The sequence below is a fragment of the Commensalibacter oyaizuii genome (genome assembly GCF_029953265.1).
Classification (GTDB): Bacteria; Pseudomonadota; Alphaproteobacteria; order Acetobacterales; family Acetobacteraceae; genus Commensalibacter; species Commensalibacter oyaizuii.
In genome coordinates this window covers 1-230,686 of the sequence record NZ_JASBAO010000001.1, presented here as the reverse complement: position 1 = coordinate 230,686, position 230,686 = coordinate 1, and the positions used below count along the sequence as shown (strand labels likewise).

Here is a 230,686-nt window from a genome sequence, read left to right as displayed (position 1 = left end):
CTTAGCACCCCAGATTATCCAAAACGTCTTAATTTCGTATCAGAGGGGGCACTTTTGCCCCTACATGGCAGTAACAAAATTTCCGTTGTCTCTAAAAATATCAGTGGCATAAAATTGGAAGTTGGGCAATTACGACCTAATCAATTACAGCATTTGGTTAGCTTTCGTAACAATGCCAGTCAATATAACCAAGCTAAATTCACAGGTTCATTTAGTGCAGAGCATATTACCAATCGATTTGAACAAAAAACTGACTTAGCAACTTATGATGCGCATGATGTACACTACAGTGGCTTTGATCTGTCCCCTTATCTTCACAAGGGGTTACACGGCGTTTTTGTATTGCGACTTACTGAATATAATAAACAAGCTGAAGATGAACGAAAAAAAAGACAACGTGAGCTAAGAAAAAAATACCAAGAACGAAATTATGGAATAGGAAACACCCCTTCTGATACGTATAACAATGTTGATGATGGTTCTGACCTTGACGATGATAGCAGTGCACTGCACGATACGCGCTTGGTTGTTATTACTGATTTGGGTATGTTAGTAAAAAAATCCCTTGATGGCAGTCAGGATGTCTTTATCCAATCCATTAGCACGGGTAATCCAGTCAACGATGCTAAAGTATCGGTTGTTGGATTAAATGGCGAAACCTTGCTAAGTCAAAACACCGATGCAACGGGAACTGTTCACTTTCCAACTTTACAAGGGTTTCACAAAGAAAAACGCCCAGTCATGTATGTTGTCAGTAAAGGTGATGACTTATCATTCCTGCCTATTGAGGAACGCGATCGCCAATTAAATTTCTCACGATTTGATGTGAATGGGGATATTAATACAGTTCACAAGGGTGAACTCTCTGCTTATTTATTTTCCGATCGAGGGATATATCGTACGGGTGAAGATTTCCATATTGGTATCATCACCAAAGCAGCAGACTGGACCAAAAATTTAAAAGGTATTCCTTTGAAAGTTGTCGTCACTGACCCAACAGGAAAAACATACGAACGACAAATAACTATTGATAATAATGGTTTCAACGACTTTACAGACACTCTAAGTGATGATGCCCCTAATGGCAGTTGGCAAATCAGCCTGCAAACCATTGACCCAACAGATAAAAACTGGAGCCAAGAAATCGGTTCCACCACAATCAAGGTCAAAGATTTCCTATCTGAACAAACCCGCGTTACTGCCCATTTTTCTGAGCAAAATATTAAGGGTTGGGCCAAACCAGATCAATTAAAGGCAATTATTCAAGCCACTAATTTATTTGGCACACCTGCCATTGATCGACGTGTGCAAGCCAGCCTGAACATTACCCCTTTTGTTCCTCGATTTGAAGGATGGAAAGATTATCAATTCAGCGATCCCGATCGATTAAAGGAAAATTTTCACGAAACATTACAAGAGATCCAAACCAATGATGAAGGTCAGGCTGTATTTAACCTGGATCTGAAAAAATATGCTGGTTCAAATTATACATTAAATCTTCTGGGTGAGGTATACGAACCTAACTCTGGACGTAGTGTTGCGGCAACTGATCGTATATTGGTTTCAGCTAATGATTATATGATCGGATATCACAGTACTGATAATTTGTACAACATTAAGGTTAATGCATCAATCAAGCCCATTCAATTTATTGCAATTAACCCGCAAACAAATGCAATCGCTGTCGACAACCTCAAGATACGCCTTGTCGAACGCCGCTATGTGTCGGTATTGGCCAAACAATCCTCAGGCATTTACAAATACGAATCAAAGTTAAAAGAAACAACCTTAAAAGAAGAACCTTTCTCCATTGCCCAAAAAGGCAGTGATTATAAAATTAATACAGATAAGTCCGGCGATTTCAAATTGGTTTTACTTGGCCCCAAAGGACAAATCTTAAGTCAAATTAACTATTCTGTAATTGGATCTGTAAACTTGTCGCGGTCCTTGGATCGCAACGCCGAACTTCAGATCCGACTGAATAAAAAAAGCTTTAAACCCTCAGAAGAAATAGAAGTTGCCATCCGCGCCCCATATACAGGCAGTGGTATCATCACCATTGAAAAAGACAAAGTATATAACCACACTTGGTTCCATACGGATACAACCAGTACGATCCAACATATTACCGTCCCCCCAGATTTGGAAGGAAATGGATATGTGAACGTTCAATTTATTCGCGACCCTGCCTCTGATGAAATATTTATGAGTCCACTGAGCTATGGCGTGGTTCCGTTTTCTGTTGATTTAGAGAATTATCGTAATCCTTTAACCCTCAGTGCTCCTAAGATAACCAAAAATCGCCAATTGCTCTTTACTTTACATTCAGAACGACCAACACGTACGGTATTATGGGCTGTAGACCAAGGAATTCTACAGGTTGCTCATTATCAATTTAAAGACCCTTTGCAATATTTTTTCAGCAAAAAAATGCTGGATGTGCAAACTTTGCAAATATTAGATCAAATCTTGCCCGAATTTAATCAAATCATGAAACTGGCCGCATCCACAGGCGGTGATGATGAAAAAGCTTTTGCCCAAAAAGTAAATCCTTTTAAGCGTAAAGTCGATAAACCCGTTGTTTTTTGGTCTGGCATTGTTGATGTGGATAATGACAAGCTTTTTACCTATCAAGTTCCCGATTATTTCAATGGTGAATTAACCATAATGGCCATGTCTGTATCAGATAATCAAATTGGATTAAGCAGCACAAAAACCATTGTCAGAGATGATTTTGTCTTAAAACCTAACGCTCCAGTTACTCTTACCCCTGGGGATGAAAGTGATATCAGTGTTTTAGTGGCCAATAATTTGGAAAGTTTGAACAGTGAACCCATTCCAATTACGGTTGACCTTAAAACATCGTCACAATTCGAAGTGATTGGCCCATCGACTCAAACCATTACTTTGGGTGAAAAAAAGGAAAAAGGATTAAAATTTCGGATTAAAGCACTTGCTCAACCTTTGGGATCTGGAGATCTGACCTTTACTGCAACGTATCGTCAGGCCTCGACAACAAATGTCACCCATGTTTTATTACGTCCTGCCTCAACCTATAATACCAGTATTCGCCTCAATCATATCGACGGCCACAAATCTGCAACCTTTGACGACCTGCGAACCATGTATTCTAACGATGCAGTACGTTATAGCGCCATTTCCAATCTACCAATTGTTGTTATGCAGGGATTAAGCACTTATTTAGTTGACTACAACCATGCTTGCACAGAGCAACTTGCCAGTCGTGCCTTAGCTTTATTGACCATGGAAGAAAACAAAGACCTAAAGCAAATATTTGTGCAATCAAATGTCAGCCATGTTAAAAACGTTAATTCGTTAATTGATAGCATCATTACCAAAATACGTGATCGTCAAAACGATGCAGGTGCTTTTGGATTATGGAAATCTACCCCCAATGGCGATAATTTTGTTACAAACTATGTAACGCTTTTACTGCAAAAAGCATGGGACAATGGTAAGGCCGTGCCTCAGAACACCCTAAAAAATGCTTATCGCTATATTCAAGATTATGCTGCTAATGGCAGCGATGGACAACTTTCAGAAATGCGTAATCGTGCTTTTTCCATTTATCTATTAACGAAAAAAGGCATGGTAACCACAACGCTTATTGCTTCTTTAACCGATCAATTAAATAAAAACTACAAAGATAAATGGAAACAGGATTCAACTGCTGCTTGGCTTGCTGCATCAATGAAATTGTTAAAGCAAGATGAGATGGCACGACAATTAATTACAGGCCCATTAGAATTATTGCAAAGACCATCGCAACCCCCTGTCGAGGATTGGGATTACAGCAGTTATGATGGCAACCCTTTGGCACAAGATGCCACAATTTTATATCTTGTATCTCAACATTTTCCTGAATTATTGTCACAATTATCGGCCAATACATTTAACAATATTCTAAGTAATGTAGAGCTTGGATATTATAATACGTTATCTTCTTCTTTAACAATTATGGCTTTTGATGCTTATTCAACCAAAATGCCTAACGATATCCATCAGCTGTCTATCAAAGCTGTTAAGAATATTTTAAAGGATCAAGATAAACAACAAACCACGCTTGCTACCAGCAAGCCAAAAGGTCTGTTACAAATACTTAAATGGAATAATGAAGCTAATGCCTTGGATTTTGATAATCAATCAGATCATCAAGCATGGTACAGTGTCATTCAACGGGGCTATGATAAAAATCCTCCTAAAACGGCTATTAATGAAAAAATGGAAATCATTCGTGAATATACTGATCAAACTGGCAAACCCATTTCTCAAATCAAAGTGGGTCAGGAGGTTTGGGTACATTTAAAATTCCGTTCTACAGATCAAAAAACTCATAATAATATTGCGATTACAGATTTATTACCTGGTGGGTTCGACCTGATAGCTAATACAGGTTCAAGCAACGCCGATAATGATAATGAACTTAGAGATGCTTCTGACGATGGAACAGCGCATTGGTATCCAGATTTTGTTAATATCCAGGAAGATAAGATCCTGTTATATGGATCAATTTCAACAGATATTTCAGAATATGTATATCGTATCAAGGCAACCAATGCTGGAAAATATAATATTCCCCCTGCTTATGGTGAAGGAATGTATAACCCATCCATACGTGGACGTTCAATTTCTGGTGGATATTTAACTGTTGTTGGGCCTTAATGCTTGGCCAATTTTGCGTTTTATCCAAAAATGGCAAAATTGGATTTGTGCTGTTGGGCTAGTATTTCTGTTGATCATGGGGTGTCGGTTGTATCCACACCCCTCTTTACGTAACAGTCTGCCCGTCTCGCGAATGGTATATGATCAAAACGGAAAGTTGCTAAGGCTGACCTTGGCAAAGGATGATCGATATCGATTATGGGTGCCCTTAAATCAAATATCACCAAATTTTATTGCGGCAGTCCAATTTCACGAAGACCAATGGTTTTATTATCATTTCGGGGTCAACCCCTATGGCATTTTACGCGGTGCTTGGATGACTTATGTTCGCCATGGCAACCGTCAGGGCGGTTCAACCATTACCATGCAATTGGCACGTCTATTATATCAGCTCAGCACAAAAACCCCTCTGGGAAAAATTAAACAAATCTATTACGCCACTCAATTGGAATTGTTTTATTCCAAATCGGATATTTTAGAAGCTTATTTAAATCTGGCCCCTTATGGTGGAAATATTGAAGGGATTGAAACTGCAAGTTTAATATATTTTAATAAAAAAGCTTCTACACTTAATTTACCAGAAGCTTTATTACTGGCTGTTATCCCACAAGAACCTAATTTGCGTATTCGCTGTCACCAAAACAAAGATTGTTTTGTGACAAATAAGCATTTATTACAAACACGGATGCGTTTGTATCAAGACTGGGTTAAATATAATCCAAAATTACTAAATCAACAAACCTTTATAAACCTTCCCCTTCCAGTAAGGCCACCGTCTCAACTGCCTTTTGAAGCCCCTCATTTTGTCAGGCAAGTTTTGGCATCTTACCCATCCCCTGTCATCCTGAAGACAACACTTGATTTAACATTTCAACATATTCTTGAAAACCAAATTAAAAGCTATATAAATTGGCATAAAAAAGAAGGTGTTACCAATGCTGCGGCTTTACTGATTGATGCCCATGATATGGGTATCAAAGCCATGGTTGGATCTGCTGATTATTTCAATTCTCAAATACATGGGCAAATTAATGGAACACAAATTTCCAGATCCCCAGGGTCTTCCTTAAAGCCATTTGTTTATGGTTTGGGTTTTGATCAGGGTATTTTACATCCTCAAAGTATTTTATATGATATGCCGATGACCTTTGCTGGATATTCCCCAGAAAATTTTGATTTACATTTTCAGGGGCCCATTACTGCAACCAATGCATTGAACACCAGTCGCAATATCCCCGCCGTATGGATAGCTTATAAAATTAAAAACCCTGATTTCTATCAGTTCTTAGCCAAAGCCAATATTAAAAATTTACGTAATCGGCAACATTATGGACTATCATTGGTCTTAGGGGGTGGAGAAATTACATTACAGGAAGAAGCAACTTTATACGCCCTCCTCAATCATCAAGGAAAATTGCGACCTTTGCGTTTTTTAATTAGCGATCCTGTGGTCGATGGCAAACCTTTGCTGAGTAACGCCGCACGTTTTATGGTTTTGGATATTTTATCTAAAAATAGTCGCCCCGACGAAAGAACATCTGCCATTTCATCACCTTTTCCAATTGCATGGAAAACGGGAACCTCCTCGGGTTTTCGAGATGCATTAACCGCAGGATTATTTAGCCATTATGTATTGATCGTATGGGTTGGAAATTTTGATAATACTGCTAATTCTAATGCAACGGGTATTAAAACAGCAGCCCCCTTATTCTTTAATATTATTGATGCCTTAAAACCTAATTTAAAAAATATTGATATTACGCCTTGGCACCCACCAAAATTGCTTAAAAAAGTTAAAATCTGCCTTACAAGTGGAAATTTACCCAATCGTTGGTGTCCACAAACAGGATATACTTGGTTTATCCCTGGGGTATCACCAATTCAAATAAGCACGTTGCACCGCCCTGTTCTTATTGACGATACAACAGGTAAGGTTGCTTGCCCCCCTTTAGAAGGCAAGAAAACCCATATAGAAATATTTGAATTCTGGCCGTCTGAAATTCGTCAATTGTTTAAAATAGCTGGATTATCCTATCGTGATCCACCAGGGAATTATCATTGTCAAAAAAGTTGGATTGGCAATAATCCGCCACGTATTCTTTCGCCTCATGCTCATGAAACGTATTTTTTACGTACGACAACAACGAAAAAAAATACATCTATTCCGTTATCCGCCAACAGTTCAGCAGATGCCCATACGTTGTACTGGTTTGCCAATAAAATCTATTTAGGAAAAACCGATACTTCTACCACTTTATTTTGGCATCCCGCCGTTGCAGGACAATACCAAATAAAAGTTATTGACGATCAAGCACAAAGTCATCAAATACCAATTAATATAGAGATTACACATTGATCTATTTCTAGTTTTCATCAAAAATACAAACTACCAGCATAACAAACGAAAACTAACCTAAATCGCGAAATAGCTAGCTTATCAAATTTCATTAACAAAATTACCATTATCATTTCGTAAATTTTGATATAATTTATAAATGTAATATTCTATTAACTATAATAATTTATTTAAACGCATAAATACCTGTTTTTTTTCCATTCCTTCCGATAACTCAATTAATGGGATACCAACTTTTTTAAACACTAATATTTTGACTTGCATTCTTTCATCAGCATTTCCTGATAAATCGTGACCTGATCCGTTATATTCTATGGCGCAGCGGGGAAACCCACGATGATCAATCAACAAAAAATCAACACGTTTACTGTTATAAGAACGAAAAGCTAAATCCCGAGCAGTTTCGTCATTATTATCGGATCCTTGCGTTGTAATAAACGCCCCCATTGAAACCTCGAAAGATACATACCAATTGGGATGGTACTGCTTAATCCATTCATTTAAATAATAGAAATATTGAACAGCCTCGCGATTAATAGGTTTTTTGACTTTCAATGCACAATTTTGAAGAATTCTCATTTGATTTTGATAATCACTAAGATTTTGTTCTGAGATCTGTTGATCATTAAGGGATAATTTTTTCCTGTAATTTTCAAGATTTTTTAAACGCTTGGTTTCTTTACGTTCTAAATAAAGAATTTTTTGAGATAATTGAGCTATATATTGTTTATCTCGTTTTGATTTTTTTCGATAAAAAACGTGGCCACAATAAATGCCCAACAAAATGCCAAAAACAAAACAACCAACAAATGTTTCCATCAGTTCCTTCAATATAATCAATATAAAAGTCCATTGAATAAGAATATTCAATGGACCCTACAATTACTTACAATCTCAGAAAAATTATTTATCGATCAATCTTTAACGCAGCAAGGAAAGCAGATTGTGGAATCTCAACCTTACCAAATTGACGCATCCGTTTTTTACCTTCTTTTTGCTTTTCCAACAATTTTCGCTTACGTGAAATATCACCACCATAACATTTTGCTGTAACATCCTTAGACAAGGCACCAATGGTTTCACGAGCAATCACACGACCACCAATTGCTGCTTGAATAGCAATTTTAAAAAGTTGACGAGGAATAAGATCTTTTAACTTGGCACAAATAGCCCTTCCCCTACTCTCTGCTACAGAGCGGTGGGCAACAAATGCCAGTGCATCGACAGGTTCTTGATTGACCAAAATACTGATACGAACCAAATCGCTTTCCTCGTACCCGTCCATTTGATATTCAAAGCTGGCATATCCACGGGTTGCTGATTTCAAACGATCATAAAAATCAAAAACAACCTCGTTCAGTGGCAAACGATAAATCGCCATGGCACGCGTTCCAACATACGTTAAATCAATTTGCTGACCACGTCGCTCTGTGCATAATCCTAATACAGCCCCTAAATATTCATCAGGCACCATGATTGATGCTTTGATCCATGGTTCTTCAATTCGATCGATATAGGTTGCATCAGGCATATCAGCAGGATTATGCAAATCCTCAACTGAGCCATCATTTTTAAAAAGATGATACACAACTGAAGGGGCTGTCGCGATCAGATTAAGATCGAATTCACGACTTAATCGTTCTTGGATAATTTCCAAGTGCAATAGACCTAGGAACCCGCATCTAAATCCAAATCCTAAGGCTGCTGAAGTTTCAGGTTCATAGTGAAATGATGCATCGTTGAGTTGTAACTTACCTAAACTTTCACGTAGCTTTTCAAAATCGTCTGCATCCATGGGATATAACCCACACCAGACGACAGGAACAGATGGTTTAAACCCTTCCAAAGCTTTGGCTGCAGGTTTCTTATCATCGGTGATGGTATCCCCAACATGACAATCAGCAACAGTCTTGATCGCTGCATTGATAAAGCCCATTTCCCCAGCACCCAAAGAGTCAACTTCACGCATATGGGGGGTAAAAACACCGACTTGTTCAACGTTATAAGTACTGCCATTAAACATCATGCGGATGCGCATGCCTTTTTTAATACGCCCCTCTTTAACGCGCACCAAAATAATCACACCTAAATAAGTATCGTACCAACTATCGACCAGCAACGCTTGTAATGGGGCATCAACATCACCTTTAGGTGGGGGCAAGCGTTTAACCAATGCATCCAAAACAGCTTCTATATTCAATCCTGTTTTAGCAGATACGCCAATTGCATCATCGGCAGGAATACCAATAATTTCTTCAATTTGATTTTTTGTGCCTTCTACGTCAGCGGCAGGCAGATCAACCTTGTTTAATACGGGTACAATTTCATGATGTGCATCAATTGCCTGATAGACATTGGCCAAGGTTTGTGCTTCAACCCCTTGGGAAGCATCCACCACCAATAATGAGCCTTCACACGCTGCCAACGAACGGCTGACTTCATAAGCAAAGTCAACATGGCCTGGAGTGTCCATCAAATTTAAAACATAAACTTTACCGTCTTCTGCCTTGTAATGTAACCGAACGGTCTGCGCCTTAATCGTGATTCCACGTTCACGTTCGATATCCATATTATCCAGTACTTGTGCTTGCATTTCCCGTTGCGTCAATGCACCACAAGCCTGAATTAAACGGTCAGCAAGTGTTGATTTTCCATGATCAATATGGGCAATAATCGAAAAATTACGAATAAGTTCCAAAGGCGTGTCTGTCATATGGTGCACCAATAAGGCAAAAGTGAATATTTCAAATTAGAAAGCTGTTATTAAAGCATAGTTCTATACGTTTTTTTAAAAAAATTCTATGATCCTTTTACTTTTTTTAATGGATAGGTCGCAACAATCGCCCCCCCCACTATTAAAACGACTGCAATACATAATCCAATCGTTGCAGGGGCCTTGCCTGCCAAAACCAACCAAAGAGTAGAAAGTAATGGCGCCAAATAAGACAGTGATCCCATCAAAGAGAGATTGGCATTTTTTGTTGCATAATCCCATGCTAAAAAAGCTATTCCCATTGGGCCACATCCTAGATATAACAATATCAACATTTCTGTCGAAGATTTAGGTATTATGGTTGGTTCAAATACAAAATGAATGCTCATGGCCACCAAAGATATGCCACCGCAAACCCCAATTAACATACCCGTAGGAACAGATGCGTATCTACGATTAACAATCGAATAAATTGTCCAAACAATGGCACATAAAACACCCAAGCCATACCCCACTAAAACCATGGGTGTAATAATAGAACCTTGATCGGCGGGCATTAAACAAATCGTCCCCCCTAAGCCCATCAAAGCCCCCAATAAATAAGCAATATGAAATTGTTTTTTACTGAGGAAAGCAATGCAAACAACCAACATGGTTGGCCATAAATATGAAAGCAACGTCACTTTTGCTGGTGGGGCAAAAGCCAATCCAACAAAATAAAATAAATGAAAAAAGAAAATCCCACAAAAAGCGGTAATCCAAGCAGAAAAAGGCTGAATCATTTCACCCAATCGCCCAGTTAGCGCCAAAATGATACTGCCAACAACAAAAGATTCCCCAAATCCAAACCACATTAATTGAAATCGAGGGATATCAGAAGCAAAAGTTGTCATAACAGCCAAGCTGGACCATAACAAAATAGTTAATAATCCAAAACAAGTAGCGATTAAAAATTTTGAATTTCCCCTTGGGGAAAATTGCTGTGCAGACATTGTTTTTCGAACCAAATAAAAAATTAGAATCATTCATTACAATGAATTAAAACAAAAGCATAAATAAAAAAAGCCCATGCAAATTATACATGGGCTTGGGCATAACAAATCAGATTTTACCTTAATGTTCCGCCTGTTAATCGTGCAACTTCTTTAATAATTTTTTGAGAAACTGCTTCGATCTCTTCGTCTTTTAAGCTGCGATCTTGGGGTTGTAATGTCACTTGAATGGCAACAGATTTATAACCCTCGGTAACTTTATCACCAACATAAACATCAAATAATTCTACGTTACTTAATAATTGACGTTCTGCTTGTCTGGCTGCACTTAAAACTTTACCAACCTCAACATCAGACTTTACAACAAATGCAAAGTCACGTTTTAAAGGCTGGAATGGCGATAAGAAAGGTGTTTTCTTCTTTTGTGCCTTTTTAAGCATCACGCTATCGATCAAGATTTCAAAGATCATAGGGGCTTGATCAAATCCAAATTCTTTAACCAATGAAGGATGCAATTCCCCAAAATAGGCCAAGATATTTTTTGGTCCCAAGCTAAGCCGTCCTGAACGCCCAGGATGATAATATATTGGTGTTTCTGTGGTAATTTGCAAAGACTCTACCGCAACACCTAATCCATCCAGAACGCTGTAAACGTCCGTTTTAACATCCCAGAGAGTCACTTCTGGTGCTTTGCCACTTACTTGACGGGGTAAATAACCATACCTCACCCCAGCAGCCACCGTTTTTTCACCATCTTTTGTAAAAATGGGCCCGACCTCAAAAAACGCCACATTCCCCAAACCACGGGCGATATTACGTTGTGCAGTGGGTAATAAAGAGGCAAGCGGGGTTGGGCGTAATTGATCCATATCACTGGAAATTGGATTTAATAATCGTAGATCCTCAGGTGCATCGCCTAGGCGTGCGGCAATTTCATGATCAACAAATGAAAAACCAACCGTTTCAATTAATCCTCTAGCAGCCAGTAATCGCGCACATAGTAAGGAACGTGTTTGATCAGGCGTTATCGCAGCTTGTGGCACGGCCTGATGCATTGGCAGAGAAACCGCTGGAACATGATCCAATCCTTCAATACGTAAAACCTCTTCAATTAAGTCAACCTCCCCTTCCAACGCTTGGGCGGTCTGTAGCAGTTGAGACCCTTGATTGGCTTCAATACTGGAGTGTTGTGCCATTTTCATTGGCATAACAATATCATTACGCCACGAAGGTACCTCAACTGTGACCTGTTGATCGTTATGATCCTTAATTTCAAACCCTAACGCTGTCAGGATTTGAATAACCCGTTGTGGTGCTACGGCTAATCCACCAAAGCTTTCCAAACGCTTATACTGCAAGGTTGCCTGACGTTGCCATTGAGGCTCTGCCCCCGAGACAACAACATCACTGGCTTTCCCACCACACAAATCCAAAATCATTTGTGTCGCGGCTTCCATTGCATCGGGCAACATGGCTTGATCAACACCACGCTCAAACCGTTGACGAGCATCGCTGGTAATAAAATGACGACGGCCGCTTAGTGCGACATTGACGGGATTAAACAAAGCACATTCTACAAAAACATTGATTGTTTCTTCAGTTACACCAGTATGTTCACCGCCCATCAATCCACCCAAAGATTGCACACCGACTTGATCTGCAATAACGCAATCTTTGTCATTGACTTGATATTCTTTACCATCAAGGGCCACGAATGTTTCACCATGGCCAGGACAAATGGTTAATGTTTTTCCTGTAATTTTATCAATATCGAACACATGTAATGGCCGACCCAGATCAAAGGTAAAATAATTGGTAATATCGACCAATAGGGAAATAGGACGCACCCCAACTGCGCGCAATCTGGCCTGTAACCATTCAGGGCTTGGACCGTTTTTAACATTACGAATGGTTCTGCCCAATATATATGGGCATGCTTGGGTAAATTGATTATTCCATTCAATATCTGAGGGAAAAGAACCTTCAACCTTTTTGGGCTTCCATGGCTTTAATGTCCCCATACCCGCAGCAGCTAAATCCCTGGCAATATTACGAATTGACAGTGCATCCCCCCGATTAGGAGTAATGGCAATTTCAACTACAGGGTCGTTTAACTGTGCATAATCCACATAAGCTGTACCAACTGGGGCGTCATCAGGCAATTCCATAATACCAGATTGTTCCCCACCCAGGCCCAATTCCTCAGTCGAGCACATCATCCCATTGCTTATCTCGCCACGAATTTTTCCCGCTTTAAGGGTGATATCACTGCCAGGTACGTAAGTGCCAACAGGGGCAAAAATCGTAACCAAACCTGCACGCGCATTTGGTGCACCACACACAACCTGCATATTTTCAAAGCCTGCACCCGCATCAACCTGACACACTTGCAAGCGATCCGCATTGGGATGTTGGGATGCTGATAAAATACGGGCAATACGAAATGCACCCAAAGTTTTAAAAGGATCTTCAAGACTTTCAACCTCAAGACCGATCGCATTTAAAGCACTGCAAATTTCGTCAACAGATTTATCCGTATCCAAATGATCACGTAACCACGATAATGTAAATTTCATGATCTATATCCCTTCATGCAAAGCAACAGATCTGAACGCAGAAAATCCATAGTGGCGTAACCAACGTACGTCCCCTTCGTAAAAAGCACGCAAGTCAGAAATCCCATATTTTAACATTGTCAAACGTTCGATACCCATACCAAAGGCAAATGCTTGCCATTCCTTGGGATTAACCCCGCAATTTGCCAAAACACGAGAATGCATCATTCCGCAACCCAAAATCTCTAACCAATCGGAACCACCGCCCAATTCTCCTGTCTTGCGGTTCCATCCAATGTCAATTTCCATTGATGGTTCTGTAAAAGGGAAATAAGAAGAACGAAAACGCACAGGCAAATGGGGAATACCAAAAAAAGACCGCAAGAAATCAACCAAACATCCCTTAAGATGACCCAGAGTAATTCCTTTTTCCACCACCATACCTTCACACTGATGAAACATTGGTGAATGGGTTGCATCGTGATCCGCACGATAGGTACGACCTGGCGCAATAATGCGGATGGGTGGTTCTTGATCCAATAAAGTACGAATTTGTACGGTGGACGTTTGCGTTCTTAACAAATGCTGTTGTCCATCGGGGTTTTTTGATGGCAAATAAAATGTATCATGATCCGCACGTGCAGGATGATTTTCGTCAATATTTAATGCAGAGAAATTAAACCAATCGGTATCAACATTGGGACCTTCGGCCATTTTGAAACCCATTGCCCCAAAAATCGCAATAATCTCTTCGATTGTACGACGCAATGGATGTAATATACCCGTTGTTACGGATACAGGCATAGTGATATCAATAGCCTCTGCACTTAATTTTTCATTTAAGGCAACTTCTTCCAAAACAACTTTTCGTGTTTCAATGGCCTGGGTTAATTCATCACGTAATCGATTTAAGATACCCCCCCGTTCTTTTCGAAGTTCTGGAGGGCATTTTCCCAATTCTTTTAGTTTTTGTGTCAATGGTGCTGATTTACCCAATGTAGCCACACGCACTGCGTCCCATGCACGAAGATCTTGTGCCTGATCCAATGCTAAAAGCGTTTCTTGCTTTATATTCTCTAGATCTTTGTCCATCTAAACCCTCAATATACAAAAAGGGCTGCCCATACAGACAGCCCTCTTCCTATTCATTTTCATGAACAGATAAATCTCGTCAAGATTTAAGCAAGAGCTGCTTGCACCTTTTTGACGATTTCTGCAAAAGTTGCTGCATCATCATAAGCAATAGCAGCTAATACTTTACGATCTAATTCAATGCCTGCTTTGTTCAAACCATTGATAAAACGGCTGTAAGTCAGACCATGTTCACGAACGGCTGCATTAATACGTTGAATCCATAATGCACGAAAGTCGCGTTTTTTAACGCGGCGATCACGATATGCATATTGTAAAGATTTTTCTAGACGTTCCAACGCAATACGGTAATTGGTTGAAGAACGACCGCGAAACCCTTTGGATTGTTCTAATACTTTTTTATGACGAGCGTGTGTTGTAACGCCGCGTTTTACTCTTGCCATGGTATTTAATGCTCCTTAACGTGGCAGGCCGTATGGGGCCCATTGTTTAACCGTACGACCATCTTGTGGTTCCAATGTTTGTGAACCGCGATTGGTGCGTTTTGCTTTTTGAGTACGGTTAATCAAACCATGGCGCTTATTGCCAGGACCAGCCAGGACTTTACCCGTAGCCGTAATTTTAAAGCGTTTTTTGACCGATGATTTGGTCTTCATCTTGGGCATTTGTCACTCCTTTGAATACAAGGTTCCACATCCCATTATGGGAGAACGTCACAAGAGGGGCATGCCCTAATTATCCAGCCCGACCCGTAAACGTAGTGTGTTTATATAACCACTATTTATTTCAAGCTCAAGGAAAATCTATCTTTTCTTAAAATAAACTTTCAAAACCATTTAATACGGTTTGAATAAGTCACAACCCTTATAAATTTGAAAATCTTTCCTTCATTGTTGGATTATTACGCGTCAGCTTTTTAATCGTTACGTCTTGCGCTTTGTCATTGGCAAGTCGTAACTGCCTGTCGGTTCCAAGCAAGGAGTCTTTGACTTTGTTTAAATGTAATATCGATTTATCAATTTCTTCAATGGTTGTTGCGAAGTGTTTCGAAGCAATTTCGTAATTTCGTGCAAACGCGCTTTTAAAAGTTTCCAACTCTTCTTCAAAATTTGAAATATCGATATTTTGTGTTTTCATCAACGCCAATTCATTTTTATAATCAAGAGATTTTAATGCAGCGTTCCTTAAAAGCGTAATAAGCGGAATAAAAAACTGAGGTCTAATTACATACATTTTCGGATAACGATAAGACACATCAACAATGCCCGTATTATAATAATCATTTTCTGGTTCTAATAAAGATACCAAAACCGCATATTCGCAATGCTTTTCTGTTCTATCTTTATCAAGCTCCTTGAAAAAATCTTCGTTCTTTTTCTTAGTTGCTGTTTGATCATTCTCGTTTTTCATTTCAAACATAATGGAAACAATTTCTGTTCCGTTATCATCGATATCTCGAAATATATAATCCCCTTTACTGCCTGTTCGAATATCGTTGTCTTTTTCAAAATATGCTTTTGGAAAAGCTGTCACACGGATACGATTGAATTCAATTTCGCAATGTTGTTCCAAAGTTTCACCAACCATTTTTGTAGATAACCGTGCCTTCATATCACGCAACCGTTCAATAACCTCATCACGATCTTGAAGTTGTCTTTCATAGTTACTTTTCAGATTGTCTTCAGAAATTTTCTTTTCTAATTCGCTTTTTTCTAGGCTGCTCTTTAATTTTTCAAGCTCTTTCTCTGCCATACTGACAGCGTCTTTTATTGCAAGTTTTGTCGCAATTTCACTAACATTTAACGCCTGTTTTAATTCCTGAATTTCCTTGTCTTTTTGGGATGCAATATTTTGCACTTGCTGTGAAAGCCTAACTTCAGCCATTTTGGCTGCTGATTCTTGTTCCTTTTGTAATTGTTCGAATTTATTTTTAAATCCATCACGTTCTTTTTCAAGATTACTGACAGCTTCTTTTACGGCAACTACTTGCTTTTCTTTTGTACCTTCAAGTCTAGCCTTTAGATCTTGTATCTGCATATCTCTATCAGCAACGTTTTTTTGCAATTCCTGAGCAACCTTGGAACATGCCAGTTCAATGGCAATTTCTTTTTCTTTGTTGGCGATTTCTATGCGTTCATTTAATTGTTTATCAAAGTCCTTATCCCGTACTTGTTTTAAAATATCTGCATATCCAGCCTCGTCAATTTTAAAAGCTTTCTTGCAACTGGGGCAAATAATTTCATTCATCTTAAAATAAACCCATAATAAATAATCGTTGTGGAACTATAGTTTATAATCAATAACCAATCTTATAATAATATAACCATATTATATTAAATAATTTTGATTTAGAAATATTTATCTACAATAAATAACAAGCAATAGTAAAAATAAGCAGACGCTATTATATTGATATTAAGAAAGCAGCTAATTATAGACATTCATAACATATAAATAACGTTGTAACTATTTATTTGAATTAAAAGTGGACTTTTCAAAAATTACCGTTAAATAATCGTCTACACATTCTTTTAAAATTTAAATTAGTTATCATGCCCGTTTCAGACATTACCCCAACCCAACCAATACCCAATCAAGTTAATTTAAAAACCGAACGCGCTGGTATGATTTATATCATTCTGGCAGGCTGCTTGTGGGGATTGGGGGGCGTTATTGGGCAGTATCTTTTACAAGATAAGGGGATCAGTGCATCTTGGCTTATTGGTATTAGGATGTGGCTGCCAGGGAGTATACTACTGGCATTATGTTATCGTAAACGAAAAAAAGCAATCTTCTTACCTTGGAAGAATAAAAGCGAATCTTTTCGCTTAATTATTTTTGCCGTTTTTGGCATGATGGCCTCGCAACTTAGCTATTTTTTAGCTATTCAATATTCAAATGCCGCCACAGCAACCATTTTACAATATTTATACCCAGTCGTAATTGCAATTATTCTATCTGTGTATTTGAAAAAAAGACCGTCTATCTATCTAATTATTTCTATTGTACTGGCCTTGACTGGTGCTTTTTGCTTGGTAACTGATGGCTCTATTTCTGCAATTACGTTGCCTTTAAAAGCCATTATCTTTGGTGGTATTTGTATTATCGCCTCTGTGACCTATACACTTTATCCCATACCATTATTACAAAAATACAATACTGCCACCATTGCTGGATGGGGTATGTTGGTTGGAGGGATTGTTCTAAATTTTTTCCACCCTTTTTGGAAAGTCACTGGAACAATAGATATGCTTGCCTTACTGGGATTATTATTTGTAATTTTTGGTGCTGGTATGGCAGCTTTCTTACTTTATCTGGTTGGGGTCAAGCTTATTGGAAGCACCAAAGGCAGTGTACTAGCAACAGTTGAACCATTATCAGCAGCATTATTTTCTGTTGTTCTATTAAATGTAAAATTTTCGGTCACTGATTGGATTGGAACAGCGTGTATTATCGCCATGATTGTTGTTTTGGCCAAAAGCAAAGTCTAATTATTTGTTAGAAAATTAATATAAAATAGCATTATTACTGCTGATAATATTTGCACTGATAACCAATGGATCAACCTTTCAATTGGTCATCAGTAAAGATATTAATTTTCATTCTCAGTGTGACTACAATTATAAAATTGATCTTTTAATGTTCAAATTTTAACAATGATTAATAAAAATTGCCTGCTAAGTCTTAATAACTATAAAAATGAATAATTTAAAAGTAATAGTACTAATATGCACTAGCTTGATTTAGTTGAGATAAATCTTGATCCGACAATTTGATATATAATGATTTAATCAAACTTTTTAACTGGTTATTAGTTGTTGCACTAACAATTGGAGCAGTCACTTCTTTTTGTGCAATTAGCCATGCCAACGCAATTTCAGCCTGTTTTGCATTATGTTCTTTTGCAATACAATCCAGTGCGGTTAGAATACGCATGCCACGTTCATTAATATATTCGGCCACTTTTTCCCCTCTTGGGAATTGCTGCACATCTTTTATATCGCGATATTTACCACTTAGAAAACCAGAAGCCAGACTATAATAAGTAATAACACCAATTTGATGATCTAAAACCAATTGACGTAGCGGTTCATCAAACCGTTGACGATCATATAAATTATATTCTGGTTGTAAAGTTTGATAGGCTGGCAATTGATGTTGTTTAGCAATCTGTAGAGATTCTGATAATTGATGTGCAGTTAGATTTGAAGCACCAATAGCCCTGATTTTTCCCTCTTTTAAAAGCTGGTCATATGCCGATAATGTTTCCTCGTATCCAACGTTAGGATCTGGCCAATGAGATTGATACAAATCAATAACATCAGTCTGCAAGCGGCGTAAAGAACGCTCTACTGACTGAATGATCCAACGCTTAGAAAGTCCTTTATGATCACCCCCCATATCTGCACCAACTTTGGTAAAGATAAATAAACGATCGCGTTTGAAGGGGTTGGCCTTTAACCACTTCCCTATAATGGTTTCAGATTCCCCACCTTGATTTCCCGGTGCCCAACGAGAATAAACATCAGCAGTATCAATTGCATTTAACCCAAGATCAACAAGCGCATCAAGAATTTCAAAGCTTTGTTGCTCGTTTAGTGTCCATCCAAAAACATTCCCTCCAAATACTAAAGGAACAATTTCAAATCCCGTTTTTCCTAATTGCTTCTTTAACATTAATTTCCTCGTTTATCTTATTTTAATAAATCCACAATATATATGATCATAGATTGAAAAACAAACGAAACAAAAAATAATTTATTAATAATATATTAATAAATTACTAAAATAATGTAGTATTTACCGAAAAATTATCGTATATCTGCAAATATTACTGTGACAAAAATTATTTTTTATTAGTGTATATCAAAGATGTTTCAAACATATGTATTTAAAATCTGAAATTATTTGTATTAATCTCTTTTTATAAACTATAATTTATTTCTCTATCTGATTTTTCTAATACTAAACATGTTAAAAATTTAGAAATAAATTAAAAGAATTACCCCTTTAATCTTATGTAACTACATGAAATAAGTATGGAAAAATAACAGCACAGCGGATATATTAACACTATGTATAAGAAAATATCTCTCTTTATCGTTTCATGTCTGATTGTTGTTGGATCTGCACTTTATTACAGACACCAATTACAACTTGAAAATCGTGCCTATACCGCTTTGCAATCTGGTTATATGAATCTTAAAGATGGAAAGAAACTTCAAGCAATTGGGGATTTTAGTTTTCTAGCTGACTATTACAGTAATAAACACAATCTTACAGTCAAACAAATTGTTGCAGAAGCACTATTAAAAAAAGCAGATCTTTTGGTTGAATTAAGAGACCCCGATGGAGCAATTTTGTCCTTAGAACAACTTAGCAATTTGTATTTAAATAGTAAGGATAAAAAATTACAATATGATAGTGCTCAGGCTCTGTTCAAAGAAGGCAGCTTATTACTACAACAAAAACAATACGAACAAGCTATGATTATATTTTCTCATCTTGTTTCAGTATTTGGGCAAGACGAGAATTTACAAATAAAACGCTGGGTTGCGCAAGCAATGTATGCTGAAACTGAAATATTAACCCATTGGGGTAAGGCAGACGTCGCCCGTAATATACATTCCAGTATCATTGGACAATTCATTAAAGAAAAAGATCATACAATAAAACTAGTTGTTGCAAAATCCATCATGCAAAAAACAGTTGATCATTTACAAAATCGCGAATGGGGCAAAGCGCTGTATAACAGTAATACGTTTATTCGCTTGTTTGATAAAGACCCATCCCCCGATATTACTGACTATTTGGCACACAATTTATTGTACCGTGCAGAAATTTTACATAGAGTGACCGATATACCTGATGATGAAAAAGAATTATTTGGTAACGATCCCCAATCAGCAGCCTTAACAACTTATGATGAGTTACTGGCCAAAATTAAAGATAAAGAAAACGACGAATATCCACGTTATCGTGCTACTGCGTTGCTTGGGAAAGCACAAATTCTTCAGCAGCATCAAAACTATGAAGAATCATTAAAAATTTGTAATGATATTATTAAACAATTTGATAAAAATGATTATCAAAAGATTGTAGATGTTGTTGCTAAAACCTTTTTAACCAAAGCTCAAATTTTAGCCAACTTAAAACAAGATAAACAAGCCATTACTGTTTATGACTCTATTTTAAAAACCTATCATTATAGCGAAGATCACCCCACGATTAACACCGTTTTAATCTCTTCCTACTTAGAAGAAAGTCAGCTTTTACAAAAGCTTAATTATAAAGACGAGGCTTTAAAACTGCTAACTTCTGCTATTGACATTTTTCAGGGTACCAAGAATGAACGTTTATTTTATCAAGTCAGTAAAGCCTTCTTGGATCTAGCAGAATTACAAAGCGATATGAAACAGTATGAACAATCAGTAAATACATATACAGCTTTAATTGCGGCTGCCCATCACAAAGCCTATCCCCTTACACGATATAACGGGGCCCTCGCTATTATGAAAAAAGCTGAATTATTAATAAAACTTAAAAAAGGTGCAGCGATTGGTCAAACCTACGATCAACTTTTGACTTTTTATAAAAACGATCAAGATTTGAAAGTCAGACAGGTAGTTGCACAGGGAATGTATGATCATGCCAAAGGGTTATTTGAACACAATCGGGGCTATACTGCTATTGGTATTATCAATCAAATTTTCAAACTGTTTGAAAAAAACAAAACTGACCCTACGATCAACCAAATCCTGCAAAAAACAGATGCATTAAAAAAACAACTTGGTTCAACGATCGTTTGGTAGAAAATAAAAAAGCAACTAATGAGAAAAACGTTACTGGCCATCAGACATGTATATTTCGAAGATCTAGGTATTTTAGAACCAGAATTGATTAAATACGGATTTAATATCAATTATACCGAGGCCCCTTTAAATCAATTTCAAGATCTAGATCCTAAAAACTATGATCTTATTGTAATCTTGGGTGCCCCTATTGGCGCATTTGATGAAACACAATATCCGTTTTTGAAAAATGAATTAAATTTCATTCAACGCTGCTTGAATTTAAACAAACCTATTTTAGGAATATGTTTAGGAGCTCAATTAATTGCAAGAATTTTGGGTGCAACTGTCTATCCTATGGGATATAAGGAAATTGGCTTTTCACCCTTAATTCTTAATAAAAATATTGAAAATAATCCGCTTAGATATCTAGGCGATATCCCTGTTTTGCATTGGCATGGGGATCAATTCGACATACCACAATCTTGTACTCCTTTGGCTTCCAGCGCAATGTGTAAAAATCAAGCTTTTATATACGATGATCATATTTTAGCCTTACAATTTCATATGGAAGCAGATCCTAGTAGAATTGAACAATGGCTGGTAGGGCATAGCCATGAATTAAACAGTGCTAAGATCGATCTCCACCAACTTAGGTCTGATGCACGAATTTATAACCAGACTTTAACGCAAGCAGGAAAAAATACCTTTCAACACTGGCTTGCAAAAATCACCCAATAAAACAAAAGAGCAATTACAAACCAAGTTTCAAGACTATTCCAACTTTAAAATATTTTGGTCTTATAAAAATATATTTTGCAAACTTTTTTAAATATAATTTGTGATTTGAAAATTGCGTATTTTTTTTCCTGTCATTGGTAACAGACACTTTCATCAACAAGACTGCATCAAAATATAAATTCAATCATAAATTGATTATTTCTTCAAATACATAAAAAGTCCTAAGCTTCTTGATATAGAGTTGTTGTTACAACCTTTAAACAAAGCAAAAATAAAAAAAGGCATTACGTATTAACGTAACGCCTCTTCACTAACGATATATAAAAGAATTAGTTTTTGCTTTTATCAACCAAGCGATTTTTTGCAATCCAAGGCATCATGTCACGTAACTTAGAACCAACTTCTTCAATTTGATGTTCGTTTAATAAATTACGTCTTGCTTTTAAATTCACCTGGCCGACTTTGTTATCAGTCATAAATTTATTTACAAATGTGCCGTCTTGAATATCTTTTAAAATATCACGCATGGCCTGGCGAGATTCGCTGGTAATAACGCGGGGGCCAGAAACATATTCACCATATTCAGCTGTATTTGAAATAGAATAGTTCATGTTTGCAAATCCACCTTCATAGATTAAATCTACGATCAATTTTACTTCATGCAAACATTCAAAATAAGCCATTTCAGGGGCATATCCTGCTTCGACCAATGTTTCAAAACCATTACGAATCAAATCAACCAAACCACCACATAAAACAGCTTGTTCACCAAAAAGATCTGTTTCACATTCTTCACGGAAAGTCGTTTCAATCACGCCTGCGCGTCCACCACCAATAGCAGAAGCATAAGAAAGTGCAATTTCCAAAGCATTACCAGATGGGTTTTGATGCACAGCAACCAAACAAGGAACCCCACCCCCACGTTGATATTCAGAACGCACAGTATGACCAGGCCCTTTAGGAGCAATCATAAAGACATCAAGATCTGGACGAGGTTCAATTAATTTAAAATGAATATTTAAACCATGTGCAAAAGCAATTGCAGCACCTTGTTTTAAATTATTTACCAATTCCTCTTTATATAAATCTGCTTGTGCTTCATCTGGGGTTAAAACCATGACAACATCGGCCCATGCTGCGGCCTCTGCAACGCTCATTACTTTTAAACCAGCAGCTTCTGCCTTTTTGGCGCTGCTTGAACCAGCACGTAACCCAATAGCAACTTCTTTAACGCCACTATCTTTCATGTTATTGGCGTGTGCATGTCCTTGACTACCGTATCCTAATACCGCAACCTTTTTATTTTTAATCAAATTAACATCAGCGTCGCGATCATAATAAACACGCATTCTTTTTTCCTCACTAATTTATTTATTAACTTAAATTGTATGACGGCCTCGTCCAATGGCTGCAATCCCTGTGCGGGATAACTCTACCAACCCTAATGAACGTAATAAATCAACAAAAGCATTAATCTTTTCTGTTTTTCCCGTCAATTCAAATACCAAAGAATCAATACTAGCATCCACAACCTGTGCGCGAAACGCATCGGCCAAGGTTAACGCCTCTGCTCGTTCTGAACCTTTAGAAACGACTTTAATTAATGCAAGTTCTCTGGCAACATATGGCCCTTGCCTGCATAAATTTACAACCCGATATACAGGAACTTGACGATCCAATTGTTCCTTAATCTGATTAATAACCATCGGTGTTCCAGAAGTTAAAATATTAATTCTGGATTTCCGTCCGCCATCATCCACAGGGGCGACGGTTAAACTTTCAATATTGTAACCACGTCCTGCAAATAAACCGATTACCCTAGATAACACACCACTTTCATTTTCAACAATTAATGAAAAAATAGCTGTCACAAATTCATCTTTCTCTTGCTGTGCACTACGTTGTAATGTTTTTTTATCAATATAGTCCATAATTTTGTTCCTGATTTATAATGCACATGGTTACGCCTTTGAATCTGCCCCCAGTAGAATCTGATTATGGGGGGCACCCGCTGGAATCATAGGAAAACAATTTTCCTCTTTTTCCACTTGAATTTCTACCAAAACAGGCCCAGGTTCATCCAACATTTCTGTAATAACCGCATCAAGATCATCGATTGTTTGCGCTCTTAACCCTTTAATTCCGAAACTTTCTGCAAGCTTTACGAAATCAGGTAAACTGTCACTATAGCTTTCAGAATAACGTCCGCCGTGAATCAATTCCTGCCACTGACGAACCATTCCCATATAGCGATTATTCAAGATGAATATTTTAACTGGAAGACGATACTGCTTGATTGTTGCTAATTCCTGAATGTTCATCATGGTAGAAGCTTCACCCGCGATATCGATCACCAATCCTTGTGGATGTGCAACCTGTGTTCCAACTGCAGCTGGCAATCCGTATCCCATAGTACCAAGCCCACCCGACGTCATAAAATGATTAGGGGATTCAAAAGGGAAATATTGAGCAGCCCACATTTGATGCTGTCCCACTTCAGTCGAGACATAAGCTTCTTTCCCTCGTTTGGAAACCAGTTCATGTAAACGACGAATAGCATGTTGTGGTTTTATTGTTGCCCCTGCTGCATTATTTTGAGTATACCGCAAACAATCTATTGAACGCCATTCATTAATCTGCTTCCACCAAGTATCTAACGCATGCTGGTCGACAGGTTCTGGATTTTTATTCCATTCCTCTATCATCAATTCAATCGTACGAGATACATCACCAACAATCGGTATATCCACTAAAACAATTTTGTTAATCTGAGAAGGATCAATATCGGCATGAATTTTTAAAGAGTTAGGTGAAAAATCCTTAACACTGCCTGTAACGCGATCATCAAATCGTGCACCTAATGCCACCAACACATCACATCCATGCGTTGCCAAATTCGCTTCGTAAGTTCCGTGCATGCCCAGCATACCTAAAAATTGTTTATCTGAAGCGGGATATGCACCCAGTCCCATTAATGTAGAAGTACAGGGGAACCCCGACATCTGAACCAAAGCTCTTAGATTTTTTGAAGCTTTCGGACCAGAGTTAATAATTCCACCCCCTGTATAAAATAAAGGACGCTTAGCCTTTTTCATTGCCCTTACAGCGTCAACAATGGCTTGATGATTTGGCTCGACAACTGGTTTATAAGAAGGATGTTCTTTAATTACTTGTTTTTGATAAGGGGCAGTATTTATCATCAAATCCTTGGGAATATCAATTAATACAGGACCTGGTCGACCAGAACGAGCAATATAAAATGCCTCTCTAATTTTACCAGCTAACTTGTCTTTATCTTTAATCAAATAATTAAACTTAGTTGCTGCACGAGTAATACCCACTGTATCAGCTTCTTGAAACGCATCGTTACCAATCAGATTGCTAAATACCTGACCAGAAATACAAACTAATGGAATAGAATCCATTAATGCATCAACCAGGCCTGTCACTGTATTGGTGGCCCCTGGCCCACTGGTGACTAATGCGACCCCGACTTTGCCTGTTGAACGGGCATAAGCTTCTGCAGCATGAACTGCAGCCTGTTCGTGACGTGTTAAAATGTGACGAATGCGATCTTGTTGGAATAATGCATCGTAGATCGGTAAAACAGCCCCACCGGGGTACCCAAAAATGACATCAACCCCCATATCCACGAGCACTTGCAACAGAACCTCAGCACCAGTCATTGTTTGAACTGATTCCCCTATTTGAGAGTGGTCTGCTTTGTTTAGCTCAATATTTGTCATTTTAGTCAATCCTTGGCTTCTTGGACTATTTTATTATTAATTACAGAAATATTTTCTATTCTGAAACCTACTTGTACCCTAGTCAATAAATTATCAAAGGTCAACAAAATTTTTAATAAATAGCATGGATTTTTCTATAAAACTTTCTGAATATTTCAAATTATGATTAATTCTTGAATTAAAAATACAAACTTGGGTTGACGGCGCCATAACCCGATTTGAAAACCATGTTTCTTGCCGTTTAATGTAACGTTGTGTGTTCGCCACGGCTTTCTCAACGGCATCTTGCAAAGAAATATCTCCTGCCAAATAAGACGCAAATTCTGGCACACCATGTGCCCTACGTAATGGGGCTTGTAGTGGTGGATTACATTTTAAAAATTGTGCCACTTCTTCAACAGCACCCATCTCAATCATTTCTCCGAACCGTTCCGCCACTGCTTCACGTAATAATTTACGATCGGGGGCCAATCGAATAACTATGAAATTACAATTTGCACCCGGTAAATGTGCCTCTTGCTGCCAGTATCTCAACCCATGTCCTGTAGAACGCCACACTTCCCATGCTCTAGCCACACGTTGAGAATCTGCAGGATTCAATGTAGATGCGGTTTGTGGGTCTACTTTTAATAATTCTGTATGAAGAAACACAGATCCCTTCGTCGCAATTAATGCGCGTGCCTCCTCCCGAGCTTGTGAACTGGGTTCTGGGATAAGGGCGATGCCATGAATTAAGGAATGAAAATACATCCCTGTACCACCACATAAAATAGGGAATTGACCGCGTTTCCACGCTTGTTGCAACTGCAACAATGCCTGATCACGCCACCATCTGGCATTTCCTGTTTGATCCCAAGGCAATACCCCGTATAAACGATGGGGGGCTTCCGCTTCATCCTGAATAGTAGGTCTGGCAGTAATAATCCGTAAATCCTGATAACACTGCATTGCATCAGCATTAATTACCACTCCGTTGATAATTTTTGCCAACTGTAAAGATAAATACGATTTTCCTGAACATGTCGGTCCAGCAACAATTAATGCCCAAGGAACATCATTCTTGATAGTACTTGCTTTGAACAAAGCATTACTCATTTATTTTATGCCATCCGCTTTTAGATTAGTGAAAATTATAAACAATTCTGACTGTACTTTTATTTTATCCAATATAATAGTGACCTAAGGATAAAGAGTAGTTCATACAAGCCAATTTATCTGTTATTCTATGTTTTCTGACTTTAAATATTTATATAATTTCGAAATATACTTCTATGTCCTATGTTTTTACCTTTGTTACCCGTCCTTCTGTTTTAGATCAATCTTTACTAACAAAAATCACTTCTTTATGTGTTGATAGCCAAGAATGTTGGCTATCCCCTTCAGAAGCAATTGATATTAGCCTGCCTACATCTATGCATAATAAAGAGGAAGTTTTGTCTCTATATTCTTCTGTGAAGCAGGCATTGTCCTCTTACCCTATTGATATATTCCTAACTTCTATATTTCATCGTCGTAAAAAACTGCTTATCGCAGATATGGACAGTACCATTGTAAACAGTGAAACCTTAGATGATTTGGCTAGCGAAGTCGGTATTGGTGAAAAAATTGCCGCTATTACGAAACGAGCAATGAACGGAGAATTGGTTTTTGCCGATGCCTTAAAAGAACGCATCGCATTGTTAAAAGGTGTATCGGCAGATTTGCTTGAAGCAACATGGAAAAAAACACATCTTAATGAAGGAGCAAAAACACTAATAGCTACGATGAAGAAACACCATGCCCATACTGCACTGGTTTCTGGAGGTTTCACATTTTTCACACAACGAGTTGCTGATCAATGCGGATTTGATGAAAATTATGCAAACCAACTTAGTATTAAAAACAATCAGTTGGACGGAACGGTCATTCCCCCTATTTTAGGCAAAGAGGCGAAATTATTTCACCTAAATCGATTAACTCAATCATTAAATATTGATATTGCAGAAACAGTAACCATTGGCGATGGGGCAAATGACCTGCCAATGTTAACCCATGCAGGGTTGGGTATAGGTTATTACCCTAAACCAGTCGTTAAGAAAGAAGTTATTAATATTATTGAACATACTTCTTTACGATCAGCTCTTTTCGCACAAGGTTATCATCATACAGATTTTTGTTAAGTAATATTTTAAAGCCATAAGTACGTACATGTAATCAATATGGCTTTTTATATAAAATATAATTCAACGAAACAATAAATTTAACATCTTATATTTGTATTCATTTAGACTTTAACATAATATGCCCCAATTATTACCATAATAAAAGGATACTTTATATGTGGTATTATCCTAAAGTCAGTGAAGTATATTCTCATGAAATGGAATAGAACAGAGCATTCCTCTTATCTAACAAAAGATTTCATATTTAATCAACTCATTCCTTACATTGGTAATAAACGTAAGTTATTGGATCTGATCAAGTACACTCTTTTAGAAACGCAAAAAGAACCAATTTCTACACCAGGAATATTTATTGACTGTTTCGCAGGTACAGGTGTTGTTAGCCGATTGGCAAAAACCATGGGTTATCAAATTTTTTGCAATGACTGGGAACCTTATAGTGAATTACTAAACATAGCTTCTATCCAGGCTTTGGAAGAACCAGTTTATTTCAACCAGCAAACTTATGCTGAGGTTTTGCACCACCTTAATCATTTATCCCCAAAACAAGATTGGGTCACAACGCATTTATGTCCTCAAAGTGATGAACATTACGATATTCTTACCGAACGCATGTTTTATATGAATAAAAATGGACAACGTATTGATGCCATTCGTGAGCAAATTGCACAATGGGATCAAAATGGACTTTTATCTCCAATCGAACGGGCTTGCCTGTTGGCACCTCTCCTTTATTGTGCGTGCTATCATGCCAATACAAGTGGCGTATTTAAAGGGTTCCATAAAGGATGGGGCGGGCAAACAAAAACTGCTTTGTATCGTATTGCTGCCGATTTAGAATTACATCCCATTCAATTCTTTAATAATCACCAACAAAATCATGTCTTTCGCATGGACGCACAATCTCTGGCAGAACAACTACATTACATGGCTATTCCACAATATAGTATCGCTTATTTAGATCCCCCATATAACCAACATCCGTACGGGGCCAATTACCACGTCCTGAACAGTATTACTTTGTGGGACAAACCTACTGTTTCGCCGCACATTATTCCTAATGAAAAATCCGCTATTCGCAAAGATTGGCGCAAAGATCGTAAAAGCGCATATACCATTCGCAATAAAGCCATTGATGCCTATAGGAAGTTAATTGAGACATTGCCAACACAATGGATTGCTACCAGTTATAGTACGGATGGATTTATTCCTTTATCAGAAATGATTGAGTGCAACTGTAACGTAGGGCAAGTCTCTATTTTCGCAAAATCTTATAAACGCTATCGTGTCAGCTCCCAACGATATTCGCACAAGGCACGAAACATTGAATTTGTTTTATTAACAAAAGTAGGGGCTAAAACAAATCAATTCCCTACAGAACTTGTCGAACAAATTTTTTCCTTGGAGAATGCTTCTCTTTCCCAAAAACTTGAAGAAAGAGAAAGCTGCATTCATGTTTTTAAATAACTTTAACCTCTATTGAGATAAGCTTAGAAATTTTTCTACAGATTGACGATTTGCTAATAACGCTGATTTCTCATCATTCGTCAATTGCTGCATAACTTCGTGCTGGCTGTTGGCCTCATTTAATTTAACCATACCAACCAAATAATGTGGATTAATAGGATCGCCCTTTTTACGTTCAGATGGCAACAACGATAAATGTAAAGCAACCAATTGTTTGTTTCCAGCTAACGTGGAAAATCCATCTTTAACCTCTAAGTCCATAGCCCTTCTCTTCTCGATCCGATCTCGACGCAAGATATCAGGTCTGGACATTTCTTCAGGGATAATTAATAAACCAATTTTCATGCAAAAAGATCCAAAACGCTGACTGGAAGTAATCCACACCAATGGAATAGCAAGCAGTAATCCCAGCAATACGGGGGTCATCCAAAAAAACAAAGAGGCAGAGACCTCCCAAGCACCAATTCCCAAAATAATTCCAAAAGCCATATGTCGCCAATAATCTCTTATTACGTCTTTTAATGGAATATGCCCAACATCACGTCTTTGTGCATTCCATCCAGAATCATATCCCAGCAAGATTGAAATAACAGCGGTCGTTTGAATTAACATTGCGATAGGAGCAATCAACCCACCGATTATAGTTTCAAGAAAGATAGAAGATAATGCTTTAACTGCACCACCGCATCCGCGACGCAGTTCTGAATTAAATAATAATGCAATCCATGCCATGAATTTAGGTGCTAACAAAACCAACATGGTCAAAATGAAAACATATTTCGCCAAGACAGGATCAACTTGGGGCCAATTGGGAAATAATACTCGATCATTCCCTGTAAAATATTCTGGTTTGATAAATAAAGCCTGTAATGAAACCAGAATTCCGACCAACAAGAATAATAACCAAAGTGGAGACATAACATACGCCCCGATCCCTACCATCATGTGAATACGACTGATCCAGCTTAGTTTTTTGGTTGGAATAACCATCGCATGTTGTAAATTCCCTTGGCACCAACGCCGATCACGTACTGCAATATCTGTCAAGGAAGGAGGGCTTTCTTCATAAGATCCATGTAATGCTGGCACCATATGGATGGCCCAACGCCCCCTACGCATTAAGGCAGCCTCAACAAAATCATGACTCATAATCATTCCGCCAAAGGGTTTCCTTCGAGCAGGTAAATGAGGCATTCCTGCTTGCTCTGCAAATGCTTTTATCCGAATAACCGCATTATGCCCCCAATAATTACTTTCAGAACCGTGCCACCACGCCAAACCATAAGCAATTGTTGGGCCATAAACACGGCCTGCAAATTGCTGCAATCTGGCAAACAAAGTTGTCCCATTCACAATAACGGGCAAAGTTTGAATTAACCCAACCCCCTCATGGGCCTCCATAGCAGCACAAATACGAACGATCGTGTCCCCTTCCATCAAACTGTCTGCGTCTAGGGTTAACATGTGATCATAGGCACCACCAAAACGGCGTATCCATTCGGCAAGATTTCCTGCTTTACGATCAGTATTTTTAAATCTGCGACGATAAAAAATACAATGATGGCCACCTGTTTGTTCTCTTAATCGCAAAAAGGCGGCTTCTTCTTCGACCCAAACATCTGGATTGGTCGTATCTGAAAGAATAAAAAAATCGAAATTTCCACCACGGCCCGTCGCTTGAATACTATCATATATAGCTTTCAATCCAGCCAATACACGATGTGGATCTTCGTTATAAGTGGGCATTAAAACTGCTGTTTTTTTATGCAGTAAAGGCAAAGGTGCTTTGGGATCTATCCCCAAAGATAGTCCACCTTTTTGTTTTAGTTGTTCTACAAATCCCCCCAGAGAAGAGGCGAAAGAAAAAGCAATCCATAAAAACAAAATGGTAAAAATTACCAGAACTATGGCCCCAAGTAATGTCATTCCATTACTGTTAAACACTAAATTCATCTCATAAGATGCATATCCAGTTAATAATAACGAAACGGCAAAAACAAATAAACGCCTCAAAAAAATATTACTATTTTGTGTAGCCAACTTGTTTGAACGGCCATATATATTGGGATTGGCACGTAAATCTTGCACAGGCATTTCTATAGGAGATTCAGGAGGTAGTGCATCGAACTCTTTTTCAGATTGATAAGATCCTAATAAAGTATCTGCCTTTGCCTCTTGTTTCTGGCTATGACTAGAAACATGATGAAGTTCAGTCATAAGAACTTACTCTCTCCTAAAATAAAAATATTGCGAAATGAAGTATTATAAATAAAAACTTGAAAATATAAAGTCTAATAATTTTTTGAATTTTTTGTGAAATTATTGTGCCTAATCTATTAAAATTAAGAACATTCTGTTACGTTAACGTTGATGAAGTCTCGTTTCTGCAGCTCTTCTTGAAACACTCATCTACGACGCAATTATAACGAGGATTTTGATGACTGATAAAAAGAATGTTTTTAAATTCCCGCCTATAGCGACGGGAATGATTGATACTTTTCGCCAAGGTTATAAATTTTCCGATTTAAAAAACGATGCTTTGGCTGGTCTAACAATTGGTACTGTTGCAGTACCCCTGTCCATGGCACTGGCAATCGCAACTGGCGTTCCACCTGAACATGGATTATACACAGCAATTATTGCAGGGGCTATTATCGCACTGACAGGCGGATCACGATATAATATATCAGGCCCCACCGCAGCATTTGTGGTAATTTTATTCCCAATTGTGAAAGATTACGGTATTGGTGGTCTTTTACTAGCAACAATGATGGCTGGGGTTATCTTACTATTATTAGGTGTGGCGAAAATGGGTCAATTAATTCGATTTGTCCCATATCCCGTAGTGCTAGGATTCACCGCAGGTATTGCCTTAATTATCGCTATTTTACAAATCCCTGATTTTCTTGGATTACGAACTGGAAAATTAGGAGACGACTTTATAGAAAATATTGGTATCATCGCCTCCTCTTTTGGAACAATTAATCCCTATGAACTAGGAGTTGGACTGTTTACATTAATCGTTTTGATCCTATGGCCTAAATTTAAAATTCCCTTGCCTGCCCCTTTGGTTGGATTAATCGTTGGTGCTGTGGCTGCATATTTTATCAATAAAGGTATTGGTGGGGCCGATATCCAAACCATTGCATCTCGTTTTACTTGGAAAGCTGATGGAATTGAAGGAACGGGTATTCCTCCCATTCCACCAACTTTGATCATGCCTTGGGCGCTACCAGGACCTGATGGACAACCTCTCGAAATTACGTTTAAATTAATTCATACCTTAATTGGCCCTGCTTTTGCTATCGCAACTTTAGGAGCAATTGAATCGCTCTTATGTGCAGTTATTGCTGACGAATTAACCCATACAAAACATAATCCAAATGCAGAACTGATCGGGCAAGGACTAGGAAATATCATCGCCCCTCTTTTTGGTGGGATTACCGCTACAGCAGCGATTGCAAGAACAGCAACCAGCGTAAGAAGCGGTGCTAAATCCCCTATTGCTGGTATCATACATTCTATCTTTGTTCTTTTAGCTGTTGTCTTATTTGCAGGCTTATTGGGGTATGTTCCCATGGCATCCTTGGGGGCACTCTTATTCATCGTTGCATGGAACATGAGTGAAGCCCACCATTGCCTTAAAATTATCAAAACGTCACCTCGTGGGGACGTTATGATTTTATTGGCCTGTTTTGGGTTGACAATAATATTTGATATGGTTGTAGCCGTCGCTGTTGGTGTTGCCTTATCTGCCACATTATTTATCAGCCACATGACGCAGGCATTTCAAGCACGTAAAGTTGAACGCCATCCTGAAATGGATGATGTATATGATCACGTAAATATTTTTGATATTAATGGTCCGTTGTTCTTTGGGGTATCGGAAAAGATTTTGACATCTTTACGATCAGATGAAACACATCTTAAAAAAATATTTATCATCGATATGCATGATGTGATCAGTATTGATGCGACAACAATTTCTGGATTACAATCTATCTATGCACAATTACGCGCAAATGATCAATCTTTGATTATCGTGGGTGCCTCAACTAAAATTATTATGGCCTTAAGACGAGCAGGTTTGTATAGCGTAAGAGGACAATTAGCTTATTGCTCGAATTTTCAATTTACAAATAACGTCGTTAAACGTTGGTTAGAAATACCTTCATAACCTTTTACCACAATATATCAAAGGACCTGAATCTATAATATTCAGGTCTTTTTGGATCAGTTTTAAGCTGTCCAGCGATAAACCCATTGTTCTGAAATTGGCTTATCCCCATCCATTAACACACATTTAAGCTCTGCAACCTTGGCACCTTCTGGAGCAAACTCAAAAGTCGCACGCCATCCATGGGTAACAGAGTTACTTTCAGTAACGATATTACTAATTTTGCCCGTTGAACTTGATACTTTTAACGTAAGTTGCTTATTTGCAGGAAAATTATTTAACGGTCCATCAAAAAAATCAACACAGAAAAATCTTACGTCAGGTTTATCAACGACACTTCCCACCCTAGTCGCAGCAACTCTGGCAAGAGAAGTAGGCCAAGGATTATCCCATCCCCAATATAAACGATAAGTAAAAGGATATTCGACTTTTTCTTTTAACGGTTGTTTAGGACGCCAAAAGACAACAATGTTATCATTCACCTCGCTAGGGGTTGGGATCTCAACTAAATTCACACTTCCAGCAGGCCATTCCCCCACGGGTTCAACCCACAAAGATGGTCGCAATTCATAATGCAAGGCTAAGTCCTCATATTGTGCAAAATCATGCTTACGCTGCATCAAGCCAAACCCTTTGGGTGCCACATCTGTAAATACAGAATATTGCAAATCAACGGGATTATTTAAGGGGCGCCAAATTTCCTCTCCAGTGCCTGTCCACATTAACAATCCTTCACTGTCATGTGCTGCTGGACGCCAATCATCAACATGACTACGATTATTAGCGTCAAAGTAGAACATACCAGTCAACGGTGCAATACCACCATTAGCTATCAGTTTACGCGGATAGAAATAGCTTTCAACATCAAATATTGTTGTCGCCCCTGGACGAATAGTAAATCGAAAAGCACCTGTTAACGAAGGACTATCAAGTAATGCATAAATCACCAAAGATTCTATACCAGCTTTAGGTTTTACCAACCAGAATGCTCTAAAAAGTGGAAATTCCTCACCTTGGGGATCTGCCGTTCCTTTTGCAAATCCTCTTGCTGATAATCCGTATTGCTGCCCTTTGGCAATAGCACGAAAATATGAGGCTCCTAAAAAGACAGCAAACTCTTCCATAACTTCATTTTGGTTCAGTTTGGTCATTAATTTGATACCAGAAAACCCAAGATTTTCTTCAACACGTAATTTAGGATTACTATAGTTAAATAAGTCAGGACTATATGTTACTGGTTTAGAAACGCCGTCAATTACCTCATAAATATCTAAACGAGGTCTATATAAAAACCCACGCGGAAAAAATTGAACTGCAAAGTTTAAATTATCGCCGTTCCATAATGCTTGCTCTGGCTTGTAAACAATGCTTCTAAACCCATCAAAGTCAAGTTTATCAACAGCTTCAGGCAATTTATCTGTCGGAGCTTTATAAGGATGCCCAGCTAATGAACGTGCCATTTCCCGAACCGTTGCCTGATCAAAGGGTTTTCCTTGATTATCATTGCTTGGCTGATTATCAGCAGCAACGGCTTGAGGCAATAAACTAGTTTTGGTTATTCCTCCACCGACAACACTGGCAAGGGAAACCCCTGCTGCTGAACGTAAAAGATCTCGACGAAATACCACGGTTAAACCCTTAATTAATTATAATGAACGATTGAATATTGGTGAGTATAAACAGTTATAAGCATTTTTGATTACTGATTTTGACAGATTATGAAATATACAAAATCCGAATATTTTTCATTATTTCGAGGTACAAAATAATTTATTCTTTCTTAACCAATACAAAATAACACCTTCCTAGCATAAACAAAATATGCAGAAAAGTAAATTTCACAACTCGATTTTATTTAATTAAAGTACGTTTATTCCAATATTTTATTAAAAAAATTCGCATTGATGTAACTGTAAGTGTTGTAACAGAACAATTGTTTTTAGATCTATAATTTCACCATCTTTAATTTTATTTAATGCTTCAGATAATGATATTTCCAAAACTGTAATATCCTCGCCTTCTGAGCGCAAACCACCTCCGTCGTGTATCTGACTATCGACACTAGCGATAAAATAATATAATTTCTCTGTCATCAGCCCTGGTGAACTATATAAAGCATAAATGAATGACAAATCTTTAATATGCCAGCCTGTCTCTTCACTAACTTCTCTTTTTGCAGCTAAAAATGCAGCCTGTATCGCATCACCTTTTGCAATATTAAAATCTTCAGAGTCTATATTCCCTGCACAAGCCTCAATTACCGGACGATCGTCCCCTTTTACAACAATGGGGGCGCGCCACTGAGAGGTTAAAATAAGCTTATGATTATCACAGCGATATAATAATACAACAACACTGTCTGGAACTTTTAGAATTTCCCTTTGAATAGCTACTTTTTGACCATCAGCATACAACTGAATCATATCGGCCATTTCGAGCAGGGTGTGACCCTGCCATAATTGCCGAAGATGCCTTAACGTCATTTTTGATTTAAACATAAATCATCTACTACTTTTTAATCCACCATTTAACAGGTTCAGGCTCTTCATTGTTATTGATCTCGACAGTATCTTCATAAAAACCGTCCTGAATGCAGGAGTCTATCTCAGAACTAACAGCGTTTTTTTCCTGCAAATCATCAATCTTTTCAGATAGAACATGATTAGTTACTTCTAAACGTTCTATATGATGTTGCATACTCAACAACAGTTTTTCAAGTTTTTGCTGCTGTGACACCAATTTATCTAAATGATAAATAACATCATCCTGAGTTTGAATATTTTGATGATCTGAAAACTCTTTTTGCTTTTGTGTTTTAATCGCTTCATTGGAATCTGTAAAATACCGCGATCGTCTTTGAGGGCTTACAAAAGAATGTTTTTCAACAATTACTTCACCATCTTGTACAAAACGCCGACGCTGTGCATTATCCCTATTAAATGCTTTAATAGACGTTTTATTTGTAGTTTTATTTGTAGTTTTTTTTAAAGCATTCCCGCCAATATTCTCTAATGCACGTTTTACTGCATCAACATCAGAGGATTCCACACAATCTTGTCGTTTATCATTTGTAAAAGAAGACATTCTCTCTTGATGAGAAGACACCACACAACACCTTTTATTTTAATTTGTTTAGTTTTTAATTTGGATCGTTCAATGCAATTTATTTTTACTATATATGTATACGTACATTCCGCTTATGCTTAATTTACATTACACTTATAAAGTCGTAACTATTTTGAATTGTTGGATTATTTTATTAATATTATATGTTCAATCACAATATCAATATTGTAAAAATAAGTAAATAATATATTTCCAATCATATATTATAAATTTTAAAAAAAGTAAAGAAATTAATCACGAATTGCAAAAGCAATATATCATCATGATTAGCAATATTTCTATTTAGTATATAGAGGTTTATTTTTTATTAAACAAAACTATAAAAAATATCTAAGCGTTGTATTTTATTTAATCGTATTAATAATCATTCTTATCTTGACCAACATGGAATTTATAATTAACAATTTTATGAAACATTAATTATTTTTTTGGTCTATATCAAATGATCCGTCCCTCTTTTTCGATACGCTTATGGCTTGCCGTAGGCGCTTTTTATGGAATGCTTGCTGTTATTTTGTCTGCACTAACGTCACACTTGCCTGCGGCCTACTTTGTTAATGATGGTAGAGAAATGACTCGCGTTGCAGATACAATTTTGGCCATCCAAAGCCTAGCATTAATGATTGTTTCCATTTTACAAAAATTTTATCAATGTTCCATACATTTAAATATAGTCGCAATAGCTTTCATGATCGGAACACTATTTTTTTGTGTTGGTGTATTCTATATTGCATGCACGGGAAACCATCCCCCTTTACCAATTGCCCCCATCGGTGGCAGTATCCTTATTGGAGGCTGGTTCTATCTAACAATAACAGCATTTTTATTAAAAACAAACGTAACGATGTAAATTACTCTTTTTTGGGTACAGTTTTTTTAGCGAGTATAATTAATTGATCTGCAGCCAGTTGGTATGTCGTATCATCAGCACGCAGATATAATGCTTTGTTTAAATATGATTTGGCATCTCCATATTCTTTTAATAGCAAAGCGCTTTGTCCAGCCCGAACATACAAGCGGGCTGCATCTAAAATATTTCTCATTTTTTCATTGGCTTGCGCTTGTAACACCAACACCCTGATCATAGCACGATATTCGATTTGTGAACGGCGAATAGCCTCTGCAGCCTTTGCCTCTGATATCGCCTGCATGTACTGCCCTTGTTGATAAGCTAATAAAGCATGCAATTCGCTTTGGTCAGCTTTCCAACTAGGCTCATCTTTCTTCTTTGTACTAGATAAAAGTTGGTCCAGTTTTTGAGAGAATTGGGCTAGTTTGTCACTTTGACCTTGGGCATTAGCGATCAAAGCTGCTAAGAAATAGGCACGCTCTTGGATATCTTCATGCTGACTATCTTGAGCATGCAAAACAACTTGCTCTGCACGTGGAAATTGCTTCATCCGATATAAAATAGCAGATTCAACCAGATCCAACTGGGGACTATCAGCCTCCCCTCTTACTGTCAACTCTTTACGCGTACGATGAACTGTATCTAGTGCGGATTGCAATTTATTTAATCCTAATTGTACAACTGCCAAATTATAGCCAGCATCATCAATATTTAAAGTATCATCGCGAATAATCGCATAATCAAAGGATTTTTTATAACTGTCTGCAGCCTGTTGTAAACGATCATAATAAACAGCTTCATCAGCAACATCCATCGTTCGATCAAAAGGGTCATCCCTTGCTGGTTCCTGAGAAGCACCCCCACCGCACGCAGCCACACCAAATAAAATAGGTAACAATAATAAACTATGCTTATATAACTTTTTCATGGTCTAACCTCACGTGCTGGCAAGCGCTTAGACTTTGCAGGGGCTTTACCACTCCCCCCCAATATCCACATTCCTTTTAATTGAACGATTAACTGTTGCAAGTCACGAACCGTTGACTGTAGCTGCGTCATCATTGCAGGTAATTGCTGAGTTGTTTCATTAACATTTTTGGCAATTGGTGCTAAATTTGGAGAGGCCTTGGTCAGATCTTTCGAAACTTTACCAAAATTAACCACCATCGTATCAGAGTGTTTAATGACCTTATTGATATTTTGCTCTATCGGTTTCAGTTGTTCAATAATATTGTTCAAGGTTTGAACCATATTTTCAGCACGACGGATTAATTCATCGTTATTAATTAAACGACCAATTGTACCTTTACCTTGTTGGATACTTTCAACGGCCATTTCCAAAGAGGCCATCATATTTTTAGCACTGTCCATCGTTGGAACGATCCGTTCATGAATTTGTAAAACCATTTGGGATATCTGATCTGCAGGATTTGGTTCTGTTTTTGCAACCAGAACCGCATAACGCCAATTCAACGGACTACTATACCCCCGAGTGATAGAAACATACGCAGCCCCAGCGACTGCAAATTGACGTTTAATTGTTACTTGACTGTCCCTACGTATAAAGGTCTTTAATTGTGGATCAATGGCAGCAACGGCAGATAATCCACCATCAGAATTAACATTAATTTTTTTGATGGTTCCTGCGCTGATCCCAAAAACTTCGACATTATCCCCCACAGAAAGATTATCAACCCCCGTTTGTGGTAGTACAATGTTCAACTCTGCCGCAGGGGTCATCCAGTCACGCAAAATGCCAGCTTCGATAACCGCACCAACAAATGCCAACAAGCATAATAAAACTAGCCCGCCTGTCCACTCATTGGCATATCGCAGTTGAAATAACTGACGGGTTTTTGCATAGCGTTTATTATCGAACATTTTATACCAACCGTACCGAAGTTAAACCTTTTTCTTGAAGACGCATCCAATGCGTTACTCTTTCTTTATAGTCATTCCATAAAGACAATTGTCGTGTAAAGCAGATCACACCAACCCCCCTATTCTGTGCAACGTTTAACATCTCTAATAAAGGGACCATTAACTCAATAGCGTATCCTTCTGCAGGATATTCCAATAATAACAAATCTGGTGTCCCCAATAAAGCACGGACGCACGCTGCACGTGCTAAATCAATAGAAGTCATCTGCCGCGGGACATCCGTAGGAAGTCCAGGATATCCAAAATGATGGCATAGTACCAAAGCTTGCGCTATTAACTTATCAATATCAACAGAAGTATGATGCAACATCGGCAATAAAATATTAATGCCAACGCTATACATATCCATCCACCCCCCTTTCTGAAAAACGCGACCAATACGACCACGCAAAGCAGATAACCGAGGTTCATGTAAAGAGACCCAATTCAACCCCTTGAAATGAACTGTTCCTTCTCTTAAATGAACCAGCCCACTACATAAATCAGCAAAGACTGAAGCAGCCTCTAAATCACGACATTCAATGAGAACGCATTCACCTGCTCTAACTTTTAAATTAAAGGCGACAGGGGGCAAACTACTTTCATCAAATGAAGGTTTTGCATTTTCAAGCTCAAGCAATACTTTAGTTGCCATCGATTAAAATTCCAATGTAAATAAAATATTCACGACCATGATTATCATAATCCCCCGTGTAAAGCCTTTGGGTAATAAAGTTGCCGGCTCATCATCATTTTTAACATTCATTCCGGTAATACATGATCCAACCCCAATCATAAAACCCATGACAGTGAACTTTAAAGGAACCAATACGTAATCCCACACTGACATCGCTGATAAAATATTACTGTAAAACGTCCAGATTGAATCCTGCATCGTTCCCATCATATAGGTTACGACGTACCCCATAAATAAAGATACAGTACCAAAAATCATCCCTAGACAAAAGCTGCCAACCATAAAAGCCCAAGCCTTAGGAACGACAATCGTAACAAATGGATCAATTCCTAGGGCGGTAAACGACCTTAACTGCCCCCCCATTGCCAATAAACTGCATTCTGTCACGGCCAGAATGCCATTACGTCCAAGCAAAATCATTCCAACAAGAATAGGAGCAACCTCACGAACCAAGACCGTTATCAAAATTGGCCCAGTCATCTTCGTTAAACCCGTTGCACCCAACCAAAAAATCGCCTGAGAGACAACAGCCAAGCCAGCCAAGGAAGCAGTGAAAAATGTACTAAAAAAACCACCGCTGACGACTTGCCCCAAAGTTCTTTTAAATTCGTAGCGCACTGTACGACGCCATGTTAAGGGAGAGATACTTTCGATCAATACCCCCCAAGATGCAGCCAAAACACCCAAAAAGAAGCGCAAATAACTACGAACAGCCTTGCCAATAACAAATAAGACCGGCCGCAAATACCAAATTAATAAAATGCCCAGTTTTTTGACAAGTGAAAAAGGCCCTGGGGGTACTTGCTTTAACTGCACCGAAAGGCGTTGTGTATTCTCTACTTCACGACTACGAATAGCTTCGACATACTGTTCGACATCCTCTATGCTGTCCTTGTTCAAATCAGACAGCATGGCCTCTATACGATTGTCTTGTTTCCCTTCTTGCTCTGAAGGAGGGTCATTTAAGTCCTGTGCGTTATTCATCGTCTACCAGCAAGAATAAATGCATGAGAAATACCCCGTTTGGGAATAAAAAAGCTGCCTCTTGACCTAAATAGAAAATCATTACGCAGCCCAAGATAAGCAGATTGCGTGACTTGTATCGTTCCACCGTCTTTTGCCATACTGGCCATTAATGCAGACATTCCAACGGTGGGCCCCCACAATGTAAAGGTTTTGGGCTCTTTCCCAAGCCAAGAACCAATTGCAGGCCCAACATCAATACCAATTCCAAAGTTAGACTCTGACCCCATACCAGGAATCATTTCCATACATGCCGCCCGCATGTCTAGTGCTGCATGTGCCAACCGAATAGGTGCTGTAACATCAGGTTCTTTTGTACAACCAGCCACGGCAATAATATGTTCACCGACCATTTTCACATAGAACAGCCCATATTTCTTAGCAATATCTTGCAAGACGATAACCAATTCTTCAACGTGTTTAATTAAATCGATTGAAGAATCAATATCAGAAGTCAAATAACCACTAAAAGCAATATTCATCACAGCGACTTCTGGGTATAATCCTTTTTGATTGTTTGAATCTAAAGTATCAAAATGAATGTTCTGATAATTTGCAGTACCTGGTGGCAATATGTAATCAGATCCGCCGTCTTTTTGTATTGTTAATAAATCATCTTGGACATTTTTGGTTAACTCATCAATTGATGACGCATGCTCAGCATGTGAAACGTCTCCATAATGAGCAACCGCGGCTTCCAATTTTACTGATGCTGCAACCAAACGAATACCGACCAAACCTGCAAAAATCTTGGTGATATGATGGATATTACGTGCGTAAGGAGAATCTTCAATGATAACTGCCCCTATTACACCACTTTTCCCTAGCACAGGGGTAACAAGTAAAGATTGAGTAGAAGCAGCTTTCATAAATAAACGATATAGGCCAGATACACGTTTATCTTGCGAAGCGTCTTTGACCTCTATAATTTCCCCCTCTTTTAACGCTGCTAGAAAATTGGGAATTTCTTGATCAGAAAACTGTATTCCACCTGCATGATTTCCATCTTCAGCATCATACAAATCATTACAAAGCAAGTTCTTACCATTTTCTGACAACTGCCAAACACTAACCCTACGTGCAGAGACAAGCTGACATAACCCTTCGGTTAAAATTAGAGCATCATTGTTGGGATCAAACACCTCTGGAACAGAGGTAACCATCTCAATGGCACTATTTTCGTGCTCTGCAATTGTTTGAACATATTTAAATCGTTTACCCAAACGATCCATTCGATGACCTTGGTAGATCAACAACCCAGCCATCCCGGCAGCTAAGGCAACAGCAAGCAAAGAAAATAAAAGATTTTGCTTACCCCCTGTTACAGCAAAGTTAGAAAAGTCATCCTCTGGTATAACAATAAGAACCACCCATTTTTGTACTGATTCTGGCAATTGAGACGTTATGCTTATATAAGTTCCCTTAATTGTTTGATCTTTTAAATTTTGAGCTGCATTGTTCTTAGAGTTCGTTGGCGATGTTGATGGATCTTTTCTTTCCATATGAAAAGAACGTATACCGACACCATGCACTAAAAACTGATCATATGCCCTGGCCATTATAGGATTAGAATCAGGATTAATTTTATTACCTTGTGGTTTCCAACTTTTATCACCAAATTTTAATAATAAATCAGGAGATGCGATAACATTCCCTTGACGATCTACAATAATTGCTTGCGAGTGGGGACTGATATTCAAAGATGATAAAAATGTTGTCAGTTGTTGTAACGAAATATTAACAGCTAAAACTGATTTTCTACCATCACGATCAACAAAAGGTATAGACGCCGTAACTACCAGCCCTTGTTTTGACGCCATCAAAACAGGGGGTGACCACGTTAAACGTTTAGCTTCCATAGCTTGCTTATACCAGGAACGAAGCCTTGGATCATATGCGTTTGCAGGTCGATAGGATGTACTAATTTTTTTACCACTAAGGGTCATATATTCTTCTAAAAAACGTCCACCTTGTTGGTCAGGTTTAAGGGTGATAATGCGAATACGGTCGGGATCATCCACTGTACGTTCAACCATCGTAAAATTACCATCTGCATCTGCAAGGTAAAATGACTGTATTTGTTTTGTTTGCCTTAAACTGCTTAGTACATAGGTATAAAACATGCCCGTTTTATATTCAGATGGTATATGACTTAACATATCCACGGCTAAACTACCACCAATAGTCGCTGGATTTAAGTAAGTTAACACCTCTTGGGAGACTCTTGATTGTTCTGTCTTTAAAATAACGTGAGTTAATTTTAAAATGCCTGCTTTGGTCGTACGATATGAGTGCAACGTAACCCCAACCACGACAATCACGACTAAAACCACCCCAAGAACAGGAACCCCTACTCTTAAAAACAAACGCCACAAGCGATTGACAGGATCCTTTGTTGGATCAACGACTTCACCAGCAGGCACCTGAATCCCCCTTTACCAGAGTTAAAAAATAATTGGTTCATAACCACAAAGTAATTACAATATAATAAAAATTGTCATTCCAATAATTTATTTTTACACGTTCAGTCCAACAAAAACAATGTTTAAGCTGTTAAAGATATAAGACAATAACTAGACAACGTCAAAAAGGTTCGCTGCAAAATATACATTAAATAATTTAAAAGTATCAAATTCATTCGTTCTGTTTATAATTTAAAAATCATTATTTCAATTTACTTATAATTTTATAAATGTTTATAATTACAAAACTATAAACTTATTTTTTAATGGTTCCGTATATGTCTTTCGCTTTTTCTGTTTTATTCGTGTGTCTTGGTAATATTTGTCGATCTCCCATGGCAGAAGCCGCTTTTATAGCCGAAGTAGAGAAAAGAAATCTAAACATCAACGTTGATTCTGCTGGAATAGGCCCCTGGCATATCGATAATCCACCCGATCCCCGCACAATTAAAGAGGTTGCAAAACACGGAATTGATATTCGGCATTACCTAGGCAGGCAAATCCAACCTCACGATTTCCAACAATTTACACATATCATTGGAATGGACCACAAAAACATCACCGCCCTTTTAAAGATGGCGCCAAGCTCGGCAAAAGATAAGATTTGTTTATTAATGGATTTTGTACCAGGACAACAAGGAACGGAAATCGCTGATCCCTATTACGGAAATCAAGATGATTTTGAACGAACCTGGAAACAAGTTTATCAAGGAGTATCACATCTTGCAGTATATTTCGAGCAACGATTATGAATAAAATATCCCCTTTGCTTCGGCTTGCTGAGCAGCGATTAAATCAAATTATTGAAAAAGCCCAGCCTTTGACACAAGGTGATTTATCCGATGCATATTTGATCACCACAAATATACAACAAAGCTATGTCATAAAGAATGGGCATTCGCCAAAGATAGAAGCAGATATGTTGCGCTTTTTAGCCAAACATCACATTGATGTTCCCAAGGTTATTTTTGCAGATTCTCATATACTGATTTTAGAAGTTATTCAGGAAACAAACTGTCTATCGCAAGAAGCTTGGCAAAATCTAGGCGAAACCATAACCAAACTGCACCAAATTCAACACCAAAATTATGGATGGCATGAAGATTACGCATTTGATCGGGTTCCTTTACACAACCAATTTTGTGATAACTGGGTCGAATTTTGGGGGAATTATCGTCTAGCCTGTTATTTAGAAAATTTACCTATTAAAACCGGTAAACAAATCGAAATCTTAGTTAAAAATTTACATAATTATATCCCCACAAATCCGACTCCTTCTTTACTACACGGGGACTTGTGGACTGGAAATATTCTTACCAACATTAATCGTTCTTATTTGATCGATCCAGCATGCTATTTTGGTCATAACGAAGTTGATATTGCTATGCTTAATATTTTTGGCAGCCCCCCTTCATCCTTTTATAAACACTATCCTTTATTAAACCAAGGATGGGAAGATCGTTTACCTATTTATCAGCTTTTCCCTGCACTAGTACATTATATACTATTTGGTGACTATTATTTAAATATGATCCACACACTACTAAATCGCTTAAAAGTTTAATTCATTCAAATATTGGTCTCATGTCTCAAAAACCACAAGATTACGTTGCTAATACCTATGCACCCCGTGCTGCTGATTATGTCAATAGCCAGGTTCATGCCAACGGCCCTGATTTACTCTATATAAGAAATTTACTTCAAAATGAAAAACAGGCTTTTACTTTGGATTTGGGTTGCGGAGGAGGACATGTAAGTTATACCATAGCACCGTTGGTTAAACAGGTCGTTGCATGCGATATTACGCAAAGCATGTTGGATAGTGTTCAACAAACAGCTAAAGATCGTGATCTGTCAAATATCGAAACCCAGTGTGCGCCTGCTGAATGTTTGCCCTTTGACCAACACACCTTTGACTGGGTTATTAGTCGTTTCAGTGCCCACCACTGGCATGACTTAGCCTCGGGATTAAAAGAAATAAAGCGCATATTAAAACCCAAAGGTAAGGCGATTTTAATTGATACCTTGGCTCCATTAGATAAAACAGCAGATACCCATTTACAAACAATTGAGTTATTACGAGACCCCTCTCATGTCAGAAATTATAACTTGGCAGAATGGGTAAATCTATTTTCTACTTTTAGCTTAAATCTATTATCAGTTACTCAACATCGATTAAGACTAGAATTCCAAAGTTGGACAAACAGGACAAAAACACCTGATCTATTTAAAAATACAATTTTAATCCTGCAAAAGAACGCTCCTTTAGATGTCAAAAGCACCCTTAATTTTGAACAAGACGGCAGTTTTACTTTGCCCACAGCTGTTTTTGTAATCGAAGCATAAGAATTTTCCTGATAAGATCTATAAAACCTTATCAGGATCCAATGTTCTTTTAATGTTTTAAAAGCATAAGGGCGCCGATAATGTTACCAGGATCAACTTTACCAATTAAAGATGCATCCGGTGCATAAACATTCCCATCCTTTTGCAAATGCCCAGCGACAGTATTGTTCATATTATAAATGGTTCCTGTGGCCGCATCATAACGACCAACCTGCACATTACTTTTATTAAATATAGCGCCAGAACGATCGACCCGACCAACAAGTTGCTTATCGGTGCCATAGACAGAACCGTTGGCGTCAACGCGTCCTTTAAATCCACTGACATTATCGTAAATATTGCCATTTTGATCAATATGTCCAACTTCTTTACCTGTACTATCAAGAATAGCACCTTTTGCCATCACATTTGAGGTAGATAGCATTAAAGCAACACCAGCAGCAGCCATTGCCCATACCATCTTATTTTTTTTAATATTTTTTGATTGCATCATTATGCCCTTTCATTTTTTATAATAACCAAGCCTAGCATAATATATAAACTTACGCCAGAATTCGCAATTTGCAGATCAATAGTATAAATTAATATTGTTAAAAATAAGATGAATAAATTATGGATTATAAATATAACGTGTAACTATTTTTGCATCTGTTTTGAATTAACAGGTTTATAATATACATGATAAACTGAACGAAATTGCTTTTACATCGTTCGTTAAAGTTTCAACAACAATATGACCAATTCCCATTTTTGCAATCGTTTGCACATTTTTCAAATGCACTCCACCATAAACTTCCAATACAGCTTGATTATTAGACAGTGCTATAGCTTTTTCAATATCATCAAGTAAAAACTGAAATAAACTAACTTTCTTGGCACCACATTGTAACGCTATTTGTAACTGTTGCAGATTCTCCACTTCGATTTGCACAAAATCCTGAGGATACATTCCAAAAGCTAATTTCAAAGCACTAGCCACCCCCCCCATTGCATCGACATAATGTTTTTGTATGTAAACACCCTTATAAAATGCAGGCAGATATTCCTCACCCCCTCCTACACGTACAGCATATTGCTGTGCTTTTTCTAATCCAGGAATGGCGGAAATGCCATGATATATCCTAGCCCCCCAATCAGATACTAATCTAACATAGTGCTGGGTGTGTGTTGCAATTGCTGATAAGAATTGCAAAAAGTTCAGAATAACTTGTTTAAGACGTAAAATATCAGATAGTTTCCCTTTTAAGGTACAAATTCTGTCCCCCGCCAAAACAGATGCCCCTTCAACAACATGCCATTGAATAAACCCATCCTGACTTACCTTTGCCATGGCACTATCGACCCATGGGGCACCACAAAGTATACAATCCTCATCTACAATAATTTGAACTTCAACATATTGATCCATATTCATAAAAATCTGATGAACAGGATTACCTTCTACTTTTTCACTTAATGCCTGAATAACACTTCGCTCCAAAGCTTTTTTTAATTCAGAATCTAATGGTTGAAAAGGGTTCACCAAATCAGATTTGATTGCAAAAAACATAGATAATCCTTTATAATTTATACATCGTTATTATAGAATATAGACACTATAATTCATTTAAAATGTAAGGTAATTTATCAATAACATCAAAAACAAAACGGTATTCTGATCTATACGTTATAACGTTAAGTGCCGACCCGTATAACCATTTAAAAAGTTTTTGTTTTTTAACTTGAATTATGCTTTGCCTCTTTTCAAATTTTAAGATAAAACGACACACAGAAACGTTACCGTTCTTGATATTAAAGTTAAGCCATTTATTTTAAATAATAAACTAAAATGGCCAATGATATTTAAAATACCTGACGATCAAAAGGCTATATCATGAACCGCTTTCAAATCAACAAATTACGTAATCTTTGCTATTTTATGGAATGATAACTTGAGCGATACTTCTACAAATGTTCCATCAACTAATAACTTTAATGAAAAATTGTCATTATGGGTTATCATTATTTTGGGATTATTAACCGCCATTGGCCCATTGGCAACCGATATGTACCTTCCTGCCTTTCCGCAGATCAATAAAGATTTAGCAGGATATGGTAACGGTGCTGCACAGATGACCCTGACCGTATGGTTTATCGGTCTTGCCGTTGGACAATTTTCAATTGGCCCCATTTCTGATCGTTTTGGACGCAGAGCCCCATTGTTCATTGGCATGATAACATTTACCATTGGCTCAATTGGTTGTGCAATTTTCTCAGACTTCTATTTATTTTGCTTTTGCCGCCTACTGTCTTCGATTGGTGGCTCTGCTGGGATGGTTATTCCAAGGGCAATGGTCCGAGATATTTCATCTGGATCTGTAGGCATTAAAATTATGGCGCAGCTTGCCTTGGTATCTTGTATTGTGCCAATCATTGCACCTACCTTAGGGGGATTACTCGTCGCCCAATTCCCTTGGCGAATATTGTTTTGGATCATGGGTGTATACGGCATTCTTGGAACCATTGCTATCTATTTTACCCTGCCTGACACATTAGCCATTCAATATCGTATTCGTTCCTCCCTGCGTTCAATTTTATGGCGATATGTAAGAATTATTCGTGAACCTATCTTTTTATCAAATACGTTGATAACCAGTTTTGCATTATTCATGATTTTTGCCTATCTGAGCGGAACGCCCGATGTCTTAAGCAACGTCATGCATCTTTCCAAACTACAATTGGCTTTATGGTTTGGTATTAACTCTTTTGTTATTGCAGCATGCAACCAAATTAATGGTTTATTAGTTCATAAAATTAAACCTTATATTATGCTAAATATTGCAATTAATATTGCATTCGTAACCAGTATTGCTTTTTTAGTTATTTGCTTACTTCCTATTCCTTTAACAACTTGGGGAATAATTATCTATTGTGCACCGATTGTTATTATTATGGGATGCCTTGGATTTGTATTTCCTAATTGCACCATTTTTGCCTTTACCTTACATGGAAGACGTGTCGGCAGTGCCTCTGCGCTTTTAGGAACAATTCAATTTGTTTTAGGTGCAATAAGTAGTTGGATGATGGGCAACTTTCATTTAACCAGTATGATGCCTGTTGCAGTTGGTGTGTTTATCGGTGTATTTGGCTTTTTTGTTTTAAATTTATGGCGCAGAACCGCCACTAGAAATATTATTAAAAAAATGAAGCATCGCGTGCAACAAGGCCATCATAATTATTATCGTTTTATAAAAGATCTAGATTAATCAAATTACAAAAGCCCGATCAAATAAATGATCGGGCTTTTTTTAGATTACATACAAATTAAGATTAATTTAATTGCAAAGCCTTATCTGCAAAATCGTGCAGCCTGTTATAAACGGTAAAGTCTTTTTGTAACTCGGCTTCTCTAGCAGGGAATATCTTTTTAATTCTTTCCGCCCATGCCCCTTTGACCTGTTCTGGAAAACACTGCTCTATTAAACCAAGCATCACTGATACAGATACCGAAGCCCCAGGGGACGCACCCAACAATGCTGCCAAAGATTTATCACTGGCTGTAATTACCTCGGTACCCATTTGCAAAATAGAACGCCCATATGCATCCCTTTTGATAATTTGTACGCGTTGCCCTGCTATCTGACGTGTCCAATCATTTTCTTTGGCCATAGGATAAAAACGATGCAATGCAGCCATTCTTTTTTCCATAGTCTGCGTACTTTGTTCGATCAAATAACGAACGAAATCAATATTATGTACACCAACGGATATTAACGATTCAATATTATCTAAACGAACCGATGAAATTAGATCAAAATAAGATCCTTTTTTAAGAAATTTCGTTGTGAAACCTGCGTATGGCCCAAACAGAATAGATTTTTTTCCGTCTATCACGCGTGTATCCAAATGCGGTGCTACGACAGTGGGTAATCCTTCACTAGACAACCCATATACCTTGGCATGATGCCGTTCTACAATTTCTGGGTTATCACAACGCAACCATTGTCCACTGACAGGAAACCCACCGATACCTCGACCTTCTGGAATACCTGATTTTTGAAGCAATAATAATGCCGCACCACCAGCACCAACGAAAACAAATTTTGACCGGATGATACTTTCATGATCGGTAATAGTATTTTTACTCTTTATTTCCCAGACATCGCCAACACGTGTAATATCTTCTACTTTTTCACAATACCCAACATTAATATTGTCTTGGGCATCTAAATGAGACAATAATTTGCGGGTTAATGCCCCATAATTGACATCAGTTCCTCCTTCGACACGGGTTAACGCCATTTTTTGATGTTCTGAACGCCCTTCTGCAACCAAAGGTGCCCATTCGTTAATTTGCTTGTGGTCGTCTGAAAAAACCATCTTAGCAAAACCTGGATATTCACGCAGTTGCTCATACCGCCTTTTTAAAAACCCTACATTATCTTCACCTTGAACAAAGCTTAAATGAGGTACTGCATTAATAAAATCTCGTGGCGAATTGAAAGCACCTTTATCGACTAAATGACTCCAGAACGATCTTGAAACCTCAAATTGGGCATTAGTTAAGATCGCTTTTTTCAAGTTCATCTCCTGACCAGGAATAAAAGGGGTGTAATTCAACTCACATAAGCCCGCATGACCTGTTCCCGCATTGTTCCACGGACTTGAACTTTCTTCAGCTCCAGTACTACGGATCTCTAAAATTGTCATTTTGATGTCGGGATTAAATTCATTCAATAATGCGCCTAAAGTAGCACTGACAATACCAGCACCAACTAAAACAGCATCTTTAATTTCATTTGTAGATATATTTTTCATTTTACCGCACGTTTTTCATTAACTCAGCAGAATCAGCTTTTGACCACTATACTGTATAATCTGGAATTGACCTATATTAGCTTTGATAATATTTTCGAGAACACTGCTTTATTATACATGTATATATTACAAATAAAAAAATAATAAATAAATAATATTATCCATAAAGAAGAATTTTAAAGTAAAAATATAATAATAAATAAAAATATAAGTTATAATTATTTCAAAAATAAAAATTTTTTTAATTAATACATATTTTTATACAATTTTATTTTATATTTACTTTTTACTTCATGTATGTGACATTTATTTACGCCACCTGATCTCAAAGATTTGATCTTTCGCCACTTTTCATTTAAAAAAATTATAAAGTCAGTAAATGAATATATGACTTTATACATATTCTTAATCCTTTTCTTTTTATAAGGATGCTATGATGTCGGATCATGATCCAACTTTACCCAATGAACCTGTCATTGACCTACGTGCAGTAAGTCTTGCACAAAATTTCAAACTGGCATTGACAGACTTGATTCAAGGGACATTAAATTGGCGTTTAAATTTTAAATTGGGATTACTGGATACGAAACTAAAATATCGAGGTTCAATATTAGGGCCTTTTTGGATCACCATCATTATGGCTTCAAAAATTGGCACAATTGGCTTTTTATATGCGTACTTACTACATATCAGTTTGCATGATTACCTACCCTTTATTTCATTATCCATCATTTTATGGATATATATTAGCGGTATTATGAATGACAGCTGCTCTATCTTTACCAACGCAAGGCAACTAATTCTGTCAACCCGCATTCCCTACAGCGTCTACGCATGGCGCCATATCATTGCTCATGCATTTATTTTTCTTCATAACCTTGTTGTCATCGTTATTGTTTTCTCTATCTTTAAAATCTTTCCAAAAAATTTATATTTGTTACCTCCTGCGGCGTTTTTGTGGATTGCAGACAGTTTATCCATTTGTTTGTTATTAGGCATTTTAGGAACGCGTTTTAAAGATATCCCCCCTATTGTTGCCAATATCACGCAAGCACTCTTCTTTATAACACCCATAGTCTGGAAACCTAGTCTATTAAGTTTTAATAATAGTTATATATTATTAAATCCTTTTTATCCGTTAATAGAAATTATCCGTGGCCCCATTTTAGGCGAACCTCTTTCCTCATCCTTATGGTGGGCTGCTGTTGGTTATAGTGTTGTATTGTGGATTTTAACTTTACTGATTTTTAGTAAAACCCGTTTTCGTATCCCATACTGGATGTAGTCATCATGCCAAGTATTGATGTTCATAATTTATCAATAGTCTTTCCACTATACCATGAAAATACACGCAATTTGCGTAATATGACCCATTTGTTTATGTCAGGACGATTAAAAAAAGATCAACACCATAAAATCCTGGTCGAAGGATTAAGAAACATCAGTTTTTCTTTAAATACAGGTGATCGAGTAGGCTTAATTGGTCATAACGGTGCTGGAAAAACAACCTTGCTACGCACAATGGCTGGTATTTACGAGCCCATTACAGGACATATTCGTATTCAAGGCAGTCTGAGTACCCTACTAGATCCATCTTCAGGTATGAACATGGACTTAACAGGTCGAGAGAATATTCATTTAAAATGTCTGATGAACGGATATTCCCAAAAGCAAACACAAGAAATCGAAGAAAGTGTTAAGGACTTTTCAGAATTAGGCTCTTATCTTGACATTCCCGTCCGTACTTACAGCTCAGGTATGCAATTACGATTAGGATTTGGTCTGACAACAGCAATTGCCCCTCAAATCCTTATGATGGACGAATGGTTTTTAACGGGCGATGCTGGTTTCATTATTAAAGCAACAAAACGTATAGAACAAATCGTTCAAAAATCTCAAATTTTGGTCGTCTCTACCCACTCACCAGAAATTATTATTAAATGGTGTAACCGTGTTCTATGGCTTGACCAAGGTTTTTTAAAAATGGATGGGTCACCAGAAGAAGTTTTACCAATTTATCTTAATAAATCCTATGAAGAAATCCTACCTAAAGACGCAGGCAATAATACTGATATCGTTCAAAAAGAATAATTTTTTCATCGACAATCATTATTTACCATACAGAATAATTGTTTTTAGCATTAACTTGTAAAAATCCCCCTATTCATTTTGAATAGAGGGATTATATATCACGTTAGAATTAGTTTAATTTAATTCAGAAGTCGTATTGCGGGGGGCTCTACCGTTAGCTTTAGCAACCTTTTTACCCCAAACAACTAAGTCTGGAGAACAATCCTGTGGATCAATATCCACTTCAATCAATGTTGGGCCATCTTTATGGGCTAATGCTGTTTTCATTGCTTGTTCAAGCTCCGCACCATTTTTAGCCTTTAAACCAAGACCTTTGCCATCTTCGGCGTTAAACACTTTAATTAAACCAGCGTAATCCCAGTTTTTAATACGATTATATGGACCATCATGAATTTTTACTTCGATCGTATAACCGCGATTGTTAATTAAAATAATAATGATAGGCAGATTACGGCGGATCATCTGCCCTACTTCCTGGGCTGTTAATTGGAACGAACCATCACCAACCATCATAATATTACGGCGGTTTGGTTCAGAAACTGCGTATCCAAACATAGAAGGTACAGACCAGCCAATATGTCCCCATTGCATTTCTGATTCTACTCGCGCACCATTTGGTAATTTAAAGTGCATACCATGAAACCATGAATCCCCTGTTTCGAGGAATAAAGTTGTGTCTTTATTAATAGCAGCTTGAATTTGACGGCAAAGTTCGACTGTTGTTAATGGTGCTTGACCATCAGCAGTCTGAACAGCCTTTGGTGCAATATTTTTCGCTTTAAAAGCTTCTAAATATGCCGAATTTTTCTTTACATCAGGGGTAAACACAGGCAAGAAATCTTTTAAATAAACGCCACTAAACTCTTTTTTGCCCACGCGTGTATGATGAGCTGAAATAAAGATATCGCTTTCGCTTGTTAATTTTGAAGTCCAACCTACCGTTGAATAATCATTAAAGACGGCACCGATATAAATACGGCAGTCTGAATTTTTGACCAATTCTTCAACACCTGGAGCACTGATTTCGCCCCAGAACGTTCCTACATATTGAGGATTTTCCTCAGGGAAATATCCTTTTGCTTGGGCCATAGTAGCCACTGGGCAACCCAATTTATCAGCCAACTCGACAATATGTCGTTCAACGCCTGCAGAGCGTGCCTTGCCACCAACAACGATCACTGGGTTTTTAGCTTTTTCCAAGGATTCTAAACAAGCTTTTGCAGCTGCCTTTAAACTTTCATCATCACTAATTAGGCTATTGGTAATACTGCTAATTGGACCAGGTTCCGTACAAGGTTGGTTAGCAATATTACATGAAATTTCGATGTAAGCAGGTTTACGGTTACGTAAAGCATGACGAATAGCATGATCGATCAAGCATGGGGCTTCATCAGCGTGCGCAATAGAAACTGCTGCGCAAGTAATTTGCTTGGCCATCTCGAGTTGATAACGGTAATCGGAATACCCCATCGTGTGATGTAAAATATGTCCGCTGCCATAGTCATTATTATTAGGAGCACCAGAAATTAACAATAATGGCAAGTTTTCAGCAAATGCGCCACCTACAGCATTAAATGCACTGAACGCACCCACACTGAAGGTAACAACTGAAGCGCCCATGATACGTGAACGCGCATACCCTTCCGCAGCAAAGCCACAGTTTAATTCATTACAGCAATAAACCTGTTCCAAATCCTCAGCTTTTGCCATTTCATCGAGAAGGGTAAGATTATAGTCACCAGCAACGGCAAAAACATGATTTAAACCGAGTTGGGCCAAACGAGTAGCTAGATATTGACCAACAGTATATTCCACAAAAAGTCTCCTATTGAATATATTTTACACTATAATAGATAATCAAAATTGTTTTAATTTATTAATGTTTTACTGAAATAAATTAGCCTTAATAACATAAAAGATACTATTTATTTTATATAAAATAAATTTAAAACATTAATAAAATTAGTATAAATAACTATAATTAACCTATCATAGGGATCGAAAGATCGCAACATCGTGTTCTGAAATCGGTAGTAATGCACTTCTTATGACTTAAGGGGATAATCACTTGTTAATTATCTTAATAAACTCAACGAAAAAATATAATAACAAATTCCTCGAATATTCTTATTTAAAAGTCACAAAAAAGGAAGCTTTTGAATAATTATATTATCAATCTCTATAAAATAAGAAGTCACGCCATCATAATTTTGGTCAACAAAATTTTTATGATTTATAAGTTTTTTTAATCTTCAAAATTACAAAAAACAAGAATCACAAATTCAAACCTTAAATAGGCCATAAAAATCTACTCAAATAATTTTATATGAGACCTGAACCTAAAACTATAAATATTTACGAAGATAAAATTTAGTAAACAAATAGTAATAAATATTTACCATTTATTAATAATATGCTATAAAATGATTATCAAAACTTTTTCAAGATTGATTTGGTGAGCCGGGAGGGATTCGAACCCTCGACCATTCGATTAAAAGTCGAATGCTCTACCAACTGAGCTACCGGCTCTTTTTTTACCGCTCTATTATCGTGCGATGTGCATTGAATAGTGGTTATTTAATAAGAAGTCAACCACTATTTTCACTTTTTTTAAGAATTAAAAATTACTCGGCAACGACGCTCATTTTTATAATACGGTCTGGATCATTTACCATACCATTTGCACCACCACCGCGTTTAATCTGATCCACTAATTCCATTCCTTGGGTAACCTCACCAACGATTGTATATTGACCATTTAAATGGGGGGCGTCTGCAAACATAATAAAAAACTGGCTGTTTGCACTATTTGGATCCATTGTACGGGCCATTCCAATCATGCCACGACGAAATGATTCCTCTTTGGTAAATTCTGCAGGCAAATCAGGCAAATCGCTTCCTTTAGTACCTGTACCACTTGGATCACCGCCTTGGGCCATAAAGCCCTCTATTACGCGATGAAATGGGGTTCCATCATAAAATCCTTTTTCCGCTAACACACGGATACGTTCGGCTGCCAAAGGTGCCAAATCGGGGCGTAACTTAATAATTACAGTTCCATTTTTCAGTTCCATGTGAACAATGTTATTTTGATTGTTTGTAGTCATTGTAATACTTTCATAAAATTAATAATTTTCTTTTTTGTATTGCTGTTGAATCCGTTTCAGCGTGGCTTTCGGAACGAAAGAGGAGACATCCCCCCCCAGTCGAGCCACCTCTTTCACAAAACTTGATGCAATACTTCGATTTTGCTCTGTAGCAACTAAAAAAACGGTTTCAATATCTGGGGCCAAACACTGATTCATCAAACACATTTGAAATTCCATGTCAAAATCTGTTGCCTGCCGCAAACCACGAACAATAACGCTGGCATTATTTGCTTTGACACAGTCAACCAGTAAATTATCAAAACCAATGACTTTGATAGCACAGCCTTTATGGTTCAAGACACGACAAGCATCGCCAAAAACTTCGATTAAAGATTCGTGAATACATGCAACCCGTTTGTCTAACCCCCAAAAAGGCCGTTTATTTTCATTTAACGCAACCCCAATGATCAATTCATCTACTAAGTGCACTGCACGTTTAATGATGTCTAGATGACCATTGGTAATAGGATCAAATGTTCCTGGATAAAATCCAATTCTTGGTTTTGAGTTATTCATCGCCAGTTTCTGATACTATAACAGTTTCATCCAAAATTTCTTCAGACGGTTCATCTTCATCAGAATCATCAATAACAGGGAAAACGCTGCGAACTGTTTCCCCATCGTCGATACGGAACAAATTCACCCCCATCCCCGAACGAGCAGTAATACGAACCTGTTTTACTGGGACACGAATTAAACGGCCTTTGTCTGTAATTAGCATGACATCTGTATTGTCCATAACTGCAAAAGTGGCAATAACTGCATCGCCATTTTTACCTGCTAAATTAATATTTGTTATGCCTAGACCACCACGACCACTAACACGATATTCATAAGCAGAAGAACGTTTACCGAACCCTGCATTGGTAACAGTTAGTAATATTTCCTCTGATCGCTCTAATAAATTTAAACGATCAAGCGTTAATTCTGCATCCCCTTCACCGCCATCCTCTTCAATTTCAATGGTGTCTTCAATTTCAGTATCAAGTTCAGCATCAATATTTTCAGCTCGACGTTTGGCATTGCTGTAACGTAAATAGGCAGCACGTTCGGCAATCGTTACATCAACGTGGTTAAGAACGCACATAGAATTAACTTCATCCCCCTCGCCCAGTTTAATGCCTCGGACCCCAGTACTACCGCGCCCTGCAAAAACACGCAAAGTGTCATCTGTAATTTGAAAACGTACAGCACGCCCTTTACGCGAGGCCAGTAAAACATCTTGCCCATCATGACAGGTTGCTACACCAATCAAACGTTCATCTTCATCTAACTTCATTGCGATCAAGCCGGAAGAACGAATATTGCCAAAATCACTTAAACGATTACGACGAACATTTCCCTTTGACGTTGCAAAAACCAAATGAAGATTAGTCCACATTTCTTCATCTTGGGGCAATGGCAAAACAGCTGTAACTTCGTCCCCTCCCAAATCAGGCAGTAAATTAACCAGCGCCCTTCCTTTAGAAGTTGGGCTGGCCTCAGGCAGATGCCAAACTTTGGCACGATAAGCCTTACCACCAGAGGAAAAGAAAATAACCCATTGATGAGTATGAGCATTAAAAGAACGGGTAATAATATCGTCCCCTCTTCTTCCCGCCCCTGTTCTGCCACGTCCACCGCGATTTTGCGATCTGAATGTTTCCAAAGGTGTGCGCTTAATAAAGCCATCACGGGTAATGGTCACCACCATTTGTCCAGGTTCAATCAAGCTTTCGTCAGTCTGATCGCCTTCGTAATCGACAATATCAGTCATTCTAGCACATGCGATTTCACCGCGAACACGTAATAGTTCGTCACGCATAATTTCCATACGCCGAACATGACTGGCAATAATTTCTAATAACCATTCAATTCGCTTAGAAACTTCAAGTAACTCACTTTGGATTTTTTCACGTTCCAACCCTGTTAACCGTTGTAAACGTAACTCTAAGATACCGCGAACTTGTGCTTCACTTAAATAAACGCGCCCATCTTCTAAAACATTGCCTTCATCTTGAATCAAATCAAGCAAAGATTGAATATCAGCAGCAGGCCATGAACGTTGCATTAATTGCTCGCGTGCAGTGGCGGCATCTGGGGCAGAACGAATTAAAGCAATCACTTCGTCAATATTTGCAACAGCCAACATTAACCCAAGCAATAAATGGGCCCGATCCCTAGCTTTACCCAATTCATAACGAGACCTGCGTAATATTACTTCTTCACGGAATGTAATAAAAGCGGATAATGCTTCTTTCAGCCCTAATAATTGAGGTTTGCCGTTATTTAACGCCAACATATTCACCCCAAACGAGGTCTGAAGCTGGGTAAAACGATACAGCTGGTTTAAAACAACCTCTGGCGTTGCATCACGTTTAATTTCAATAACAATCCGCATACCAGAACGGTCACTTTCGTCACGGATATCAGAAATGCCTTCGATCTGTTTGTTACGAACCAGTTCAGCGATTTTTTCTTGCAACGTTGCCTTATTCACTTGATACGGAATTTCAGTGATAATAATCGCCTGTCGATCTTTGCGAATTTCTTCAACGTTAGCCCTACCACGAATTAGAACAGACCCGCGCCCCGTTGTATAAGCACTTCGGATGCCAGAGCGTCCAAGAATAATTCCCCCAGTTGGAAAATCTGGACCTGTTACAAATTCCATTAACTGTGGCAGCTCCAAATCTGGATTTTCAATCAAAGCCAAAGTTGCATCGATAATCTCACCTGGATTGTGGGTGGGAATATTGGTTGCCATCCCTACCGCTATACCAGAGGCCCCGTTAATTAATAAATTAGGGTAAGTAGCGGGTAAGACAACTGGCTCTTCTTCACTTTCATCATAGTTGGCCTGAAAATCAACCGTATCTTGATTAATATCTTCTAGTAAGAAAGTTGCAGGTTTTCCCAAACGTGCTTCGGTATAACGCATTGCCGCTGGGGAATCCCCATCAACAGATCCGAAATTCCCCTGCCCATCAACAAGGCGCACCCGCATTGACCAGTGTTGTGCCATACGCACCATGGCATCGTAAATCGATGAATCCCCATGTGGATGATATTTACTCATCACATCACCAACTGTACGTGCTGATTTGCGATAAGGCTTATCAGCCGTTAGTCCGCTTTCATACATTGAATATAAAATACGACGATGAACGGGCTTTAACCCATCACGCACATCTGGTAATGCACGACTAACAATTACAGACATCGCATATGCCAAGTAAGAGGTTTGCATTTCCTCTTCTACGGTTACGGGCATGATATCAGTCAACGGAGGAAGTGTATTTTCTGGTAGATCTGTCAAGGGAAATCCATTATTCAACTGTAAATTAAGTTAAAGTTTAATTTATTCTTCAAACATTTAATGAAATCATAAATTAATATAGTTTTAAGATTGTGATCATTGATAACATCCTGTTTTAAACAGATAATATAAAAAAATTTTACAATTTGCACTAAATTCTCAACATCATCATAACGTTAAAAACACTTTGCCATCAAAATGATCGATAGTTAACGTCAACTATAATTTTTTTATATCCAAAACACAAGTATGAGTATTGAGGTCCGATCAAACTTAAATAATTACAAAAGCTATGAATTACGATATTTAAAAAACTCTGACAAAATATCTATGTTTATCGATCTTAGATATTTATATAATGTTTGATCTTCAAAATTTGTTATCACCGAATTCTTATTAATAATATCATTACCAAAACCATTTATTATTTAATTATGTACCTTATTCTTATTGTATCAAAAAAATACCTTGAAGAAGCATATTAGAAACTATAAATCTTATAGATTAAGGTAATATAAATATTGCAAAAAAGGTAAAAGTCTGATGGCTGGAAGTGTGAATAAAGTAATTTTAGTTGGTAATCTGGGACGAGATCCAGAGGTGCGCAATACTCAAATGGGGACTAAAGTTGTTAATTTAACCCTAGCCACCAGTGATACATGGAATGATCGTCAAACGGGTGAACGCCGTGAAAACACTGAATGGCATCGCGTTGTTATTTTTAATGAACGTCTGGCCGATGTTGCTGAAAAATACCTGCGAAAAGGACGTAAAGTCTTTATAGAAGGATCTTTGAAGACTCGTAAATGGACAGATCAACAGGGAATGGAACGTTATACCACCGAGGTTGTTGTCGATCGTTTTCGAGGCGAATTAGTCCTATTGGATAGTAATCGTAGCGGCGGCGATGATATGGGACAGTATGGTGATGAATATGGAAGCCCCTCCTCCGTGGCACCAGCTGCACGCCCAGCGATGCAATCCTCTTCCTCTCAAAACAGAAGCGGCGGTGGGGGATGGGATTCGTCTATGCCTGGCAATAACGATTTAGATGATGAAATTCCATTTTAAATAATATCAATGATTAAGGTCTTTAAAAAATCTAGACCTTAATCTATCCTAAATAGATAAATATTACATCGTCTACAAATTTGATTTATCTATAAATCATGACTATTGGCTTGATATCGCTTGTTTAAGTAGAACACTATCACAAATAGGTTGAAGTATAGAACGAATGTTTTTTATTTTTTTATTCTTTGTAATTATTTTTACAATTTCGTTGTTTTTCAAAATATCAAACAGCCCATACAAAAAACTAATCTTATTATCAGTAACGATGCAAATCATCAGTATCTTTCTTATCGGGTACGGATCGATGGAGTTATTAAATTATAATAGTGCTTCATATATCCCCATTGATCAAAAAAAGTTACTATATTGCGGAATAATTTTATTTCTATTATCAACACCGCTCGTCTTTTTTTGTTTGTTTAGTAAGAGCACTAACGATCCTAAAAAATATACATTAGAAGATTAAGATCCGTCCAAACATTATAATCAATAATATTGCTGAAAAGTCATATTTTGGCACCTTGGCTATCCCACGATAACTTGATCATCATTTGTCATCATACATAGTCATTGCTTAGGGATTTTAATAAATTGTTTTTTATAATATAATCTCTTATCAACTAGGTTTGCTTATTCATAAAAATCTCACTCCTTATATTGATTAATTCATATAAATAACCATTTGATAATAAATGACATTATTAATCTCTATCATTAAATACGATTAAACAAAGAGAAATAATATCGATCAATAGCCGTGACTTTGGATTTATTAATACTTTAATCCGTATCTAAGGAGTTTTATATTCATAATATAAAGCTGTTTTTAAATAGTTATTAACTGAAACCATAGGACATCATGAAATCAAAATCCCCTTCCGCCCTTACCACAATTTTGGTCCGTGGTGCAAAAGTTCATAATCTTAAAAATATCAATGTTAATATTCCTCGCAACCAACTAACTGTTATTACTGGATTGTCAGGATCGGGCAAATCATCACTGGCATTTGATACTATTTATGCAGAAGGGCAAAGACGATATGTTGAGAGCCTGTCTGCTTATGCCCGACAGTTCTTAGAGTTAATGGGGAAACCAGATGTGGAGTCAATTGAAGGATTGTCCCCTGCCATCTCAATTGAACAAAAAACCACTTCTAAAAATCCTCGCTCAACCGTTGGCACCATTACCGAAATCCACGATTATATGCGACTATTATGGGCTAGAGCTGGCACCCCATATTCCCCTGCAACTGGATTACCCATCGAAGCACAAACGGTCAGTCAAATGGTTGATCGTGTTATGGCTTTACCAGAGAAAACACGTTTAATTTTATTGTCGCCCGTTGTTCGAGCCCGTAAAGGCGAATATAAAAAAGAACTAGCAGAACTGCAACGTCGGGGGTTCACTCGGGTCAAAGTCGATGGTGTCTTGTATGATATTACTGATGTTCCCAACCTAAATCGTAAAATTAAACATACCATTGAGGTTGTCATTGATCGTATCGTCATCAAACCCGAAATAGAAGGACGACTGGCCGATAGCTTTGAAATCGCCTTATCCTTATCTGATGGTCTGGCCACCGTTGAAGAGGTTGCACGCGAAAGCAGCAAGGGTAATCCTATTAGCTTGAGCTTTTCAGCACGGTATTCCTGTCCTGAAAGTGGTTTTACAATCGAAGAAATCGAGCCTAGACTATTTTCCTTTAATGCCCCGCAAGGTGCATGCCCTGCATGCGATGGCATCGGAACGGAAAGTTTTTTTGATCCTCAATTAATCGTACCCAATCCATCACTTTCTCTGAAAAAGGGCGCGGTCCTGGCGTGGAAAAACACATCTTTACCCTATTATCAACAAGCATTGGAAAGTATCGCCCAACATTTTAAAATCGATATTGATACACCTTGGGAAAAGATACCCGAGACCGTACAACGTATTATTTTACATGGAACAGACGAAATTATTCCAATTACCTATCACGATGGCCAACAAACTTATACGCTCAATCAACCCTTTGAAGGGGTCATAAAAAATCTTGAAAAACGTTATCACACGACCGAAAGCAACAGTGTCAAAGAAGAACTAAATCGTTATCAGGCAGAATTTCCATGCCACGTCTGTCATGGTGCTCGATTAAAACCCGAAGCATTGTGCGTAAAAATTGATCAAAAAACAATTTCTGAAATTGCTGATCTGCCTATTCGCCAAGCCCTTGATTGGTTTTCTAAGGCAGAGAGCACGCTTTCCCCTCAAAAAGCTGAAATCGCGCATCGAATTTTGCGTGAGATTATAGAACGTCTACATTTCTTAAATGATGTTGGTCTAGATTACCTTACCCTATCACGTGGTTCTGCCACTTTATCGGGCGGGGAAAGTCAACGCATTCGTTTGGCCAGTCAAATTGGTTCTGGATTGACAGGGGTTTTATATGTTTTGGATGAACCCTCTATTGGACTGCATCAGCGCGACAATGAACGTTTGCTGGGGACTTTAAACCGTCTTAAAAATCTAGGAAATACATTAATCGTTGTTGAACATGACGAGGACACAATCAAAGCCTCTGATTATTTGATTGATATGGGACCAGGTGCGGGAATATTGGGGGGGAACGTCATTGCTTACGGCACACCAGCAGAGGTGCAAGCCAATACAGACAGCCTGACAGGCGATTACCTCAGTGGTCGACGTTTTATACCAATACCTAAAAAGCGCCGAAAAGTTAATAAAAAACACACACTCACCCTTTGTGGTGCCACTGGAAACAACTTGCAAAATGTTACGGTTGACTTTCCTTTGGGAACCTTTATTGCTGTAACAGGTGTTTCTGGTGGTGGTAAGTCCACATTAATTCTAGATACTTTATATAAGGCTCTATCTCGTCAATTAATGGGATCTAATGCTGTGCCGTCGCCTTATAAAAATATCAAAGGGATCGAGCAACTAGACAAAATTATCGATATTGATCAATCACCTATTGGACGTACACCACGATCGAACCCCGCCACTTATACAGATTTATTTACCCCTATTCGTGAATGGTTTGCTGAACTTCCTGAAAGTCGTGCAAGAGGTTACAAACCTGGACGGTTTTCATTTAATGTTAAAGGGGGACGATGTGAAGCATGTCAAGGAGATGGTGTAATTAAAATAGAAATGCATTTCTTACCTGATATGTTTGTTACTTGCGATGCCTGTAAAGGGGCACGATATAATCGTGAAACTTTGGAAATTAAATTTAAAGGCCATTCCATTGCCGATATTCTAAATCTGTCTGTTGACGAGGCCGTTCCTCTATTCGAAGCAGCACCACGAATTCGGGATCGACTAAATATTTTAAAACAAGTGGGATTAGGATATATCCATCTGGGTCAACAAGCCACAACTCTTTCTGGAGGGGAAGCCCAACGGATTAAACTTTCCAAAGAATTAGCACGCAGGGCCACTGGAAGAACTTTGTATATTCTTGATGAACCGACCACTGGTCTACATACAGAAGACGTACGTAAATTATTAGAAGTTCTTCATACTCTTGTTGAACAAGGTAATACTATTATTGTTATTGAACATAATTTGGAAGTCATTAAAACCGCCGATTGGGTTATTGATTTGGGTCCAGAGGGTGGAAATGGTGGCGGACAAATTATCGCCACCGGAACACCAGAAGATATTGTTAATGTCAAAGAAAGTTATACAGGACGCTTTTTAAAACCAATCTTAAAAGAAGAACATTATGTAAAATAAACAAAGACACACGCTGATAAGATGCTAATCTAATCATTTTATCAGCTAACTTTTAGAAAAATAATTAAGAATACAATTCTACCAAATATATAATATCTTTTACATCATCCCAAAAAAGAAAATTAGTACCACCATTTATTACTGATAAAAAATCACCCTTACCAATTCCACCAATCATCATTTCTGGTGTTAAATCATAATCAAATTTTAAAATAAAATCTTTATTGACAAGAAAATCACCCGCTTGGTCATGTTCATTTGCATTAATAAAATCTAATGCATCAACATTGCTCCAAGCCTCAGTCATAAACATGAATGTTTTGAATTTACCTGTCCTATACCAATTCGTCTTGGTCATCTGATATCCATAAAAATCGCCAATATAGCATTTTAATTTCTTTTTAAGATTATCTTGAATATCTAAAGATGATATATAATCTTTTACAGTAATATGTTGATGATAATATTTTTCCCCGTGAAGCAACCAATCCTCTTGCAGTATTTTATATAAAGCGGGTACCTCTTGATACTCTTCAAAAATACTGAACCCACCTAAAAATTCATAACGACCATCTTGATCACGTTGAAATCCAAAAAAGCCACATTCTGAATAATGTTGGCATTGCGTCTCATTAAAAAACAATCCAGGAACCGCAATCATATGGAATAATTGACCATCATGTTTAAAAGATAATAATGGAAAGAAATAGGGTCTTAACAACTCTGGATTTACAAAAACTTCTGTAACATCAGGATATAGTTTTTCTATTACCTTTGGAATTAAACAATCTGGCATTAAAAAATTCCTTTATTCATTTACTGGTTTATATATTTTATAAATGATACAAAATGTAATCAATCGCTTGAAAAACAACATCAAGAAAGGAACGCTGAGGGTTTCTCAAACTTAATTTCAAAAAAGCAAATCATGTTGATCGATAAATATCTCCCTCAATACCAATTTAGTGAACGACATTCTATACGTATAAATGCAAGTGCAGATAAAGTTTTACAAAATGCTATCTGCTACGATCTGCAAAATGATTTTTTTTGTAAAACAGCACTTATACTACGTGAGCTGCCCAATAAAATTTTATACAAAAAAAACAATCATACAATAGAGCATTTCAGTATGAAGCAATTTACCTGCCTTGAAACATATAAAAATACAGAAGTCGTCTTTGGATTGATCGGACGGTTTTGGCAATTAAACTATAGATTAAACCCATGCAATAATGCGGATGATTTTTTATTATTTAACCAACCAAACTCAGCAAAACTTGTATTCAACTTTCATACTACCGCGTTGGAACAAAACAAAACTATGTTATCCACTGAAACCAGAATATTGTGCACAGACAAAATTGCTCAACGTAACTTTTTATATTACTGGTATTTAATCAGACCGATCAGCGGGATGATTAGGCAGAGAATGCTAAAAACGATTTCTAAAGAATCTTCCATCAAGAATTAAATATTTTCATATTTTGCTCATGTTTTACATTCAAAATGATGCAAATTTAATCATTCTATTTTATTATAATCCTTATTAATCCTCCTTTTCAAACCAACTGCCTAATAAACAGACAAAGTGCCTATTTAATAGGCATAATTATCCTTGATTTTCCGCCATTTTTTTATATTTTTTCTTATTTTTTGCTAGACAATACAGGGTAAAATATCCTTTAATAGCATATGAAAAGGCTCAAGAGAGTTATCTAAATAGCTAAGTAAAAGCAATTTTACTTAATTTTATTTAAGAGAAATAAAATGATTAAAAAAATTGAGGCTATTATTAAACCTTTTAAATTAGACGAGGTTAAAGAAGCCTTACAAGAAATCGGCTTGCAAGGAATTACTGTCACAGAAGTAAAAGGCTTTGGCAGGCAAAAAGGCCATACTGAATTATATCGTGGTGCAGAGTATGTTGTTGATTTTTTACCAAAAGTAAAAATCGAACTGGTTTGTGGCGATGATTTGGTTGAACGTGCCGTTGACATTATCATGAACACAGCCCGCACGGGTCGCATTGGTGATGGAAAGATCTTTGTTATACCTGTGGAAAATGCCATTCGTATTCGCACAGGAGAAAGCGGAGTAGAAGCGCTATAAATTAACTTATACGCTGAACCAACATATCTTACCGTATCATCACCATCCTTTTTCGTGATGACTGCGTATTTATAGTTCTTATATTCTTTAGTCTAAAGACACAGGAAGCATTACATGACTAATAACACTATTTCCCCTTCTGCTTCAAAAGAAGAAGCCATTTCAAAAGTAATGGACATGATCCAAGAAAATTCCGTCGAATTTGTGGATTTTCGTTTTACTGACCCTTGCGGAAAATGGCACCACACAACCCAATATGTCACCACAATCAAAGCTGAAATTTTCGAAGATGGGATTATGTTCGATGGGTCATCCATTAAAGGATGGAAAGCCATCAACGAAAGTGACATGATCCTAATGCCAGATCCAACAACAGCAGTTATGGATCCTTTTACTGCAAAACCACAATTAATCTTAATTTGTGATATTTTAGATCCAGCAACAGGCGTTGCCTATAATCGTGATCCACGTTCAACAGCAAAGCTGGCCGAACAATATTTAAAATCAACAGGGATCGGGGATACAGCATTCTTTGGTCCAGAAGCTGAATTTTTCATTTTTGATAATGTTAAATTTGGAACAGGTCCTAATTTTGCCATTCATCAATTAGATAGTATCGAAGGTCCTGGTTCTAATTTAAAAGATTATCCAGAAGGCAATATGGGACACCGTCCAGGGGTTAAAGGCGGATATTTCCCTGTCCCACCCGTAGACAGCGAAAATGATTTGCGTGCTGAAATGCTAACTACGATGGGTGAAATGGGTTTACCCATTGAAAAACAACATCACGAAGTTGCACAATCTCAGCATGAACTTGGAATCGAATTTTCAACCTTGGTTCGCTCTGCGGATTACATGCAAATCTATAAATATTGCGTACATAATGTGGCACATTCTTATGGAAAAACAGCAACATTTATGCCAAAACCTATTTACGGGGATAACGGTACGGGTATGCATGTCCATCAATCTATTTGGAAAGATGGTAAACCGAATTTTGCTGGTAATGGCTACGCTGATCTGTCTGATCAAGCACTATATTATATCGGCGGCATCATTAAACATGCCAAAGCATTAAATGCATTTACCAACCCATCAACCAATTCTTATAAACGTCTTATCCCAGGGTTTGAAGCCCCCGTTCTTTTAGCATATTCTGCACGTAATCGTTCGGCCTCTTGTCGTATTCCCTATGTTACGAGTCCAAAAGCAAAACGCGTTGAAATTCGTTTCCCAGATCCAACAGCAAATCCATATCTTGCATTTGCAGCTATGTTAATGGCTGGACTGGACGGCATTAAAAACAAGATTCACCCTGGTGATGCTATGGATAAAGATCTTTATGATCTGCCCCCTGAAGAGCTGAAAGAAATCCCAACCGTTTGTGGATCTTTGCGCGAGGCACTAGAGGCGTTAGCAGCTGATCATGATTTCTTACTGGCTGGCGATGTCTTTACCAAAGATCAAATCGAAAGCTATGCCAAAATAAAATGGGAAGAAGTGTATCGATTCGAACATACCCCTCATCCCGTTGAATTTGAAATGTACTACTCTGTATAACCCATTGATATAGAATGATTTTGTTAAGTCATCACAGAAAATTGATTTTTTTTCGATTTATGACTTAACAAAACATGGTTTTTATTCTAACATCAGTAATTATCAAGTTATTTTTAACTAATAAACTTTTTAGCTCTTTCGAATTCTAATAAATCTATTATAAAGATTGTTTATTTCTTTTACACAAGCTTCTTCATATTTCATTTGAAGTTATAAAAGGTAAAACGTTACTTATAAACAATCATTATTTAATCTTATTATTCATTAGTTATTTATTTAATATTTTGTATTTCTTTTAATTCCAATAAAAGGCTTAAGACACTATGAAATTACTTTTAGATACCTCTGATGTTCATGCAATCAAAAGAATAGCGAAAATGTTCCCTATTTGGGGAATAACAACCAATCCTGCTATTGTTGCGGCTGGTGGTGTACAATTATTTGACCTTTTACCCGCTATTAGAGATGCACTAGGAGGGGAAGGTACTCTTTTCGCTCAGGTTATTTCTTCCAGCGTTGAAGGGATGATCGAAGACGCTCATAAATTGAATGAACGTGTAGAGAACCTCGTTGTTAAGGTTCCTGTGACACCTAAAGGGTTACAAGTTATCAAAGAATTAACCAAACAAGGTATTCCAACACTTGCAACCTCTGTCTACGGTGCTGCCCAAGGATTACTTGGCGTATTAGCAGGTGCAAAATATGTGTCCCCATATGTCAGCCGTATTGATGCACAAGGCGGTGATGGAGCACAGACCGTATCTGAACTACAATGTCTTTTATCAACACACGCCCCTGATAAAGAACTCGTTGCAGCTAGCTTCAAAAGCCCAAGACAAGCTTTGGAATGTATGTTGATTGGTTGTAAAGGTATTACATTACCAGTAAACATCTTTGATTTATTTATTTCTGATCCTGCAGTCGCTGTTGCTGTTGACCAATTTGTTGAAAATTGGGGCAAAGCATTCCATACAGACTGTCTTTGATAATCTTTGATTTCTTATAAGTTTTTATATTTTTATTTTTTTATATTTTTATTTTAGTTACCGTAATATAGGGCATAGTTATATGTCCTATATTTTTGTTTTAATTGAACTCTATGATTAAAGATCATTTAAATTTTTTAAAAGCCATTAAAATAATCCGTTAATCATACGCAAATAAATTCAAATAATTATAGCCACATTGGGGTAGTTCTGTCTAACACCTTGCAAAAGGTTACTTGTAAAAAACGAAATTGTAACTTGTTACTGCTTCATCGAACATAAAAAAGGACTGAACATATTCCGCCAATAGCTGTAATCTTTAAAGTGTTATACAATTATATTTTCAAAATAAAAATGCAGTGTGCAAGCTCTTCAAAACAACTTGTAACTCTCTGAAATCTTCTTTCAAGTAATTTTCTTGTGTATCCCCCGTATATCTGATCTCTTTGAAACTATTTGTTGCCATTCGTTCTTGATTAGTAATTTTCTGGTATTAAAACACTCCTTCACCACTAAACTTATCTCTCTAGCTGACAGTATCAGTACAACGACGACCTTACTGAATTTATTGCCGTTCTATTTATTGAATAGTTACCGATGAACAGGCTGAAATAATGATTAATATCATTGTCAGTTGTTGTCTTAAATTATAAATCGATGCGTTTAGACAAGCGAAATGCTCAAATCTCTTCTATCAAGAACGTACCTAATTATTTCATAATTATGATACCGTAATATGAAAAAACTTTTTTAAAATAAAAACGATCAAAAAATATAATGTGATATTTTAATCTTTTACAAAATATTACCTTTAATTTTATGATAGATATAAACTAAAAGTCTTCTCTAAATCTGCATTTAAATTATATAAAATTTTTTTCAGGAAGCAAATATGTCATCTATTCCCGTTTTTTTATTAACTGGTTTCCTTGGAGCGGGTAAGACAACTTTATTGAATTACATCTTGCATCATCAAACAATGAACAAGATTGCTGTTATTAAAAACGAATATGGCAACGGCAATACTGACGCTCAATTCTTATCTCATCATGGTGATATTCATATTACCACACTTAAAAATGGCTGTATCTGCTGTAATAGCAATGCTGAACTGAGTTTTACTTTGTTTGAACTGTTAGAGCAAAAAGATAAAAAATTATTAGATTTTGACTTACTTATTATCGAATGCACAGGAATTGCCGACCCTGGACCAATTATCAAAGTTTTTTTAACACATGACTTATTTTCAGAACGTTTTACTCTACGAGGGGTTATTACATTAATAGATGCTGTAAACATCGCCTATCAGCTGAAACATTTTAATGTCGTTCAAGCCCAAATTGGATATGCTGATTTGCTCCTTATCAGTAAGTCAGATTTACTCTCTTACGATGCATCATCATTGCTAACTCAGCTGCATAACATGAATCAAAAAGCGGCCATATACTCAATCATCCACGGAAATATAGATCTCAATTTAATTTACAATCTTGACGGGTTCTCGTTAACGCCCCCTTCTAAACCAACATTATCATTTAAAATTGACGACCATGAAGATCATAAAGTAGACGTTCGTTCTTTTACAATCACTCGATATGATCCGTTCGAGATTAATGCCATTTCTTCTTTAATGGAAAGAATTTTAACAACATTTAATCAACAATTACTGCGCTATAAGGGTATATTATATATTAAAAATCACTCAGAAAAATTACTACTACAAGGGGTGCAACAAATTTATAATAGTACGTGGGGCCAAGAATGGAAATCCACAGAAACACCATATTCGGAAATTGTTTTCATCGGTATTCAGCTTCCCGAAGAAGAATTTAAGTGCGCATTTCAAAAGTTATAACCGTGGAAATTCGTCAATTCCTTTTTTAGATAAAATTACGCAATTTAAAAACCATAAACTAAGAAAGGATAATATAGATATCTCTTACTGAACCATGTCTCCTGCCCGTTTAAATTACAAGCAACGTAATTTTCAAATATTAAATTATGCCGTATATGTCCTTGGTCGCCAATTTTTTATAATTTCAAAAAATATTATTATAATATTAAGAAAAAATTTCTAAATATATTACACACGTATTTATACCATAAATCATAAAATAATTCGCCAATATATTTCCTTAAAAATCCGAACTATTATTATAATTATATATCAATCAAGACATTTTTTCTTCAATAAATTCGATTGCCTTCTGCATCCTCATCATATAGTCTCGGATTCAAAATAGATTTCTTATTTGAGCTTCAGATATGAATTCGCATTGATCTAAAGTTTTATCTTATTCTATACCGTTTAAATTATGAAAATATTCTCTCTACGCCAGTATTATACCTCCTATCTTATCCCAATCGGAATCAGTGTTGTTTTATTAACAGGATGCGCTGCAAGGCAACATGTTCTAACCCTTGATAGAGTACAGTCTGAATATACTTTTGCAGAAACCTTAAATAAACGGTATATGCATGGATTTTATGGCAAACCCGACCCTGCTTCTTTTGAGCGTTTAAAGCAGTATCGCTCTGACGCTTATCAAGCATTAATGCAATTTAGGGCTGAATTCGATAAAAATAAACCCCTACCCCAAGCTGCGTTGCAGAATGCTCAAACGAAAATTGATATTTATACCTCTTATCTAAATGCTTTGGGGGCAACCTCTGCAACAAAAGATACCTTTACCGGTTTTTAGCTGCGTCTAAAGCAGCTTGTAACATATAACTGGCTGCCATTTTATCAACAATTTGGTTACGTTTTTTTCGACTTAAATCAGCTTGTTCAATTAAAAACCGATTGACTGCACTACTGGACAAACGTTCATCCCACAAACAAGCAGGCAAACCACTGACATTAGAAACTGCGGTGATCCAATCCTTAGCTGCTTGGGCGGCTGGTCCAAACTGACCATCTAAGGACAAAGGCAACCCACAAACCAATCCCCCTATTTGTTCTTTTAGTGCCAACTGTTGCAAATATTGTGCAAAGGCAGAAACCTTTCCCCGTTTAATCGTTTCATAAGGAGAGGCCAGCATCAAGGAAACATCAGATAATGCAAGGCCAATTTGTTTTGATCCAGGATCGATTCCCAAAACACGGTAGCCTTTAGGTAATTGTAGTAATAAATCCTGAATTGTTGAAAAAAGCATATCAATTTGCCTATTTGGTTAATATTAGTACGGTATGGCCATACCATACTAATATATTTTTTATTTTTATTTTTTTATCTTTTTCTACGTATAATATGATTATATCGACAAAATATAATATTTAATAAGGCAAACCCACATGAATACACAAGAAATGAAAGCCATTGTTGTTCATACACCTGGTGGACCAGAAACGTTAACAATGACTAATCTTCCCATTCCAAAATGCAACACAGGGGAAATTCTTGTTCGTGTAATGGTGGCAGGTATCAACAGACCCGATTTAATGCAACGCAAGGGATTATATCCGCCACCACCCAATAGCAGCCCATTATTAGGATTAGAGATTGCAGGTGAAGTTGTTCAGGCTCCAACACATTCTGTTTTTAAGCCAGGTGATCTTGTCTGCGCTTTAACCAATGGTGGGGGATATGCGCAATATTGCACTGTTCCCCAACAGCAATGTCTGCCTTGGCCAAAAGGTTTTACGGCCTTTGAAGCTGCAGCTTTACCTGAAACCTTTTTTACGGTTTGGACGAATTTATTTGAAATTGGCCATTTACAAGCTGGCGATCAGTTATTAGTCCATGGCGGGAGTGGAGGCATCGGCACAACCGCCATCCAATTAGCCCACCATTTCGGGGCAACAGTTTATACAACGGTTGGCAATGCACAAAAAGGCGACATGTGCAAAAAAATAGGGGCAACAGATTATATTAATTATACAGAAGAAGATTTCGTAGAACGAATTTTGGAATTAACGCAACATAAAGGCGTTAATATTATTTTAGATATTATGGGTGCTGCCTATTTAAACAAAAATATCCAAGCCTTACAAGAAGACGGACGCCTAATTATCATTTCTTTCCAAGGCGGTATCAAAGCCAACGATGTAAACCTTGCCAAAATCGTTACCAAACGATTAACTTTATCAGGCAGCACTTTACGTCCACGCTCTATTCAATTTAAAGGGCAAATCGCCAAAGCATTATACGAACATGTATGGCCCTTATTATCGAAACGTAAAATCACCCCCGTTATTCATCAAGTTTTACCTTTCGACCAAGTACAAAAGGCTCATGAAATTATGGAGCAAGGCACGCATAGTGGAAAAATCCTATTAGACTTAACAACATAATTGTTTTGTTCACTCTATAGGGTCAGTGGATTTTGTTTATTCACTGGCTTTTTTTGTTCTGCTGCACGCCATAAATACCAAGCCCCTACCGACCGGTATGGACTCCAACACCGTGTTAACTCTTTTAATTGTTTCGGTGTGGGTTGTGTTGTCAGACCTTTACAGATTTTCCATCCCTCGCGTATACCAAAATCATTAATAGGCATCACGTCCAGTCGACCCAAAGTAAAAATTAAGACCATTTCAACCGTCCATGGGCCAATTCCTGGCAGTTGGGTTAATAAATCAATAAGTTCTTGATCAGATAATAGTTGAGCCTGATCATATGTCGGAACCATCCCTTTTATTGTTGCTTGTGATAAGTGATACAAGCTGGTGATTTTACGTGACGAAAACCCACATGCACGCAGCTTTAACTCGTCATGACTTAACAGTTGTTCTGGTGTTGGTAATTCACCGTCATTATATGATTTTAACCGTGATAAAATTGCTTCTGCAGCTTTGGCATGCAACTGCTGACCAGCAATGGCTTTTAGCAATGCGTGATAAATAGATGTTTCATTTTTGATTTGTAAGCGACATGTTTGTTCTCGCTCTATAACCAGTGCTAAGTCTTTATCAATATCACAAAGAAAAGCAGCTGCTTTTTCTAGCTGTTCTTTATTAATACGCATACACGATCACTCTATCTTTTGTTAAAAAAACATTGTAAAACCAATAGATATTAAAGTAACAAAGATATATTCAAAATACTATTTCCATAATGTAGCTTAATCAAAGGACTTGTTCTTATTCTTTTTCTCTTTTTTAACATAGGCAAAGAATTACAATTGAATGACCCATAAAAACCGACCCCTTATATATAAAACAGTTACGGCTCATCACTATGATCGTTTTGTCGGTTACATCATTCCTTCATCACCTGATGCTTATTTACGCCCAGAATTTATTAAAAGGCTGAAATCCTCCGAATTCGTAAGCCGTCCGACGACTTATGTCATATTATTAACAGGTCATCATTTACTACATAAAGAACCTGCTGATTCTCGAACATCAGTTCATCACACAACTGGTCTTGCTTTTAATTCCTACGTGCCTTCTTCTGATTTGCCTTCGTCCTTTCACTTACATTCTCTGTATCCCAAAGTAGAAAAGAAACGGTTTTTTCCAAGTTCTGGCTCGATTGCTTCTACTATTATTCATCTTCTTATTTTAGTCAGTGCTATTATCGTATTTATAAAATTCTTTGAACCCAGTTTCAAAGGTAATAATGAACAAGGGCAACCAGTAGACATGGTCTTCCTTCCCCAAAATACTGGTAGCAGCGGCCTTACAGGAGAAGGCTTAAATGGCGAAGATGGAAAACCTCTTCCACCGCCCTCTCAACAACAGGCCAAAACCATATCCCCACCAGAAAATACAAAACCTTTGCCACCCCCTTCCCCAACCAATGAGGAACTATCTGCACCACCAATAGAGCAAACTATACCTAAAGCCAATGCCGATCCTATTCCTGTGCCAAAGGAAAAAACAAATAATACAAAAAAGCAACCTACCAAAAATCATACTTATGCCTATCGTTATACCCCGCCACGTCAAAAGCGTATCCCCCAACGTCGTACAACGCCTCAAAGCAATTCGCCCTTTGCAAATATGAGCAATTTGGATTTTAGTGAAAATCCAAGCAAATCAAAACGTCATGCTGCAACCAAAAAGATACCTCAAGGATCACGATCCAGTATTGATTTATCAACAGGCCCCTTGGTCAAAAATGGTAAAATTAATGTCCCCTATGCTGCTAAAATTAGCATTAAAGGGGTCAGTGACGATTATGGGCAAGCACTCAATAATTGGATCCAACGCCATATGTATTATCCAATAGAGGCTCTAAAAAATGGTGAAGCCGGCAGTCCATCAGTTCACGTTGCTATAAGCAGAGATGGACAAGTTACTTCTGTTACTTTAACCAACTCATCTGGTTCTGATGCTTTAGACACCGCAATCACTGGTATGTTTCGAGGTGCTACTTTACCTAAAATTCCACCTGATTTACCCGATCATTTCGAGCTAGATTTAACGATCAATTATATTCTTTTACGTCGTTAACTTTTAACTTATCCTACTTTATTAATTAACGTTCAGGCCCCCAATCTGGAACAACAGAGTCTAATTCACCGCCAATTCTAATGGGGGCAACACGTTGGGCATGTCCCGTTGCATCATCAATTTGTACGACCAATCCACATAACGTTGCCTGTCCCTCGGCTGGTGCAAAGCGTATCCCTGGCATTTTTGTGATAAAGCGATAAATAGCAGCATCTTTCTGCATGCCAATAACGCTATTATAATCACCGCACATGCCGGCATCTGTTTGAAATGCTGTTCCAGATGGCAATATACGGTAATCAGCAGTTGGAACATGGGTATGTGTACCCACAACTACAGATACTCTGCCATCTAAATAGTGGGCCAAAGCTGTCTTCTCGCTTGTAGCCTCGGCATGAATATCGACCAAAATCATATGAACTTCTTTACCCAATCGATATCTAGATAACAACTCATCAATCATACGAAATGGATCATCCAAAGGCTCCATAAATAGCCGCCCCATTGCATTGATAACCAACATCTTCCTGTTGGCACGTAACGTAGTGATATAATAACCAAGGCCCGGTGTTTTAGGTGGGTAATTTAAAGGTCGGATAATACGGGGTTCATTTTGAATAAATGGAATTAAATCCTTTCTATCCCAACTATGATTGCCCAATGTAATGACATCAACCCCTGATTTAAATAAATCCGTTGCAATTGCTGGGGAAAGACCAAAACCATGACTTGCATTTTCCCCGTTAACAACCACCCCATCAATACGCAATTGCTGTTTTAGTACGGGTAATTCTTTAAAAATAACCTCTCTACCGCTACGACCAACAATGTCACCCAAAAAAACAATACGCACCTTTAACCCTTTTTAATATGTATAATTTTCGCTTCTGTGACAATAATAGGCAGCTTATAATCGTACATCTCTGTAGGCACACAAGGCACCTCTTGATATGAAAACGCTACTCCAGCGACCTTTGCGTTTGGAAAACATTGCAGCGTACGATCATAATATCCCCCACCATACCCCAATCGATTTCCAAACAAATCAAATGCTAATAATGGTACAAATATGAAATCTGGTGCTACGACTGAGGTATCAGGATAAATTGTTTTATACCGCCCCACCACCATTGAAGCATCTGGATACCAAGTATAAAAACATAAAGGTAACCCTTTGGGAGGTGTCTTGGGCAAAGCAATTTTGTACCCCTGATGAAATAGCTGATTTACCAAAGGTCTTAGATCGGCCTCACCCTCTAAAGGCCAAAAACAAGCAACAACATCGCCTTGCTTACAAGTAGATGTTACCAATTTAAACATATTTTGAAGAAGAAAAACAGTATGGTCAACGTGAAACGAGTATTTCTGACTTCTTAGTTGTTGCATTTTGCAACGAAGCTGTTCTTTTATTTGAATAGTATCACCCATACATACATCTATGCTATTATGAAGCCACCTTGGCCGTCGGTCTATCAACTCTTCCGGACCTGTGCAATACAGGTGGGTACCAGTATAACGAGACCACGATCACGTCAGCGCCAGTTCCCTAGGAAGTTGTTATCGGCCCAGGAGATGAATTACCTAACAAACCAGGCAGCCCCATAATTTTATTTTATGCTATATTAAGTTTTTCTGCAATAGCTTCAGCGCGATCAGCCAAAGTTTCTAGTCTTTTTTTCAGTTGGTTATTTTCTTTACGAAGCTGTTTTAATTTTTGCTCGTCCACCTTCTTTTCTAGGGATTGAACATACGCTTCCAAATCATGCAACTTATCTGCCATCAACAAGCTTGCCAAAGCTAATAGTTTGCCCTCACCGCTTTGCCCGCCAATTTGGCGAATTAAATCGATATGAGCTTCAACCAGCTTGGCCATTTCCTGCAAATGTGCCTCTTGTCCTTCACCACATCCAACAGTATAGCCATATCCATTGATAGAAATTGTTATTTGTGCCATTCAGTATTCTCTATTTTTGCTCGGTCGAAAAAGAATCGTAACCAAGATTATTTATATCTGCTTCACTGACTTTTGATAATACATCTTGTACACGTGCAATCAACATATCTAAATTGGCTAAAACAATCTCTTTTTGTTGTAAAGATGACTGTTCATTTTCTTTATTATTATGTTCAATTAAAAATTCTTCTATACAACTAAGTGCTTTTTCTAAACGTTGTTCTGAAGGGTCAATCGCATTAAAAGAGTCAGATATGACATCATCAGCTTCTGGTATTTCCATATCAATGTTTTTTGATTGCACCACGTCTTTTCATCCCTACTGTTGTATCCAGCAAATAATTTTATTATACGGTATTAAACTAATCGACTTAACTCAATCATACTAGGTCATTTAATTAATTATACTATAACCTTCGCTTATCAAAAATAAGATGTACTGTAATAATGATTACTAATCCATATTTTTTTTCACAAGAAAGATTATTTTTAAAATCTCTCAAAGATTACTTTTTGTATTCCACAACACCACATTTTATTGTTAATCATATTGCACACATCTATTTTATTGCTGAAATCATAAAAAAGACAAGTTTTTCCATTAACCTTATCTCTCCAGAAAACGCAATCACTTATCTTGGTGTGCGTTGGTGGCAATCTTTTGTAACACGAGCCAGCCCTATATTATCAAATAATATTGCCACAAACATTTTAGATTGCGGTGACCACGGGGGTTTAGCAATGGCGGCATTACGGCTTGGGCAACGTCATATTTTATTCGATTCGTCCTCCCCACAATTATCGGTAATTCAAGATCGTGCCCAGCAAATACACGCACAGGTCATCACACAAAAACCATACAGTTTTGATTTAACGCAACTTGTATTTAAAAAAAAGAACTTATAACTCACTAGAATATGAATGGACCTTTTCGAATAAGCATAATAGAATTTGCTCGAAGTTTGAATTTTTATTTATAATCAGGTTCATGAGCATGAAACTCACTCCTCAGGTTAAGCGTATTCTCGATAATTATGAAACAGATAATGCAAGTACAAAAATAAATCTTGCCCGAGTATTAATGCACGGAAAATTAGCTGGTACGGGTAAATTAATCATATTGCCTGTTGATCAAGGTATGGAGCATGGCCCTGCCCGTTCTTTTGCTGCCAACCCTGCAGCGTATGATCCCCATTATCACTATAAAATGGCTATTGATGCTGGATTAAATGCGTATGCTGCTCCTTTAGGGGCACTTGAGTGTGGTGCCATTAGTTATGGTGATCAGATCCCAACTATTTTAAAATTAAATAATGCCAACAGTCTTAATGATGTAAAAAACCAAGCCATTACAGGATCTGTCAAAGAAGCTGTTCGCTTAGGATGTGCAGGGATTGGATACACAATCTATCCTGGCAGTGATTACTGTTATGAACAAATTGATATTTTGCAAGAATTAACACGAGAAGCCAAAGAATCTGGATTGATTGTTGTTGTGTGGAGTTATCCCCGTGGCGGCCCGTTCTTAGACAAAGCTGGGGAAACGGCCGTTGATATTTGTGCCTATGCTGCGCATATTGCCGCACAATTAGGGGCACATATTATTAAGGTAAAGCCACCAACCTCGCACTTATGTTTGCCTGCAGCCAAAAAAGTGTATGAAGAACAAAAAATTGATGTATCAACTCTTGCTAAGCGAGCTGAACATATTATGCAATCTGCCTTTGCGGGACGTCGCTTGGTCTTATTTTCAGGTGGAGAACAAACCAGTGAAGCCAGCCTCTTTGAAACGTTTCAAGGCTTGAAAGACGGTGGTGCAAGTGGTGCAATTATTGGCAGAAATACATTCCAACGTAAACGAGAAGATGCTCTAGCAATGCTAGACAAAATTATTGATATTTTTAAAGGATAATTTAAACTTTTATCAAATAATTTATGAAAAAGGGATTAAAATCCCTTTTTCTTTATACGGTGTAAATTATTTATACATTGATGCTTTTTTTAACAAACTGCCTGGGTGAATTAAAATACAATCATTCTGACAAACTTCGCCAGGTTTTAAAATCATATCTCCATCAGTTTGAAAAGATAAACCTTTTGCTTTTTTAACTGATGCCATCATCCCTTTTACAGCCCACTCCTTTTGCATAGAGACTACCCCAAATTCATCATATTGATGCATTTTGGTAAAAGCATTCCAATATGGGTTCGAAAGATCAAATCGAATTCTACCATTAAAATCTTTTGGCACTATTGTTGTTAATTCTTGCGTTAAAGCTTGATACTCCCCTTGCTGTTCACGAATAAATCCTTGAACCATGCAATGTTGCATATAAATAAGCACACCCCCCAATAAGCTAAACAAAATTAATTTACTATGCTTGTCAAAAGAATAGAACTCACAAGCTTTAATGACCGTATATAAAATAATGGTAATTACAATCAAATCTAGCCCGATTAACAACCTAAATGCAGCCCAACTTTCCTTAGCAACCAAAGAGGGAAACATAACAGCAATCATAAGCACAATCGTTAAGGTTAACTTTATCAATCCATTATTTTGCTTGGTAATAAAGAATAACCCAGCCACCAAAACGATTGTACTGATGATCGTATATGCTAGATTAGGAATAATATTATAGTTATTTACCGCACTAACCATAGCCTTGGATAAAAACCAATTTATCTTGGCAATAATATCATCATTAAATGCACCACGAGAATTGACGTATCCATACAATAATTTAGGCAAAATTTTTAACGCTAAAAGGCTGATAAACATGGCAATGAATAGAGAAATAATACTTAATAAAATATTTTTAAATTTTATTTTTCGTTCATCCAAACAATTGCCTAAAAATATAAAATAAATAAATGCCATTCCAGCAGGTTGATATATTAAAAAAGAACATAATAATATTGTCGTTGCACCAAAAAATCTGGCTACTGACGTTACCCTGTTATCATCAAATAAGTAATAATAAGCACAACCTGAACATAAAACAGCGATCATAAAAAATGAGCAAGACGCCCACGCATTATATACAACAATAGGAGGAATAAAAGCTAAAAAAACAGGCAAAAAATCTTTAAATATTTGTGAAGAAATTTGAATTTTATACAGTAAAAAACGATGGATAAAGATACAAAACATAACAGTTACTACGATCGAAAATCCTCTTAACCAAGAAAGTCTCTCGATGGTATTCATATGATCCTGTATCAAGTTTTGCAAGATTCCATATAATGGGCGTCCATTAGCAATATCCCAAGACAATAAACTACCAGCTTTATTAATACCGATTTCCACCAATGAATAGTCGTCGGTAACTGCAAATGTCTGTAGAATTAATGGGGAATAAAAGAAAAAGATAATCAGAGCATATAACAAATAAAGCGTATAGTTATTTGGTGTTTTTTTTTCTTCATGCATAATAAGAAATCTTCAGCATATGGTAAAATTTACAAGATTTTTTAAGATTATTTTATCAACCGATCGCAAATCACAAAAAATTATTTCATAACCCACAGTTTATTTAAAATAAATCCTGTTATTGTATAAAAGCCCATTCCACAAAGCTGGGCTAAATACAAATACGTAGGTTGCCAAAAAAGACAGACCTTAATTGCCACCAAATTAACACCGTAGGCAATCAAACATGCCACCAAAAATTTTACAAGCTTTGAAACACTTAATTTAGTAGAAAATGTAAATAAAGAATTTAAAACAAAACTTAAAATAATACCAGCCACATACCCACTGGCATTGGATATGTAAAGCCCTACTCCCAGATGCATTAGTACAAAAATAATAATCATCGTTAATAATGTATTGGCAAGACCAACGATGACATATTTGCTTAATAAAACCCACATAAATCTTACCCCATTATAATGAATGATAAGTGAGGCAAAATATATTATTTTTAAAACTAAATAAATTTTTTGCTGACTTTTCCCGTAATCATACAGCAAACAAATAACATTATATGTAAATATGCAACATTATTTTCGAATTATATACATAAAAAAAGCATTGCAACAACTAGTGCTGCAATGCTTTATTATTCTTTTACAAGAATAAACTAAATATATATTACTTACTTATTCTTTGATTTTAAGCGGCAACAACAGATGGTGTTAACGCATCAATTACACCGATTGCACCAGAAACTACTCTTTTACCTGCAGCAAATAAACCACCTACAGACAAGGTTAAAACACTATCCAATGCCAAACCAAGACCACCGCCTAAATTAGCCATTGAACCAATCAAGCTTGTTGATGTTCCTAAAGCAAAACTCAAAGCTCTTCCTGCTGCTGAACCTAGGGTTGAACCAATAGATGCAAAAATACCACCGCCAGAAACATGTTGGATTTCTAAGGTTGAGATTTCACGCATATTAATTACTCCTAAAAATTATTTATAATTTAACTATATTCAATTGAATATAATATATCTATATCAAAACAATAAAAGTAAATCAATAGTAATTTTAATATATTTAAAATTTTTTTATTATTTATTACTACTGTTTATTACAAAATTTACTTATATAAATGAAAAAAGGCAATTTTAAGACTTAATTATGTTTATTTATATCCTCATTTAAACATTCCTCATTTATCATATTGCAAAGAACTTGCTAAATGACCTACATCCATCTTATTTTTAACGTATATTTAATTTTATCTTTACCGAGAATTCTATGCACTCTTGTGATCTTTACGTACTAACCCCCCCTCGTCTTGACCCTATTCAATTCAAACCTTTGCTGATCGAGGCCTTGGATGCGGGTCCGATTGCTGCTGTACAATTACGATTAAAAGATGTTTCAGAAGACGATATTCGCAGGGCTATCGATATTTTACAGCCCGTTGTCCAAGACCACGATGTTGCCTTTATCTTAAACGACCGCCCCGACTTGGCAAAAATATGCGGTTGTGATGGCGCACATGTTGGTATTGATGATACCCCAATCGAGCAGGCAAGATCCTTATTAGGCCCAGACCTACAATTAGGGGTATCATGCTATGATAGTAGAGACATGGCCATGCAGGCGGGCGAAAAAGGCGCTGATTATATCGCATTTGGTGCTTTTTTTCCGTCCTCCACCAAAGATACTGAAATACGCGCATCTATCGATTTATTAAGCTGGTGGTCTGAAATGATGGAACTACCGGTCGTTGCCATTGGGGGGATTACCCCATCAAATTGTGCGCCTTTGGTTAAAGCGGGAGCTGACTTTTTGTCCGTAATTAGTGCAGTTTGGGACCATCCCCAAGGCCCAGGAAATGGGGTGAAAGCAATGCTTAAAGCTATACACCAAGCACAACAAGAATTTTAAATCGATATTTTTGGTAACTTTACACTTAACTTGCTTAACCAACAGCATAATATTCAAGTGTAGAGTAACCGCCAGCTATTAATTCAATAAATGCAGAAAATAAAGAAAAGAGATGCTCCGTGTATTTACAAGATTTAGTTAAAGATTCTCTTTATAAACTATCTCAGTTTTCAGAAGAACAAATTACAAAAGTTGAAAATTCTATTATTATTAAACAAGATAAGAATGGTAAAGCTGTGCCTTATCTTGAATGTTTAGTCAGAAAAAAAGAAATAAAACTTACACCAGAAGAAGCCATCAGGCAGTTATATTTAGTTAAACTAATAGAGGAATATCATTATCCTGTGACAAGAATGGAGGTTGAATATTCTGTTTCTTTTGGTAGAGAAAAGAAAAGAGCAGATATTGTTATATTTGATAAAGATAGAAGCACAGACCCTTATATTTTAATAGAACTTAAAAAACCAAAATTAAAAGATGGTAAAGACCAATTAAGGTCGTATTGTAATGCCACTGGTGCACCAATTGGAATTTGGACGAATGGAGATGCGATTTCTTTTTATCATCGTAAAGACCCCAATTATTTTGAAGACATTCCAAATATTCCCAATGCCAATGAAAAGCTCTCAGACATTTTAACTGAACGCTGGACAATTGATGATTTGGTTAAAAAAGATAAGCTTATTACCGAAAAAAAATCCTTGAAAGACCTTGTTCTTGAGATGGAAGATGAGGTCTTGGCAAATGCTGGGGTGGATGTTTTTGAAGAGTTATTTAAACTCATTTTTACTAAGTTGTATGATGAGATGCAGTCAGGTAATGATAAAAAACGCACCTTACAATTTAGAAATTATGGCGATACGGAAAGTGAATTAAAGGAAAAAATCCAAGAACTTTTCAATGACGCAAAAAAGAAATGGGACGGTGTTTTTACGAATGATGCCAAAATATTATTAACCCCGTCCCATTTATCGGTCTGTGTATCTTCGTTACAAGATGTGAAGTTATTCAATTCAAATCTGGATGTTGTTGATGAAGCATTTGAATATTTAATTAATAAATCAAGCAAAGGGGAAAAAGGACAATATTTTACACCACGTTATGTCATTGACATGTGCGTGAAAATGTTAAATCCCCAAGCTGATGAAACAATTATCGATACAGCAGCTGGCAGTTGTGGTTTCCCTGTTCATAGTATTTTTTATGTATGGCGAAACATATCAAAAGAGAGAAATATTGATTTATTCAGCCTAGAAAAAAAGCCTGCTGAATGCACGAAATATGTAGAAAATAATGTTTTTGCAATTGATTTTGATGAAAAATCTGTACGCGTTGCCCGTACTTTAAATTTAATAGCAGGTGATGGGCAAACAAATGTATTACATTTAAACACATTGGACTATGATCGTTGGGACGAAAAGACCAAAGACGAAAATTGGCTTGATACCTATAATACAGGGTGGAAAAACCTAAGAGAATTAAGAGAATCTCCCAAAAGTAACCGTGATTTTAATTTTGATATTTTGATGGCCAATCCCCCTTTTGCTGGGGATATCAAAGAAAGTCGTATTTTAGCAAAATATGAACTTGGGAAAAATGCCAAAGGCAAAGCACAAACAAAAGTTGGGCGGGATATCTTATTTATCGAACGAAATTTAGATTTCCTAAAACCTGGGGGGAGAATGGCGATCGTCCTTCCCCAAGGCAGATTTAATAATAGCTCTGATAAATATATTCGTGATTTTCTTGCTGAACGCTGTCGCATTTTGGCAGTCGTGGGATTGCATGGCAATGTGTTTAAGCCCCATACAGGCACGAAAACCAGCGTATTATTTGTACAAAAATGGGATGAGAAAGATTGTCCTAAAAAAGAAGACTATCCAATCTTTTTTGCCACGATGCAAGAACCCAGTAAAGATAATTCAGGGGATAAAATCTTTGTTAAAAATGAGGATGGTACTTACAAACTGGATAAACATGGTCATTTAATTGTGAAACATGACTTATATAATCATGACGGCTTAACCCAAGATGGGATTGCTGAGGCTTTTATTGAATTTGCCAAAAAGGAAAAACTAAGTTTTTTTTAAATAGCCCTTTTGATAAAGCAAAATATGATGCTTTGTTGGAAGGGCTAGAGATTAGTGAAATTAAATTTTCTATATTAAAAAAAATACAAACACACCGTATAGATGCAGAGTATTATCAAAAACGGAATATTGAAATTGAATCATTCATTCGTAAGAAAAAAAATAAATTTTCAACCTTAAATGATTATAATTTGAAAGTTGACGGTAGTGCTTTTTATCCATCAATAGAGCATTTTTATGGACAAGGCTATTTACCATTCTTAAGGGTTGGTGATGTTTACGGAAAAATTAACTATGATTCTTGTGTGTGTATCCCTTTAAGTCTAACCAATCGATACAAAACCTTAAAAATAGTGGAGAAAGGAGATTTAGTTCTTACAAAAGGTGGTAGTGTTGCTCGTATAGGTATGGTTAGAGAAAAGGCAGCAGTTAGTAGGGATTTAATTTTTATTAATTCTTCATTGTTATCGGCTGTTGAATCTAACTATTTATATTTATATTTTCAGACAAAATTCGCCAATCGGTTGTTAATTCAATCTAGTTCACAATCAGTACAACCACATTTAACAATTACATTAGTAAGAGAGATACCGATATTTAATGTGCATATTGAAATTAAAAAAATATTATTGCAAATGGTAAATAAAAGTTATCAACATGAGATTCAACATAAAACACTTTATCAACAAGCAGAAGATATTTTGTTGGAAGAGTTGGAGTTAACCAATTTTATACCGACACAGCAAGCGGTTAATATAAAATCTATCAAAGAATCCTTTGAAGCAACAGGACGTTTGGATGCTGAATATTACCAGCCTAAATATGAAGAAATAGAAACGATATTGAGTAAAAAACAAACAGATACGATAGAAAAGATATGTTCTTACATTAATTATGGAACAGTTCCGACTAGTCCATATATTCAAAGTAGCATTAGTGTTCCCTATATTAAAGGTATGAATTTAAATAACTTAGAAGTTACTAATAATCTTGACCATATAGAAAATGTTGGTTCTTTATCTGATAAATATTTTACAAAAGAAGGAGATATTATTATCTCTCAAATGGGTACTGTTGGTAATGTTGGGGTTATTACTTCACAGCAGGAAGGTTTTACCTTTGCATCTTTTACAATAAGAATAAGAATAAGGGATAAAACGAAATATTGTCCTTATTATGTAGGATTATATATACAAAATATTGCAAAAGAGTGGTATTTGTTAAGAAATATCGCACAAGCTAGCGTTAGGCAAAATACTGACTTACCAACTATAAAAAATATGCGTATTCCATATATTGCATTTAAAAAACAGCAGGAAATTTCAGTCCTAATCCAACAAAGCTTTGCATTAAAAGCTCAATCAGAACAGCTATTATCTATCGCCAAACAAGCGGTCGAAATGGCGATTGAATATGATGAAGAAACAGCAATACAATTTATAAAAGAAAATACAGACAATATTACTTTCAAAAATAATACATAATAAAGAGCTATAACATCAGTTATTTATGAACTATTCGTAAACAATATTAATTTATATACTGCGTTTAAAAAACATACAATTAAATAGAGATATCATCTCCCCTATTATTTATCCCATTATCATTTATAACATAATGGGATACATTACATCGTTACGTGTATTTTATGGGATAAAATTCAATAAACCCTGGCTTACATATAATGTGCCATTGGATTGTGGAATACCGTTAATCCAGATTTTATTGACCTCTCCAGCCTTATTTTTTGTTACTAGCTCTCCTGTTGCTGGATCAACAGAAACGATCAACTTATCATTATAGAATGTTGTTAATGCAACCGAGCCACCATTTTTAAGGGCTAATGCTTTTAGTTTTTCAGGTGGATAGTCCCCTAAAACGATCGTATAAGCCATTAAACGCTTTAATAGATTTTCATTCTTTACATCCATCAAAGATCCATCAACCGTAAAGGACGGATGTTCCATGGGGGAATTTGCAACCGCAAAAATAGTATAAGGGCCTTGACGTTCAGTCAGTGCAAGCAATCCTGTCTTTTTTAATGCTGCCGTATAATCAGCCAATACCGTTGATGAACGTAATGTCTGGTCAATAGAATTATCAACTGAAACGGGCATGTCCGATACAGGAAAATCTTTAGGACCAGTATAAGCGGGGATAAAATATACCTTTGTATTCCCTCTTACAAAATAAGGATCAATTTTAGCAGTATGACGACAATACCATGATGGTGTTCCCTGCCATTGGCATTCACGTTCGTGTTCAGGAACCCCACCACATCCAGCTAATGCAAATAAACTTGCCATTCCAAAAAGGCCAGCAATTGTTGTTTTCTTCTTTGCAACTGTAACAACTGGTTTCTTTGCTACGAATTGTGACATGGTTTCTTGATTCCCTATTACAGAACGATTTATTGGTTGATTGTTCAATATAACTATTTTGTAGCTTTATCTTTTATCTAGTGTTTCGACAAGCTTTCTATATGGTTTTCTTTTTAAATTTGCAAATAATTCTATTTTATATCCATAAAATATCGTGAATGTTGCGAACGTTCGTTGCTAACATCACCAATCGATCGACCCCAACCGCAATACCAGAACAAGATGGCATTGTTGATAACGCACTTAAAAATTCCTCGTCCATCTTCCAAACGGGAGTATTCGGATAAAGTTCTGCCCTTTTTAAACGATCCTTAACAAAGCGTTGCCGCTGTTCCTGGGGGTCCGTTAACTCTTCAAAAGCATTCGCTAGTTCAAGCCCCCCCGCGTACAACTCAAACCGTAAAGCCACCCGCCCATCCTGTGGATCTGGCTTTGCCAATGCCGCCTGACTGATGGGCCAATGCGTTAAAAAAGTAGGGGTCGTTTTGCCTATACAAGGTTCTATTTTTTCCAACAAAATTCGAAAAAACAAATCCTCCCAAGTCTCTCCATCGCGTAAATTATAACCAGAAGCTTGCGCTAAAATCTGTGCGTCTTCAGGTAAATTAAGGATATCAATCCCTACAAAACGCTGAAAGGCCTCTTGAATTGTTAATCGTTCGAACGCGCAATCAAAATGAATCTTATAGTTTTGATAAGAAATAATGTCAGGATACAAGCATTTTAATAATTGTTCTGTCTCTTCCATCAACCCCGCTAAAGAGCATTCTGGTCGATACCATTCCAACATTGTAAATTCTGGAGAATGAATTGCTCCTCCTTCTTTATTACGCCATACTCTGGCCAACTGATAAATAGGGTGATGCAATTGAGCCATAATACGCTTCATCGCAAATTCAGGACTGGTATGTAAAAATAAATCATGTTTATCCCCCCAAGGGGTTTCATAAATACTGTGAAAAGGTTCCAGATGCACTTCTTCCCCCGGGGTTTCAACCAAATACGGGGTTTCAACCTCTAAATACCCCCTAGCATCAAAAAAGCTTCTAATCGCGCGAAGCATCAATTGCCTACGTTTTAATAATGGTAAACGATCATAAACAGAGGCACGATTTAATCTATTCACGAGGGTTCCTTGTATTTCTTTTAAATTGCTTTACATCTTCTTATTAAATATGCGACTTTTCAATTTTATCAAAGCCAATTTCTATCGATCAAGACCCAATTTATAATGACCAAAACGCTTCGTACCGTTGATGATTTACTAAATGCTAATTTAATTTCAAAACAGGAAGTTTCTGCCTTAACCGAGCTTTCTAAAACTTATGCTGTTGCCATTCCTCAGGATATGGTTGATCTAATTAGCAACCCTCGTGATCCTATTGGTTTACAATATATTCCACATCTTGACGAACAAAATACGCGTCCCGATGAATTAAACGATCCCATTGGTGATGAAGCACTCTCTCCAATCGATGGAATTGTTCATCGATACGAAGACCGTGTTTTGTTAAAACCATTATTAATCTGTCCTGTATATTGTCGCTTTTGCTTTCGCCGCGAACAAGTTGGGCCAGAAAATGGGTTGTTAACAGATCAACAATTAGAAAATGCCCTGCAGTGGATCGAACAACATTCACAAATCAAAGAAGTTATTTTATCAGGGGGTGATCCTTTTATTTTGTCCCCTAGACGAATGCATTTTATTATCGAGCGTTTAAATCATATTTCGCATATCACCACCATTCGTATCCACACCCGCGTTCCCTTTTCTGCCCCCAGCACCTTAACTGATGATTTTGTTAAAAGCTTGGATAGTAAAAAAGCCTTGTGGGTTGTTGTTCATGCCAATCATGCCAAAGAATTCACACCAACAGCACATCAGGCAATTCAAAAATTGCTGATGCGAGGAATTCCATTACTGAGCCAGTCAGTTTTACTGAAAAATATTAATGATACTGTTGACAGCCTAGAAAACCTATTAAGATCATTTGTTGAATGGCGCATTAAACCTTATTATCTTCACCAACTGGACAAGGCCCCCGGCACTGCACGCTTTCATGTTCCTATTGAACAAGGGCGTGCATTATTGCACGCATTACGTGGACGGGTTACAGGATTGGCCTGGCCGACTTATGTTTTGGATATTCCCAAAGGTTATGGCAAGGTCCCCCTTGGCCCTGATTATTACAATCCTGCACAACCCGATTCGATTCTTGATCCCAAGCACAAAAGACGTTCAATTTGAGAGTATTATTCAAAGGACAGCTTGCCATTTTTAAATAATCACTATATAGATATGGCTTTTCTTCATTTATTTTTAGAGAGAACTAATGAAACAACAGGCAAACCAAATACGTGCAGGTCAGGTAATTGAGCATGATGGCCGCCGCTGGTCTGTCCTTAAACAACAAATTATCACACCAGGTAAAGGTGGTGCATTTATTCAAGTCGAAATGCGAGACCTTAAAACAGGAAATAAAACAAACGAACGTTGGCGCACTGCTGATACTGTCGAACGTCTGTTAACCGAAGATAAAGAATATACATATTCTTACGAAGATGGTGATAATATCGTTTTAATGGATCCAGAAACTTTCGAACAAGCCATGCTAGCCAAAGAAATCTTTGGTGATCAAGTTGCGTTTTTACAAGACAACATGAAGTTAATTGTTAATTTGGTTGAAGGTGATCCTATTTCTGTCTCGCTTCCAGCACAAGTTACTTTAGAAGTTGTAGAGGCCGAACCTGTTGTTAAAGGGCAAACCGCAAGTTCTTCTTACAAACCAGCAATGTTGTCCAATGGTGTAAAAACAATGGTTCCCCCTTTTGTTGCAGCTGGGGAAAAAATAGTGGTCCGCACCGAAGATGGTAGTTACGTTGAAAGAGCCAAGAGTTAGTTCATACTTTACTCAAATTGTGCTTTTCAAATAACACTGTTAATAGAGATGTCCATTCTAACCGATACGTGAAAGACATCTCTGTTTAAATTTTGCTATATTTATAAATTAAATATCCCGCGATCAAATTCAGGAAACTTCCAATGGCTATTCGACTTTCTCCTCACATGATGGTAATGCAGACCGCAGCACAAAAAGCCGCGCGCAGTTTATTACGTGATTTCAATGAAGTGGAAATGCTGCAAGTCAGCGTTAAGGGTCCTGGTGATTTTGTATCTCAGGCTGATTTAAAAGCTGAGACCATTATCCGCAATGAATTGGAAAAAGCACGCCCTGGCTATGCTTTTTTGATGGAAGAAAGCGGAAGTTGTGGCAACGACAATTGGACTTGGCGTTGGATCGTTGATCCATTAGACGGAACAACAAATTTTTTACATGGTATTCCGCATTGGGCCATTTCAATCGCACTGCAAAGACGTCATGAAAACGGTAATATTGAAATCGTTGCAGGGGTTGTTTACAACCCCGTTGCCAATGAAATGTTCTGGGCAGAAAAAGGCATAGGTTGTTTTTTAAATGAACACCGTTTACGTGTTTCTGCAAGACGCGATATGTTTACTGCCGTCTTTGCCACAGGCATTCCATTTGCAGTTTCCAGCGAAAAAAAACGTCAAAGCTTTGTTCAAACAGTACAATCATTAATGCCTCATATCGCTGGGTTAAGACGTTTTGGTGCAGCAGCTTTGGATTTAGCATGGGTTGCCGCAGGTAGATACGAAGGCTTTTGGGAAATGGGCCTGAAACCTTGGGATGTTGCAGCAGGATTGATTTTAGTGACAGAGGCTGGGGGATATACTTCGGATCCAGCAGGAAACCCACTAAATGATATTGGAATGTCTGTCGATACAGTTGCAGCTAATGCGGCTTTATTTCCAAAGATTAGAGAAATAGTATTTGAAAATATGCCCTCTAAATCGTAAAATTACGGATTATTACGAAGCTTTATTTGTATTTAACGTCATGAATTGTGAGTGTGTATAATGATTTTTTCTTTTATTTTGACATCTTATTTAAAAAGAAAAAAACATTTATATCTAGCGCTCACTTGCACTAGCTTAATTGCGTTGTCCCCATATACTACCAATGCACAAGTCAGTGTTAATCAGTCTGCTTTAAATCATTTAGGGCCTTCTACCTCAAAATCACATAAAAAAACAGACGATCATCACAAAACCAATAAACAACATTCAACCAAAACAAAAAAAACAAAAGATAAATCGCACACACAGGCAGAAACACCAAAAAAAACGGCCCCTGAACCTAAACCTCAGACACCAGCCGTGCAAGCGACCATTCCCAATGCGCCACCGCCTGTACCCGTCTTTAAAGATGCTGATGTTACAGTTCCTTTGCATCCCCCTGCACCGCCCCCTATGCCTAAGGTAAATGAACAAGCCAAGGGTGAAGTCAAAACAACAGATAAACGTACGATTCTGATCTTCGATAAAGATAGTGAAGAATTAAATGAACCGATGATGAAAGCAATTATGGATGTTGCCAACATGTTGAAACAACATCCTGATGATCAAATTTATTTAAATGCATATAGTCATGGAACCTCGGACGATCCATCAACCCCACGTCGGACTGCTTTAAACCGTGGTTTGGTTATTCGTGCAGTTTTAATTAATCAAGGTATAGCCTCTACACGTATTTATTTAATTGCCAAAGGGGTGCCACAAACACAAGATAAAAATTTAAATCCAGACTATGTAGAGATGATTCGTTCCGATCTCTTAGGAAAACCTACAAACAAATGATTATTTAATCTTTTGCAAAAGGATCATTGGAGGAACAATCGTTCCATACATATTCCATCTTTTGGGCAATAGTATTGGCAATTTCGAGATCATACCGATCTGCGACAAATCTTAATGCCATATCAATTCCTGCCGATATCCCTGACGACGTGTAAAAACGATCATCAACACACCATCTGGCATCAGATTGCCAATCAACCTGATCATTGGTTGATATAACCCAAGACCACGCCATTTTATTAGAAGTCGCAAATTTGTGATTTAATAACCCCGTTTTCGCCAAAACAGCAGAACCCGTACACACGGTTAAACAATAAGAAGCTTTCTGTATAATTTTTTCTAGTTGGTTAATAACATCCTTCTCATGAACTAACGAACGTGTTCCAGGACCACCAGGAATGAAAAAGACAAATTCTTTTGGAAATGTTGAAGGCAATTCTTTGGTCATAATGGGCACCTGGTGGCAACTGTAGATCGTGCCACCAGATAAAGAACAATAATGAAGATTAATACATCCTATACTGCCAAATACCTCTATAGGACCAAAAACGTCGAGAGTTTGAAAATTATTAAATAAGAAGATATAAATATCCATAATCTTTCATACTCTCTACTATTTTATTACGGTAAGAGTTAATAATCAATATCGGAAAGTTCTACATCAGAAGCACGTTTTAGCCCTATATATTGTCCTTTTCTAATATAATGGTCATATGTACTTCCAAATTCCCCAGTTCTTAAGTCTTCTAAGGCGAGGTTGTTTTTAGCCAAATAATATATTTCATTGACATAGCATGGCTTCTGACCTGTAATAAAACCTTCTTTCATATAATGATTATAGCTACCAACTTCACCAAATTGTTGCCAAGCTTCTTTAAGTATTGGTGATTGACATGTATTTCTATAATATTGATGATTTAGCGCAATGATATAATCATCAACATCGTCACGCCATTTGGGAATACGATTGTACAATGCATCATGTTCAATAAACTCCCAGTTTGTTCGTATGGGATCCATATAATGTCGATAATCATTTACATGCGATGCGTAACATTCTGGAAATAAATAAAACTGATATCGTAGATCATTAAAGGGTAAAATCATCGATTGATGTTGCAATGGGTTTAAGACCCCTAGAACAGGAAAGTGAATGGTTGTTGCTTTGGATAACCATGCTGCTAACCAAGAAAATGTACTAATACAAATGACGATATGTTTTGATTTGCGAATATAATCAAAATCTTTAATGGTTCCACGTGAATTTAAAAATTGTGCTTCTGGAAATCGTTGGCGTAATTCATCCATGTAAGGAGAAGGAGTTAACTGCCCATAAAATATTGGTTTTTTTCCAGTTCGTTGAATTAAATATTCATAGAATTCTGGAGGAATCATACAATAATGAGGATGAATCCCTTCTAAAACTTCTGCTCCTCTTATATTGATGACCAATTCATCCTCTTTTCCCCCCTCGTTTGAAACCATACAGGGAAATATTGTTTCATAATCAACGTCAGTTAAAGATGGAAAATTATCGATATGTTGGCAATACCCTTCCAAGTTAATAAACTGTGCGTGACTATTTACAGCAGCATGTGCCAGCCCTCTCATTGGAATGTAATTATATTGCTTGTCATTCATATCACGGTAATCGCGCAAGCCAATCATATCGTAAGTAATGTTAGGCCGATCTTTAATTGGCATATAACCATATTCGTCAACGCTATTTTCTGCGTATTGACGAGTATTTAACGTAACATCTGGGATATATTTGCTGAAAATAGGAATACCAACATGCGCTAATGATCCAAAACCTAGCTTTCGCTGTAATTTCAAAGCCGACATATACATCATCATAATGTTGCCAGGATTACCACCTGTCCACACACGAATGATAAAATTTTTGTATCGATCGTCATTATCAAAAGGTAAAACCATCAACTTATCTTTCTTACAAAGCTTTGAACATTCCGTGTGTGGATTTTTTATAATATCCTAATCGCTGTTAGACGTTCCTATTCTTTAACAATAAATGAGTGTCTGATTTTCACAGACATTAATCGTTAAAAAGTAAAAGCAACCTAATATTCAAGGAAACATAACAATATTTAAGTAACATTACGAATTTATAATTACTGATTACTAAAGTCATAAATTCTGTTAATTTGTAGCAAGCTAAGATGGTATCGAAATAAAAAAAAACAAAAGAAAAAAATCATTGGAAATCAATGAAATCTTTACTTTTGTTTTTCTCAATTTTAGCATCGTAAAAGGTATCCCCTTCACAGAGGAATACAAAATATAACAACAATAGTAATTAACCTTGACGTGCTTTCATACGTGGGTTTTTCTTATTGATAACGTATACTCTTCCATGACGACGAACGATACGGCAATCTTTATCACGAAGCTTAGCCGAACGTAAGCTGTTTCTAATTTTCATAACTTTAATTCCACCACTGGCAATAAATTTCGAAAGTTAGCTCTTTATATAAAGAAAAATCTGAAAAAGTCAAATCCTAAGCTATGATTTTAAATTTTGGAATATTTTTTCGAGCTGTTTAAATTCACTGGCACGCAAAGAATTCCTCCGCCATGCTAATCCGATGGTACGCCACGTAGGATTTCCTTCCAAGGGTCGGACAACGATATTTTCTTTATTAGAAACTTCACTTTCAATAGCCATTTTCGGTAAAAATGCAACGCCTAGTCCCATCTGAACCATATTTACAACAGTTTTAAGAGAAGACGCAGTAAACTCACCTTGCGAATCCGTAACGGCTTTTAAACTTTGACCTTGTCTACACATATCCAAAGTCTGATCACGTAAACAATGCCCATCTTGCAATGAAATTACTTCTTCTGCGTTAATTTTCTCCAAAGGCAAAGGATCATATTTTTCCAATTCGTGTCCTTGTGGCATAATCAAGTAAAAATCATCTTTAAACAGTGCAAAGGTCTCCACACCACTACAATCACAAGGCATGGCAATCACCAGCAAATCCAAATACCCAATTGCCAATTTTTCCATCAGACTTTCAGTCAAATCTTCGTGAATATTAAGAGTTAATTTTGGATATAATTCTTTAATATTCTTGAAAATCGGCGCCAACAGGTAAGGCCCAATCGTAGGTATGATTCCCAACCTTAAAGAAGATGAAAACGGTTCCTGAGCAAAATGAATTACGTCACGAACCGATTCTAATCCTTGTAAAGCGACCCTAGCTTGCGAAATAATTTCCTCCCCAACCGAAGTAAAAATTACTCTTTTTCCCGCAGTCCTGTCTAATATAGCAACATCAAATTGACGTTCTAAATTCAAAATACCGGCAGATAATGTAGACTGTGTTACAGAACAAACATTCGCAGCCCGTCCAAAGTGACGCTGCTCATATAATGCTATCAAATAACGAAGTTGTTGTGGTGAAGGAAGAATATCCATCGATTTTCTCGATCATCTATTACTAAAGAATTCATTTGAATATTTAATCATACATTCCCATAAATAGAAATAGAGTATAGAGTAATTCTATACATATTCATCGTTCTTAAATAGGAGTACAAAGATGTTAACAGTTGGTGATCAATTCCCTTCATTCAGTCTTAAAGCTGTTCCCGCTGGTCAAGATGGCCTTAAAGGAGATTTCCAAACCATCTCTAACAAAGATGACAGTGGCAAATGGAAACTATTTTTCTTTTGGCCAATGGATTTTACCTTTGTTTGCCCAACTGAAATTGCTGCTTTTAGCGATCTAGCAAAAGAATTCGCTGATCGTAATACAGCCGTTTATGGTCTTTCAATTGATTCTGAATTTGTTCACTTAAATTGGCGCTTGCACAATGAACAACTAAAGAATCTTCAAATCCCAATGTTAGCAGATAATAAACGTGAACTTTCTTCTGCACTTGGTATCTTACATTACGAAGCTGGGGTAAATCTACGGGCAACTTTCATCGTTGATCCAAAAGGCGTTATTCGTCATGTTAGTGTCAATGACCTTACTGTTGGCCGTAATCCAGACGAATTTATTCGTATCATTGATGCATTACAAGATGGTGGTCTTTGCCCTTGTAACTGGCACAAAGGTGAAGCTACTCTGTAATTTGAAAATTATTTCATTGAATTATAGTTTTATATAACTGAATCAAAGCCCTCTAAATAATAGCTGTAGAGGGCTTTGTTATTATAAATAAAATTTTTATACACAATTTAAATTATAAATAACAATAACCATATAACAAATAGCAAGTAGGTAGAAAACATTATTTTAAAGATGAAAGAGTATTGATGAAGGCAATTATTTTACAACATGCTTCCCACGAAGGACCAGGCTATATTTTATCTTGGCTGCACGAACAAGGCTTTACAACTGATATTTGCTTTTTATATAAATCTAAGACAGAGCTACCTGATATTTTAAATACTAACTTACTAATTGTCTTGGGTGGCCCTATGAGCGTACACGACGAAGCAACGTACCCATGGCTAAAAAAAGAAAAAAAATTAATAAAAAAAGCAATTGAAAATAATATTCCAACACTGGGAATATGCTTTGGCGCTCAGCTTATTGCTAGTATTTACGGAGCAGAAATTAAATCCGCCCCTCAAAAAGAAATTGGTTGGTTCCCCATCCAAGCTGTTGAACACCCTAAAAAGAAAACATTTCGGGTCCCCCAGAACTTTAATACCTTATTGTGGCATCAAGATAAATTTGACATGCCTGAAGGTGGGGTTTTATTAGCATCAAATGACATGTGCCCCAATATAGCATTTCAGATAAACAAAAATGTTATTGGGCTACAATGCCATTCGCACATTACCCCGTATCTGCTACAGGCAATGATTAATAATTATTCATCCGTTTTTACCAACGATCCTTATATTCAATCACCCCAACAACTTTTATCTGCACCGACAAGTTTCTTTATTCAAAATAATCAATTAATTGATGATGTGTTATCTTATATACTAGCCAAAGGTAAGCCTAAACATCCTTCACATCCTGAATAGTTTTACATAGATGGGTTAAAATTGTGTCGACCATTTCATGATCTTCGGCTTCTGCCATTACTCTGATCAATGGTTCTGTACCACTTTTGCGCAAAACAATACGCCCATCTTTTCCTAATTTTTTTTCAGCTTGACGCAAAGCCTCTTGAACCACATTAGTGGTTAAAGGATCTGCTCCTTCAAAACGAATATTACGTAATTCCTGAGGAAAAGGCTTAAACATATTACAAACTATGCTTGCTTTTTCTTGCTTTTCAACCAAGACAGCCAGCACTTGCAAGGCTGCAATAAGACCATCCCCCGTCGTGGAAAAATCAGATAAAATCATATGTCCCGATTGTTCCCCACCGATGATGGAGCCAAGTTCTCTCATGCGCTCTACAACATAGCGATCCCCAACACGGGTACGAACAAAATCGATATCATTTTTTTGTAAAAAACGCTCCAACCCCATGTTTGACATCACGGTCGCAACCACATATTTATTGGGCATCCGATCTTTTTTAATCCAGGACGCAGCGATCAAAGCAAGAATTTGATCACCATCGATCAATTTACCCGTTTCATCAACCAACAGCATACGATCAGCATCCCCATCAAGTGCAATACCAATATCCGCCCCATGCTCGATAACGGCCTTACATAGTGCTTCTGGATGTGTTGAACCACAATCTCGGTTGATATTCAGACCATCAGGCTTACATCCCAGTGATATGACCTCTGCCCCTAATTCCCACAAAGCCGTAGGAGCGACCCTATACGCAGCCCCATTGGCACAATCAATCACGATTTTCAATCCATTTAAACGATAACCCCTAGGAAATGAAGCCTTGGCATGTTCGATATAACGACCTGCGGCATCATCTAAACGCTGCGCACGTCCAATATATTCAGAAGTCGCCAAACGACCAGATAAATCCGAACGCATCATCTCCTCAATTTCCATTTCTTGCGCATCGGATAATTTAAATCCATCGCGATTAAAAATCTTAATCCCATTGTCATAATAAGGATTATGGGATGCTGAAATCATCACCCCTAGATCAGCACGTAACGATCGTGTTAACATTGCGATCGCTGGTGTTGGCATTGGCCCTACTAAAATAACGTCCATACCTGCAGATAAAAATCCAGCAACCAAAGCACTCTCAATCATATATCCAGAAAGACGGGTATCTTTACCAATTAAAACCTGATGTTTTCTAGGATCAGCTTTATTCATGAATAACAATCCTACTGCTTGACCTAATTTTTGAGCGATCTCGACGGTCATTGGGTTAAAATTGGCCTTTCCACGAATACCATCAGTGCCAAAAAGTAATCTTTGATTATCCATTTGTTTCTTCCCAGAATATAAATAATTAAAATCTATTTTTGATATAAAGCTTGCCAGACATTCAAAGACTGAAGCATTGCCGGAACATTATGCACCCGAACAATTCCATCACCAAACATCATAAAAGGTAAAGAGGCAGTCATTGTACCCCAATCATAGTGATCATGTACACTACTATTTATAGATTGTTTAATAAAACGCTTTCTAGAAGCCGCCAATAAAAAACGACACCCCAAACTTGCAAAAACGGGTAAGTGCTTCAATAAAGCAATATTGTGAGAATATTCTTTAGCAAATCCTATCCCTGGGTCAACAATGATATTTTGACGTTTAATTCCAGCCTGCTCAGCCTTTTGAATCTTCTTACTTAACTCTGATAATACTTCAAATATTACGTTCTCATAATGATAATATTTAGACATTGTTTGAGGGGTCCCCCGCATATGCATCAAAACAACAGGACACTGAGCCTGTGCGATGATATTGGCGCTCTGTGGATCTTCTAACGCAGACACATCATTGATAATATCAACCCCAACATCCAATACACGAGCCATTGTATAAGCATGACGCGTATCAACTGAAATCAAAGCACCCGCACCCTTTAATTGCTTTATAACTGGGATAATTCGTTCGCACTCTTCGAAAGGGGTAATTGGCACAGCCCCTGGACGCGTACTTTCCCCACCAATATCCAATATAGTGGCACCCTCTTGGATCATCTGCATACCAGCCCGAACCGCATCTTCTTTGTGATAATGTTTACCACCATCACTGAAACTGTCAGGAGTAACATTCAAAATTCCCATAATCAAAGGGCCTTTTGGTAATCCTGCCAAGGGAAGTTTAGCTGATAAAATTTTAATATAAGGTGTCCAAGACTTAGGCAAATCATTCAGTAATGAAATTGATTGAGATCCATCTTTATTAAAACTTTGAACCATAGGAAAAGCAATATGTGGCTGCCCTAAAAATGGTAATGCCAATCTGGCGTGTACGGCTTGCCGTGCTGCATCACCATACAAAAAAGCTAACGGTTCTAAAAATAAATCTTGTTGCATAGAAATACTAATATAAAGGTTTGTTTTCTACGCCAACCCCGCATAAAAAAAAAGTGAAAGATAAACTTATCTCTCACTTTTCATTTTTAATCATATTAAAACCAAATCTACGCTACGGGGTCTGATTTATCAGAAGTTGTAGCCGCATCAGTTTCTTCTTTTTTGCCATCTGAAACTTCCTTACTATTTTCAGATTCAGTCACTTCTGGAACAGACGAACGTAGGTTTTTTGTTGTATCATCCACAAGACTCCGTTCAATTTTTTCACCTTTTAAAACCAATCGAATTTCATCTGCAGACAACGTTTCATATTCTAACAACCCTTGGGCCAATCGTTCTAAATCTTCTCTACGATCAGTTAACAGCTTTCTAGCCCGTTCATAGGCCTCGTCAATCAGACGTTTAACTTCATCTTCAATCTCACGAACGGTTTGAGCTGAGGCATTCTTAATACCCCCCCCAGAATTTCCTAGATACATATCTTGGCTGTCCCCAGCATAAGAGATCATTCCAATGCGTTCGCTCATTCCCCATTCAGTAACCATACTGCGGGCAAGATCGGTTGCCATTTTAATATCGCCAGAAGCACCCGTAGCAACATTATCTGCACCAAAAATCAGCTCTTCAGCGCAACGTCCACCCATGGCCAAAACAAGTTCTGCTTTACATTTCATTTTGCTTTTAGAATAGCGATCGCCTTCAGGCAAACTCATAACCATTCCTAACGCGCGACCACGTGGAATAATTGTTGCTTTGTGAACAGGATCACAGCCAGGGGTGAATAATGCACAAATCGCATGTCCCCCTTCGTGATAAGCAGTCATTCTTTTTTCGTCTTCGCTCATTACCAAGGAACGACGCTCGGCCCCCATCATAACTTTGTCTTTAGCATTTTCAAATTCCAACATGGAAACTGTACGACGATTAAGCCGTGCCGCCAACAATGCTGCCTCGTTGACCAAGTTTGCTAAATCTGCACCAGAAAATCCTGGCGTCCCTCTGGCAATAACTTTTGGATCAACATCAGATGCCAATGGAACTTTCCGCATATGGACACGCAGGATTTTTTCACGTCCTGCAACATCAGGATTTGGCACAACAACTTGACGATCAAAACGACCTGGACGCAATAAAGCAGGATCAAGGACATCGGGTCGGTTTGTAGCTGCAATCAAAATAACACTTTCGTTGCTATCAAAACCGTCCATTTCAACCAACATTTGGTTTAATGTCTGTTCACGTTCGTCATTGCCACCGCCCATACCAATACCACGGTGACGACCCACAGCATCAATTTCATCAATGAAAATAATACATGGTGCTGATTTTTTTCCTTGTTCGAACATATCGCGAACACGGGACGCACCCACACCTACAAACATTTCCACAAAGTCAGAACCAGAAATCGTAAAGAATGGAACATTGGCCTCGCCTGCAATTGCACGTGCTAGTAATGTTTTACCAGTTCCAGGGGGGCCGACCAATAAAACCCCTTTGGGAATTTTCCCGCCCAAGCGTTGGAATTTTTGCGAATCCTTCAAATATTCTACAATTTCTTCCAACTCGCCTTTGGCTTCATCAATCCCAGCAACATCGGCAAAAGTCTTACGTCCTTGTGTTTCAGTCAACATGCGCGCTTTGGACTTACCAAATCCCATAGCTTTGCCACCAGCGCCCTGCATATTACGCATCAACAGGACGAATAATCCAATAATCAGCAATGTCGGTAACAAATTAATAATCAAACGCCAGAATAAACCAGGTTGATTATCCATTGGCTTTGCCTCAATTGAAACCCCGTTACTTGATAATTTTGACAGCAAATTGCTCTCAAAAGGTGGTAAATAGGTTTGAAACGCTTTATTATCCTTATCCTTACCACTGAGATAACGATCCTGAATAACAACAGATTTCACTTTTCCTTCGTCAACATTATTGATGAATTGTGAATAACTGATTTGATCTCCTGAAGATTGGCTATTATTTGGACGAAATACCCCAACCAACAGCATGACCATAACGATCACGACAACCCAAACACTTAAATTACGGCCAAATTTTTTCATTCTACTTTATATTTCCATGTTCTAAGACAAACACGTATTGTTTGATAATCCTTATAAAACAGAATAAAAGTCATTCTGTCTTTACTAATTTAATTCTTACTTAACTAACATAAGAACGGAAACAAATTTTTCCTAGTCTAAAATACAATTTTATTTCTTTTTCTTTCTTTTTCGAATTAAAATCATTCTCTTTCTACAACAGAAAAAAGATAACTTTGTGTCAAAGATTGTTTCGGTTGGAACATAATCTTCCAATTTTGTATAAAATCTTGCAGATATATCTTTAAATGAGGAACAGATAATAGTATGCCTGCCTCAGACCATAACGCTGGTAATGTTCTTAAAATACAAACAGGTAATCCTTGTCGGTCAGAAAATTGCTTGTATGCATCCCCCAATGCCCCAATTAGAATACCTTCTTTAAAGATATTTTGAGGAGTAACCAAACGAAAACGCTGATCCCATATATAGTCGGACACAGCAGGTCTGAAACCCTCAATTGCGGCCTCTTCTCTGACCAACAACCATCCATCTCCCATTTTACCTGCAGGGGTAATTCTCACCCCACCTAAGGTTGTTGCATGCATATTTCGTGCCAACCGTTCAACTGATTTATGTAATGGTGTATATACCGATCCAGAGATAGTACGAATCAAAGCACCCAATGCTCTGACGTCTATTTCGGATGAGGTTACAAGTGCAAATCCTTCTGGCCTGACATGACAATGCTTGACAATATAGTCAGCTTGCCGTTGATCACGCTGCATTCTTTTAAAACCTTCTTGCAAAGAACGTTGTAAAAGCAAGGAAACTGAACCTGAACGTTGCCATCCCACGGACAATTCTTTACGGATCTGATTGCGTTGAATTTGCATATCTTGATTAGAAGAGTCTTCAACCCATCCTATATTTTCATGACGCAAAGTTTCTCTTAACCGCTGTGGATATATAGATAACAAAGGACGTACCAATCGTATCTTTGGCAACTCCATAATTCGTGCCATTGCAGACAATCCATCTTCGTGACTGCCCGCACGAATACGCATTAAAACAGTTTCAGCTTGATCCCCAGCATGATGCCCCAATAATAAATCAACACACCCCATATGATAACAAGTATCAATCAATGCTGCATAACGTGCAATACGCGCCCTCTCCTCTAGTCCTGGTCCTGGTTGAAGGTTATTTAATGTTAAAATTTTTGATGATATTTGCAAGGCAGTTAAGCGTTTTTGCGTAAGAATTGCTTCTTCAGTAGAGGAAGGACGAAGTTGGTGATCTACAATCAGCGCAATAATATTTTTTTTCCACCGAGAAGCCAAAAGCACCAGACATAAACTATCTGCCCCCCCTGACACAGCAACAGCCACTGGTGCGCCATTGGGATCGTTATTTCCCCATGGCCCCAATAGTTCGATATGATGATTGAATTCTTCTTGTGTCAGTATGGAATAGGTTTGATCATCCATTTATCTTAAGAACATTTAGCCTTTGCGTTCATGCTGGCTGCTGCTTTTTTGATTCTTGCAGAAGCACTAGGGTACTTGTTATTTAACAAACCCAAAGCTTGGCATGCAGCTTTATTGTCACCATTTTTCATTAAGCTGATGCTCACGCCAAGCAGTGCCTCTGGTGCGCGTGTAGAGCTGGGAAATTTACGGTAAATATCGAAATATCCCAAAGAAGCATCTTTATAACGTTTTTGACCTGCCAAAGACTGTGCTAACAAAAAATGAGCAGGAACAGATTTCCCCCCTTGAGGACTATCCAAAACACCTCTTGCAATCGATTCTGCCTCTGTATAGTTACCACTTTCTAAGGCTTGTTGTCCTTCTTTTAATGAAGGAACAGAACTCGTCTTTGGCTTAGCCTCAGGTGCGGCAACTTCTGCCGTATCTTTCCCTGTAGAGGTCGAAGCTGAACCACTATCTCCTCCATGGCCTGCGGCAAAATTCATATCGTCGATTTTTTTGTTTAATAAATTAATTTTGGTTTGAAATTGATTGGTTAAATCATCTAACTGGCCACGCATAGTGCGTTGTTGATCCTCTAAATTATTCACGCGATTTAAGAGATCAGGTAACAAACCACTATTGTCGTTGCTCATACTCCCTTGGTCAGAGGATTTTGAACGTCGTCTTGACCGATCACTATCCCCACCCCCCAAAGATTGTGCCTGTTGTAATTGACTGATTTGAGATTTCAAGGCTGCAATTTGATTTTGCAGTGCGATTGCATCACGGCTTGTTAGTTCTTGAGCAGAGACAGAACAAACCATCCCACCCAGTACTACCCCTAACAAAGCTCCACCTAATATCTTTTTAGACCAAGAAAACTCTGATTTCTTTTGTTGAGTTTTTCGAAGTAGCATTTGCATTACCCTTTAAGATCTTTGTTTCATTAAATATTTAAAGAATATCCGATACTTGCCTGTCGAACAAAGTGTTCTTTGTTTGATAGCAAAAAGCCGACAAAACGTATAGTACGTTTTGTCGGCTTACAATCAATCTTCGACTATCAAATAATCGGATTAACGTACGGAAGTTGTGGCATTACGATTTTGTGCCCATGCTTCTTCGTTATCACCTTCTGCAATTGGACGATCTTTACCATAAGAAATTGTGGTAATGCGATCAGGTGAAACACCCAAAGAAACTAAATAATCGCGGGCTGCATTCGCACGACGTGATCCCAAAGCGATGTTATATTCTTCAGTTCCACGATCATCACAGTTACCAGCAACCATGATTTGAACATTTGGATACCGTTTTAACCATTCAGCTTGACGGGTTAATGTGGCACGTGCTTCTTCTGTCAAATTATTCGCATTGAATGGAAAGAAAATACGATCGCCAACATTCGCAACCAAATCAGCTTGGCTGCCAGGGACAACACCACTATTATTAGTAGATAGTTGCTGATTACCACCGTTACCAGTCGTGGCCCCTTTATCACTGCCATCACCAGAACATGCAGCCAATAATAATGCAGCACCAAAAGCACTAAGAAGCTTCAATTTCATCATCTGTATTCCTACAAAGCGGCTTTCAGCTTATCGTACTTTACGTGGATAAACGATCGCCAAAAAAATAAAAATTTATTAAGCAAAATTTTTAAAAAGCAAAGTTGACCTTTACTCTTAACACTTGGAACTCTTCGAGCCAAATATTACGGTTAATCTATCAAATAACTAACAATATTACTTATAATTTTTTATCAAATTAAGAATTATTTTTTAAGTGTTGCTAGAAGACCAAGATGGTCCAGATGCCATGGTTGATGTTGGAATTGAACGTTCGTTAAATCCATTCACACCAATCGTGCGGATAGACGAGGAAAACCCACCAGCAGAACTTGAAGCAGACTGATTACAAAAGGCCAATACACGACCATTTGGGCAAAAAGTTGGGCTTTCAACGGTAAAGCCTTGAGTTAGAATTCTTTCACCTGTTCCATCAGGAGCCATCGTTCCTAATGAGAAACCACCCCCACCAATACGAACAAAAGCAATCACATCCCCACGAGGCGACCATACAGGGTTTGCATAACTGCCACTTCCATAAGAAATACGATGGGCACCGCCCCCACTTGCACTCATAACATATAGCTGCTGCTTACCACCACGGTCAGAGGAAAATACAATTTGTGATCCATCAGGGCTAAAACACGGACTCGTATCAATAGCACCAGAGCTCGTGATCTGCCGTTTTGAACCACTGGCCAGATCAACCACATAAATATCTGATCCAGCACCCCGAGTAACGGACATAATTACAGAACGACCATCTGGTGAGAAACGTGGTGCAAATGAGATACCAGTAAAATCGCCCAATAGTCTTTGTTGACCAGTTTGCAAATTAAACAAATAAACCCGCGGACGATCATTCACGTAAGACATGAATGCGATTTGATTGCTAACTGGACTGAAACGTGGGGTCAAAACCAACCATTTTCCATTAGTCAGAATACGATTATTGGCACCATCATAATCCATAACGGCTAACCGTTTTGTTGGATTCGTACGACGGCCTGTTTGTGACACATAGGCAATACGGGTATTAAAATACCCTTTTTCACCCAATAACCGCTCATAAATGACATCGCCGATCATATGAGCAACCCGACGAGCATCACCATTTCCAGAAAAAGAATAAGCAGTTCCCTGAATCTGTTGACCTGTTAAAGCATTCCATAAACGAAATTCGACACGCCCACCGGACACCGATCCTGTCACAACTGCACGTGCACCCATTGCCTTATAGGATGCAAAATCAGGGGTTGGAGTTGGTGATGTACTACTGATCACTCTAAATAACCCAGTGTTATTAAGATCACTAGTAACAACTTGTGTAATAACACCACCATTTCCAGATCCAAAATTCGGGATTACGATGGGAATGGGTTCATTTCTAGCGCGGTCGACCGTAATTTCAGCAGCACCAGCAGCATCTTTACCAGCTTGTGCAAAGGCAGAAGATAATGGTGTTACCATAATCCCCCCGACAGCACATCCGTATAAAACGCTACGTCGAGGAATAAAAACATCCCGTAAAATATCAGCATCATTATCAGAAATAATCGGACGCATCATTTAATTTCCTTTATTTAAAAAACTAAGGTTAACAGTAATTTACACCATACTAAGGACGGAATACAAATCGAAGCTGACTTGTCTTACCCAAAAGATTACTCGGAATAGGTAATTTTGAGCAAGTAGGACTCAACACTGCATCACGTGCCCTTTCTGCCAATGCACGATAGGACGGATCTGCGTTCATCTTTGCTTTTGTTGAAGGGTCAAATGTCACAACCCTTGCTTCCCCAGATGCATCAACGGTAACAACTAACCGAGCAGAGAATTTTTCGTAATCTTTTGCTGCTGTGTCCTCAACATAACAACGTCGCACAGAAGATGCAATTTTACCTTGTTGCCCAGCAGATAAGGCCTTAGTAATATCACCATTTCTTGCTCCCCCTCCATTAGGTGCTCCCCCTTGTCTTGGATTGGCTTTTGCCTTTGGCGCATGGGTTTGTTTTTGGTCTGCACGATAAGCATCCAAAGTCGATTCCAAAGAGTGCGTATCAGGGGTTTCCTTTGGGGCTTTCTCAGTTTTAGTAATTTTTGAAAAAGTCTGTACAGTCGGTAGAGCTGTAGGTACTGGGGATGGTGATGGAGGTGCAGGACTGTTTGAATTTGACGAAGAGGACAATGGCGTTACCGTTGGAGGTAACGTTACAGCAGAAGGTGATGGGGATTCCATTGCCTGAGGTTGTACAGGCTGCTCAACATTTACCTTTGATATTGCCTCTGGCGGTGGGGGCATCGGTTGAGGCGGTGGCGGTGGCGGTGGTGTTTCCTCTGTTGGTGCCTTTAAAGGGGGTGTTGGTGAAGGTGGCGCGTTTAACAATTCAGGCGCAGGTGCATTGGGATTGGGTGCATCCTCTTCAGCCTTAGCCGGCGTTTCCTGTGCTGTTGAATCGCTTGTAAATTCAACTTCGACAGGTTTATCCTCTGGCGGTTTAGGAGGAGGTGGAGGAATAACAATCAAAGACAATAAAAACACAACTGCAACAACACTTAAATGTGTTCCTACAGATGCTGCAAGTGAGTATTCAAAACGTTTACGTTCAGAACGATACATACCCAACAATGGAAAACTCCTTTGAACTATGGAGTATTAGAGGGCAAAGGCGGAATTGCTGGAGATGAAGGAGCTGAACCAGAAGCACCATTTGGCATCTGTGCAAGCAATGCAACATGGGTAAACCCACCTGTAGTAATACGCCCCATTACTTCCATCACTCTTCCATAATTAATATGCTGATCCCCTTTAACAAAAATGCGGTGTTCTGAATCATTTTTTGACAGTGCCAGTAATTCTGTAACAAGTTGATTCATATCAACAGGATTATCCCCCAAGTAAACAGAACCATCTTCCTTTACCGTTACTGTAATGGGTTTAGTATCCGCATTCACGGGTTTAGCATCCGTTTTAGGCAAATCAACATTAATACCACTGGTCATCATTGGTGCTGCAACCATAAAAATAATAAGCAACACCAACATAACGTCAACCATTGGTGTTACGTTAATGTCAGCCTGAGGCCGACGTCTTCCACGTCCGCCACGGCCAGATCCACCACCTTGAACAGAAAATCCCATTTTGACTTATTCCTGATTTTCTTTACGAGCAGACATGCTTGCCTCAGATTGACGAGAAAGAATTGCTGAAAACTCTGTTGCAAATCCTTCTAGACGTTCGGCGAACAAATTTAACTTGTTACTAAAAAAGTTATAAGCAACAACCGCAGGAATAGCTGTCAACAACCCGATTGCTGTTGCAAATAATGCTTCAGAGATACCAGGGGCAACAACTGCTAAACTTGTATTATTAGATTGAGCAATAGATGCAAATGCATGCATAATTCCCCAAACTGTACCAAACAGTCCGACAAATGGAGCAACAGGACCAATCGTTGCCAACAAAGTCAACCAGCGTTCTAAACGTTCCATCTCGCGGGTAATGGTAATTGACATTGCACGATCAATCCGTTGTTTGACCCCTTCACTGCTCATATCAATTCCATCAATTCGTGCTGATCTGCGCCATTCACCCATACCTGCACTAAATACAGCGGCCATGGGATGACTGGGTTTCACACCATACTTTTCGTAAAGTTCATCTAAACTGCCCCCAGACCAAAATAAATCTTCGAATTCATCTGCTTGACGTTTGGCTTTACGCAACGTTACAATTTTATCAAAAATAACAGCCCATACCCAAATACTGGCGACGACCAAACCAATCATCACCAATTTAACAACAAGAGCAGCATGAAGAAAAAGCGCCAAAGGGGATAAGTCCGCGGTTGGTGCAGCCAAATTTGCTGCATTAATTGATGGATCCAAAAATGCCTCCTGCACTAAGAACCTCATCAGCCTGATTTACAATACTGATGAGTCTATTATTTTATCTTTCTATAAAACAAGTGTTATATTTTTTTTTCAATAAAAACAATCTCGTTTTCGTTCGCCACTCATTATTTTTTATTTTTAAGATTCGACTTCGCTTAATGCATCGAAAATCTTTTGCCAATCCGAAGGAAACGGTGCGGGTGTATAGTCACTTTTTCTTAAACATACAAGTTGCAGTTTAATTTCGGTAACAATTTCCCCTTCCCGTGAAAAGATCTGTGACAACCAACAGCTTGCCCCTAAGGCAGTAACTAAACTTGTTTTGACATTGGCCAAATCATCTAAAAATAAGGGTTTGCGATAATGGATCTCCATTTGACGGACAACCAAGATTAATCCATGTTTATGATATAAATCTGCAACGGTTCCGCCCAAACGGCGAATACATTCCGTTCTAGCACGTTCAGCAATACCCAGATATTTGGCGTGGTAGACAACCCCCCCCGCATCGGTATCTTCGTAACAAATTCTAAATTGATAATTTTGAATCTCATCCTTTGATAGCATACGGGTTCTCATCAAAACATCATTTTCATTGCTAGGCATAACTTCCATGACTATTCTTCTTCCTCACTTATATCGTTTAATAAATCGAATTGTGAACTTATAGAGGGAGGTGGATTTAAGTTTAAATGTTTCCATCCTCTTTCCCCCAAAACCCGGCCACGACTCGTTCTTAAAACCAATCCTTCCTGAATCAGAAAAGGCTCTACAACATCTTCTAACGTATCTCTTGATTCAGCTAATGCGGCTGCCAATGTTTCCACACCAACTGGGCCACCTTGATGAAATTGAGCAATGCGCGACAAGTATCTACGATCCATTGCATCCAGTCCCAATTGGTCAACCTCCAATCTTGACAAAGCTGCGTCAGCTATATGACGATCTACAGGCCCTTTATTGTGATGCGTAACCAAGGCAAAATCGCGAACACGGCGTAATAAACGTCCGGCAATACGCGGCGTTCCCCTAGAGCGATAGGCAATTTCGCGGGCACCGTCATCAGTTAAATCCAATCCCAGCTTTTTTGCGCCTCTAGCAACGATCAAAGTTAATTCGTCAGGCGTGTAAAAAACCAACCGCAACGGGATACCAAAACGATCCCGAAGTGGTGTTGCTAATAACCCAGAACGTGTTGTAGCTGCAACCAAAGTAAAAGGGGATAAGTCAATCCTGACAGATCGTGCTGCTGGCCCTTCGCCAATAATTAAATCTAATTGAAAATCCTCCATCGCTGGGTATAAAATTTCCTCGATAGAAGGGTGCAGGCGATGAATTTCATCAATAAATAATACATCTCTTGGTTGCAAGTTGGTTAAGATCGCTGCCAAGTCACCAGCTCTTTGAATGACAGGCCCAGAGGTTGCTCGAAATCCAACACCTAGCTCGCGCGAAACAATTTGGGCCAAGGTTGTTTTACCAAGACCTGGCGGGCCATGTAGTAGAACGTGATCCAAAGCATCCTCGCGCTGACGTGCGGCTTGAATAAAAATTGATAGATTTTCTCGGGATGTTTTTTGTCCAATAAACTCGTCAAGCGTTTGTGGACGCAAAGCCACCTCCAGCGTGTCTTCTGAACGTAGGGCGGCATCAACTGGACGATTTTCTTCTGATTTCATTTCGCTAACTCACGTAAAGATTCGCGTAAAACCAAATCTAGTTTTGGGGGAGTATTATTTATAGTTAATCGTTTAATCACACGACTTACAACGGGCTGGGCCTCAATCCGACGGAACCCAAGCCCTTCCAAAGCCATTAAAGCATCTGATAAAAGGGAGGTATTTTGCGCAACCTCTTTCTCCTTTCCTTCTGAAACAGCAATGGAAATCGATTGCATTGGCATAGAAGCAACTTTGCCATTTAGTTCAGTCAATATCCGAGTAGCTAGACGCGCACCCACCCCTGGAGCGCGAATCAAGCTGGCTTTATCCCCCACCATAATGGTTGCAGCGAGTTCATCGGGGGTTAATGTAGATAATATAGCTAAGGCCATCCTGACCCCAACGCCTTGAACTGTGGTTAACATTCTAAACCAATCACGCTCGTAAGCATCGCTGAAGCCATATAGCAAGATCGCGTCTTCTCTGACAATTGTTTCAATTAAGACTTTGGCAATTTCTGGGGGTCTGGGTAAACGGGCTAATGTACGACTAGAGGCAAATACAACATAGCCCACACCGTTCACATCAATCAGGCAACGATCAGCGTCATTTTGTTCAATCAATAATCCTGTAAGCTGTCCAATCATGCCATAACCTTCCCCGCTGCAACAAAATTTTGACTGGTCCTGTGATGTGCGTGACAAATTGCAATAGCCAAAGCATCAGCAGCATCTGCCCTGGGGATTGTTGCTGTTGGTAATAATCGTTTTATCATCATCGTCACCTGATCCTTCGTGGCGGCCCCTGTGCCAACCACGGCTCTTTTTACGGTTTTCGCCCCATATTCAATGACCAATAAACCACTTTTGGCTGGAACCAGCAACGCAACCCCCCTAGCATAACCAAGCTTTAAAGTCGCTGTTCCATTTTGATTAACATAAGTTTCTTCAACCGCAGCTTCATCAGGAGAATATTGATTTATTAATCCCTCTAACCCATTTGATAAAACACAAAGACGCTCTGGTACTGCCATCTTACTGTCCGATGCCAGAACTCCACTAGCAACATAAGAAAGACGATTACCCTGAGCGTCTATAACACCCCAGCCTGTAAAACGCAGGCCAGGATCAATCCCAATAATTCTAACCACGCGGTTTAGGCCGATAACCGTTCAGCGACATCATCAGGCAAGTCGAAATTCGCATACACATTTTGAACATCATCATGATCTTCTAAGGTATCGATTAATTTTAACAGGGTGCTTGCATTATCTTCTGTCAAAGTGACAGTATTTCCTGGGCGCCACTCAATTTTAGCACTGGCTGGATCATTAAACTTGGCCTCTAGCGCATCACGAACGGCAAAGAAATTTTCCATGGCACATGTAATTTCGTAATAACCATCAACCAATTCGACGTTTTCTGCTTCTGCTTCGATTGCTGCTTCGAACATTGCATCATATTCAGTCACAGCCTCAGGATAGGTAATCACCCCTAAACGTTCAAACATAAAGGAAACGGAATTCATTTCCCCCAATGACCCATTGTATTTGTTAAACGCTGCTCTTACATCAGAAGCTGTTCGATTTCGGTTATCCGTCAAAGCTTCAACAATAATAGCAACGCCAGCGGGGCCGTACCCTTCATAACGCACTTCGTGAAAATTATCGCCCTCTCCACTGCCTGCTGCTTTTTTAATTGCACGATCAACATTGTCTTTTGGCATGTTAACTGCTCTTGCTGCAGCGACCGCGGCACGTAACCTTGGATTTGATGCAGGATCGGGCAGACCACTTTTGGCCGCCACTGTAATTTCACGAATGATTTTAGCGAATTCTCTTGCTCTACGGGCATCCTGTGCACCTTTGCGATGCATAATATTTTTAAACTTGGAATGTCCTGCCATTAATCTTTCTCTTAACCGTTAATTATTAAAGTTTTACCTAAGCAAACCGTCCGTGACAGTGCTTAAATTTCTTACCAGAACCACAAGGGCAAAGTCCATTGCGCGGTGTATTCACCCACTCTTGGGGAATAGTATCAGATGAAGCATTATCCGAAAAGTTATCAGATCCAAGTTGAGAGTGTTCAAACGACGTACTTTCTAAAGATGCTTCTGAAGCGGTATCATCTTCTGTGACATTGACCTCTACCCTAGATAAGATTGAAGTTACCCTTTCGTTTAAATCGTCAAGCATATAGTGAAATAAATTAAAGGCTTCTTTCTTATATTCATTTAATGGGTCTTTTTGACCATAGGCACGCAATCCAATACCCTGACGCATCTGATCAAGACGCAATAAATGTTCTTTCCATACCGCATCTAATGTTGTTAATAAAATTTGTTTTTCAACATAACGCATGATTGATGCGCCAAAATTTGCGGCCTTGACCGCCTGTGCGTTTTCTGCAGCTTTTTTAATACGATCTTCAATTTCATCAACTGAAATTGTAGGCTCCTCTGACCATTCCTTTATTGGCAGATCAAGATTTAACAGACGTTTGACCTCTGTTGTCAGCTCTTCAGATTGCCATTGCTCAGCAAAGGATTTTTCTGGCAAATAGCAACGCACCAGCATATCAATAACATCGTTACGCATAGATGCAACAATTTCAGAGACATCCTCCAAAGTCATATATTCACGACGTTGAGAATAAACCTCTTTACGTTGATCATTAATAACATCATCATATTTCAACGTGTTTTTACGCATGTCGAAATTGCGTGCTTCAACCTTTTTTTGTGCTTTTTCAAGGGCCTTATTAATCCAAGGATGAACAATTGCTTCTCCCTCTTTCAATCCCATTTTTTGCAACATACCGCTCATTCGTTCAGAGCCAAATATGCGCATTAAATCGTCTTCTAAAGATAAGAAAAAACGTGAATTCCCCGGATCCCCTTGACGGCCTGAGCGACCACGCAGCTGATTATCGATACGACGACTTTCATGACGTTCCGTTCCAATAACAAATAAACCGCCGTTCTTTTTTACTTCATCATGGTCAAGTCTGGCGCGTTCACGTAAAGCATCCTCTTTTTGCTTGCGCTCTACTTCATCTTCGATATCGGACAGTTGCTGTTGAATAAGCATGTCAACGTTACCACCCAATTTAATATCTGTTCCGCGGCCAGCCATGTTGGTCGCAATTGTAATAGCCCCAGATACCCCTGCCTGTGCCACAATCTGAGCCTCTTTTTCATGGAAACGTGCATTTAAGACATTGTGAGGTATTTTCTTTTTGGTAAGCAAATTTGAAAGATGCTCACTTTTCTCAATTGAGGTTGTACCAACCAAAATTGGTTGTTTTTTGGCATGAACTTCCTGGATTAAACGACTAACGGCCTCGTACTTCTCATTAGCTGTTAAGTAAATCTCGTCGTGTTCATCTTTGCGTTGGACCTTTAAATTCGTTGGAATAGAAATAACATCCAGTTTATAAATTTCAGCGAATTCATCCACTTCGGTCATAGCCGTTCCCGTCATCCCTGACAGTTTAGGATAAAGACGGAAATAATTTTGGAAGGTAATAGAGGCCAGGGTCTGATTTTCTTGTTGAATGGTTACATGTTCTTTGGCTTCTAAAGCTTGATGTAATCCATCAGAATATCGACGCCCATCCATCATGCGCCCAGTAAATTCGTCAATTAAAACAATTTTGTCATTTCTTACGATATAATCGACATCTTTTGCAAATAAAGTATGTGCACGTAAGGCCTGTTGCATATGATGAACAAGGGCAACGTTGTGGATATCATAAAGTCCACCCTCTTTTAACACACCCTTATCACGCATTGCGACTTCGATACGCTCTGTTCCGTGTTCTGTTGGGATAACTGTTCGAAATTTTTCGTCTTTTTCATAGTTTTCAGGGTCTTTAACAATTTCTTTAATGACCTCATCAACGGAACGATATAAATCAGAACTATCATCCGCAACGCCTGAAATAATTAGCGGGGTGCGAGCTTCGTCAATTAAAATCGAATCTACTTCGTCAACGATAGCATAGTTAAATGGCCTTTGAACCATTTCCATTAAACTATACTTCATATTATCACGCAGATAATCAAAGCCAAATTCGTTATTGGTCCCATAGGTAATATCGGCCTGATACGATTCACGACGTTCATCATCGTTTAAATCAGCAACAATTGTACCAACAGTTAACCCAAGAAACCGATACAGTTTCCCCATTTCCTCGGCATCACGCGATGCCAAATAGTCATTAACCGTAACGACATGCACACCCTTAGCAGTCAATGCATTTAAATAAACAGCCAAAGTCGCAACTAATGTTTTACCTTCACCAGTTCGCATTTCTGCGACTTTGCCATCATGAAGAACCATACCGCCAATTAACTGTACATCAAAATGGCGCATCCCTAAAACACGTTTTGATGCTTCACGAACAACAGCGAAAGCTTCTGGCAACAATGTATCCAATGTTTCACCATTTGCTAATCTTTGACGAAATTCAACGGTTTTATTCGCCAGACCATCATCATCCAAGGCCTGCATTTCAGGCTCTAAACTATTAATTTTAGGTACACGCCGTTGATAGGCTTTTAATGAACGCTCATTAGAGGTGCCAAAAACGGCACGGGCAAATTTTGCAAACATCAATGCTTTCCAAACAACGACCCCGTAGCTCTGCCTGTCAGCACAAGGTTCGTTAGTAATCAATTTTAAACTTAATTAAACTCAGACAGAACTAAGTTAACACGAATATTAAATAAATGAATTCTGACTATATATAATAATCAACCCATTAAAATATACAATCTAAAATAGTTTATCCCCTAACAATCTACAAAATAATTCAGACTTATTTAAAGACAATTTATATTTTCCATGTTAAAATATTGCCCAACTATATATTCAGTACAATAAATTTTATCAATTCTTAAGGTATTTATATGTCCATTTATAATAAGACATTTCGTTTTGCAGCAACCCTTTTTCTTTCTACAAGTTTATTTAGCACAGCCTTAATGGCAGCTGAACCAGCAGCAAAACCAGCAGCGCAAGCCAAAGCAGCACCCGCCTCTTCTGCTACTCCTATCGAAAAAGCAGATAAAAATACAGTATTAGCGACTGTTAATGGTGATAATATTACAGTTGGTGACATTTTAGACGCACGTGAAACTTTACCTGGGCAACTTCGTCAAATCCCCACAGGCGTTTTATTACCAATGATGTTAAATCAAATGGTAAATCAAAAAGCTGTTCAACAACTGGCTGACAAAGCTAATTTAGAAAACACACCAGAAGTCCAAAAACAGTTGGCTTTGGCAAAAAAAATGATTATTCAGGACGCTTACCTAAAAGGTCAGATCGAGCCTAAATTAAGCGATGAAGCCATCAAAAAATATTATGACGAAAATTATGCTAATAAACCCCCTGTTAAAACAGCACATATCCGTCATATTTTGGTGAAAAAACAAGCTGAGGCTGAAAAGATCATTAAAGAATTAAAAGCAGGTAAAAAATTCGCTGATTTAGCAAAACAATATTCTATCGATAAAGCAACCGCAGGACAAAATGGCGGGGATTTAGGATGGGTTAAGGCAGATGAGTTGGTTCCAGATTTCTCAAAGGCTGCTTTTGCAATGAAAGCAAATACAACCAGCACCACCCCTGTCAAAAGCCCATTTGGTTATCATGTAATCCAAGTTTTGGGATACAAAGATGCCCCTGTTCCAACATTAGAACAAGTAAAACCAGAAATACGTCAAAAGTTAACCCAACAAGCGGTCAAAGAAATTATTGATAGTGCGGTTAAGCAAAGCAAAATCAGCAAAAATGAAGATGTAATTAAATCATTTACTGTTCAACCCCCAACAGGGCCCGTTGCACCTGCTAAATAATAACATTTAAAATGATTATATTTCGATTGTCTTATGTTTTATCATGCTTAATGGCAATAAGTGTTATAATCATTTGCTTACAGCAAGGTATGGCGGCAACTCCGCTTGCCTTGCCCAGTAAATCATTATCGCCGACCTTTCATTCCAACCCCACATCGTTAACACCACCTAAAACAACCATTCATATAACTAACGATCCTGATCAAATCTTGGCAACCGTCGATAATGTGCCAATTAAAACAAAAGATATACAAAAAATTGCAACGGCTTTACCCAAAGAAATACAAGAACTTCCCAAAGATATATTATACCCTCAATTAGTAAAACAGCTTATTGTTGATCGGGCGATATTCAAAACCATCCAACAGGACCCAATCATTCACGATCCCGAAGTTCAGCGAGCTGTTAAAATTGCAAAAGAAAAAGCAGAAAAAAACACAATTTTAAAAATCTATTTTATAGACAAACTTAAGCCTTTTCTTACCCCTGACGCTATCCAAACCTATTATAATGCTCACTACTTAAATCCCCCTAAAATTAAAGAAGTCCACTTGCGACAAATTATTGTCCAAACTCCAGAAATAGCAAAAATTGTGATTAATGAACTGCAACGAGGAAAACAGTTCAGTGATATGGTTAAAATATACTCGATTGATCTTTATAATCGAGATAGCAAACAAGGTGATATCGGATGGTTAAGCAAAGAAGAACTGCCCACCGATTGGAATAATACCATCTCCTCATTAAAAAATGGCACATATACGACCACTCCTCTCCATTCAGAGGTGGGGTGGAGCATTATCGAAAAGGTTGGCGAACGTGTTCGTCCTGTTCCTACTCTAGATGCAGTAAAAGATAATATTAAAAACCAAATCACAAAAGAAAATGTTACCCGCTTATACGAAGAAAGCTTGAAAAAAGTTCATGTTATCGAATATTAGCCCCTTCATATACGGGAATATATCTATTATATCTATGTAATTAACATTGTGATTTTTAGGTTTTTTGTTTCAAGATAGTATCTTTTTTCATTATACAGAACATAGTGATTCTCTATTATTCCATAGGATGATTAAAATTATGAGTAAATATCCTGTTTCCCCTCTTGCAACAGATCTTCCCACACTCCCGCCTGTTCGTGGTGTGCGTTTGGCCTCGATCGAAGCAGGGTTACGATATTCAGGACGCTTGGATTTAACCCTTATGGAATTTGCCCCTTCTACTACGGTGGCGGGTGTGTTTACCAAAAATAAATGTCCAGGTGCGCCCATTGATTGGTGCCGTAACATCTTAAAACATGGCAAAGCCCGAGGCGTGTTAATAAACGCAGGCATCGCCAACGTTTTTACCGGCAAAGCTGGATTTGATGCTGTGAAATATTCTGCCCAAGCTGCAGCAAAGGCTATTGGTTGTTCAAGCGAGGAAATCTATGTGGCATCTACAGGCGTTATTGGTGAACAATTACCTTATCAAAAAATTATTGATGCCATGCCGACACTTTACCAGCAGCTTGACGAAAATCAGTGGAAAGAATCCGCCCAAGCTATTCTAACCACGGATACATTTGCCAAAGGCTATTCCATTACCACTAAAATTGGCAATGAAACGGTCACAATCCAAGGGATAGCAAAGGGCAGTGGCATGATCGCCCCAGATATGGCAACCATGTTGGCCTTTGTAACGACAGATGCAAAACTACCAGCGTCTCTTTTGCAAGCTCTTTTATCTGAGAAGGTTAAAACAACGTTTAATGCAATCACGGTCGACTCAGATACTTCGACTTCTGATACGCTACTGGTTTTTGCCACAGGTGTTGCAAATAATACAGAAATCACAGACATTAATGATCCGCTTTTACAGGATTTTGCACAAGCCTTTGAAACAACATTAAAAGAACTAGCCTTGCTGGTCATCAAAGATGGCGAAGGGGTAAGTAAACTTATTGAAATCACAGTCAAGGGCGCAGTTAATGATGATTCTGCATTCAAAATTGGTATGGCTATTGGAAATTCTCCACTAGTAAAAACAGCGATTACAGGCGAAGATGCGAATTGGGGGCGTGTTGTTATGGCTGTGGGTAAAGCTGGGGAACCCGCAAACAGAGATACTTTGTCCGTAGCGATCGGGGACATTTGGGTTGCTCATGAAGGGGGTGTTTTAACAGATTATGACCGTAATAAAGTTAACCAACATATGAAAGCTGAAACCATTAAAATCAAAGTAAATCTTAATCTTGGGCAAGGATCTGCAACTGTGTGGAGTTGTAACCTTACCAAGGGATACATCGATATTAACGGTTCTTATCTTCGTTCTTAAATTAATTTTCTTCTTCTTTTTTTTACTTTGGATTGTTCTGTTATATGACAGCTTTTACACCTGTTTCATCCCCTGCTACTCCCTCATTAACCGAAGAGGAAAAAGCTAGAATATTGGCAAAATCTGCACAGTTTTCACCCCCATCTAACACTTTGCCTGATGGCAGAAAAGAGTTGGTTGGCTTATCCCGTGCAGAATTAGAACAATTACTGGTAGATATGGGGGAACAACCCTTTCGCACAAAACAATTATGGCACTGGATTTATCATAAAGGGGTCACAGATTTCACTGAAATGACCTCTATTGGCAAACCGTTACGGGCTAAACTGATTGAACACTGTGTGGTTAGCCGTCCAGAAGTGGTAACCCAACAAACCTCTAAAGATGAAACTCGCAAATTCCTATTTCGATTCCGAGATGGTCAAGAGGCAGAAACAGTGTATATTCCTGATCGTCGAGAGGATAGAGGGGCGGTTTGTATATCATCACAAGTTGGATGTACCCTTTCTTGCCGTTTTTGTCATACGGGAACACAAAATCTGGTACGCAATCTTGGTGCTGCTGAAATTGTTGGACAATTCATGGCAGCACGCGATAGCTATGGCGAATGGCCAACACCTACCGCTGGCAAGTCGCGCTTACTTTCTACTATTGTATTAATGGGTATGGGTGAACCATTATATAATTATGAAAATATCGCCAAGGCTATGCGTATTGTAATGGATGATGAAGGAATTGGTATTTCAAGACGCAGAATTACTCTATCGACCTCGGGAGTTGTGCCAATGATGGATCAATGCGGTCGGGATTTAGCTATTAATCTTGCCATTTCCTTACATGCTGTTAATGATGATCTGCGCAATGAAATTGTTCCTTTAAATCGGAAATATCCCATTAAAGACGTGTTAGACGCTTGTCGTCGTTACCCAGCAGCCAGCAATTCACGCAGAATTACCTTTGAATATATCATGTTACGAAATATTAATGACAGCGAAGCAGAAGCACGCGAATTAGTAAGACTATTAAAAGGAATCCACGCAAAAGTTAATTTAATCCCTTTCAACCCCTGGCCAGGCAGCGAATATAAGCCATCAAAAAGTGAACAAGTACAAAAATTTGCCGATATCATCATGCAAGCAGGTTATTCATCACCCATCCGTACCCCTAGAGGTCGCGATATTTTAGCCGCTTGTGGCCAATTACGTACTGAAAGCCAAAGACGACGGGTCACTGAACGTTCAGAATAATCTATGTAAACATTGTGAATATTGTAATTTTTAAAAATACATATTGAGTTTTATACGTAATGTTTATTACCTTAAAAAGAGTATACTATTTAAACTTTACCGCACTAATAGAATTAACATCACTATAACCACGAGCCTAAGAGACATTAATAAATGATTGTAAATGCCAGACGAGGTCTTCGTTTTATTATCCAAGACAGCATCAAACCTCTTCTTATCTTATTTATATGGGACATGTTGGTTGTTGTTTGTTATAAAACTTTTCATCAAACATGGTTTGATCAGTCCGCTCTTCCCACAGCCTTAATCGGTTCTGTACTTGTTTTGTTTATGAATTTTCGTAATAATACTGCGTATAATCGATGGTGGGAGGCACGCTCCCACTGGGGATTAATTACCAATAATTGTCGTTCTTTTTCCAGACAATGTATGACTATCTTAAAAGCATCACCAGACGTAACCCGTGCTATTGCTGGATATGCTTACGTATTATCATATCATTTACGTGGCAAAGATGCATTAAGAAACAGCAACGTTAAACGTGTGCTTCCTTTACATATTCAGCAATATATCAAAGGATTGCGTAACCAGCCTAACGGCGTTTTGTTTCAAATTGGGTTGATGGTTTCCCAAGAAGTTCAAAAAAAACAAATTGATGGGGCTATTCATTCACAGATAGATCGTATTTTATCTGATATTGCCAACGCCCAGGGCGCCTTGGAACGTATTAAAAATACTCCTTTATCAATACAGTTCTCTATTTTACCTCGATTTTTAACTGAAATTGTATGCGTTATTTTGCCATTTTCAATGGTACAAACATTAGGTTGGATGACACCCCTGGGATCAGCATTGGTTGGGTTTTTATTTATTGCCTTAGATACAATTGGCAGTGACCTTCAAAACCCGTTTGACGAAACCCCACACTCTTTGCCAATGTTAACCATGACGCGCAGCCTTGAAATAGATTTGCTTGAACAGATCGGGGATCCAACGGGAGCACCAATTACTCCGGTAAATGGGATTCAATGGTAAATTACTTTTTCATCTCCCAAAATGATATTCTATTAAATAATAATGGTGACAATTTGTCTAAAATATGATAGCGTAATTTAAATGAACATATTCCGATCTCCCCCTAAAGGCGGTGTAACAGATGAAATGGCACGCGCTGCTGTTGCCAAAACCGCTGCTCAACAAGTAAGTAATAAAGATTCTTTTCCATTCCAGGAAGGTGATGCCATCGTGTACGCAGCCCATGGTGTTGGGCGCGTTGATCGTATTGGTGTCGAGGAAATTGCTGGAACAAAACTTGAAATGGTTCAGATTTCCTTCCCCGATAATCAGATGACATTACGTATCCCTTTGGCAAAAGCCAAAAAAGCAGGGTTACGTAAAATCGCGTCCCGCGAAATTGTTAGCAAAGCAATGGCCGTTATTAAGGGTAAACCTCAAAATAACAAAGGCATGTGGGCTAGACGGGCAGTCATCTATCAGGAAAAAATCAACTCTGGTGACTTAATTCAAATTGCTGAAGTCTTGCGTGATCTGCGTCGTAATGTCGATAGCTTAGACGGCAGCTTTAGCGAAAGAAAACTTTTTGAAGCGGCACAAGAACGCTATGTTGCAGAGGTTGCCGTTATGGAATCAAAAGATTCTGCAACGGTTCTTGGCGAACTAACCGAAGCTATGAAATCTGTTTAATCTTTTAAGAATCTTGTATTCATCAAAGGGAGGGTTACCTCCCTTTTTTGATTCACTGTTAAATACAGATACAGGCGAAACTTACACAATATCACTGGTTAATTACTGTCATAATTTGGACTTGGAGTTTTACAAATTATAGATAATACATTAAATTATGATATAATTCTGTATTATAAAAGAAATTTCCTCCATGTTTTTTAAAAATAAATCTGCTCTTTCTTTATCCTCTGATCATAAAAAACTGCTAGTCCACATAGCAAAAATAGTAGGTAAAAAAAACGTCATTCTTGACCCTAATAAAATGGGTTTTTTTTGCCATGGTTTTAGATATGGTTCTGGTAAAGCAATTGCAGTAGTACAACCACACCATCTTTTGGAATTATGGCAAGTTCTGCAAGCCTGTGTTCAAAACGATATCATTATTATCATGCAGGCGGCCAACACGGGATTAACGGGTGGTTCAACCCCCGATGGCAATGATTATGACAGGGATATTGTCATCATCAACACAATGAAAATAAAACAATTATATTTGTTAAATAACGCTGAACAAGTGCTTTGCTTTCCAGGCTCCACACTAAACGAATTAGAAAAAAAATTAAAACCCTATCACAGGGATCCTCATTCTGTTATTGGATCTTCTTGTATTGGGGCATCCGTTCTTGGCGGAATTTGTAATAACTCTGGTGGTGCGCTTGTTCAACGTGGACCTGCTTATACGGAAATGGCTTTATATGCCCAATATACCAAAGAAGGGCAATTGGAATTGGTCAATCATTTGGGCATTGAATTGGGATCTACTCCAGAAGAGATTTTAAATAATCTTGATCAAGGGAACTTTGATTTAACTCAGGTCTATTCTACCGATAAAAATTGCTCGGATCATCGTTATAAAGATCATGTTTGTCAAGTTGATGCACCAACACCAGCACGATATAATGCTGATCCACATCATCTGCACGAAGCATCTGGATGTGCTGGAAAATTAGCAGTCTTTGCAGTAAGACTTGACACATTTCCCCAAGAAGATGAAACACAAGTTTTTTACATTGGAACCAATAATCCTGATAAACTTAGCCAAATCCGCCATGATCTTTTATCCCAACACATCGTCCCAATTTCTGGAGAGTATATTCACAAAGATGCATATAATATCGCAGCGATTTACGGTAAAGATACTTTCTTGTTTATTAATAGTTTTGGTACAAACTATATCCCAACATTGTTCGCATTAAAAAATCGTTTTGATTATTTTACTAAGAAATTTGACGTATTCCCAAAAAATCTTAGTGATCGCGTGATGCAATTTGTCAGTAAGTTTTTCCCTCAACATTTGCCAAAGCGAATGAATGATTATGCACAGCGCTATGAACATCATCTCTTATTAAAAATAGGCAAAAACGAACTTGAATTTGTAAAGTCGTATCTGAAACAGTTTTTTACTGATAGCAGAGATGGTTCTTACTTCGAATGCACACCACAGGAGGGACGTAAAGCTTTCTTACATCGATTTGCTGTTGCTGGGGCTGCTGTTCGATATAGGGCTGTTCACACTAAAACGGTCGAAGACATCCTTGCCTTAGATATTGCCCTACGACGTAATGATAAACAATGGGTGGAAACCCTTCCCCCCGAAATTAACAGCAAATGTATGCACAAACTTTACTATGGTCATTTCTTTTGTCATGTTTTCCATCAAGATTATATCATTTGCAAAGGGAACGATATTTATACGTTGGAAGAAGATATGCTAAAACTCCTTGACCAGAGGGGGGCTCAATATCCCGCAGAACACAACGTCGGTCATTTATATCCTGCCAAAGAACCGCTTAAAAATTTTTATCAAGAACTAGATCCCTGTAATGTGTTTAATCCTGGGATAGGTAAAACCAGTAAATTAAAAAACTGGGCTTCAAAGATGGAAAATTAGTAGATTCATTGAATTCTTACCAACCAATCATTTATGTAATTTGGAATTTTATGAACAGCTTTTCTTCGCCTATGCTAGATCAATCCATATTTGATAATGCAAATGAAAGCTTGGTCCTTGGTGACTTTGAACAAGCAAAACATATATTATCGCCCTATCGCCACTTACGTCAAAATTACCAAATAATGATCTTATTAGGGATTGCCATGGCTGGTTGTCATACCCCTAAAGAGGCAGCAAAATACTTGTGTCAAGCACAACAATTAATTGAAAAACCCTCCACACATTGCTGTTGCGAGCTAGAACCTTATTTAGGCCGCCATTACCTGCACCATCTGATTTTTCCAGTCGTTGATGAAGCCATCACTTTAACACCAAACGACATTCTATTGCATGTCGCTAAAATCAATATCTTAAAACATTCAGGCCAATTTTCTTTAGCTGTTGCCCATCTCAAAAAAACAATTTGTGCATTTCCGCAGCACACAAATAGTTTACTAAATAATTTAGCAACATTGCTATATGAAACAGGAAAATATCGTTCAGCATATACCCTGTATAAAACACTAGAAGATCGTAATCCAAATAGTTTTGCAGTCATTGCTAATCTTGCTGCATATTACAACGCTATTAATGACGTAGAACAGGCTTTCCTGTACTATCGAAAAGCAATTTTTATTAATCCAACCCTACCTGCATTACGGTTGAATTATTCTCTTTGTTTACTCAAAGCCCAGCAATATCACCAAGGATGGATCGAGCATGAATGGCGACTAAAAACACCCAATCACAGTTCTTTACCTGAAGCAACACTGATGCCAAGCCTTACACATGATCTGGATATTAAAGGCAAACGTATTTTAATTACCCAAGAAGAAGGCTTGGGAGACACATTGATGTATTTACGTTTTGTTCCTGAATTAATTAAACGGGGTGCAACCGTTGAATTATGGGTATCAGCAGTGATGGAAGGTCTGTGCCGCCGCCTTGAGGGCAACCCTAACGTTAAAGTTGGAGGAACTACTCCCCCACCATTTGATTGGCATTGCCCTTTTATCAGCCTGCCTCGAGTTCTTGGAGCTGTTCCAGGAAAAGATGGTGCAGCAATTCCTTATCTTCGCGCTGAACCTCGAAAAATAGCCGAATGGAAGGATAAACTTCCCAAAACTAATTGTTTGAAAATTGGCATCGCATGGGGGGGTGATCCCCATCCTGAAGATATTGCAGCCAACAGCACGGATCGTAAACGTTCAATTCCCTTATATAAATTAGTTCCTTTGTTGCAATCTATTAAAAATGCACAATTTATCAGCTTGCAAATGGGGGCTTATGCACCTCAAATTCACGATTTGCCTGCATCCATTCACTTATTTAATCCAATGGACACAGTTCACGATATGGATGATACCGCAGGAATCATCATGAACCTTGATGTTATCCTGACCGTTGACACTTCTGTCGTTCATTTGGCAGGAGCCTTGGGAAAACCTGTTATTTTAATGGATCGATATGATAATTGCTGGCGCTGGATTTCTGGTCAGGAATACAGTCCTTGGTATCCAAACGTCAGAATCATCCGACAAACCCGTCCCAAAATATGGGGGGATGTCATTGAAAAAGCCACCTCTATATTGCAAGAGATGGCAACAAAACATCAACATAAGAACTAGTAATTAAATTGATATAACAGCCCGATACTGCTTCCTGGATCGTTATCGGGGGTAACAAACCCTGACGTATCTTTACCCGTCCCCATCGTCGCGGTTGCCTTCAAGCGTTTTGTAATATCCACTTGAACTTCTGCCTGTGTACCAGCAGTTCCAGTAGATTGCTTTGCCCCCAAATATACCCCACGGGCAATATACTTCCCCGCAGATACACTGGTACCAGAGGTGGAACCATTCCGGTTATCACTATTTCCACCACCTACGGATAAACGATCCAATCCCAAAGTTTTACGCACAGTACCAATCGGATCAAATCCAGCGCTTTCGCCCCCCAAAGTTGCCAGTGCCACCCCGATTTCGGCCATTTGTGTTGTTGACAGACTTTGTGAATCAACACCAAACAATAACATTGCTAGTACACGATCTTGCGATATAGGTGGGGATGAGGTCAACGCAATCTTGGGTGCGCTGGCATATCCTGTGATTAATAAACTGACCGTATTGCCTTCAACTGATTTTTTAACTTCAAAATCCAATGTTGGATCGATTTTATGATCAACGCCACTGCCTTTAAAACCTATTTTCCCTTTGGTGAACTCGAGTGAGATACCCGCAAGATCAATATGACCGTTTTTCATCTCAAACCCGCCACTAATCTTAGGGGCATTGGCCGTTCCTCCAATCTTTAGAGCGCCAGCCATATCCGTAAATAATCCAAACCCACGCACCAAAATCTGTCCAGCTGATTTAATGGTTAAATTAAGACCAATTTCTGGACCTGTTGATGGGGTTTCTTCTATATTTTCCACTTTATCCCCTGGACGAATAACCTTAATGGATACAACAGATCGAGATACTGAACGTGGGATATTTATTTCTGCACGTTTAATTTTAACAACACCATTAACGTCAATTTTGCTTTTTGCTAATCCCTTTACCGAAATATCGCCATCCAAAATTACAGTCATTAAATCACTGACCAGTGGTTTGGCTTTGTCCATTCCAAAATGAATATCAATGGGCAAACCTGGTTGAAAAATACCAATTTGGCCATTGGCACTCATGGTTCCATCCCCAGCCTTTGCAGTAAAAGATTGTAAAAGTATTCGATCTTTTTGCCCAACAATAGAGGCCTGCATATTTCGAATACTAACCCCTTGGGCATAGTCCCTAAAACTACCATTTGCTAAATTAACTGTTCCTGTAATTGAAGGTGAGGTCATATTGCCATTGATTTGCATCGCCATATTCACCATCCCTTTAACTTGTTGACCAAAAGCTCCAACAATTGCATTGGCCACGGATAAGTCAACAGCACCATTTAAGTTTAATGCTAGATTACCCTTTGGTTGTAGGGGAACCGTTCCTTGAATAGTCGTGTTAATTTTTTGCCCAGCATTTAAACGTGTATTTAATTGTGCTGTATTTCCATTCAAATTCACCAATGCAGTTAATTGTGCTGGCGGTAAAGAAGCCCCGTTCCCACTTAACAGCCTCATATTTTGTGCGGTTAACTGAACACTACCTTGAGGTTTCTCTATAGTACCATTAAGTTTAGCCTGTGCATTCATTACTCCTTGCGCCTTTAAATCTGGAACAAAAGGTTTAGCCAGTGCAGGCGTTACATTTTGAATTGAGATTGCCAACGCCAGCTTTGGTTTAATATTACCCGCAATATCAATCATAGCTGGCGATGCCCCCATCGGTGCAACTGATAAACGCAATCGATCCAAACCTATTTTTTCACCAAATTCTGCCTTAACAGGGGACAATAAACGTATCGTTTCCCCCTTCACCAAAGCCGTCAATTTTTGAATAGCAACATTTTGTTTTGTTAGATTCAAGGTCAAAGCCGTATCAAGATTGCCTTTAGCATCCATTAGTGAAGGAAAACTTCCCTGAGCCGTTAATTTAAGGCTTTCCATACCACCAGCAGCAGTGACTGTGGCATTCCCCTTAACCTGAGGTGCTTGTACCTGACTTGCTTGTAATTTTAAATTGACGTCTGGTTTGGCTATAGGATTATTGATCGAACCTGCCAACGATAATTGACCAATTTTAACCTGAGGCATATTGATTTTACTTTTTAAATCAACCATGACCTTTGGAGTTCCTTGATCTGTTGTATGAACATCTAAATGCACAGTGCCATCTATTTTTTGATTGATTAGCTTGCTGAAATCAGACAAACGCATCACATCCAGTTTAATCTTTCCAATTGGCAATAACGTTTTTTGAGACATAACAACATCGGCAACGGCCTTGATCCCTCGCCATTCCATTTGCTGTAATTTTACATAATATTCCTGTGGTTCTTTGCGCATACCCCCTTGTAACTTAATATTGACGGGGGATTGATCCAACTGTCCAACCAAAGCAATATCAACCTGAGGTAGAGTGGGTAAATGTTGTACATTGGCTGTTAAATCTAACTGACTTGGGCGTAGAGCATAGCCACTTTTTGCCAAAGTACTAAGATTTGTTGATAATTTCAATCGTGCTGCTAAATCTGAAAGTATCCCATCAACATGTAGCTCTGCTGTGGCCTTACCTTTCAAAATAGGGGAAAGCGCTGACAGTTCTTTAATATCTAACTTCAATAGACCCTTAACCTGTTGTGCAATTAAAGAGCCTGTTGCGTTTAAATTAATCTGGCTCCCTTTTAAAGATATTTCTTGTAACGTAACTTGTTGTTCTGTCCCCTGTATTACTTGGGCGTGCAAACCAATAAGACCTTTTGCACCGATTAATTTAGTCCCAACAGGCATCCCCCCAGTAATCGCCAATGGACCATCAAGATCCAACTGAATAGGTTTTTTAGGATCGGTAGGCATAGCAAAGCCCAAATCCAATGTTGTATGTCCTTTTAAATCCACCCCTCCCAAAGATGCGAGCGGGGACAAATTGGGTACATTTAGCGTAACATGACCATTAAGGGCAGGTTTAATAAAAACTGTTCCTTTGGCTTGCAATAAGTGGTGACTTAACTCCAAATTAACTTGTTGATTTTTGGCTTTTGGCAAATACATCACATTCAAAGCTAATGGATACCCAGCCAATAAGGTTGGATGTGAACCTGGTATACGCAATCCATCAGCAACTAGTTGTAAAAAGGCCCAAGTATCGGGATTATGATCACGGGATAAATTGTTCTTGACAGAATTGGGTTGAGCATTCTTTCCCTCAAATTGCAAGGACAATCGATTAATCATCGCATCCCCTGCAACCAGGTTGGTTGCCTTGAATAAACCATTTCCTGCGGGTTCAGCAAATGGGCCATGAACATGAGCATCAATATTCCAACCACCCCACCCGATCTCTGGACTTAACGTTAAAGCTGGCGATTGCCCTTTTAAAAAAACGTTCATTTTAGAATGAATTAAGTCAATGCCCCCTTTAGCTGTCAAATTCGTTGTGTCTGCAAAGAGTTTAAGGTCTGTCTGAATTTGATCATAAGGTCCGTGCAAAGCCACGTTTAAAGACAAAGGTAAAAGCTGTTCTGTCTTTAAAAGCTTTTCAACCATACCGTCAGCTTGCTTTTTTACAGCAAAGGTAAAAAGCCCTTGATTAATTTGGTGATCCCCAATATCAGCTTTTAACTGTAAATCAGTGGCTTGATTCAGTTCCCATAAATGCACAGCCAAATGAATATTAGACAAATCAGTAATCGCTTTGAATCCAGCTATCTTCATGACATCTTGGATAGCAACTTGCCCTTGAATTCCAACATTCAGATCTATAGGCGCAACTTTGTTGGAAACAAATAATTTATCAATTTGAATTTGACGAATATTTGCAGCAATCGCAATATCTGGCAATGGTGCGCTTTGTGTTGTTTCCCCAGATGATGGGGGCAATGCGTAAACATTAATTTCTTTGGCATATAGTCGATCAACGCTGACTTTTTTCGCAAACAAAGCCCATAAAGACCAATCAAGCTCGGTTTGTTTTAAGCTTAGCCATGTTCCAATCTTTGGATCATTTAATTTAATTAAAGCAACACGTAAATGATTTGGGAAAGATCCACTAAGCCCTGTTACCTCGACGCTATGTCCCGTTAAATTCCCAATTTGGCTGGCAATGTAATCTTGTCCTTTTTGTGTATTTACGAAAATCATCACCCCTGTTATCGCGACAACGATCAAACCGATAACACTACCAACGAGCCAACTTAGCACCCACAATATTCTATGACGTTGCCGCCATTTTCTTCTAACCCCTGATGAATTGTTTGGGTCTGTGTTTGGACTGTTCGATGAGGGACTATGATCTGAAGGACGCATCAAAAATCTTTCCTAAATCAAGGTAAACAATGATTTTATCGTTTGTGTAAAAATATTAGATAAAGTAACCGAACAGTTAAATGGCACTTGTTGTAATTTTGCGTTATTATTTTTTTTCATAGATCCATTTCCAAGTAAGCTCGTTTTCTCTTGCATTTCGATTATAATTACATCACGGGAACGATATATTCATATAATTAAAGTTAAAACTGGTACCGTTACAATTGTGGGATATCATGATCGTTTGACTTCCTGCACAATGGTGATTGATCGAAATATTTATAATCAATAATTTTTTACAAATAATGAAAAAAAATGAGGTTGCAGTAAAATCCCACGGAAAATAGCAACTTTTAAGATATCTTAAAACGTATCGTATAAAATTTTCTCGGATAAATAAGAGAATTTTCCAAAAAAACATCAGAATGTTTCCCCAAGCCCTATATAGACCTCGAATTTATCCCCACGTGGTGGACGATTTACCGGTACAGCAATGTCTAAACGAATAGGACCGAGCGGAGTAAAATATTTAACCCCTCCCCCAACACCAACCCGCAATGTACCTTCAAAGGGCATACTGGTTTTACTAACCTGACCTGCGTCAATGAATGCTTGGGCACCAAAAGATCCCATAATTTTCTGCCTAAACTCGATACTGCCTGCATCCATTGCCTTACCCCCCACAGCGTATTTGGTTCCAGGGAATTGTGGACCAACGCCTTGAAAACGAAAACCACGGACAGTCGAGGTTCCACCAGCATACATTCTTTGATCAGGTGGCAAATTCATCCTTGATGCACCTTGAATGCTACCCACTGTCCCTCGAAAAGCAAAAATACTGTCACCAGGATCTGTAAGTCCTAAATGGGTTAAATCAAAATAGGTTGAGGCTGTTCCCTGCATAATCGCAAAAAAAACAGTGCCATCTCCAAAAGATGTTGTTGGAGTAATAGAGGCAGATGCCTTCATCCCCCCTGTTGGCGACATCATCGGACTGGATAGATCTGTACTATCATAGCTTACCCCAAGTGGGACATTCACCATCGTATAGTTATTTTTTATATGTTGTTGAATAATCTTTTCCTGTATCCCGCCCAAAAAAACAGAAACACGCCACCGCTTATTTAATTTGCGATTTAGCCCCGCTTTGACTAAGAAGGCTGTTTGGTCGTAAGAATAAAGTTTCTGTTTCACGGCTTCTATGCGGGCATTAAAATCCTGATCTCTTCGTCCAAAGTCAGGTTTAGTAAAATCTGCATAAACATCGTATCCCAAACCCCGTTGTGCAGTCCCCCCAAGACCCGTTGCCAGTGCGGCTAATTTTAATTCTTCGGCATTTCCAAACAAATTATGATGCGTCCACCGTACCCCAACGCGTCCCCCTAAATCTGTTGAATAACCTGCTTCAAAACTAACCGTTCTTCGTTTGGATTCTTTAAACGTTAAAACCAAAGGCAATCGTCCGTTTGCATCGACTTTATCTGCGGCATTAACATCAATACTAGAAAATACGCCTAAGGCTGATAAATCCTGTCTTGCGGACTCAATTTTTGAGGGTTGATATAACTGCCCCTCTTTTAACAATAACCGCCTGCGCAAAAATTTGGCATTTACCTTATTTAAACCTCTGAAATCAATATCCCCAATATCAACAATTGGCCCTGGCTGAACGTTATATACGATATCCAGTGTTTTCGTATCAGGTCGTAAATAAGCTACAGGATCACTGATTTTTGCCAGTGCATGTCCATCCTCTTGTAGGGATGTTAATAAACGTCCTTTGGCTGCAACGATATCAGCAGAAATAGCTACTTGACCCGACTTTAATCCAAAAGCTTTTTGCTGTGCTTGTGTTAAATTAACAGGTTGCGCAGGAATGTTATTCTTTTTATCCCCATCACCAAGCAACTCAACCTTACCAATGTGGAATTGTTCGCCCTTATTGACATGAACCACAATAACAGCGTTTTCTGTTGCTGGAATATGATCTATAAAGTTGGGTAAGTCCGCATTTTTCCCATCTATTGTATGTTGTAATGTGGTGACACGATTCACGTCGGGCTTTGATGTATCAGATTTTTTCTTCTTTTTTTTATCCTGATCTTTGTCAACATTTGAATTACCTGCGGAACCGATCTCTATATCAATTTTCGCATTATAATAACCAAAACTGTCCATTGCTTTTTGTAAACGATCATAATCGCTTTTAATACGTCCAGCCAAAGCAAAAGCCCCCACCGCTTTCGTTTTTTGCAATGTTACCAAATTAGAAGTATCTGTAAGCGTCTTATCAATATCTGAATTACCGGTCGAACGAATTTCAACCCGATATGTTTGAGGGTCTGCAGCTGAGGCATGACTGACAGATATTATTAAACATGTAATCCCCCCAAAATATAAACGAGTGATAATTTTTGATAGCTTACTATCTTGAAACTTTGCCTTGGGTCTGGGTTGAAATTGGAAAAACAACAAGTTTCTGTTTCCTATCTTTGGTCATTATCAATAAGCTATTTATAGATACTATAAAATCTGTTACAGCCCTAGTTAAAAAAGCTTTTATACAAAGTCAAAACATTTGAAACCATAATAACATTTAAAATAAGGATAGTATAAAATATAATATCATTTTCGCAACACATGATTATATTGCAATAGCGTATCCACTTGCAGTTCAAAGCAACTTATTATAAAATGCCACCAGCGTTTAACATATTCACAACCCTTTTGTCGTAAGCAGTTATAAAACATTGAGATACCTTAATATTTCCACCAACACTTTGCAAAATACACTATTTGAATCTTTTAAAAAAATAGTAAAAGATACTGGTATATGCACCTCCAATTTACAAAATACGAACGTGCAATATGATGTAAAAAAATTACGCATTGAATATCCTGATCTGCTGCCGACATTTTCACAGCAAGTAAAAAGAGCCCGAGCTTTTCGAAAAATTGCAGGTATGTTAGGATGGACTGCCCTGTGTATTCCAGTGCAAAGCGTATTTATTAAATTTCCCAAAAACACAAAAATAAAATTTGCCAGATTTTACTGGAGAACTGTTTGCAGAATTCTTGGGGTTGAATTGCGTGTTTTTGGCAAAATAAAAGAATCATATCAATATCCAGTCAAATCTAAAAATGCCCCTGCTGAAATTAACAGACCTGTATTATATGTTGCCAATCATACTTCATGGTTAGACATTGCCGTTGCGGGAGGTCTACTGCCTGCCTCTTTCGTTGCGAAAGAGGAAACTGGTTCGTGGCCCATTATCAGTATTTTATGCAGATTGGGGCGGGTTCTATATGTCAGCAGACAACGACAATCCACCTTAAAAGAACAGTTAACCATGGAACAACGGTTAAAGGACGGGGGAAGTTTAATCTTATTTCCTGAAGGAACCTCTACCGAAGGGTCACATGTTTTGCCATTCCTATCTTCTTTCTTTGTATTGGCTAAACCCCTTGGCAAACAACCTGTTGAATATGAAATTCCAGTCATTCAACCCATTTCCATTGTTTATGATCGTTTGGATATGTTACCTGTTACCCGCGTACAACGCCCCGTTTATTCTTGGTATGGCGAAATGGAACTGGCCCCACATTTATGGGATTTTTGTAAACGTTCCCATATGCGGGCCTCTATCATTTTCCATGAACCTGTTTACCCTGAAAATTTCAAAAACAGAAAACAACTAGCCCAAAAAACTTGGGAAATTATAGCAAAAGGCGCTGCCACCCTAAGACAAGGGAAAAGCGAAGAGCAAATTAAAGAAACCATTTAATCTGATATTTTATTACATTGTATTACAAGACTATTGATAAGAACTCTCGTTTTTGTGAATAGTCTTTTCTTTATGTATGATGCTTAAATAGATTGAACCAAATCTCTATTTCAGAAATTAAGGTTCTGCATATGACAAACGCATCATCTTTCTCCTCTTTTTCCTTCGATAATGGACAGCCTGTTATCCTGACATATACTGATGGCTGCGACAAGCATGCAGATCAAGCCATTCATTATTTCCTGCGTGATACTGGAATTGTCAAAGCCCCTCTCCTGCATATTAATCAACCTTCGGCCTCTTTGATCGAAATGGCCATACGCAATGAAGAAGGATGTTTATCCAAAAATGGGGCGTTAATTGTTAAAACTGGAGAATATACGGGAAGGGCCTCAGAACATAAATTTATCGTTGATGAAGATGAAGTGACAGATCATATTCATTGGGGAGATATAAATCACAAACTCTCTATTACGTATTTTAATCATGTTCTGGCTGAAGTTACTGGCTATTTACAAGGAAAATCTCTTTACATAGAAGAGCTGTATGCTGGTCGTGACGTACAGTGTTGCACCCCTATTCGACTGATTACAACCCAAGCTTGGCATGCATTATTTTCAAAGAATATGTTTGTTCGTCCCCAACATTTAACCCAAGATGAACATCAACATCTGCAACAAAATAACCAAACAGGATACATAATTTTACATGCGCCACATTTCTTTTTAAATGCTAAAAAATGTGGAACCCATGGCCCAACAGCAATTATCACCTCTTTTAAACATAAGATGATTATCATTTGTGGTACACAATATGCAGGGGAAATCAAAAAATCTATTTTTTCTGCTATGAATTGGCAACTTCCAGCCCAAAATATTTTACCTATGCACTGTTCTGCCAATATCGGTGAAAAGGGAGATGTTGCCATTTTCTTTGGATTATCTGGCACTGGGAAAACTACTTTATCCTCTGATCCCCATCGAAAATTAATTGGGGATGATGAGCATGGATGGTCAACCACAGGCGTTTTCAATATTGAGGGTGGTTGCTATGCCAAAGTTATTAACTTAAACCCAAAAACAGAACCTGAAATATGGGATGCTTCAGTTCGTTTTGGTTCTGTTTTGGAAAACGTTATTTTGGATCATGAAAAAAAGCCTGATTTTAACGACCATTCCCTAACAGAAAACACACGCTCCTGCTATCCAATTGATTTTATTCCAAATGCCTCTGTTTCTGGTAAAGGGGAGCAACCTTTAAATGTCATCATGCTAACTGCAGATGCATTTGGGATTTTGCCCCCCATTGCCAAATTAACTACAGCCCAAGCAATTTTTCATTTTCTAATGGGCTATACCGCCCGTATTGCAGGCACCGAAAGTGGAATAGGAAAAGAACCAAAGGCCACATTCAGCCCCTGTTTTGGAGCCCCTTTTTTACCCAGACCCGCAGATATTTATGGGGCATTACTAATGAAACGATTAGAGGAAAATCCCAATATCGACTGCTGGTTATTAAATACAGGTTGGAGTGGTGGCCCCTATGGGGTTGGAAAGCGGTTCTCTTTACCTCATACACGACAACTACTACATATGGCATTAAACGGATCTTTGAACGATATATCGTATGAAACAGAAACATATTTTGGTCTACGGATCCCAACTGCTGTCTCTGGGATCCCTTCTGAAATGTTGAACCCTGCACAATGTTGGGCAGATCAACAATCCTATCACCAACAGGCAGAGGCTTTGGCAAAACGTTTCAAGGATCATTTTGAACAATTTTCTCAAACATTAAAAGGTGCTATCGTTTTTGAGGGTGATATCTTTTCCACTAATCTGACAGTAAAACGTATATAAAATACTTGTATCAATCCCTTTATTTTTATAAAAAGATAGCTTGGCTCACTTTTTTAATTTAAAAAAGAACCAAGCTATCTTTTTCTTTATCATGGGCTTTTTTCTGAATGGTTGATTCCGATCTTTCTTATATCACAACACAAACCAATCAACGCTATCTACATGTGATCACATGGGGATGTCAGATGAATGTGTATGACAGTAATCGTATGGTCGATTTACTGCGCCCTTTGGGATATAAAGTCACCAACGAAGCAGAACAGGCCGATGTTTTGGTCCTTAATACCTGTCATATTCGCGATAAAGCCACGGAAAAGGTCTTTTCCGAATTGGGCCGATTAAAACAAATCAAAGACTATCGAAAAGAGCAAGGACATAACACCCTTATTGCCGTAGCGGGATGCGTTGCCCAAGCTGAAGGCAAAATGATTTTACAACGTGCCCCTTATGTTGATATTGTTTTGGGGCCTCAAACCTATCATCGCTTGCCAAAGATGATATTGGATGTTGCCCGTAAAACGGGTAATGTTATCGAAACGGATTTCCCCGTTGAAAGTAAATTTGATTTCCTTCCTGCCCCTGAAGAAGCCGCAGGATATACGGCGTTTTTAACAATTCAAGAAGGCTGTGATAAATTCTGTTCATTTTGTGTCGTACCTTATACCCGTGGATCAGAAGAAAGCAGACCTGTCCAAGCCATTCTTGATGAAGCTAATCGACTATGTGATTTGGGCGTTAAAGAGATTTCCCTATTAGGGCAAAATGTCAATGCCTATCATGGTCAAGGGCCAGATGGCAATACATGGAATTTGGCAAAGCTTGCTGAAAAACTCTCTACCATTCCTGGGCTAAGTCGTATTCGTTATACGACCTCACACCCTCGGGACATGGATGATTCTTTAATCGACGCACATCGTGATTTGCCAAGCTTGATGCCATTTTTACATCTGCCTGTACAATCAGGATCAGATCGTGTTTTAAAAGCAATGAACCGCGGACATACTGCTGATGAATATCGTAAAATTATCGATAAATTAAAAAAAGCAAGACCCGATATTGCTCTATCCTCTGACTTTATTGTGGGGCATCCTGGTGAAAGCATTGATGATTTCAAAGCCACAATGCAATTGGTCAAAGATGTTACTTTCGCACAAGCATTCTCTTTTAAATATTCGCCTCGCCCTGGTACTTCTGCAGCTTTGTCCTCTTATCAAGTTGCCGAAGAAGAGAAAAATGAACGATTGCAAGAATTACAAGCATTGTTAAGGGATCAACAAACTCAATTCAACCAAAATACGGTTGGACGCCAAATCCCTATTTTATTTACCAACACGGGTCGTAAAAATGGCCAAATTGCTGGTAAATCCCCATATTTACAAGCGGTTCATGTGAATGCTGATGAAAACCTAATTGGTCAAGAACGCATGGTGCTTGTTGAAGAATGTTTAACAAACTCTTTGTCTGGTTCCCTAATTCATAAAGAAGGTGTTTCCTCTTGAGTGATCAAAAAGCCATTATCCCCATTATCATTGCCGAAGAGCAAATAGCCCCATCCATCATTAAAACAACTTTGCAATTTCAAGATAATTTATTATTGGCACAATTAATCGGGGATCACGACCGTTATTTAGTACAAATTGAAAAAGATTTAAATATAAAACTGGGGTGTCGTGGAAATTATGTGGTAATCACAGGTGATATAGAGCAAGTTGAGATAGCCAAAACTATTTTGAGCAATCTTTATAATCATCTTTATCATCAAAAAGACATCGATTCCACCATTGTTGATACGATCATTCGCATGGCACAAGATGGATTGTTAAGCACACTTTCTCTTAATCCTCAATCTGAACGCAACACATCTTCAGACAATAGTCATTTTACTCAATCCACAACAGGTCCAACCATTGCAACCCGCAAAGGGGTTATTACCCCCCGTACAGTTGGTCAGGCACAATATTTAAAGTTACTGGCAAAACAAGAAATGGTTTTTGGTATCGGCCCAGCGGGGACGGGTAAAACCTTTTTGGCCGTAGCACAGGGCGTGTCAATGTTACTCTCGGGGCAAGTTGACCGTATTATTTTGTCCCGCCCCGCCGTTGAAGCAGGTGAACGTTTAGGTTTTTTACCTGGCGATATGAAGGATAAAATTGATCCTTATTTGCGCCCCTTATATGATGCGTTACATGCAATGTTGCCTGGTGATCAAGTTATTAAGCGTCTAACCAATGGTGAAATTGAAATTGCACCGCTTGCTTTTATGCGTGGACGCACCCTTGAACATGCTTACGTGATTTTGGATGAAGCACAAAATACAACGACAGCCCAGATGAAAATGTTTTTGACCCGTTTGGGGGCTGGATCTAGGATGGTAATTACGGGGGATTTAAGTCAGATTGACTTGCCTTCTAATGTCAAATCAGGGTTAAAAGATGCAGTTGATACTTTACAAGGTATTCAAGGGATCGAAATTATGCGCTTTAAGGCCCAAGATGTAGTTAGACACCCATTGGTTGGCCGCATTGTCAAAGCATATGATCAACGCGATGCCGCGCAAAAGCGGCATCCTTCTACAGATAATTTTTTATAAGAACATGGCTTGTTACAACATTCCTGCAAAAGCTGATAAAACTTATAGATTTCAAATCCGATATGATTTAACCTACAAAATCATAATTCAGGACAAAGGCTGGGGAAAAATCCTCCCCACTTTATCACAGCTTCTTTTTCGTATTCATCAGATTATCCCAATTTCTGACGACACGACTTTGTGTTTCGATAATGATCATCAGGTTAAAAAACTAAATGGACAATTTCGAGGGAAGTATAAACCCACCAATGTCTTAACTTTTGAAATGCCAGGTGGTATAGTTAATGGCGGTGATATTATTTTTGCTTTGCAAACGATTGAAAAGGAAGCAAAACAAAATTGTAGACCCCTGCCCCATCACCTAGCACATTTAATTATTCATGGTTTATTACATCTACAGGGATACGATCATCTTTATGTTAATGATGCCAAAGAAATGGAAATGAAGGAAGCTCAACTACTACATAAATTGGGTATTCCCAACCCTTGGAAACATAATTCTGTACGGAGTATATAGTCATGCCTCGTGCGCCCTCTGCGCCGAGTAATCCATTGCCTGATCAATCGCAGACACATCTTCACAGACCTGTTGGCCTGCGATCAACAATATCGAAATGGATTCATAGAAAACGCCACCCCAACTTACGACAATCTATCGTTAATCTGGTTGATGAAGAACATGGAAACCATCCATCACAACCAAATACAAGTCCAGAAGAATTAAGTACGCACGAACGGTTACTGATCTCTAATATTTTACGTCTGCGTGGTAAAACGGCTGATGATGTTATGGTTCCTCGTGCAGATATCTTTGCCATTGCCGATGATATTAGTTTCGAAAAAGCATTAGAGGTCATGCGTCATGAAAACCATTCAAGGGTTCCCGTCTATCATAACGAACTAGATAATATTGTTGGTATGATTCATGTAAAGGATTTAATCGCTTATACAGGACGCCAAGAAGAATTTGATATTACAAATTTGTTAAGACAACCATTATTTATAGCACCACAAATTCCGGTTTTAGACCTGTTAGTACAAATGCGTTTACACCGTATTCATCTTGGTCTGGTTATTGATGAATATGGCAGTATTGATGGTCTAGTTACCATTGAAGACTTGGTTGAAACTATTGTTGGTGATATCGCAGACGAACATGACGACCCTGATGTTCCCATGATCATTGAACGGGATTCCCATACTCTTGATTTGGATGCAAGGATGTTGTTAGAAGACCTCGCAAAACGCATTGGTACTTTTTTGACCGAGGAAGAAGAACATTCAGATATTGATACGATCGGTGGACTGGTTTTCAGACTGGCAGAACATGTTCCAACCAAAGGGGAGGTTCTAACACATTCAACAGGATTGGTTTTTAGGGTTATAGATGCAGATCCACGACACATTCGCAGATTACGGATGCATATTCCTAAAGAATGGGGCTTCCCCGCTTCAGGAAAATCAAACGATAGTGGATCTGAAGAGGCATCAACATCGTAAAATATTACAAAACCCACCTTAAATATAATTTAAGATGGGTTTTTATTAATTGCTAAGAATGAACTAAACCGATTAAAAAAAATTTAGTAATTCTTTCTATAATCTTACTTTTGTTTGCTAGCAATCCGTTGTTCAACTTCTTTTTCCCACGGGGGATTGGCACCACGACGCTGACAAATCATCGCAGCCGCAACAGAGGCATACTCCAATGCGTCTGTAATATCTTCAACACGAATAGATTTAATTTTATCAAGAGATAGCAAGTTCTTTTTTTGTAAATAAGCCAAAGTTGCAGCCATAAATGTATCACCAGCACCAATTGAATCAACCACGTCTTCAATATAGTCTGGTTTAACAGAAATCACTTCCTGACCTGGCAGGTAACACAATACCCCTTGGCTGCCACGTGTAATAATAACAATTGAGGTACCTTGCGAAATCCACATAGCAGCTGCCTCGTCAAATGTCGTGTCTGGCATCAAAAATGCAAGGTCAGATTTGGATAACTTTATGATATCAGCCATCGCTGTTAAACGAGCCATACGCGCACGATATACCGCAGGGTGCAAGGTATTATTAGGTCTGCAATTTGGATCAATTGATAAAATACGTTTCCCTTTTTCCACTTTAAACATTTGTTCGCATGCTTCGGAAATTGGGGGTTCGATTAAAGAGGTAGAACCTATATGAATTAAATTCACATCATCTGTAAATCCAGGAGATTGTGATCTGACCCAAAGGCGTGAAACAGTATTCTCATCATAAAATGCGTATGCGGGCTCTTCCTCACCTAATTCGACAAAAGCAAGAGTTGTTTGTTGAGGGCCACGGGCAACATATTTGGTGTCAACATTGGAAGTTTCCAAGAATTCCATCAGTTTATCCCCTAGGAAATCTGTTGAAATTCCGCCCATAAAGCCGACTTTACCCCCTAAACGACCAATAGCCACAGAAATATTTGCGCATGACCCCCCAGGGGCAGGACAATAGCAATCTGAGCCATCTTGTGTTTTGTCTGGAATAAAATCGATTAAAACATCCCCACAAACAATAATCATTTAAAATCTCCCTTTACGAATACTGTTCTTAAATTAAATATGGTCACAAAAATTTGACTTTGATCATATTAAAACAAACATGCTGAAATAAACAGTATCTTTTAGTAATTTAAAAATTCTATTATATAATTAAAACAAACTCATAAATATCTGTCCACGCCAGTAAGAAACAATTTCCAATAACGCAACAACATTTAGTTATTTAAAGTTTTTTTTATCTGGCTGTCAATTATATTCCAGCAAGATCGTTTTATCTTATTATTAATACAACCTATTTTTGTATAAAAGGAATAAATCCATGCCTGTGTGGCTTACAACTGCTTTAATGTTAGTTTGTTCGAATTTATTTATGACCTATGCTTGGTACGGTCACTTAAAAACCTTAGAAAATAAACCATGGTATATTGCGGCATTAATCAGTTGGGGCATTGCTTTGGGTGAATACATGATCCAGGTTCCAGCCAATCGTATTGGATATACAAAATTATCCTTGGGCGAATTAAAAATTATGCAAGAAGCAATTACGTTAATGGTCTTTGTTCCTTTTAGCATCTTTTTTATGCATCAGTCTTTCAGGCTGGATTATGTATGGGCTGGATTATGTATTTTGGGTGCTGTTTTCTTTATATTTCGCGGTGCTTAAAAATATTTCGATATATACTTCTTATTCCAACTGAATACACTAAGAGACACCTACCATTGACTTGTAAGGTAAATGTTGTGCCAAAACAGTGGTCTTTAACCGCGTGGGCGGTAATGAAGTTTTAGATATTAAAGACCTCCCTACTCCTCCTATGGCTAAGGAGGTCCAAATTCGTGTCCATGCCCTAGGAATCAATCGCACTGAAATCATGTACAGAACTGGACAATATGTAATTAAGCCCAAATTCCCAGCCCGCCTTGGATACTAAGCCGCAGGCACAATTGAAGCTGTAGGGTCAGAAGTTATGGAATTCGCTGTTGGTGATAAGGTCAGCGTAATTCCCTCTTTCATGTTTGATCAGTATGGCATGTATGGTGAATTGGTAAATGCCCCATCACACAATATTGTTAAACATCCGCAAAATCTGTCTTTTGAACAGGCTGCGGCCAGTTGGATGATGTTTATAACAGCCTATGGTGCATTAATTGAATATGGCCATTTAAAACAAGACCAGTTTGTTCTTGTTAATGCCTCTTCAAGCAGCGTTGGGATCGCTGCCATACAAATATCGAATATGATGGGGGCATACCCAATTGCCTTGACCCGCACCCGTAACAAGATGGAAACACTTTTAAATTCTGGTGCACATGCTGTTATCATTACCTCAGAACAAGATATAACCCAAGAAATTCATAAGCTGACTAATAATCGTGGGGTTGATATTGTTTTTGACCCCATAGGGGGGCCAAATGTTGCTAAAATTACCCCTGCTATGGCTATGAATAGTATATTTTTCCAATATGGCGCGTTGGAAACACAAAATTTATCAATACCTGTTATGGATATTTTGGGTAAACATTTAACATTTCGCGGCTATGAATTATTTGAAATCACAACAAATCCTAAAAAAATGCAAAAAGCTAAGGAATTTGTTTATAACGGTTTAAAGTCAGAACAACTTAAACCTATAATTAGCAAAATATTTTCCTTTGACGAGATTCGCAAAGCCCATCAATATATGGAAGCCAACAGCCAAATTGGAAAAATTGTCGTTAAAATATAATAAATCTGTATTATTTTAACATTGAAATCATTTTACTCCAAAGTTTAGTGCAACCTTAAAAACAGATTTTATGAAAGAAAACCTATACATAAACTCGCCTTAACCAATTATCTTCCTGATATTTTAACAAATATGATATAATCGATAATATTATGTCCTATTTTCAGTATTGAAATAGACTTTTTCCTAGCCATATTTACTTAATCTTTTGTGGAAGACATTATGCCAATCACACGACGTTTTTTATTAACCACTGCTATTCCTGCATTTTCCTTGTTTGCATCGACACTCCGTGCACGTGCCAATGATATTTCACCAACATTTATGAAACCACGCACTGTTGGAAACCCTTCTGCCAAGGTACACGTTCAAGAATGGTTCTCTTTAACGTGTTCTCATTGCGCACAATTTGCAAAAAATGTTTTTCCAGAAGTAGAAAAACAATATATTAATACAGGTAAGGTATTTTATACATTTTGTGACTTTCCTTTAGATAAAGTTGCTTTAATTGCCGCTATCGTCGCTCGCAGTTTACCAGTGGAACAATACCAACCCTTTGTTTTTGCGCTTTTGGACAATTTGGATCAATGGGCCTTTAAAGAAGGTGCAGACCCCATCCAAGAATTGCAAAAATATGCTATTTTGGCAGGAATGTCTAAAGAGCGTTTTGAACAAGTCAGCAACGATGTTAATTTACGTGATGCAATCCTAAGCGAAGTCAAAAGTGCAGAAAGTAAATATAAAGTTGACAGCACCCCCACTTTTATCTTCAATGGCGTTCCTGTTGTTGGTGAACTAAATATCGATGATTTCGGTAAACAAGTTGCCAAAGCACTAGACCATAAAACAACCCCTTAACCCCATTTATATCCCTGTATGTCCGTACGCTTTACCCATCTTAAAATTGCTGGATTTAAAAGTTTTTCAGATCCAATTACCTTAGATATTTTGCCAGGACTGACAGGGATTATTGGCCCTAATGGCTGTGGGAAATCCAATATTGTTGAAGCTATCCGTTGGGTCATGGGGGAAAGTTCTGCCCGATCTTTACGCGGTGGGGAGATGGATGATGTTATTTTTGCTGGAACCGTGCGTAGAGCTGCCCGTAATATTGCCGAAGTATCCATAACTCTTGATGGCACACAAGCCATTGCACCCCAGCCATTTCAACATCAAGATCAATTGCAAATTTCACGCCAAATCGAACGTGGATCAGGCAGCCAGTATCGTATTAATAACAAAATACAACGTGCCAGGGATGTGCAAACGTTGTTTGCAGACTTGGGATCAGGTCCCAGATCTTCTGCCATCATCAGTCAAAACCGTATTGCGCAACTAATTTCTGCATCCCCTGAAGAACGTAGACAAGTATTGGAAGAAGCTGCAGGTATTGCTGGTTTATATAGCAGACGCAGGGAGGCCGAATTAAAATTAAAAGCAACCGAAGAAAATCTAGCTCGACTTGATGATGTTCGCCAACAATTAACCGATCTTATCACTTCGTTAAACGAACAATCCACCCAAGCAGGGATCTACCGTCAATTATCAGCAGATTTAAGAGAGGCTGAAACAGATTTACAAACATTGTATTTTCAACGTGCAGTACGCAGTCTGACCTTTTTCCAACAAAAAGTTATTAATGCCCAAACCCATCAGCAAGAGACCAACCTACACACAATTGAAAATCAAAACCATCTACAGACAGTAGAAGAAAAACTGCCTAATAGCCGCCAGTACGAAATCCAAGCACGCATCAAATGGGAACAACAACGTCAAGAAACACGTGCGATTCAAACCGAAATAAATAAAGTTAATGACGAGATTCGTCATTTACATGAACGTGTGCAAGAGGCAAAAAGTCAACAAACAACTTCGCACAATTATGTTAAAGAAACGCAAGATGATTTAAATAAGTTTCAAGAAGAGCTACGAATAATAAGCCAAAAATTATCTGCACACCCTGATCAAGAAAATCTTGCTTTACAAACCATTCATAGTCTTGAAACAGCACTCGCAGATCTAACAAAAAAGATCGATCAAGCCGAAGAAAATTTACACCAAAAGCAAAAACAGTTTCAAGATATTACCCAACAATATGAACAGGCTGCGTTAAAAAAGGAAACGATACACACAGAATACGAGGATATCTTAAACCAATATCAACTGTGTCTGGATGACCTGCCAAAAGATGATGATTTACAACAACATCACCAACAACAAGAAACTGCCCAAGCTGCAGTAAATCATTACACGCAACAAAGACAAGCACTGGAAGTAAAGTTAAACGATGCTCGCCTGCAGATCGCTGACGCGCAATATCACGCCCAGCAAGTTGAACAAGCCTATCTACAGCTATCTCAAAAAATTCAAGAACAAGATACGCACTCTAACGATTTAATCAATAGAGAACAAACTTTACAGTCGCAGCTTCAAAGCCTTCAACATCAATGCCTAACAAGTGAAAAAAACGAACAATTTGAACGTGATATCCAGCAAGCACAACAAACCTTACAAGACGCTAAAATCAATACTCAAACCCTTGCACGGCACTATCAAGACACTATCCAAAAACGTTTGGAGCATGAAAATACCTATCACCAGGCCTTACAAACTTATGAAAACCATCAACGTGCTACCGTTACCGCTAAGCAAGCACTAGAAACGGCTGAAAAAAAACTAAATCTTTTGCAAGAGCAAGTTGAAAAAGCACAATCTGCTTGTATTGATCCGCAGCATTTAGAACAACAAGAAAAACAATTGCAGCAGGAACAACATCGCTTCCAACAAATTCAAACAACCTTGCTAGCGTTAAAGCAATCACACCAACAGGCACAAAAGGACGTTGAGTCTTTTCAGATAATATTTAATCAACATCATACTGACTTACAACGTCTGCAAGCAAAGTTCGATGGGTTGACACAGGCTTTATCCAATGATCAACAAGGGGATGCTGCCCTTTCCCCTCTTCCCACCGTGATAGAACAATTAGCCATTCCACCAGAATGGATCACAGCCATTGCAACCTTGTTTGATGAAACATTAGAAACACCAGAAGATTACAACAGTGCTAAAGGATGGTATGCACTTTCAGAAAAAATAACTGATTTCCCAGCAAATATCCGTGTATTATCCGATATCATTCCCCCACCCTCTGTATTAAAGCGTGCTTTTGATCACATTGGTGTTGTCCATACAATTGAAGAAGGTAAAGATCTGTTTCCCAAGTTGACTGTAGGGCAAACTTTAATTACACAAAATGGGGATTTGTGGCGTTGGGATGGCTATCATCAAAAAGCAGGAATTCCAAATAAAGCCGCACAACGTTTAATACAAAGACAAACCTTAAAAGAAACTGAAAATGCTTTAACCGCATTACAGGCGCAAACCCCAAAATTACATTCCAAATACACTGAATTACAAAATCATCATGAGGCTTTGAAAATACAACTTGAACAAACCCAAAATAATTATACAACCCAAGAGCAACAATTAAAAAATATACAAAAAGAATTCACGACCCTACAAAATCGTGCCAACGCTGCCCAAACACATTACGATGCCTTACAACCTGCATACCAACAGGCACAACAAGATTATACTGAAAAACAACATTTATATAATCAAGCAAAACAAGAAGGTGCTTTACCCAAGCCCGATCCGTCAACCGTTAACAACAGCTTGCAACACGAACAAAATTCTAAAAAGCAACTTCGACTAGCCGAAGAAAAATACCAAGAAAGCGAACAAAAATTCACAATCTTGAAGGAAAATTACCAAAAGCTTCTGCATCAAAATCAACAAAATAACCTTCGTATTGAAGCGTTAAAAGAGAAAATTGCTATTCTTCAAACTGAACATCAAAAGTTGCAGGTTGATCTCAATAAAAATAAAGAACTTCTTAATCATCTTGAACATCCCGATCAAGCGAAAGAAGCGCACAATCAATTACAAGCCATCACTCAAACCTTAGAACACGAATTAAACTTACTGCAACAAGAACAAAAACAGGCTGAACAAACCTTAACTGATGCTCAACGGGCCTATCAACATATAAAAGAACGTCATATTCAAGGACAAAGCCGCCTGGAAACTTTGAAACCCCGCTGCGATACTTTAAAAAATCTACTGAACGCTGCTGAACAAGCCTTAGAAGCAGCAGAAAAGCTTTATGCAACCCGACCCGATCTTGACACGGCAAAAACATCCTTACAAGAATTACAAGAATCCTATAAGACCCTTAAAAATCAAGAAGAGAATGAACGGTTATCTTATCATTTATTGATTAATGAGAAAAAAACACTGGATCAACAACAAGAACAATTAAAATCCCAGTGTTTAGAATGGCAAACACGCTTATATCAAGCGCAAACACAAGCACAAGAGTCTGATCAAAAAGTAGCAGAACTTCAAAAACAATATGATGATATGAGCCAGCGCGTCCCGTTACTGGAACAAAATTATACGAAATTACAAAATTTAGAACAACAAGCATTAACCCTGTATTACGAGGCACAGCAACAACTGACCGCCTTAGAACAACAAAAAAACCAGGCACAACAACAATTAACCCAAGCTGAACAAGCGTTGGCCAAGGCCAAAGAAAATCTGTTTAAGGCACAGGCTAAGCAAGAACAAGCCGAAGCTTTGTTAGAACAATTAAGAAATAATATAGCCCCAGAAATCCAAGAGTTGGCCAAAGGCCGTTCAGACATAGATATCAGTGATCAGGCTGAAAAAACACTAAAAGCCACTATCACAACCCTTTCTGAACAACGCGAAGCTTTGGGGGCGGTCAATTTACGCGCTGAAATAGAACGAGAAGAAAAGCAGGATACTTTTAATACTATCGAAAAAGAATATTACGATCTGGACACAGCCATTCAACAATTAAAAGAATCAATTAACAAGCTGAACCAACAAGGCAAAGAAAAATTAAACACAATTTTTGTTGAAGTTAATCAACATTTTCAAGAACTCTTTACACGTATGTTTAATGGGGGCAATGCATATCTAAAATTATTGCCCCACGAAGACCCCCTACAAACAGGTCTGGAAATCTTTGCCCAACCCCCAGGAAAGAAATTATCAACATTGTCTTTACTGTCTGGAGGGGAACAAGCCTTGACTGCACTTTCACTGGTATTTGCTGTTAGTAAGTGTAACCCTGTCCCCATTTGCGTATTAGACGAAGTTGACGCCCCACTGGATGACCCCAATGTTGAGCGTTTTTGCGCTTTGCTAACCGATATGACTGAACAAGCAGGTACCCGCTTTTTGGTTGTAACCCATCATCAATTAACCATGAGTCATATGAATCGCTTATATGGTGTAACCATGCAAGAACGTGGTATCAGTCAAATTATTTCTATTGATCTAGAGCATGCTGTGCAAATGCAACAAAGCAAACATGTTGAACAGCTTAGTTTAATAGACGAGTAGTCGTATCATTTAGGTTATAAAACAGCCCTTATTATTCATTCTGCTTATATTCAATATAATAGCAATAAATACAGGGCTGTGATCTTTGTTATGAGTATTTAAAAGTAAACCTTAAACTCAGAACGTAAATTGCAGTCTAGAAATTAACAAATTACTGTTACGTCCGTACATATTGTGAGGATTGTTCAAAGAACTGGACGCACGAATATGGTTATAGTCTAACATAATCCGCATATGGGATGATGGATACCAATTAAACCCTGTTGACCAAATATTTTGCTTTCCACCATAGGATCCCAAAAACTGACCATTACGGGTATAACTGTTCAAATGGCTGTTTAAATCCATAACACTCCACCGACTGACCCATTCCAGCGCCCCCCATGATCCAGCCGCAGGGTTGAATAATGATCCCTGTGGTGTGCGAAAAGACGCTGTTTTTTGATCATACTGGCGAGGTTGCCCAAAAATCGTGTAACTGGTACTCATATACCATCCTGGGAAACTTAAATTTGGGCGGGAAGTATTGCCATCTTTAACCCGTTGTAAATTAATTTGATAATATTCCGATTGAAATACTAATCGTTTCCAACGCAATCCGACCTCTGGACCAAGGGTCCAAACACTATCTACCCCATCGATCATTCCAGTACGAATATAATTTCTGGACAACCAAATTTGTGCCTCGGGTCCTGATCCCATTGAATAACGACGATTATTACCGTGAAAGGCAAAGGCACCAGAAAATCCCAAATGCACATCAACATCGGCAGTTGCAACGGGGCGAAACGCAGCCCTTAACAATCCCCCAACCTGATTTTTTTGAAAGTCTCTGAAGTTCTCTCCTAAGCGTTGCCCTGTAACATAAGCCCCAACATAATACCGTTCCCCCCAATGTATTCCTTCCAACGCAACTCTGGGTTCCCCGCCAGAAATATTACGTACCATGTCAATAACCATGGGGCGTTCAATAAATTCGTAACTGTTAGAACTTTCAGAATCCTCCATTGAAGATCCTGGTTGGATCAGCCCCACCCCAAGAACTGTATTTTTAAACCCCACATATCTGATATAAGCATCATGAAGAGAGTATGTATTTTGATAAAACTCGCCTGCATCGGGACTGACAGTTACAATAAAATCGTCATAACGCGCTGAAATAATAAAACGCCCACGACGCAAATAAGATCGATGATTGGACATATTCGAACCATGTTGCACGTCTTTACCCACAAAACCACCAACATCAAAATGCATCATCATCCCAAGTGATAACGAAAAACGTCCATCTTGAGAGGTCAAAGTCGGTCGCCCCTTTGGAAACTTTAATTGCAAATTACCGACTTGAAATTGAATATTTTTATAGGGATCAATATTTACAACTTTGCGGGCATTCCACATTGAACAATGCGGTTGATCATTGGCACAAATATACCATCCTTGACCAAAATTAGATGCATATTCATCGGATTGCAAAGATATATTATTTTCGGATAATGCTTGCATAAAAGCACTATCTTGAGATGCTTTAGCGTGTGCAATTTGTTCGCTTTTAAACAAAAAAAAACCGCTGATAATTGTAACGGATAATAAGATACATGACGGGCTATTTTTATGAACACGGTAAATTTTACGCATACATCACACCTGCAACACAATCTTAAAAACAACTTAATCCCATTGATATCATAAAAGATCGCATGGTTGGTTGGATAACTATCAATCAAACATGCCGATTTTATGACCAAAAGAATATACTTATTCCCTAGCGTAAAATTGTAATAGATATATTGAACTATAGAAAAACAAACAATCGTTATGTTCAATAATATTAGGATTAAGCGGTTAAAAATTTAATTGTAAGCGTGAAATAATTAATTGGCTGTCTCTACCTCTAAGATTATAAGTATTTTTTAATGAAGGGGAAGCATGAACATAATTATAGTCCAACATAACCCTAACTTGGGCAGAAGGATACCAATTAAATCCTGTTGCCACAACGGTTTGTCTACCACCGTTGGATCCCAATAAAACGCCATTTTGATCATATTGCGTTTTATGGCTATTAAAATCCATAACACTCCACCGAACTGACCATTCTAATGCCCCCCACAAACCAGCAGCAGGATTAAACGTAGGTCCAACAGGTGGCGAAAATACTCCCTTTTTTGGATCATATAAACGAGGTTGGCCAAATAATGTATAATTTCCACTGACATACCAACCAGGAAACCGTAAATTAGGTAGATTTTCGTTACCCGTTGTAACCCGTTGCATAGAAATAGAATAATATTCTGATTTCAATAAAAGTCGCTTCCAACGAAATCCAACTTGTGGTCCCAAACTCCAAACACTATTAACGCCGTTAATGGTACCTGTTCTTAAAAATGGACGTGTTAACCAGATTTGAGCCTCAGTCCCAGTATTCATAGAATATTTACGATTAGCACCATGGAACGCGATTGACCCTGAAACTCCAATTAATAAATCGATATCCTGCATAGCAACTGGACGTACTGCTGCACGAAAAACACCACCAATTTGATTATCTTGAAAATTTTTAAATGGTCCATAGCGAAACCCCGTAACATATCCTGCCAACACATAATTTTTTCCCCAATGCGTGGCCCCTAAGGACAAACGCGCATTAGCAGCAGCAATATTTCTTACCATATCAATAATCATCGGGCGCTCGACAAATTCAAAACCATTTGACCCCTCGACATCTTCCATGGTTACACGAGGTTGTAGTAATCCAACCTCTATAGAGGTATGACGCAATCCCTGATACCGTAAAGACGCCTCGAATAGTGAATCATTTTGAACACCAGACGTACCAATGTCAGGAGTTACCGTAATTAAAAAATCATCATAACGCGCTGTGGCAATAAACCGTCCCCTGCGCAAATGATTTCTGACCCCAGACATGTTGATCCCTTCACTTTTGTGAAAGGGACCGATAAATCCACCAACATCATATTGAAACATTCCCCCCACTGCAAAACTAAAGCGTCCATCATTTGATGTAAGGGTTGGTCTACTTTTTGGAAAAGAAAGGTAAAAATCTCTAAAATTATAACGAACCTTCTGATACGGATCGATATTAATTACTTTGACAGCATTCCATAAATTACATCTCTGGCTGTTGGATGAACAATAGTACCATCCTTGCCCAAAATCGACTTTATTAAGATCAGAATCAGGTAATAAAGATTTTGTTATACTTGGTGACGTAATTGGTGTTTGGGCTTTGATTGCTAGAATATTTAAAAACCAGATGCCACACAACAAACCGATATAATGCAATAAAGCAAAGCATTTTGTATACTGTCTTCTTTGAAATTGCATATACATTGGCTGTTGTCCATTTTATAACCCCACAAAATATCAACATGTAAAAATAGTATTTTTTATATTTTACAATTTATTTATATATAATATAATTATACTAAAGTATATAACAATATTTATACGTATAATATATTCAATAAATATATTTTGTTAAAAGGTCACGCTATTCTAAAAAGTCATCTGCAAGCGTGCAACCAAAGAACGACTATCATATCCCAGTAAATTATAATAACTACTTTTTGACGAGGCCGATGTAACGTAATTATATTGTACCATCAATTTAGCATTGGAAGATACATACCACTTTACCCCAGCCGCTATTACTGTTTGTCGCCCACCATTAATAGCCATTCTTTTATCATCTAAACCAAATAAGTTTGGTTGGCTTTTTAAATTCATTACACTATATCGAAAAAAACCTTCAACCGTTCCCCACTCTCCCTGGCGGGGATTAAAGGACGGTTTAGCAAGACTGACAAAATCAGCCCGTTCTTGATTATAGATTCGACGAGGGCCTAAAATTGTATAGCTGGTCTCCAAATACCAAGCTGGAAATCTTAAAGTTGGCCGATTTATTTGCGAGCCTGCAACCCGACCCAAATAGATAGTATGATATTCCGCATTTAAGAATAATCGTTTCCAACGCAAAGATATTTCTGGGCCTGTTGACCATATATTATTGACGTTTTGGATATTTCTAATCATATATCCTGTTGATGACAACATCAATTGTCTTTGCAAAACCTGACCATACCGACGATTTATTCCGTCTAAAAATATGATACCTGAAAAACCCATATGTAAATCGTAATTAACATTCGCAATAGGATGTGCTGCAACACGAAATACACCCCCCAATTGATTACGACCAAAATCAATATCAGGTCCAAACTTTCTACCAGTTGCATAAGCCATTACGTGCAACTGATTGTTCAAGTGGGATTCCAACAATGTATAACGCACATGCCCCATTGTTGCCAAACGTATCAAATCAATAGCGGTCATATTTTCTACCTGATTAAATCCTTTTAAATTCTGATCTTTAATCACTGAAAAATATAAAAAACGAGCGTTAAAGCCTTTATAATATTTACTGTACTGGACCGACCCGTTTAACAGTTGAAATGCAAAATTATGAAACAAAACCTTATGCCTAGATGTCAATTTAAAATAGCTTAGCTGTTTCGAAGACATCTTGAAATCTGTTGGCGTAACAGATTGCGTCGCAAGGCTATATTTGATGGGATGATAAAAATAATCCTTAGCATTGTAGCGATCAAGCAATGATTTTCGCTTGTTTTTATCATTGGCAACATACGTGTTGATAAAATCTTGTACATTAGAACTTGAACGAAATGAATATTTCACAACTGTGTAACGAGTTATATTAACCGCTGAATCTTTTAATAATAACGGCGATTTCTTTATTGTATAATGTAACGAATACCCCTGCTGTGTAAACAAGGCAGAGCCAATGCCGATCAAGAATATAAAAGTAATTTTTGCTTTGTTGCGTTCGAATCTACTCTTTTTTACCATTTTATGTGCCTCACCTTACATCCAGTACCTCGTGGGAAAAACAGCTACGATATTGGAAAAAACAACTTTAAATTTTGACAAAATTTATTAATTACTATTCTTTTTAATATATTAACATAATATCTTTAATTTATACAAAATATTTTGTAATTTTATTAATCAACGTAATTTTATAGTTATTTTAAATAATAACAAACCCGATATTAATCCTTAATCAGCGCAATATTTTCTTGGATTATAAAAAAATCGCATATTATAATGTTCTTAAACAACCATTATAATCAAAGTCAAAAAACCCAAAGTAATTCACATGGCACCCATCTTAGAACATTCTGTATGCCCTAAACATCAAAATCGATGGTGCCTAATTTTGGTGAAAAACAACGATAAGAATCAACAACATATTCCTTTACTAGCATCTTTACACCATTATGATAGCAATATTTGGGAAGAAACCCTATTTATCCACAATCATCCTTCTTTACCGGCGTCATGGCAAATTGGAATAACCTTTATTGCCAAAGAATGCGATAAAGTACGAGTTAACCCCATTCATCACCATGGTGGCGATCTATCTATCGAAAGTTACCAATTAACGCTTTATCCACTTTCACGTATTAAAGCGGCATGCTTTCTTGGTTTTCTAAAACCCACTCGCATTTTAAAAGCATTGATTGGCTCTCCTTTGCAGCTGACAAAACGACTGCGCATAGCGATTAATCAAAATTGTACACAGACTGGAACTTATTTATCTTATACGCATTGGTGTAAATTTTACGATCAATGGACAAGCCAGGATAAAATTGCTTTACAACAAAGTATATATTTTCAAAAATTACCTGATATTCATATCCGACTTTATGCACCTCAAAATGCCAAAGATCAACGAACAGCCCAATCCATTGGTGATCAATGGGCCAGCCTTCAACAAACAAAGAGCAAAATTAATTACGTTGCTATCATACAAAATAATGAAATACTGTCGCCCCATGCTTTAATGGTTTTCGCTGACCAAGCAGCACGATATAATTTCCCAGCAGCCCTTTACGCAGATTCTGATGAAATTAACTTGTATCAACATCGCACTCGTCCCCTTTTTAAACCTGATGTTGGTTTTCCAGTTCTGTTGAGTGGCCTGTTAACCCAAGATGTTTGGGTCGTCCGCCAAGATATTATACAGGCTTTTCATAAAATTCACTCTACTCCTTTTCAGTCGGCATATGCCCATCGTTTGGCCTTAGCCATATATATTTATAACCAACATCTTTCCGTTCGTCATATCCCTTTTATTCTTAGTCATCGTCACACGCCGCCAACACCACAAATTTTAGCAGAAACCAAGAAAATCACGCAAAAAGAATTACAACAATACCCATGGGAAACCTATATACAAAAAACGAAATTCCCTTTTGAAATTCAGTTTTCATCAGACCAAGAACCCATTACTCTCGTCATTCCAACCACCATTCAATCTAAAACTATTTATCACTGTATCCACTCTGTCCTTACCGACACGGATTATCCTAATTTTAAAGTTGTTTTAGTCATTTCACAATCAACCCCACTGACCAAAAAACAACGTTTTTGGCTACGTCCTTTATTGGTCAATAAAAATCTAAAGGTGTTGTGGTTAAAAGAGCAAAAATTCAATTTTTCAAAAAGCTGCAATTACGGCATTCAACACAGTCAATCCCCGTTTATTGCCATCGTTAATGATGATATTCAACCTAAAGATCCACAATGGCTGCATTTCATGATGGGACATATGCAAGACACAACCGTTGGTGCTGTAGGGGCAAAATTATACTATCCAAATGGACAAATACAGCATGGGGGCATTATTATGGGAGCTGCCAGTGTATGTGAGCATGCAGGACGGTTTAAAAATAATAATTACGATATCCTGAATTACGATCATGATGTTTCCGCAGTTACAGGGGCCTGTATGGTTATCAGGCGCAGTGCCTATAATAAAATACAGGGCTTTAATGAAAAATATGAAATTGCTTATAATGACATCGATTTTTGCCTTAGATTACGTCAAGAAAATTTTCGTATTATCCAATGTCAACATGCCCGATTAATCCATTATGAATCCTTGTCCTTAGGCAATCATTACACAGGAGAAAGAGCAGGAAAAGAGCGTCAGGAAATGATATCCATACGTCATCAATGGCATCAATTATACGATCATGATCCTTTTTATAATCCCAACCTATCCCTACAACGAGGAATGGATTATCAACTAGCCTTTCCACCATATGTTACTAAACCCTTTGCCCAAAAAAATAAATTCTATGACTGACGCTTGTCCCCCCACCATTTCTATCCAAAACCTGCATTTATCCTTTCAAAATCGTGACATTTTCTCCAATCTTTGCACTCAATTTTTAGGCGGAAAATTTAATATTTTATTGGGTTCCAGCGGCGTTGGAAAAAGCAGTTTATTAAAAATGATTGCAGGTCTTATCCCCATATCCCAAGGGAAAATTACTTGGGATAACACTTTGCCTTTGCCCCGACAAATCAGTTATATGGGACAACAAGATTTGTTGATGCCTTGGGCTACGATTTTGCATAACGTTACGTTGGGATCTAAATTACGTGCTGTAAAACCAGATAAAAACCGCGCAAAACAAATCATACAACAAGTAGGGCTGGTCGACGTTGTACATCAATATCCATCTCAATTATCAGGTGGAATGCGTCAACGTGTTGCACTGGCACGAACCCTATATGAAAACCGACCTGTGGTTTTAATGGATGAACCATTTTCAGCCCTGGACAGTGTGACACGTACTAAAATGCAAGATTACACTGTAAAGTTGTTACAAGGGAAAACTGTTATTTTAATCACCCACGATCCTTTTGAAGCTTGCCGTATAGGTGAGCATATTCAAATTTTAGCAGGAAAACCTGTTCAAATATATACTATTCCCCCAATAGATGGAACAATCCCCCGCCATCCCAATGACCCAATTGTGCAGCAAACCCAAGCTGATTTACTGACCTTGTTAATCCAAAAAAGCTCTTCGTAATGTTTATAAATCATCCTTATTTTCGTCTTCCTATCATGATTATTGGATTGTTTATAATATGGGAATGTTCCCATATTTTTCTGGGTATTCCCGACTATTTATTACCTTCCCCCTTTTCTGTTTTCGTTGCTATGAAAACCAACGCTGTGCTTTTATGGAATATGAGCTTGGTCACTTTCTATGAAACCATATTGGGATTAATTTTTGGATGTATTTTGGGAATGATTTTGGCCTTATTAATGACGATGGTTCCCTTTATACGCCAATGGTTCATGCCCATTATTTTAATCAGCCAATCTATTCCTACCTTTGCCCTAGCACCGTTATTGGTTTTATGGTTTGGGTTTGGAATAAAATCAAAAATTGTTATGACCATTATTATGATCTTTTTTCCAGTAACCTCGGCCTTTTTCGATGGATTGAACCGCACCCCCCAAGGATGGCTAGATTTAGGTAAAACCATGAACGCATCCCCCATCAGGCAACTTTGTTTTATACGTCTGCCCGCAGCACTTCCTGCTTTTGCCTCGGGGTTGCGTATTGCAACAGCGATTGCACCCATTGGTGCTGTTGTTGGAGAATGGGTTGGTGCGTCCTCTGGGCTGGGATTTTTAATGCAAACAGCTAACAGCCGTTTTCAGACAGATTTAATGTTTGCAGCTTTATTTATTTTATCTGTCTTCACCCTCAGCCTATGGGGATTAGTAACGATTATTACCAAAAAATTAATCCCATGGGCTGATGAAGCATCATAAAGTGAATAATAAATGAGTTAGCATTTTTAATTCTGTATTAAATAGGGACCAGCCTCTAAAATTTGTAAAGATAATTTGGAAAAATGACCTATATCTTCCTTTTGCAATGGGATATAGGCATCACCTGATGTCCACCGCCCTATACCCAATTGTGCTTTTGGTAACCATCCTGATAATTCCTGACTAAATAAATGGGAATAATTTTTTTGATCTTGACTTGCATTTTCTAATACAATATCCCCAACCAGTACACCCAATACATGTCTATTATCAACAAAAGGGCCGTGGACGTCACAAGGGCGATAGGTACGTGACATCAAACGCACATAATGTACATCAGCGGGTAATTCAAAAACCGCCTTTTCTTTGTAGTTCTCAATAGGACGCAAAATTTCACCTTGATTTGTAATTAAATGTAAATCTGGATAATCTGTTTTAGCCAACGGCTGCTCGACAAGACCTATACCCAACATATCAGCACGTTTATTTAAACGGTTAAAAATTTGTTCGGCATTTCCACCTTTCGTAATTAAAGGGAATGCTGCGTCATGATCCCATGTTTTTACTTTAATTTTCCCTGTGGCAAAAGCTGTTTTGGCTGTAAAATAATGGCGATTGCCTGTATCTAAAAAGCTTTCTGATAAGGCACCATTGGCCATAATAACCGTATGTTTATCTGTTTCAATATGATAATAATCATAGGTCTTAATGTTGCGATCATAGAAAATCGTCTTATTATTCACCAACATCCGTATTGGTACAAAATAATCATCAAACCACATACAATGTTCTGCTGTTACATATAAATCAGCAAACGGAACTCCTTCTTCAATTGCATCTTTTCTAATACATACGGGATATCCTGCCATATCATCAAAACAGTCTGAACAAACTTGAGCCGTTTGCATACCCGTCCATATGACTTGACGTAATCGCCATGTCCCTTGCTCTAAACTATAAACCAAATCACCAGGAATAATGTCCTCAACACGCACCAATCCTTGCTGTGCTTTGATAAAAGTTCCTGGCAAAAAACATGCATCCCCATCATCTAAAATAAAGCTAATAAACTGTGTTTTATATTGCGATGGATTGAAATTATTATCAGAAACCAAGATAACAGTTTGACGACCATCTGGAAGTTTTGGGCCCAGCGTCATTCCTTCTAGATTATCAATACGCGTTTGCGTTGTATTTAACTCATTGACGATTATAGGATCCATTGAATCAAATACTAATGTCTTATCCAGCAATGTTGTATTATCGGAATTTAAACTATCAATATTTAAAACATTTTGAGCATTTTTTAAATCAATTTTGTAAATACGTACTCGATTGGTTGATGCCCCAGTTGTACCATCTTGGGTGCTATTGTGCCCCCGCTCCATTACCAATAATGTATTATTATCCAAAGCTAAGATTTCAGAGATCCCATTACTGCTGGCATCAATAGTGGAAGGACGATCCGTATAATACGCATATTGTGCAACTGCATTTCCGTTTTGATCGAATTTTGTAATCCGCGAATATCCTGTTTGATCTTGAATTAAATTTCGTTCCAAAGAGACATAATAGGATCCATCTGGGGCGAATGTTGCCCCTTCAAGGCTAAATTACTTTGCACGCCAGTTACAATATTGTCAGGAACAGCAATTTTGCTAACAGATCCATCTGTATGATAATGATAAATACTGGGAACGGTTTCTTCAGTCGTTATCCAAAAACCATCTCCTTTTGGATCCCAACGAATGGATTCAGCATCGTAAATTTTTCCTCCTTGGGCATTAAATAAAGGCACCACCCTTAAGATCTCAATATTAGGATTACCATTTTGATCAAATAATCCTGTTAATTTAATTTCATAAACAATACTTTGATCCATCCCAGGCTGATGATCAACTTCTACTAGATAGGTATCTGTTTGGGGATTATAATCAATTCCAGATAATCCCCCAATCTGATAAGTTGCACCACTACTTAAATCTGTATATGTATAATTAAATGGTAAATCTAATTGATTAAGATAATGTAATCCTGTTCCAAAGGCCAAACTTACAAATTGAGTTTTGTTTTGATTGATATTGTAATTATTATCAGAAACCAAAACCAACGTATCCCGTCCGTCAGCAAGCTTGGGTCCTAGGGCCATTCCTTCAATATTATCAAAACGATTTTCAGAAGTATTTAATAAGCCATTAATAGATGGACTCATTGAATCAAAAACCAAGGTTTTATCAACCAATGTAGTATTATCAGAAGTCAAGTTAGAAATATTCATCACGTTTTGCGCGTGATTAAGATCAATCTCATAGATCCGCACACGCGTTACAGATTGTCCCGTCAAAGGATCTTGCTGATCGTTGTACCCTCGTTCTAAAACTAATAGACGATCATTATCAATAGCTAATATTTCTGAAATGCCATTACTGGTTGCCCCGACCGTAGAAGGGCGATCCGTATAATAAGCATATTGAGCAATTACATCCCCATCTATGTTAAATTTTGTAATACGTGTATAACCTGTTTGATCCTTTGTTAAATTACGCTCCAAAGATACAAAATAAGACCCATCAGGGGTAAATGTAGATCCTTTTAAATTCTTACTAGGTTGTGAAGCAGTTTTTATATTATCTGGAACCTTTTCTGATTTTGTATAAGTACCATCTGCATGATAATGATAAATACTGGGCACTGTTTCTTCAGTTGTTACCCAAAAACCGTCCCCTTTGGGATCCATTCTGATTGATTCAACATCGTTAATCCCGCTTAGATCAATAGGTGTCTTTTCAAATTGGATGCCAGGATTGCTTTTTGAGTCATACAATCCTGTAAATTTAAATGTATATACTGCAGCAGGTTTCCCGTCAGCCCCGATATCTGATTGAGCAATATAAGTATCGGTAACGGGATCATAATCGATCCCAGATAATCCGCCAATTTTATACCCATCATAAGTAAAATCTGCAGGTAAATCCACTTGATTAATATAACTCAGTCTCATCTTTATCTCTCATTCACTAGATAATAGATTATGTTTCCAACATTTTTCCTTCATATCCGATCATTCTAAATGGGCGAATAATAACACTTTCAAATACACCAGCCTTGGCGTAAGGATCGTTTTGAGCAAACTGCTCTACTGCGCTTTGATTCTCCATATCGATAATAATCAAAGAACCACAGCTCTTGCCGTCGTGATTGGACAAAGGACCACAAATCTTTATGTGACTTTCATATTTTTTCAAATACACCAGATGCTCAGGACGTACCGCCATTCTGGTTTCGAAACAACCCAGTTTATCCGTACACATAACTGCAAATAACATTTTTCGGTTCCTTGTTATTAAAAAATTATTAATGATTATTATTTATATCATAGGTGAAACAAATTAAACTGAATATTCCTATGGTCTGCATTTTTGAAATTGAAAAATAAATACTCTACTTGTATTAATACATTATATTTTGATTTATGCAGCTATTCACCAACGGAAATCATATTGTCTATCCCCTCGAAAAAATCTTTTCGATTCATCGTGAATCGATTGGCTAATCCAGGTGTATTCTTACGCTTTACAACCAAAGCTCAACCTTGGGTTACGACAAGTGCACTTATTATTTCCTTAATTGGCATCATAGGGGGATTATTTTTCGCTCCTGCTGACTGGCAACAAGGGGATAGTGTTCGAATAATGTATCTTCATGTCCCTATGGCTATTTTGGCAAGTGGGGGTTATTTTGCTTTAGCCATTTGCGCCCTCTTATCCCTGATTTGGAGACATCCCTTGGCTGATTTGGCCGCCGCGGAGATCAGCCCCATTGGTGCAACCATTACGGCCTTGTGCTTGATTACAGGTTCTTTATGGGGAAAACCAATGTGGGGTACATGGTGGGTATGGGATGCTCGCCTTACCTCAGTTTTGGTTTTATTTTTTTTATATTTAGGGCATATCACCTTGTTACATGCTTTTGACGATCAACAAAAAGGTTATAAAGCCGCTGCTATTTTAGCATTGGTTGGCGTTTTTGATTTGCCCATTATTAAATTTAGCGTGAATTGGTGGAACACTTTGCATCAACCCAGCACTTTCAGTTTTACGCATGCGTCTTCTATTACTTTATCTATGATGTGGCCTTTGTTTTTTTGTATAATTGGATTTGCATTAGGATTTGTTGCCTTGGTATTTTATCGATTGCGCGCGGCCATTATTGAACATCAAATTCGTCACTTACTTATTTCTTCAACTCAAGATGATAGGATCTAGTTCTATCCATGACCCACTTACCTTATATTATCGCTGCCTATGGCATAGCAGTTATTTGTATCAGCAGTCTTGCTATACATTCATGGACACGTTTAAAAAGAGCACAGAAAAAATTAATTGCTCTTCAACAGACACAGCAAAATTCCAAATCTTGTCATGAAGCGTAAAACCAAAAGGTTATGGATTGTCCTAAGTTGCATGCTTGGGATTGCTGTGGCCATCACCTTGGTTTTATCTGCATTTTCAAGCAATTTGGTCTATTTCAAAGCACCCTCCCAAATTATTAATCACCCAACCCCAGCACGAACGACCATTCGGTTGGGGGGAATGGTTGTTGCGCATTCTTTACAGTACAGCCGCACAGGTCAAACCCCCACTGCTCAATTTAAAATTACAGACGGACAAGCCGCAATTGAAGTCCATTACACAGGTGTACTGCCCGATTTGTTTCGCGAAGGACAAAGTGTTATTGCCATTGGCTCATTAGGAAAAGATAATATATTTAACGCTAATGAGGTATTGGCAAAGCATGACGAAACCTATATGCCCAAAGAAGTTGCCGAGGCCTTGCGTAAAAACGGGAAATGGGACCCTAAATATGGCCCACCGCCCGATGCTGCCACGTGGAATCACATGACAAAACCTTAGATAGCTTAATAATAAAAACAGTCTTTGAAACGAAAGAAGACTGTTTTTTAATTGTATTGCAGAGCCCCTTTCTCTCTACAAAGTAGAAACAGCTTCAATACAGTTCTTTAATTATATCAGCATTTATTGCCGACATCCTTATACAATCTCGTAATGTTTATTTTTGATACGATAAGTTAACAATGTAGAAATTAAAACAATAGATAACAACACTAGCAACGTTTGGTAAAATCCTGGCGAGATCATAGAAATCATGTTCGATACCAAGCCACCAATACCAAATCCCAAATAAATAAATCCGTAATTTTTGGTTACACCCCGCAATCCATAAAAATCACTGATTAATGCAGGGTAAACAGCAATCGTCCCCCCAAACCCAAAAGCAATCATAATAACAGAGGCATAAAAAATACTAATTGTTAATGTTGGATAACACATTGATGCAACCCCCATTAATAATAATATTTGGCAAAGACGCAAGGCCATTAATGTCCCTATCTTGTCCGATAAACTGCCAATTACCAAACGACCACAAAGATTTGAAAATGTTAAAATCGCAACGGCATTTGCAGCTTGTGTTAAGGTCAGCTGGGCTAATTGTTCCCCAATATCCTTCACAGCTCCAATCAGATATATACCACTGATACTTGTAATTAAAAAAATTAAGGCGAACTGCCAATAAACACTATTCGATAATACATTTCTGATCGAATAATTATTTTTGGTTTGTTCCAACTTAACGTTAATGATCAAAGATGCTGAAATTAACAGGCAAAGAAAAACAATTCCGCCCCATAACATCAACGCCACAGACAATCCCTGCGACATTAATAACCAATGATTAATATACTTAAAAACAAAACCGCCTAATCCATACGCCCCTACAGATAACGAGGAAATCACCCCTTTATGATTAGGAAACAATTTCACACAGTTGGTTAAAATCATCAAATAGATTGTACCCTCGGCAATTCCAACCAATCCCCCTATTCCAATATATACCTCCATTAAGCTATTTGCTTTGGATGTTAAATATAACCCCATAAACATCAAACAGGCTGCTATTAAAATGGCCCACTTAACCCCGATTTTCTCCTGTATGATTCCTGCCAACGATGAACAAACCGCTAACATGAAACAAGCCAACCCAAAGGTTAGAGTTACTTTGTATAAAGGGACGTCAAGCTTAATGGCCAAACTATGATTAAATAAACTCCAAGTATAAAACGATCCCAAAGCAAATTGGGCAAGTATCGTTCCTATTAAAGCGCTATATTTTTTATAAACAGATATTATAAACTGTTGATCAGCCATCAGTATTTGCCACGCATCAAGGGTTTAAGTTCAAAGTTACACTACTAAACTGTCATACAAACAAAACAATCACTTCACAAATAACACTAACTTTACCTTTAGATCCTACAACGAAGGGAACTAGCGTTGAGGAGATATTTCATAGATATAATATTTTACCACAGTATCACTGGTCTTGTTATAAATCGTAAAGCCAGTTCCAGTTGCTTTTTAATCTATAAACAATATATCAAATAAAAATTCAGACCTTTTTAATTAAAAAACCTTTTCATCGCTCACGGCTTCTGATTTAACCAATACTTATCCCGTTTAACTTTTTACTCTGGACAAATGCTGTGATCTCAAAAATACTTAGCCCAGAATTTGGTCATTTTACATTGGCCCTAGCGTGTTGCCTGGCAGGGGCACAATGTTTAATCCCTTTGATGGGGGCAAAACTTAGAAATATACGTCTTATGGCGTTGGCATCGCCCTTAGCATGGGGGCAATTTATTGCATTGGCTACAGCGTTTGCCTGTTTGATCACAGCTGCTGTTACAGATGATTTTTCCGTTCAAAATATTCTACAAAACAGTGCCATTGATAAGCCTTTATTATACAAAATTACGGGCGTATGGGGAAATCATGAAGGCTCTATTTTATTATGGGCGTTGATATTAGCGTTGTTTGGTACAATTATTTCAACCTTTAGTCAGCATCTACCAACCTCTTTACGATCCAAGGTCATTGCCATTATGGGGGGCAGTGCCACAGGGTTTGAATTATTTTGTTTAATAACATCCAATCCCTTTGTTCGGTCATGGCCAGCCCCCTTGGATGGGCAAGGAATGAACCCTTTATTACAAGATCCTGGTTTGGCATTTCATCCCCCCATCTTATATATGGGTTATGTTGGATTTGCAGTACCCTTTGCCTTTGCTGTTGCTGCGTTACTAGAAGGACGCGTTGATGCCGCATGGGGACGATGGGTGCGCCCTTGGACAGTTCTTGCTTGGGCTTTATTGACTTGTGGAATTGCCCTTGGATCTTGGTGGTCTTATTATGTATTGGGATGGGGTGGTTACTGGTTTTGGGATCCTGTTGAAAACGCATCCTTGCTGCCTTGGTTAACGGGAACGGCATTATTGCATTCTGCTTTGGTTGTAGAAAAAAGAGAAGCTTTAAAAGTTTGGACGATTTTATTAGCTATTGGTACTTTTTCTTTATCGTTAAGTGGAACTTTTCTTGTGCGCTCTGGAATTTTAAATTCTGTACATGCTTTTGCTTCAGATCCAACACGAGGAGTCTTTATTTTACTATTATTAGCTGTAATCAGTGGGGGGGCATTATTGTTATTTGCGTGGCGGGCACCCACCTTAACACAGACAGGTATATTTGGCTTCTTTTCTAGAGAGGGCTCAATCGTTCTTAATAATATATTACTATGTACAATGGCTGCTGTCGTATTAACAGGAACGCTTTATCCCCCTTTTATACAACTATTAAATGGGCAAACCTTGTCTGTAGGAAAACCATTTTTTGACAGTGCTTTGATCCCCATCGCTTTACTGTTATTTTTTGTTATGGCTATTGGCCCCGTTCTTGCATTTAAAAAGGGAAATTTCAAACAAATATGGTCAACCTTGAGATTTCCTGCCTTAGGTTCAATCTTGGTCACCTTTGCTGCCTTTATTTATTTACGTCAAATTCTGCCTGCCTTGGCAACGGGTGCCAGCCTATGGATTATTTTAAGCGCAATCGCTGATTATATTAAACGTTTATCATTGTTTAAAACTACATTAATCAACAGCTTCCATCGTATGACAGGCCTGCCCCGATCTTTTTATGCAACTTATATTGCCCACATCGGTGTTGCAATCACCGTCTTAGGGATTGTTGGAATGGCCGCCAGCCAGCAAAAGATTGTTGAAATCCCTATAAATACCACCATTCATTTGGCTGGATATGATTGGACCCTGACCGACATTCAAGATCGTCAAGGTCCTAATTTTGTTGCAACTGAGGCCACAATTCAAATTTCAAAAAATGGCAAACCAATTACCTGGATGTTCCCAGCCCGACGTTATTTTGAACGCCAAAAACAGGTCGTGACAGATGTTTCTATTCATACCAATTTGCTATCAGATTTATATGTTGTCTTAGGCGACAGTAAAAATAGTGACAAACCTCAACCTTTATTTGTTCTACGCTTGCATTATAATCCATTGGCACCATGGATATGGATTGGGGGATTTATTATGGCGATTGGTGGGTTTATAACCTTAACCGATCGCAGATTTCGCGTGGGTGCCCCTGCTTTACGTAAAAAACAATTACCAAAGGCCTAGATTCATGCAAGAAATTACCCGTCGTCGTTTATTATGGACTGTCCCCTTTGCAGGAGCTGCGATTGCAGGAGGAGGATTTTTATCTATGTTAACAGGATTAAAAAAAGGAAATTTTGATCCTCATGAAATTAAGACACCCATTTTAAACAGACCAATCCCCGATTTCACTTTACCAAATCAGCCCCCTTCAACGGGGTTTGACCAAACCATGCTAAAGCAACAAAACCAACCTATATTAATTAATTTCTTTGCCTCTTGGTGTATCCCATGCCTAAGCGAAATGGGCGTATTGCAACAACTGTCATCGCATTTAAAAATATGGGGGATTGCTTATAAGGATAAAAGTCAAAATATCGAAGGGTTTTTACAAAGAAATGGCAATCCATATCAACATATAGGCCAAGATAGCGAAGGGAATGTCGGAATTGAATGGGGGATCTCTGGGGTTCCAGAAAGCTTTCTTATCATGCCAGGAGGAATCATCAAATGGCACTATCCTAAACCCTTAACCGCAACCTCTACTCAATATCTCCTCTCCCTTTTATCATAGGAATTCAGCCGAATGCGTCCATGGTTTATTTTCCTGCTGCTTGGTTCTTTTTATATTATCCCTCTAACCGCTCATGCTGTAGATAGCCCTGACGAAATGTTATCCAATCCCACACAAGAAAAACGGGCACAAACTATTGGATCCCAGCTACGATGTTTAGTCTGTCAAAACGAAAGTATAGAGGACAGCAGTGCAGAGCTGGCCAAAGATTTACGCAAAATCGTTAGACAACGCGTTGCCGCAGGGGATACCAATCAGCAAGTCATACAATGGATGGTGGATCGTTATGGCAACTTCATCCGTCTAAAGCCACCCTTTATGATCAGCACAGCCTTATTATGGGCCATGCCTTTTTTGGCACTTATAATCGGGTGTTTAATTGCTTTTGTAACATTAAGGCAAAAAAAATCGGCTCCTCCTGCCCCATTGAACCCGAAAGAAAAAGAACGGCTTGTGGCCTTAACAAAGGATCAGTAAATGTTGTGGATTGTTATTATCATTTTCAGCCTACTGTGCTTGTTACCATGCTGGGTAACCCTATGTAAATCGCCCAAAACAGCCAATGCTAAACAGTCCGCATTGCGGGTTTATCAATCGCAACTTAATGAGTTAAATAATGATTATAATCATGGATTTATTTTACAAGGCGAATATGATCAGGCCAAACTAGAAATTCAACGCAGATTGTTAAAAGCAGATCAGCGCACACCCTCCATATCCAATCTTACAGATTTTTCCATAGGCAGCTTTATCCTAACCAGTATGGGTATTTTATGCATTCCCATGGCTGCCATAGGGTTGTATCTGGTCAATGGGGTGCCATCGTTACCCGCCCAACCTCTGCAACCACGATTGGCGGAACAGCACTCTATGGAACAGCAAATTTTGCCATACCTCAAACAGCTACGTGAAAAATTGCCAACCCTTGCCTTAGATGATCCAAAACGTATTGAAGGTTATATTTTATTAGGCAAAATAGAAGCATCACGCGGTGAAATTAAAGCAGCGATAACAGCGTGGAAAGAAGCATTACAGCAACGTTTTAATCCAAATCTGGCTGTTCAAATTGCAGAAATGCAATGCCGATTAGAAAATACTGTTTCCAAGGATAGTGCAGATTTATTTAAGCAGGCCTTAAGCCAAGCCCCCAAAGATGCCCCATGGCGTGAACTGGCAGAACAACGTATTACCCAGTATGAAAAGCTGAACAGTCGGTAAAAGTAAATTCCTGCCAGTTACAATTGACTGGCAGGTTTTTAAGAAAAAGGACTTTCAGATAATTGAGTTTTAGGTTTTTTATATCGAGGGGGATTAACGTTACAAGAGACAAAATATAAACCACAAATCGACAAAATATTACTGATACAATAAAACAGCGTAATTTTACTGAAATATCCCCAAGAATTAAGCCAAATATAAATGCCGTAAAAAGCAAAAGGTAACCCCAAGATTCGTGCCCCAAATAAATGATATCGTAAAGGATTCATAAATTTATCACTAATCATGGCTTGTGATCGATGCACAAACATATAAAAGCACACTGTTAAAATGCAGGATAAAAAATTATAGGTCGAAAAAAAGAATCCTGTATCAAACAAAATAAGCGGTAAAACTAAAAAAACAATCGAAAAGATAACGGCACCTAGTAAAAGGTTTAATCCCAAACCTACGTTGGGGCGATCCCCAGGCAAACGATCTGCAATAGGTTGGAAAATGTGATCCAGAATCCAAAAATCAATCTGAAGTAAGATATTCTGATTATTTTGTGCCATTGATTACCTTATCAACCTATTACCTCTGTTTTAAATACGAACCGAAACTATCATAGAAATTAAGAAAATTTAAAAATTTGTATCAAAATCATAAAAAAAGCTCGTTTTATATATATAAAACGAGCTGTATAGTTTCAAGAAACAAAACATATATAAACTTAAGCTGGGGCCTGAGTGACCTCCTGATTGTGCTCTCTCAGCATATTGACGATTTTTGCAACACACCGACCACAATCGGGCTTACAACCACAAGATTTATATACCGCACTAGGACGGTCAGCACCGCCCTGAATTGCGTTACCAACATCCCTATCTGTTAAAGCACGACATGAACAAATATACATTGCCAAAGGCTCCGACAACAAGTTGTTAATAATGATAATAATAACCATTCTTAACAACTTGTCTATCTTTTTTTTAAAAAAAACAAAAAAAAGTAAAATTAATGAATTCCAACTTTTATCATTTTACTTATTTATACAAATAAGCGTATAGTTCTCATCTGAAACGAACAAACAATAATAATGTTTCAAGAAACAAAAATTCACATAACAACTTAGGATTTCACGATGATTAAAGATAAAAAAGTTATCGAACATTTAAATATTCAATTGACCAATGAACTTACGGCGATCAATCAATATTTTCTTCATTCTCGTACACTAAACCACTGGGGTGTTACAAAATTAGGTAAAAAAGAATATGAAGAATCCATCGAAGAAATGCGTCATGCTGATAAAATTATTGAACGCATTTTAATGCTTGGTGGTCTGCCAAACATGCAACGCTTAAACACCATTCAAATTGGCGAAACTGTCGAAGAAATGTTGAAATCAGATCTCGCGATGGAAGAAAAAGCTACCAAAGATTTACGCGAAGCCATTGCTTATTGTGAATCTGTTCGTGATTTTGTTAGCCGTGATTTATTTCTAAGCATTTTAGATGCCGAAGAAGATCATATCGACTTTATTGAAACACAATTTGACTTGATCAGCCGTACTGGTATTGAGAATTATATTGCTCTTAATTCTGATCATTCTGCAGAAGCGTAAAATAATTTAAGGAATAAGAATATGATAATTCTTATTCCTTTATACCTTCGATGCATCCAAATCTATTCACTGTAATTGTAGTATTATATTGAAAAATACAAGCATTCTTGGATCACTCTGTGCAACTTTTTCCTGTTATTTAACACCTATTATTTGAAGAATATTCTAAGTAACAATCACAGACAACAAGACCCATGTTTTACCTAAAGAACATCACACGTAAGCACATTATCTATACTACGTTATTTCAACCGTAAAAAATCCTCGTTTGTAGTATCTCTTGCCACAACTCTGTTCTAAAAAACTTGAATTATTTAGAAGAATAAAGATTATTCCTATCGATATAAATTTTACTAAATCCAATTTTTCTAATAACGTAGCACTACATATTTTTCAAATAAACAGGAATAAATAAACGATGAAATTTACACTTGGCCCAACAGCATTTGGCCTTGCTTTACTGGCATCGACCCCATTGATGAGTGCTATCTCCTTTCCCCCTCATGCAATGGCTCAACAAACGGCAACGTCGCTCACTGTAAAAAATTCATCTCATCCTGATTCCTCAATAATTGCTAAACAAGATATCTTACGTAAAACTCTAAATAATGGACTACGTGTCGTTATTATTAAAGACTCCCTTGCCCCAGTGGTGACGGCGCAGATCAGCTATTTAGTAGGGTCTAACCAAGCCCCAAAGGGATTTCCTGGCACTGCACATGCCTTAGAACATATGATGTTTCGCGGCAGTCAAGGACTGGATAAAGATCAATTAGCCGTCATTGGGGCACAATTAGGGGGCAGTTATAACGCCTTTACAACGGAAAATGTAACCCAATATTACTACACTGCCCCCGCTGAAGATTTAAATGTTATTTTGAAAATCGAAGCACTGCGTATGGGTGGGTTAAGCCTGAATGCTGCTGATTGGGACAAAGAACGGGGCGCAATCGAACAAGAAGTATCGCGTGATTTATCCAATCCAATTTATAAATATGTTTCTGAACTTCAAAAATTAATGTTTGATGGCACGCCATATGAACATGATGCATTGGGAACCCGCCCCTCTTTTGATAAAACAACGGTCTCATTGCTGCGTAAATTTTATGAAACCTATTATGCGCCTAATAATGCAATATTAGTGATCACGGGGGATATTGATCCAAATAAAGCAGTAGAACAGGTTGAAAAAGACTTCGGATCTATCCCCAAAAAAACCATTCCTGAACTTGAATCCTTTACCCTAAAACCAATCAAAGCCAAAACCTTAACCTATCCAACGGATTTTCCAACCAGTTTGGTTACCATTGCGTGGCGGATGCCAGGCGAAAAATCCAAGAATTTTGCTGTTGCTGATATCTTAAGCGATGTTATTTCCAGCCAACGTGGGGCATTATATGGTTTAGTTCCCCAAGGCAAGGCTTTGATGGCTGATTTTGAATATGTTCCCAAAGGTGAAGTTGGTTTTGGTGTAGCGATTGCTGCCTTTCCTAAGGGACAAGATTACAAACCAATTTTAAATGAAGTTAATCAAATCTTGCAAACTATTCGTGAAAAAGGGGTTTCACCAGAATTAGTAGAAGCAGCAAAGCGCAAAGAAATTGCTCAACTTGCATTTTCTGCCAACTCCATTACAGGGTTGGCTAGCTCTTGGTCGACAGCTTTGGCATTCCAGGGATTAAATGATCCCAACGAAATGGCGGCAGCATATCAAGCAGTAACCCCTGAACAGGTAAATGCTTTGGCCAAAGAAATTTTAAATCCTGATGAAGCAATCACAGCAATTTTGACCCCTGAAGATTCTGGCAAGCCTATTTCAAACAAAGGATATGGTGGCGCGGAATCTTTTGCTTCGGTTCCTGAAAAACCTGTCCAACTGCCAGATTGGGCACAACAAGCCCTTAACAAACTAAACATTCCTAAAGAAGCCCCAAAACCTTCTGAAATGGTGTTAAGCAATGGTATACGCTTGATTGTTCAACCCCTAAATGTCAGTAATACGATCAGTGTCTTTGGGCAAATTCGTCAAAATCCCAGCTTGCAAGAAGGCAAAGGCAAAGAAGGGATTGCTGGTATTACAAATGATATGTTTAAATATGGTACCAAAACATTGGATCGCTTAGCATTTAGAAAAGCTGTTGATGATATCGCAGCTGATATCAGTGCAGGCAGCGATTTTTCATTAGCTGTTTTAACCCCAGATTTTGATCGAGCTATGCAATTACTAGCTGATAACGAGTTAAACCCAGCATTCGAGCAAAAATTCTTTGATATTGTTAAACAACAAGCCGCCCAATCTTTAATTGGACTGTATCAATCCCCAGGCTATCACTTTAATAGAGCCATTGCTAAGGCAATCAACCCACCCAACGACCCAAGTTTGCGTCAACCTGATCCTGCTTTGGTTAAAAAATTGACGTTGCAAGATCTAAATGACTTTTATAAAAAATCTTTTCGTCCTGATTTAACAACCATCGTCATTGCTGGCAATATTACCCCTGAACAAGCCAAAGCCAGTGTGGAAAAATACTTTGGAAATTGGGAAAACATAGGCCCCAAACCCAATTTAGATATGCCAACACGCCCAGATAGCAAATCCTCTTTTGTTCATGTTCCAGATAAAACCGCGGTGCAAAACAGTGTTGCTTTGGTTGAAAGCATTAATCTTGATGTCCATCACCCAGACCATTACTTGTTAAACCTTGGAAATGAAGTTTTAAGCGGTGGATTTGCAGGAAGATTTTACAAAGATCTTCGTGTCAAAACGGGGTATGTCTATAATGTAAACAGCGATTTTGGATGGTCACGCACGCGTGGATCTTATAGTATTACATTTGGTGCTGATCCTGATAAAGTATCTTTAGCAAGAAAAGCCGCACTAAAAGACCTCACTGCTATGCAAACAAGTCCTGTTACCGACAATGAACTACAACTGGCCAAGGCATCGTTACTGCGCAGTATCCCATTACAACAAGCCAGCGTTGATGGAATTGCAGGGCAATATTTAACGTATACTGATTTGGGATTACCTTTAAATTCCGCACATATTGCGGCAAAAAATTATTATAAAGCCAGCGCTGCAGAGGTTCAAAAGGCCTTTCAAACTTACGTAAGACCAAAGGATCTGGCAGAAATTATCAAAGGGCCAGCAACCCCAACACCTTAATTATCCACTCTATTCAACTAAAATAAAGCCATTCATAATTTATCACCCTTTGAATGGCTTTATTTTATAGAATCCTTCAAGATTATTTCATACACTTGATAATAATCGTTTTCTGGTCGTGGATGTCTGTAATGACTCAAAAGATTGCAATATTATACCAAGCACTGCCACCACCCATCATTGATGGGTTACGTAAAGATAAAAAACCAGGTGGATATTCTGACAGTGGAGCAGATATTGCTTTTGTCGGACTGACCATACCAGACATTTTAAGTTATTTGATTTAAATATGAAACCAAATATGACTGGTGCAAATTGTCCAGGTCAAGAGCAGCAAGATTGTCTGACGATAACTGCGGCCCGTGCAGGTGGGTGGGACTTTATTCACCTACTGCAAGCCATATCAGCAACAGCATGGTAAAATCAATCATAGTAAACAACTTCTTTTATTTCTTATTATTTGCAAGGATAACATCATGACATCACATCAACAGGAGTGGTTTAATGAAATTCTCAACACTTCATGGGTTCTATTGGGACCTAACCAATTGGTTCAACCAAAACGTGACGAAAACGGAATTTGGACAATTGGCAACATTACAACTGATGACGAAGCAATTTATAAATCTTGTCCAGACGATAATATTCAAAATATATCTGAGTTTTATTTAATTCATCATGATTGGCAAGTTGCTATTTTAAAACGATATAAACCTGCTATTTATTTTTGTGCTTTCGGAAACGAAGCAATTTTGCAATATGTTCAATTAGCCGTGAATTCGTTGATTCAATTTGGCAAATGGCAACATGACATCATTATTTTCACAGGATTGGAAACAAAAGAAAACTTAATATCAAAACTTGCCCCTTTCAATCTTGGGGGAAAACTTCATATTATTGACATAATGCCTGCAGATAAACCTTTGGATTGGTATACAGCACGTTACCGAATAGATGCTTGCCCCTTGTTACAACAAGCTCAACCCATATTATATCTTGATGTGGATTTTCTTTGTGATGGTCCTTTAGATTCCTTATTTATTCAACTTATTGACAGTCCTTATATTCACGCATGCAAAGAGGGAGTGATTGGCGAAGGGTCGCCAAATTCTGAGGGGCATTGGTATGGTTGGCGATTAATGCAGGCCGATCATGTACCTTTTAACCCTGACGAAAGAGGATTTTCTAGCGGCGCTTTATTTTATAAAAATTTTCAACTTGCTGCGCCTTTTTTTAAAATGATTTTACAATCAGCGTATGGTTACATACAAAAGCAAAAAGATAAGCTTGTATCCTATGATCAACGTTTTGCAAATTATATTCTATACAAATATAAAAAAGTCGAAATTCATTATCTTGCTCAATATCTGCGATTATATCGCATACCAGAAAATACAACACAAACACCTGATATTAACGATCGTCTGGGACTAGTTCATTTTCTGGGGGCAACATTAGAAAATAAATTATTAACTATGCAAGATTACTTTTCACAACTGAATGCACGAATTACAAGTAGTTCACAACACAATATAAGTAAAATATCAACCATGATTGTATAAAGTAAATAATTTTCACAAAATTCTTCTAAAATTACTTTAATTATTATATGGGGATTGATTTTTTGTATCGTTTACGTAATATAAGCAATATCATGATAAATTATCATGATCAAAAATTAACTTAATTGGAGAATTAAAAATGCGTGAAATATCTACAGTAGAAGTTCAATTCGTTGCTGGTGGTTTTAGCTTTGCAAGCATTGGCCAAACCGTTGGATCAACCATTGGTTCTATCGGCGACAAACTTTTCAGCTTAGTTAGCGGTGGCACCAGCAGCACAGCATTATCAACCTCTTTGGGAAATCTTGGTAATGGCATTGGCGCATTATTAGACGTTCCAGTAAATCTTGTTACTGGCGTCAGCAATAGCTTGACCAATATCGGTAAAGGTATTGTTGGTTCTGTTACTGATTTGGTTAATGGTTTTCAAAGCATTTTTGCTTAATTAACTGAATACAAAAAGCGTTACATTTTAATGGTGTAACGCTTTTTACTTATAAGATATTATTACTTAACCAAATAAAATGCACATAACTTATTGCCATCAGGATCCCGTAGATAAGCTAAATATTTCTTAGGACCTTGACCATCGCGAATTCCAGGTGGTGCCTCGATAGCCTCTCCACCATTTTCAATACCAGCTTGGTACCATTTATTAACCTGCTCAACAGATGACATAGAAAAGCCAATTGTACCCCCATTAGCATAAGTGGCTTTATTACCATCAATGGGTTTAATTGCCGCAAACATTTGATTGTCTTTTTTATATAAAATGCGATCTGTCAAATCAGTCTCAATACGCACTGCGTCAACAACTGTAAACGTAGCATCATAAAAACGCTTAGCCTTTTCCAAATCGTTTGTACCAACGGTGACATGATTAAATAACATAGATACCTCACTACTATATGATGTGAAGCCATTGTATATTATAATTCATTTGCTGTGAATAGAAGCAGACTAGAATTGTCTCATAGATATTTGCTTTATCCCTTTATAAGGAATTTACAACTTAGAAAAAGACACTTCAATTAATTTAAAGAGACATTAGCTATAAGATTGAACCTCCAAAGTCTTTTTTATCCGATTTTCTTTAAATATTGTATATATTATAGCATCATAGCTGCTGTCATCTCTGAAAAAATCATGAAATTTCGCATTTTCTTTTTTTAATAATTCTTGCTCATCAGCAACTAAAATAACTTTTTTCTTTTCCTTTGTAATAAAATTATTAATATATTCAATAAGATCTTTCAAAGGAATATTTGCTTTATCAATATTGTCAAATATAAAGATTGTCTCAACATGGGATGCCAAATAAAAAGGATCTTTCTTTTGCAACGCAGAAAACGGTATCTGAAATAAAGAAAGATAATTTTTTACCCGATCAGAAATCTTTCTGAAAAAAGAAGAAACTGTTTTGCTAATTTTTGAGTTAAATGCAGGAAACTGCTGTGAAAATATAGCATCTTTTAATTCTGCAATACACTTCAATCCACTTAAGTTTATTTTAATAAATCTTTTTTGAGAGTCTTTAACTACCTGACCCATATATTCTTGTGCTGGTACAATATGGCTGATTGAGGCCATCGCTTGCAAGGATGCCAACCGCGTACAATTCTTCATTATGGGAGTTTGCAGTATTGTTTTCTCAGTGCAAAAATTATTGATAAAATGATCGATATAATGACTTTTATCATACCCGCATTTACCAGTTACTAAAACGGCATAATTTGGACAATCTGAAGCATAAATAAAAGAATTTAAATACTCTGTAATATGCTGGTTTGGGTCTTTAACGTTTACAATAGAATCAGTCAACATCGAATCACATCCTATTCCTTGATGCGGCATCTTTAACCGATTTTAGCTGATTCTCCTAATCAATTCAATTTTTCGTGAGGTTATTTTTAAGAATCAAAAAAGGCGTGCTTTTATCAAGCACACCCTTCTCATGTCATATACAAATTTGGAATTACTTCAAAAAACCGTCCCTTTGTAAAATACTAATGACAGTTTCGATACGTTTGCTGTAGGTATGATCTTTTAATGTACGTGCTTGTGCCTTCTTAGCCGTTTGCAAGATCAGTTCAGGATCATTTAGATATTTATCCAACAATTTTTGAAAATCATAACGTGTTGAAAAAACAGGAAGCTCATCACGCTCGTAGAAATCATGAATAGCATAGTTATCTTCATGAAATAATTGCATAGCCCCTGCTGCCGCTGCCTCAAATGTTCTAGGACCTGGATTAGAAGGCATAACCACAAAACGTTTATTTTCAAAATGTAAACTGCGCCCTAGATTCAATACAATCTTTGAACGCTGGTAAAGCTCAATTAACTGATCTTTTTCAATACGAGCATCAGAAAAACCAATTCCGAACTCTCCCCATCCTGGCCCCACAATTCTAATATTCAAATCAGACAACGCTGGTCTTATACTGCGCATAACATCTTTACGACTGCCAAATGCCACACCACAGAACATAACATCAATATTTTTTTCCAATGTCTCGTCTAGTGGACGATAATGCAGTTTTTCACACGCAGCCAAGGGCAAGAAATAAGCGTGCGGATGATCGTAAAAATTGGTTCCCCAACGATCACAAGAAAACACAACATCAAAATCATCTATAATACGATAATTTGCATCTTGCTCGTATGGATCTTCGGTTGCCCAAAAAATAGTAATGGCACCAATATTCTTGGCCTTTTGACAAACCTCTCCAAAATACGTACTTTCAGGTAAATACGACCCAATTGAAAATACAATTTTTGGTTTAATATATTCAATTGCGGCGGCTGCACCAGCGATGTTGGTTGAAATTACATTTCCTTCTCCAAAAACGCTTTCCCAGCCAGACATGATAGCTTCACGAATTTGTGCATTTGCTTGGGATTCATAACGCCCACCACTGCAAACCATTACTTTACCACTAATAGGCTTGACGATTGCGGTTTTGCTAGTGGCTGGACGGGGAACATCACTACTAACTACGCTTTCTTTTGAAACAACATTATCACTCGTTGTTTTTGTTTCTTTTTTCTTTCTTGCTCTGACTGCCATTTAATTTGCCTATTTACTATTTATGAGAAGTAACGTTTGTTAAAATATTTTGAAGATTTGTTCTGAATTGATGTTCATTACATTCTTTTTCAATACGGGACAACGCATGACTGCGAATCTTATCCCATAACTTTTGCTCTTGATAAAGGCGAATGATTTGTGATGCAAAAAATTCTGGATTATCAATTGAACCTGCTAAAATATCCTGATCATCTTTCCATCCCAATTGATTAACCAACAATTCAGCTGCAACAATCGGTATCCCAAATGATGCCGCCTCGTGAAGTTTGTACGGAATCCCCCCTGCAAAACGAGTGGGGGCAATATATACGCGATGATCATTATAAAGATGGGTTAGATCTTCCACAGGTCCTAATAATTTCACCTGAGGATATTTCGCAAAAACGGACATATCTACAGAGGGATGAACATAACCCGCAATAGTTATGAAAAATGCTTCTTCCATTTTTTCAACTAATATAGGTAGAACGGCACTCATAAACCATTGCAAACTATCAAAATTAGGCGATAAATCATCGTGCAATGCACCGACAAATAATAACCCATTTCGTTCACCCCAATTTTTAGGTGTAGCCCTTACAGACATCATGTGCCCCAGTATATTGACATTATCAAACCCAGCTTGTTTGGCATATTCTTGATCAATTTTATTGACGGTGATGATTGTTTGACAATGACGCGCACACGATAATTCCACAGTTAGGGCATCCTCTAACGTTTCATTCATCTCCAACCCTAAAATATTTGCCCTTAATTGTGTTCTTGGGGCTGCGATAACTTCAGTATCCAATACCAGACAATCTTGTGGTAAATAGCGATTTGCCTCTCCCATCATTGGAAGGATACGGTGAAGATTATGAGTACGGCCAATCCAAACGATATCGTAATACCCTGCACGTTCTAAAAAGAATGCTCTTATGTCGTCTATTGTACGATCGAAAAGAACCTCGACCGTTTCAGGCAAATCTGAATAAATCTGATACAAATGTGCATAATAAGAATTAATCGGATAAACTGTAACCTTATATCCTAACTTGGCCATTTGATGCACGATATCATTTGATCGAACGTACCCCGACCCCAACCGTTTTAAAGGCACACGATCTTCAATGAATAAAATTCGTTTTTCCCTATCGACACGTTCACGCGCAATAATAATATTATCAGAGTGACGAGGATGTTGAAACCGTAAAAAATCACTATGTTCCTTGACAAATTTCTGATGATTACGACGAATAAGCCCACTGGATACAATAGGATCACTAGAGGCATATTCCATATGTTCAACAACAGCATCAGGATGATAAATAACCCGATATCCAGCTTTAAGAATGCGCACACATAAATCAGTATCCTCAAAATAAGCAGGATAATAGACTGGTGAAAAACCCTTTAGTTGTTGTAATAAAATAGTTTTTACGGCCATCATGGCTGTAGAACAATAATCAACACTTCTAACAAAATTTGCCTCTGGACGTAAAGGATCATCACCCCTCATATACCCTGTCGTTGTACCGTCACGCCATATGATCGATCCTGCCTCTTGTAAATTTCCATCGGGATGAATAATTTTCCCCCCCACAGCACCAATATCAGCAGCCGATAATAAGTACTGACACAACGTTTCAATAGCTTTGGGATATAGATAAATATCATTGTTTAAAAAGATTGTAATAGGTGCTTGAACATGTTCAAGCAAATAATTACAGGCTTTACCATACCCAATATTATACGCGAAGCGTAAAATCTGCGCGCCGATTAATGAATTTTGAATATAACGTGTATCGTCGGACGAGTGATTATCACCTATCAATAATTGGATTTTTCCAGCATAATTAGCACGTAATGATGCAAGCGCTGTCAAACTGACAGGCAACTGATTACGTAATAACATAATTACACTGATCTCAGGTTTACCTTCGTATGAAAAATCAAGCTTTTGATGTGCAACCGTTGGCAGCATATATCGTGCTTTTTTACGAAAATACTCCCGCGATTGAATTGTCTTATCACTTAAACGATAATGAGAATCTTCTGGTTGTTTTTCTAACCATTGCTCTAATCTTTTATTAAAAACCCAGTGAGCAAAGGCATCACGATACAATCTATTTTCAATATCTTCACGCACATGCCCAGATAAGAAATAAGTCTTTAAGTCAATATCAGCATGAGGTTGTCTACATTCAAAACAACCATGCAGCAAAAAATGCTGATATCCATTGCGAAATGTTGCATCAATACTATCTGATATCGCCTCTGCTAGGTCAGGATTAGCCTTTACATAAAAACGTTCTGAAAACCAAGGCGAAGGATTAAACAAAGTCGGAGAATCATTTGTCAAATAGTGATGCAAAGCACAAACAACGTCACCCTGCTTGATTAATCCCATTACTTCTGGGTATTCTGCAATGTACCAAGCAGGGTCAAAATAAAGTGATATTTCGGCATCACGATCTGCATCTGTAATATTAAGTAAATAATTCCTATATGGAAAAAAAGTTTTCTCAACTTTCCCCTGACCATAGCAAACGCGTTCATAGACTAAAGGATCAAAATACAAAGATCCAGAACGTCGTAACGCATCGCCTTTTTTTAAGTAATGATCATAAGCATTAATAAACGTATCAGAAGATTTAATTTCATAAGCAAAATTTGGATTTTGCTGTAAATAATATTGTTCAGAAAATAACCAATGGGGGCGATGTTTTTTGTATCCTACTTTACAGTAATGCTCAAAACCTGTTTTAAAAGCTCCTCTTTTAATTGCCTTTTGTACATCTGTGTAAAATTGAACATACCAAGTTTCATCAAAATAAGCATTTGGTGAGTGACCCAAAAATGCACCTACTTGCTCATAATATTGCTGAACGTCTTCTAGGCCACAAATTTCCATTTTCTCGTTTGTATCTGGATACCGACGAACGTACCAATCCTCGTCAAACTGCGCCCAAATTGCCCCTTGACAATGGTACGTATCTTCAGGAATATCGTCTACAATGACATATTCTTGTTTTTCTTGCGATATTACCTCGTCTATATGATCAGCATCTTGGTGATGTGCTAACCAATGAACATACGAATTGGGATATAGACCAGTTTTAATATCCTGTTGAACTTCCTTACGTAATGAATACGCAGCTAAATCAACAAATGGAGATGGCATCCACAGTAATTCAATACCTTCATGAATGAAATGATCATATCCATTTCTATAAGTTTCTGACAATCGTTCATGCTTTAATGCGTCGTGATACTCTGCAGCATAGAAATTTTCGTCAAACCACATTGATGGTGCGTATTCAAATGGTCGTTCATTCGTCAAGTAATGATGTAATGGATTAACAAATTTCTTTGCCTGGACCTCTTCTTTTACATCAGAATATTGTTGCACATACCATTGAGGATTAAAATACCAAGAAGTTTGAGTTAAAGGATCAATAGCATCTATATGTTTTAGATAATAACTATATGAACCGACACCTTGTGATATGGGACCTGAATAATGTCCAATAAAAAAATTTGGATCAAAGAATAAGCTACCACTCAATCCTTCAAGGTCACCAGCTCTCAGATAATGGTCATATCCATTAACAAAACCATGCTGAAATAAAACCTCGTCTGTCAAGCTAGAGTATTTCTTTTTATAGAAGCTTTCAGAGAACAACCAATGTGGCGAATAGTCTCTATAACCTTGTTTACAATAGTGATCAAAACCTGATTTATACTGATGCTTTTCAACCAATAACTTTACATCAGGATAAGTATTTAAGTACCATTTTTCATCAAAAAAAGGATTTGGCGAATGCCCTTCATGACAACCAAAAGAAAAATAATATTCCTCGACACTATCAAGCTCTAATGCCTTCATTTTTGATGTTACATCAGTATATTTACGAATATACCAGTCTTCATCGAAAATTTTCCAAGGAGTTAACGATACCGTTGTTTCTTTTTGTTCGTTAATTTGGTCTTCTTCTATATTTTGATCATCTTGAGTATCAATAAAATGGTCATCTTTAACTGATAAGGGTCTATCCTTTAATAACTCAACTTTTGATCTAGTAAATTCAACATCATTTATGGTGGGATCATTGGGAACGTATAGGCTACGATCATCTTCCTCATCTACAATAATATCTCCATTTAGGTCAGCCTGCTCATCTTTGCTTTCTACCTTACTATCTGCTGACTGGATAGTTTGTTCCCTTTGTAAATCTTCAGATTGTAAAATCTCCTTTGAATCAACTAAATCTGTGCCCTCGTTTTTAATAACCTCTCTTTCTTTAACATTTTCTTCATTTATTAATACAGTGGCAGCTGACGTAACATCCTCGACAGACTCTGTATCACCAGCGTCTTTACGCATATAAGATTCGTATTTTTGGACTAGATCGGTGTGCTGAATAGCTGACCAGTATTCAAAAGCATCCTGATACAAACCACTTTCAATTGCCTTTTTTACTTCGTCTTGTAGTGCATAAGCACCAATGTCAAACTGACTATTGGGTTGTCGTCCTTCTTTATATCCATGAAGGATAAAGTGATAATAACCATTTAAAAAATCACTATTGGCATTAACTGCAGAGGCGACATCAGTATAAGAGGTATTATAAAATTCCTCTGAAAAACCAGCGAGGGGTGAAAATGCGGTAGGGGTATCATTTGCTAAGTAATGATGTAATCCATTTAAATAAAGTCTCTGCTTGATCAAAGACTTAACTTGAGGATATGTTTCTAAATACCATTTCTCATCAAAATACCAACTGACCCATAAAGGTGCTTTCCCCTGTAGAAGTTCTTTCAGGTAGGAATGAAAAGCCCCCTCTTCCAAAGCTTCTTCAAAATTATTTTGTTGTGACAGATACAAATTCGGATTAAAAAAAGGGCTTCCTGAATAGAGGTAATAGTCTCCCTCATATAAGTAATGATCGTACCCATTTTTATAACTGGCAAAACGTTCATTACGTTCAGCGTATCTGTCACAATATAATTTTTCTGAAAATAACCAATGAGGAGAATTATTTTTATAGCCTTCTTGGCAATAATGATCAAAACCTGATTTAAAATCACCTTCCTTAACCAATTGTGCGACATTGGGATAAGTTAGTAAATACCACTTCTCATCAAAATACATATTTGGAGAGTGACCAATTTTACATCCTCTATTTTGATAAAAATTATAAATATCCCCACCATAGACATCTTCAATCATCGGAATAATGGCTACATATCGAGATCGATACCACTGCTCGTCAAACTCAATCCATTTTGGAAGAGATTTTTTTTTATCTGGCATTATACTACTCAATTTCATTACGAATATTAATATTCTGGTATAGTTAACCATACCAGAATATTAATCTGTATTAATGTAAAATAAAATTAATCAATATTTAAAATTTACTTGCTATCAACTGATGACATTTTTTAATAACTTCGTCTGTTAATACTGCATCTGTAATTTCTTCTACTTGATTATTTTTAATATTCACAACAATGTTCGTCTGTGCAATTTTATATTCATTATGAACAATATTAACCAAATACATGTGATATTGACCATTTACCACGGAATAGCATCCTTGATTTAAGTTCAATTCAACTACAAAACCATTGTTTAAAGGAGCCCCCTGAAAGATAGAAGCAGTTTCATGGCGCATAAATCGTGATGTACCGACAACAAAACAATGTCCCGTACTTTCATTAGCAAAAGCAATATACATACGCCCTGCCATTGAATTTGTTCGATTAAAAGCCCATCCCGAAATTTTTAAGACACTTTTATCATATTCAACTGTATCTTCGATTTCATCGTCTTGTATAAAACCAGTCAAATATTCGATACAATATTCTAATTCACCAAATCTCTGCTCATGAATATTCTTCTCAATAAACTCATTCAGCTTAACTCCACGCATCATCCCATCTTTTTCAATGATCCGTTTAAAATCATCTAAAATCATTTGATTTTCATGGAATATATTGTGAATTTTAGTAATTTTCCCGCCTTCAACATCAATTTCGTTGGTTGTTAATTGAAATGCTGCCGAACCATTAACAATATTGATCAATCCAATTCTAAAGCGACCTTCACACCATTTACCCCTCAATGCAGAAACACCAGAAAAGCCATTACGAATTGGAGCATTCGCAAAACTTGAAGCAACGTCCGCGCGATTTTCTCTTTGACATTCTAAAAAGATGGTTAAATCACTGTCTTGATGAATCAAAACCGTATATAATGTACCAGCATTTGACATTTCAGGGAAAATAAACCATCCCCGAATATGAAACTCATCTGCACCTTTAAATTTCTTTTCATCATCAACGTTTAAGATGTGATAACAAATATCATCAAGGTAATAGTTTGCCCCTTGGACCACGGCCCAATCATCAACAACCTGTGGAAGTTCAATATTTAAACTATTTCCTGTTGGTGGATCAAAAATATGTCTTGGTGGTGCCTGCTCTTTCCACGATGAATGGGGTAAATAGTGAAGACGACCAATATCCCATTTTAAGTTACTGACGCCAAGCCGATCATGAGGGGCGTTATCTTTGTAAATAGCCAATAACTCTTTTGCATAATCAGGAGCATCAACCCATAAATCAGGTGTAATATTACCCATGATCTGTTCGCGCAGTTTTTCATCGGAACGGATTAATTCCAAACGGTTAATAACCGTATTTACAGAACCAATTTCCACTTTAAATCCGTTGATCCCATCTTGAACACGATCCCCCAATGCACCAACATCTGTCACGATCGGGATCAATCCATTTTGCCATGCTTCTGATAATGAAATACAATAAGTCTCAGGCCATATGGATAATATCAAGGCAACATCAGCAACTTGCAATGCTGCTACCTCTCCTAAGCCATATGCTCCGTGCAATATCACGTTGTTACGATCCATTTCTTTTAAAACATTTTCATAATCGGGTTGCATATACCCAAATATATGAAATTCATATAAATCAGCATTAGCTGACTGGATAATTGACAAAATGGTATCTGCACCCTTAGAACGAATAAAATTACCAACAGTGGCAATTTTTAATTTTCTACCGTTTAAAGGTTCATACTCTTTCTGTTTTAAAGGAATGGTTGTATCAGGAGAAGGAATTCCCAAAATGTAATTTTTCTTATGCTTTAATAATGGGTAAATTTTATGCGATAAATCATAAGAATGCTGGGTGCCATATAGACAGACATCCACATATTTCATTAATTTAGAAACAAAAGAGCGACGGGTCTGCTGTACACCAAACTCTAATTTTTCTGAAATTTTTAAACAAATATCACAAGCACCAACATCATATTTATCAATATGACAATAACGTTGTTCATAATTCAACAAATTGTAATGCGAACATACAGCTAAAAAGTCATGAAAGGAAAATACAACCCCAACACCACAAGCTTTAGCAATTATTGGTAATGATAAAGTATGATGTCCTAAATGTTGGATATGCGCAATGTCAAAACCATATTGATTCAACACACTTGAAAATGCAGTTTCTTCACCCGCATCGTTCATTGAGTCAAGCCATCCCACATCTGGCATATCGAAACGTTCAATTTCCTTGCCATTAGCATCTGTTAAATAACATGCACCACGCCTACGCAACCAATAAAAGAACTCAACGTCTTTTACCATGGTTGTCGATAAAATTTGTTGATAAACTTCAATCCCACCCCATACATGCTCATGCACTGTGGAATGAGTTACGAATAAAACCCGCAATTTTCCCTGACGCTGAGACGGTATTTGAGCAATAGCCTTCTCTGTTTTTTTCTTAAAATCAGCTTGTGTAATATCTGCTATTTGTTGCAAACGATTTTTGTACAAATGCCTGTCCAACACTGCACGTTGTGTTGCTGTTGCAAGCTTTTTACGTAATCCCTTCGTATTTAAAATCTTTGCAATATTTTCAATCACTTCCTCTGTATTATGAGCGATTGACACACCTTCCAACTCTTTAAGATATTTTTCATCCATTTCTGACGGCAATTCAACAACTTGCGCCGTACCAGACAATCCTAATTCATATAATCTTGGTCCAGGCGCCGTTGCCTGCCCTACATCACCATGACTGGCGTAATTACGAAACATGGTTAATGTTACCTGACTAGCATTAGCAAAATCTATAAAAGATTCAATGCTAACAGGTCTAGGCAGAACACGTTCTACTAAATCGTTAGGCAATGGTGGTAGATAATCATTGCCAGGACATACTAACTTAAAACGCGCATCTGGAAACGCCAATATTAAACGCCTTAAAACCCCAACGCGATTTGGCCACATCGTACCTGCGAAAAAGATATCGTAATCTAAATTTTCTGTATTTTTAACATCACGATAATGAATAGACTGACTTCCAGCTAGTGGCAGATAATATGCTTCAACTTGATATGAATCAACGCAACTTGGATCATTTGTAAAAACATAATCAAAATTAGCAGTTACATTGATGTTAAAATCCAGCATGAATGGATCTTCAAATGCCCAAAAAATCATCGTTTTGAAACATGGGCGTAACCGTTTCATTAATTCAAAATCGGTTCTTTGACCATCAATACAAATCAATACTTCATGTTCATAGGTTGCTGCTACCGATAATAGATTCATATTATCCGCAACAATAACGTTCTCATCTCCCCATAGCTCTTTTGCAGCCCGTCCCACAGCGAGGGTTAAATAAGAGTTGGAATTATGAGTATAGTTTGTATTATAAATAACTGCCATGATGTAATCTTGTCGCTCAATTAAAGTTTGAAACGTATCTTAATCTAAGTTACGAACCGAAGGTATTTTAATAAGAAAATAATCTTTGAAAGATCAAATAAGTATTTGTCTTTTTTATGGTATAAACTAACCAAATAATCAATAAATTTATTGCAAAAAAAAACCAGACAATGTGTATACAATGTCTGGCTTCTTATAATCTAAAAGTAATATTACTCTATATCTGTGTCGTTTTCGTTTCTACGTCGAATAGCAGCACCTAGGATATCACCTAAAGATGCCCCACTATCAGATGAACCGTAATCAGAAATTGCTTGCTTATCTTCTTCAACTTCACGACCTTTAATAGTCAAAGATAAACGGCGCGCTGCACGATCAACAGAAACCACTTTCGCATCAACGCGTTCACCAACAGAAAAGCGTTCTGGACGTTGGTCAGCTTTGTCGCGTGATAATTCCGTACGACGGATAAAACCAGTTAGAACGTCATCTACACTAACATCAACACCGTTTTGCTGAATACCTGTAACAATACAAGTAACAATACTGCCTTTATTTACTTTAGATAAAACGTCTGCTGCTGGATCTTCTTGTAGTTGCTTAATCCCCAATGAAATACGTTCTTTTTCAACATCAACATCAAGGACCTTAGCTTTAACCACATCGCCTTTTTTGTAATTTGCCATCGCTGCTTCGCCAGCTTCATCCCATGACAAATCAGACATATGGACCATACCGTCAATATCTGCAGAAAGACCAACAAATAGACCAAACTCTGTGATATTACGGATTTCACCTTCAATTTCAGAACCCACTTTGTGTGTTTCTGCAAATTGTTCCCAAGGATTAGGTTGAACCTGTTTCAAGCCTAATGAAATACGGCGTTTTGAGCTGTCAACATCTAACACAACAACGTCAACTTCTTGAGATGTTGAAACGATTTTGCCAGGGTGAACATTTTTCTTGGTCCAAGACATTTCAGAAATATGAACCAATCCTTCAACACCAGCTTCCAACTCAACAAAAGCACCGTAATCTGTGATATTGGTTACACGACCAGTAAAACGCGCACCTGAAGGGTATTTAGCAGCAACATTTTCCCAAGGATCGGCCTCTAATTGCTTCATCCCCAAAGAAATACGATGCGTATCTGGATTAAAGCGGATAACTTGGACTCGAACGGGTTGACCAATTTGTAAAGCTTCAGAAGGATGATTGACACGTTTCCAGGCAATATCAGTAACATGCAACAAACCGTCAACGCCACCTAGATCGACGAATGCACCGTAATCTGTAATGTTTTTAACAACACCATCCAGAATCATGCCTTCTTTCAATCCTTGGATCAGCTCACTACGCTGTTCGGCACGAGTTTCTTCAAGAACTGCTCGACGGGATACAACAATGTTACCACGAGCACGATCCATCTTTAAGATTTGGAAAGGCTGCGCAACACCGATCATTGGATTGATATCACGAACAGGACGAATATCAACCTGTGAACCTGGCAAGAACGCCATTGCCCCACCTAAATCAACGGTAAATCCACCTTTAACGCGCCCAAAAATAGTTCCATTGATGCGTTGATTGCTTTCAAAAGCTTTTTCAAGCGCTGACCATGCTTCTTCACGACGTGCCTTTTCACGTGAAAGCAAAATAGATCCATCGCGATCTTCATAGCGCTCAATATAAAGCTCTACCATATCGCCAGGCTTAACGTCAGCTTTACTGCCCATAGGTGCGAACTCTTTTAAAGGGACGCGACCTTCACTTTTTAAACCGACATCAACAATAGCATAATCATCCGTTAAACGAACAATTTTACCTGTTACAACAGACCCTTCGAACCCGATATCTTGACCTAAACTTTCGTCAAGAAGTGTTGCGAAATCTTCACCGTTAAAATGGTCTTGAGAATTTTGTATGGTGGCTGCAGCCATGTGTTTCCTGTAATCCTAGTCACAAATTTTTAAGGCAAAACGCCTAAATTGTACAGACTTTAATTTGCGCGTTTTTATTTACATTTCAAAAAAAATAAAAATACGACTTTTTTCTAAATTCTTTTAGAAAACGATTATAACAAAAATATTCTAATTCTTTAAAATATTCAGGCGCAATTATATAAGAATTATATTAACAATTCAATGAATTATTCAGCCACTCCAATAAAAAAACTATATCTTTTAAAATTTGTAATGATTTTTAAATTCTTATGTCAAAAATCACACACCAATCAAACGTAAAGCCTCTTGCAAAACTGCATCAGCAGATAAGTGATCCGTATTAATAATTTTAGCATCTTCTGCAGGTCGCAACGGTGCAACAGCACGCGAAGAGTCCGCTAAATCCCTAGCCTCCAGCTCTTTTTCGACCTGTTTAATTTGTTCGTCTTTATCAATTGCGTCAACATCATTTGTATATTGTAACCAACGTCGTTTAGCACGCACATAAGTGGATGCTGTAATAAATAACTTAACATCTGCGTTGGGCAAAATCACCGTGCCAATATCCCGACCATCCATGACAACCCCTTGTGTCGTGGCAAAATGACGCTGCATATCTAATAAAGCTGCACGAATTTTTGGACGTGCTGCAACTAAACTTGCGGCTTTGTCGACTTCTGATACGCGCAAATCATTTCGATTCCAATCTGCTTCGGTAAGATTTTGCGCTTGCCTAACCAATTCCTCATCATCAGGTGATAATCCCATATCCAACATTTTACGACCGACCGCACGATATAATAATCCTGTATCCAGATAAGGAAGATGTAACTTCTTTGACAATGCTTTTGCCAGTGTACCCTTTCCAACCCCTGATGGACCATCAATGGCAATAATTAATTGTTTACTCATACGTCGAACTTTGCCCCCAATTGATTCATTAAAGGAAAGTAGTTAGGGAAACTGGTTCTTATGAAACGTATGTCATCCACTTTGATCCCTTTTTGGGCAACCAGTCCCAAAATAGAGGCACTCATAGCTAACCGATGATCCATATGCGTTGCAACAACACCACCCCCAGGAATATTTCCCCTAGTTCCAGTAATTATTAAATCGTCACCATCAATATCAACCTGAACTCCATTGCCCCGCAACATGTCAACGATACTGGTAAAACGATCGCTTTCTTTTACACGCAACTCTTCTAGACCTCTGAAACGTGTAACTCCATCGGCATAAGCCGCCGCAACAGAAAGAATAGGATATTCATCAATCATTGATGGTGCACAATCAGCAGGAACATCTACACCTTTTAAGTTACTACCCTTTATAACTAGGTCTCCTATCGGTTCTCCACCTTCTACATGTTCGTTCTCAATGCAAAGATCAGCCCCCATCCACTTTAATACTTCAAAGGCACCTGTTCTCAATGGATTTAATCCAACCCCTTCTATACAAATTTCTGACCCTGAAATCATTGCAGCAGCAACCAACATAAAAGTTGCAGACGAAGGATCACCGGGAACGCGAATGTTGCGTGCTTTTAAGGTCACTGGGCCTTTTAAACTAATCTTTTTTCCACCATCGACCAAATCTTCTATCCTTACATCCACCCCAAAATGACGCAGCATGTTTTCAGTATGATCACGCGTTGCTACGGGCTCTTCGACCCAGGTGATACCGTCTGCATTTAATCCAGCCAATAAAATAGCAGATTTTACTTGCGCAGACGCAACAGGCAATCGGTATCCAACAGGGTGTGCCTTGGCTGTTCCAACAATCGCCATAGGTAAGCGTCCCCCTTCACGGGTCAAGAATTTGGCCCCTGTTTCTGATAATGGTGTTGTAACACGTGCCATTGGTCTTTTACGCAGACTACCATCCCCTGTCATTACACTAAAAAAACCGTGACTCGATAAAATGCCACTTAATAATCGTGCTGATGTACCAGAATTTCCCATATTCAATACATCTTGAGGTTCCTTTAATTGGCCAATCCCTTGACCAATAACACGCCATTCCCCAGGTGCAATACGTTTTGGGTTGGCCCCCATCGCCTGCATCGCCTGAGCAGTTTGCATAACGTCTTCCCCTTCCAATAAGCCTGTAATATGGCTTTCCCCAATGGCTAATGCGGAAAACATTAATGCACGATGACTGATTGATTTATCCCCTGGAACGCTTATTTTCCCCTTTAATACTGATCGAAAAAACGAAACCGTTAAAGGTTGGACAGAAGAAGAATTTGTCATATCTTTACTTTCTCAATAAAAAAATCATTGTCAAATAACGAACTAAGGGTCATAAAACTCTTAGCAGAAATATTAAAAATGTCATTTTAAAGTTTGACAGAATGATAATAAACTGGCATTCGGCCTTTTTACATAATTTTTTTGGTTAGAAACGGGATTAATCAATGGTTAAAGTAGAGTTGGGTATTAAACGGGTATGTTGCTCCTGTGGAACCCGTTTTTATGATCTAAACAAAATGCCACCAGTATGTCCTAAATGTAATACTGAGCAACCCATAGAACTGCCTCGTGGTCGTCCACCTGAAGAGGACGAACACATTAACAAAAATAAAGAATTAGATCATTCAATCGATACAGATGATTTGGATACGGATGACACCGATGTTGATGACGTAATTGAAGACACATCTGACCTAGAAGACGATGTGGACGCAATTGGATCTGAAATTGAAGTCATCAAAGACGATGATGGAGACGGAGACTCTTAACCATTTCGTCATCAAAAGGCTTAACATGTTACTGTTTAAGCCTTTTGTCGATACTCATCATGAATTAATATGTAGTTGCCATCGTTGAGTGTGGCAGATAATGTCTACCAATCTGTAGGTGTCCTTTATAATACATAACATATAGAGGACCATCATTTTCTATGTCATAAACACCTGATTTTAAATATGCCCGTTCGGCAAGCTTTACACGATAACGAAAAATGATGCGATTTTGTTCATCTAATAAAGTAATTTTCTTGGTAAATCGACCTCCAGAAATGGCATATTTCGACACTTCGGATATAATATTCTGCAATCCTATAACGTGTAGATTGGGGTTATAATGATTGATCTCTAAAGAGGAAAGATCGTCTGCTTTACCACCACAATTAATTACAACAGTGCCACGTCCCTTACCGAAATTAATTTCCATATTTTTAAGCAAACGTTTCTGGTTATATCCCATTAATAAATAACCACCACGATCGATATTGATTCTGTTTTTACCATCAGCGTCGACAATATTTGTACTCATTAACGCAACATATCCGCCGTCGATATCTAACGTTGCTGAACCAAATGTAGGTCCTGCAATAAATAACGTTAGATATCCAGAGATATAAAACGTGTTGCTAGTCAAATTCTGGATATTGGCATCAAGAAATATAATACCTTTTGCTTCAGGCGTAACGATATAAGTCCCACCGGGAATTAATTTATCGATTACATAATGAAATTCATTTTTATCTAAAATATCGCCTGTAATCTGAGGTTTTATTTCAGTGTTTAAGAGCTGAATATTTTTTGAATCTACAATTTGAACATCATAACAAATAACTTTTTTTGTTATCTCCTCGTTCATTGTTCGTATAATATAGATAATATTATATTCCGTCTTATATGTTTTTGTAGAAACTAACATTATCCCCTCAAAAAAAGAGTTTAAAAATATTTAGACTCTTAAAGGATAGACAACAATAATAAAATATATTGTTTCGCATATACTTCAATATATTTTAATAAATATAAATATTATATCAATAATAACACAAATTTATTATTAATTCCTTAAATAAATTAATTAATTATTAACAATATTAACCATTATTACGCTGATAGTCGATCTAGCCGCAACCGTTCTCGATGATCAGTAAGGCGTAAAACTGCCAAAAATGAAACTCCGATAGCAGCCAATATTCCAGCACCAGATATAAGTAATAATAACAAAATTTGATACTTCGCCGCCTCAAGTGGATTTATCCCTGCCAAAATTTGCCCAGACATCGTACCAGGCAGAGTAATAATTCCTGCTGCTGACATTTGATTGATCAATGGCATGATTCCCATAGTCACCGCATGACGAACAAATGGCGTGAAAACCATTTTACGCGAATGCCCCATAGCCAAACGAGATTCAATAACCAGCCGATCCCTTTGAATGGCATCCAGTAACCCCTTCAAAGACAAGGAAGCAGAACTCATAACATTCCCCAAAATCATACCGGTTAACGGAATTAAGTATTTTGCTTCATACCAAGGATCAGGACGTAATGCCGTGTTCAAAGCTAATAAACTTATTGATATCGTAACGATCCCTGTGACACTACCGCTAATTCCCAAGGACCAATGCCATTGAAATCCAGGTTCCAACCGCGCAATAATTTCCCGACTGGCAGCAACCATCATCAAAGCAATAATAAGCAAACTGAACCAAATAGAATGCAAGGCAAATATTTTTAGTAAAACAAACCCAACCAACAATAATTGCAATACCAAACGTGTCGCAGCAATCAATACCATACGACCAATACCTATGGATAGAACCATAGACAAGGATGTAATGACTAATAATAAAAGGGCAGCGATCGATAAATCAACAAAACTAAGTGATATATAACTATGCATCTTGACCGTAAATATAGCAAAATTTTAAAAAAACTCTTAATACCGTCTTTTTACTCCCAATATAACCGTGACGAATATAGATATTCGTAAAATGGATTTAGAGTACGATCTTAAGAGTCTCTTTCGTTAAATGATAATGACGAGTTGCCAAACGCCTTACTTGTTCCATATTATGTGAAACCAGCAAAATACCTTTTCCTTGTTTTTGTAACTCTTGAATAAGCTGTTCAACCAACAAAACGGAATCTGGGTCCAGTGCGGACGTTACCTCATCCAACAATAAAAATTCAACCTCTGACGACAAGGCTCGCAGCAAAGCCATGCGTTGTCTTTCCCCTGTAGAAAGATGCTGAATTTCAGCATCTAGCAAAGTGTCTTTAAGATTCAATTTATTTAATAGTGATTGTACCAACGTCAGATCACGCACGTGATCCTTGACATGTTTTGCCCACCACCCAGATTCAGAAGCAATATATGTTACTTTTTTACGCCACATTGTGGGTGAAATAGAGCTACGTGCGATGGTATTTAAATACACTTCACCGTTATTAGGGATAAGATCAGCGATCATTCGTAATAAAATAGATTTACCAACCCCTGATTCCCCAGTAATAACAACACAGTCACCTTTTCTAACTTCAAAAAAATAAGGTCCTTGCTGGAAATTACAAAGACCTTGTATAGATAAGGTTGAGGATTTACCTTCTATATTTCCCATCAGACTTAGTGGATAACCTCGTCATTCCAACGTTCTATTTCAACCCCTACCCCTTTAGCCTCTTGAATAATATCCAATTTTTCTAACATTATTCTTACGACATAAATTCGTTTGTCGGCCAAAATTGCTTCAACTATTGTTTCAGCTAACGTTTCCACCAATTGAAAATGATTGGTTTGAACAATGGTCTTAACCTGGTTAACAATATCTTCATAGGAAACTGTGCGGGTTAAATCGTCAATCCCGATTCCCTTTTCTTCAATAACACCCACAGAAATATTAATTTGCAGGCGTTGATCTTTTTCCTGTTCAAAAGAATACACACCAATACGTGCCAATAAAACAAGATCGCGAATAAAAATACGCCTTAACGAAGGTTGATTTGACCATGCAGGAAAAAAAGTCATTTTTTGCTCATACTATTCATCTGTATATGCCCCCACCGCAGGGGACCATTGTAAATGCTGTCCGCCATCCAACGCCAACATCTGACCAGTAACTGATGGCAAACAAAGCAACCCTAATACCGCCCTTGCCACCTCTTGTGAAGAGGTTCCTTGCCCCAAAGGCACAGTTTTACACTGACGATCGAATTGTTCATCAGTTTGACGTTTATGGGCCATGGCTGGACCAGGTCCAACAGCATTGACCCGAATAGACTTGGAAGCCAATGCCAATGCCATTGTTTGCGTTAATGTCCACAATGCAGATTTAGAGACGGTATAGCTTACAAAATGAGGGGTTAACGACCAAACACGCTGATCCAACATATTAATAACGCACCCTTCTTTCCCTTGGGGTAATGCTTTGGCAAAATCTTGAATCAATTGAAAAGGCGCCCACAAATTGGGGGTCTGATGACGTTGCCATGATTCTAAGGTCACCGTATCCCATTCGTCGCGATCGAAAATACTGGCATTATTTACCAAAACACCAACAACCCCCAACTGTCGAGAAGCCTGTTCTATCAAACCATTAACTTCATCAGGATTAGACAACTCAGCCGTTATAAGAACAGCTTTGCGCCCCAAGGCTTGAATGTCTTTTAAAGTTTGATCAGCCTGTGCGGTATGAGTCCGTGCATGAATGGCAATGTCAAATCCAACCTTGGCCAACGTCAATGCGATCTCACGCCCCAAACGAATGGTTGCCCCAGTAATAAAAGCAACTTTTGGCATAGTTGAAGACAGCGGAAAATAATCAATCAACAGGGCATTATTATCCATCCAATTATCCTTATTAATGTTGTTAAAATATCGTATTATTTACTTGTTTTAATAAACTATTAATCATATTAATAAATATCAGTTTTAATTAATATGATTTTCGTTTTGAAATAAAACTAGCAAGAATTCTAATAATGCTCCTTAAAAATCTTTTACACAAAGAAAATAATAATCTGGATATATTCAGATTGCTAGCAGCATTAATGGTTATTTATGCTCATACTTATCCATTATTACCAATCGCTGGAAAACAGGATCCTCTCTTCACCTTACTTTCTTTTGAAGATATAGGAGGATTGGCGGTTAAGATCTTTTTTTTCCTTAGTGGGCTGGTTGTTACAAACAGTTTGCTGACAAAAAGAAACGTTATTGCTTTTGTTATATCCAGAATTTTTAGAATTCTTCCTGCGTTATTAACAGTGCTGGTTGCTACCACATTTATCATCGGACCTGTAGTCAGTACATTTTCGTTACATCGTTATTTTACGACCCAATTAACCTATGTTTATTTTTTTAAAAACATATTTTTGCAAAGCGAATTTTTTTTACCTGGGGTTTTTCAAAGTAATGCTTATACCGTTGTTAATGGATCGCTTTGGACCCTTCCTATAGAAGCAAGCTGCTATATTGTTTTGGCGACCTTATTTCTAATAGGTATATTTAGATATAAACCTCTCTGCCTTGTTGTTTTTGTGATTATCATTTTAGATCCTATCTTTGATAATCATTTACTCATCACTTGTTTCGCTGACAAGGATCATCACAGCACCTTATTGGCCCCTTGTTTTGCTTTTGGGTGCTTATTGTCCGTTTATAAAGACTTTATCAAAATCAATCTCTCTTTAGTTGTTGCTACAACTTTACTCTATTTTTTATTTAGGAATTCTTCGTATAACTTTTATTTTTTCTATTTATGTATCTTTACGTTTATTCTTTACAGCTCTAGTACAAAATTATGTATTCATTTAAAACCCTCTGCTGATGTTTCGTATGGTATTTATTTATGGTCTTTTCCCATTCAACAAATCATGATTATTCATTTTGCTAAATATGGAATTTTATTTAATCAAGTAACAACAATGTTGATCGCAACGGGATTTGGTTTAATTTCATGGTATCTTATTGAAAAAAGATGCATCGCTTTCGGACAATATATAAATAAAAACCTATCCGTTTCAAAAATATTCAAACATGAAAAATCTTCATTCATTTTGAATGAACGTACTAAAAATTTATAATAAATACACTAAATTCTATACAGATCGTCTGGTTGTTAATGCTGCTGTCAAGGTTCCTTCATCCAAGACTTCTAAAGACCCGCCCATAGGAATTCCCTGACTGACACGGGTAATCTTAACATTCCATGGTAGTAATTGATCGTATAACCAATGCATCGTTGTTACCCCGTCCACCGTAGCCCCAAGCGCAAGAATAATTTCCGTAACTTCTTGACGTTGCAGCCGGTCTAACAAAGGGGTTAAATTTAAGTCTTCTGGACCAATACCTGACAATGGCGATAACGCCCCACCCAAAACTTGATATTGTCCTTTAAATATTCCTGTTTTTTCTAAAGCCCACAAATCCCCAACAGTTTCGACAACACAAATCTGATCTTGATGTCGATGGGGATTCGTACAAATAACGCACGGATCATTACTATCCAAATTTCCACAAGATGAACATACTTTTACATGCTCGGCTGCTTGCTCTAATGCTTTGGCCAAGGGCAACATTTTTGATTGAGGTTGTTTTAATAAAGCCAAGGTTGCCCGACGTGCGGAACGGGGGCCAAGTCCAGGAAGTTTACTTAACAATGCAATTAAGCGTTCTATTTCAGGGCCACCCAATGTCCATATCCTTTTCTCCAATGTTCATAATAACTTAAGATAAAAATCCACTTATGAACATTCAAGGCTATTTTCAATTAAAAAGGTAATTTCATACCTTCAGGAAGATTTAACCCGCCTGTTACCTTTTCCATTTCTTCTTTGGTTTTTTCGTCCAAATGACGACGGGCTTCTGAATAAGCAGCAACAATCAAGTCCTGTAACATTTCCATTTCATTGGGATCTGCCAGTTTAGGATCAATTTTAATGGATTTCATATCCCCTTTGCCTGCCAAAACAACGGTAACCATTCCTGCACCAGAAGAACCTTCAACAGTGATAGCAGCCAATTTTTCTTGCATCTCATTCATTTTACTTTGCATTTGAGAGGCTTGCTTCATAAGATTAGCAAAATTTTTCATTATTAATCAGTTTCCATTTCTACAACATAGGTTAATCATTAAGGTAAGAGGGAATATCATCTTCATTATATAAATAATCCTCCTCACCCTCTACAGATGGGACATCTTCTGGAAATAAACCATACTCATCCAACTGCGGATTGACAAGCTTACCCAACTTTGCCCCAGGGAAAATTTTCATAATTTCCTGAATAAACGGATCTTGTTCTACTTGTTTCATATCCGCCAAAGCTTGCAGGGATTCCTGTTCCATCAAGGTTGGTTCCCCTTGATGTTTAGATAAGACAATCGTCCAACGCTCGCTGGAATGTTCATTCAGTAATTTGGTTAATTGCTGAGCAATTGTATTTGGTGCATTATTATCAATCCTAATCTCAATTGTTGGGGGGGCGAATTTTACCAAATGCACTGAATTACGTAAATGCGCGTGCAATAGTCGGGCCTGTTGTTCCTTAACAAACACAACTACTTCACGCCAACTATGCCATAAATTTTCCCTTTTCAATGGGACTGGCTGCTGCGTTTCTGCAACCGCATAAGCTGATAATGATTCTTGTTGAGCAGATGCAACTGACGAAATATTATCACTTTGACCCACGGCATATAAATGACGTTCCCCACCGCCATAGGGCACAGATGTTGTTGAATGAGACATTGAACCAGAAGGTTTTGAAGCAGAAGAAACGCCTCCTCTTCCAGTTGGAGGGGATTCAGGATTTTCTGTAAGTTGTTTGATTAAATCATTTGGCGAGGGAAGATCAGAAACGTAACATAACCGAATAAGCACCATCTCAGCCGCAGCCCGACGATTAGGCGCTATTTCAACCTCTTGTGTTCCTTTTAACAACATTTGCCACGCACGCCCCAATACAGGAACAGACAATTGACGCGCCATTTTGCCACCGCGCACACGCTCCAATTCAGACAGCTCGCTGCTATTTTCCAAAGAGGGAATAGATTTCATGCGTGAAAGCAAGTGCACCAATTCCAATAAATCCGCCAATAACACGCCTAGATCTGCACCACCTGCATAAGCTTGTTCTGTCAGGGCTAATACTTGATCAGGTTTCCCTGACATTATCGCTTCGAACAAATCATAAACCAATGTACGGTCAGCAAAACCCAACATTTCAGAAACAACAGATGATTCAATGGGCTTATTATGATCTTGACCGTCACCTTGCGCAATCGCCTGATCTAGCAAAGATAACCCATCCCTGACTGATCCGTCCGCAGCTCTGGCAATTAAATTAACGGCTTCATCTGCGATTAAAACATGCTCGTTTTGAGCAATTTTTATGAAATGATCTTTTAATCGCTCCTGAGGAACCCTGCGCAGATCAAATCGTTGACATCGTGATAATACGGTTACGGGAACTTTGCGGATTTCTGTTGTTGCGAAAATAAAAGTAACTTGCTCGGGTGGTTCCTCCAAAGTTTTTAATAGCGCATTAAATGCATTGCGAGATAGCATATGCACCTCGTCAATAATATAAACTTTCATACGCGCCTGAAGGGGGCGAAACCGTGATCCTTCGATAATTTCCCGAACATCATCCACCCCAGTATGCGAAGCTGCATCAATTTCCAGTACATCAGGGTGACGATCTGCTAAAATGGCTTTACAATTTGGGCATACCCCGCAAGGATCGGCCGTTGCCTGTCCTGTTCCATCTACGCCGACACAGTTAAATGCGCGTGCAATAATTCGTGCAGTTGTGGTTTTACCAACCCCTCTTACCCCTGTTAACATGAATGCATGTGCTACACGTCCCATCGCAAATGCATTTCGCAATGTGCGAACCATAGCCTCTTGACCAATTAGATCATCAAAATTCTGAGGTCGATATTTACGGGCTAAAACACGATATGATTTATCAACAGTCGGTGGTGTCGCTGCGGGTAAATTATCAAAAAAACCACCCATTGTTGTTTCAGGATGAGGAAGATGTTCGTCCGGAATATCCATCATAAAGCAATTCCAGGAAATTAAAAGATGAGGTCAGATAATATCAAATTATAAATACCTGTTATCCTTAATCCTTACCATAAAGGTAATAATTGTGGAAAGCCACAAATGACCCGAACGATACTCGCAATGGCTGCTTCCTTCCGGACCTGACCGAGTTCGCAAGGTGTCCGTCCACTCGTGACTTTCCACCCCCCTTCTAACACAAAAAGGGGGCAGGATGACAAGCATTTTTTTCAATTTTCTTTAAAATTATTCTCCAACAGCAGCACCGCCAGCATGACGGTAATCAACACCCCCATAATAAACACGTTTACCGTCTTTATCTTTACCAACGTGAATCCCCTCGGCAATACCCCATGTGGAATACATATCCAACGGATATCCTTTTTTCTTTAGTCCCTCACGCACTTGCGGACTTAAAGCATTAGATTCCAGTTGCACAGGCACAGGTTCCCATTGTTGATGAAAACGTGGCAAATTAATTGCTTGTTGGATATTTAAATCATAATCAATCACCCCCGTCACAACAGATAATATGATCGTTGGGATACGAGATCCACCAGGACTGCCAATCACCATAAAAGGTTGATTATCTTTAGAGATAATCGTTGGAGTCATTGAGGAAAGCGGCGTCTTACCAGGGGCAATTGCATTTGCTTTACTGCCAACAATCCCATACATATTTGGTTGACCAGGAGCCGTTGAAAAATCGTCCATTTCGTCATTCATTACAATACCTGTTTGGCCAGCGACGACTCGTGCACCGAACCAACCGTTTAGGGTATAGGTCATCGATATTGCCATACCATTTTTATCGATAATAGAAAAATGGGTCGTTTCGTTCTTCTCATGCGATGCCTGAACCCCCATTTTCGGCGTAGGGGCCAATGCCACTTGCCCAGGAACCAGTTGTGCAGAATTTACAGCGTGCTTAAAGTTCAAGTTTTTACGAATATCAGCCGCATATTGTGCACTTAAAAAACGTTCTATATCGTTTTTAACAAAAGCTGGATCCCCTAGATCTCTACGATCTGAATATGCTCTGCGCATTGCCTCAACCTGTCTTTGTACAGAAGGTAAACTATGCAATCCCAATTTATGCATATCATAACCAGAGGTAATATTTAAAATTTCACAAAGTGCAACCCCACCACCACTGGGAGGCGGTGCTGTATCAATTTTATACCCACGATAAGAACAAGTTAAAGGTTTCATTACCCTTGGTTGATAGGCTGCAAAATCCTGCATGGTTAAGATACCACCATTTTTAACACTAGCGGCAACAATTTGCTTTGCAATTTTACCTTTATAAAAGGCACTGTTACCTTTTTTGGCAATTAACGCCAATGTTTTTGCCAAATCTGTTTGGCGGAAAACATCCCCCACTTGCCAGGGTGTGCCATCTGGTTTTAAGAAAATTTGTGCTGCATCTGGGTCTTTGGCAAAATCAGAGGTTGATGTTGACAACAAGGCAATATCTTCTTTGGTTAAAACATACCCATCCTTAGCTAATTTAATGGCTGGATTCATTAAATCCACACGAGATTTCGTCCCCCATCGTTCACGGATCAGTTCCATACCAGCCACCGTACCAGGGACCCCTACTGATTTCCATCCTAAAATAGATGCATTGGGAATAACTTTTCCTTGTTTATCAAGAAACATATTTGCTGTTGCCATATGAGGGGCTTTTTCCCTAAAATCAACAAAATATGCCTCTCCATTAGGTAAACGAAGGGTTAAAAATCCCCCACCACCAATATTTCCCGCAGCAGGATAAGTAACCGCCATAGCATACGCCACAGCGACTGCAGCATCGACAGCATTCCCACCGTCTTTCAACACTTGCGCTCCGACCTTCGCTGCCAAATCGCTGGCAGAAACAACCATTCCGTTATACGCTGCCACTGGCTGGGTTGGAATGTGGTCTACCGATGCACCTCCAAAAGCTAATGGATCGACGCCATTACCTGCTTGTGCGTATGCAGAGACTGAAAAACAGCTACTGGCTAGTAATAAAAAACCAAAAGACGATCCTAAAAAACTTTTTTTAATTGCTAAAGAATTTATTCTCACGACTGTTCCTTGTAAAGATTTTGATTATTTAATAATTTAAAGGATGATGATTGTACACTCGGCTTTGTTATTCATTAATAAACTTAGATATGAATAGATAAACCGCGTTTTTTATCCCGTGTCATCACCTTTTTAAATAGAAGTTACACGATGTTGAACAACTTTACCAATGATGGTTAGAACTGGACTTTTCAAATTTGATTGTTTAACCAATCCTGGCAATGTCTCAATTGTTCCAATAATAACACGTTGATCAGGTAAAGTTCCCTTTTCAATTGTTGCTGCTGGCCAAGAAGGAGGCAGACCATGTTGAATAAGCTGTTGGCATAAAAACGATAGGTTACTTAATCCCATATAAATGACTGTGGTTTGATGAGGATTAACAATACTTTCCCAGGGCAGATCCATCTTGCCTTCAAATTGTGTATGGCCTGTTAAAATCAAACAAGATTGAGCACAGTCACGATGTGTAAGTGGAATACCACTATACGCTGCACAACCATTTGCTGCTGATATACCAGGAACAATTTGAAACGGAACGCCTGACTGTACTAATGCCTCGGCTTCCTCTCCCCCACGACCAAAAATCAAAGGATCCCCCCCTTTTAAACGCAGGACACGTTTTCCATTTTTAGCGTGTTTAATTAATAAAGCGTTGATTTCGTCTTGTGGTAACGTATGTTTTTTACTTTGTTTTCCAACGTAAATTAGAGCAGCATCCCGACGAATACGTTTTAATGTCTCTTTGGATAGTAGATTGTCATATAAAATAACATCTGCATTTTGTAAGCAATGAAGTGCTTTTAACGTCAACAAATCAGGATCACCAGGACCAGCTCCCACCAGCCATACTTCACCATGAATTGTAGGGGTTTGCTGCAATAAACCTTGTAGATAATCTTTGGCTTGATCTTCTTGATTTTGTTCGATCAAATTTGGGCCACGCCCGTCTAAAAAGCGTTCCCATAATCGTTGACGGTGTTCAGTTAAAGGATGATGTTCTTTTACCCACTGGCGATATTTGCCCATAAATTGAGCCAATTTTCCAGTGCTCTGATGAATAACGGGTTCGATAATCTCTCTGATCCGTCTGCTAAGTACTGGCGCAGTCCCACCTGTTGATATGGCAATTTGAACAGGGTTTCGATCAATAATCGCTGGGGTAATGAAACTTGAAACACTGGGATTATCAACAGCACAAACGGCAATATCGACTTGTTGTGCCCACAAGGCAATTTGTGCATTATAATTTTGATCATCTGTTGCTACAAAAACAAGACGTGCACCTAAGATGTGATTTTTAAAATGATGTTCATCCTTAATCTGGCCACAGAATTGAATCTGTTTATTTTGCTCCATACGTTGTATTTCGCTGCACAAATGATTAGCAAAGACTTCTATATTAGCGTTTTTATCCAAAAGCAGACGTATTTTACGTGCGGCAATCTGTCCCCCACCCACAATAATAAGACGAGCCCCATCAATACGCATAGCAATAGGAAAGTAAGAGGGAGAAGAAGTCGCATCCATAATAATTTATTACAATCCTGGAGAAATAAGAATTTATACAAATTTTAAAATGTGTTTACTTCTTATCTTATCTTTTTTTGAATGAAAAGATAATTCAATGTTTAAAATTTGAGACAACTGCGCAATAAAATGAAACAAATAATGTATTTAAACATGTAAAACAGACAGTTTTAAGGCAAAAAAGAACAAGACTGTCATTATTTTATAACGCTTTCTAATTTTCTATAGATATTTTACTTTTTATGCTGACTCTCCTCTTGTGATGATGGCTGTTCTTTTGTAAAGTCGTCCCCGAAAATGAGTAATATTATTGATTGGTAATGTTTGAAATAAGATATAAATATGGAGTTATAAAGTCCTGAATTAAGGGTTCGTTGTTATTATGAAATAATTTTTTTCGTATTTACCCTTATTTTTCGTTTCGTTTTTGTAAATTTATTTAGAGTTACCAATATGATAAACTATAAAAACGACAGTGTGTTTATTCAAAAAAAGCCTGAAATATGACCCCACGTACTAGCTCGCGTTTAAATACGATTGCTTTTTTATCAGTTTTGCTTTGTGCTATTTTATATACAATTATGCACGTAAGAGAGGATATTTTATCCTCTCATAATTCTTCTCTTATAGCATTTATACTATTAGGATTGGCATTAATCATTGCCCTAGGCTTTGAATTCGTCAATGGGTTTCATGATACAGCCAATGCGGTTGCTACTGTTATTTACAGTAATTCGCTGCCCCCTGTAGTTGCGGTGGTCTGGTCTGGTATTTGGAATTTTATTGGTGTTTTACTGTCCAGTGGGGCTGTGGCTTATACCATCATTTCCTTATTGCCCATTGAGTTGGTTTTAAGGGTAGGTAGCGAGGCCGGTTTTTCCATGATCTTTGCACTATTATTGGCCGCTGTGATCTGGAATTTGCTGACTTGGTTTTTTGGTATTCCGAATTCTTCCTCCCACACCTTAATCGGTTCCATCTTGGGGGTCGGTCTGATGAATCAATTACTAATGGGCAATAACACTGCGAGTGGGGTCGATTGGGGGCAAGCGTTACAGGTCTTTAAATCACTAGTTTTTAGCCCATTAGCCGGATTTGTCATCGCATTATTAGGTATGTATTTGTTTAGAATATTAGTACCAATCCCAGCTTTCTATCAATCTCCAAACGGAAAGCCTCCACCTTGGCCGATGCGTTTATTATTAATTTTAACTTGCACTGGGGTTAGTTTTAGTCATGGTTCAAATGACGGACAAAAAGGAATGGGACTAATTATGCTTATTCTAATTGGAACGGTTCCAACCGCTTATGCCCTAAACAGTGCTGTATCCCCCAAACAAGTTGAAGACTTTACCCAAAAAGCATTCATTGTTGATCAAATATTGGTTCAACACAATAATAATCCCATGCCTTCAGTTGAAGAAAGTCGTAAGATTTTAACCAAGACCATACAGCATAATCTAATTTTGCCAGAAACTATTCCAGCAATGCGCACAATGTTGAAAACCATTCAAACTGACGTGCACAACAAAACAACATTTAAAGAAGTCCCCGTCGAATATCAGACAAATCTTAGAAATAATTTGTACTTACTAGACCAAAATCTTGTTCACTTTTCCCATATAGAAACTTTACCTAAAGAACAAGAAACCATTATTAATGATTTTGAAAAAGATATTGTTACTGCAATTCAGTTTATTCCCCCTTGGGTTAAGGTAGTGGTTGCTATTGCTTTGGGATTGGGAACCATGGTGGGTTGGAAGCGAATTGTGGTTACTGTAGGCAAAAAAATCGGTAAAACAGAGCTTACATATGGTCAAGGTGCCGTTGCAGAAACAGTTGCTATGACAATGATTCAAATGGGCAATCAGTTCCATATGCCAGTTAGCACAACACATGTTGTTACTTCTGCCATTGCGGGCTCATCCGTTGGATGTGGTCATGGAATACAATGGCGCACACTGCGTAATATGGGCATGGCTTGGGTATTAACTTTGCCAATGTCGATTATGTTATCTGGAGCCTTGTTTTGGATATTTCTTAAACTCTTTTAAATGCAGCTCAACAGTATCAGCATCATATGCACAGTTTAATATTCTACTCTGCCATTCAATTTTGAAATATAGTATGATATTACGTGAGACAGCGAGATTTTAAATCTAGATGTTTGTTTTATTTATTTCATTCTATATTTTAACTGGAAATCTACGATGAAGCTAAAGCTCAATGATATACTATTCGAGGCTGAACAAGGTGCGATGGCATCTTGCTTTCCTATAATCATGAGTGGGCTAAGAAATTTCAATCCAGAATTTGGCCATAACCTTGCTATTAAAAGCTTGTCCATGGGATTATGTGGAGGCAGGAGACCTTGGCAGGATTCCCCCGCCCTGAAAGTCAAAGCGATGGGATTATCTTTTCCTAATCCAGTTGGTATTGCAGCTGGATTTGATAAAAACGCCGCAGCGGTTGTTCCTTTGGCAAGAATAGGATTTGGTGGTGTCGAAGTAGGAACAGTCACCCCAAAACCACAAAGTGGCAACCCTAAACCAAGGCTTTTTCGATTAACCGAAGATGGTGCAGTCATTAATCGAATGGGATTTAATAATGATGGTATCTATCGTATGGCAGCCCGATTGGAAAAAATCCGTAATTCCAAAGGACCCTTTAAAACAAAAGCTTATATTCCTGTTGGAGTTAACATTGGTATTAATAAAATTGGGGCTAATCCAGAAACAGATTATCCCATGCAGGTTGGGTTAATCGGTCAATATGCAGATTACATCGTTTTAAATCTATCATCGCCAAATACTCCAGGTCTACGTGACTTGCAACATCCTGACCGATTGTCAGGAATTTTACAAGCAATCCAAGAACAACATCCCAATCATCCTCCTCTTTTGGTAAAATTGGCCCCCGATTTATCAGATGCTGAAGTTGAAGCTATCGTTGAAACCGTTATTAATACCAATGTATCAGGGTTAATTTTGACCAATACAACCATCAGCCGGCCAGATTATCTTAAAGGGGCATTCCGATATGAACCTGGTGGACTTTCCGGGCGGCCAATACGACAAAAAAGTACTGAAATGTTGGCACGTGTTGCACGTTTGACAAAGGGACGACTGACACTAATTGGTTGTGGAGGAATTGAAACGGGTGCTGACGTAATTGAGAAAATCATGCATGGTGCAGATTTTACCCAGTTATATTCTGCCTTTGCCTATGAAGGCCCCCCCCTAATTCATCGCATTAAGCGTGAAATTGTAGAAATCTTAGACAAAAATAACATTCATAATGTCGCAGATTTAAAAAATACAGCGTCATAAAGAAAAAATTTGAAGGCAGCTTATTATAAATTAAGCTGCCTTATTTTAAGATTGGCCAGACAAGTAAGATAATTTACTTGGGTCAATATGAATTGATTGTAAGGCAGTACGCCATTTTTTTGTAAAGTGAGAATCAAATAGTATCGATTCATTGGAAGGTGCCAAATGCCATATATTATTTTTGATTTCTTCCTCTAATTGACCTGGTGCCCAATTTGCGTGCCCCAAAGCCAGCAAAGCCTGTTTTGGTCCCTGCCCCGACGATAAATCACGTAGAATATCAAGACTGGCATTTAATTTTACAGTGTCAGTCACAGCAATACATCCATTCGTATCCCAATCTGCTGAATGCAGAACCAATCCATGTGCATTTTCTACAGGTCCCCCTGCACTAATAGAGAAATGTGCATTCTGTGGGAAAGGCGATATACCTAACTGTTGTAGCAATTCTTCAGGAGTGGGCTTGGTTAAATGTCGATTTATAATAATACCCATTGCTCCTTCTTGATAGGAATGTGCACAAAGAAAAATCACAGTTTGTGCAAATAAGGGTGAAGTAATAAAGGGACTGGCAATTAAAAGCTGACCAGCAAAACCATCTGTTAAATCAGAAAATTGTAAAGCCATTGCATCTTCTTAATAAGAGAATAAAACTATTTTAACAATATTCTATGGGAAAAAGTTTCATTTTTAAAGCATATAAATTGCATAACGTATAGTGAATGACGAAAGTCACTTTTTATTTATTGTCTGAACTGACACTTTATAAAGATAATAAAATATAATCTTTATTAAAAAGGAGAATACTTATGAACTGTAAAGGAATAGCATTTGTAACAGGAGCTTCTGCAGGATTTGGGCAGGCTATTACCCATCGTATGGTTCATGATGGATATCATGTTATTGCTGCTGCCCGTAGAAAAGAAAAATTAGATCAATTAGCACAGCAATATCCAAAACAAATTTACCCCTTAGAGCTGGATATTAGAAATGTATCCCACATTAAATCCATTATTGATCAGTTACCCGCTTCTTTTCAATCTATTGATATTTTAATCAACAATGCAGGGCTAGCACTAGGGATAGAACCTGTTCCCCAGATTTCCTTGGATCATTGGGATCAAATGATACAAACAAACGTTACGGGCTTAATTCATTTGACACAACATATAATTGGTGGAATGCTGGAAAGAAAAAGGGGGCATATCATCTCTTTGGGAAGTATTGCAGGCACTTATCCTTATTCTGGCGGAAATGTGTATGGTGCAACGAAAGCTTTTGTTGCACAGTTCATGCTGAATTTAAAGACAGATTTACTGGGCACACCTATTCGCATTACAAATATTGAACCAGGGCTGTGTGGGGGAACAGAATTTAGCAATGTCAGATTAAACGACCATCAAAAAGCAAAGAATGTTTATGCAGGAACAACCCCTTTAACTGCACAAGACATCGCTGAAACTGTCAGTTGGGTCGTAGGATTACCTCCTCACGTCAACATTAACCGCATTGAAATGATGCCTGTATGTCAAGCGCCTGGTGGTCTGTCAGTATCTAGAAAAGAATAATATTTATAAATAATAGGGAACTACAATGGACAAAAAATCGATGCAAGAATTACTTAGAACCAAATACCGTGTTACAAATGGGCAAAAATTTCTATTAACCGACTATAATCCTTCCGATACTGGGGGATTATCCTTAACCAAAAAAGAAGCTAAAAAAATATTAAAAAAACGTGTTAAACGGTTAAGTGAATTGCAAGAGCTTTTATATGCAAACGCCAAAAATGCACTAATCGTTGCATTGCAGGGGATGGATACATCGGGAAAAGATGGTACTATCAAGCATGTAACGTCTGGTATTAACCCACAAGGGATCTCCGTTGCGTCCTTTAAGCAACCTGGACCTGTTGAATTAGCCCGCGATTATTTATGGCGCATTCATATGGCAGTGCCTGCACGGGGAAAAATTGGTATTTTTAATCGCAGTCATTACGAAGAAGTTTTAGTTGCAAAAGTTCACCCCACCCTTTTAGAAAAACAGAATTTACCAACTTGGGTATTAAACGATAGTGATTTTTGGAAACATCGATATCAAGATATCCATAATTTTGAAATTTACTTACGACGTCAAGGAATTGGCTTAGTTAAGATATTTTTAAATATTTCTAAAGAGGAACAACGGCAACGACTCTTATCAAGACTAGACGAGCGAGAAAAACAATGGAAATTTTCCCCTAATGACCCCAAGGAACGTCAGTTTTGGGAACAATATCAAGCAGCATATCAAGAAGCAATTGCCCAAACAGCTACAGAAAATACACCTTGGATCATTGTACCTGCTGATAATAAGTGGTATGCGCGTTTAGTCGTCGTCGAAGTATTGATTGGAGAATTAGAAAAATTTGATATGGCAGCCCCACAGCCTAATCCAGAGATAATATCATCTTTGTCGGAGTTAAAAGAAATATTAGGCGAAAAGCCTTCTGATTTAGAGCAAGAAAAGAACGCTAAGAAAAATAAAAAAGAAGATATATCTAAGGCATCTAACGAGAAGAATCTTGATAAAGAGCCAAAGAAAAAAAAAGATAAGAAAAATTAGAGTTTTTAAAAATTACAAACGAAAATAGGGAAAAATTAAGTGCGTCTTCATCAGTTTTTATACAGTGCTGTTTTTTTATATTCAATAAGTCTTTCTTCTGTAGCTTTTGGTAAAAGTCCTCTTAATCAGTGCGATAATCAAGGTTTTTTGAAAGCTCAGCGTGAATTTGAAAATTCTATTAATCAATATAAGAAAGAAGACGTACCTGTTCACATTTGCGGAACCGTTATTGCTTATTCAGAACAACGTAGAACACGCAGTGGTGAGCATGGTTATTTTTATGTCAATGTTGGATCAGGAATTACCATACGCGTTGTTAGCAATCTAGACGTAATGCATACACCTGCCTGGCCTTGGGTTAAAAAAGGTGATTATGCAGAAGTTGTAGGAAGATACTATTATGACAACCCAAGACGACAAGGTATTGACTGGACACATAAAGGGACAAGCCACAAATGGCCATATCCTGGATATGTCCTCATCAATGGGATCAAATATGACTAATGACTAATGACTAATGACTAATGACCAAAACCTTAATAAACAAATAGAAATTGTTTCTCTATGGCTGAGAAATTAAAGTTTTTCTCTTTGTTTTTTTAGGTTTTGCTTTTTTATATTCGAATTTTAACTGATTATTATCTGTTTGAATATGCACTTCTCCGCCTGCAGTCAAACATCCAAATAAAATTTCATCAGCTAATGGCTTACTGATATAATCCTGAATAATTCTGCTTAATGGTCTAGCACCATAAACAGGATCGTAACCGTGATCTCGTAGCCAATTTTTTGCACTTGTCGACAAAGTCAATAAGACCTTTTGTTCTTGTAATTGATTTTGTAATTCTACAAGAAATTTATCGACAACTTTGATGATCGTTACTTTAGATAGTGGAGCAAATGGGACAATAGCATCTAAACGGTTACGGAATTCAGGAGAGAACTTTTCCTTAATTGCTTCATTATTGTCAATATCAGAATATCCACGACCAAAACCAATAGCTGGAGATACCATTTCTGCGGCACCTGCATTAGTGGTCATGATTAAAATAACGTTCCTAAAGTTAATAGTTTTGCCATTATGATCTGTTAAAACGCCATGATCCATGACTTGCAGCAAAATATTATATATATCAGGATGTGCTTTCTCAATTTCGTCTAATAAAAGTACACAATGAGGATGCTGATCAATAAAATCTGTTAATAGACCACCTTGATCAAAACCAACATAACCAGGTGGTGCACCAATCAAACGTGAAACTGAATGTTTTTCCATGTATTCTGACATATCAAATCGAATAAGCTTGATCCCCAAGACAGTTGACAATTGGCGTGCAACTTCTGTTTTTCCAACCCCTGTTGAACCACAAAATAAATAGCTGCCAATTGGCTTTTGCGAGGGACGCAGTCCAGCCCTAGACATTTTTATCGCTGATGTCAAAATATCGATAGCTTGATCTTGACCATAAATCACCTTTTTCAGACGACTTTCGATCTGTTTCAATGTTTTTTTATCATTAGAAGAGATTGTTTTTTCAGGTATTCTCGCTAATTTTGCGACAGTTTTTTCTATATCATGTACGGTAACATTTTTCTTCTTTTGATCTTCAGGAAGCATCGCTTGTGTTGCCCCAACTTCATCGATAATATCCAGAGCTTTATCTGGCAACTTACGATCATGAATAAATTTTACCGATAAGTTAACTGCAGTTTCAATGGCCTCTTTTGAGTATAAAACATTATGATGACTTTCATAATATTCTTTAAGCCCTAAAATAATTTGAATTGTCTCTTGAGGTGTAGGTTCTGTTACATCAATTTTTTGAAAACGCCTGACCAAAGCATTATCTTTTTCAATATGTTGGCGATATTCTTTGTAAGTTGTAGATCCAATACAACGAAGACTTCCATCTGCCAAGGCAGGTTTTAATAAATTAGAAGCATCTAGGGAACCGTTAGAAGTTGACCCTGCCCCAACTATTGTGTGAATTTCATCAATAAATAGAATTGCTTGCTCTTCACTTTGTAACGCAGCGATAATAGCTTTTAGCCGTTCTTCAAAATCACCCCTATACCGGGTCCCAGCCATCAAATCACCCATATCTAGGGCATAGATTGTACTATTTTGTAAGATTGCAGGAATAGTTTTTTCAACGATCTTAATGGCTAATCCCTCAATAATAGCAGTTTTACCAACACCAGGATCACCAACCAATAAAGGATTATTTTTGGTACGTCTGCATAGTATTTGAATCGTGCGTTCTATTTCTTGATCACGTCCAATAAGAGGATCGATTAACCCATTTGCTGCTTTTTCATTCAAATTGACACAATATTGCTGTAATGGATTTTCTTCACCACCTTGATGATCCCTGTGCTCATCGAACAAATCTTCTAATTCTTCTGAACTATCTAAAGAATAATGAGAAGAAGCAGAAGGTATTTTGGTAATTTTGTGTGCGATGAAATTTAAAGCGTCTAGTTTTGTTAAATTTTGATTCTTTAAAAAATATACCGCATGGCTTTCATGTTCAGCAAAAAGAGCAATTAAAATGTTTGTTGCATTAACTTCTTGATGGCCACTGGATTGGACATGAATGGTTGCACGTTGAATAACTCGCTGAAATGCCGTTGTAGGTTTTGGGGTAACATCAGCACGATTGACCAAAATCGATAAATCATTTTGTATGAAATATTGAATTTCGTTTCTCAGTTTTTGGATATCAACGTGACATGCTTCAAATACTGTTATAGCGTCTGGATCTTCGGTTAATCCATATAATAGATGTTCAAGGGTTACATATTCATGATGATATTTCCCAGCTAATTCAAAAGCGCGGCGTAATGAATGCTCTAAATTATTGGATAACACAGATTAGTACCTTTCGTACTATAATGACCAGACATTATTTTTTAATATTATTTTATTGCAAGCAAATTATTTTACAATCAGTATTTTTCTTTCAAGGTAACTTTATACGATCTTTCATACTTAAAGATATAATCCTTAAATAATGAAAGGTTATTCTTTTTCAAGAGTGCATTGCAATGGATATTGGTGGTGTTTGGCCAATTGTAGTACATGATTAATCTTTGTTTCGGCAATTTCATAGGTAAAGATGCCACAAATACCGATCCCTTTTTGGTGGATTTCAAACATAATGGTAATTGCATCCTCGGTTGATTTTTGAAAAATCGTTTCTAAGATATGCACAACAAAATCCATTGGGGTATAATCGTCATTAAGCATAATGACTTTATACATAGGGGGCTTTTTAACCTGCTGTAAGGTAACTGTATCAGGGCTATTAAGAATTTGGCAATGTTTGTCCAAATGTGATGTATTATTTAAAGTGCAAAATGTCATTGGCAAACTGATAATGTTACTGGGTTACACATAGATGTTTAAGGCTCTTACTGTATTTTGACAAGAAATAAAAGCATTTAATGCCCTCCCACTTTTTCATGTATCATTCATTCTCTATTAATAAATTCATTACAAATTAAATTTTATTTCTAATTGTAAATAGATCAGATTATACTTGAAGAACGTAAGGTATCATCTTTGATTTTATTGCTTTTTAGTAATTCTGATGTTGAAGATACGTTATGAAGGTGATATTGTAATTGCCGATAGTTTCGATGGGTAAATTGCTGATTTGTACTTTATAGTTTTCCAAAAATGATTACATACCGTTTTCATAAAAAAAACCAATTTACTGTATAAATAGCAAAAAAGAGCATATAATCAATGATATAAACACGGGGGAATAAGGTGATAGTTCATAGAGTAAAGGGAGGCGCAAAATTCGGATTGCATAAACAGCTTTTACAATTATGCCTCTTATTTATGTTAAAGAGAAACAATGCCCTCGTTGGACTCGCTGCTCTTGTCACATGGTTTTCGGCTATTGTTATATCCCCTATAGCAAATGCACAATATGTCGGACGTGTTAGTACTATCGTTACGGATATTAACGGCCGCGTTGTTTCAGAAGATGATGCCGATTTAAAACGGTATCCAGCCAGCCTAACAAAAATGATGACGTTATACATGACGTTTCGTGCGTTAAGAGCAAATGCTATCTCCCTTAATCAGCGTATCCCTGTATCCATTCATGCTGCATCAATGGAACCTTCAAAACTGGGATTAAGGGCAGGATCATCCGTAACAATTCGAGAAGCAGTACTGGGACTGGTTACAAAATCCGCAAATGATGCCGCTTGCGCACTGGGTGAATTCATAGGAGGCGGAGATGAAGCTCGCTTTGCCCAAATGATGACCCAGCAAGCGCGATACTTAGGAATGAGCCGTACAACGTTTCAAAATGCATCAGGACTGCCCGACCCTGACCAAGTCACCACTGCACGAGATATGGCCACTTTGGCACGCCGTTTAATCTTGGATTTTCCTGAATATTATCCTTTTTTCCGTACCCCTTCTTTTAATTTTCGAGGACGTAATATCCCCAATCATGATCCATTGTTGAAATCATATGCTGGGGCAGATGGACTTAAAACAGGGTATACTGCAGCTGCAGGACACAATTTGGTTGGTTCGGCGGTACAGGGAAATGTCCGTTTAATTGGTGCCGTCTTAGGGGCATCTAGTAACGGTCAACGCAACACAATTATGATGAATGCTTTAGACGATGGTTTTGTAAAAAGCGGAGTTTCCCCAGCCAATCGCCCTATTATCCTGGCGAGAAGCAGTAAAAAGAACAATCATAAACGTTCCAAAGTAATCTTGGCCAGAGCTACCCGTTCCTCTAAAGGGAAAACAGTTGAAGTCGCGCAAGCTGCCTCTCATTCTAAAAAAAAGAAAGCCACCGTACATAAAGCCAGCTTAACCACCCATAAGAAGGCAACCACAAAAAGAAAAGCTAAATAAAACTGCGATCCTATCTCTACTTTAATTTATAAAAATTAACTTGTCATCTTAAATCAATATGGGCACTATTGAGCTAGATTTTATTAATTTTGTAAATACAGTGGAGATATAGATGGCTGACCGACGCATGATGTTTTATACCCAAGAGGACTTTGTCGGGTTAAGGGCTGCTGGTCGTTTAGCTGCCGAAACTTTGGATATGATTACTCCTTATGTAAAAGAAGGCGTAACAACAGAAGAGCTAAATACAATCATTCATGACTATACGATTAAACATGGTGCCATCCCAGCACCTTTAAATTATAGGGGTTTTCCCAAGTCCTGTTGTATTTCAATTAACCATGTTGTTTGTCACGGTATACCAGGCGACCGCCGCTTGATGAATGGGGATATTTTAAATATTGACGTGACCCCTATTTTGGATGGTTGGTATGGGGACAGTAGTCGCATGTATATTGTTGGTCAGGCATCCCGCCTTGCACAACGTTTGATTGACACTACATATGAAAGTTTGATGCTGGCAATTAAAGAGGTTAAACCAGGGAATACCCTAGGAGATATTGGCCACGTCATTCAAGAATACGCAGAAGGCCAGCGCTTTTCTGTGGTTAGAGACTTTTGCGGTCACGGTATAGGACGCGTATTTCACCAAGAACCCAATGTGTTACATTACGGGAAAAGAGGTCATGGTTTAGAATTAAAACCAGGAATGGTTTTCACCATAGAGCCGATGTTAAATGCAGGTAAAGCAGAGGTCAAGATTTTGGATGATGAATGGACCGCCGTTACCCGTGATCGTTCCTTAAGTGCTCAATTTGAACATATGATGGGTGTCACCGAGGATGGGTGCGAGGTATTTACTTATTCACCAACAGGTATGCACAAACCCCCTTATAATTTGGAAAAATAGCTTAAAAGCAAATAAATATTCTTCAAAGGCAGGTTTGTTCCTGCCCTCTTATTTCAACAGTTTTAAAAAAATTAGATTTATTCGAAATGAAATAGTATTTACTGGTAATTTTCAAACGTCTCATAAAAAATTAATTATAAATACATCTTTTTATTTCTAACTATTCCTCATTTCCTTTATATATCAAAAGAATAAATCTAATATAAAAATATGCGGCTGTGAAGATTAAATAATTTTTCGTTTAAAGCTTGTCATAATTACTTTGCTAGGTGCATACTGTAACCATAATTATTAATAATTTTAAAAAAAATTTTAAGTTTAAGGGTGGATTATGTCAAACTTCTTTTTTAATGATCGTACGACCTTAGTGAATGATGCAATAGAGGGCACTTTAATAACTGCACCTCATCATAATCTCGCAAAACTAGATACCGATCCATCTATGCGCATTGTTATACGTAAAGATTGGGATAAAAAAAAGGTTGCTGTTGTTTCTGGTGGAGGGGCGGGTCATGAACCCACCCACATTGGTTTTGTTGGTAAGGGAATGCTAACAGCAGCCGTCTGTGGCGATTTATTCGCCTCTCCCAGTGTGGATGCAGTTTTAACCGCTATTACTGCCGTAACGGGTGAAGCTGGGTGCTTATTAATTATCAAAAATTACACAGGGGATCGTTTAAATTTTGGTTTAGCCGCAGAAAAAGCAAAGCAATTAGGATATAAGGTAGAAATTGTTTTTGTAAAAGATGATATTTCTTTACCTGATAATAAACAACCCCGTGGAATTGCAGGCACGGTTTTCGTACATAAAATGGCAGGTTACGCTGCCGAATCAGGTTTATCATTAGCTGAAGTAAAGAAATTTGTGGATCATGCAAATCAACATGTTTGTAGTTTGGGTGTTGCAATGTCTGGGTGTCACCTGCCCCAAGCACAAGCCGATTCAAAGCGTATTCCAGAAGGTTCTATCGAATTAGGTTTGGGTATTCATGGTGAACCTGGTGCAACGACAGTGAATACCCAAAATAGTCGTGAAGTTATTGATTTAATGGTATCAAAGTTAAAAGACCATGTTCCAGCGCAGTCAAAAATTGCTGTAATGATCAATAATCTAGGTGGTGTTTCTGTGACTGAAATGTCCATCTTAGCTAAAGAACTGAATCATAGCGCACTCGCCCCACATATTTCATGGATTGTTGGGCCAGCACTGGTCGTAACTGCATTGGATATGAAAGGCTTTTCTTTAAGCACTTTGGTTTTGGATGATAAAATTGAACAAGCACTCATCGCACCAACCGAAGCATCAAGTTGGATCTCGCCTGTAAAACCTGAAAAGATGACCATTGCTTCTGTAAAAACAGTCGAAACAAAAGTTCAATATACCCCTTCAGATGATGCAGTCGTTGATAAAGTCGTTGACGTTGTCACTCAAACCTTAAGTGATCTTGAAGATGAATTAAATGATTTGGATGCCAAAGTAGGCGATGGAGATACAGGGGCCACCTTTGCCGCTGGTGCACGGGGAATTGCAGCTTTATTAAAGGCAAAAGATTTGCCTTTGGCTGATTTATCAAAACTATGTCTAGTTATAGGCGAGCGTTTGGCTGTAGTAATGGGGGGATCAAGTGGCGTACTAATGTCCATCTTCTTTACCGCAACAGGTCAAAAATTGGGTGAAGGACAAAACTTGGCTGAAGGATTATTATTTGGTCTTAAGCAAATGAAACATTATGGGGGTGCTGATCTGGGTGATAGAACAATGATCGATGCCCTGCAACCCGCCCTAGAAGCATTTAAACAAAGTGGTAGTTTGCAATCCGCAATGCAAGCTGCTGATGAAGGGGCTAAGAACACCGCAAAATCTGCCAAAGCAAATGCTGGTCGTTCCTCCTATCTTAACAGCGACAGTTTGGTTGGTAATGCCGATCCTGGGGCAGTTGCCGTTGCACGCGTTTTCGCAGCATTGTTGCAGAAATGTTCTTAATTTTTACCATAACAACTTTGTATATTAACTAAATCTTAAATACGAACCACGCTACAGTTACTGTAGCGTGGTTTTTTTAAAATACCCTATCATTCCTCGGGCGTATTAATCTTAATAATCTATAAATGCTACATAAAGCAAATAAATCATTAAGCTAAATATGAAGACGAACTCTGCAAAAATATCAAAAGAAAAGCCTGATTTTAATAAATGATATAATAATAATGTGCCTAAAATTAATAAAAAAATAACAACGATAGTTGCACATATAGAAAATAAAGTCCGTAGAGTTGTTAAGAAGAAGAACTTTAAAAAATTCATAGCTAGACTTATTAAATGTAGCAAAAATTTTGCACGGCCTTACATATTACAGATAGTTTTACCAAGTTTGACAAAACTATCTAAGCAACTGCTTCATTCAAAAAAACTAATCGTTTCATTCATCAATAAACGTTTTATCTTTTATTAATAAATGGAATAAAAAGTTAGTTTGCTAATTCGTCATGCAATTCTATCGAACATATTTCCGATGCATGCCTTCTCCACTCTTCAACGTGAGGGCCATAAGTAAGTCCCTTAACAATGGATAAAGAATGTAATTGAGCAAACAGTGTAAAATCACTTATAGACAAATCCCTTTTATAATCTAGCAAAGGATAAATAACTAAAAGATCATCCAATATATCCACAGCTTTTTGAGCGCGTTGTAATAACGCAGGATCAGCCAAATCAGAAACAAATCCTTTGCCAGATGGATCCTTGGTTTGCAAAAAATATTTTTTGGCACTATCTGTTGCAAATTCTGGAAAAGGTGCCTTAATCCAGCGGGGATATGTCAATCGATAAATAAATCGCTGTAAATTGTTCACCCATTGTGAAATTGCAGAATCAACAGGAGAGATTACGCGTGGATGATCCACCTTATGGTCAATATACTTTATAATATCTTGACTTTCTGGCATAAATGAATTGGAATTATATCCTAAAATCGGTAAAAGCTTGCGGCCAACCATCTGCATTGGCGTTTGCACATCATCATATAACAAATAAATCAGCTCGACTGGATAATTTTTTAAAACAAATATCATTTTTGCCATAACACAAAAAGGACAATGTTCGTATATATATAGTTTCATCGCGACCCAAATCTTGAACTCATTCTATTTTGAAAAAGATACGAATATTATCTTTTCCTATTCTATTCTTTAGATTGAAGGGTAAGACCACGCAGATATTTTTATATCGTGGTAGTTACTCCAATCATAAAAAATCACTTCATAAGGTATTTCAGTGTTTCATCATTTTCAAGGAAATAAAATGCTCTTACAAAAAAATCATCTCCTTCGTATTATTACTGCGTGTGGTGCTTTCCTTTTTACAACAATGTTTATTGCCTTTAATGCATATTCTGCTTCAAAAAAGGATCCTCTTTCCATCTGGCCAAAGCCCGAACAAGGGTATAAAAGGGTTGTAATAGATTTACCCGTTTTGCACGACGAGGATAACTATAAAATAGAACTTGTTCCCCAAAAAAGTATGCAGGTAGATTGTAATCGCTTTATGGTTTCTGGCACTATGGAGACCAAACCTTTAACAGGGTGGGGATATGAGTATTACGTTTTGTCATCTATCGGACCAGCAGCATCTACACGCATGGCTTGTCCTGGTTCGACAATGCAGTCAAAATTAATCCCTGTTCAAACCCGCATGGGTTTCATTAGATACAACAGCAAATTACCAATTGTTGTTTATGTGCCCAAAGATATAACAATGTCGTATCGAGTATGGTCTGCAAATCCCCTGCAACAAGGGACTGAGAAATAATTTCTAACTTTTGAAATCGTAATTTATTTAAGACGAAAAAAAAATCGTCTTAAATTCTCTTTTAAATCTAAATTTTATTTCTATATTTATCACTGAAATGGAAAAAAAATATTTCCAATTTCCCTTAAGTTCGTTATGAATACTCTCAATAATTTTAAATGTCGCAATTCTAATATATAACCCTTTATGAGAACTAAATGTTTCCCATTTACGTCATTAATCTACAAGATCATCAAGAACGTTTAGAATTATTTAAAAAAAGAAATCATTTTCTTTTAGATCATACTCAATTTTTTAATGGGTATAATGGCAAGATACTCCCCCGCCGACAAATGGTATTGGATGGATTAATTACCGATCGTAATACCTACAATGCGCGCGCACTTGGAATTTTAAAATCCCATGTAGAGTTATGGAAGATCGCCGCCAACAGCGACCATGGCATCACAATCATGGAAGATGATGTAACAATTCATAAAGACTATATCACAAGTTCTAAACAGATTTTAGCAGAACAAAAGTCATTTGATTTAATCGCATGGGGATATAATCTGGACTGGCCTATTCGGTTGCACACAGCCAAGGGATTGCCTGCTACACTCATTTCCTATTTGCTTAATTTAGGCAATTCCAATGAGATACAACTCTATCATCAAATTGGTGCTTATGGCGACAGAATCAATCAAAATGCATATTTAGAACAGTCCATTACCCCAACATTTGTCAGAACCACCATGTATGCTGGATTATGCTGTTATACACTTTCAACGCAAGGGGCTCAAAAATTACTAAACCACTTACCTATTGACAAATATAACCTGCAATTTTATGGCAACATTATTGCCACGTTGGATGAAACAGGTATTGATATTTCCATGGAACATTTTTATCCTGAAATGGACGTCTTCTTGTCCTCCCCATTTCTGGCGTATTCCGATAATGAAAAATCAAGATAGGTATATAAGCCTTAAAAATAATTAAGAAATAAATAATTCAATCACAATCTTCTTAACGGATAATTCCTTAGGCGCTTTTCCATAAGGGGCGCGTTGATGTAAATAAGCGATATCAAATGTAATTTTATCCTCCTCCTCAACAGGATAAACCGTTGAGAAGGATAATCTTTGATTAGCACAGACCTTATGTGTAACATCATTTATGTAAGGGACTAGTGGAAATTCCATCTGGGTCGTAGGATAGACTTCTGATTTATCTTGTTGATTACAGGCAAAATTTAATAATAATATATCACCAGAATGGTAATCAATTGGATCAGAAGGCTTCAGCTCTTCCTCGTTGAAAATGATATATCCTTGAATATGCAACAATCCATCCGTTGGTGCCTGCCAAAAATGATTTTCTATATGCCAATAATCCTGCCCTTTACCCATTAATTGCTGGCGTTGATTACGAATTGATAACCGTTTCCAAATGGCTTTTTGATCCTCAGAAACAGGAATTGACAGTCGATCGAACTGCAGGCGTGTAAATATGTCAGGAGGCTCTAATTTAACGTCTTTTGTTTCTACTTCTTCTCCCTGATTATCAATATGCTTGGAAACTAAAACAGGTTTAATATCAACGATATTATCACGTGATTGTTTATTAGAAACAATTCTGGGATTAAAAGAAATCGGATACAAATTAGGTCTTTGTGGTAAGGGACGCTGAGGAACCCTTGCCATCCCATCGGGGCTAGATAATACTTTCCAATCTGATGGTGATTGCGGGTTATCCTTAGCAGTGAATAATAAAACGATTTCACCAGAGAATCCTATATAATCATTACATAAGACCACAGCCCCTTGCTTAACATTCGTTGGTAATTCACGCACTGATAAAACAGCTAATTGCAGATAATCTGTAGACACAAGTTTGGTTGATACCACCCCTTGCACCCCAATATAAATATGTTTTGGTTTGGCCTCTGGGGAACCAATATAAAGGCTGTGTCCAGCCATCATACCATTAGTAGTAAATAACATCCCCTCACCCAAAGGATAACCTGCAACCATTGCCTTTGTGTATAGAGAATTTGCTCTAACTTCACCTTCAATCGTTAGATCACCTTTTGCATTCGATTTAATCTTGCCCTGATCAGAATGAAGCTTATTTAAAATCAACCTTTCCCCAACAGATTTTTCATCCTCGTCAGAAGTAACCATAGGTTCAATCACACCATTCATGACAAATAAAGGCATCCAGATTGGTTTTCCATCAATGACACGATATTCCCACAAATAGTGATTATGTTGGTTTAAAATCATATCTCCCTCAATCCAAATATCCCCCCCTTCTTGGCGGTATTGTTGATCGGGATTACGATCCAACACCCACAGACGACATAACCGTTTCTCAGAAATATCGTCATCTTTTTTCAGTTGAATGCTGGTTGTCTTTACCAAAACAGTGAAAGAATGTTGTATTTCAAGATTTGTATCTATCTTAAACAATATGGTTGATTTACAATGATCATATCCGCCTGAGACCGTGACGATAAATTTATTTTTATCAACAACAAAGTCATCCAATATCAAGGTATGATCACCACTATCGTAATGAACCTGCTTGATTTCTTCACCAGGAGATAAAAGAAATTTCAAATCAACACAATACGTAACAGCTGACTGTCCTGCTTTATATATAAAATCAATTTGATGACCACTTTGTAAAACAGGCAGGATTACTAAACGCTGCTGAAAACAGTTCTTAGCAAATAGATTCTTGCCACTGTTTTTAAACCACCCAAACACCATCAAAATCACCCAAATCAAACCAGATTATAAGCCTAAACCCAATATTTATTACTGTAATATATAATCAAACCCAAAATAGATTACAAAGAATCAAATAGCATAGCTTTACAAAATTCTTTTTTTTTTTCAATATTACGGCTATGTACTCATTACAGAATCATATAATCATGCATCATATAAAAAAGATAACATTTATAAATTTGGTGGGCTTTGCTTGTCTTACCTTGTTTTCTTCCTCCGTTTTATCTGCAACGTCTCAACATTCAACAGATCAATCACCGATGTCACATCAAAGCAAAGAGCAAGCTAATATATTGGTTTTAACTACAGGTGGAACCATAGCTGGTCAAGCAAATAACGACAAAGAATTAGGATACCATGCTGGTCAAACCAAAGGTGAAGCATTAATTAATTCTGTACCTGCACTGAAAAACGAAGCACATATCAAGGTTGAAACTATTTCTCAAATTGGTTCACAAGATATGTCAGATGCAATCCTACTGAAACTTGCACAACGTATTAAACAAGCCGAGAACGATCCTTCAATCAATGGTATAGTCATCACTCATGGTACCGACACAATGGAAGAAACTGCCTTCTTCCTTAACGAAGTTGTATCCCACCAGAAACCCGTCATTTTGGTTGGTGCCATGCGCCCCGCTGGTTATGCCAGTGCTGATGGTGCTGCCAATTTAATTGATGCCGTCAAGGTTGCAGCTAGTCCACTTGCAAAAAATCGTCCTGTTATGGTCGTTATGAATGATACGATTTTTGCTGCACGGTCTGTTCAAAAAATGAACACCACTAACTTAGAAGCTTTCCAAGCTCCTAATGCTGGCCCTATTGGAATCGTTAACAGTGAACATATTCGCTTTTATAGTGCCCCTCTAGCCCACAATCAAGCCTCATTCAAACTACCTGTCAAAGCTCCTTTCCCAAGAGTAGATATTATTTACTCTCATGTCCAAATGGATGCTGCTTTAATAGAAGATGCCCTTAAAAGAGGGGTAAAGGGAATTATATTGGCTGGTGTAGGGGATGGAAATACATCCACAGATGCATTAAGATCTTTACAAAATGCTGCCAAAAGAGGAATTATTATCGTTAGGTCAACCCGTGTGGCCAGTGGCTTTGTAAATCGTAATGTGGAAATCAATGATGACCAAAACAATTTTGTCGTTTCAGAGGACTTAAATCCGCAAAAATCTCGTATATTATTACAGATTTTATTGGCAAATAATATCCACTCCACCTTAGAAATACAAAAGATCTTTTCAACCTTGTACTAAAATAATTATACTAAAGGGGCAGATTGATAGAAACAAATCTTCTCCTTTACACATCAAAGTTACAATAATTTATATTATATTAAAAATTAATAACCGACTGAAAATAAATGATTAAAATTTTATCTTGTGAATTATTATTAAAATTTTACCTAAAATCCTTGATCCTTTGGCCCTTTTTTTCTTAAAATGACCCAAATAAACCTCTCGTTGATCTAAAGAAGGCCGGAGATAACAATTGATTAACCCATTATTCTTTTGCTTGGTATCTTTATGCCTATGGGTATTTAGTCATCAACAAAGCTTGGCTAATGATCATTCCCATTCCAAAACCACTACACCGTCCCATCATAAACCTGCTCAAAAACATAATCATTCAGAGGTTAAAAAATCACCATCCTCCTCTACGTCGACGTTACCCTCTCCTCAGTTTGAAATTTATGAAGGACATGGCGAGAATAAAAAAAATTATGTCTTGGCATTATATCCTGACCGCAATGGCAGTGCCTTGATTGCTTATGACTCTCCAACATGTCAGGCTAATTCCCACGGTACGACAATCATAAACCCGAAAAAACCTTCAGAAATAGAATTTACGTCTAAAGAAGACCCTCATTGTAAAATAACTTTACATAAAATCAAAGATCATCAACTAAGTATCGATAAAGAAACTCTTGCCTGCAATGCATGGCATGGCGATTTTTGTAGTTTTTCTTCTATTACCCCGTTACGTCGTATTTATCCTAAATAAATCAAAGATAATTCTATCATGAAATTAAATTATTCCTCTTTTGTCGCCATAATAGGGATCATTTTATCCCCATCCCTTACCTATGGCGAGGATATCTCCACAAACGTTCAGGAACCGCAACAACTACAAACTAACATCAATATGGTTGCCTACGAACATAAAAGCGAACATAATTACCAGATTGTTGCTTATATGCCATACTATCCTGCCTATGGCATGGTTTCTTTTCGATCACCAACCTGCACTGCAGAAATAACAGGGTATATTGATCCTTTTGCTCTTAAAAAAAATAAACTTATTATTACCTATAAACAATGCAAGGTATCATTTGACCAAGTTAATCAGACGCTAACAAATCCAACAGAAAGCAGCGCATGTGAACAATACCGACCTAAAGAATGTAGTTTTACCAATAACGCTACGTTGAACAAAATCCCTTTAGACGTTCAACCCTAAAACCCCTCAAGTCATTATCTATTTACAGATCAAATTTTGAGAAGATGCCCGTAATGAAACCTCTATTTTTATCTTTTGCCTTTATCAGCAGTATCTTTACATACAACTCATCTTATGCTTTGGATACAAAACAAAAGCCTTCTCCTTACGAAGCCGCTGTTCAAACAATACAACAAACCATGCCCAGCAAAGTTACGATTGATGGAAAACGTATCTTTTCTGTCGAATTAAATCATGAATGTATGGCAACCGTTATTATGGATCCTAAACGGCAATATCCATTTATGTTAAATGAATGGCCACAAAAGGGAAAAATAGATGATTCTGGTTATAGTGCTTTCGTTTTGAAAGACACCTATAATAAACCCCACATTCTGCGAACAGATCCTATCAAAGGGAAAAAATATTTAAAAAGTATCGATTTCCTGATTAGTAACTGTATTAAAAGCCTAAAGCAAAAAGAGTTATCTCAATCAAAAGAGCAAGAAAAACCTTAATAATTCTTAATTTTTAAAGATAAATATTGCCCTATTCTAATCGCTGGTTTTTCCAAAATGACATGCACAATAATTGCAAGTAACAGCAAACCAACACATATCCCCATCATTACATACCAAAAATGCCACGGTCCTTGTATAACGTATTGTTTCACAACCTGCTGGCTATAAACGATATTGAAGATAATCCCTTGCAACAAATAGATACCATAGCTGACCTCACCCATTTTCTGCGATGATTTCAAAGTTAAGACCCCAAACAAAGAACACCCAGAGATGATTAAATAGAAAATAAAACCTAAAATACTGTTTAATATGTACATTTTATCATATAGATCCCCAGCACATATAATCATGATCGCAGTAATAATAAGAACAGACTTAACCCAATTATGCCATTTAAGATTAATCATTTGGTAATACTGTAAGGTTGCGCATAACATACCTACCAAAAACATAAACAATACTGAAAAAAACTGACTGGTGATACTGTGGGGGTCAACAAACCAAGACCCTATAAACACCCCCCATAATCCCGCGCTAATAAACCAAAGTGCACGTTTTTTATGAACAGCAAAAAAAGAAATACAAGGCAGTAAAACATAAAACAACCATTCATAGCGCAAAGTCCATGTTACCATTACCACCAACATCCCTGTGTAAAGACGCGTATTTATATCAGGCAAGGATAAAATCCCCAACGCCAACCAAGCACCAATTTGTTTGCAAAATTCAAAGAATGAAACCCGTAATGTCCATTGTGTTTCAATCATTACAATTAAAAACACGCATAAACACATAAACCAATATACGGGAGCAATCCGAAAAAAACGCTTTATATAAAAAGATTGCCATTGCATCTGTCCTTGACGATACAAAAGTTGCGACCAAAATAAATAAGCGGTAATCATAAAAAACAACCGTACAGCGATTGTTCCAAGTAGACTATAAAAAGCACTATTACTCGTGCATTGACCAATGGCAGTAATATTATAAAAACATTGACCATGAGAAAATACCACGCCAAAAGCCAAAAAACCTCTTAACCCGTCAATTGTATGTACTCTATTTCTAGTATCGTCTGAATCGTATAATCCCTTAAAAACAGGCAAGGTTAATATCGTTAATAAAATTGCCATAATCAAAGCGGATGGCCAAAGCGTTGAGTAAGTTATATTCATCGTTCGACCATTTTATTGGCAATTTTTTTTTCAAAACGAAAGGCCAATTGGTGTCCAATATCCATGCCTGGCTTTTCAACCAAGCGAAATAAAAGACAAGCCAACCCCAGTAATAAAATACTTTCACAAAACAACACCCCCCAATAATGCCAAATAGAGCGCATAACCAGCTGTTTTACGAAATCGAACGAATAAACAAAATAAAAGATAATACCTTGGCATAGATAAATACTATAACTGACCATTCCCATTCGTTGCGATGCTTTTAAAGTCAAAAGACCAAACAAAGAACAACCAGATACAACACAATAAAAAAAGATACCTGCGAAAACCAACATTAATAATTCAGGATATTGACGATAAAAGATAACAACACCAAGAATACACAAAACCATGACGATGGAACCATAAAAGTTATTTATAAACGGTTGCCATGTTGATTTTTTCAAAGTCGCAATTAAAATACCCATAGCGTAAGCAATAAAAGGCACCATATCATTTTCCGCAAAAAGATGAATTCTCCAATAAAATTGAGCAAATATCGTTAACGTACATATGGTTGCAGCAAAGATTAAAGACAAACGCAGATTTTTAGTAAACACCCCAATAATAGGCAGGGCTAAATAAAGCATCCACTCATAGGGAATTGTCCACACCACCCCCAAGAGCAATAACAACGTTAATGGATAGCCATTAATTGTTGGAAAAGTAAACAATCCAAAAATAAGCCAACCCATTACTTGCTGGATAAATACATAAGCAGGAACGGCCAAATGCCAATTAGTTTTTGACATCGCTACGATCACAACGACCACAAAACATAAATAGTAAACAGGGGCTATTCTAAAAAAGCGTTTTATATAAAAGGCAGGAATATTTATTTTCCCACGATGATTAAGCCATCTTGTCCAAAATAAATAAGCTGAAACCATAAAAAAGATACATAACCCAGTGGTTCCTAATGCCTCGCAAGCACTGCCAGATGCGGCTTTAAATTCATGAACAGTAATAAGATTATACCAAACCGTTGCATGGAAAAAAACAATAAAGAAAGCAAGATATCCCCGTAATCCATCAATAGTATTCACACGCTGTTCATGGTTATCTTTAATCAAGATAATATTATTAAAAATAGGAAAACTTAGTCCTATAATCATTACCCCTAAAATAACCAATAATGGCCATACAGAATCATACGTCATATCAAACTCTATTTAATCAGTTTTTTTCAAACATCCTGATACCACACTATTTAAAAAAAATGCACAAAGACAAAATATCTTTGTGCATAAAATTATCTGTATGATAATTCGTTTATTTCTGTTCTAGCCATGCTTTTCCCAATTGATTGGCTGTTAGGATTGCTGCATAAACTTTATCTGGCGTTACTTTAAAAGGCATATTATGAATGGTTTCGCCCTCTGCACAACTGGCTTTGGCAACAGCCATAATTTTTTCTTGTAAACGATCATCATCCTGTACCCCTATTTGTGCCAAGGTAATGGGCAACCCAACCTGTTCACAAAACCCTAAAACTGTTTCAATTTCTTCAGTGGCGGCATTTTCCAGTACAAGTTGTGATAATGTTCCAAATGCCACCTTTTCACCATGATACATGTGATGACATTCCTCTAAAATCGTAAAGCCATTATGAATTGCATGTGCCCCTGCCAAGCCAGAGCTCTCAAAACCGATCCCACTTAAGTAAGTATTTGCTTCGACAATACGATCAACGGCAGGGGTTGCAACCCCAATTTCAACAGCTAACTTGGCTTTGTATCCTTCTTCTAACAAAGTTTCATAACACAAGCGTGCTAAGTGCATCGCGGCTAATGTGGATTGTCCCCCTGCCATTGTTGTTGCACGCGCCTCTAAACAAGCCCGACCTTCAAAATATGTAGAGAGGGCATCCCCCATACCCGCAACAAATAATCTTACAGGGGCTTTGGCAATAATCACCGTATCCATAAAAACCATATCTGGATTGGTTGGATACATTAAATATTCTTCAAATGCGCCTTGTTCAGTATAAATCACGGACAATGCACTTGTTGGCGCATCATTAGAAGCAATCGTTGGTACAATTAACACGGGTACTTTGTTGTAATAAGCAATGGCCTTAGCCGTATCCAAAGCTTTACCCCCACCGACCCCGATGACACCTTGGCAGTGATTGGATTTTAATACATCCCCTAAACGCTGAATTTCTTTTTTTGAACACTCGCCACCAAAACGTTCAAAATGACCTTGAATGTTTGCCTGTTTCAAACTGTCTTCAATAACAGCACCTGTGATTTTCATAACAACATCATCGGCAATAACTAGGTAACTTTTGGCTAATAATTGTCCGTATTTGCCAATTTCTTTAAGTGCATTTGGACCTTGAATATATTTGGATGGTGATTGAATAACTTGCAACATAAATCTATCCTTAAATTCAAAAATAATATTTCAGTTAATCACCTTAAAACGAATACACCAAACACTATATTCAAATTTATGAAATTTATTATATCAGAAAAAATTTAACAAACATTAAACACGCAAACAGCACAAATATTCCCGCCGCTGCAACATCTATCTTCCGTGCATAGGATTGATATACACGCTTCATAGCTGGGTGTGAAAAAACGATACTTATTCCCAAAAACCATAATAACGTTTCCCCAACAATTAACAAAATAATTTTACCGTAAGCAACGATCCCCCCTTCAAACGATAGCATCGAAAAAATACTGGCAAAATAAATGATTGCTTTGGGATTTGATAGATTACAAAGTAATCCATTTAATAAATCAGAAGATTTGAGGTTTCTTTTATCCTCTAATTTATGATCTGTATTTAAATGATATAACTGATATGCCAAATACAGCAAATAGCATGCACCACAAAATAAAACGACTTTGTTTAAAAAAGGGTAATACTGAAATAATACATGTAACCCTAACAAAGACAATATTACCCAAATAAATGCCCCAAGACTGATCCCTAATGAAGCTTTAAATGCCGCATTTTTATGCTTTGCCAAGGCCGTTCTTAGCACCAGCAAAGAATCAGGCCCTGGAGTTGCCAAGGCAAATAGCTGCAAAAGAAAAATGCCTAACAGTGTCATACAAGAAACCTATAATTTATATTCAGAAAACTTTTACCCTATATGGATAATAATTCTGATAGTAACTATCCCCTGTTAAAGCGATCCTTTATTTATTTATTTATTTATTTATTTATTTATTTATTCTTCTTATGCTTCATTTTGGGCAAAGCCAATTTTGTGTCTTTAATTGCTTGATCTAAGCCAGGGAAAGGATCAATTTTCGTACGCTGCGTAAAAAAAGAAACCGTTTGTACATAGCAGACTGGTTCAGCTTCATTTATACAAAAATAAACACCGGCCTTTTGCAACTTTGGAATATAAATAGCTTTCCATGTCGCATAAGGCACCCATATATGATGTTGGCCAATGGTTTTAGTCGTTCCTTGGAAATATGGCCCTGTAACAACATAAACGGATCCGTACTGAATTGCGATTTGCCGAACTTGGTTTTCAATCCAATTCCACTTTCCACTATTAAGACGGCGCGTTTGAGGGACTAAATTTTGATACTGAAACGTTTGGACCTGAGACTCATAATCCCCCATATCCCCGCTTGGAGTCATATGACCCCGATCATAGCCAGAATTACGATAATCACGAATAATGGGATCACGACTGTCAAATGTTCCGTAACGTCTAATTAATTTGCCTTTTTCTACTTGATCTTTGATCAAATATTCAGCGGCATAACTGTTTCCTCTTGTCTGATCAGAATAGGCTAAAGCATATCCTTTAAGACATAATTTTTGATCTGAGTTTGTGACAACTGGCGGTTTTCCATCAACAAAAAAATGATCACATTGGGATTGTCCATACGCATTAGCGCAGCCAGTCAATCCTAAAACTGCTGTCAACAAGAATATATTTCTTAAAGTCTTATTCAAGATATTTTGCATAAATTTTTTCTTTTTTACTCAAAAGCAATAATAATTTAAAACCAATTACGCCATTTTTTAAAACATTAACAAGAAGATTTGTCACCTATATCGTATCTTATCAGATTTTTTTATCTCTTTTGAAAGAAAGCATTTACCTATGAAATCCCAAGAAAATTATATGCAAAGTCTAATTCACAGTGCATTTCGTAATCCATCTGCAATTGACGAGCTATGGTGCTGTGAACGCAAAATATCTTCAATATTAAATCTAGCAGTGACTCAATGCTCTTCTATCCAAAACGAAAATGCTTTTAGTACTTGCTGCGACTATTTCATTGAATATATTTGCATCTTTTTAATAAAAAAACCTTCCGATTTTTTATACATATTTACTGATTTTACCAGCCAAAAACATAAAAATCTGTTTATGAATTTGTATTTTCAAAACTACCTTACTAACTCTTTAATTACCAATAGCTTGCTGGATAATACCAATATTATCCAATGTATCGGTGAACATTCTAAATGGATAGAATATCCTTTAAAATATAGAGCTGCCCAACATATCCCCAATGCAGAGAACAAATCATTGGAAATTCATCATTTATATCCACTTTCACTCGAACTTTCTGACTCCTTAAAGGAATATTTAGTATCATGGGCGTTTGAAGATGATAAATTATCGGACAAGGCAATCGAATATTTCCAAAATACTTTTCCAAAACAATATGATTTATTAAACAATAAAAAACAAAATATACCATAGATTATTTTTCAATCTTATAAAAATACCGCCTGTATATAAATAACAGCTTTATAATCAACACATATACATATGTTTATTAACAACATATACCACAAAGGAGCCTTATAATGGATCGTAAAACAGCATTTGAAACCTTATCTGTTCATGCAGGTGCATCCCCAGATCCAACAACGGGTGCACGTGCTACACCAATTTACCAAACCACCGCCTATGTTTTTGATGATGTTGATCAAGCTGCCAATCGCTTTGCATTAAAAGATGCTGGCAATATCTATAGCCGTATTACCAACCCAACTCAAACCGTATTAGAAAACCGTATCGCAGCATTAGAAGGCGGCAGTGCTGCCTTAGCAACCGCCTCTGGTCATGCTGCTGAATTCTTGGTTTTTCATACTTTGATGGAACCTGGGGATAATTTCATCGCGGCAAAACAGCTATATGGTGGATCAATTAATCAATTTGCTCATTCCTTTAAATCTTTTGATTGGCACGTTCGGTTTGCGGACGTTGACGATATCTCTACTTTCGAAAATGCCATTGATGAACGCACACGTGCTATTTTTATCGAAAGTTTTGCCAATCCAGGCGGGATCATTGTCGATATTGAAAAAATAGCAAAAATAGCCCAAGACCATAAAATCCCATTAATTGTTGATAATACGATGGCAACCCCTTATTTAGTTCGCCCATTCGAATTTGGCGCCAATATTGTTGTCCATTCTTTAACGAAATTTATTGGCGGGCATGGTAATTCGATGGGGGGTATTCTTGTTGATGGAGGAAATTTTAATTGGGAAGAATCAAAAAAATACCCAAAAATTACTAAACCCCGTCCAGATTATGCGGGGCTTATCGCAAGCGACACCTTTGGCAATGCTGCCTTTGCCCTTGCAGCACGAATATTAGGGATGCGAGATTTTGGCCCAACCATTTCACCTTTTAATGCATTTTTACTATTAACAGGCTCAGAGACCCTCCCTCTAAGAATGCAGCGTCATTGCGACAATGCCCAAAAAGTTGCCTCTTATTTAGAAAATCATCCTAAAATTTCTTGGGTTTCATACCCAGGATTAAAAAGCAGCCCTTACCACGCTTTATATCAAAAATACTCACCTAAAGGAGCTGGTTCTGTATTCACTTTTGGCATTAAAGGCGGATACGAAGCCTGCGTCCGATTTGTATCCCAATTAAAACTATTTTCTTTATTGGCCAATATCGGCGACACACGTTCTTTGGTTATCCATCCAGCTTCTACTACGCATCGTCAATTAAATGATGCACAAAAAATTGCTGCAGGTGCTGGTCCTGATGTTGTTCGACTGTCGATTGGTATTGAACACGTTGATGATATTATTAATGATTTGGAACAAGCTTTAACAGCTTCATAAACAAAAATAATTTTACAGATATGAAAATTTCATCATATCTGTAAAATAAAAATAATAATCATTTGATTTAAAACTTATAAGACGTATTTGCGCCCAATATTGCATTAAAAAACGCAGCTTTAGTTTTATAATAATCCAATTTCACATCCTGACAATATGTTGACAAAGACACGTAATGATCCCAGTTTACGCGAATGGATTCATTTCCTGCCTTGTCCAATATGGCTTGTTTGGTTGTTGGAAAAACAATATTATTATTTCGCAAAGCAATCATTACATAATGCTGGGTTGCAGCAAATAATTTTTCCATTTTAATCTCCATTCATAAACACGTGCTTTATTTTTGGTAATATGCCTTATATATACGAGTATCTGCCCCTTCTCCTGCAAGATCGGGATGAGCCGCACCACGATGTTTGTAAGTCCATAAGAAATTATTCGTAACCCCCTCTTCTCGTATTTTATCGATAATCTGAGGATATAAATCAGCCTTGATCATCCATGGCTGTCCCAAAGGAGCCTCGCAAATAATGGTTCCATCGGGATTCAAAATCATACTGCGCCCGAAATAGGAATACGCCTCATCCACCCCTACGGAATTCGCACCAACTACATAAGTTTGATTACAATATGCGCCTGCTTTATTGGTAATTTCCCAAGCATTATCCCAAGGTGCCATATAATGCGATACCCGAATGATAATATTGGCCCCATTTACAGCCGCCTCTCGCCATATTTCTGGGTAATCCCCATCAGCACAAATAATCACTGCCAATCGTGACCCTTTTGGTCCATCAACCACAGGACAATACCATCCTGGATACGTCCCTTCCCCTGGGATCCAAGGATTGGTTTTAACATAAGTCAGGATAATTTCCCCCTGATCATTGATAATAATTGCTGTATTACAGGCTTTATTTCCCTCTACCATTTTAACCAAGGGATTAAAAACACCGAAAACTTTTAACTCTTTGCACTTATCTTTAAGTCTTTGAATTTCTGGCCCATTCAAATCAACACATGTTTGCGGCCATGCTGGACCAAAACCGTTTAAGGCACATTCAGGACTAACAAACAAATCAAACCCTGGAAATCCTGCTGATGCTCTGTCCATCCATGCAATAAGCTGATCTATATTTTTATGAACATCATCCATCGTTTGAGAACTGATGGGGGGAATTTGTATTGCGACAACACTTAAAGCCTCGACTTCAAATTTCCCAGTGATTGCATGTGTACTACCAATATTCATCCTGTTCCCCTTTGACGATTACCTATAGTTTAATAAATTGGATATCTTTCTAATCTGTGACCCAACCTATTAAATTGTTTCGCCCAAACGATAATGTCTTATATCCACCTAGGGATTAGTATGATCAGGATATCTTAACTATACAATTCAACTTTTTGTATAATGCAAAACCTACAATAAAAAGATCATCTTTTATATCACTACAAAAACTTGGAATTGAACCCTAATAAAAAGTAATATTTCTCTTTTTATAAACGCGCCATCCGTTCAACATGTCTACATTCTTTTAAAATACTGAGGGTGTAAGATTATATTTTCCTGAAATATTCACACTGTCTCTATGAATATTAATTATATACGGATATCTTGAAATATTCTATCTAAAAACTGAGTTAGTATCATCCACCCCCACCTATGAGTGATTGTGCGATATAACCAAAAACCACCCTAAAGCCCAATAATTTTCAAATTTTAAGGAAATAGATGGCAAAAGCAATTTTATTTAGGATTGTTTTGATTTGGGAAAACAATCCACACCAGCATATTTATGTTAAATACACTTACTTAAGGCATTCAATTATTTATAAAAATAGAATATCTTTCTTTTCTAGGTAAAAAAATATCCGTTGATTTTATTAGTAAAAAAAATCACTACTATTTATTGGTAACGCTCAAATTTACAATAAAATATCCAGATCGA

191 protein-coding genes, 1 tRNA gene, 2 other RNA genes and 1 pseudogene (1 of these 195 cut by a window edge) are annotated in these 230,686 nt (G+C 37.7%); 88 read left to right on the top strand and 107 right to left on the bottom strand.

Annotation, left to right across the window (positions count from 1 at the left end; translation table 11 throughout):
- Together QJV27_RS00975 and pbpC are read left to right on the top strand one after the other, a co-directional pair.
- Positions 1–4,683, top strand: partial view of an alpha-2-macroglobulin gene (locus QJV27_RS00975; RefSeq protein WP_281447125.1) — the 3' portion only. It extends 1,353 nt beyond the left edge of the window; only the last 4,683 of its 6,036 coding nucleotides appear in the window; the start codon falls outside the window, past its left edge; the stop codon is at positions 4,681–4,683.
- Entirely contained in the window at positions 4,670–7,039 is a 2,370-nt protein-coding gene (pbpC, locus tag QJV27_RS00970) for a penicillin-binding protein 1C (protein WP_281447124.1), read from the top strand. The genes QJV27_RS00975 and pbpC overlap by 14 nt, the downstream gene beginning before the upstream one ends.
- Positions 7,040–7,195: 156 nt before the next feature.
- On the opposite strand, the gene QJV27_RS00965 is transcribed toward pbpC, so the two are convergent.
- From QJV27_RS00965 to QJV27_RS00930, 8 genes are all read right to left on the bottom strand, one after another.
- The gene (locus QJV27_RS00965; RefSeq protein ID WP_281447123.1) at positions 7,196–7,858 is read right to left on the bottom strand and encodes a DUF2726 domain-containing protein; all 663 of its coding nucleotides are present in this window, start codon (positions 7,856–7,858) and stop codon (positions 7,196–7,198) included.
- Positions 7,859–7,946: 88 nt separating this feature from the next.
- On the bottom strand, positions 7,947–9,752 hold the full coding sequence (gene lepA, locus QJV27_RS00960) for a translation elongation factor 4 (protein ID WP_281447122.1): 1,806 nt from the start codon (positions 9,750–9,752) through the stop codon (positions 7,947–7,949).
- An 86-nt stretch (positions 9,753–9,838) separates the two neighbouring features.
- The gene (locus QJV27_RS00955; protein WP_281447121.1) at positions 9,839–10,744 is read right to left on the bottom strand and encodes a DMT family transporter; all 906 of its coding nucleotides are present in this window, start codon (positions 10,742–10,744) and stop codon (positions 9,839–9,841) included.
- 116 nt (positions 10,745–10,860) lie between these two features.
- Positions 10,861–13,320: a phenylalanine--tRNA ligase subunit beta gene (gene pheT, locus QJV27_RS00950; RefSeq protein WP_281447120.1), complete on the bottom strand. Its 2,460-nt coding sequence runs from the start codon at positions 13,318–13,320 to the stop codon at positions 10,861–10,863.
- 3 nt (positions 13,321–13,323) lie between these two features.
- The gene (gene pheS / locus QJV27_RS00945; protein ID WP_281447119.1) at positions 13,324–14,391 is read right to left on the bottom strand and encodes a phenylalanine--tRNA ligase subunit alpha; all 1,068 of its coding nucleotides are present in this window, start codon (positions 14,389–14,391) and stop codon (positions 13,324–13,326) included.
- Positions 14,392–14,477: 86 nt separating this feature from the next.
- Positions 14,478–14,834: a 50S ribosomal protein L20 gene (gene rplT / locus QJV27_RS00940; RefSeq protein ID WP_281447118.1), complete on the bottom strand. Its 357-nt coding sequence runs from the start codon at positions 14,832–14,834 to the stop codon at positions 14,478–14,480.
- A gap of 15 nt (positions 14,835–14,849) precedes the next feature.
- Positions 14,850–15,056 carry a 50S ribosomal protein L35 gene (gene rpmI / locus QJV27_RS00935; RefSeq protein ID WP_281447117.1) on the bottom strand — a complete coding sequence of 69 codons (207 nt, stop codon included), beginning with the start codon at positions 15,054–15,056 and terminating at the stop codon, positions 14,850–14,852.
- Between the two features lie 199 nt (positions 15,057–15,255).
- Positions 15,256–16,638, bottom strand: a complete 1,383-nt coding sequence (locus tag QJV27_RS00930; RefSeq protein ID WP_281447116.1) for a DUF2130 domain-containing protein — start codon at positions 16,636–16,638, stop codon at positions 15,256–15,258.
- A 305-nt stretch (positions 16,639–16,943) separates the two neighbouring features.
- Between QJV27_RS00930 and QJV27_RS00925 the strand changes: the two genes are divergently transcribed.
- Complete coding sequence (locus QJV27_RS00925) at positions 16,944–17,882, top strand: DMT family transporter (protein ID WP_281447115.1); 939 nt, start codon at positions 16,944–16,946, stop codon at positions 17,880–17,882.
- Between the two features lie 232 nt (positions 17,883–18,114).
- On the opposite strand, the gene QJV27_RS00920 is transcribed toward QJV27_RS00925, so the two are convergent.
- On the bottom strand, positions 18,115–19,068 hold the full coding sequence (locus tag QJV27_RS00920; protein ID WP_281447114.1) for an aldo/keto reductase: 954 nt from the start codon (positions 19,066–19,068) through the stop codon (positions 18,115–18,117).
- Positions 19,069–19,466: 398 nt separating this feature from the next.
- Between QJV27_RS00920 and QJV27_RS00915 the strand changes: the two genes are divergently transcribed.
- The gene (locus tag QJV27_RS00915) at positions 19,467–21,203 is read left to right on the top strand and encodes a tetratricopeptide repeat protein (RefSeq protein ID WP_281447113.1); all 1,737 of its coding nucleotides are present in this window, start codon (positions 19,467–19,469) and stop codon (positions 21,201–21,203) included.
- An 18-nt stretch (positions 21,204–21,221) separates the two neighbouring features.
- Complete coding sequence (locus tag QJV27_RS00910) at positions 21,222–21,923, top strand: glutamine amidotransferase (RefSeq protein WP_281447112.1); 702 nt, start codon at positions 21,222–21,224, stop codon at positions 21,921–21,923.
- 329 nt (positions 21,924–22,252) lie between these two features.
- On the opposite strand, the gene ilvC is transcribed toward QJV27_RS00910, so the two are convergent.
- The 4 genes from ilvC to miaA form a co-directional block, all read right to left on the bottom strand.
- On the bottom strand, positions 22,253–23,272 hold the full coding sequence (gene ilvC / locus QJV27_RS00905; RefSeq protein ID WP_281447111.1) for a ketol-acid reductoisomerase: 1,020 nt from the start codon (positions 23,270–23,272) through the stop codon (positions 22,253–22,255).
- A gap of 30 nt (positions 23,273–23,302) precedes the next feature.
- Complete coding sequence (ilvN, locus tag QJV27_RS00900) at positions 23,303–23,854, bottom strand: acetolactate synthase small subunit (protein WP_281447110.1); 552 nt, start codon at positions 23,852–23,854, stop codon at positions 23,303–23,305.
- Between the two features lie 30 nt (positions 23,855–23,884).
- Positions 23,885–25,669, bottom strand: a complete 1,785-nt coding sequence (gene ilvB / locus QJV27_RS00895) for a biosynthetic-type acetolactate synthase large subunit (RefSeq protein ID WP_281447109.1) — start codon at positions 25,667–25,669, stop codon at positions 23,885–23,887.
- Positions 25,670–25,762: 93 nt separating this feature from the next.
- Positions 25,763–26,764 (bottom strand): tRNA (adenosine(37)-N6)-dimethylallyltransferase MiaA, encoded by a 1,002-nt coding sequence (gene miaA, locus QJV27_RS00890; protein ID WP_281447108.1) that lies wholly within the window; start codon positions 26,762–26,764, stop codon positions 25,763–25,765.
- A gap of 176 nt (positions 26,765–26,940) precedes the next feature.
- Here miaA and serB point away from each other — a divergent pair, with 176 nt between their 5' ends.
- Entirely contained in the window at positions 26,941–27,828 is an 888-nt protein-coding gene (serB, locus tag QJV27_RS00885; RefSeq protein WP_281447107.1) for a phosphoserine phosphatase SerB, read from the top strand.
- Between the two features lie 195 nt (positions 27,829–28,023).
- Positions 28,024–29,298, top strand: a complete 1,275-nt coding sequence (locus QJV27_RS00880; protein WP_281447106.1) for a DNA adenine methylase — start codon at positions 28,024–28,026, stop codon at positions 29,296–29,298.
- Positions 29,299–29,307: 9 nt separating this feature from the next.
- Here QJV27_RS00880 and mdoH read toward each other — a convergent pair whose 3' ends face one another.
- The gene (gene mdoH, locus QJV27_RS00875) at positions 29,308–31,515 is read right to left on the bottom strand and encodes a glucans biosynthesis glucosyltransferase MdoH (protein WP_281447105.1); all 2,208 of its coding nucleotides are present in this window, start codon (positions 31,513–31,515) and stop codon (positions 29,308–29,310) included.
- Between the two features lie 220 nt (positions 31,516–31,735).
- On the opposite strand from mdoH, the gene dauA reads away from it, so the two are divergent.
- On the top strand, positions 31,736–33,475 hold the full coding sequence (gene dauA / locus QJV27_RS00870; RefSeq protein WP_281447104.1) for a C4-dicarboxylic acid transporter DauA: 1,740 nt from the start codon (positions 31,736–31,738) through the stop codon (positions 33,473–33,475).
- A 62-nt stretch (positions 33,476–33,537) separates the two neighbouring features.
- On the opposite strand, the gene QJV27_RS00865 is transcribed toward dauA, so the two are convergent.
- From QJV27_RS00865 to QJV27_RS00855, 3 genes are all read right to left on the bottom strand, one after another.
- Positions 33,538–35,103, bottom strand: a complete 1,566-nt coding sequence (locus QJV27_RS00865) for a glucan biosynthesis protein (RefSeq protein WP_281447103.1) — start codon at positions 35,101–35,103, stop codon at positions 33,538–33,540.
- Positions 35,104–35,361: 258 nt separating this feature from the next.
- A complete protein-coding gene (locus QJV27_RS00860) occupies positions 35,362–35,973 on the bottom strand; it encodes an NUDIX domain-containing protein (RefSeq protein WP_281447102.1) in 612 nt (203 codons plus the stop codon).
- Positions 35,974–35,983: 10 nt separating this feature from the next.
- Entirely contained in the window at positions 35,984–36,580 is a 597-nt protein-coding gene (locus tag QJV27_RS00855; protein ID WP_281447101.1) for a hypothetical protein, read from the bottom strand.
- Positions 36,581–37,043: 463 nt separating this feature from the next.
- Here QJV27_RS00855 and QJV27_RS00850 point away from each other — a divergent pair, with 463 nt between their 5' ends.
- Complete coding sequence (locus tag QJV27_RS00850) at positions 37,044–37,451, top strand: DUF423 domain-containing protein (RefSeq protein WP_281447100.1); 408 nt, start codon at positions 37,044–37,046, stop codon at positions 37,449–37,451.
- A gap of 1 nt (position 37,452) precedes the next feature.
- Here the strand turns inward: QJV27_RS00850 and QJV27_RS00845 are convergent, their stop codons facing one another.
- The 5 genes from QJV27_RS00845 to QJV27_RS00825 are packed head-to-tail and all read right to left on the bottom strand — an operon-like array spanning position 37,453 to position 43,514.
- Entirely contained in the window at positions 37,453–38,379 is a 927-nt protein-coding gene (locus QJV27_RS00845) for a hypothetical protein (RefSeq protein ID WP_281447099.1), read from the bottom strand.
- The gene (locus tag QJV27_RS00840) at positions 38,376–39,332 is read right to left on the bottom strand and encodes an MlaD family protein (protein WP_281447098.1); all 957 of its coding nucleotides are present in this window, start codon (positions 39,330–39,332) and stop codon (positions 38,376–38,378) included. Before QJV27_RS00840 ends, QJV27_RS00845 begins: the two co-directional genes overlap by 4 nt.
- A 1-nt stretch (position 39,333) precedes the next feature.
- Positions 39,334–40,026 carry a P-loop NTPase family protein gene (locus QJV27_RS00835; RefSeq protein WP_281447097.1) on the bottom strand — a complete coding sequence of 231 codons (693 nt, stop codon included), beginning with the start codon at positions 40,024–40,026 and terminating at the stop codon, positions 39,334–39,336.
- 3 nt (positions 40,027–40,029) lie between these two features.
- Positions 40,030–41,052, bottom strand: a complete 1,023-nt coding sequence (locus QJV27_RS00830; protein ID WP_281447096.1) for an MlaE family ABC transporter permease — start codon at positions 41,050–41,052, stop codon at positions 40,030–40,032.
- A complete protein-coding gene (locus QJV27_RS00825) occupies positions 41,049–43,514 on the bottom strand; it encodes an adenylate/guanylate cyclase domain-containing protein (RefSeq protein ID WP_281447095.1) in 2,466 nt (821 codons plus the stop codon). The genes QJV27_RS00830 and QJV27_RS00825 overlap by 4 nt, the downstream gene beginning before the upstream one ends.
- Positions 43,515–43,831: 317 nt before the next feature.
- Between QJV27_RS00825 and QJV27_RS00820 the strand changes: the two genes are divergently transcribed.
- The 3 genes from QJV27_RS00820 to QJV27_RS00810 are packed head-to-tail and all read left to right on the top strand — an operon-like array spanning position 43,832 to position 45,899.
- Positions 43,832–44,305 (top strand): low molecular weight protein-tyrosine-phosphatase, encoded by a 474-nt coding sequence (locus tag QJV27_RS00820; RefSeq protein WP_281447094.1) that lies wholly within the window; start codon positions 43,832–43,834, stop codon positions 44,303–44,305.
- Positions 44,302–45,117 (top strand): fructosamine kinase family protein, encoded by an 816-nt coding sequence (locus tag QJV27_RS00815; RefSeq protein WP_281447093.1) that lies wholly within the window; start codon positions 44,302–44,304, stop codon positions 45,115–45,117. Before QJV27_RS00820 ends, QJV27_RS00815 begins: the two co-directional genes overlap by 4 nt.
- 20 nt (positions 45,118–45,137) lie before the next feature.
- The gene (locus tag QJV27_RS00810) at positions 45,138–45,899 is read left to right on the top strand and encodes a class I SAM-dependent methyltransferase (RefSeq protein ID WP_281447092.1); all 762 of its coding nucleotides are present in this window, start codon (positions 45,138–45,140) and stop codon (positions 45,897–45,899) included.
- A gap of 49 nt (positions 45,900–45,948) precedes the next feature.
- On the opposite strand, the gene QJV27_RS00805 is transcribed toward QJV27_RS00810, so the two are convergent.
- Entirely contained in the window at positions 45,949–46,392 is a 444-nt protein-coding gene (locus QJV27_RS00805; RefSeq protein WP_281447091.1) for a hypothetical protein, read from the bottom strand.
- A 174-nt stretch (positions 46,393–46,566) separates the two neighbouring features.
- Complete coding sequence (locus tag QJV27_RS00800) at positions 46,567–47,448, bottom strand: nicotinate-nucleotide diphosphorylase (protein ID WP_281447090.1); 882 nt, start codon at positions 47,446–47,448, stop codon at positions 46,567–46,569.
- Between the two features lie 382 nt (positions 47,449–47,830).
- Between QJV27_RS00800 and QJV27_RS00795 the strand changes: the two genes are divergently transcribed.
- Positions 47,831–49,144, top strand: coding sequence for a multidrug effflux MFS transporter (locus QJV27_RS00795; RefSeq protein ID WP_281447089.1), 1,314 nt, complete (start codon positions 47,831–47,833; stop codon positions 49,142–49,144).
- Between the two features lie 64 nt (positions 49,145–49,208).
- On the opposite strand, the gene mqo is transcribed toward QJV27_RS00795, so the two are convergent.
- The gene (gene mqo, locus QJV27_RS00790) at positions 49,209–50,696 is read right to left on the bottom strand and encodes a malate dehydrogenase (quinone) (protein WP_281447088.1); all 1,488 of its coding nucleotides are present in this window, start codon (positions 50,694–50,696) and stop codon (positions 49,209–49,211) included.
- A gap of 433 nt (positions 50,697–51,129) precedes the next feature.
- Here mqo and QJV27_RS00785 point away from each other — a divergent pair, with 433 nt between their 5' ends.
- Together QJV27_RS00785 and QJV27_RS00780 are read left to right on the top strand one after the other, a co-directional pair.
- Entirely contained in the window at positions 51,130–51,981 is an 852-nt protein-coding gene (locus tag QJV27_RS00785) for an ABC transporter permease (RefSeq protein WP_281447087.1), read from the top strand.
- A 5-nt stretch (positions 51,982–51,986) separates the two neighbouring features.
- The gene (locus QJV27_RS00780) at positions 51,987–52,787 is read left to right on the top strand and encodes an ABC transporter ATP-binding protein (RefSeq protein ID WP_281447086.1); all 801 of its coding nucleotides are present in this window, start codon (positions 51,987–51,989) and stop codon (positions 52,785–52,787) included.
- A 114-nt stretch (positions 52,788–52,901) separates the two neighbouring features.
- Here QJV27_RS00780 and QJV27_RS00775 read toward each other — a convergent pair whose 3' ends face one another.
- The 5 genes from QJV27_RS00775 to gyrA form a co-directional block, all read right to left on the bottom strand.
- Positions 52,902–54,602, bottom strand: a complete 1,701-nt coding sequence (locus QJV27_RS00775; protein ID WP_281447085.1) for an alpha-keto acid decarboxylase family protein — start codon at positions 54,600–54,602, stop codon at positions 52,902–52,904.
- 638 nt (positions 54,603–55,240) lie between these two features.
- Positions 55,241–55,316: transfer RNA gene (locus tag QJV27_RS00770), tRNA-Lys, on the bottom strand.
- Positions 55,317–55,411: 95 nt separating this feature from the next.
- Positions 55,412–55,894: a peptidylprolyl isomerase gene (locus QJV27_RS00765; RefSeq protein WP_281447084.1), complete on the bottom strand. Its 483-nt coding sequence runs from the start codon at positions 55,892–55,894 to the stop codon at positions 55,412–55,414.
- 18 nt (positions 55,895–55,912) lie between these two features.
- The gene (gene coaD, locus QJV27_RS00760; protein ID WP_281447083.1) at positions 55,913–56,452 is read right to left on the bottom strand and encodes a pantetheine-phosphate adenylyltransferase; all 540 of its coding nucleotides are present in this window, start codon (positions 56,450–56,452) and stop codon (positions 55,913–55,915) included.
- Positions 56,445–59,189, bottom strand: coding sequence for a DNA gyrase subunit A (gene gyrA, locus QJV27_RS00755; protein ID WP_408869628.1), 2,745 nt, complete (start codon positions 59,187–59,189; stop codon positions 56,445–56,447). The genes coaD and gyrA overlap by 8 nt, the downstream gene beginning before the upstream one ends.
- Before the next feature lie 588 nt (positions 59,190–59,777).
- Here gyrA and ssb point away from each other — a divergent pair.
- On the top strand, positions 59,778–60,305 hold the full coding sequence (gene ssb / locus QJV27_RS00750) for a single-stranded DNA-binding protein (RefSeq protein ID WP_281447081.1): 528 nt from the start codon (positions 59,778–59,780) through the stop codon (positions 60,303–60,305).
- A gap of 862 nt (positions 60,306–61,167) precedes the next feature.
- Positions 61,168–64,047, top strand: a complete 2,880-nt coding sequence (gene uvrA, locus QJV27_RS00745) for an excinuclease ABC subunit UvrA (protein ID WP_281447080.1) — start codon at positions 61,168–61,170, stop codon at positions 64,045–64,047.
- A gap of 64 nt (positions 64,048–64,111) precedes the next feature.
- Here uvrA and QJV27_RS00740 read toward each other — a convergent pair whose 3' ends face one another.
- Positions 64,112–64,843, bottom strand: coding sequence for a hypothetical protein (locus tag QJV27_RS00740; RefSeq protein WP_281447079.1), 732 nt, complete (start codon positions 64,841–64,843; stop codon positions 64,112–64,114).
- A gap of 132 nt (positions 64,844–64,975) precedes the next feature.
- Here QJV27_RS00740 and QJV27_RS00735 point away from each other — a divergent pair, with 132 nt between their 5' ends.
- The 6 genes from QJV27_RS00735 (at position 64,976) to QJV27_RS00710 (ending at position 71,407) form a co-directional block, all read left to right on the top strand.
- A complete protein-coding gene (locus QJV27_RS00735; RefSeq protein ID WP_281447078.1) occupies positions 64,976–65,521 on the top strand; it encodes a hypothetical protein in 546 nt (181 codons plus the stop codon).
- Positions 65,522–65,820: 299 nt separating this feature from the next.
- Complete coding sequence (locus QJV27_RS00730; protein WP_281448942.1) at positions 65,821–66,159, top strand: P-II family nitrogen regulator; 339 nt, start codon at positions 65,821–65,823, stop codon at positions 66,157–66,159.
- 177 nt (positions 66,160–66,336) lie between these two features.
- Positions 66,337–67,719 carry a type I glutamate--ammonia ligase gene (gene glnA / locus QJV27_RS00725; protein ID WP_281448941.1) on the top strand — a complete coding sequence of 461 codons (1,383 nt, stop codon included), beginning with the start codon at positions 66,337–66,339 and terminating at the stop codon, positions 67,717–67,719.
- Between the two features lie 323 nt (positions 67,720–68,042).
- Positions 68,043–68,705, top strand: a complete 663-nt coding sequence (locus tag QJV27_RS00720) for a transaldolase family protein (RefSeq protein ID WP_281447077.1) — start codon at positions 68,043–68,045, stop codon at positions 68,703–68,705.
- An 892-nt stretch (positions 68,706–69,597) separates the two neighbouring features.
- Positions 69,598–70,560: a GTP-binding protein gene (locus QJV27_RS00715; RefSeq protein ID WP_281447076.1), complete on the top strand. Its 963-nt coding sequence runs from the start codon at positions 69,598–69,600 to the stop codon at positions 70,558–70,560.
- A gap of 460 nt (positions 70,561–71,020) precedes the next feature.
- Complete coding sequence (locus QJV27_RS00710; RefSeq protein WP_281447075.1) at positions 71,021–71,407, top strand: hypothetical protein; 387 nt, start codon at positions 71,021–71,023, stop codon at positions 71,405–71,407.
- Here the strand turns inward: QJV27_RS00710 and ruvX are convergent.
- The gene (gene ruvX, locus QJV27_RS00705) at positions 71,394–71,861 is read right to left on the bottom strand and encodes a Holliday junction resolvase RuvX (protein ID WP_281447074.1); all 468 of its coding nucleotides are present in this window, start codon (positions 71,859–71,861) and stop codon (positions 71,394–71,396) included. The two genes, QJV27_RS00710 and ruvX, sit on opposite strands and share 14 nt — an antisense overlap.
- 139 nt (positions 71,862–72,000) lie before the next feature.
- Between ruvX and QJV27_RS00700 the strand changes: the two genes are divergently transcribed.
- Positions 72,001–72,999 carry an NAD(P)H-quinone oxidoreductase gene (locus QJV27_RS00700; protein ID WP_281447073.1) on the top strand — a complete coding sequence of 333 codons (999 nt, stop codon included), beginning with the start codon at positions 72,001–72,003 and terminating at the stop codon, positions 72,997–72,999.
- 14 nt (positions 73,000–73,013) lie between these two features.
- Here QJV27_RS00700 and QJV27_RS00695 read toward each other — a convergent pair whose 3' ends face one another.
- Complete coding sequence (locus QJV27_RS00695; protein WP_281447072.1) at positions 73,014–73,673, bottom strand: DNA-3-methyladenine glycosylase family protein; 660 nt, start codon at positions 73,671–73,673, stop codon at positions 73,014–73,016.
- 160 nt (positions 73,674–73,833) lie between these two features.
- Between QJV27_RS00695 and QJV27_RS00690 the strand changes: the two genes are divergently transcribed.
- On the top strand, positions 73,834–75,105 hold the full coding sequence (locus tag QJV27_RS00690; protein ID WP_281447071.1) for an energy transducer TonB: 1,272 nt from the start codon (positions 73,834–73,836) through the stop codon (positions 75,103–75,105).
- A gap of 25 nt (positions 75,106–75,130) precedes the next feature.
- On the opposite strand, the gene QJV27_RS00685 is transcribed toward QJV27_RS00690, so the two are convergent.
- The 5 genes from QJV27_RS00685 to QJV27_RS00665 all read right to left on the bottom strand — a co-directional run bounded on the left by QJV27_RS00685 (position 75,131) and on the right by QJV27_RS00665 (position 77,366).
- Positions 75,131–75,958 (bottom strand): TIGR00282 family metallophosphoesterase, encoded by an 828-nt coding sequence (locus tag QJV27_RS00685; protein ID WP_281447070.1) that lies wholly within the window; start codon positions 75,956–75,958, stop codon positions 75,131–75,133.
- 2 nt (positions 75,959–75,960) lie between these two features.
- Positions 75,961–76,533 (bottom strand): 5-formyltetrahydrofolate cyclo-ligase, encoded by a 573-nt coding sequence (locus QJV27_RS00680; protein ID WP_281447069.1) that lies wholly within the window; start codon positions 76,531–76,533, stop codon positions 75,961–75,963.
- Positions 76,534–76,550: 17 nt separating this feature from the next.
- Positions 76,551–76,708: non-coding RNA, 6S RNA (gene ssrS, locus QJV27_RS00675), on the bottom strand.
- Positions 76,709–76,717: 9 nt separating this feature from the next.
- Positions 76,718–77,059 (bottom strand): cell division protein ZapA, encoded by a 342-nt coding sequence (locus QJV27_RS00670; protein WP_281447068.1) that lies wholly within the window; start codon positions 77,057–77,059, stop codon positions 76,718–76,720.
- Between the two features lie 10 nt (positions 77,060–77,069).
- Positions 77,070–77,366 (bottom strand): hypothetical protein, encoded by a 297-nt coding sequence (locus QJV27_RS00665; protein WP_281447067.1) that lies wholly within the window; start codon positions 77,364–77,366, stop codon positions 77,070–77,072.
- A 206-nt stretch (positions 77,367–77,572) separates the two neighbouring features.
- On the opposite strand from QJV27_RS00665, the gene QJV27_RS00660 reads away from it, so the two are divergent.
- Positions 77,573–77,965, top strand: a complete 393-nt coding sequence (locus tag QJV27_RS00660; RefSeq protein WP_281447066.1) for a hypothetical protein — start codon at positions 77,573–77,575, stop codon at positions 77,963–77,965.
- 88 nt (positions 77,966–78,053) lie between these two features.
- Positions 78,054–78,971, top strand: a complete 918-nt coding sequence (locus QJV27_RS00655) for a class I fructose-bisphosphate aldolase (protein ID WP_281447065.1) — start codon at positions 78,054–78,056, stop codon at positions 78,969–78,971.
- A 66-nt stretch (positions 78,972–79,037) separates the two neighbouring features.
- Here the strand turns inward: QJV27_RS00655 and QJV27_RS00650 are convergent, their stop codons facing one another.
- From QJV27_RS00650 to QJV27_RS00640, 3 genes are all read right to left on the bottom strand, one after another.
- A complete protein-coding gene (locus QJV27_RS00650; RefSeq protein WP_281447064.1) occupies positions 79,038–80,492 on the bottom strand; it encodes a glucosyltransferase domain-containing protein in 1,455 nt (484 codons plus the stop codon).
- An 80-nt stretch (positions 80,493–80,572) separates the two neighbouring features.
- Entirely contained in the window at positions 80,573–80,935 is a 363-nt protein-coding gene (locus QJV27_RS00645; RefSeq protein ID WP_281447063.1) for a GtrA family protein, read from the bottom strand.
- A 241-nt stretch (positions 80,936–81,176) separates the two neighbouring features.
- On the bottom strand, positions 81,177–81,461 hold the full coding sequence (locus QJV27_RS00640; protein WP_281447062.1) for a hypothetical protein: 285 nt from the start codon (positions 81,459–81,461) through the stop codon (positions 81,177–81,179).
- Positions 81,462–81,768: 307 nt separating this feature from the next.
- Between QJV27_RS00640 and thiE the strand changes: the two genes are divergently transcribed.
- From thiE to QJV27_RS00625, 3 genes are all read left to right on the top strand, one after another.
- Positions 81,769–82,407, top strand: coding sequence for a thiamine phosphate synthase (gene thiE, locus QJV27_RS00635; RefSeq protein ID WP_281447061.1), 639 nt, complete (start codon positions 81,769–81,771; stop codon positions 82,405–82,407).
- Between the two features lie 119 nt (positions 82,408–82,526).
- The gene (locus QJV27_RS00630) at positions 82,527–84,497 is read left to right on the top strand and encodes an N-6 DNA methylase (protein WP_281447060.1); all 1,971 of its coding nucleotides are present in this window, start codon (positions 82,527–82,529) and stop codon (positions 84,495–84,497) included.
- A gap of 35 nt (positions 84,498–84,532) precedes the next feature.
- On the top strand, positions 84,533–85,981 hold the full coding sequence (locus QJV27_RS00625) for a restriction endonuclease subunit S domain-containing protein (RefSeq protein WP_281447059.1): 1,449 nt from the start codon (positions 84,533–84,535) through the stop codon (positions 85,979–85,981).
- Positions 85,982–86,143: 162 nt separating this feature from the next.
- Here QJV27_RS00625 and QJV27_RS00620 read toward each other — a convergent pair whose 3' ends face one another.
- Both QJV27_RS00620 and epmA read right to left on the bottom strand, forming a co-directional pair.
- Positions 86,144–86,878, bottom strand: coding sequence for a fasciclin domain-containing protein (locus tag QJV27_RS00620; protein ID WP_281447058.1), 735 nt, complete (start codon positions 86,876–86,878; stop codon positions 86,144–86,146).
- Positions 86,879–87,014: 136 nt separating this feature from the next.
- A complete protein-coding gene (epmA, locus tag QJV27_RS00615; RefSeq protein WP_281447057.1) occupies positions 87,015–88,004 on the bottom strand; it encodes an EF-P lysine aminoacylase EpmA in 990 nt (329 codons plus the stop codon).
- Positions 88,005–88,109: 105 nt separating this feature from the next.
- Here epmA and QJV27_RS00610 point away from each other — a divergent pair, with 105 nt between their 5' ends.
- The 4 genes from QJV27_RS00610 to QJV27_RS00595 all read left to right on the top strand — a co-directional run bounded on the left by QJV27_RS00610 (position 88,110) and on the right by QJV27_RS00595 (position 91,598).
- Positions 88,110–89,126 carry a lysine-2,3-aminomutase-like protein gene (locus tag QJV27_RS00610; RefSeq protein ID WP_281447056.1) on the top strand — a complete coding sequence of 339 codons (1,017 nt, stop codon included), beginning with the start codon at positions 88,110–88,112 and terminating at the stop codon, positions 89,124–89,126.
- 85 nt (positions 89,127–89,211) lie between these two features.
- Positions 89,212–89,778, top strand: a complete 567-nt coding sequence (gene efp / locus QJV27_RS00605; RefSeq protein WP_281447055.1) for an elongation factor P — start codon at positions 89,212–89,214, stop codon at positions 89,776–89,778.
- 167 nt (positions 89,779–89,945) lie between these two features.
- The gene (locus tag QJV27_RS00600) at positions 89,946–90,758 is read left to right on the top strand and encodes an inositol monophosphatase family protein (RefSeq protein ID WP_281448940.1); all 813 of its coding nucleotides are present in this window, start codon (positions 89,946–89,948) and stop codon (positions 90,756–90,758) included.
- Positions 90,759–90,818: 60 nt separating this feature from the next.
- Positions 90,819–91,598, top strand: a complete 780-nt coding sequence (locus tag QJV27_RS00595; protein WP_281447054.1) for an OmpA family protein — start codon at positions 90,819–90,821, stop codon at positions 91,596–91,598.
- Between the two features lie 4 nt (positions 91,599–91,602).
- On the opposite strand, the gene QJV27_RS00590 is transcribed toward QJV27_RS00595, so the two are convergent.
- The 4 genes from QJV27_RS00590 to QJV27_RS00575 all read right to left on the bottom strand — a co-directional run bounded on the left by QJV27_RS00590 (position 91,603) and on the right by QJV27_RS00575 (position 95,040).
- A complete protein-coding gene (locus tag QJV27_RS00590; protein ID WP_281447053.1) occupies positions 91,603–92,193 on the bottom strand; it encodes a DJ-1/PfpI family protein in 591 nt (196 codons plus the stop codon).
- Positions 92,194–92,231: 38 nt separating this feature from the next.
- Entirely contained in the window at positions 92,232–93,536 is a 1,305-nt protein-coding gene (locus QJV27_RS00585) for a hypothetical protein (protein ID WP_281447052.1), read from the bottom strand.
- A 379-nt stretch (positions 93,537–93,915) separates the two neighbouring features.
- Positions 93,916–94,041 carry a type B 50S ribosomal protein L36 gene (gene ykgO / locus QJV27_RS00580; RefSeq protein WP_034336436.1) on the bottom strand — a complete coding sequence of 42 codons (126 nt, stop codon included), beginning with the start codon at positions 94,039–94,041 and terminating at the stop codon, positions 93,916–93,918.
- Between the two features lie 81 nt (positions 94,042–94,122).
- On the bottom strand, positions 94,123–95,040 hold the full coding sequence (locus tag QJV27_RS00575) for a hydrogen peroxide-inducible genes activator (protein WP_281447051.1): 918 nt from the start codon (positions 95,038–95,040) through the stop codon (positions 94,123–94,125).
- Positions 95,041–95,164: 124 nt separating this feature from the next.
- Here QJV27_RS00575 and QJV27_RS00570 point away from each other — a divergent pair, with 124 nt between their 5' ends.
- Complete coding sequence (locus QJV27_RS00570) at positions 95,165–95,701, top strand: peroxiredoxin (RefSeq protein ID WP_281447050.1); 537 nt, start codon at positions 95,165–95,167, stop codon at positions 95,699–95,701.
- 185 nt (positions 95,702–95,886) lie between these two features.
- Entirely contained in the window at positions 95,887–96,609 is a 723-nt protein-coding gene (locus tag QJV27_RS00565) for a type 1 glutamine amidotransferase (protein WP_281447049.1), read from the top strand.
- Here the strand turns inward: QJV27_RS00565 and glmM are convergent.
- The 16 genes from glmM to secA form a co-directional block, all read right to left on the bottom strand.
- Positions 96,584–97,945: a phosphoglucosamine mutase gene (glmM, locus tag QJV27_RS00560; RefSeq protein ID WP_281447048.1), complete on the bottom strand. Its 1,362-nt coding sequence runs from the start codon at positions 97,943–97,945 to the stop codon at positions 96,584–96,586. The genes QJV27_RS00565 and glmM overlap by 26 nt on opposite strands.
- A gap of 32 nt (positions 97,946–97,977) precedes the next feature.
- The gene (gene folP, locus QJV27_RS00555; protein WP_281447047.1) at positions 97,978–99,006 is read right to left on the bottom strand and encodes a dihydropteroate synthase; all 1,029 of its coding nucleotides are present in this window, start codon (positions 99,004–99,006) and stop codon (positions 97,978–97,980) included.
- Between the two features lie 107 nt (positions 99,007–99,113).
- Complete coding sequence (gene ftsH / locus QJV27_RS00550) at positions 99,114–101,072, bottom strand: ATP-dependent zinc metalloprotease FtsH (RefSeq protein WP_281447046.1); 1,959 nt, start codon at positions 101,070–101,072, stop codon at positions 99,114–99,116.
- A 182-nt stretch (positions 101,073–101,254) separates the two neighbouring features.
- Positions 101,255–102,541, bottom strand: a complete 1,287-nt coding sequence (gene tilS / locus QJV27_RS00545; RefSeq protein WP_281447045.1) for a tRNA lysidine(34) synthetase TilS — start codon at positions 102,539–102,541, stop codon at positions 101,255–101,257.
- Positions 102,542–102,546: 5 nt separating this feature from the next.
- Positions 102,547–103,443: a tol-pal system YbgF family protein gene (locus QJV27_RS00540; protein ID WP_281447044.1), complete on the bottom strand. Its 897-nt coding sequence runs from the start codon at positions 103,441–103,443 to the stop codon at positions 102,547–102,549.
- 159 nt (positions 103,444–103,602) lie between these two features.
- A complete protein-coding gene (pal, locus tag QJV27_RS00535) occupies positions 103,603–104,094 on the bottom strand; it encodes a peptidoglycan-associated lipoprotein Pal (protein ID WP_281448939.1) in 492 nt (163 codons plus the stop codon).
- Between the two features lie 213 nt (positions 104,095–104,307).
- Positions 104,308–105,660, bottom strand: coding sequence for a Tol-Pal system beta propeller repeat protein TolB (tolB, locus tag QJV27_RS00530; protein ID WP_408869627.1), 1,353 nt, complete (start codon positions 105,658–105,660; stop codon positions 104,308–104,310).
- A 52-nt stretch (positions 105,661–105,712) separates the two neighbouring features.
- A complete protein-coding gene (locus QJV27_RS00525) occupies positions 105,713–106,714 on the bottom strand; it encodes an energy transducer TonB (RefSeq protein ID WP_281448938.1) in 1,002 nt (333 codons plus the stop codon).
- Positions 106,715–106,740: 26 nt separating this feature from the next.
- Positions 106,741–107,235 (bottom strand): protein TolR, encoded by a 495-nt coding sequence (gene tolR, locus QJV27_RS00520; protein ID WP_281447042.1) that lies wholly within the window; start codon positions 107,233–107,235, stop codon positions 106,741–106,743.
- 6 nt (positions 107,236–107,241) lie between these two features.
- Complete coding sequence (gene tolQ, locus QJV27_RS00515; protein ID WP_408869605.1) at positions 107,242–108,009, bottom strand: protein TolQ; 768 nt, start codon at positions 108,007–108,009, stop codon at positions 107,242–107,244.
- A gap of 117 nt (positions 108,010–108,126) precedes the next feature.
- Positions 108,127–108,603: a YbgC/FadM family acyl-CoA thioesterase gene (locus tag QJV27_RS00510; RefSeq protein ID WP_281447041.1), complete on the bottom strand. Its 477-nt coding sequence runs from the start codon at positions 108,601–108,603 to the stop codon at positions 108,127–108,129.
- A gap of 2 nt (positions 108,604–108,605) precedes the next feature.
- Positions 108,606–109,667 (bottom strand): Holliday junction branch migration DNA helicase RuvB, encoded by a 1,062-nt coding sequence (ruvB, locus tag QJV27_RS00505; protein WP_281447040.1) that lies wholly within the window; start codon positions 109,665–109,667, stop codon positions 108,606–108,608.
- A complete protein-coding gene (gene ruvA / locus QJV27_RS00500) occupies positions 109,664–110,296 on the bottom strand; it encodes a Holliday junction branch migration protein RuvA (protein WP_281447039.1) in 633 nt (210 codons plus the stop codon). The genes ruvB and ruvA overlap by 4 nt, the downstream gene beginning before the upstream one ends.
- Positions 110,293–110,799, bottom strand: coding sequence for a crossover junction endodeoxyribonuclease RuvC (gene ruvC, locus QJV27_RS00495; protein ID WP_281447038.1), 507 nt, complete (start codon positions 110,797–110,799; stop codon positions 110,293–110,295). The genes ruvA and ruvC overlap by 4 nt, the downstream gene beginning before the upstream one ends.
- A gap of 5 nt (positions 110,800–110,804) precedes the next feature.
- Positions 110,805–111,554 carry a YebC/PmpR family DNA-binding transcriptional regulator gene (locus tag QJV27_RS00490; protein ID WP_281447037.1) on the bottom strand — a complete coding sequence of 250 codons (750 nt, stop codon included), beginning with the start codon at positions 111,552–111,554 and terminating at the stop codon, positions 110,805–110,807.
- A gap of 37 nt (positions 111,555–111,591) precedes the next feature.
- Positions 111,592–114,267, bottom strand: coding sequence for a preprotein translocase subunit SecA (secA, locus tag QJV27_RS00485; protein WP_281448936.1), 2,676 nt, complete (start codon positions 114,265–114,267; stop codon positions 111,592–111,594).
- 296 nt (positions 114,268–114,563) lie between these two features.
- Here secA and QJV27_RS00480 point away from each other — a divergent pair, with 296 nt between their 5' ends.
- The 8 genes from QJV27_RS00480 to QJV27_RS00445 all read left to right on the top strand — a co-directional run bounded on the left by QJV27_RS00480 (position 114,564) and on the right by QJV27_RS00445 (position 124,384).
- On the top strand, positions 114,564–115,514 hold the full coding sequence (locus QJV27_RS00480) for a peptidylprolyl isomerase (RefSeq protein WP_281447036.1): 951 nt from the start codon (positions 114,564–114,566) through the stop codon (positions 115,512–115,514).
- Positions 115,515–115,603: 89 nt separating this feature from the next.
- Complete coding sequence (locus tag QJV27_RS00475) at positions 115,604–116,455, top strand: peptidylprolyl isomerase (RefSeq protein WP_281447035.1); 852 nt, start codon at positions 115,604–115,606, stop codon at positions 116,453–116,455.
- Positions 116,456–116,594: 139 nt separating this feature from the next.
- A complete protein-coding gene (gene argJ / locus QJV27_RS00470) occupies positions 116,595–117,830 on the top strand; it encodes a bifunctional glutamate N-acetyltransferase/amino-acid acetyltransferase ArgJ (protein WP_281447034.1) in 1,236 nt (411 codons plus the stop codon).
- 44 nt (positions 117,831–117,874) lie between these two features.
- Positions 117,875–119,077 carry a 23S rRNA (adenine(2503)-C(2))-methyltransferase RlmN gene (gene rlmN, locus QJV27_RS00465; protein WP_281447033.1) on the top strand — a complete coding sequence of 401 codons (1,203 nt, stop codon included), beginning with the start codon at positions 117,875–117,877 and terminating at the stop codon, positions 119,075–119,077.
- A 153-nt stretch (positions 119,078–119,230) separates the two neighbouring features.
- Positions 119,231–120,112 carry a bestrophin family protein gene (locus QJV27_RS00460; RefSeq protein ID WP_281447032.1) on the top strand — a complete coding sequence of 294 codons (882 nt, stop codon included), beginning with the start codon at positions 119,231–119,233 and terminating at the stop codon, positions 120,110–120,112.
- An 81-nt stretch (positions 120,113–120,193) separates the two neighbouring features.
- Positions 120,194–120,781, top strand: a complete 588-nt coding sequence (locus tag QJV27_RS00455; protein ID WP_281447031.1) for a CarD family transcriptional regulator — start codon at positions 120,194–120,196, stop codon at positions 120,779–120,781.
- 193 nt (positions 120,782–120,974) lie between these two features.
- Positions 120,975–122,714 carry a D-lactate dehydrogenase gene (gene dld / locus QJV27_RS00450; RefSeq protein WP_281447030.1) on the top strand — a complete coding sequence of 580 codons (1,740 nt, stop codon included), beginning with the start codon at positions 120,975–120,977 and terminating at the stop codon, positions 122,712–122,714.
- Between the two features lie 50 nt (positions 122,715–122,764).
- Positions 122,765–124,384 carry a tetratricopeptide repeat-containing glycosyltransferase family protein gene (locus QJV27_RS00445; RefSeq protein ID WP_281447029.1) on the top strand — a complete coding sequence of 540 codons (1,620 nt, stop codon included), beginning with the start codon at positions 122,765–122,767 and terminating at the stop codon, positions 124,382–124,384.
- Here QJV27_RS00445 and QJV27_RS00440 read toward each other — a convergent pair.
- Both QJV27_RS00440 and QJV27_RS00435 read right to left on the bottom strand, forming a co-directional pair.
- Positions 124,381–128,664, bottom strand: coding sequence for a translocation/assembly module TamB domain-containing protein (locus QJV27_RS00440; protein WP_281447028.1), 4,284 nt, complete (start codon positions 128,662–128,664; stop codon positions 124,381–124,383). The two genes, QJV27_RS00445 and QJV27_RS00440, sit on opposite strands and share 4 nt — an antisense overlap.
- A 420-nt stretch (positions 128,665–129,084) precedes the next feature.
- Entirely contained in the window at positions 129,085–131,139 is a 2,055-nt protein-coding gene (locus QJV27_RS00435; RefSeq protein WP_281447027.1) for an autotransporter assembly complex protein TamA, read from the bottom strand.
- Between the two features lie 386 nt (positions 131,140–131,525).
- Between QJV27_RS00435 and QJV27_RS00430 the strand changes: the two genes are divergently transcribed.
- The 6 genes from QJV27_RS00430 to QJV27_RS00405 all read left to right on the top strand — a co-directional run bounded on the left by QJV27_RS00430 (position 131,526) and on the right by QJV27_RS00405 (position 138,398).
- Complete coding sequence (locus QJV27_RS00430) at positions 131,526–132,449, top strand: lysophospholipid acyltransferase family protein (protein ID WP_281447026.1); 924 nt, start codon at positions 131,526–131,528, stop codon at positions 132,447–132,449.
- Positions 132,450–132,580: 131 nt separating this feature from the next.
- Positions 132,581–134,308: a phosphoenolpyruvate carboxykinase (ATP) gene (gene pckA / locus QJV27_RS00425; protein WP_281447025.1), complete on the top strand. Its 1,728-nt coding sequence runs from the start codon at positions 132,581–132,583 to the stop codon at positions 134,306–134,308.
- A gap of 107 nt (positions 134,309–134,415) precedes the next feature.
- Positions 134,416–135,807 carry a tRNA (N6-isopentenyl adenosine(37)-C2)-methylthiotransferase MiaB gene (gene miaB / locus QJV27_RS00420; RefSeq protein ID WP_281447024.1) on the top strand — a complete coding sequence of 464 codons (1,392 nt, stop codon included), beginning with the start codon at positions 134,416–134,418 and terminating at the stop codon, positions 135,805–135,807.
- The gene (locus tag QJV27_RS00415) at positions 135,804–136,898 is read left to right on the top strand and encodes a PhoH family protein (protein WP_408869604.1); all 1,095 of its coding nucleotides are present in this window, start codon (positions 135,804–135,806) and stop codon (positions 136,896–136,898) included. The genes miaB and QJV27_RS00415 overlap by 4 nt, the downstream gene beginning before the upstream one ends.
- A 4-nt stretch (positions 136,899–136,902) precedes the next feature.
- Positions 136,903–137,415 (top strand): rRNA maturation RNase YbeY, encoded by a 513-nt coding sequence (gene ybeY, locus QJV27_RS00410; protein ID WP_281447023.1) that lies wholly within the window; start codon positions 136,903–136,905, stop codon positions 137,413–137,415.
- Positions 137,416–137,417: 2 nt separating this feature from the next.
- Positions 137,418–138,398 carry a hemolysin family protein gene (locus tag QJV27_RS00405; protein WP_281447022.1) on the top strand — a complete coding sequence of 327 codons (981 nt, stop codon included), beginning with the start codon at positions 137,418–137,420 and terminating at the stop codon, positions 138,396–138,398.
- 104 nt (positions 138,399–138,502) lie between these two features.
- Here the strand turns inward: QJV27_RS00405 and QJV27_RS00400 are convergent, their stop codons facing one another.
- Complete coding sequence (locus QJV27_RS00400) at positions 138,503–139,456, bottom strand: carbohydrate kinase family protein (RefSeq protein ID WP_281447021.1); 954 nt, start codon at positions 139,454–139,456, stop codon at positions 138,503–138,505.
- Between the two features lie 298 nt (positions 139,457–139,754).
- Here QJV27_RS00400 and QJV27_RS00395 point away from each other — a divergent pair, with 298 nt between their 5' ends.
- A complete protein-coding gene (locus tag QJV27_RS00395; protein WP_281447020.1) occupies positions 139,755–140,099 on the top strand; it encodes a DMT family protein in 345 nt (114 codons plus the stop codon).
- A 39-nt stretch (positions 140,100–140,138) separates the two neighbouring features.
- Here QJV27_RS00395 and QJV27_RS00390 read toward each other — a convergent pair whose 3' ends face one another.
- Positions 140,139–140,309: a hypothetical protein gene (locus QJV27_RS00390; RefSeq protein ID WP_281447019.1), complete on the bottom strand. Its 171-nt coding sequence runs from the start codon at positions 140,307–140,309 to the stop codon at positions 140,139–140,141.
- A 94-nt stretch (positions 140,310–140,403) separates the two neighbouring features.
- Between QJV27_RS00390 and QJV27_RS00385 the strand changes: the two genes are divergently transcribed.
- The 3 genes from QJV27_RS00385 (at position 140,404) to QJV27_RS00375 (ending at position 146,601) form a co-directional block, all read left to right on the top strand.
- On the top strand, positions 140,404–141,162 hold the full coding sequence (locus QJV27_RS00385; protein ID WP_281447018.1) for a zinc-dependent alcohol dehydrogenase family protein: 759 nt from the start codon (positions 140,404–140,406) through the stop codon (positions 141,160–141,162).
- Between the two features lie 222 nt (positions 141,163–141,384).
- Complete coding sequence (locus QJV27_RS00380; RefSeq protein WP_281447017.1) at positions 141,385–142,020, top strand: thioredoxin domain-containing protein; 636 nt, start codon at positions 141,385–141,387, stop codon at positions 142,018–142,020.
- 18 nt (positions 142,021–142,038) lie between these two features.
- A complete protein-coding gene (locus QJV27_RS00375; protein ID WP_281447016.1) occupies positions 142,039–146,601 on the top strand; it encodes an AAA family ATPase in 4,563 nt (1,520 codons plus the stop codon).
- A gap of 117 nt (positions 146,602–146,718) precedes the next feature.
- Here the strand turns inward: QJV27_RS00375 and QJV27_RS00370 are convergent, their stop codons facing one another.
- The 3 genes from QJV27_RS00370 to QJV27_RS00360 form a co-directional block, all read right to left on the bottom strand.
- Positions 146,719–148,239, bottom strand: a complete 1,521-nt coding sequence (locus QJV27_RS00370) for an OprO/OprP family phosphate-selective porin (RefSeq protein ID WP_281447015.1) — start codon at positions 148,237–148,239, stop codon at positions 146,719–146,721.
- Positions 148,240–148,446: 207 nt separating this feature from the next.
- Positions 148,447–149,955: an OprO/OprP family phosphate-selective porin gene (locus QJV27_RS00365; protein ID WP_281447014.1), complete on the bottom strand. Its 1,509-nt coding sequence runs from the start codon at positions 149,953–149,955 to the stop codon at positions 148,447–148,449.
- Positions 149,956–150,120: 165 nt separating this feature from the next.
- The gene (locus QJV27_RS00360; RefSeq protein WP_281447013.1) at positions 150,121–151,491 is read right to left on the bottom strand and encodes a porin; all 1,371 of its coding nucleotides are present in this window, start codon (positions 151,489–151,491) and stop codon (positions 150,121–150,123) included.
- A gap of 310 nt (positions 151,492–151,801) precedes the next feature.
- On the opposite strand from QJV27_RS00360, the gene QJV27_RS00355 reads away from it, so the two are divergent.
- From QJV27_RS00355 to QJV27_RS00345, 3 genes are read left to right on the top strand one after another with little or no spacing between them, the layout of a single operon-like run.
- The gene (locus QJV27_RS00355; protein ID WP_281447012.1) at positions 151,802–153,796 is read left to right on the top strand and encodes a glycosyltransferase; all 1,995 of its coding nucleotides are present in this window, start codon (positions 151,802–151,804) and stop codon (positions 153,794–153,796) included.
- On the top strand, positions 153,789–154,529 hold the full coding sequence (locus QJV27_RS00350; protein ID WP_281447011.1) for an ABC transporter ATP-binding protein: 741 nt from the start codon (positions 153,789–153,791) through the stop codon (positions 154,527–154,529). Before QJV27_RS00355 ends, QJV27_RS00350 begins: the two co-directional genes overlap by 8 nt.
- Positions 154,529–155,284: an ABC transporter permease gene (locus tag QJV27_RS00345; RefSeq protein WP_281447010.1), complete on the top strand. Its 756-nt coding sequence runs from the start codon at positions 154,529–154,531 to the stop codon at positions 155,282–155,284. The genes QJV27_RS00350 and QJV27_RS00345 overlap by 1 nt, the downstream gene beginning before the upstream one ends.
- 26 nt (positions 155,285–155,310) lie before the next feature.
- On the opposite strand, the gene QJV27_RS00340 is transcribed toward QJV27_RS00345, so the two are convergent.
- The 3 genes and pseudogenes from QJV27_RS00340 to QJV27_RS00330 all read right to left on the bottom strand — a co-directional run bounded on the left by QJV27_RS00340 (position 155,311) and on the right by QJV27_RS00330 (position 158,610).
- Positions 155,311–156,444, bottom strand: coding sequence for a Hint domain-containing protein (locus QJV27_RS00340; protein WP_346771192.1), 1,134 nt, complete (start codon positions 156,442–156,444; stop codon positions 155,311–155,313).
- Positions 156,439–158,285 (bottom strand): annotated as a pseudogene (locus QJV27_RS00335) (esterase-like activity of phytase family protein); the annotation flags it as partial. The pseudogene QJV27_RS00335 and the gene QJV27_RS00340, both read right to left, overlap by 6 nt.
- Positions 158,286–158,313: 28 nt before the next feature.
- Positions 158,314–158,610, bottom strand: coding sequence for a YciI family protein (locus tag QJV27_RS00330; protein ID WP_281447007.1), 297 nt, complete (start codon positions 158,608–158,610; stop codon positions 158,314–158,316).
- 168 nt (positions 158,611–158,778) lie between these two features.
- Between QJV27_RS00330 and QJV27_RS00325 the strand changes: the two genes are divergently transcribed.
- The 3 genes from QJV27_RS00325 to ccmE are packed head-to-tail and all read left to right on the top strand — an operon-like array spanning position 158,779 to position 160,197.
- Positions 158,779–159,549, top strand: a complete 771-nt coding sequence (locus QJV27_RS00325) for a heme ABC transporter permease (RefSeq protein ID WP_281448934.1) — start codon at positions 158,779–158,781, stop codon at positions 159,547–159,549.
- An 8-nt stretch (positions 159,550–159,557) separates the two neighbouring features.
- Positions 159,558–159,716 (top strand): heme exporter protein CcmD, encoded by a 159-nt coding sequence (ccmD, locus tag QJV27_RS00320; RefSeq protein WP_281447006.1) that lies wholly within the window; start codon positions 159,558–159,560, stop codon positions 159,714–159,716.
- Entirely contained in the window at positions 159,706–160,197 is a 492-nt protein-coding gene (gene ccmE / locus QJV27_RS00315) for a cytochrome c maturation protein CcmE (RefSeq protein WP_281447005.1), read from the top strand. The genes ccmD and ccmE overlap by 11 nt, the downstream gene beginning before the upstream one ends.
- 138 nt (positions 160,198–160,335) lie before the next feature.
- On the opposite strand, the gene QJV27_RS00310 is transcribed toward ccmE, so the two are convergent.
- Positions 160,336–161,511: an MFS transporter gene (locus QJV27_RS00310; protein ID WP_281447004.1), complete on the bottom strand. Its 1,176-nt coding sequence runs from the start codon at positions 161,509–161,511 to the stop codon at positions 160,336–160,338.
- Between the two features lie 347 nt (positions 161,512–161,858).
- Here QJV27_RS00310 and QJV27_RS00305 point away from each other — a divergent pair, with 347 nt between their 5' ends.
- From QJV27_RS00305 to ccmI, 4 genes are read left to right on the top strand one after another with little or no spacing between them, the layout of a single operon-like run.
- A complete protein-coding gene (locus QJV27_RS00305) occupies positions 161,859–163,838 on the top strand; it encodes a heme lyase CcmF/NrfE family subunit (protein ID WP_281448933.1) in 1,980 nt (659 codons plus the stop codon).
- Positions 163,839–163,842: 4 nt separating this feature from the next.
- Positions 163,843–164,388 carry a redoxin domain-containing protein gene (locus tag QJV27_RS00300; protein WP_281447003.1) on the top strand — a complete coding sequence of 182 codons (546 nt, stop codon included), beginning with the start codon at positions 163,843–163,845 and terminating at the stop codon, positions 164,386–164,388.
- 12 nt (positions 164,389–164,400) lie between these two features.
- Complete coding sequence (locus QJV27_RS00295; RefSeq protein WP_281447002.1) at positions 164,401–164,865, top strand: cytochrome c-type biogenesis protein; 465 nt, start codon at positions 164,401–164,403, stop codon at positions 164,863–164,865.
- Positions 164,866–165,606 (top strand): c-type cytochrome biogenesis protein CcmI, encoded by a 741-nt coding sequence (ccmI, locus tag QJV27_RS00290; RefSeq protein ID WP_281447001.1) that lies wholly within the window; start codon positions 164,866–164,868, stop codon positions 165,604–165,606. It begins immediately after the preceding gene.
- Between the two features lie 38 nt (positions 165,607–165,644).
- Here ccmI and QJV27_RS00285 read toward each other — a convergent pair whose 3' ends face one another.
- Positions 165,645–166,160: a hypothetical protein gene (locus QJV27_RS00285; RefSeq protein WP_281447000.1), complete on the bottom strand. Its 516-nt coding sequence runs from the start codon at positions 166,158–166,160 to the stop codon at positions 165,645–165,647.
- Positions 166,161–166,318: 158 nt separating this feature from the next.
- Positions 166,319–166,552 (bottom strand): (2Fe-2S)-binding protein, encoded by a 234-nt coding sequence (locus tag QJV27_RS00280; RefSeq protein WP_281446999.1) that lies wholly within the window; start codon positions 166,550–166,552, stop codon positions 166,319–166,321.
- 177 nt (positions 166,553–166,729) lie between these two features.
- On the opposite strand from QJV27_RS00280, the gene bfr reads away from it, so the two are divergent.
- From bfr to QJV27_RS00250, 6 genes are all read left to right on the top strand, one after another.
- Positions 166,730–167,212: a bacterioferritin gene (bfr, locus tag QJV27_RS00275; protein ID WP_281446998.1), complete on the top strand. Its 483-nt coding sequence runs from the start codon at positions 166,730–166,732 to the stop codon at positions 167,210–167,212.
- A gap of 418 nt (positions 167,213–167,630) precedes the next feature.
- Positions 167,631–170,378 carry a M16 family metallopeptidase gene (locus tag QJV27_RS00270; protein WP_281446997.1) on the top strand — a complete coding sequence of 916 codons (2,748 nt, stop codon included), beginning with the start codon at positions 167,631–167,633 and terminating at the stop codon, positions 170,376–170,378.
- A gap of 131 nt (positions 170,379–170,509) precedes the next feature.
- A complete protein-coding gene (locus QJV27_RS00265) occupies positions 170,510–170,665 on the top strand; it encodes a hypothetical protein (RefSeq protein ID WP_281446996.1) in 156 nt (51 codons plus the stop codon).
- Between the two features lie 2 nt (positions 170,666–170,667).
- Positions 170,668–170,799, top strand: coding sequence for a hypothetical protein (locus QJV27_RS00260; protein WP_281446995.1), 132 nt, complete (start codon positions 170,668–170,670; stop codon positions 170,797–170,799).
- Between the two features lie 55 nt (positions 170,800–170,854).
- Positions 170,855–171,940 carry a glycosyltransferase gene (locus QJV27_RS00255; RefSeq protein WP_281446994.1) on the top strand — a complete coding sequence of 362 codons (1,086 nt, stop codon included), beginning with the start codon at positions 170,855–170,857 and terminating at the stop codon, positions 171,938–171,940.
- 139 nt (positions 171,941–172,079) lie between these two features.
- Positions 172,080–172,385 (top strand): hypothetical protein, encoded by a 306-nt coding sequence (locus tag QJV27_RS00250; RefSeq protein ID WP_281446993.1) that lies wholly within the window; start codon positions 172,080–172,082, stop codon positions 172,383–172,385.
- Positions 172,386–172,447: 62 nt separating this feature from the next.
- Here the strand turns inward: QJV27_RS00250 and QJV27_RS00245 are convergent, their stop codons facing one another.
- The 8 genes from QJV27_RS00245 to aroA form a co-directional block, all read right to left on the bottom strand.
- On the bottom strand, positions 172,448–172,831 hold the full coding sequence (locus QJV27_RS00245; protein ID WP_281446992.1) for a VOC family protein: 384 nt from the start codon (positions 172,829–172,831) through the stop codon (positions 172,448–172,450).
- A 156-nt stretch (positions 172,832–172,987) separates the two neighbouring features.
- A complete protein-coding gene (locus tag QJV27_RS00240; RefSeq protein WP_281446991.1) occupies positions 172,988–173,764 on the bottom strand; it encodes a P-loop NTPase fold protein in 777 nt (258 codons plus the stop codon).
- A 151-nt stretch (positions 173,765–173,915) separates the two neighbouring features.
- The gene (locus QJV27_RS00235; RefSeq protein ID WP_408869626.1) at positions 173,916–174,869 is read right to left on the bottom strand and encodes a CgeB family protein; all 954 of its coding nucleotides are present in this window, start codon (positions 174,867–174,869) and stop codon (positions 173,916–173,918) included.
- Between the two features lie 157 nt (positions 174,870–175,026).
- Positions 175,027–180,327: a glycosyltransferase gene (locus QJV27_RS00230; RefSeq protein WP_281446989.1), complete on the bottom strand. Its 5,301-nt coding sequence runs from the start codon at positions 180,325–180,327 to the stop codon at positions 175,027–175,029.
- Between the two features lie 97 nt (positions 180,328–180,424).
- Positions 180,425–183,781, bottom strand: a complete 3,357-nt coding sequence (locus QJV27_RS00225; RefSeq protein ID WP_281446988.1) for a glycosyltransferase — start codon at positions 183,779–183,781, stop codon at positions 180,425–180,427.
- A 212-nt stretch (positions 183,782–183,993) separates the two neighbouring features.
- The gene (gene rpsA / locus QJV27_RS00220) at positions 183,994–185,721 is read right to left on the bottom strand and encodes a 30S ribosomal protein S1 (RefSeq protein ID WP_281446987.1); all 1,728 of its coding nucleotides are present in this window, start codon (positions 185,719–185,721) and stop codon (positions 183,994–183,996) included.
- Positions 185,722–186,003: 282 nt separating this feature from the next.
- Entirely contained in the window at positions 186,004–186,636 is a 633-nt protein-coding gene (gene cmk, locus QJV27_RS00215) for a (d)CMP kinase (RefSeq protein WP_281446986.1), read from the bottom strand.
- Positions 186,633–187,976, bottom strand: a complete 1,344-nt coding sequence (gene aroA, locus QJV27_RS00210) for a 3-phosphoshikimate 1-carboxyvinyltransferase (protein WP_281446985.1) — start codon at positions 187,974–187,976, stop codon at positions 186,633–186,635. Before aroA ends, cmk begins: the two co-directional genes overlap by 4 nt.
- A gap of 164 nt (positions 187,977–188,140) precedes the next feature.
- Here aroA and QJV27_RS00205 point away from each other — a divergent pair, with 164 nt between their 5' ends.
- On the top strand, positions 188,141–188,464 hold the full coding sequence (locus tag QJV27_RS00205) for a TIGR02300 family protein (protein ID WP_281446984.1): 324 nt from the start codon (positions 188,141–188,143) through the stop codon (positions 188,462–188,464).
- A gap of 64 nt (positions 188,465–188,528) precedes the next feature.
- Here QJV27_RS00205 and QJV27_RS00200 read toward each other — a convergent pair whose 3' ends face one another.
- From QJV27_RS00200 to QJV27_RS00180, 5 genes are all read right to left on the bottom strand, one after another.
- Positions 188,529–189,386, bottom strand: coding sequence for a hypothetical protein (locus QJV27_RS00200; RefSeq protein WP_281446983.1), 858 nt, complete (start codon positions 189,384–189,386; stop codon positions 188,529–188,531).
- A 185-nt stretch (positions 189,387–189,571) separates the two neighbouring features.
- Positions 189,572–190,369, bottom strand: coding sequence for an ABC transporter permease (locus QJV27_RS00195; RefSeq protein WP_281446982.1), 798 nt, complete (start codon positions 190,367–190,369; stop codon positions 189,572–189,574).
- A gap of 97 nt (positions 190,370–190,466) precedes the next feature.
- Positions 190,467–191,087 carry an ABC transporter ATP-binding protein gene (locus tag QJV27_RS00190; protein ID WP_281446981.1) on the bottom strand — a complete coding sequence of 207 codons (621 nt, stop codon included), beginning with the start codon at positions 191,085–191,087 and terminating at the stop codon, positions 190,467–190,469.
- A gap of 5 nt (positions 191,088–191,092) precedes the next feature.
- Positions 191,093–191,494, bottom strand: a complete 402-nt coding sequence (gene folB / locus QJV27_RS00185; protein ID WP_281446980.1) for a dihydroneopterin aldolase — start codon at positions 191,492–191,494, stop codon at positions 191,093–191,095.
- A gap of 12 nt (positions 191,495–191,506) precedes the next feature.
- Positions 191,507–192,313: an SDR family oxidoreductase gene (locus tag QJV27_RS00180; RefSeq protein WP_408869603.1), complete on the bottom strand. Its 807-nt coding sequence runs from the start codon at positions 192,311–192,313 to the stop codon at positions 191,507–191,509.
- Between the two features lie 134 nt (positions 192,314–192,447).
- Here QJV27_RS00180 and QJV27_RS00175 point away from each other — a divergent pair, with 134 nt between their 5' ends.
- Positions 192,448–193,551 (top strand): acyltransferase family protein, encoded by a 1,104-nt coding sequence (locus QJV27_RS00175; RefSeq protein WP_281446979.1) that lies wholly within the window; start codon positions 192,448–192,450, stop codon positions 193,549–193,551.
- Between the two features lie 15 nt (positions 193,552–193,566).
- Here the strand turns inward: QJV27_RS00175 and recR are convergent, their stop codons facing one another.
- The 6 genes from recR to cysG all read right to left on the bottom strand — a co-directional run bounded on the left by recR (position 193,567) and on the right by cysG (position 200,139).
- A complete protein-coding gene (gene recR / locus QJV27_RS00170; protein WP_281446978.1) occupies positions 193,567–194,160 on the bottom strand; it encodes a recombination mediator RecR in 594 nt (197 codons plus the stop codon).
- Between the two features lie 77 nt (positions 194,161–194,237).
- On the bottom strand, positions 194,238–194,561 hold the full coding sequence (locus tag QJV27_RS00165; protein WP_281446977.1) for a YbaB/EbfC family nucleoid-associated protein: 324 nt from the start codon (positions 194,559–194,561) through the stop codon (positions 194,238–194,240).
- Between the two features lie 31 nt (positions 194,562–194,592).
- Positions 194,593–196,533, bottom strand: coding sequence for a DNA polymerase III subunit gamma/tau (locus QJV27_RS00160; protein ID WP_408869602.1), 1,941 nt, complete (start codon positions 196,531–196,533; stop codon positions 194,593–194,595).
- A gap of 91 nt (positions 196,534–196,624) precedes the next feature.
- Positions 196,625–196,719, bottom strand: an RNA gene (ffs, locus tag QJV27_RS00155) — signal recognition particle sRNA small type.
- Positions 196,720–196,782: 63 nt separating this feature from the next.
- Positions 196,783–198,609 (bottom strand): gamma-glutamyltransferase, encoded by a 1,827-nt coding sequence (gene ggt, locus QJV27_RS00150; RefSeq protein ID WP_281446976.1) that lies wholly within the window; start codon positions 198,607–198,609, stop codon positions 196,783–196,785.
- Positions 198,610–198,741: 132 nt separating this feature from the next.
- Positions 198,742–200,139 (bottom strand): siroheme synthase CysG, encoded by a 1,398-nt coding sequence (gene cysG, locus QJV27_RS00145; RefSeq protein WP_281446975.1) that lies wholly within the window; start codon positions 200,137–200,139, stop codon positions 198,742–198,744.
- 503 nt (positions 200,140–200,642) lie between these two features.
- Between cysG and QJV27_RS00140 the strand changes: the two genes are divergently transcribed.
- Positions 200,643–202,193, top strand: a complete 1,551-nt coding sequence (locus QJV27_RS00140; protein WP_281446974.1) for an inorganic phosphate transporter — start codon at positions 200,643–200,645, stop codon at positions 202,191–202,193.
- Positions 202,194–202,349: 156 nt separating this feature from the next.
- Positions 202,350–203,468, top strand: a complete 1,119-nt coding sequence (locus tag QJV27_RS00135) for a quinone-dependent dihydroorotate dehydrogenase (protein ID WP_281446973.1) — start codon at positions 202,350–202,352, stop codon at positions 203,466–203,468.
- 45 nt (positions 203,469–203,513) lie between these two features.
- Here the strand turns inward: QJV27_RS00135 and QJV27_RS00130 are convergent, their stop codons facing one another.
- Positions 203,514–204,095, bottom strand: a complete 582-nt coding sequence (locus QJV27_RS00130) for a YqgE/AlgH family protein (protein ID WP_281446972.1) — start codon at positions 204,093–204,095, stop codon at positions 203,514–203,516.
- Positions 204,096–204,277: 182 nt separating this feature from the next.
- Here QJV27_RS00130 and QJV27_RS00125 point away from each other — a divergent pair, with 182 nt between their 5' ends.
- From QJV27_RS00125 to QJV27_RS00115, 3 genes are all read left to right on the top strand, one after another.
- Entirely contained in the window at positions 204,278–205,036 is a 759-nt protein-coding gene (locus QJV27_RS00125) for an SDR family NAD(P)-dependent oxidoreductase (RefSeq protein WP_281446971.1), read from the top strand.
- 25 nt (positions 205,037–205,061) lie between these two features.
- Entirely contained in the window at positions 205,062–206,072 is a 1,011-nt protein-coding gene (locus QJV27_RS00120; RefSeq protein WP_281446970.1) for a PPK2 family polyphosphate kinase, read from the top strand.
- A gap of 84 nt (positions 206,073–206,156) precedes the next feature.
- The gene (locus QJV27_RS00115) at positions 206,157–206,576 is read left to right on the top strand and encodes a DUF3465 domain-containing protein (protein WP_281448930.1); all 420 of its coding nucleotides are present in this window, start codon (positions 206,157–206,159) and stop codon (positions 206,574–206,576) included.
- 58 nt (positions 206,577–206,634) lie between these two features.
- On the opposite strand, the gene clpA is transcribed toward QJV27_RS00115, so the two are convergent.
- Together clpA and clpS are read right to left on the bottom strand one after the other, a co-directional pair.
- Entirely contained in the window at positions 206,635–208,944 is a 2,310-nt protein-coding gene (clpA, locus tag QJV27_RS00110; RefSeq protein ID WP_281446969.1) for an ATP-dependent Clp protease ATP-binding subunit ClpA, read from the bottom strand.
- Positions 208,945–209,094: 150 nt separating this feature from the next.
- Positions 209,095–209,439 (bottom strand): ATP-dependent Clp protease adapter ClpS, encoded by a 345-nt coding sequence (clpS, locus tag QJV27_RS00105; protein ID WP_281446968.1) that lies wholly within the window; start codon positions 209,437–209,439, stop codon positions 209,095–209,097.
- Positions 209,440–209,847: 408 nt separating this feature from the next.
- Between clpS and QJV27_RS00100 the strand changes: the two genes are divergently transcribed.
- The 3 genes from QJV27_RS00100 to QJV27_RS00090 all read left to right on the top strand — a co-directional run bounded on the left by QJV27_RS00100 (position 209,848) and on the right by QJV27_RS00090 (position 213,857).
- Entirely contained in the window at positions 209,848–210,963 is a 1,116-nt protein-coding gene (locus tag QJV27_RS00100) for a D-alanyl-D-alanine carboxypeptidase family protein (RefSeq protein WP_281446967.1), read from the top strand.
- A gap of 112 nt (positions 210,964–211,075) precedes the next feature.
- Positions 211,076–211,873, top strand: coding sequence for a type I methionyl aminopeptidase (gene map, locus QJV27_RS00095; RefSeq protein WP_281446966.1), 798 nt, complete (start codon positions 211,076–211,078; stop codon positions 211,871–211,873).
- 331 nt (positions 211,874–212,204) lie between these two features.
- A complete protein-coding gene (locus QJV27_RS00090; RefSeq protein ID WP_281446965.1) occupies positions 212,205–213,857 on the top strand; it encodes a dihydroxyacetone kinase subunit DhaK in 1,653 nt (550 codons plus the stop codon).
- A gap of 485 nt (positions 213,858–214,342) precedes the next feature.
- On the opposite strand, the gene grxB is transcribed toward QJV27_RS00090, so the two are convergent.
- On the bottom strand, positions 214,343–214,993 hold the full coding sequence (gene grxB / locus QJV27_RS00085; RefSeq protein WP_281446964.1) for a glutaredoxin 2: 651 nt from the start codon (positions 214,991–214,993) through the stop codon (positions 214,343–214,345).
- Positions 214,994–215,174: 181 nt separating this feature from the next.
- Between grxB and QJV27_RS00080 the strand changes: the two genes are divergently transcribed.
- Positions 215,175–215,681 (top strand): ecotin, encoded by a 507-nt coding sequence (locus QJV27_RS00080; protein ID WP_281446963.1) that lies wholly within the window; start codon positions 215,175–215,177, stop codon positions 215,679–215,681.
- A 197-nt stretch (positions 215,682–215,878) separates the two neighbouring features.
- Positions 215,879–216,637: a glycosyltransferase family 25 protein gene (locus tag QJV27_RS00075; protein WP_281446962.1), complete on the top strand. Its 759-nt coding sequence runs from the start codon at positions 215,879–215,881 to the stop codon at positions 216,635–216,637.
- Between the two features lie 21 nt (positions 216,638–216,658).
- On the opposite strand, the gene QJV27_RS00070 is transcribed toward QJV27_RS00075, so the two are convergent.
- Positions 216,659–218,437, bottom strand: a complete 1,779-nt coding sequence (locus QJV27_RS00070) for a hypothetical protein (protein ID WP_281446961.1) — start codon at positions 218,435–218,437, stop codon at positions 216,659–216,661.
- A 224-nt stretch (positions 218,438–218,661) separates the two neighbouring features.
- Here QJV27_RS00070 and QJV27_RS00065 point away from each other — a divergent pair, with 224 nt between their 5' ends.
- The 4 genes from QJV27_RS00065 to QJV27_RS00050 all read left to right on the top strand — a co-directional run bounded on the left by QJV27_RS00065 (position 218,662) and on the right by QJV27_RS00050 (position 221,427).
- Positions 218,662–219,726, top strand: coding sequence for an asparaginase (locus QJV27_RS00065; RefSeq protein ID WP_281446960.1), 1,065 nt, complete (start codon positions 218,662–218,664; stop codon positions 219,724–219,726).
- A 235-nt stretch (positions 219,727–219,961) separates the two neighbouring features.
- On the top strand, positions 219,962–220,474 hold the full coding sequence (locus QJV27_RS00060) for a hypothetical protein (protein ID WP_281446959.1): 513 nt from the start codon (positions 219,962–219,964) through the stop codon (positions 220,472–220,474).
- Positions 220,475–220,492: 18 nt separating this feature from the next.
- Positions 220,493–220,930, top strand: a complete 438-nt coding sequence (locus tag QJV27_RS00055; RefSeq protein WP_281446958.1) for a hypothetical protein — start codon at positions 220,493–220,495, stop codon at positions 220,928–220,930.
- 53 nt (positions 220,931–220,983) lie between these two features.
- Complete coding sequence (locus tag QJV27_RS00050; protein ID WP_281446957.1) at positions 220,984–221,427, top strand: hypothetical protein; 444 nt, start codon at positions 220,984–220,986, stop codon at positions 221,425–221,427.
- On the opposite strand, the gene QJV27_RS00045 is transcribed toward QJV27_RS00050, so the two are convergent.
- The 5 genes from QJV27_RS00045 to QJV27_RS00025 form a co-directional block, all read right to left on the bottom strand.
- Positions 221,424–222,608, bottom strand: coding sequence for an acyltransferase family protein (locus QJV27_RS00045; RefSeq protein WP_281446956.1), 1,185 nt, complete (start codon positions 222,606–222,608; stop codon positions 221,424–221,426). The two genes, QJV27_RS00050 and QJV27_RS00045, sit on opposite strands and share 4 nt — an antisense overlap.
- Positions 222,605–223,810, bottom strand: a complete 1,206-nt coding sequence (locus QJV27_RS00040; protein WP_281446955.1) for an acyltransferase family protein — start codon at positions 223,808–223,810, stop codon at positions 222,605–222,607. Before QJV27_RS00040 ends, QJV27_RS00045 begins: the two co-directional genes overlap by 4 nt.
- 112 nt (positions 223,811–223,922) lie before the next feature.
- Positions 223,923–225,029 (bottom strand): glycerol dehydrogenase, encoded by a 1,107-nt coding sequence (locus tag QJV27_RS00035; protein WP_281446954.1) that lies wholly within the window; start codon positions 225,027–225,029, stop codon positions 223,923–223,925.
- Between the two features lie 88 nt (positions 225,030–225,117).
- Positions 225,118–225,720, bottom strand: coding sequence for a LysE family transporter (locus QJV27_RS00030; protein WP_281446953.1), 603 nt, complete (start codon positions 225,718–225,720; stop codon positions 225,118–225,120).
- Positions 225,721–225,836: 116 nt separating this feature from the next.
- Complete coding sequence (locus QJV27_RS00025) at positions 225,837–226,598, bottom strand: DNA/RNA non-specific endonuclease (RefSeq protein WP_281446952.1); 762 nt, start codon at positions 226,596–226,598, stop codon at positions 225,837–225,839.
- Positions 226,599–226,737: 139 nt separating this feature from the next.
- Between QJV27_RS00025 and QJV27_RS00020 the strand changes: the two genes are divergently transcribed.
- Positions 226,738–227,346 carry a hypothetical protein gene (locus QJV27_RS00020; protein ID WP_281446951.1) on the top strand — a complete coding sequence of 203 codons (609 nt, stop codon included), beginning with the start codon at positions 226,738–226,740 and terminating at the stop codon, positions 227,344–227,346.
- A 107-nt stretch (positions 227,347–227,453) separates the two neighbouring features.
- Positions 227,454–228,734, top strand: a complete 1,281-nt coding sequence (locus tag QJV27_RS00015; RefSeq protein WP_281446950.1) for an O-acetylhomoserine aminocarboxypropyltransferase — start codon at positions 227,454–227,456, stop codon at positions 228,732–228,734.
- A gap of 67 nt (positions 228,735–228,801) precedes the next feature.
- Here QJV27_RS00015 and QJV27_RS00010 read toward each other — a convergent pair whose 3' ends face one another.
- Positions 228,802–229,044: a hypothetical protein gene (locus QJV27_RS00010; RefSeq protein WP_281446949.1), complete on the bottom strand. Its 243-nt coding sequence runs from the start codon at positions 229,042–229,044 to the stop codon at positions 228,802–228,804.
- A 27-nt stretch (positions 229,045–229,071) separates the two neighbouring features.
- Entirely contained in the window at positions 229,072–229,986 is a 915-nt protein-coding gene (locus QJV27_RS00005) for a nitrilase-related carbon-nitrogen hydrolase (protein WP_281446948.1), read from the bottom strand.
- Positions 229,987–230,686: the final 700 nt, after the last annotated feature.

Bases quoted from the DNA above. Each gene is read 5' to 3' on its own strand.
- ruvX (WP_281447074.1), bottom strand. From the start codon at position 71,861: ATGCTTTTTTCAACAATTCAGGATTTATTACTACAATTACCTAAAGGC.
- bfr (WP_281446998.1), top strand. From the start codon at position 166,730: ATGATTAAAGATAAAAAAGTTATCGAACATTTAAATATTCAATTGACC.
- cysG (WP_281446975.1), bottom strand. From the start codon at position 200,139: ATGGATGCGACTTCTTCTCCCTCTTACTTTCCTATTGCTATGCGTATT.
- ilvN (WP_281447110.1), bottom strand. From the start codon at position 23,854: ATGGACTATATTGATAAAAAAACATTACAACGTAGTGCACAGCAAGAG.
- QJV27_RS00735 (WP_281447078.1), top strand. From the start codon at position 64,976: ATGTTGATCGATAAATATCTCCCTCAATACCAATTTAGTGAACGACAT.
- QJV27_RS00915 (WP_281447113.1), top strand. From the start codon at position 19,467: ATGTATAAGAAAATATCTCTCTTTATCGTTTCATGTCTGATTGTTGTT.
- ssb (WP_281447081.1), top strand. From the start codon at position 59,778: ATGGCTGGAAGTGTGAATAAAGTAATTTTAGTTGGTAATCTGGGACGA.
- coaD (WP_281447083.1), bottom strand. From the start codon at position 56,452: ATGAATAACTCAAAACCAAGAATTGGATTTTATCCAGGAACATTTGAT.
- QJV27_RS00480 (WP_281447036.1), top strand. From the start codon at position 114,564: ATGTCCATTTATAATAAGACATTTCGTTTTGCAGCAACCCTTTTTCTT.
- QJV27_RS00680 (WP_281447069.1), bottom strand. From the start codon at position 76,533: ATGGGTGATACTATTCAAATAAAAGAACAGCTTCGTTGCAAAATGCAA.
- ccmD (WP_281447006.1), top strand. From the start codon at position 159,558: ATGACCCACTTACCTTATATTATCGCTGCCTATGGCATAGCAGTTATT.
- QJV27_RS00585 (WP_281447052.1), bottom strand. From the start codon at position 93,536: ATGGTTTTACCTTTTGATAATGACGATCGATACAAAAATTTTATCATT.
- QJV27_RS00235 (WP_408869626.1), bottom strand. From the start codon at position 174,869: ATGGTTTGCAGTGGTGGGCGTTATGAATCCCAAGCAAATGCACAAATT.
- ilvC (WP_281447111.1), bottom strand. From the start codon at position 23,272: ATGCGTGTTTATTATGATCGCGACGCTGATGTTAATTTGATTAAAAAT.
- grxB (WP_281446964.1), bottom strand. From the start codon at position 214,993: ATGAAACTATATATATACGAACATTGTCCTTTTTGTGTTATGGCAAAA.
- QJV27_RS00075 (WP_281446962.1), top strand. From the start codon at position 215,879: ATGTTTCCCATTTACGTCATTAATCTACAAGATCATCAAGAACGTTTA.
- miaA (WP_281447108.1), bottom strand. From the start codon at position 26,764: ATGAGTAATGCTTTGTTCAAAGCAAGTACTATCAAGAATGATGTTCCT.
- QJV27_RS00490 (WP_281447037.1), bottom strand. From the start codon at position 111,554: ATGGCAGGACATTCCAAGTTTAAAAATATTATGCATCGCAAAGGTGCA.
- QJV27_RS00020 (WP_281446951.1), top strand. From the start codon at position 226,738: ATGAAATCCCAAGAAAATTATATGCAAAGTCTAATTCACAGTGCATTT.
- QJV27_RS00035 (WP_281446954.1), bottom strand. From the start codon at position 225,029: ATGTTGCAAGTTATTCAATCACCATCCAAATATATTCAAGGTCCAAAT.
- QJV27_RS00160 (WP_408869602.1), bottom strand. From the start codon at position 196,533: ATGATGGATATTCCGGACGAACATCTTCCTCATCCTGAAACAACAATG.
- pckA (WP_281447025.1), top strand. From the start codon at position 132,581: ATGACAAACGCATCATCTTTCTCCTCTTTTTCCTTCGATAATGGACAG.
- thiE (WP_281447061.1), top strand. From the start codon at position 81,769: ATGCACTCTTGTGATCTTTACGTACTAACCCCCCCTCGTCTTGACCCT.
- QJV27_RS00005 (WP_281446948.1), bottom strand. From the start codon at position 229,986: ATGAATATTGGTAGTACACATGCAATCACTGGGAAATTTGAAGTCGAG.
- gyrA (WP_408869628.1), bottom strand. From the start codon at position 59,189: ATGCCCGTAACCGTAGAAGAGGAAATGCAAACCTCTTACTTGGCATAT.
- QJV27_RS00785 (WP_281447087.1), top strand. From the start codon at position 51,130: ATGATGTCGGATCATGATCCAACTTTACCCAATGAACCTGTCATTGAC.
- QJV27_RS00025 (WP_281446952.1), bottom strand. From the start codon at position 226,598: ATGCAAAATATCTTGAATAAGACTTTAAGAAATATATTCTTGTTGACA.
- QJV27_RS00280 (WP_281446999.1), bottom strand. From the start codon at position 166,552: ATGGTTATTATTATCATTATTAACAACTTGTTGTCGGAGCCTTTGGCA.
- serB (WP_281447107.1), top strand. From the start codon at position 26,941: ATGTCCTATGTTTTTACCTTTGTTACCCGTCCTTCTGTTTTAGATCAA.
- QJV27_RS00360 (WP_281447013.1), bottom strand. From the start codon at position 151,491: ATGGTAAAAAAGAGTAGATTCGAACGCAACAAAGCAAAAATTACTTTT.
- QJV27_RS00880 (WP_281447106.1), top strand. From the start codon at position 28,024: ATGAAATGGAATAGAACAGAGCATTCCTCTTATCTAACAAAAGATTTC.
- QJV27_RS00205 (WP_281446984.1), top strand. From the start codon at position 188,141: ATGGTTAAAGTAGAGTTGGGTATTAAACGGGTATGTTGCTCCTGTGGA.
- QJV27_RS00285 (WP_281447000.1), bottom strand. From the start codon at position 166,160: ATGGCACAAAATAATCAGAATATCTTACTTCAGATTGATTTTTGGATT.
- QJV27_RS00525 (WP_281448938.1), bottom strand. From the start codon at position 106,714: ATGTATCGTTCTGAACGTAAACGTTTTGAATACTCACTTGCAGCATCT.
- QJV27_RS00405 (WP_281447022.1), top strand. From the start codon at position 137,418: ATGCCTCGTGCGCCCTCTGCGCCGAGTAATCCATTGCCTGATCAATCG.
- QJV27_RS00800 (WP_281447090.1), bottom strand. From the start codon at position 47,448: ATGTTTTTTGCAATCAAATCTGATTTGGTGAACCCTTTTCAACCATTA.
- QJV27_RS00310 (WP_281447004.1), bottom strand. From the start codon at position 161,511: ATGGCTGATCAACAGTTTATAATATCTGTTTATAAAAAATATAGCGCT.
- uvrA (WP_281447080.1), top strand. From the start codon at position 61,168: ATGAAATCAAAATCCCCTTCCGCCCTTACCACAATTTTGGTCCGTGGT.
- QJV27_RS00510 (WP_281447041.1), bottom strand. From the start codon at position 108,603: ATGGAAGTTATGCCTAGCAATGAAAATGATGTTTTGATGAGAACCCGT.
- QJV27_RS00390 (WP_281447019.1), bottom strand. From the start codon at position 140,309: ATGATTTCAGTGCGATTGATTCCTAGGGCATGGACACGAATTTGGACC.
- QJV27_RS00345 (WP_281447010.1), top strand. From the start codon at position 154,529: ATGTTTATAAATCATCCTTATTTTCGTCTTCCTATCATGATTATTGGA.
- QJV27_RS00270 (WP_281446997.1), top strand. From the start codon at position 167,631: ATGAAATTTACACTTGGCCCAACAGCATTTGGCCTTGCTTTACTGGCA.
- QJV27_RS00700 (WP_281447073.1), top strand. From the start codon at position 72,001: ATGAATACACAAGAAATGAAAGCCATTGTTGTTCATACACCTGGTGGA.
- QJV27_RS00015 (WP_281446950.1), top strand. From the start codon at position 227,454: ATGGATCGTAAAACAGCATTTGAAACCTTATCTGTTCATGCAGGTGCA.
- QJV27_RS00165 (WP_281446977.1), bottom strand. From the start codon at position 194,561: ATGAAAAATTTTGCTAATCTTATGAAGCAAGCCTCTCAAATGCAAAGT.
- efp (WP_281447055.1), top strand. From the start codon at position 89,212: ATGAAACAACAGGCAAACCAAATACGTGCAGGTCAGGTAATTGAGCAT.
- QJV27_RS00120 (WP_281446970.1), top strand. From the start codon at position 205,062: ATGGACAAAAAATCGATGCAAGAATTACTTAGAACCAAATACCGTGTT.
- QJV27_RS00330 (WP_281447007.1), bottom strand. From the start codon at position 158,610: ATGTTATTTGCAGTTATGTGTACGGATAAACTGGGTTGTTTCGAAACC.
- QJV27_RS00965 (WP_281447123.1), bottom strand. From the start codon at position 7,858: ATGGAAACATTTGTTGGTTGTTTTGTTTTTGGCATTTTGTTGGGCATT.
- QJV27_RS00955 (WP_281447121.1), bottom strand. From the start codon at position 10,744: ATGTCTGCACAGCAATTTTCCCCAAGGGGAAATTCAAAATTTTTAATC.
- QJV27_RS00030 (WP_281446953.1), bottom strand. From the start codon at position 225,720: ATGACACTGTTAGGCATTTTTCTTTTGCAGCTATTTGCCTTGGCAACT.
- QJV27_RS00475 (WP_281447035.1), top strand. From the start codon at position 115,604: ATGGCGGCAACTCCGCTTGCCTTGCCCAGTAAATCATTATCGCCGACC.
- QJV27_RS00645 (WP_281447063.1), bottom strand. From the start codon at position 80,935: ATGTGGGTTTTATTAAGCAAATATGTCATCGTTGGTCTTGCCAATACA.
- clpS (WP_281446968.1), bottom strand. From the start codon at position 209,439: ATGACATTTTGCACTTTAAATAATACATCACATTTGGACAAACATTGC.
- QJV27_RS00395 (WP_281447020.1), top strand. From the start codon at position 139,755: ATGCCTGTGTGGCTTACAACTGCTTTAATGTTAGTTTGTTCGAATTTA.
- QJV27_RS00620 (WP_281447058.1), bottom strand. From the start codon at position 86,878: ATGTCACAATTCGTAGCAAAGAAACCAGTTGTTACAGTTGCAAAGAAG.
- QJV27_RS00130 (WP_281446972.1), bottom strand. From the start codon at position 204,095: ATGGCTTTACAATTTTCTGATTTAACAGATGGTTTTGCTGGTCAGCTT.
- QJV27_RS00655 (WP_281447065.1), top strand. From the start codon at position 78,054: ATGAAACTCACTCCTCAGGTTAAGCGTATTCTCGATAATTATGAAACA.
- QJV27_RS00045 (WP_281446956.1), bottom strand. From the start codon at position 222,608: ATGAATATAACTTACTCAACGCTTTGGCCATCCGCTTTGATTATGGCA.
- QJV27_RS00050 (WP_281446957.1), top strand. From the start codon at position 220,984: ATGAAACCTCTATTTTTATCTTTTGCCTTTATCAGCAGTATCTTTACA.
- QJV27_RS00925 (WP_281447115.1), top strand. From the start codon at position 16,944: ATGCCCGTTTCAGACATTACCCCAACCCAACCAATACCCAATCAAGTT.
- QJV27_RS00640 (WP_281447062.1), bottom strand. From the start codon at position 81,461: ATGCGTGAAATCTCAACCTTAGAAATCCAACATGTTTCTGGCGGTGGT.
- ykgO (WP_034336436.1), bottom strand. From the start codon at position 94,041: ATGAAAATTAGAAACAGCTTACGTTCGGCTAAGCTTCGTGATAAAGAT.
- glmM (WP_281447048.1), bottom strand. From the start codon at position 97,945: ATGGATAATCAAAGATTACTTTTTGGCACTGATGGTATTCGTGGAAAG.
- pal (WP_281448939.1), bottom strand. From the start codon at position 104,094: ATGAAATTGAAGCTTCTTAGTGCTTTTGGTGCTGCATTATTATTGGCT.
- rlmN (WP_281447033.1), top strand. From the start codon at position 117,875: ATGACAGCTTTTACACCTGTTTCATCCCCTGCTACTCCCTCATTAACC.
- mqo (WP_281447088.1), bottom strand. From the start codon at position 50,696: ATGAAAAATATATCTACAAATGAAATTAAAGATGCTGTTTTAGTTGGT.
- QJV27_RS00690 (WP_281447071.1), top strand. From the start codon at position 73,834: ATGACCCATAAAAACCGACCCCTTATATATAAAACAGTTACGGCTCAT.
- aroA (WP_281446985.1), bottom strand. From the start codon at position 187,976: ATGACAAATTCTTCTTCTGTCCAACCTTTAACGGTTTCGTTTTTTCGA.
- QJV27_RS00575 (WP_281447051.1), bottom strand. From the start codon at position 95,040: ATGGATATTCTTCCTTCACCACAACAACTTCGTTATTTGATAGCATTA.
- QJV27_RS00710 (WP_281447075.1), top strand. From the start codon at position 71,021: ATGAAAATATTCTCTCTACGCCAGTATTATACCTCCTATCTTATCCCA.
- QJV27_RS00380 (WP_281447017.1), top strand. From the start codon at position 141,385: ATGCCAATCACACGACGTTTTTTATTAACCACTGCTATTCCTGCATTT.
- miaB (WP_281447024.1), top strand. From the start codon at position 134,416: ATGGTTGATTCCGATCTTTCTTATATCACAACACAAACCAATCAACGC.
- QJV27_RS00240 (WP_281446991.1), bottom strand. From the start codon at position 173,764: ATGTTGACTGATTCTATTGTAAACGTTAAAGACCCAAACCAGCATATT.
- QJV27_RS00765 (WP_281447084.1), bottom strand. From the start codon at position 55,894: ATGACTACAAACAATCAAAATAACATTGTTCACATGGAACTGAAAAAT.
- QJV27_RS00590 (WP_281447053.1), bottom strand. From the start codon at position 92,193: ATGGATATTTATATCTTCTTATTTAATAATTTTCAAACTCTCGACGTT.
- ftsH (WP_281447046.1), bottom strand. From the start codon at position 101,072: ATGAAAAAATTTGGCCGTAATTTAAGTGTTTGGGTTGTCGTGATCGTT.
- QJV27_RS00805 (WP_281447091.1), bottom strand. From the start codon at position 46,392: ATGATGCAATCAAAAAATATTAAAAAAAATAAGATGGTATGGGCAATG.
- mdoH (WP_281447105.1), bottom strand. From the start codon at position 31,515: ATGACTGAACTTCATCATGTTTCTAGTCATAGCCAGAAACAAGAGGCA.
- lepA (WP_281447122.1), bottom strand. From the start codon at position 9,752: ATGACAGACACGCCTTTGGAACTTATTCGTAATTTTTCGATTATTGCC.
- glnA (WP_281448941.1), top strand. From the start codon at position 66,337: ATGATCCAAGAAAATTCCGTCGAATTTGTGGATTTTCGTTTTACTGAC.
- QJV27_RS00595 (WP_281447054.1), top strand. From the start codon at position 90,819: ATGATTTTTTCTTTTATTTTGACATCTTATTTAAAAAGAAAAAAACAT.
- QJV27_RS00600 (WP_281448940.1), top strand. From the start codon at position 89,946: ATGATGGTAATGCAGACCGCAGCACAAAAAGCCGCGCGCAGTTTATTA.
- QJV27_RS00125 (WP_281446971.1), top strand. From the start codon at position 204,278: ATGAACTGTAAAGGAATAGCATTTGTAACAGGAGCTTCTGCAGGATTT.
- tolR (WP_281447042.1), bottom strand. From the start codon at position 107,235: ATGGGATTTTCTGTTCAAGGTGGTGGATCTGGCCGTGGCGGACGTGGA.
- QJV27_RS00370 (WP_281447015.1), bottom strand. From the start codon at position 148,239: ATGCGTAAAATTTACCGTGTTCATAAAAATAGCCCGTCATGTATCTTA.
- QJV27_RS00090 (WP_281446965.1), top strand. From the start codon at position 212,205: ATGTCAAACTTCTTTTTTAATGATCGTACGACCTTAGTGAATGATGCA.
- QJV27_RS00010 (WP_281446949.1), bottom strand. From the start codon at position 229,044: ATGGAAAAATTATTTGCTGCAACCCAGCATTATGTAATGATTGCTTTG.
- QJV27_RS00715 (WP_281447076.1), top strand. From the start codon at position 69,598: ATGTCATCTATTCCCGTTTTTTTATTAACTGGTTTCCTTGGAGCGGGT.
- dld (WP_281447030.1), top strand. From the start codon at position 120,975: ATGTTTTTTAAAAATAAATCTGCTCTTTCTTTATCCTCTGATCATAAA.
- QJV27_RS00835 (WP_281447097.1), bottom strand. From the start codon at position 40,026: ATGGCAACTAAAGTATTGCTTGAGCTTGAAAATGCAAAACCTTCATTT.
- QJV27_RS00080 (WP_281446963.1), top strand. From the start codon at position 215,175: ATGCTCTTACAAAAAAATCATCTCCTTCGTATTATTACTGCGTGTGGT.
- tolB (WP_408869627.1), bottom strand. From the start codon at position 105,660: ATGCGTCCGATTATTTCTGATAATGATGCTGATATTTTACGGGATGTT.
- QJV27_RS00610 (WP_281447056.1), top strand. From the start codon at position 88,110: ATGACCAAAACGCTTCGTACCGTTGATGATTTACTAAATGCTAATTTA.
- QJV27_RS00340 (WP_346771192.1), bottom strand. From the start codon at position 156,444: ATGACGCTGGGCCCAAAACTTCCAGATGGTCGTCAAACTGTTATCTTG.
- QJV27_RS00845 (WP_281447099.1), bottom strand. From the start codon at position 38,379: ATGAAAAAGTTATATAAGCATAGTTTATTATTGTTACCTATTTTATTT.
- QJV27_RS00670 (WP_281447068.1), bottom strand. From the start codon at position 77,059: ATGGCACAAATAACAATTTCTATCAATGGATATGGCTATACTGTTGGA.
- QJV27_RS00365 (WP_281447014.1), bottom strand. From the start codon at position 149,955: ATGTATATGCAATTTCAAAGAAGACAGTATACAAAATGCTTTGCTTTA.
- QJV27_RS00570 (WP_281447050.1), top strand. From the start codon at position 95,165: ATGTTAACAGTTGGTGATCAATTCCCTTCATTCAGTCTTAAAGCTGTT.
- rpsA (WP_281446987.1), bottom strand. From the start codon at position 185,721: ATGGCTGCAGCCACCATACAAAATTCTCAAGACCATTTTAACGGTGAA.
- QJV27_RS00375 (WP_281447016.1), top strand. From the start codon at position 142,039: ATGTCCGTACGCTTTACCCATCTTAAAATTGCTGGATTTAAAAGTTTT.
- QJV27_RS00440 (WP_281447028.1), bottom strand. From the start codon at position 128,664: ATGCGTCCTTCAGATCATAGTCCCTCATCGAACAGTCCAAACACAGAC.
- ybeY (WP_281447023.1), top strand. From the start codon at position 136,903: ATGGCTTGTTACAACATTCCTGCAAAAGCTGATAAAACTTATAGATTT.
- QJV27_RS00040 (WP_281446955.1), bottom strand. From the start codon at position 223,810: ATGACGTATGATTCTGTATGGCCATTATTGGTTATTTTAGGGGTAATG.
- QJV27_RS00070 (WP_281446961.1), bottom strand. From the start codon at position 218,437: ATGGTGTTTGGGTGGTTTAAAAACAGTGGCAAGAATCTATTTGCTAAG.
- ruvB (WP_281447040.1), bottom strand. From the start codon at position 109,667: ATGAAATCAGAAGAAAATCGTCCAGTTGATGCCGCCCTACGTTCAGAA.
- QJV27_RS00300 (WP_281447003.1), top strand. From the start codon at position 163,843: ATGCAAGAAATTACCCGTCGTCGTTTATTATGGACTGTCCCCTTTGCA.
- QJV27_RS00190 (WP_281446981.1), bottom strand. From the start codon at position 191,087: ATGGGAAATATAGAAGGTAAATCCTCAACCTTATCTATACAAGGTCTT.
- QJV27_RS00780 (WP_281447086.1), top strand. From the start codon at position 51,987: ATGCCAAGTATTGATGTTCATAATTTATCAATAGTCTTTCCACTATAC.
- rplT (WP_281447118.1), bottom strand. From the start codon at position 14,834: ATGGCAAGAGTAAAACGCGGCGTTACAACACACGCTCGTCATAAAAAA.
- tilS (WP_281447045.1), bottom strand. From the start codon at position 102,541: ATGGATGATCAAACCTATTCCATACTGACACAAGAAGAATTCAATCAT.
- argJ (WP_281447034.1), top strand. From the start codon at position 116,595: ATGAGTAAATATCCTGTTTCCCCTCTTGCAACAGATCTTCCCACACTC.
- QJV27_RS00540 (WP_281447044.1), bottom strand. From the start codon at position 103,443: ATGCTACTTCGAAAAACTCAACAAAAGAAATCAGAGTTTTCTTGGTCT.
- QJV27_RS00180 (WP_408869603.1), bottom strand. From the start codon at position 192,313: ATGGATAATAATGCCCTGTTGATTGATTATTTTCCGCTGTCTTCAACT.
- QJV27_RS00355 (WP_281447012.1), top strand. From the start codon at position 151,802: ATGGCACCCATCTTAGAACATTCTGTATGCCCTAAACATCAAAATCGA.
- rpmI (WP_281447117.1), bottom strand. From the start codon at position 15,056: ATGCCCAAGATGAAGACCAAATCATCGGTCAAAAAACGCTTTAAAATT.
- QJV27_RS00350 (WP_281447011.1), top strand. From the start codon at position 153,789: ATGACTGACGCTTGTCCCCCCACCATTTCTATCCAAAACCTGCATTTA.
- QJV27_RS00295 (WP_281447002.1), top strand. From the start codon at position 164,401: ATGCGTCCATGGTTTATTTTCCTGCTGCTTGGTTCTTTTTATATTATC.
- QJV27_RS00140 (WP_281446974.1), top strand. From the start codon at position 200,643: ATGACCCCACGTACTAGCTCGCGTTTAAATACGATTGCTTTTTTATCA.
- QJV27_RS00245 (WP_281446992.1), bottom strand. From the start codon at position 172,831: ATGTTATTTAATCATGTCACCGTTGGTACAAACGATTTGGAAAAGGCT.
- QJV27_RS00195 (WP_281446982.1), bottom strand. From the start codon at position 190,369: ATGCATAGTTATATATCACTTAGTTTTGTTGATTTATCGATCGCTGCC.
- secA (WP_281448936.1), bottom strand. From the start codon at position 114,267: ATGTTTGCAAAATTTGCCCGTGCCGTTTTTGGCACCTCTAATGAGCGT.
- ruvA (WP_281447039.1), bottom strand. From the start codon at position 110,296: ATGATTGGACAGCTTACAGGATTATTGATTGAACAAAATGACGCTGAT.
- ccmI (WP_281447001.1), top strand. From the start codon at position 164,866: ATGTTGTGGATTGTTATTATCATTTTCAGCCTACTGTGCTTGTTACCA.
- QJV27_RS00860 (WP_281447102.1), bottom strand. From the start codon at position 35,973: ATGTTTAAATCAAAAATGACGTTAAGGCATCTTCGGCAATTATGGCAG.
- dauA (WP_281447104.1), top strand. From the start codon at position 31,736: ATGACTGATAAAAAGAATGTTTTTAAATTCCCGCCTATAGCGACGGGA.
- QJV27_RS00810 (WP_281447092.1), top strand. From the start codon at position 45,138: ATGTCTCAAAAACCACAAGATTACGTTGCTAATACCTATGCACCCCGT.
- QJV27_RS00175 (WP_281446979.1), top strand. From the start codon at position 192,448: ATGCTCCTTAAAAATCTTTTACACAAAGAAAATAATAATCTGGATATA.
- QJV27_RS00255 (WP_281446994.1), top strand. From the start codon at position 170,855: ATGACATCACATCAACAGGAGTGGTTTAATGAAATTCTCAACACTTCA.
- folP (WP_281447047.1), bottom strand. From the start codon at position 99,006: ATGCAACAAGATTTATTTTTAGAACCGTTAGCTTTTTTGTATGGTGAT.
- QJV27_RS00820 (WP_281447094.1), top strand. From the start codon at position 43,832: ATGTCTTTCGCTTTTTCTGTTTTATTCGTGTGTCTTGGTAATATTTGT.
- QJV27_RS00400 (WP_281447021.1), bottom strand. From the start codon at position 139,456: ATGATTATTGTTTGTGGGGATGTTTTAATCGATTTTATTCCAGACAAA.
- QJV27_RS00455 (WP_281447031.1), top strand. From the start codon at position 120,194: ATGAACATATTCCGATCTCCCCCTAAAGGCGGTGTAACAGATGAAATG.
- QJV27_RS00850 (WP_281447100.1), top strand. From the start codon at position 37,044: ATGATCCGTCCCTCTTTTTCGATACGCTTATGGCTTGCCGTAGGCGCT.
- ccmE (WP_281447005.1), top strand. From the start codon at position 159,706: ATGAAGCGTAAAACCAAAAGGTTATGGATTGTCCTAAGTTGCATGCTT.
- QJV27_RS00445 (WP_281447029.1), top strand. From the start codon at position 122,765: ATGAACAGCTTTTCTTCGCCTATGCTAGATCAATCCATATTTGATAAT.
- QJV27_RS00460 (WP_281447032.1), top strand. From the start codon at position 119,231: ATGATTGTAAATGCCAGACGAGGTCTTCGTTTTATTATCCAAGACAGC.
- pheS (WP_281447119.1), bottom strand. From the start codon at position 14,391: ATGGACAAAGATCTAGAGAATATAAAGCAAGAAACGCTTTTAGCATTG.
- QJV27_RS00920 (WP_281447114.1), bottom strand. From the start codon at position 19,068: ATGTTAAAGAAGCAATTAGGAAAAACGGGATTTGAAATTGTTCCTTTA.
- QJV27_RS00740 (WP_281447079.1), bottom strand. From the start codon at position 64,843: ATGCCAGATTGTTTAATTCCAAAGGTAATAGAAAAACTATATCCTGAT.
- QJV27_RS00230 (WP_281446989.1), bottom strand. From the start codon at position 180,327: ATGCCAGATAAAAAAAAATCTCTTCCAAAATGGATTGAGTTTGACGAG.
- QJV27_RS00840 (WP_281447098.1), bottom strand. From the start codon at position 39,332: ATGTTCGATAATAAACGCTATGCAAAAACCCGTCAGTTATTTCAACTG.
- QJV27_RS00565 (WP_281447049.1), top strand. From the start codon at position 95,887: ATGAAGGCAATTATTTTACAACATGCTTCCCACGAAGGACCAGGCTAT.
- QJV27_RS00930 (WP_281447116.1), bottom strand. From the start codon at position 16,638: ATGAATGAAATTATTTGCCCCAGTTGCAAGAAAGCTTTTAAAATTGAC.
- tolQ (WP_408869605.1), bottom strand. From the start codon at position 108,009: ATGAGGTTCTTAGTGCAGGAGGCATTTTTGGATCCATCAATTAATGCA.
- map (WP_281446966.1), top strand. From the start codon at position 211,076: ATGGCTGACCGACGCATGATGTTTTATACCCAAGAGGACTTTGTCGGG.
- pheT (WP_281447120.1), bottom strand. From the start codon at position 13,320: ATGAAATTTACATTATCGTGGTTACGTGATCATTTGGATACGGATAAA.
- QJV27_RS00720 (WP_281447077.1), top strand. From the start codon at position 68,043: ATGAAATTACTTTTAGATACCTCTGATGTTCATGCAATCAAAAGAATA.
- QJV27_RS00815 (WP_281447093.1), top strand. From the start codon at position 44,302: ATGAATAAAATATCCCCTTTGCTTCGGCTTGCTGAGCAGCGATTAAAT.
- QJV27_RS00650 (WP_281447064.1), bottom strand. From the start codon at position 80,492: ATGCATGAAGAAAAAAAAACACCAAATAACTATACGCTTTATTTGTTA.
- QJV27_RS00200 (WP_281446983.1), bottom strand. From the start codon at position 189,386: ATGTTAGTTTCTACAAAAACATATAAGACGGAATATAATATTATCTAT.
- QJV27_RS00225 (WP_281446988.1), bottom strand. From the start codon at position 183,781: ATGGCAGTTATTTATAATACAAACTATACTCATAATTCCAACTCTTAT.
- QJV27_RS00055 (WP_281446958.1), top strand. From the start codon at position 220,493: ATGAAATTAAATTATTCCTCTTTTGTCGCCATAATAGGGATCATTTTA.
- QJV27_RS00385 (WP_281447018.1), top strand. From the start codon at position 140,404: ATGGAATTCGCTGTTGGTGATAAGGTCAGCGTAATTCCCTCTTTCATG.
- QJV27_RS00830 (WP_281447096.1), bottom strand. From the start codon at position 41,052: ATGAATAACGCACAGGACTTAAATGACCCTCCTTCAGAGCAAGAAGGG.
- QJV27_RS00695 (WP_281447072.1), bottom strand. From the start codon at position 73,673: ATGCGTATTAATAAAGAACAGCTAGAAAAAGCAGCTGCTTTTCTTTGT.
- ilvB (WP_281447109.1), bottom strand. From the start codon at position 25,669: ATGACAAATATTGAGCTAAACAAAGCAGACCACTCTCAAATAGGGGAA.
- QJV27_RS00250 (WP_281446993.1), top strand. From the start codon at position 172,080: ATGCGTGAAATATCTACAGTAGAAGTTCAATTCGTTGCTGGTGGTTTT.
- QJV27_RS00135 (WP_281446973.1), top strand. From the start codon at position 202,350: ATGAAGCTAAAGCTCAATGATATACTATTCGAGGCTGAACAAGGTGCG.
- folB (WP_281446980.1), bottom strand. From the start codon at position 191,494: ATGACTTTTTTTCCTGCATGGTCAAATCAACCTTCGTTAAGGCGTATT.
- cmk (WP_281446986.1), bottom strand. From the start codon at position 186,636: ATGAGTAAACAATTAATTATTGCCATTGATGGTCCATCAGGGGTTGGA.
- QJV27_RS00910 (WP_281447112.1), top strand. From the start codon at position 21,222: ATGAGAAAAACGTTACTGGCCATCAGACATGTATATTTCGAAGATCTA.
- QJV27_RS00260 (WP_281446995.1), top strand. From the start codon at position 170,668: ATGAAACCAAATATGACTGGTGCAAATTGTCCAGGTCAAGAGCAGCAA.
- QJV27_RS00265 (WP_281446996.1), top strand. From the start codon at position 170,510: ATGACTCAAAAGATTGCAATATTATACCAAGCACTGCCACCACCCATC.